Origin of the sequence: Sneathiella sp. HT1-7 (assembly GCF_020731145.1) — a bacterium.
Classification (GTDB): domain Bacteria; phylum Pseudomonadota; class Alphaproteobacteria; order Sneathiellales; family Sneathiellaceae; genus Sneathiella.
This window is the reverse complement of record NZ_JAJFZN010000003.1, coordinates 345,050-575,735: the sequence shown is the minus strand read 5'-3', so window position 1 is coordinate 575,735 and position 230,686 is coordinate 345,050. Positions and strand designations below refer to the sequence as shown.

Below are 230,686 nucleotides of genomic sequence, written 5' to 3'. Positions count from 1 at the left end.
ATATACGGCCAGCTTTCCGGCGCGGGGAGTGGCAGAAACGCGGTCGCGACAAAGGCGACCACCGCGCTTCCCGCCATCATAACCGCCATGAACAGCACTCTGTCGTCATTCATCTTGACGAAAGTATTCCACGCGGCATGTAGCAACGCTGCCATCAGCACGATCAAAAACACAGACAATTCCATCTCACTCGCTCCAGCGCGCACTCTTTCTTATTTATTATCCTGCCTCTACCACAGCAAGGCGATCCAGCGCTATCGCAAAGGCCGCACTATCGGGGAAAACCTGATAGCCGGCGACACTGCCATCCTTGATGGTGAAGATATTGCTGACAACCGCCTCAACCCGGCGGCCCGTTGCTTTCGCCAGCCACTTCCCACGCAGCACGACAACCACCGAGTCATCGGCGATGAGCTTCTCCAACTGCTCGACCTCCTCGATGACGAGATGCTCCGCCACATGGGATAGAAATGTCCTGAATGCGTCGATCCCCTGCCAGCGCCCACCCCAGGGCAGCAGACCCGTCGCATCGTGATACTGCACGAGGATACCCGGCGCGACAATTTCCCTGATCTGGTCCTCCTCGCCAGATTGCAGCGCCTTGTAATAGGCGTCCAGGGTCGCTTCGATAGTGGTTTGCGTCATTTGCTCTTCCCAAAAAGAGAGGCCGAGGAGATTGCTCTCCCGGCCTCTGCAGGTGTAATTTTAAAAGACTTACGTCTGGTCGTCGGTCTTTGCACCATCTGCAGCGCGGCCAACGGCACCGGTTCCGCCCTTTGCTCCGCCTTCGTCGGCATAACCCTGGCTGGAGAGAATGACCTGACCGTTAGAGGCCTTGAGGTTGAAGTACCATTTTCCGTTCTTGCCTTCCTTGAATTCATACCGGCCTTCGTCGCCCGCGTTTTTCATTACGGAAGCAATTCCGTTCTCTGCGCTTGCCTTCGCCTTGTAGCCTTCAGATGTGCCAACGACTTCGCCGTTGCCAGCTTTGAGGCGGAAGCGGAATTCGCCAGCCTTGTCTTTGTAAAGTTCAAATTTGCCAGCCATGGTTCATAACTCCCTGTCATTAGTATCAAGTCTAAGTGCAACTTCTGTATATTGTGCAGAAACAAACTGTATTGCAACTATTAGCAACCCAATTTTATACTTTTGCTTCAAAATGACGCGCGGCTGCGGCCAAACGGGATTTCACGATCAGGATATGAAACGGCTTTATCAGCGCAAGATACAGCCGCCCGATGAGGTTATGCCGGTGAACAAGCGTGGCGAGGGAGACAAGCCCCTCTTCCCCCGGCTCACGCCGGAGAGCCACCCGGAAATCTAGATGGGAATCGTCTTCGCCAAGGATAATCTCGCGGTCGGAAACACTCCACACCTTCATGAAGCTGACATGATCCCCCACGGCAACGGATTGTCGAAAACTGTTGTTCTGGGGAAGCTCCCGCGTTGTCTTGATACCAAAGACACGAACAATTCTGTCACGTATACGGAGCAACATCCGCGCCCACCCCGGCATCGCAATCAGTAGATACTGTACGATTTCTCCAAGCGGACGGTCAGGCGGTGAAATGACTACAGAGTAGCAATCGAGAAAATCGCCCGGCTTGAACATCCCGTGAAGCGCGCTTTCCTCTACGAGTTTGGTTTTTTCTACCATCATGTCCTGCACTTTCGTAGGTCCGGATATCCAGTGCGTCCAGACTAATGCCTAATGCCAGGATAATCTACTATTGCGCACCACCGCGAGATCACTATTCTATAAGATAACAATAAACAACGCCGAAGGCGATCAGGAGGTAAGACCATGGATGCAGCGGTCGAGAGTGCTCAGGAAAATGCGGGCGAAACCCTATATTTTGATGTGCTGATTGTCGGGGCCGGCATTTCCGGGATTGATGCGGCCTATCACCTTCAGAAACTTTGCCCAAATAAAAACTTCACCATTCTGGAGACGCAAGGCACGTTCGGCGGCACTTGGGCAACCCATAAATATCCGGGTATCCGCTCCGATAGCGATCTATTCACCTTCGGCTTTAAATGGAAGCCGTGGAAGGATGACCCCATTGCCAGAGCGGACAAAATTCTCCGTTATCTTGATGAAAGCCTTGATGAGAATGATCTCCGCCGCCATATCCGCTTTTCCCATGAAGTGAAGACGGCCGTCTGGTCGAGCGAGGAAAAGCGCTGGACGCTGGAAGTGCTCGATAAGGAAAGCGGTGATCTCCGGCGCTATGCCTGCAACTTTCTCTGGATGTGCCAAGGGTATTACCGCCATAGCGAAGGTTATACGCCTGACTATCCGGGAATGAAGGACTTCAAGGGCGATATCGTCCACCCGCAGACCTGGCCCGAAGATCTCGATTATAAGGGCAAAAAAGTGATCGTCATCGGCTCTGGTGCGACGGCGGCGACCCTGATCCCCGCCATGGCAGAAGAGGCCGGGCATATTACTATGCTTCAACGCTCCCCCACCTATTTTTCCGCCCGCGCCAATCGCGACGAACTGGCGGAAACCCTGCGCGAGCTTGACGTTCCGGACGAATGGATTCATGAGATTGCGCGGCGCAAGGTCCTCTATGACCAGAAGGAAATCACCCGCCGCTCCTTCGAGGAGCCGGAAGGGTTGCGCGAGGAATTGATCAAGGGCGCGCAGAAGTATCTTGGTGACAGCCTGCCCGTCGATCCGCATTTCACCCCGACCTACCGTCCGTGGCGGCAACGGCTCGCCTTCGTGCCCGACGGGGACCTGTTTCAGGCAATCCGTGATGGCAAAGCTTCCGTCGTTACCGACCAGATCGATCATTTCACGGAAAATGGCATTTTGCTCAAATCCGGGAAAGAACTGGAAGCCGATATTATCGTCTCCGCCACCGGTTTTAATATGAGCGCTCTTGGCGATATCGCCTTCACCATCGACGGGAAGTCACTTAATTTCGGCGACTGCTGGTCACATCGGGCAATCATGTTCTCTGGCATTCCCAATATGGCATGGGTCTTCGGCTACTTGCGGACAAGCTGGACGATGCGCTCCGATATGGTGGCGGAATTTGTCTGCCGCTTACTCAAGCATATGGCGCAGAAAGGTGCGCGGATGGTCGTGCCTGAACTCCGCGAAGAAGACAAGGGCATGCCAGAAAAGCCCTTTGTCGACCCGGATAACTTCAATGCGGGCTACCTCACCCGCGCCCTCAAGATCATGCCCAAGCAGGGCGACAAAGACCCCTGGGTACATACGCAGGACTATTATGTCGATAAGGAAACGCTGGGCGAGGCTGACCTTGATGACGGGACGCTGATCTACAAGTAACCGCAGGCGACGTACTGGCGACAAAATTCTTTTCGGCGCCGACACAATATTGTAACATAAAATGTATATACATGTGATATGCGTTCGATATACTTCTGATTATGCAAGGAGTACGTATCCCGATGGCGGCAGAGAAAAAGCTGAAGAAGAAAGAACGGAAAGACAGCCAGTTGATCATTCGCATCAAGGGTAAGGAGCGGGATCAGTTTGTCGAGTTATGCGACGAACTGGACACCAGCGCCGCCCGCGAGGTCCGGCGATTTATTCGCGACTTTCTGAAGCAGCATGTCCCGTCAGAATAACCGCCCTGCATTCCCAATTAAACCAATAAGGAACCACTTTTATCATGGCTAAAAAAGCAAAGATCAAAAATCTCAAAAAAGAAGTTAAATCCCGCAAAGCGAAAATTGCCAAGCAGGAAAGCAAGCTGAAAAAGGCCAAAAAAGCGCTGAAGAAAGCGGCTTAACGGCGTTTGACACCTCCAAAGGCTGGCCTTCGCGCCAGCCTTTTACCCGCGCGAAAAGGATAACAAATATGCTGACAGTATTTGATGTTAAAGGCGTCGGTCCAACGACAGGCACGAGCCTTACCGAAAATGGAATTACGACCGCCGAACAGCTCGCAAAGGCGGAAGTTGCCCAGCTTCTGTCCGTTCCTGGCATCGGCGAAGCACGCGCGAAAGTACTGATTGCCGCCGCGAAAGCCTCTCTTATACCGGCCGCAAAGCCTGCCGTCGTCGTGACACCGAAACTTTCTGCCCTCGCGAAACCCGCTCCGGCACCGGAGAAACCGGCCGCGCCCGCAAAACCTGCGGCCATGGAAGCCCCCGCGAAAGCCGAAGAAGTGAAAAAGGCCAAGAAGGCTGAGAAGCCAAAGAAGGGCAAGAAGAAAGACACCAAGCCCGTCAAGACGAAAAAGGCTGAAAAGTCCGATAAGGCCGACAAACCGAAGAAGAATAAAAAGAGCAAAAAGTCAAAAAAGCCCGATAAGGCTAAGAAAAAAGACGCCAAGCCGTCCAAAAAAGCCAAGTCAAAGAAGAAGAAATAAGCGGAATACGGGGCGGCACTAGTTCCCCGTGATCCGTGCGGTGAGGATCTTGATCCCGGCAAAGGCGAAGACGATGGCAAATGCGCCCTCGCACCAGCGCCGAAGCCGGGCATATCCCGCCACCATCGGCGCACTGGAGAAGATCAGCGCATATCCATGAAAAACAAGAGCGCTCTGCAGGGCGACAGCGCCAATGATAATCGCCAATGACGAGATCGGTGCATCCTGCGGCACACCAATGGAATAGAGCGAGCCAAAAAACAGGATCGCCTTGGGATTGGTCAGATGCAACGCCAGCCCCTTGCCATAGGCCGCACGATATGATTTAGCGGAAACGCTGGAGCTTACTGTGCCGCCCTTCGTCATCGCGGACCGGCCGGACTTATAGGCAAGATACAGAAGATAGCCCGCACCAAAATACCGCACAACCTCAAACGCCCAGGCATTCGCCAGCATAATCGCGCCCAGCCCGAAGGCCGCCGCAACTGACCAGATCAGCGATCCCGTCGTCACCCCTGCCGCCATTGCAAGGCCATAGCGCCGTCCGGAATTCATCGACAGGCCGGAGATGGCGAGGATCGCCGGACCGGGGCTCGCCGTCGCGACAAACGCCGCCAGCAAGATCAACGGCAAATGCAAATCACTTATCATGGTCGTTTTCTTTCAAGATAGTACGGACAGGAGATGGCATTTCTCTCCGCATCGAGAGTATTTCCTTCATAGCATTTCGGCAATGACGGGCATCACACTTGACAACATTTATCCGGCTGTTTGCTGCCGGAGCCAAATTGCGTGTCATGGTAATGGACCAGAAAATATCGCATGAGCTTGTCCGTCCCAATCACGTCCTGCAAGGGGAAACACCCTGCAGACCTCGCGAGAACATGCTATACTTAACCATATTCCATAACCCATGAGGCGATATCATGACCCTGCCCCGTTCCGGCCTTTGCCTTATTGCCACCGTTCTTCTCACCGCCACTGTCGCGCGGGCAGATGGGGATCATGCCCCGATTGGAGAGGCGATCAAGGATGTGCCGCTCTTTGATGCGCATATCCATTATAAGGAGCCTGCTTGGGGCCCCTACCCTGTCAAAAGCGTGATCGAGTTGATGGATCGGAACGGCGTCGCCATGGGGCTTGTTTCCTCCACCCCCGATGAAGGAACGATCATGCTCTGGGAATATGCGCCGAACCGCATCGTGCCCGAGTTGCGCCCCTATCACGGCAATGCCGGATCCGGCAACTGGACGAAGGCGCCGGGGATGGAGGAGTATCTGGAGGAACGCCTCGCGAAATATCCGCATGAAGGTCTCGGCGAGTTTCATATCCATAATCTCGACCCGACCGACCGGCCCTTGCTGAAAAAGGTGACGGCGATGGCGAAGGCGCGGTCTATCCCGATCCATGTCCATTCCGGGGCCGATCCGGTGCATCTTCTCTATGAGCTGGAGCCCGCCCTCACCATCATCTGGGCCCATGCGGGGATGAGTGAGCCCGCCGATGTGGTCGAGAAAGTGATGGAAACCTATCCGACGCTCTATGCCGATACCTCCTTCCGGGAGAATGACATCCTCAAATCCATGGCCGAGATCGACCCGCACTGGCGCCGCATCCTCACCCGGTTTGCCGACCGGCTGATGGTCGGCACCGATACCTGGATCAACGCACAGTGGGGCAATTATTCCGAACTGATCGCCCTCAACCGGCAATGGCTCAGCCTGCTGCCGCGCGAGACCGCCGAGCAGATCGCCTATAAAACGGCGGAAAAACTCTTCAACCGCAAAGTCTCCATGGACCAGATCGGTACGAAGTAAAGGATCGCCGACCCGTTACCGACCCCGCTAGATGCGCTTTTTCTCACTGGCGAAATGACTAAGGCCGAGCCATGTCTGCATGTTCTTCGCGAGCCCGGGATCGCCCTCAAGGACAAGGCATTCCGTCTTGCGTTCCGTTGCGACGGTCGAGAATCCCATCCAGATGGAGGTCATGGTTCTGAGCGTCGTCCGGACGTAGAGCTCAACCTCGAAGCCCGGGTCGACGGAACAGATATCCACCTCCCCATCCGGCTCGACGATCAGCCACCAGTATTCCTGTGACGAGGGCAAGTCGGTGTAATGGAACTCGACGACATTGCGAACCGACGGCAGCGGCGAGGGTTTGAGGTTGCGCCGCATGTCCCACATCAGCAGGTTCGGATCGAGATTATCGAGCGCCAGGTCGGTCCTGACCCATCTCTGGCCCCAGATGCCGATGCTCTCGATAACCGCCTTCAGATCGCGACCCGCTTCCGTCAGGCGATATTCATGGCTGCTTCGGTCCGCAGCTGCGGCTGTCTTTTCAACAATTCCGGCAATTTCCAGTTCCTTCAGCCGCCGCGAAAGCAGCGCCGGCGACATCCTGGGCAGGCCACGGCGGAGGTCGTTGAACCGGGTAGAGCCCGCCACCAGCTCCCGGATCAGGACGATGGTCCAGCGGGTCCCGAGGATTTCCGCGGCCATAGCAACGGGGCAGAATTGTCGATAGCTTGCCTGCATGACGGTCTCCTTCTCTGTTCGTTGGCGACCGTCATGTCCTGCTTAAGAAATGTATATGGTCCTGAGGCGCGGTACAGTTTCTGAACTGGACGGCATTTGCATCATGCCCTAGCTTTTCCCTTCAGGAAACGGAAAACAGGAATTTGGATCATGGGCGCATCACTTTACGAACGGCTGGGCGGCACTGAGAAAATTGAAAAAATCGTGGACGTGCTGGTCGATAACCATGTCAGCAACCCGGAAATCGCGAAGCGGTTTGCCGAAACCGATGTGGCGAAGGCGAAACGGTCTGCGTCTGATTTCTTTATCATGGGAACAGGCGGACCGAATAATTATACCGGCCCGGACATGGTCTCTGTCCATAAAGCCATGAACATCAGCAATTCCGAATTCATCGCCGTCCTCGACGATGCCATGGACGCGCTCGAAAAAAACAATGTTGGCCAGCGGGAGAAGGAAGAGGTACTCTTTATTCTCTATAGCATGAAGAACGACGTCACCATGCAATAGGCGCCACCATTTGAATGCCCGGCCCTTCAAAAGTGAGAGGCTTCGATTTGACCTATCCCGTCCCGGAAAACGAAGTCGAACGTAACGCGGCCCTACGCTCCTATCGCATCATGGATACGCCCGTGGAGGCAGCGTTCGAGGATATCTGCCAGCTCGCCGCGCAGATTTGCGATTGCCCCGTCGCTTATGTCAGCTTCATCGAGGACGACCGTTTCTGGTTCAAGTCGAAATACGGCCTGCCCGCCGATTTTGAAGGCTGCCCGCGGGAGATTGCCTTCTGTTCGGTAACTGTCTGCGGCTCCGAACTCGTTCTTGTCCCCGATCTTAAGGAAGACGATTATTACAAGGATTTCCCCTTTGTGGTCGGCGATCCCTTCCTCGGCTTTTATTGCGCCATGCCGCTAGTGACGCCGGACGGTTTTGCCATCGGCACCATCTGCGTCATGGACTTCAAGCCGCGCGAATTGGCCTTCGAATGCCAGGAGGCGATCCGCCGCCTCGCCCACCAGACCATGGCCCAGCTGGAATATCGCCGCCGCATCATCGAGCTCGACCAGACCATGCGCGATCTGGACAGCGCCCATGCGGCGCTGGAGAGGGAAAAGGCGCGGGCGGATAACCTGCTCTCGAACATGCTGCCCGAGCCGATCGCCCGGGAGCTTCTCGAAAATGACAAGGTCGCGCCGCGCTTCTTCAACGATGCGACCATTCTCTTCGCCGATGTCGTCGGATTTACGAGCTTCACGGAAAAGGCCGAACCGGCCATGCTCATCGGCATGCTCAATAGCTATTTCGCGGCGTTCGATCGCGTCATGGAGCAATTCGGCCTTGAAAAGATCAAGACCATCGGCGATGCCTATATGGCAGTCGCCGGTGTGCCGAGCGCCGACCGGCTGCATACAGTCAAGGCCTGCCTCGCCGCGCTTGCGATGCAGGCGGCGGCGGAACAGCTCAAGGCGGAGCGGCAAAAGCTGCGGCTACCATTTTTTGAGTTTCGCATCGGTCTGCATGGCGGCCCGGTCATTGCCGGTCTCGTCGGGCGCACGCGCGTCACCTATGATATCTGGGGCGATGCGGTGAATGTGGCGGCACGGCTGGAAGCGCATGGGGAGGCCGGAAAGATCAATGTCTCCGAGCGCGTCTACCGCCAGACCGCCCCCTATTTCGACTTCACCGAGCGCGGCACGATCGAGATCAAGAACAAGGCGCCGATCAAAATGTATTTCCTCGACCGGCTTCAGGAGGTCTATTCGGAGGATGCCGAGGGCCGTGTCGCCAATGCGAAATTCGAGATGATGAGCGATCCCACGAAGCGCCTGTTCGGCAGGTAATTGCGGCAGGCGTCAGGCGGGTGCGGCGCTCAGCGTCGGGCCGGACTTCCGCCGGATCGTGAAATAGAGCGCGCCGACGATGATCAGGTTGATCACCCCGGCCATGGCCGATCCAGGCGAAGACCGTGGTGATGCCGAGGGCCGAGGCGGCGTGCGGCTAGTGCGCTATTGATTTCGAATGTTCGGAAGAACGAAATTGAGAATAACTTTCACCGGAACACGCCAAGCCTCGGGATCGTTATAGCGTCCGGCGAAGACTGCGACGACAAGGTCATTGCGCGCGCCGAACATCAGCCGCTGTCCGCCATTGCCGAAGCCCGCGGCCCAATAGGGCGGTTCCCCCTCGCCCGCCAGCCACCAGAAAAGACCGTAGCGAATACCGGCCTCCGGCGTCGCCTGCGGCGTTGTCGCCTCCACTACCCACTCGGCGGGGACGACCTGCATCCCGTTCCAGTTGCCCTTATCGATCATCATGCGTCCGATTTTTGCCAGATCATGAATGTTCAGCCGCAAGCCGGAGGCCGCGGAGGGGACCCCGTCCGCCCCCCTGGCCCATTCGAAATCTTCAATGCCCAGCGGCTTGAACAGCTTCTCGCGGGCGTAGTCATCGAGCGGCATACCGGTGCCCCGGGCAATTAGATGGCCAATGAGCGCCGTCGCCCCGCCATTATAAGTCCAGCGCGCACCCGGCTCATGTACCATTGGACGGTCGAGGACATAGCGGTAGCGATCCGCCGCCATTTCCATGGCAATTTCGCTGTTTCGCGGATCGGTATAGGGAAGGTTTTCATTCCAGTCCGTTCCCATAGTCATCGCAAGAGTATCGCGGATCGTGATCTTCCGCCGTTCGGGATCGTTCTGAAGATCGGCATATTCGGGAAATTGTGCAATGACGCTTTCATCAAGGCCCGGCACCTTCCCCTCGCCGAGCGCGATGCCATAGAGCAGGCTGACGATGCTTTTTGTCACTGATCGCAGATCATGGAGGCTGTTCTTATCAAGCATACGAACACCAATGGGTCGCCCCCAATTCTCGTCCGGTCCCTCATAATAGCGCTCCGCCAGGATTTCTCCCTTATGAAGGACAAGCACCCCATGCAGCCCCGGTAGGTCCCCGGCGGCAAAGGCCGCATCAATCTGCTTTTCCATCGCCCGATCCTCCGTCCAGGCGGGAGAGGCCGTCAACATGAACATGCCCAAAATGATCAGAACTAGGCTGGTCATCCGACCCATCATATTCTCCTGTCTGCTAACTACAACTCCGCCAGTTTGCCTCTAACGGAGTGTAGAGACTATCACGGATTAATTACAAGCCATACCCATCGCCAGCGAGAAACAATTGATGTGAGAAGGCAATACGGACTTCAATGTCGCGCTAATTTGTCCGCGAACTCTTTTTGGTTGACGCTACAGCAAGCTGGCCCTAGCCTGCTTCATATGGAAGAAAAATCTCAAATCAAGCCACGCGTGTTTGTGGTGACAAGCCTGCGCATGGAACGGTAACGGACACCAGACCGTTTCCCCCTGCGCCTCCAATTTCTCGGGGGCTTTTTTTTGCAGTAAAATAACGAGAATAAGAATGTCACTTGCCGCCACGACACCGCCCCGGATGCTTACGCTGATTATGCTGCCCGCGCTTGCGACACTGTCACTCAACATGTTCCTGCCCTCGCTTGCCAACATGGCCCTGGATTTCGAGGCGGAATATGCCCTTCTGACCCTCGCCATCGCCGGATATCTTGGGATTACGGCGATCCTGACGCTGATCATCGGCCCCTTCTCGGACCGCTATGGGCGGCGGCCGGTCATGCTGGTTGCGCTCACGGTTTTCACCGTCGCTTCCTGCGTTTGTGCGACAACGGAAAATGTCTATGTCTTCCTTGTTTCCCGTGTCTTTCAGGGAGCAATTATCGCGGGTTGGGGCGTCGCCCTCGCCGTGGTGCGCGACACCTCCGAGGCGAAGGAGGCCGCGCGGCGTATAAGCTTCATCACCATGTGCATGTCCCTCGCGCCGATGCTGGGGCCAATGGTCGGCGGGGTGCTGGATGAGCTGTTTGGCTGGCGCTCTAATTTCATTGTCTATGCTCTTTTTGGGGCGGCCACGCTGCTGCTCTGCTGGGTCGATCTTGGTGAAACCAACCAGCACAAAAGTGAGAGTTTCACAAAGCAGTTCAAAAGCTATCCCGATCTGCTGATGACCGGACGCTACTGGGATTACGCCATCTGCATGGCCTTCTCGACCGGCGGGTTCTATATCTTCATCGCCGGCGTGCCGCTGGTTGCCATTACGCTGCTCGGCCTGTCGCCTGCCGTTCTCGGGATCTATATGGGTCTAATTACGGTTGGATTTGCCTTGGGAACCTTTATCTCGGGTCGCCTGACCCAGCACTTTTCACTCACCACCATGATGATCTCGGGGCGTGTTTTTGCGACCGTCGGCATGGTTATCAGCCTCGCTTTCTTCCTCGGCGGTATCATCAATGCCTATACGTTGTTTGGGCCCGTCATGCTCGTCGGTGTCGGCAACGGTCTGACCATGCCAAGCGCCAATGCCGGGGTCCTCTCCATCCGGCCTGATCTTGCAGGATCTGCGGTCGGTCTGGTCAGTGCGCTGTCGGTCGGGATCGGGGCGGCACTGACCAGCATCACCGGCGCTATCACGACAGAGGAAAGCGGCGGCATTCCACTGATAACCCTCATGCTCATCGCCTCGCTGATCTCGCTCGCGGCATCGCTTCATCTCAAATGGCTGGAGCGGAGCTAGCTGTCAGTCGGTGAATCCCGCGCGCCGCATCGCGCCGAGCAGGCGATCAAGATCGTCCGGCCGCCGGAACGGCAGGTTCTTCCGAACGGAGCCGAGGCGCGCGTCCGGAATGATCGCATAGGTCGCGGCGACGGCGGCCTTCGCCTCCTCCTCCCGGCCCAGAAGGGCGAGGCTGGCGGCAAGACACATCGGCGGATGCGGGGAGGCCGGATTGAGATCCGCCGCCCGCCTGATGAAATCCGCCGCTTCCTCATAGCGGCCCGCTACGAAATAGGCCTGGCCGCGATACAGCGGATAATAGAAGGGATAGACGGGATTGAGGCGCGACGCCTTGGCGATCAGGTCATGGACCTTTTCCGGCTCGCCGTTGAACACATGCGCCCCGGCAAGGTTGGCATAGGCCTCGGCGCTGTTCGGTTCCAGCTCGATCCAGCGCAGAAAGGCCGCAATCGCCTCGTCATGGCGGCCGGTGAACAGATAGGCATTGCCGAGCGCCTCATAGACCAGCGGCAGGTCGGGATTGAGGCTCGTCGCCTTCAGCGCGAGCTCGAATGTCGTGTCAATTGCCGCCGCGTCGCCAAGGAACCATTCGTGCAGGCACACCTCCGCAAGGCCGGCATAGGGCGCGGCATAGGCCGGATCAATGGCGGTGGCCCGCTCGTAAAGGGCGCGGGCGTTGGCCAGCGCCTCTTTCGTAAAGAGCCGGTACTGCTCGCGCCCGCGAAGAACGCAGTCATAAGCTTCGGGCGCCGCGGTCTCCGCCCGCTCCGGCAGTTCGTCTGCACCCACAAGGCTGACCTTCAGCGCCTTGACGATCTTCTCCGTCACATCGTCCTGAACCGCGAAGATGTCGGCAAGATCGCGATCATACCGCTCCGCCCAGGCATGGCCGCCGCTCTTGCCGTCGATCAGCTGACCGGTCACGCGTACCCGGTTGCCCGCCTTGCGCACGCTGCCCTCCAGCACGTAATGCACGCCAAGTGTCCGCGCGACATCCTGAATATTGCGGCTTTCCCCTTTGAAGGTGAAGCTGGTGTTGCGGGCGATGACGAACAGGCTCTGGAGGCGGGCCAGCTCGGTGATGATATCCTCGGTGATGCCATCGGCGAAATAGTCCTGCTCCGGATCGCCGGACATATTGGTGAAGGGCAGCACCGCGATGGAGGGTTTCTCGGGCAGCGCGAGAGGTTCCGCAACGCCTGCGGGCGCGACGCCGCCGACCGACCAGCGCCAGACGGAAACCGGCCGCGCGATATTCTTGAGCGATTGCGGCCCGCCGTCCGAAAAGACTGCCGCCGCCTTGCCATCGAGACTGTTCCGCGCGCTGTCGGAAATCAGCAGTCCCCCGGGCTCGGCCAACGCTTCGAGCCGCGCGGCGATATTGACGCCGTCGCCATAGATATCCTCCTCCTCGAAAATCACCTCACCGATATGGATGCCGATCCTGAGGCGCAGGAGATCATGGTCCGCGAGCCCTTCCTGCACCTGCATCGCGCAGTCAACCGCATCGGAGACGCTGGCGAATTCGACCAGCCAGCCATCTCCCATGCGCTTGACGATCTGGCCGCGATGGTTGGCGACGGCGGGTTCGAACAGGTCCCTGCGCATTGCCCGGAGCGCCGCAAGCGTGCCGGTTTGATCCGCGCCCATCAGGCGGGAATAATTCACCACATCGGCGGCGAGAATGGCGCTCAGGCGGCGTTGCACGGCTTTATTCTCCTTTTCACCGCAAGTTTAGCCGAAATAAATGGAAAAGATAGAGCGCCCGCCTATAGTGGAGAAAATGATCAACCGGGAGAAAGATAATGGCATCAGAAAAAGTGGCTCTTATCACGGCAGGCGGCAGCGGTATGGGCGCGGATGCGGCGCGCAAACTCGCGGACGACGGCTTTAAGGTCGCGATCCTCTCCTCCTCCGGTAAGGGCGAAGCGCTCGCTGAGGAACTTGGTGGCGTTGGCGTCACCGGCTCAAATCTGGAAAAGGAAGATCTTCAGAAACTGGTCGATCTGGCGATGAAGACATGGGGCCGCATCGATGTGCTGGTCAATTCCGCCGGGCATGGCCCCAAGGGCGACGTGCTGGAGATCAGCGATGAGGACTGGCACAAGGGGATGGAGGTCTATCTCCTCAACGTCATCCGCCCGGCGCGCATGGTCGCGCCAATCATGGCCAAGCAAGGAGGCGGGACAATTATCAATATCTCCACCTTCGCGGTGTTCGAACCCGACCCCCTCTTCCCGACATCGGGCGTGTTCCGTGCCGGTCTCGCCTCTTTCACCAAGCTGTTCTCGGACAAGTTCGCGGGTGACAATGTGCGCATGAACAGTATCCTCCCTGGCTTTATCGACAGCCTGCCCGAGACCGAGGATCGCCGCGCCCGCATCCCCATGGATCGCTATGGCAAGGCGGAGGAAGTCTCTGGCCTGGTGAGCTATCTGGCCTCAGACGCGGCGGCCTATATTACGGGGCAGAATATCCGCATTGACGGAGGGTTGACCCGCTCCGTCTGACGCGGCGGGCGGCCAAAATAATATTCTGAAATTCGTATCGATCGGTGCGAAAATAACGCTGTATTTTGTAAAAATATGATATAATGTCCGCGTGGAAATGACCCCCGCCCGGGACACCCGGCGAGCGCCCGCACATAGCGGGTTGCGACGTACAGGATCAGGGGACGCGCCGCCATATTCTCACACAAATTTCGCTGTCCCCTTACCGGATTGAGGCGGCGAAATGCCGCCTGGAACGCCCATCAACCGTTCGAACGCGGCGTCATAATATCCGTGTATTTTGCGACCCACTTCTCGTGAAAGGGAAAACAGATGTCCAAAGGCAACAACAAGCGCGGAAACAAGGAAATCAAGAAGCCGAAGCAGGTGAAGGCCCCTGTTCTGGCTACAGCCGGTTCCGCAGCGAACAAAAGCTCGCTGAATATCGGCCGGAAAAGCCCGAAATAAGCACATTGCGGCCTGAGCGATCAGGCCGCTTTTTTCTATCGGGCGATAGCGCCGCTTTTCAGGTGCTTCTCGTCATATTCGAAAATGATGTCCGGATCGGGATGGGCGCGATGCTCATCTTTCTCCGGGCAGTCCACATTTGCCATGATATGACGGATGACATTGATGCGTGCGCGCTTCTTACTGTCGGCGCGGACCACATGCCAGGGCGTCACCGGATTATGGGTGCGCCTCAGCATCTCGTTGCGGGCGGCGCTATACTCATCCCATTTTTCAATCGCGACCGCGTCAATCGGGCTGATCTTCCAGGTTTTGAGCGGGTTCTGCCGTCGATCCTCCAGCCGCTCAATCTGCTCGGGTTTGGAGATATCGAGATAATATTTCAGAAGCTGCACCCCGCTTTTCACCAGCAGATGCTCGAACGGCAGGACGGAGCCCATAAAGGCCTCATATTCCGTATCGGTGCAGAAGCCCATCACCCGCTCCACCCCGGCGCGGTTGTACCAGCTGCGATTAAAGAGGGTCATTTCCTGCTCCGCGGGCAGATGCGCCGTATAACGCTGGAAATACCAGCTCGCCTGCTCCCGGTCGGAGGGCTTGCCGAGCGCCACAACGCGGGTCTCCCGCGGGGAGAGATGCTCGGTAATGCGTTTTATGGTGCCGTCCTTGCCGGCCGCGTCCCGTCCCTCAAAGATGATCAGGATTTTGAGGTCATGGGCAATGATATGCCGCTGCAGCTTCACCAGCTCGACCTGCAACTTATAGAGCTCCTTCTTGTATGCCTTCTTGTCCATCCTGCACCCCGCGCTTTGCTTCCATTACGGCCATCCTAACCGCCCCGCCCGCCGAGCCCAAGGCAAAAGACAGCGGACCTGCGGGAGCGTGGTTTTTTGAGGGGTGTGGTTGAGGGGGATACCCTTAGCCGAAAATATATTTTGGCAGCACACCAAATTCGCGGATATATTAGAAAATATTATTGTCTGTGTGGTTATGGGGAAACCAATTGAGCGACGAAAAACCGACATTACTGGACTGGCTGCATATCAAAGACGGACTTTTCGATAAAAAAGTCAGGTGGTTGGGCACACCAACTCTAATAGCCCTATTTTTTATCGCAGTATTGCTGCTCATAATAGGCGCTTATGCCATTGTATTACTAATTGGCGTCATGTTGAACTTCGATGTAACCGTCGAAAACGCGACGTCTGAAACAATAAGAAACTTTGGACTGGTTGTCGTAGCCTTTGTTGGCACCCCTTTTTTGGTTTGGCGATCCATTGTAGCACAAAAGCAAGTGAATGTTGCCGAACAGGGCCAGATAACTGATCGAATTAATAAAGCCGTCGAAGGGCTTGGCTCTGAAAAAACGATTAAGGAGGTTATAGAAACTCCGCGTTATCAGAAAAATAACGAGAATAAATGGAAATACGATGACGAAGGCAAATTAATTGCAGCAAAAAGGCCGGACGGAACGCCTATAATTGATCGAGAAACCTTTGAGCGCTCCGTCCCTAATCTAGAAGTCCGCATAGGCGCAATCTATGCGTTGGAACGTATCGCAAAAGACAGTCTGCGCGATCATGTACAAATCATGGAAATTCTGTGCGCATATATCAGAGAAAATGCTCCTGAGAAATCTGTCTACGAGGACAAACCTTTGTTAGAAGATGACGCCCCTAGAGCGGATATTAAAGCCGCCATAACCGTAGTTGGCCGACGATCTAAAACGCAAATAGCACTAGAGTGGAAGAAGAAATTCCGGTTAGATCTAAGAAATACGGACTTATCACAAGTCGATTTTTCAAATGGAAATTTTTCAGCGGCAATGTTTGACCAATGCCGACTTACGCATTCAGTTTTTAACAATACAAAATTATTGGGCACTCAATTTTACAGAGCTAATTTAAATTACTCTTCATTTATTGATGCTGAATTACGGGGAACGCGTTTTGAATATGCAACAATTGATGAGCCCAGTATCAAATCAGCAAGATTTAGCGAATCCATCAATAAAGGTAAATTCTATGGAATATCTGTAGCGGGAAGTAATATATTAACCATTCCCAATTTTGGCTCCGCCGAAGAAAGAGCTCTAGTTTTTGGAACAAAAGATACAGAACTAAGCTACAATTTTGCCTTTGAATATGAAGGGGTTAATAACACTTTGCCCGACATAGACGAAGACAATGTATATTTGGTAAAGGCGCAATTAACAGAAGAACAACGAAATGAGTTTGAGCGATTAGAAAAGCATCGAAGAGAATTTAATTTCCCACACTGGCCTAATCAAAGAAGCTTCGATATAGGGACTGATGAATTACATAAAAAATTTCTCGATGATCTTGGGCTAATCGGCTGGCCGTATCAAAATAATTAACCCCCTCAAGCAAACGCGTCTTCCCACGTCCCCTTTGTCGCGGCCTTTGAATATTCCGTCGCACGGTTCTCGAAGAAGTTGGTATGCTCGACAGCGTTGAGGATGGCATCGAGCCAGGGGAGCGGGTTTTTCTCGATATGGTAGATTTCATCGAGGCCGAGTTGATGCAGCCGCCGGTCGGCGATATAGCGGATATAGCCCTTGATCTCCTCCGCCGTCAGCCCCTCAATCTCCCCGGCGCTGAAGGCGAGGTCGATGAAGGCGTCCTCATGGATGACGATCTCGCGGCAGGTCGCATAAAGCTCCTGACAGAACTCCGCCGTCCAGATTTCCGGGTTTTCAGAGACGAACGTCTTGAACAGCTTGATGATGGAGTTGCAATGCAGGCTCTCGTCCCGGACGGACCAGGTGACGATCTGCCCCATGCCCTTCATCTTGCCGGTGCGCGGGAAGTTGAGCAGGATGGCGAAGCTCGCAAAAAGCTGTAGCCCCTCGGTAAAGGCGCCAAACACGGCGAGGGTCTTCGCAATCTCCGACTTATTCTCGACATTGAACTGCTGCATATAGTCGTATTTGTCCTTCATCTCCTTATAGTGGAGGAAGGCGGAATACTCGGTCTCGGGCATGCCGATGGTGTCGAGAAGGTGCGAATAGGCGGCGATATGCACCGTCTCCATATTGGAGAAGGCCGCGAGCATCATCTGCACCTCGGTCGGCTTGAACACGCGGCTGTAATGGCGCATGTAGCAGTTGTTGACCTCGATATCCGACTGGGTGAAGAAGCGGAAAATCTGCGTCAGCAGGTGGCGCTCGGATTCGGACAGGGTGTTGTGCCAATCCTTCACGTCATCGGCGAGCGGCACTTCCTCCGGCAGCCAGTGGATCTGCTGCTGCTTCAGCCAGGCATCATAGCACCAGGGATAGGAAAAGGGCTTGTAGACCGGCTTGGCATCGAGGAGCGACATGGCGTGTTTCTATTCTTCACGTAATCTGTTGAGGGTGCCCCGCCCTACTGGCAGGCGAGGCATTCTTCGTAATCGGTGGTCTCGCCGGCGGCTTCCACGGCCTCGGCAACGGCGGGCGCGAGGCTCGCGGCAAGCTCGCGGAGTTCCTTGGGAAGTTCCTCCTTCGTCGCGACGACTTCCGCCCGCTGCATGGATTTGGAGCGGCAGTAATAGAGGCTCTTGACCCCCTGCTTCCACGCCAGAAAATGAATCTGGTGCAGGTCGCGCTTATGCACGTCGGCGGGCAGGAAGATATTCACCGACTGCGACTGGTCGATCATCGGCGTGCGGTCAGCGGCGAGTTCGATGATCCAGCGCTGATCCAGCTCGAACGCGGTCTTGAACACATCCTTCTCATGATCATCGAGGAAATCAAGATGCTGGACGGAGCCTTCCTTGACGGTGATGGAACTCCAGACATCCTCGTTATCCTGACCCTTCTCCGCGAGCAATGCCTTCAGATGCGGATTGCGCACGTTGAAGCTGCCCGAAAGCGTCTTGTGGGTGTAGCTGTTAGCGGCCGCGGGCTCAATCCCCGGGCTGGCGCCCCCGCAGATGATGGAGATGGAGGCCGTCGGCGCGATCGCCGTCTTGTTGGAAAAGCGTTCCTCAAAGCCGTAATCCGCCGCATCCGGGCAGGCGCCACGCAGTTTGGCGAGCGATTTCGACGCCGCATCGACGCCCTTCTGGATATGGGTGAAGATCTTGTTGTTCCAGACTTTCGCCATGACCGATTCCATCGGCACGCGCTTGGCCTGTAGGAAGGAATGAAAGCCCATCACGCCGAGGCCGACGCTGCGTTCGCGCATCGCGGCGTATTTCGCCCGCGCCATTTCGTGCGGCGCGCGATCGATAAAGTCCTGCAGCACATTGTCGAGGAACAGCATCACGTCCTCAATAAAGCCGTCCTGCCCTTCCCATTCGTCATATTTTTCAAGGTTGAGCGACGAGAGGCAGCACACCGCCGTGCGTTCCTCACCGAGGTGATCCGTCCCCGTCGGCAGCGTAATTTCCGCGCAAAGGTTAGAGGTTTTGACTTCCAGACCGGCAAGCTTGTGATGCTCCGGCATCTGGGCGTTCACCCGGTCATTGAAGATGATATAGGGTTCCCCGGTCTCGACCCGCGCCGTGAGGATGCGAATCCACAGGCTGCGCGCACTCACCGTGCGGACAATGGCGTGGTCATGCGGGCTGGTCAGCGCCCACTCGCCATCCTCCTCCACTGCGCGCATAAAGGCATCGGAAATGAGAATACCATGATGCAAATTCGGCGTCTTGCGGTTGGGATCCCCCCCGGTAGGACGGCGGATCTCGATAAACTCCTCAATCTCCGGATGGGAGATCGGCAGGTAAACCGCCGCCGACCCGCGCCGCAAGGACCCCTGACTGATGGCGAGGGTCAGGCTGTCCATCACGCGGATAAACGGCACCACGCCGGAGGTCTTGCCGACTGCGCCGACCCCTTCGCCGATGGAGCGGAGGTTGCCCCAATAGCTGCCGATGCCGCCGCCTTTCGCGGCAAGCCAGACGTTTTCTGTCCAGAGATCGACAATACCGCGCAGGCTGTCATTCGATTCATTAAGGAAGCAGGAGATGGGCAGACCCCGGGTCGAACCGCCATTGGAGAGAACCGGCGTCGAGGGCATGAACCAGAGCTTGCTGATATATTCATAGATGCGCTGCGCGTGGGAATCGCCTTCACCATAGGCACTTGCCACCCGGCCGAACAGGTCCTGAAAACTCTCGCCGGGCAACAAGTAACGGTCCTTCAAGACGGCCTTGCCGAATTCTGTCAGATATTTGTCGCGGCTATGGTCAATCTGGACCCGCGCGCCATCCTTTACCTGCACAATATCTGTTAACATGTCGACCGTATCCAGCATTCGCCTTACCCCTATAATCTTCGTCTCGTTACGCGGCGATTTTCGCCCAAATTTGTAATAAAATATCGTTCAACGTGCCTTATTTTTGTAACAATTGCCGGATAAGCTGTGCTTCTATTCCGATAATTACAATAATAAGTGGTTTTTGCGGTCGTTCATTGAACTCGATATGCCGCCGATTTCGCGTGCGGCCACTATATATTGTATAAAGCTGCTTATCGCGTCAACAGCTTGTGGAAAACTTTTTGAAAAAATAAAACTTGACGAATCACCAAATGCGTCTTCCGCCTATATTAACCATAAATACCGCCCGCACCAGCCCCCCAATCAAACTATTTTTCCCTCTCATCCACCCGACTGGCCACCCCGGTCCAAGGGGGCCGGATCATCCTGCTCCCCTATCCGGGCCGACGCACAAAAATAAAGCGCCGAAACGAATTTCAGCGCTTCTTACTTGTCAAATAAAGGGGTCAGGAAACGGAGGTAACCTGCTGGTTAATGGGTAACTTTTCCTTCCGCCGAGAGCGTCGATATCCTCTCTTTGATCCTGAGTTTTTCACGCTTGAGTTCACTGATATGCACATGATCTGCGGACGGGCTGGCCAGTTCATTCTCGATTTTCTCTTCGATCTGATGGTGTTTTTCTGTCAGCTGTGCGACATGATCTGCTGTGCTCATAGTGTATCTCCTTTGTTAGAAACGACAGGATGCTGGCAAGCCAGCGCTAGACAACTCTATATTACAGAATTATGAACTGCATGACCAAGAATCAATGCCTCCGGGGAAGAATATTTTGACCGAAAATCGGAACGCGATGGAAAACCACCGACTTGTAATCGGTATAAGCGGGGCGTCGGGCGCAAAACTCGGCATTCGCCTGCTTCAGGCCTGCCAGAAACTCAACGTGGAGACCCATCTGGTTATCTCCAAGGCAGGGGAAATCACCATCACGCAGGAAACGGACATGAATGTTTCCGACGTGAAAGCGCTTGCGTCCCATTTCCATAAATCCGCCGATATTGGCGCCACCATCGCGTCCGGCTCATTTAAGACCATGGGCATGGTGGTTGTGCCTTGCTCCGTCCGCACGATGTCGGAAATCGCGACGGGAGTCACCAGCAGCCTGCTCACCCGCGCCGCAGATGTTTGTTTAAAAGAGCGCCGCAGGCTTATCCTGGCGGTGCGGGAAACACCGTTTCACACGGGGCATCTCCGCACCCTCACCCAACTATCGGAGATGGGTGCAATCATCGCCCCGCCGGTCCCCGCCTTCTACACGAAACCACAGACGATCGATGAGATCATTGATCAGTTCACCGGCCATCTGCTCAACCTGATGGGGCTGGAAAATTCCCTCGCGCGGGAATGGCGGGGGCTGAAGGACGGCGCGTAACCGCCCCCTACTTCCCGAGCTTTTTATAGACGTTGTAATAGGCCGTCTCGCATTGGCCGGCCATCTTCTCCCGCATTTTCTCGGTATAATTTGCGTTATTAATCCGTTTGTCCAGACAGGTTCTCTTGCAGTTCATAATCGCCCGCCGCGTACCGGCGTCGTGACTATAGCTTTCCTTCACCTTGCAATAGGCCCCCTTGTCCTTCATCAGGGCGATGCGCTGCGCCAGAGTCATGCTTGCCTCCGGTTTGGCCTTGGGCGGCGGGTTGGCAGCTACGATCCGCTGGTATTCGGCGTTACATTGCGCGACCAGTTGAGCATTCGCCGGATCTTGCGCCGCGGCATTGCAGGCCTTTGCACAAGGGGCATCTCGGTGACCGGTACAAATCCTGCTTTGCTGCCGCATCTTTTCGAACGTTGGATCCCCTCTCTTGAGTTTCCCGCTCATCGCAGATTTCTTGGAGAGCCAGAAACAATTGCTCGCGAGGGCCTTATCCGCGAGATTTTGGGAAGCCGACTGACAAACAGTGGCGCAATTCTGATCGCCCTTCTGGGCGCAGGCCTGCCCGTTCTTGTTCAGTGCATCGCGCAGGTCGTCTTCCTTGCTCGCCGCACTGACAGAGGTAGTGAGGCTAACAACAACAAGGGCAATCAGAGGGAAAAGGCTAAAATGGAATCGTTTATTCTGTTTCATTACTCTTTTTCTTGTTTGAATTTAGGAACCGAACAAACCCGTCAGACGTGGATCCGCCTCCGGGAAAGCCTGCTGCCAGATTAGCAACAGATCAGATAAATCATCAGTATCGATGATTTCCGTGACATGATTGAGATAGGCGGCGAGGTTATCGGCCGCGGCCTCCCCGCGCTCCTCCGCACCGAAGGAGCCTGTCGCAGGGCGTTTCAGGATTTCATTCAGGAACTGGATTTCCATATGCTCGGCGAAAAGCGCACTGTCCGAAACGCCCCGGCGAAGCTCCGACGCGAGGCGACCGTCAGCAGGAACGACTGACCCTTTCAGATATCGGCGCACATGACGGAGCGGCGCGACCACCTCGGCCTGCCAACGCATCCCTGCCTCGATCCCGGCCTCAAGTTCTTCCGGGCTGAGCCGTCCGCGCCCACTCGCCGCCGTCCAAACACAGAACAGCAGCATGTTCACATCCAGGGCGCGCCGATCCTGCAGGCGCAGGCATGCCGCTGACACCTCGGCATCGTTATAAAGCTTGACCGCATAATCCCAGAGTTGACTGGGCGGAAACACGGCCGAGGAAAAAATCGCCATCCTGAACAGCTCCCCCTTCAAAAAAACATCTGCACTTGAATGCCTGACCCTAGGCTTTGGCGCGGAAAAGTGCTAATATTCGCGTCACGCTACATCGTTACCCGCGTTAGGGTAGCATAGCTGTCGCTTCATTGGAAAATAGTTGTCGGAGTGCCTTTTTATCATGGCGGAAATTGACGAGCAGGAAATGCTGCGCGCGGAGCTGGAACAGTTGAAAACCGAACATGGCGACCTGGATCGGGCAATAGACGCCCTGATCGAAACCGGTAACTACAACTCGCTGCAACTGCAACGGTTGAAAAAGCGCAAGCTGATCCTGAAGGACCAGATCTATGCGACGCAAAATATGATGCTGCCGGATATTATCGCCTGATTGAGCCGCTCGTCCGGCTTACGCGTCGGGGTGGCTGCTTTGCTGCTTTTCCTTATACATTTCGCTATCGGCAGCGCTTAATGTCTGTTCCGGATTCTGGCCGGAATGGATGGAGACAACGCCTGAGGAAAGCGACGTATTCAGCGAGGCCCCTTTCCAGATAATCGGGTTTTCCGCGAACAGTTTCGGCAGCCGGTCAATCAGATTGCGCGCATCCTCTGCCTTCGTGCGCGACAGGATCAGGCCAAACTCATCCCCGCCGAGACGCCCGACAATGTCTGTATCGCGCACGCTTTCTTTCAGCCGGAGTGCGACCTGAGAGAGCACATAATCCCCCGCCTCATGACCGAGGTCGTCATTGATTGACTTAAAGCGGTTGAGATCGAGATAAACGAGGCTCGCTTCGGTCTGGTACCGCTCAACCGAAGCCTGCACGCGGGTCAGTTCGCGCACAAAGGCACGGCGGTTGTATATCGGCAGGAGTGGATCCTGATCGGCAATATGCTCCGCCTCGCTCACGCGCCGCGTCAGTTCCTTGACCTTCTCCCGCAGTCCGTCCACCTCCGCCATCAGCTTGCGGATCGCCACCTGCACACGCGGGGTAAGTTCTGTATCCGGGATACCAAGGACGGAAGCGCTGTCGTCGATCTGTCGGGGTGATGTAAAAAGACCTTTCGTACCGGTTTTTCCGGTTTTTCTGTTCGTGCCACTTGTCACGGGGCGGTTCCCACCGCCTGATCCGATTTTCATGACTTCTCCCTTGCCCTTCATAGGTGATTTATTTAGGCGGAACTGTATAACAATTTAACTGAGAACTCAAAGTGTTCCGCCGCTTTCGCTGCAAATGCACGTCCCGCCTGAAATGACAGCAACCTTCACTTGCGTCTTTGGCCGGCATGCCTATAATCGCCTGCTTCAAACCGTCAAGGTCACAACAGGGAAGTGCAATCTATGACCAACCGGGAAGCAGAAGTCGGGATTATCATGGGCAGCCAGTCTGACTGGGAAACCATGAAGAATGCCGCCGACACGCTGGAAACGCTGGGAATTCCGTTCGAGTCTAAAATCGTCTCGGCACACCGGACGCCGGACCGTCTCTATGAATATGCAACCCATGCCGCGGCGCGCGGCCTGAAAGTGATTATCGCCGGCGCCGGCGGCGCGGCGCATCTTCCGGGCATGGCGGCCTCCATGACGGCGCTTCCCGTTCTTGGTGTCCCAATCGAAAGCAAATCGCTGAAAGGCATGGACAGCCTTCTCTCCATCGTCCAGATGCCCGGCGGCGTGCCCGTCGGCACCCTCGCCATTGGTAAGGCGGGCGCGATCAATGCCGCACTGCTGGCCGGGCAAATCCTCGCCCTTGAAAACGACGCCTATGCGACGGCCGTCAATGACTGGCGCATGCGACAAACCGAAGCCGTGGCCGACGAGCCCAAATAGAGGCATAATAGTAAAAATGACAACAGTTGCACCCGGTGGACATATAGGCATTCTGGGAGACGGACAGCTTGGCCGCATGATGGCCATTGCCGCCGCTGAGATGGGCTATTTCGTTCATGTCTTCGGCCCGGAGGAGGACAGCCCCGCCGCGCAGGTCAGCCATCGCTCTACCGTCGCCAGCTACAGCGATCAGGAGGCCCTCACCGCCTTTGCCAAAAGCGTGGATGTGGTTACGCTGGAGTTTGAGAATATCCCGACCGATACAGTCGAATTCCTGAGCAAGGTCGTGCCGGTCCGCCCGGGCGCAAAAGTGCTGGAAATCACGCAGGACAGATTATTCGAAAAGAGCTTCATCAACAATATCGGCATCGGTACGGCGACCTTCGCGAATGTGGAATCCATGGAGGAACTGATCCAGGCGGTCAAGCAGATCAAGGCCCCGGCGATCCTGAAGACCCGCCGGCTCGGTTATGATGGCAAGGGACAGGTGAAGATCACCGGCGCCAGCGATCTCGATAAGGTCTGGGCCGAGATGAAGGACACCCCCTCCATTCTTGAGGGGCGTGTCAATTTCAAGATGGAAGTCTCCGTTATCGTTGCACGCAACCCGGCGGGGGAAACCGCCGCCTTTTGCCCGGTGGAGAACCGGCACAAGAACCACATTCTCGATGTCACGCTCGCGCCCGCCGATATCCCGGACTGGCTTGCCGAAAAAGCCATCGAGATGGCCGAGAGAATTGCCACGAAAATTGAGCTTATCGGGCTGATGGCGGTGGAAATGTTCGTCACACAGGATAACCAGATCCTCGTCAACGAACTGGCCCCCCGGCCACATAACTCCGGTCATTGGACGATTGAGGGATGCGCCACCAGCCAGTATCGACAGGCCATCCGCGCCGTCTGCGGCCTTCCTCTCGGTGATCCTGCCCGCCATTCAAACGCAGTGATGAAAAACCTTATCGGTGACGAGATCGAGGCTTGGGGCACCCTGTTGGAGGACCCTGAGAACAGCCTGCATCTCTATGGCAAAAAGGAAGCGCGGGAGGGCCGCAAGATGGGCCATGTCACCCGCCTGATGCCCCTCACCCAGAAGCCGAAAGCGTAAAGTTACGCCCAGCCGCCCGCGAAATAGAGCACCTGCCCGGTAATGAAGTTTGATTTGTCGGAAGCGAGAAAGAGAAGGTAGTCGCCCGCCTCTTCCTGCGTGCCGAGACGGCCCAAGGGAATTTGTGAGGTGATCTTCTTGAACGCGGCCTCATTCTCCAGCAGTTCTTTCGGGAAATAATCCGGGCTTTCAACGAAATTAGGTGCCAGCGCGTTCACCTGAATATTATATCGCCCGAGTTCCTTGGCGAGGGTCTGCGCAAGGGCATTTGTCCCGCCCCGCGCCGCCACATACATGGAGTAGTTGGGAATGCCGTTTTTTGGCGCGGCGGATGAAATAAACAGGATTTTCCCCTGCCCCGCCTTCTTCATATGTTTTGAGGCTTCCTTCGCAAAATGAAAGCCGCGCACCATCAGGTTCTCAACCGTCCGGCGGAAGTCCCCGATATCCGCCTCATCAATGGACGCCTTCAGCGCAGGAAACGCGTCGTTATTGATCATCACATCGATCCGCCCCTCGGTGGCGATGATCTTATCGACAATCTCCGTGGGGTCCTGCTCGGCAAGGGCTTTCGTGCCCGGAATGTCCGCTTCGAACTCTGCGCGCGTCGCGGCATCAGTAAAGGCTTCGTCCTGCGCATAAACCGTTGCGCCCTCTGCCGTCATGACACGGCTGCCCGTCTTGCCCAGAAAATGCAGCGCATCAGTGATCAGGATGATTTTATTGTTCAGCATTGTTATGTCCCGATTGTTGAGAGTGAATATCCCCAACAATAGGACCTAACCCGGCAAAGGCAAGATCGATCTGGCGCCTAGTGATTCCCGCCCAATATTCCTGTCTTGACCGAATAGTTGACGGCAACGCCATAATTGGGATCGTCATCGGAATCAACCATCAACTGCCCGGCACGGTTCAGCAAACGGTGACAGTCGCGCGACAGATGGCGAAGCTGGATATGCTTGCCGACCGCGTTGTATTTCGACGCCAACACCTCAATCGCCTGCAAGGCCGACTGATCCACCACCCGGCTGTTCATAAAGTCGACAATGACTAGGTCGGGATCACCCTTGATGTCAAAAATCTCCGCAAAGCCATCGGTGGAACCAAAGAAGAGCGGCCCCTCGATCTTATAGACCTTCGCGCCATCCTCATTAATTTCCGAGATAGCATGAATGCGCCGCGCGTTGTTCCACGCATAGACCAGCGCCGAGACAATAACGCCTACGACAACCGCAACGGCCAGATCGCTTAAAACCGTCACCGCAGTCACAAGAATAATAACCAGCGTATCGGAGAGCGGAATGATCCGCATGATCCGCAAGCTCTGCCACGCAAACGTCCCGATCACCACCATGAACATCACGCCAACAAGCGCGGCAAGCGGAATCTGCTCTATCATTGGGGAGGCGAAAAGGATGAAGGCAAGCAGAAAGAGCGCCGAGGCGATGCCCGAAAGGCGCGTGCGCCCGCCCGATTTCATATTGATCATCGACTGCCCGATCATGGCACAGCCCCCCATTCCGCCGAAAAATCCGGTAATCGTGTTGGAGAGGCCTTGCGCCACACATTCCTGCGACGCGCCGCCGCTCTGTTCGGTAATCTCACCGACGAGGTTGAGGGTCAACAAGCTCTCGATCAGGCCAATCGCCGCAAGGATCAGGGCGAAGGGGAAGATAATTTTCAGGGTTTCCAGATTAATCGGTACCATCGGGATATGAAATTCCGGAAGGCCGCCCTTGATGGAGGCCAGATCGCCGACACGCGGCACATCAATGCCAAAGAAAATCACGATCCCGGCGATGACAGCAATGCCGGCTAGTGGCGCCGGAATGGCTTTTGTTACCTTCGGCATCAACCAGATGATCGTCATGGTCGCGGCCACAAGGCCCAGCATGATGATAAGCGGCAAGCCTGTCATCCAGACAATCTCGCCATAAGTATCGACCGTCTTGAACTGGGTTAGCTGCGCCATGAAAATCACAATGGCAAGACCGTTCACAAAGCCAAGCATCACCGGATGTGGCACCAGCCGGATAAATTTCCCGAGGCGGAACACCCCTGCCAAAATCTGCAATATGCCCATCAGCACGACAGTCGCGAAGAGATACTCCACCCCATGTAATGCGACGAGGGAGACCATGACAACGGCCAGCGCGCCGGTCGCGCCGGAGATCATTCCCGGACGGCCGCCGATCAGCGCCGTCACCAGCCCGACGATAAAGGCCGCATAAAGTCCGACGAGCGGATGCACACCCGCGACAAAGGCGAAGGCCACAGCCTCCGGCACCAGGGCGAGGGCGACAGTCAGACCGGACAGCAGTTCGGTCTTGATCCGGCCCGGCGTAAACCGAATAGGGTCAGCGCTGTTGCGTCCGGCAGAAAACAGGCCGGTAACGGCGGCAAGCGTTGGCTTGATCACGTGATAAATTTCCAGTTTTTGGAGATGTCAATTTGCCGCGGAACATAGTGTATTTACGCCGCCTTGGAAAGAAATATATTGCAGCGCAACAATAAGGAGACCGTCATGTCTCACAAGTTGTCCGTTGGGTCACCCCCTCTGCATCCGGCACCAGAACTGATACATTCCCCGAAAGAGCGTGGGGTTTTCCGCCTCAATCGCCTGCCAGTTGGCGAGAATATGGCCTGACGGGTCATCGGGATAGCGGGCGCGATAAGCGGTCATGACCTTTGGATCGGCAAACTCAAAGCCAAGAAAATCGAGGCCCAAATCGTCAATCGCCTTGGCGATACGCGGAATGTCGAAGCGTTGTTCATGCCGGTGGAAGAGAAAGTCACGGCAGCCACTTAAAGAATAGAAATCAAGCTCTTTGGTTACCGATGCCGCCGGATGATCCTCCGGGAGCGCCATCAATTCCTTACGCAAGCTTCGGATTTCATCGAGGGTGAGCCGATCAATCCGCTTCCCCACCATCTCCCGCACGGCAATCACATCCTGACGAGCCTGTTCGCTGTAGAGTGCAACCTTCATCACGCCATGGGGCGCAAGAAAGGAGAGCAGGCCTTTCCACGCGGCCTCCGGGTCGGCCATATGATGCAGCACGCCGCAGGCCTCGATCAGATCAAACCGTCCGAGATTGTCCGGCAAATCGACAAGATCCGCCTGAGCGAAGGTGACATTCGTAATGCCATGTGCCTCCGCCTGCCTTGCGCCATAGGCCAGAGAACGCCGCGATAGATCAATTGCCGTCACCTCCGACCCGATGACCCGCTTGGCCGTGCGAAGCGCATGCCGTCCGGTGCCGCAACCGGCGATCAATACAGCCGGTTTCTCGGCAGGCAACGGGGGCGTAATAGTCGGGAACAACCGCTTTAGAAGTGCGGGCAATGTTGTCTCCCCTCCACTTCGAAGCTCCCGCCAGCGCGGATAGGGGCTTTCCTCATATTGGGCCTGCACCGCGCCGGACACCGCATCGGCGCTCGCGGAGAGACTTGGCAGAGCGCATGCGATTTCCCGCTCTCGCAAGGTCTGCGGCCCCATCCTAGTGAGCAAAAGCCGGCACCAGGGTCGGGTTGCGAGTTGCGCCTCTTCCTGGATGAGCAATTCGGTGGCCACATCAGGATCCAGTGGGGCATAAAGCGCAGCCCGAAGCGCAGGCTCCAGCGCGTCCGGTTCCGGCGGTGTGCCGGGCGGTGTTTCCAAGGCATATTCTGTGAGCGCGAGCTGCAACGCGAGCAGAGCCATCAACTCCTGCGCCATTTCCCATGTTTCCAGCAATAGCTGCGCCCGCGCCTTCTCGATCAGGGTAGTCAATTCCGGTGAGGGCAGGATCAGCCGGGAAAAGGCCGCCGCGATGACCGGCTCATTCAATGCGCCTTCCAGACCGGCAAGGCCACCCGTCCCGTCCAGCATCTTCACAATGCCTTTCTGGCGCCGAATACGCGCGAGCAGGGCCAGAATAAAGCGATCACTCTCCACCTCGTCGGAATTAAGGCAACGAAGCATTGCCTCATCCCCCGCGGGTCCGAGATCGCCGACGGGTACCAGCTCCAGAAGATCGGCGAGTTCCTGCAAGCTCGCAGGAGAAAAATTATCAAACCCAGCGAGCTTTAATCCGGTGCGAACGGCCTCACGTGGTCTCTCCCTCTCTGCGAGGAAACGTGCGAACCCACGCCAGCCCAGCCGGTAACCCGGATCAGCCGCAATCGCCGCCTTAAAGGATTTCTCCGCTGCCAGCCATTTGCCCTGCTCTTTCAGGATAAGTGCGAGATTATAATGGGCCGGCGCAATTTTACGCTCTTTCTTTAGGATCTGGCGGTAGATTATCGCCGCGGCGTCCTTGTCTCCACGCTGCTGTAACGCCGTTGCTTCGGCCAGCTTGCGCTCGATTTCCCCTTGCACACTTACGCTCCTTTTTCGTTGGTGAGGCCAATCTAGGCGATATCTTTACTAATCGCCAGATGCTTGCTGCCTAAAAATTCACCACAATTTGTGCATTGCAGCAATTTTTGCTGAAAAATTATGCGGCGGCGCAGCATCATTCACACGGTCATCAGACTAAGTATTTGATTTAACACAATTTTAATAATTGGCACGGCGGTTGCAATAAATCTTTCATCAACCAGCGTCTTGTAAGGACTACGTAAATGAAAAAGTTAAATTTCCTGATTATCCCGATGATCTCTCTAGGTGTCGTTTCTATGGCAAATGCTGAGTCTCTGATCGAGGAAAGCGACATTCCCGGTGAATTTTCAGCCAACATTTCCCTAACGTCCGATTACACATTCCGTGGTATCTCCCAAACAGGCAATAATCCCGCTGTCCAAGGTGGTTTCGATTATTCCTATGACTTTGGTCCGGTCGCGGTGAGCGCAGGGATATGGGCGTCGAATGTGAAATTCTCGGACGCCACGATTGAGATTGACTATTATGCCGGTGTGGGCGGCAGCGTTGATATGTTCAGCTGGGATCTCTCGGCGATCTATTACACCTATCCCGGTGCGGACAGCAGCCTGAATTACGATTTCTTCGAGATTGCGCCGTCCATCGGCTATGACTTCGGCTTCATGGCTGTAAATGCCGGTCTCAACTACTCCCCCGAATATTTCGGTGAAAGCGGCGATGCTTATTACACCCATGGCGGCATAGATATTCCGCTTGGCAAATATTTCACTTTAAGCGGCTCCGTCGGCTATCAGGCAATTGACGATAACGCCGCCTGGGGCACCGACGATTATACCGATTACGGCATCAGCATCTCCACTGAGGTTGCCGGTTTCGGCCTCAGTGCAGGCTGGACCGATACAGACCTGCCGAGCAGCCAGTGTGATGACGCTTGCGGCATCTTCGCCGTGGCTTTGTCCCGTTCGTTCTAAGAATTCCCGCGGGTCATGTTGAAGTCTCCCTTCCATGATCCTTACCTTGGCCGTCCGGCGATCTACTCCCGCTGGACGGCCTTTTTTTATTTCTCCGTCCCGCCAGGGCGCTCCCGAAGCAGGAAATGCGCCTTGGTGGTGAAGACCACCTCCACGTTCTGATTGGTGCAGCGGAGGATGGTATCAAGCCAGCCGCGTCCCGGTTTGGAACTAAGCCGGGTGTCCAGCACCTCCATCTCGGAGGTGAGCACATCGCCCGCGAAGACAGGCGCCAGGAAATCAAGCTGCACCCCGAGACCAGACGGCAGGAAATGCCATTGCTGCCAGACATGGGTCGCTGCCTTGGAGGAGAGGGCGAAGGTATAGGCGCCGCAGGCAACCACATCCGGAAACCCCAGCGCCTTTGCCGCGGCGGCATCATAATGCATCGGCTGATCATCGAAGCGCCGCCCGAAATCGAGCATCTCCTCCCGATCCACTGTCACGGTTGCGCCGGCGAATAAATCGCCCGTGTTTATATCCGAGAAATAGAGTTTGCCCACCATCCGCCCTCCTTTTTTGAGAGAGAATAAGCGGATTTACCCATGCCGGGAAAGCGAAATCTATCCCGCGCAAATCGCCACTGGAAACAGGCCTGCCCCGTCCCCCTCACGCGAAATAGAAACCGGGCCGCCCCTTGCCTGCCCTTCCCATGACCTGCTATGAGGTGTCGTCATGGGGCTGCAATTGAACAGAATCTGTCGGATTTAATCGGGTTTATTAGAATTGGCGGAAGTATCTTTTTCGTTCCGATAGTAATTAACCATAATGTGCCAAGATCGGAAAGAGAGGGATAAGATATGAGCGAAGACTTATATGAAACAGATTTTGAGGTGGGGCAGAGTAATCTGCAACGCTGGGGGATGGATGTGCATCACCCGGTGTTCTGGGTCTCCTCCGGCCTGGTCATTTTGTTCGTGGTCGGGGTCCTTTTAGCGCCCGGTGCCGCGAAAGGTGCGCTTGACGGTGCGAAATGGTGGTCCATCGGGGCCTTTGACTGGCTGTTCATGCTGGCAGGCAATATCTTCGTTATCTTCTGCCTCGCGTTGATCGTGCTGCCCGTCGGCAAGATCCGCCTCGGCGGGGAGGACGCGAAGCCCGAGTTCAGCCGCCCGTCCTGGTTCGCGATGCTGTTCGCGGCGGGCATGGGCATCGGCCTGATGTTCTGGTCGGTCGCGGAACCGACCGCTTATTACACCGGCTGGTACGAGACACCGCTCGGCGTGGAGGCGCGCACCCCAGCCGCGGCAGACCTCGCCATGAGTGCGACGATGTTCCATTGGGGACTGCACCCTTGGGCAATTTATGCGGTTGTGGCGCTGTCGCTCGCGTTTTTCTCCTATAACAAGGGCTTGCCGCTGACCATCCGCTCGGCCTTTTATCCGCTGATCGGCGATCATTCATGGGGCTTTTTCGGCCATGTGGTGGACACGGTGGCGGTGCTGGCGACGCTCTTTGGTCTCGCGACATCGCTCGGGTTCGGCGCGCAGCAGGCCTCGGCCGGCATCGCCTATCTCTTCGGGTTCGAGGCCGGGATCAACACCCAGATTGCGGTGATTATCGTGGTCACGGCGCTCGCGCTCTTCTCGGTCATTCGTGGCCTTGACGGCGGGGTGAAGCTGCTCTCGAACATCAATATGGGCATTGCGGCCATTCTGCTATTGTTCGTCTTTATTGTCGGCCCGACGGCGGTGATTATCGCGACCATGGGCGACACGCTGATCGGCTATCTCGGCCAGATCGTCGCCTACAGTAACTTCATCGGCCGCGAGGATGAGGCCTGGATGCAGGGCTGGACAGTGTTCTACTGGGCCTGGTGGATCAGCTGGTCCCCGTTCGTCGGCATGTTTATCGCCCGGGTTTCGAAGGGCCGGACGGTGCGGGAATTCCTGATTGCCGTGCTGATCATCCCGACGATTGTGACCCTGGTGTGGATGAGCGTCTTCGGCGGCTCCGCCCTTGACCAGATCCAGAACGGTGTCGGCTCCCTCGCGGGCGGGCTGGAATCGGTGGAACTTGCCATGTTCCATATGCTGGAGAATTTACCCTTCGCCACCATCACCTCCTCCATCGGGATCGTGCTGGTGCTGGTCTTCTTCATCACCTCATCGGACAGCGGCTCCCTCGTGATCGACGCGATCACGGCGGGCGGCAAGGTCGATGCGCCGGTGGTGCAGCGGATCTTCTGGGTCGTGATCGAGGGGATTGTCGCGGCGGCGCTGCTGTTCGGCGGCGGGGCGGATGCCCTCACCGCGCTGCAGGCGGCGGCAATCACGGTCGGGCTGCCCTTCACGGTCGTCCTCCTCGCCATGTGCGTCTGCCTCTATATGGGGCTGGCCCACGAGAAGAAATATGTGATCGAGGGCGCCAGCAGCTAACACCAGACGCCTAGACAGGCACAAGCAAAAAGGGCCGGTTCTCCGGCCCTTTTTTTATTGTTAAATCAACACTTTAAATAGTTTAATATTTATTATTTACTATAATTGATAGCTTTTTCCGCTTTTTTGCTCTATTTTACATTGATCATATTGACCAATTCTTCAATGCAAAGGAGCACAATGTGAGGGCTTATATTGTTACCTATGATCTACACAAGGCAGGACAAAACTACGAATGCCTTGAAAAAAAACTAAAGGCATATGACGCATACTTTCATATGCAAGGCTCAGTTTGGATTATCGCTACTGACAGTGGCGCAGAGGATATTGTAAATAATCTAAAAGGTTGTCTGGATAGCAACGACAATCTTTTTGTTGGCGCACTAACTGGCGAAGCATGTTGGATAGGCTTCAATCAAAAGGCCACTGATTGGCTAAAAAAGCACCTCTAAACATATCTAACGGGATTCCCAAAAAGCCAAAATGCACTTCGTATATATCGATGACTCAGGAGATAACGACGTTGCTTGTTTTTCAGCATTAATCATACCTGCTGATCAGTGGAGAACGTCTATTCAACATTTACTAGAAGTACGTCGGAGCATGCGGGTATCCGACGGGGTGTATGTAACAAAGGAAATACATTCAACGGACTGGTTGGCAGGCAAAGGCAAGATAGCTCAATTTCCAATTAGTAAAGAAAGACGAGCGCGACTATTTGATTATTATCTTTCCGGCATTGCCCTACTGCCAAGCGCACAACTAATAAATGCTTGTGTGTCTCGAAAAGAAAAAGATAGAGCGTTCGAATATCTGCTCAATCGTTTACAAGTCAATATGAGCAAAGCAGGAAGTAGATGTGTTGTTTTTTGTGACGAAGGAAAAAGCTATGATGCGATTAAAAGGAGAATTGGTATTCATAACTTTATCCAAAGCCAATTTGGAAATTGGGAAGACGGCAATACGGCTATGAACCTACCAACAGACAGGTTGCTAGAGGACATAGTTTATAGGAACTCAAATAAATCGATCTTTGTCCAAGCGGCAGATGCGTGTGCGTATTCGCTATTGCGCCGTGAGCAGCCAATTCCTTCCAAAACCGCCCTCGGCCTCGATAACTCATTCTATATATTAGAGAAAATAATGGTTAAAAATGCTTATGGCCGCGATGAATTCGGAATAATAAGATAGTAAATAGCTGCCACGCCGGTGACCTCATTCGAAGCTCCTAGCGCAGCTCTTGTAGTATACTGAAATAAATAAATCCATCAATCTTCAAATAGCCCCACCCCTCACCGCTCCGTTAAATTCCGCCAAAAGCGCTTCGCGCTCGGCATATGCGAAAAGTCGGGTTTTTGTTTGAGGCGTTCGCGGCATTTGAATTTGGCGGTCTCGATCTGCATGACATTCTCGATGCGGCGGCCCAAGAACTCCCATGTCTTGTGGTGCCCCTCGGACTTGTCGGCGAGCCAGTAGAGCAGCGTCGCACCGTAAACGCCCGCGAGGGTCAGGCGCTTGGTGTACCAGTTATAATCGGCAGAGCTATCCCCCGTCGCCCACCACATGCGGCTCACCGTATTGGCGGTGAGCTTGAGGGCCAGCGCCGCATTCTGCGGCAGGGCGAGGATATTGACGGCGCGGCGCACCGCTTCCTTATGCGGCTCATAAAGCTCCAGCCGGACTTTGATGGCCAGCGTGATACGGTCGCGTATTTTCAGGCTCAGCACATCGCGCTTTTGAAGCTCCGCCTCCATCGCGTCGTCGGCATTCTCGATAAAGAGACGGATCATATCCACCGCGCCGTCCGGGAAGGCGAGATCGAGGGTCGAGACATCTTCCCCCAGGTCCGCGGCGGCGGCCTTCATGGCCTTGCGGCTCCACCCGTCGAACAGGACATGGGGCAGCACCGCGTCCAGCAGGCGCGTCTGCCATTCCTTCTCGGTCTCTGCCTGCTTTTTGCTCATGCCTCCTCCTCCGCCGGTTCGGATTTCTCGCGCAGATCCTCCATAAAGGCCTGCACCTCACTTTCATACATCAGATAGCGCATGTCTGTCATCCGTTCGGGATAGAGAATGCCGAAAAGATGGTCGCATTCATGCTGCACGACGCGGGCGTGAAAGCCGCGCGCCTCGACGCTGATGTCCTTGCCATTGAGGCCGAGGCCGCTATAGCGGATATGGGTGTGACGCGGGACAAGACCGCGCATTCCGGGAACCGAGAGGCAGCCCTCCCATCCGAGTTCCGTCTCGTCCGAAAGAGGCTCGATCTTGGGATTGATCAGTACGGTGGAGGGGACGCTTTCCGCCATGTCCCCCTCCTCCATTTCGACCCGCTCGGCCGGGACCTCGAAGATGACGAGGGATTTCGAGACGCCGATCTGCGGCGCGGCAAGGCCGACCCCGCCGACGGCCTCAAGGCTGTCCCGCATATCCTCGACCAGCTGATATATATCATCGCCGAAGGGCGGCGTGAGCGGCTCCGCCGGCAGCCGCAGGATCGGATTGCCCATTTTCAGAATGTCGCGTATTGCCATAAGCCCTTCCAATTTCGTGTCTTTTATGTTATTTACTCTTTTCTTTAAGGAATTCACCTTAAAAATGCGGTTTCCCCCTTCACAGGGGAATGCAAGCGTGCTAAACCCGCGCCACTCCGTACCGGTTTTAACTTTAGACGATTAGATAGGAGCACGATTAACTGTGCAAGTTTCTGTACGTGACAACAATGTAGACCAGGCGCTCCGTGCGCTGAAAAAGAAAATGCAACGCGAAGGCATCTTCCGTGAGCTGAAGCTCCGGGGCGCCTATGAAAAGCCGTCCGAAAAGCGCGCCCGCCAGAAAGCGGAAGCCATTCGACGCGCCCGCAAGCTCGCCCGCAAGCGGATGCAGCGCGAAGGCTAAGTCGCGCCTCCCGGTTCGCCGGGGTACAGAATTCAAAAAGCCGCACCGGGGCTCCGGTTTGCGGCTTTTGGCGTTTTTAGCGTAATCTCGGGATAACGGCGTTATTTCCCCGCCTCCGCCATGAGCGCGCGGATCAGATTATCCGTCGCCTCATCCGCCGGAAAAAAACTCTCCACCATAATTTCTTCCGCCGTCACATCCTGCGGGGTTCCGAAACTCGCGACTGTCGTGATCCAGGACAGGACATTGCCGCCATACTCAAATTCCAGCGGCAACACGGGCAGCGCATCGGCGGACGGGTTTTCCACGGCGAAACTTTCTGGAATATCCGGATAGCTCAAAACCTCGGCCAGCAACTGGCGGAGCGGGTCATTTTCTTCGGCGCCCTTCAGCTGCCGATGCGCCCGCTCGATCAGATGGCCCGCCGCCCGTTCCCAGTCGCGAATGACCGGGCGCAGGCCATCGGGGTGCAGCATCAACCGGAGCGTATTCGGCGGCCCCTTCCCGTCGCCCGCCGCAAGCCCCAAAAGCGCGAGCATCTTCGCCCCCGCCCCGTTGATCATCAGCACATCGAAATTACGGTTCATGACAATCGCGGGGTATGGCTCCTGCTGCTGGAGCATAAAATCAAGCGCCTCGCGCACCTTGTCGAACCCGGCATCATCGAGCGAGCGCGCATGATAGGCCGCGGTATAGCCCGCCGCATTCAGCAGCCGGTTACGTTCCCGCAAGGGAAGCGCCAACGCCTCCGACAGGCGCAGCACCATCTCCCGGCTCGCGTTTGAGCGGCCGGTCTCAATAAAGCTCAGGTGCCGGGCCGAACTTCCCGCCTCTAGCGCGAGATCGAGCTGGCTCATTCCCTGAACCTGCCGCCAGTGCTTCAAGAGCCGACCGAGCTCGGGCACCGGGGTTTGCAAGGCAGACGCAGTCATCTTCTTTCCTTTCTCGATAATCCGGCATCCAGAATACCCCGAATTAAAGATCAGGAACATTACCATCAAGGTAATTGAGAAGATAACCTCTCCCCGCCATCCTGCTTCCAGTGGCCACCATGGTCGGCCCAACTGAAAGGAGATCAAGATGATGGTTAAGTCAAACCTGCTACGGAACACCCTGCTGATCAATGCCGGGACGTCGCTTCTAACCGGAGGGGTGGCGCTCGCCTTCGCGGACCCGCTCGCGCGCTGGACGGGGATCGCTCCATGGATCCTCTACACGCTTGGGGTGGGCTTAGTGCTCTTCGCCGCCGATGTCGCCTGGACGGTCACGCGGAAAAATATAAATCCGCTGTTTGCCAAGCTCATCATTGCCGCCGACGTTGCCTGGGTGGTCGGGAGTGGACTCGTACTCCTCTTGTTCCAGAGCCATTTGACGGTGGAGGGCAGCTGGGTGGTCGAGATCCTCGCCATAGCCGTTGCTGTCCTCGCAGTCCTTCAAACCGTCGGCCTCAAGCGCCTGGGGGATCACCGTCCCCAAACTGCCTGAGATCCTCCCGCCGACACGGAACCGCGCCGGAGAAATCTTGCGCGGCTTCCGCTCGCCTGATCGCATAAAAGACAAAAGTTTGTCACGATTAGGGAAGGCCTATATACTAGTATAGATTTTGTAAAAAGTCAATATTGACGTACAATAAAGGCAATGAAGGCTGTCAATTAGTCCTTTATCCCTTTAAGGATTTCGCCAATAACTTTGTTCATTTTGGAGCCATTCATGAAATATCCAAGTGCATAATTTCGCGCCGATTTTTTTTGGCTTAACGATCCGACGGCCGCGGCCCAAGAAAGCCAATCTGACTGCCCAGACCTAAGTATTTCTTCTCTTACTTCCACTAATCCAAATTCTTTTTCGGGAATTTCCAGAATTTTCGCACGTGAAATTATGGTAGCGGAAGGATGATTCAGCAGACTTAATAATATTTCGCCATATTTTTCGGTCCCATGAAGGTGATTTTCGGCAATAACGCCTAACCAGAACAACTGAAATTCAGGGATAACATCATTTTTTATCGCATTGGAAACAAGCTCTGAAAGAAAGCCTTTATCTTCTACGTGGTTGCAAAAGTAGTAAAAACTTTTCGATAAGTTGGGGAAATCTTTTAATATATTCTCAAGAAATTCATACACTTCCTCAGTATTATCTCTCATAACTGATAGAGCAAGTTCGGCATCATCCTCTTCTATATGCTCTTCTGACAAAAGTGACTTTAGATAAGCGACATCATCACTATCAATTTGATCTATAACGTCATCATCATCGCTCCATAAATCTTCATCATCAATTCCAGAAACAAAAATTACCCGCCTTCGCCGTCGAAGCAGTTTAATTTTTTTCTCATCAACTTCTTCACTTGGTTTCTCGTCAAAACTTGTCTTCTCAGTGTTGATGGAAAGCCCTTTTAAACCTAACAATTCTTGTATTAATAGAAAATCATGCTTTATTTTTGACTCATCGTCAGAGAATAAATAGATATCATCCATATATCTCAAAATTTGTTCACAATTCGTTTGACCCGAGCTTTCAATGAATTTCAAAAAATCATTGCCAATCATTTTTGCTGGATAAATGCCTTGTGGTAAGAAATCCGTGCTCCTACCAGAATTAATTTCTCTTAAAAACTTCCCAAAAGCCTGAACGTCTTTTTCATCTGCCCCACGCTCATCAAACCACTGTACTAAATCATGATGATACAAATGATTGAAATATGAAGACACGTCAAACGACGCATAGTGCTCATACCACATTTCGTTGATAGAAATGTTGTCCTTAAATTCTTTATATGCCGCAACAGATGACACCGGCGTACTGTTAGAAAAATGATAGCCAAAATTTAGCCGATTTTTTTTCTTTTTCGCCTTGAAGAAATTGCGATTACGATAAATTAAATCATAAAGGAATACTTCAGCAACGGGATCGAGTTTTATAGTTCGCCTTAAATGAAGACCTTTCTTGATACCGTTTACTCTTTTCTGCGGCAAAAAATTTCCGTCCTCCTCTGGATCATAGGCTATTGATTTCCCATAGTTTTTAAGTTTATCAAAGCCAGATTCAACCAAAATTTTAGTTGTTTGCATAGGAAACAATGTCTTCGACAAATCATCCAGTAGGAATTTCTGCGAGGAATAGGCCATTTACCCTCTATTGAATGGAATTCTTGCTTATTTATAATATACAATCAAATGTCATGTTTCTAGTATTATAAATCCCGTTATACTACCCCCCCCATTCCTCTCTATCCATCCGCGTCGCAATAGGATAATCTGCAAGGCAAAACGGGTGTCGCCTAAAAATCGCGAGGGGTGTTTTGGAAAATCTGCTGACCGTGCCGAAAGCAACGCTTTCGGCCATTGCGTTTGTGGCTCGGAATTTCAAGCCATTCCTGTTCCGTTCTTTATCCATAATTTTATTGGCGAGCGTACTTGAAATTCTAATGGGGTTTCTCTCGACCGAGCTAGGCTATGCCATTGCAGCTCTCATGACATTCGTCTACGCGATTTTTATGGTTTCATGGCATCGCTACAGCGTTCTTTCCTCGGAAAATGCGCAGAAAGGTTTTGTTGGCGCTTTCGGACTGCGGGAACTAAAATTCGGGGCGCTCTTTCTGGCGGCAGGTGTCGTCTTTGTGCTGTCTCAGAACGCACTTTCCGAAGCATTTCAGGAAGGGATTGCAACCCTCATATTCTTCGTCATTGTTTTACTTTGCACGAACCTTCTTCTCTTTTTCTATCCAGCCATTGCACTCAATCAGCCGATCAATGCAGGATGGTTCCTATATAATAGCTTGCGCCTGTTCTTCTCCTTTCTCTTCGCTGCTTTGATGGCAGTTGCGCTTTTCTTTGTACCTGCCGCCCTTACAGTTGGATTCGGTTATCTTGTCCTAACATATATTCCCGGCGATCTTAGCCAAGCCGTGCTGATTGTCGTTTTTCAAAAACTTATTACTTTCCTCACCCTCGCCGTTGCTGCGTCCACAGCGTCCTTTCTTTATCGCGACGTAATCGGGTTGCAGGAGGAAGCCGGGGCAACAACACCTCAATAATCCCCCTTCCCTCTATCCATCCGCGTCGCAATACGATAATCTGCAAGGCGAAAGCGTTGCCATACAACAATCGCGAGGGTTATTTTGGAAAATCTGCTGACTGTGCCGAAGGCCGTGATTGCCGCGACAATCTTTGTGATCCAGAATGCGGGGCCCTGCTTTATGCGCGGCCTGCCGATTGTGATTGCGATGGGCGTGGTGACCTTTATCAACTATCTCACCAATGCGTCCTTCGCCATTGCCGGTCAGGTGATCGAGGCCTTTCTCTATGCGATTTTCGCCGTCGCCTGGCACCGTTATTCCCTGCTCCCCGCCGAGCGGGAGAAGCGCGGCTTCGCCCTTTCCTTCGGCCTGCGCGAGATCAAGTTCGGCGCGCTGATCGTGGTGGTGAGCGTTGCCTCCTTCCTGATCGTCTCCATGCTCGTCGAGGTGCTGCCCGATACGGCGGCGATAATCGTGGCGTTCGTCCTCGTCATCCTGGCGAGTGCCATGCTCGCCTTCTTCTATCCGGCCATCGCGCTTGACCAGCCGATTGACGGCGGCCTGTTCGTGCAAGAGGGGCTGACGCTCATATTCTCCTTCATTCTGGGCGCGTTGCTCGCCATGATGATCTTTGTCGTGCCGATGGGCGCGGCTGCCCTGCTCGCGGGGCTGATCGCCGCGGGTTTCGGCTCGACCACCACGATTGTCCTCGCCATCGGGATCGTGAATGTCATTGCCTCGGTCATTATCATCGCGATTACGGTCTCCACCGCGTCCTTCCTCTATCGCGATGTGATCGGGCTGAAAGAAACTCACCCCGCCTGAGTGCCGCTTTTTACGTCGCGGAAACCTTAGGAAACCGTAAAAACTGCCGAAAGTTGTTTAAGGTTTGTTAAGGGCTTATTTACTAGAATGGATCGGATGAAAAGCTTCAAGGATCCGAATAATCTGCGACGAGTTGTTGGCCGTCTGACGCGCTATACAATCGGTGTGCCTATTGCCATTGGTGTGGCCATGATCCTGCTTGTCGTTCTGGCATGGGCCCTCACCCCGACACGGGAGTCACAGGGCCATATCACGGAAGCGCGCGGCGACCTCAGTAATTTCGCAGCGCGGCTGGAGAGCCATATCACGACCCGCCTCGCCATCGGCCAGCAAATCCGCAGCTCCCTCGCCAAGGGGGATATTAACGGCCGCGAGGAATTCCTTACCCAGGCGTCCTACCTGTATGACCTGTTTAAGGATTTTCAGGCAATCAACTGGGTCGACTCCATGGGGGTTATTCGCTGGGTCACGCCGCTGAAAGGCAATGAGGCCGCGGTCAATCTCGATATCCGAAAGCTTGCCACGCCTGCAAAGGCAATCGCGGCGGCGGAGAAAACCGGCCGCCTGCAGATCACCTCGCCGATTGAGCTGGCGCAGGGCGGCATGGGCTTTACCGCCTATATCCCGGTGATCAAACTGGAGCGGCTGGTCGGCTTCGTGAATATTGTTTTCCGCAGCGAACCCCTGATCAAGGGGGCGATGCCGAACAGCCTGCTGAAAAAATATAACGTGATGATCTATGACCGGGACGAGCTTTTATTCGGCACGCTCGACCCGACGACGGAGTGGGACTCCGACACTGTCTTCCATAAATGGATCATCGTCGGGAACCGGGTGTGGGCGATCAGCCTGGTCCCCACCGCAGAGACCCTCGCCGCCCATCAGAGCATGGTGGATGAGATTGTCCTTGTGACGCTGATCCTGCTCTCGATTGCCATCGCCTACCTCATCCATCTCGCCATGGTTCGCCAGATCCATGTCAAGGCGAGCGACAAGCTGTTCCGGACTTTTATCGAAAACTCCCCGTCCGCCATCATCATCAAGGACACGGAAGGGAATTACCTGCATGTCAACTCCCAGTGGCATGAATGGTTTAATCCGGAAGGCCGTGAAATTCGCGGGCATAATACATATGAATTTTTCTCCGAGGACTATGCCCAGAAGGTTCTCGAGCAGGAAAAGGAAATCATCGACAGCAAGAAAATGGTCGAGCGGGAATATGTAAGCCCGACGAATAGCATCGGCGACCGCCCGACCTTCGCGCAAATGTTCCCGATCATGGATGATGAAGGAAATGTCATCGCGGTCGGCGGCTCGATCACGGATATAAGTGCCAACAAGAAGGCCGAGGAAGCGCTGAGAGAGGCGCTTATGAAGGCAGAAGATGCCAACCTCGCCAAATCAAAATTCCTCGCCACCATGAGTCATGAACTCAGGACCCCGCTCAACGCGATTATCGGGTTCAGCGACATTCTGGTCGGACAGTATTTCGGATCGCTTGGCAATGAAAAATACTCGGAGTATGCCAAGGACATCAATCAAAGTGGCCGGCATCTCCTGACGCTCATCAATGAAGTACTCGATATTTCCGCGATTGAACTGGGCAAGCGCGATTTGATTCTGGAGCCGGTTTCGGTCCGGCATCTGCTCGCCGACTGCGTTAAATCCGTGCGCCATCGTGCCGCCACACAAGGAATTATGGTTCAGCTGTTTACGGAAAGCACCCTGCCGGAGATCAGCGCCGATGAAACAGCCATGCGCCAGATATTCCTGAATTTGCTGACCAACGCGATCAAATTCTCCCATGCCGGAGACAAAATCACCGTTTCCGCGTCAGTCACAGAAACCGATGTGATTATCGAGGTTCAGGATACCGGCGACGGGATCAAGCACGACCAGCTGCCAAACATCACGCAACCTTTCGTCAAGGGCCATAGATCCTCCGACATTACCCATGAAGGCGTCGGTCTTGGTCTTTCGATTGTTAAATCCTTTGTTGCCGCACATCACGGGCAGCTTCATATCGAAAGTGAATTCGGTACGGGCACGAAAGTAACCGTGAGCTTTCCCAAGGAAGCCCGGCGTCAGGTTGCCTAAGCACCCACCTCGCAGAAATATCTTGGGAATCGCTGGGCGAAATATATTACCAATTAACTATAAATAAACACTTCATCGCCAGTATTTGAATACTTGGTTTTATTGTCGCACCCGGCAAGCCAGCACTGATTGATAAAATAGTTAAAAATGATACACCTAAATGGAGCCTTGATAATGATCCGCACTCTAATTGCCTCTGTCGCTGTTATCGCATTTTTTGCAGGACTGCCGACACCCTCCCTCGCCCAGGACTACAAAGTCGCTGTCGCCAACCTGATTGATACTGAAATTCGTGGCTGGTCACAGTCCGACGAAGTGGTCAGCGCAGTCAAAGGACAAAACGAAACGTCCATCTCACTTAGCCAGAGTGACATTGATACGCAGGACAAGAAATGGCGCGCAGAAACCAAAGGTGGTGATCAGAAGATGATTAACGCGGTTCTCTCCAACAGCCTGTCGACCTATCTTAAAGGCGTTAAAGAAAAGGCCGAGGGCAAATACACAGAAATTTTTGTCATGGACATGAAGGGCCTCAATGTTGGCCAGAGCGACATCACCTCTGACTATTGGCAGGGCGATGAAGCCAAATGGCAGCAATCATATGGCATCGGACCGGAAGGCGTTCTGATAGACGAAGTTGAGTTTGATGAATCCACCCAGACATACCAGTCACAGGTTAGTATTGCGGTTGTTGATCCAAGCACCGGCAAGGCCATCGGCGCCGTAACGGTTGGTGTCAATGTTGAGATGCTGGAATAGATATCTCCAATAGTCCTCACCAAGAATAAATAAGGATGACGCACAAGATGAGCGTAGAGAGCCCAACGAACGAAACTGACGTGAATAACCTGGCTGCGAAAGACAAAAAATCTTTTGCAGTCAAGATGACCGTCAGTCGCAAAATTCTACTTGTTGTATTTGCGACGACCTTGATGGGTCTCTCGCTCCTTGTCTATCTGGGACTACAAAACCAGCGCCACGCCATGGAAGATTTGGCGATAGATAATAACCTCACTATTTCGCAATTGATGGCCGAGCAGCTTTCAGGTGGTTTGAAATGGAAAAAAACCGACAAGGTTGCTGAAGTGTATCACGAGATGGCGTCGAAAGACGGTTCCGTTCTCGCCGATATTCTTACCTTCGATAGCGAAGGCGCCATAGTTACCGAATATCATTCAGAGACACTCGCCTCCGCGCCTGGTTTGACGGAATTGCTGTCAGAGCATAAAGCCGCGCTTGAAAAAGGCGAAGTATTTTCGGAAAACACGGGATCTCACCAGATCATCTTGACTCCCGTCACTTCCGCAAAAGGAGAACTTGTGGGCTTTGCCGCCTTCGGATGGAGCCTCGATCAACTTAACGAGCAGTTGTCCGCAAACCTGGTACAACAGCTTCTGCTGACCGGGGCCGTCCTTCTTGGTATTATGCTGCTCACCGGATTTTTGCTGGGCCGCTTCATCGGTCGCCCGCTCACCCAACTAACGCAGGCCATGCTCTCCATTGCGGATGGTGCCAGCAACATCACGATCGACGGACTGGAACGCAAAGACGACGTGGGTGATATGTCCCGCGCTGTACAGGTATTCCAGGCGAATGCCGAAAAGGTCAAGGCCCTGGAAGTTCAGCGCGAAAAGGACGCCCAAGAAAAAGCCGCCGCCGAAGAAGAGCGTCGCCGCGAGGAAATGACCCGCGCGGAAGAAGAGAAGCGTCGCGATGAAGAAGCAGCCGCAAAATCCACCGCAGACCGTGTGAGCTTCGCTCAGGCACTCGCCCAGAAACTCGAAAGCACGGTCAACACTGTCGCGCAGCAAATTATGGGCTCCGCCGAGACCATGGAAGAAAAAGCCAAGAGCATGGTGACAAGTGCCGCCGATACGGACCGTCACTCAACCGCAATCGCCTCCGCCGCCGAGCAGGCAGCCGGCAACGTAAGCGGTGTTGCCTCAGCGGCGGAGGAGCTTTCTGCCTCCTTGCAGGAAATCAGCCGTCAGGTGAATGTCTCCGCGACACTCTCCAAGGAGACGATGCAAGTTGCGGAATCAACCGATATCGTTGTCGGCAAGCTTGCGGTTTCCGCCGGTGAAATCGGCAATGTTATCGAGCTGATCAATAATATCGCGTCGCAAACCAATTTACTCGCGCTCAACGCCACGATTGAGGCCGCCCGCGCCGGAGAGGCCGGAAAAGGCTTCGCCGTCGTGGCATCGGAAGTGAAAGGTTTGGCCTCCCAGACCACCAACGCGACCGAGGAAATCACCCGCAAGATCGACGGAATGCAATCCGCCACCACAGAAGCCGTGGAAGCTGTCAAGCGGATCGAGGAAATGATCGTGCAGATTGACGAAACGGTTCAGGTCATGACGGCTGCGGTCGAGGAACAGAACGCAGCCACACTGGAAATTACCCAGAATGTGCAGCAGGCCTCGTCCAGCACCGGCGAAGTATCCCGCTCGGTCCTTGATGTCTCCAATATGGCAACGGTGTCAGGTGAAAGCGCGACGCAACTGCTGAGCTCTGTTGGTGAACTCACCCAATTCTCCTCCAAACTGCGCGAGGAAGTGGAATCAGTCCTCAAAGACATCCGCTCCATGGCCAGCTAAACACGACTGCCATACAGAGAAGAACCCGGTCCGCGTCAGCTGTCCGGGTTTTTTTTGAGAAAATTGAACATCGAATGAATGATCCGGTGGCCGAAAATTTCATGCAGGACCGAAGCGCCAACATGCACAACGAGATAAGCCCACATCGCCGGACCGAGAAGTTCATGCACTTCCTTCACAAGACTGAGCCAACTGCTGAACTGCCAGTTCTCTCCCACATTATAGAAAATCAATGTTCCCGTCCCCGCAAGTCCTGTCGCGATCAGGAGCCCGAGTCCCTGAATAGCTCCGGCAAGCGGACTCGGCTCATTGGCCGGTGGCAAGCGAAAGGTGAAGATTGCCCGCATATATCGCTTGATATCCTGCCAGAGCACAGACCGGTGAGCGCTTGAAAACCACGGGAAAAGCTCTCCCAACGACACAGGGCCACCGCGGACGAACGACCAGAGCCAATGGACCACAAGCACAGCAAAGATTGCAATGCCGACTTTTTCATGAACCTCATACAGGAAGTTACCGGCCTTGTCCGGCCTTGGATGAACCATCCACTCACTGATCAACAGCTGGGCGACAATGCCGAAAGCAAAGAGTAGGTGTAGGAAACGGGTAAAACGATCATAAAACACGGGAACGCTCCTAAATCTTGCGGGATAATCTTTGTACGATAACCCTTTACCAATCCGTCGTAATTGATCAGAATTAAATTATTACAAAAAGCGGGCGATAAAGTCTGAAAAAAGAGAATGCGGGAATTCGGGTTATGACAAAACATAATATCACCACCATCGAGGAATTATACAGCGTCTATAAGCAACCGGCGGAGCGCGCCGTGCAGAAGGAAATTCCGAAACTCGACCAACACTGCCGCAACTTTATCGCGCTGTCCCCTTTCCTCGTGCTGAGTACCGATGGCAGCGACGGGACGGCCGACGCCTCCCCGCGCGGAGATGCGCCGGGTTTTGTCACGGTGCTGGACGATAATACGCTCGCCATTCCCGACCGGCCCGGCAACAACCGCCTCGACAGCCTGCTCAACATCCTTCGCAATCCTGCCGTCGGCATGATCTTCCTGGTGCCGGGAATTAACGAGACCCTGCGCATCAACGGAACGGCAACGATCAGCCTCGACCCTGAGTTGATGGAGGCCCATGCGGTCGATGGCAAGCTGCCCCGCTCTGTGCTGCTGGTGAAAGTCACGTCCGCCTATATGCATTGCGCAAAGGCGCTGATCCGCTCGAAACTCTGGGACCCGGAAACCAAGGTTGAACGATCAGTCTTCCCGACACTTGGCCAGGTACTCGCCGACCAGATCGCCGGCATGGACGCAGAACAATCCGACGCCTATCTGGAAGTCGCCTATAAAGAAAATCTCTATTAAGGCGAAGCCCCAGCGTCCTTACGGATGCTGGTTATTGCCCCAGGTGCAGCACATCAGGTTCGGGTCCTGCTCCGCCGTCGTCGTCTGACAGGCCGCGAGCATTAACAACGCCACGCCGATCAATAAAATGCGCATAATGACTTTTCCTTATTGGCTGCCCCTCTCACTAGGACATGCGCCATTCGCGGAAAAAATCAAGAAAGCGACATAAATATAATTCTCAGCTTCCTTGGCAGGGCGCCCCGCCCATTGGCGGCCGTCCCCCCATCCCCCCCTGAGGCGGGCGCCCACCCGGTTGGTGATTGCCGCCAGCGCCAGGGGGTCGGCCTCCCGGCCCTCCCTTTAAGGCGGCAAAACTTGAATCCGGCGTCCCGCGCCAACAGCGCGGAATAAAGGGATATTCGCCGGAAACCACATAGTAATAGGTGCCGTCCGGATATTCCGGCGTGACACCGACGCGGCCATTGCATTCATCAAGATCGCCCAGTTCCTTATCATAGGTCCAGTCCTGAACGAATACGCCGTCATATGCACCGCCCGGCCCGCTCGGCCGAGTGCCGGATTTAACCCGGTAGCCCGGCTTCAGTTGCGTCATACTGCTCGCCGGATCATCGGCTTTCTTATATCCATAGGGCCCGTAAATAGGGAAACCGTCCGCTGCATACCCAAGCAGCGCCGGGCTGTTGCGATAGGCATATCTATCGAGCAAGCCTGTCGGCAAGCCATGATAATGATAGGCGCCGTTTGGCTGGACATGCGCATTACTGAAATCGAGGCCAAGCTGGCAGGCACCGCCAAGCGCCTCGTAATTCCAACCTGAATTTCGGTCATTACGCCAATACTCCGCTGTGCCCGGATCGAAAAGAACGCCATTGAGTGCAATGCCAAAGGGCGTGCGCACTGTTGCCCGCGGCGCCCCCATAACAGGATTAAGCGGGACGCGCAGTTGGTAATTCTTTTTGCGGATCGCATTCGGGTTGTGGGCGTTTGGGAAATTCCCCGGCGTATAGTCGGGATATCCATTCCCCTGGATCAATCGATAATTCCCATCAACTGTTATGGTCGCCGAGGCTTCAGCATCCGGCATTAATGCGCGCAGCAATTGCTCATAAACCGTGGGAGGTGTAAACGCCTCCTCCCCCGCCAGCGGCGCCGTATTATCATGGGCGAGCGCGACAGCGGGAAGGTGAAAGAGACAGGACAAGAGGAAGGATGAGACTATTCTGCGCATGTTACGATCCGTAAACAACTGAACTCAAAAAAATATTTATGCATGTTTTAATTCATATCATATTCCATTATAGGATATATTTTCATTGAGTGACAAGCCGGTCATCGGTGAAAATACGCATCGCTAAAATCCTTCGTTAATCACGCTCTAGGGAAATGAGCTTTTCGCGGAGAAGGTCAAGCGCGCCGGATCACAAAAGGCGACAGACTCTATTGAAAACCAACAATGAATTTTAGAGCTAATGACACCAGGAACAACACAAACAGCTTGCAATAAAATTTAACCAACGCCCCTTTAACGTCATTCGAGGCTCTCTTGTATTGAAGCAGCCATATCTTAGCAATGGCCAGCTCTTCCCTATCTACTCCTGCCTTTAGTAACTCCCTGACAAGCTGCTGATACCAAATAACGACTATCACAAAGTTCACTGCCATTATGATCAGGGTAAAAGGGAGTTCGTTCACCGGATATAGGCCCCGTTTTCAATCCTCTCCAGCATGCCGTTTGAAAAGCGAAGCTTTCCGCTTCCCGTGCCTTTTTCAAATTTGTTATCGTCCGGCAAGACGGAGAAAACCTTTTGAATGACGCCCAAAGTTTCTTCCAGCTCCTGCCGGTTCCTAAAATAAAAGGACGGAGCAAGAGGGGGGCGCCGACTTCCACGGCTTACATAAACCCCGATATCGGCAATAATTCTGATGTTCGATCCATCTTCCGCCTTTTCCGGAAAATATTTCGTCCCGTCCTGATCCAGGGTGGTCAGACCGATTTTTCTGCCCCGATACCCCAGCACCCAGACAAACCCCTGTTCCGGCCGAAACCCTATAATTTTCAGACTGATCGACGGATCATCAATCAGATAAATCGTATCTTCATCTGGATCGTAAGTGAATTTTTTTTCCTCACTGGATATCAATTTATTTTCCAATCAACTAACCGCCGACGTCTTTGAGTATTGCAATTAACATAATCAAAACTGATGCTAGTATAAGCAACTTACACAACCCTACTGCAATGCCAAAATACTCCGACAAAAGCCTAATAAAGCGAGGAACGTGATGGCGATCTCTCGAAAAATCCCATTTCACTGAGCGATAGTATCCAAGCTCTCTGATAATTTTTACTGCCATAAATGCGATTACTATGATCAGTAGTATGCTGAGCACTATGCTTATATTCATTGTTTCACCAAGTTCAACTCGAAGAAAAAGCCGCGTGTTTCTGCAAGTTTTTTATTTCATACCTTGATCATCAATTTTCGGAATAAACTTGGTAGCTTCGCCTAGATAATTTTCTCTAAAGTAATAATTATCAGGCCCATCACCGCGAAACAAAAGTGCTAATTTCGGGCGCGGCTTATGATATACATAAACATATCCTACCTCTGAACTCTCACGTCCTAAAATCCCGCGCGGCCTAAAACACGTTTGATAACCATAAATAAAGAATTTGTACTTAAACGAGCACACTTTCTTTCCGAAAACCTCGTCATTTATGGGTGTATAGTCCAACTCTACCTTTGAAAATTCTTCTTCGAAGTCAGCGTCATTCGCGAGAATTAACAGATTTGCTAATCCAGCCAGTAAAAAATCGACTAAAAAATTGCGCAAATTACCAAAATAACAATTAAGAACTTTTTTAATCTCACCACCACACCTGATAGAATTTTTAATATTTTATACTATTAATTAAAATACCGAGCAACAAAAAAGCCGCTGGCTCTCACCAGCGGCTTTTGTTTTGGGTGGCGCGGTTTTTATAGCGCCTTGGTGATATCCTCGACCATTTTCTTCGCGTCGGCGAGGAGCATCATGGTGTTGTCCTTGTAGAAAAGATCGTTGTCGATACCGGCGTAACCGGACGACATGGATCGCTTCACGAACAGCACCGTCCGCGCCTTGTCCACATCGAGGATCGGCATGCCGTAGATCGGGCTGGACGGGTCATCGCGCGCGGCCGGGTTGGTCACGTCGTTCGCCCCCACCACCAGCGCCACATCGGCACCGGAGAAGTCGGAGTTGATTTCCTCCAGCTCGAACACCTCGTCATAGGGAACCTGAGCCTCGGCCAGCAGCACATTCATATGGCCGGGCATACGGCCCGCGACCGGATGAATGGCATAGACAACCTCGACCCCTTCCGCTTTCAGGGCATCGACCATCTCGCGCAGGGCATGCTGCGCTTGCGCCACCGCGAGGCCGTAGCCCGGCACGATGATGACCTTGCCGGCATTCTTCATGATGAAGGCCGCATCATCGGCAGAGCCCGCCTTGTACGGACGGTCGCCCTTGTCGGGACCGGCCGCTGCCGTATCGCCGCCGAAGCCGCCGAGGATGACGCTGAAGAAGGAGCGGTTCATCGCCTTACACATGATGTAGGAGAGGATCGCACCCGAGGAGCCGACCAGCGCGCCGACGATGATCAGCGCGGTGTTTTCCAGCGTGAAGCCGATACCCGCCGCCGCCCAGCCGGAATAGCTGTTCAGCATCGAGACCACCACCGGCATATCGGCGCCGCCGATCGGGATGATGATCAGGAAGCCGATGAGGAAGGCCAGGAAGGTCATCGCCCAGAAAATGCGCGGATCAAGATCGACGCAGAACCAGATGATCAGACCGACGATGGCAATACCGATCAACAGGTTGACGAAATGCTGGCCCGGGAAGGTGACCGGATTACCGGAGACGAGCCCCTGCAACTTGGTGAAGGCGATGATGGAGCCGGAGAAGGTGATCGCACCGACCACGATACCAATGGACATCTCGATCCGGGAGAGAACCGTCAGTTCACCCCCTGCCCCGAGAATGCCATAGGCGTCCGGGTTATAGAAGGCGGCCGCGGCAACCAGCACGGCGGCAAGGCCGACGAGACTATGGAACGCCGCGACAAGCTGCGGCATGGCGGTCATGGCGATGCGCTGGGCAATCACCGCACCGATGGCGCCGCCAACGACGATACCACCGATGATCCACTCATAGGAAACAACATCGGGACGCAGGATGGTGACGATAATGGCAATGGCCATACCGGCCATGCCCATGATATTCCCGCGCCGGGAGCTGTCCGGTGAGGACAGACCACGCAGCGCCAGAACGAAAAGAATGGCGGAGATCAGATAGGCAAGCGCCGTAAAGTTAGCTGACACGGATCGTCCCCCTTATTTCTGTTTTTTCTTGTACATGGACAGCATCCGCTGGGTCACGAGGAATCCCCCGAAGATATTGACCGAGGCGAGCACGATGGCGATAAAGCCGAAAATCTTGGCGAGGTTTACCTCTGCCGGGCCCGCTGCAATCAGCGCACCGACGATAATCACCGAGGAGATGGCGTTCGTCACAGCCATCAGCGGCGTATGCAGAGCGGGTGTCACGCTCCAGACCACGTAATAGCCAACAAAAATGGCGAGCACAAAAATCGCCAGCCGGAAAACGGTTGGATCTACCATATCCATAATCAGTTCCCTCCCTCAGTTAGTTGCGGGTGGATAATGTTGCCATCGCGGGTGAGCGCGGTGCCGAGAACAAGCTCGTCCTCCCAGTTCAGGTTCAAATTCCCCGTTTCCTTGTCGATCATGGGGTTCAGGAAATTGAAAAGATTTTTCGCGAACAATGATGACGCGTCGCTGGCAAGTCGGCTCGGCACATTAAGATGGCCGACGATCTTGACGCCATTATCCGTCGTCACAACCTCGCCCGGTTTCGACTGGGTGACATTCCCGCCCGCCTCAACCGCGAGATCAACAATGACCGATCCCGGCTTCATCACGGCGAGCATTTCATCCGTAATCAAAATCGGCGCGGTGCGCCCCGGAATAAGCGCCGTGGTGATCACGATGTCCTGCTTCTTGATATGTTCGAACACAAGCTCCGCCTGGCGTTTCTTGTAGTCGTCGCTCATTTCCTTGGCGTAGCCGCCCTCCGTCTCGCCGGTCTCATCACTTTCGACCATGACAAATTTCGCGCCGAGGCTCTCGACCTGCTCTTTCGTGGCAGCACGCACGTCTGTTGCCGTCACGACGGCACCCAAACGGCGGGCGGTGGCAATCGCCTGAAGTCCGGCAACGCCGACGCCCATGATGAAGCATTTGGCGGGCGCAATAGTCCCGGCCGCTGTCATCATCATCGGCAGCGCCTTGCCATATTCCGCCGTTGCGTCCAGCACGGCCTTATACCCTGCGAGGTTCGACTGGCTGGAAAGAATATCCATGGACTGCGCGCGGCTGATGCGCGGCAGCAGCTCCAGCGAGATCGCGGTGATCCCTGCTTTCGCATAAGCCGCCGCCAAATCCTTATGTTGAAGGGCGGCGAGATGCCCGATCAGGGTCGCGCCCTTCTTCATCAGCGCGATTTCATCCTCACCCTCATCCTTGGTCAGGGGGCGCTGAATTTTCAGGACAATATCGGCGTCTTTCAGCGCAGCGGCCTCATCGGCGGCGATTTTTGCGCCCGCGGCCTCAAAATCCGCATCGGAAAAGGAACTGGCATTGCCTGCGCCTGTCTCGATAATGACCTCTGCGCCGAGACCGACGAATTTTTTCACGGTGTCCGGCGATGCCGCGACGCGCTTTTCATTTTCCCGACGCTCCCGGGGGATGGCGATCTTCATAATCGATCCTCTTGTCTGTTATTTGATGCAGGAATGACAGGCGCCCCGCCGCGCCAGAGAATGATGCGGGCCGCGCACAAGGCAGCCCGCTTATCCACTAGGTCAGGAAAATCGCCATCAGGATCAACAGGATCACCAGAAAAATGGTGCCATATTTGAACAGCTTGATGAAAGCATTGAAGCTTTCCTTCTGGGCTGAAATGTCCATACTTCCGTTTTCATGCATAACAACAAACCCCTCGTCTATTTCGGTACTGTTTTAATTTGACCTGAAATATACCGAAAAATGCCCGTCGGGCAACAGAATGTCGTGTGCGATGCAATAAAAAGCTGAAATACCTGCGCCTAGAGCGCCTCCAATTCATCGATAAAGCCCTCGATCACGCTAAGGCCCTTCGACCAGAATGCGGGATCGGATGCATCAAGATTGAACGGCGCCAGCAATTCCTTATGCCGGAGCGTGCCGCCTGCTTTCAGCATATCGAAATATTTCTCCTGAAAGCCGCTCTCCGCATCCTGATAGATGGCATAGAGCGCATTCACCAGACAATCCCCGAACGCATAAGCGTAAACATAGAAGGGCGAATGGATGAAATGCGGGATATAGCTCCAGAAATACTGATATTCATCATGCAGCCGGATCGCAGGGCCGAGGCTTTCCTTCTGCACCTCCATCCAGATCTTGCCGATCTGGTCGGGGGAGAGTTCCTCTTTCCGCCGCGCATCATGCAGGCGTTTCTCAAATTCATAAAAAGCGATCTGCCGCACCACGGTGTTGAGCATATCCTCTACCTTGCCCGCCAGCATAATCCGCCGTTTATCCGGATCGGCCTCTTTTTCCAGCAACGCCCGGAAAGTAAGTTGCTCTCCAAAAACACTTGCTGTCTCAGCCAGCGTGAGTGGCGTATCGGCCAGCAACCCACCCTGCGGTGCGGCCAGAAGCTGATGCACACCATGGCCGAGTTCATGGGCGAGTGTCATCACATCGCGGATATTGCCTTGATAGTTGAGCAAGAGATATGGATGCACGCTCGGCACTGTGGGATGCGCGAAGGCACCTGGCGACTTTCCGGGGCGCACGGACGCATCAATCCAAGGCTTTTCAAAGAACTCCTTGCCAAGTTCTGATAGTTCCGGCGAAAAACGCCCATAAGCATCCAGAACCGTATCCCGCGCCTCTTTCCATGGGATGATGCGATCATCGGAATCAGGGAGCGGCGCATTGCGGTCCCAATAATCAATTTTGTCCTGCCCCATCCATTTTGCCTTGATCGCATAATAGCGATGCGAGAGCGTCGGATAGGCAGCCTGCACAGCCTCGGATAAAGCGTCAACAACCTCCGCCTCTACTTGATTGGAGAGATGTCGCATAGCGGCCGGCTCCGGGGAGCCGCGCCATTCATCTTCAATCGCCTTATCTTTTGCCAACGTGTTGGTGATCAAGGAAAAGAGCCGGACATTTTCGCCGAAAACCTTGCCGATATTTTTCGCGGCTTTCTTACGGATTTCCGCATTCGGGCTGGACAGAAGGTGCAAGGCCTGCTGAGAGGCCATTTCCTCGCCATCCACCTCGAACTTGAGGCCCGCCACGGTCTCATCGAACAAGCGCACCCAGGCGCTTCGGCCCGAAATGTCTTTCTCATGCAAGAGCTTCTCGATCTCGTCGGAAAGCTGGTAAGGCTTGAGCGCCCGCACATTATTCAGCCAAGGCTCATATTTCTTGAGGCTGCTCCCCTCATACATCGCCTGTAGCGTGTCTTCCTCGATCCGGTTGAGTTCCAGCGTGAAGAATAAAAGATCAGTACCGATGGCGCTGATTTTCTCCTGCATGGTCTGGAAGAACTTGCCGATATCAGGGTCCGACATATCGCCCGCATAGACAAGATAGGCGTAGGACATGATCCGGCCTTCCAGCTCGCCAATTTCTTCATATTTGGCGATGGCGAGGTAAAGCTCCTGCCCATCAAGGGAGGTCAGCTTACCCTTGTACTGCTCGGCGAAGGCCTTTGCATCCCGCGCCGCCGTGTCCAGATCCTCAACAAGTTCCGGCGAGGTACGGGACGGATAAAGATCGCTCAGGTCCCATTCGGGCAAATTGGCAAGGGCAGACTCGGTCATGTATAACTCACTCCAACGAAAAAAGGCACTTCCTGTTCATTTAGGAAGCATTCCCTAACTAACAAGAAAATTGGCATGGGCAGAGGCAATCGGTTTTTTTCGGTCCTGTTGCCAGGCCTCGATGCGCAAATTGGCAACGCGGCGGCCCGGCTTGGTGACAACGGCCTCTGCATAGGTTTCAACAGGCTTGCCGGAGCGCAAATATTCCACCGTGATATTGATGATCTTGGGCAGGCGCGTCACCTCCTGCGTTGCCAGCAGATGGACGAGGGCTGTACTTTCCAGAAACGCCCCAACTACGCCGCCATGCAATGCCGGCAAGGTGGGATTGCCGATGAATTTCTTGTTTTCAGGGAGCACACAGGTCAACCCGCCGCCCCAGGGCGCGAGTTGCAGCCCGAGGAAGCTGTAATAAGGAATGATATCGAAGACCGGCTTCCAGTCCATGGTTTCCTTCGCCGAGTTGATCATCTTGACGAAATCTTCTGGTGTCATCTCACTCATTCTGCCGCTCCCTTCCTCTTCGCCGAATAATTAAGAGGCGGCGTATCAGTGGATCGCAGCATGAAGGTGCCGACGGAATTTGCAATCGGGTCCTCTGGATCGCTGTGATAAGCGATGGCGCGAACAAAGGCGATCTGTTTCGTCACCTTGTAGCAGGTCGCGCGGGTGAAGACATCCTCCCCCGGCGTTGCAGGGTTCAGATAGTCGATGCGCAAATCCAGTGTAGCGAGCGGGATATATTCCTTGATTTTTGCGTAGATGCACATGCCCGCGGCCGAGTCGATCAGAGTAGTAATAATCCCGCCATGCAACACGCCATTAACCGGGTTCCCGGCAAACCGCTCCTGATAAGGCAAGCTGAAAACCACCCCATCTTCGTTCATTTCATGCACTTTTAAGCCAATCTCTGCGGCATGGGGGATGCCATGTTCCAGAATATTCTGAATCTGGCTTATATCGAATTCTATCGACATGTAATTTTAGTCCTTATTACTGTATTCTTGGTACCATTTGACGAATTTTGGGAGACCCTCCTCGAGAGACGTCGTGGGCTCATATCCCACATCCTGACGGATCGGATCAATATCGGCGTAGGTCGCTTTCACGTCGCCCGGCTGCATGGGCAGAAGCTCCCGCATCGCCGTCATCCCGAGAGACTTCTCGATGATCGTTACAAAATCAAGCAGTTGCTCCGCCCGATTATTACCAAGATTATAGACTTTATGAGGCGGCTCTGCATCGGTTTTTTGAGGCGGATGCGCCAGCACAGAAAGAATGCCTGTCACCACATCGTCGACATAAGTGAAGTCGCGCATCATGTCACCCTGATTATAGATTTGAACCGGCTCGCCTTTCAGGATTTTTTCGGTGAACAGCCAATAGGCCATATCCGGTCGGCCCCACGGGCCATAAACCGTAAAGAACCGTAGCCCCGTTGACGGCACGCCATAGAGATGGGCGTAAGTATAAGCCATCAGTTCGTTGGCCTTCTTCGTCGCCGCATAGAGAGAGATCGGCCGATCCGTCGCCTGCCCCACCGAATAGGGCAGCTCGCTATTGGCGCCATAGACGGAACTGGAACTGGCATAAACCAGATGCGGGAGCGTCTCAAGATGGCGGCAATACTCCAGTATAGTAAGGAAGCCGGTGACATTTGCATCCGCATAATCGAACGGATGGGTCAGGCTGCGGCGCACCCCGGCCTGCGCGGCCAGATGGATAACCCCGGTGATGTCATCCTGATCCGCCATCGCCGCCGTGAAGGCGTCCCGATTTGCCAGATCGACCTTGCAAAAAGTGAACCCTTCCCGCTCCTCAAGCTGCGCGAGCCGGTCTTTTTTCAACCCGACATCATAATAGTCGTTGAGGTTGTCAACACCGACAACTCTCTCCCCCGACGCCAGCAGTGCCTCCGACACATGCATGCCGATAAAGCCCGCCGCCCCTGTCACCAGAATGGTCATGATTTGCTTTCGAGAATGAATAAAAACTAAGGGGCCATCCTAATGCTATTTTGCTCCGAAAGAGTTAAAAAAATCGGATGACTCCCTAAATAAAATCTATATAAGTCAGTATTATTGACCTTTTTTGCTTTTCATGATAATCTGCTTATATCAATCAGCAGTAATCGTCTTTTTCTAATGGGAGTAAGGTTAAGATGCAGTTGGCGAATGTTTCACTGGACGACAAATACACGCTTGAAGAAGGCCGTATTTTCCTGACAGGTATTCAGGCGCTTGTTCGCCTGCCGTTAATGCAGAAGGAACGCGATCGTGCGGCGGGCCTCAACACAGCGGGCTTTATTTCAGGCTATCGCGGATCTCCGCTCGCAGGTTATGACCAGTCGCTCTGGAAAGCCTCCAAAATCCTTAAAGAAAATGACATCCAGTTTGAACCGGGCGTCAATGAAGACCTCGCGGCGACCGCCGTCTGGGGCAGCCAGCAACTTAATATGTTCAAGGGCGCGCGCTATGATGGCGTGTTCGGTCTGTGGTACGGCAAGGGACCGGGCGTCGACCGGACCGGCGACGTTTTCCGCCACGCGAACAGCGCCGGCACTTCCAAGTATGGCGGGGTTCTCGCGCTTGCGGGCGATGATCACGGCATTGTCTCCTCCTCCATCGCGCATCAGAGTGAGCATAGCTTCGCCGGCTGGATGATGCCGGTGTTGCACCCGGCCAATGTGCAGGAGATTCTCGACTATGGCCTCCTCGGCATCGAGATGTCCCGCTTCTCCGGCCTCTGGATCGGTTTTAAATGCATATCCGAAACTGTGGAGGGCGGCGCATCCGTCTATGTCTCCCCTACCCGTGGCAATTTTATCCGCCCGAATATCGAGATGCCGGAGGGTGGCCTCAATATCCAGCCCCATGACAACCGCTTTGATCAGGAAATCCGCCTCAACCAGCATAAAATCTATGCCGCCCGCGCCTTTGCCCGCGCCAACCATATCGACCGGGTGACCATGGACAGCCCCAAGCGCCGCTTCGGCATCGTGACAGTGGGCAAGTCCTATTATGACGTGCGTCAGGCACTCCGTGACCTCGGGATCGATGATGACCTTGCCGCTGAAATCGGTCTCACCGTCTACAAGGTCGGCATGCCCTGGCCGCTGGAGCCGGATGGAATCCGCCAGTTCGCCGAAGGGCTGGAAGAAGTGCTGGTGATCGAGGAAAAACGCGCCGTCATCGAGAACCAGATGAAGGAGCAGCTCTATAACTGGGACACCGGTGTGCGCCCGCGTATCCTCGGCAAGTTTGACGAGGACAAGAAGCCGCTGCAACCCTCCACCGGGGAATTGACCCCGGCCATGGTCGCGCGCACCATCGCGGCCCGTATCCGGCGTTTCTACACATCGGACTCGATTGAGAACCGCCTCGCCTTCCTCGACCGCAAGGAAAAGCAACTCGACGCAAAACCGGCGAAGCTGGTGCGGACGCCGTTCTACTGCTCCGGCTGCCCGCATAACACCTCCACCGTCGTGCCGGAGGGGAGCCGCGCCGTTGCCGGGATCGGCTGTCATTTCATGGTCACCTGGATGAACCGCAACACCGACACCTTCACCCAGATGGGCGGCGAAGGCGTGCCGTGGGTCGGGCAACAGCATTTTACCGACGAGCAACATATCTTCGCCAATCTCGGCGATGGCACCTATCATCATTCGGGCATTCTCGCGATCCGTCAGGCGGTCGCGGCGAAGGCCAACATGACCTACAAGATCCTTTATAACGACGCGGTCGCCATGACCGGTGGACAATCGCTCGGCGATAACTTCACGCCCTGGCAGATCGCCCAGCAACTCGAAGGCGAAGGCGTCTCTGTTATCCGCGTGGTGACGGACGAGCCTGAAAAATACCCCGAAGGCACGCCTTGGCCGAAAGGCACGACCATTCATCATCGGGATGACCTGGACAAGATCCAGCGGCATCTGCGGGAGGAAAAGGGCGTCTCCATCCTCATCTATGACCAGACCTGCGCCGCCGAGAAACGTCGCCGTCGCAAACGCGGCACCTTCCCCGATCCTGCCAAGCGCGTGATTATCAATGATCTCGTCTGTGAAGGCTGCGGCGATTGTTCCGTCAAGTCGAACTGCCTCTCGGTTGAACCGATCGAGACAGAATTCGGCCGTAAGCGGACCATCAACCAGTCCACCTGCAACAAGGACTTTTCCTGCGTGAAAGGCTTCTGCCCGAGCTTCGTCACCATCGAGGGTGGCGAACTCAGGAAAGCCGCGCCCCATGCCGCAGAAAACCCGGCGGAAGGCTTGCCCGCCCCGGCTGCGCGGGAATTGAACGGTCCTTATCGCATCCTGATTACCGGGATCGGCGGCACCGGCGTTGTCACCATCGGCGCCATTGTCGGCATGGCCGCGCATCTGGAGGAAAAAGGCATTTCCGTCTTAGATCAGGCAGGCCTCGCCCAAAAGGGCGGCGCGGTGACCAGCCATGTGCATATCGCGCCGAAGCCGGAAGATATTAACGCTGTTCGCATCCCCGCGGGGCGCGCTGACTTGCTCATCGGCTGCGACATGGTGGTGTCTGGCTCCTATGATTCCCTCGCGAAGTTCGACGTCAATGTCGCCCATGCGGTGATCAACGCGCATCCATCGCCAACCATGGATTTCACCCTCGATCCCGACGCGCCCTTCCCGGTGAAGGACACGCTCGATCATATCCGCGAAGCCATCGGCCCGGATCAATGCGATTTGATCGAAGCGAGCGAGATTGCGACAACGCTCCTCGGTGATTCCATCGCGACCAACCTCTTTATGCTCGGCTTCGCCTATCAGAAGGGGCTGATCCCGCTTAGCGAAGAAGCGCTTCTGCGCGCGGTCGAACTCAACGGCGTTGCCGTGCCCTTCAACAAGAAGGCGTTTGGCTGGGGCCGCGTGATGGCGGCGGATCCGGACCGGGTGATGAAGGAAGTTGCGGATCTGAAAGGCCCCGCGCTGCGCATGGAGCCGACGGATGATCTCGATGAAATGATCTCCCGTCGGGTAGAGTTCCTGACCGGCTATCAAAACGCTCGCTACGCCCGCCGCTATGGCGATCTTGTGGCCAGTGTCCGGATGCGCGAAAGCGAGATCATGCCGGGCACGACGTCCCTCTCCGAGGCCGTCGCGCGGAGCTACTTCAAGCTGCTCGCCTATAAGGATGAGTATGAAGTCGCGCGGCTTTATACAGATACAAGCTTCATGAAACGGGTGGAGCGGATGATGGACGGCGATTATTCCCTCAAATTCCATCTTGCTCCGCCGCTCTTCTCGAAACGCGATCCGGATACCGGGGAGCTGAAAAAGAAGGAGTTTGGCGGCTATATGATGAAGGCCTATCGCTTCCTCGCGAAGTTCAAATCCTTGCGCGGCACACCGCTTGATATCTTCGGCTATCAGGAAGAGCGCAAAACCGAGCGCGCGCTGATCAAGGAGTTCGAAAAACTGGTCGCTGAGCTGATGGACGGCCTGACGGCGGAAAACCACGCCATCGCCGTCGAGATTGCCGCTCTGCCCATGCAAATCCGCGGTTATGGCCATGTGAAGGACAAGGCTATAAAAGTCTATCGCGGTGATCTGGAAAATATGCTCACCAGCTTCAAAAACCCCGAGCCGCAGAAACAGGCGGCGGAATAGGACTAATGCCCTGATCTAACAGTCAAACTTAAATATATTCGAGTTCTGCCGCCTTACAGTGATTTACTGTAAGGCGCGTTCCATACCAATTTTTGTTGCTGTCATTCTTTAGATCATTCCGGCATTATCTCACCGCTACCACCAGCTTCTTCAGGCATGTCCTTAAATTTCGGAAGGCCGTCCTTAATCGGTAGAATGGTGTTTTCATAATTAATATGAATTGTCGGGGTAAATGTCAGATCATGCACCAGACCAGCAAAAATGTCGTAAAGGCCAGCCTCAAATAAATCAATACCAACGAGACCATTACAAATACTGCAGGAATAGCGGCCGGCTTGGGCATGACCCGTTTTAGAGTAGTGCCGCAATTTGTCCTCACCCCTAACGATCCGAACTTTGTCCCGCGGCCATAGCACTGGCGCATTGACAGGGCAGCCCGTAAAACTCCGACAGCTATTGCAATGACAATAGCACTGTACAACGGGCTCTCCATCGGCCTCGATTCCTATAGCGCCACAGGAACAGCTTGCGTGATATGTGGTCATTGCTACTTCTTTCGAGTCCAGGAGGCGTAAAATTTCTGGGCATATTGCAGAGGTTTTATTTTTCGGTCAAGTTGACTATGGACTTTCAGTAACGGCGTGAGCTTTTTTGCCTGAATTTCAAGCGAATTGATGTTTCGTCGTCCGCATAGGATCAAAAGCAGACCTTAACCGTATCCAAGGCCGTGTATCTGAGAAATCCGAGGTAAACACATCTCGCTATAAGTGGTTCCCCGGATAGGGCTTTATTGGACCTGTCCGGACGCGCTTTCTCCCGCTATAGAGAGGAAAAGGAGATAGCGATGCTCGAACTTAGACCGAACTGCGAAACATGCGATAAGGACCTGCCGAATGGCGAGGTCGATGCCTTTATCTGCACCTTTGAGTGCACCTTCTGTGCAGATTGCGTGGAGGGAGTGCATAAGGGCGCCTGCCCCAATTGCGGCGGGAATTTCACCCTGCGCCCCGTGCGGCCCGCCGCCGCCCTCGCCCGGTTCCCGCAAAGCACCAAGCGCGTTCACGCCAAGAAATAGTTAGTCCGGGAAGCGCACCCAGTTCGGTCGGCTCCCGGTCTTCGGTTGGGGCGTTTTGGGCGGGGCCGTGTTTCGCGCTTCACGAAAGAGCGGTTCCAGCCCGGAGACAAGCGCGCGGATCAGATGTGCCGCCTCCATATTGAGGGCGATTTTTTCCTCGGTGCCGTCCGCCGCCTCTTCATGCCGCATTGCCGCGGAGATGAGCAGCCGCCGGGCCTCTTCGCCCGTGAACAGGCCGTTCAGCACGCATTGCTGCAACATCAATTCAGAGATGGTGAGGGCCGCGAAGCCCGCCGCATCGGTGGAAAATTTCGTCATCGCTCCAAACCACCTGTGGGTTTATTACAGGTGTGTTCTGCACTTAATTATTGCAGGCGCAGAATACAAGAGGTGCGACCCGATCCTTAAAAGGCGGCGGCTTCCGGCTCATTCTCCGCATCATCCTCAGCGGGATTTTCCTCCGCTGCCATGCCAAGTGCATGTTTATACAGGTCAATCATATATTCCTGCTCCTGCACGTCGGCCTTGTCCATCTTGCGCAGGCGCAGCACGGCGCGCATGGCCTTGACGTCAAATCCGGTACCCTTGGCCTCGGCGAAGATTTCCTTGATATCGTCCGCGATACCCTTTTTCTCTTCTTCCAGACGCTCAATTCTTTCGATATAGGACCGTAAATGATCCGCGGCTACTCCGCCGACATCAGCCATGACTTACCTTCTCCGTGAATATATATGCCCATAAACCGGAATGAAATCCGGACAGGCTTTCTAGCATTTCTCCGCTAGACAAATCTATGCCTTTTCAGCAATATTTTTGCTATCCCGAAATGCTTAGTGATCCTTATGACTTTCCTTGAAGGCAGCTTGCTGCTCCGGCGTGGCCTCTGTCTGGTATTTCGCCTTCCATTCATCGAACGGCATGCCATAAACAATCTCGCGCGCCTGCATCTTGTCCATCTCGATGCCCTTCTCGTTCGCCGCCTCCATATACCAATTAGAGAGGCAGTTACGACAGAAGCCGCCGAGGTTCATCAGGTCGATATTCTGCACATCAGTGCGGGTGCGCAAGTGATCGCGCAGGCGACGAAAGGCAGCTGCTTCAAGTTCAAGTGTCTGCTGGTCCATTTTCTTCTCCCTTTGTCATTGCGCCGTTATTTATGAGTCTATGCCGGAAACAGTTTCATTCAAGACCTGATCGACAACTTTTATCAGCGCTGCCTTTTTGCTGTCCCCCGCCTCAGTCGCCGCGCGGTAACAGGCGATCTGCCGCTCCGCCGACGTGCCACGGCGGATTATCTCGCGCGCATGTTGCACCTCCTTCTCGCATCCTAGCGCCGCTGCATCCTCAGCGGTAAGCTCGATTATCTCCTCGATCAGGTCGGCGAACGGCACCGGCGCCGGAATGCCAAAATCGATCAGCTTGCCTTCAACACCAAAGCGCTGCGCGATCCAGCGGTTTTCCTCCACCAGTGTCTGCGGATAGATCCGCCAGCGCTGGTTATTACGGCGCAGGCGAAAGAGCATGCGAAGAACACAGGAATAAAGCGCGGCAACTGTGAGCGAATCCTCCAACAGCGGGCAGACATCGGCAAGCCGCATCTCCAGGGTCGGGAACTTCGCCGACGGGCGCATATCCCACCAGAGCTTCGTCCCATCCTCAATCGTTCCCGCCTCCACCAACGTATCGACAAGGCGGGAATATTCGCCGTAACTCTCAAACCGATCCGGCAGACCTGTCCGTGGTAGCGCGTCAAACACCGTGACGCGGTAGGATTTAAGGCCACTTTCCTCCCCCCGCCAGAAAGGGGATGAGGTACTCAGTGCCAAGAGATGCGGCAGGAAATAGCTCGCCTGATTCATCAGATCAATGCGCAGTTCCGGATCCTCGATCGCGCAATGCACATGCATCCCGCAGATCATCATCCGCCGCACCGTCGCCTGCAAATCGCGGGCAATCGTATCGTAACGTTCTTTCGGGGTGTGCTTGAGCTGGTGCCAGTCAGCGAACGGATGGATGGAGGCGGCCATCAAGCCGAGGCCGTGTTTCTTCGCCACCTCCGCCGTGGTGCCGCGCAACTCCGTCAGTGCGTCGCGCGCCTCGGAGATATTACTGCAAACACGCGTGCCGACCTCTAACTGGGAGCGCAGAAATTCCGGTGTCACCAGATGGTCGGGCAGCCGCCGCTCGCATTCGGCAAGAATGTCCTCACTCGGCTCAATGGCGAGATCGCGTGTCTCCAGATCGACAAGCAAATACTCTTCCTCAATCCCGATGGTGAATGTCGGTTCTTTAACGCTCATCCCTGCCCTCCGGCTCATACATCGCAAGCGGCCCAAGACGGCTAAGCGCATCCGCCATGATGTTGGCCCATTTCTCCGCCCCTTGATGCGTGTCGATCAGGTCCTGCCTGATTTCAATGGCGACATTGGGAATATTCCGCTTCATGCCATGCTCATTCATGGTGTAACCCATTGGCTCTCGCGCCGAATAGGGTTCGTTATCCCCAACGACGAGGGAACTGTTCTCACGCAAGATTTTCAACAACGGCAAAGCAATGCGCGGGTCCCTGTCCCAGAGAACACCGATATGCCACGGCCGCTCGAAATCATTCATCACTGGCGTAAAACTATGCATTGAGATCAGGAGTGGCACCTCATGCACCGCGCATTTTTTCTCGATCAGGTCGGTAATCGCACCGTGATAGGGCCGGAAATAAGTCTCGACCCGCTCCTCCCGATCCTCCGTGCTTACCGTCCTGTTCGCCGGGATTTCAACGCCATCGCTCATCACGGGTGTGCTGGCCGGATCATCAGGATAACGGTTAGCGTCCAGCAACAGCCGCGAAAAACGCGCATAAATTGCCGTCGCCCCAATCTTGTCGGACAGCCGCCGCGTCACATCCTCGATCCCGATGTCCCACGCGATATGACGCGCCAGCACGGAATGATCGGTCAGGCCCAGATTATTATATTTTTCGGGGATATGCCGGCTTGCGTGATCCACAGTCAACAACAAGGCACTGTCGCTGTCGGGATGTTGAATATCAAATACGGGAGCGGTGCTGTCTGTCATGGGTCTCAATCATAAGGTACGGAACCGGTGGATACTATCCCAATCACGCCGCGTCTTACAATGATCGGAATTTCGAAAGCCAAATTTTGTAACAGCGCGATAATTTAGCTAACTGCGTCAGTCGATAACCCGCTATAAAAGGGTCAATGCTCACCCAAATATAACACCGCAGGATCCCATGCCCGGCAAGCTTGAAACCTATTTGATCGACGCAATCCGCAATAAACCGCTGAAAAAATTCTTCAAGGGGAAACAGGGCCGCAAGGTACTCAGCAAGGCTCTGCCCGATGATGTCATTGCGGTCACGGTGCAGACGGTCGATCACAAAATAATGGTTGATCCGCGCGATCTGGTGGGGCGTTCTGTTCTGTTGCATGGCAATTGGGGACGCGAAGGAACAAGTGGTGTTGTGGAGTATCTGACACGTATCGGCAAGCTGCACGGGCAAGGCGTTGCCCTCAACCTCGGCGCCAATATCGGCTGTCAGGCGCTTTATCTGAAACTCACAGATCAGTTCGACAAGGTAATCGCCGTCGAGGCCGCACCGCAAAATTTCGAATTTCTGCGCACCAACATCCATCTTAATGACTGGGCCAACGAAATCACACCGATCCATGCCGCCGTCTATACAGAGGATGGCACGATAGAGCTGCATTTGAAGGAAGACGACGTAAGCGGTGGCCATTCCCTGCTTAACCTGCCCGGCAACACCCGTTCTGTCACTGTCACAGCGCTGACCGTCGGCAGCATTGTCCAGCGCGAGAAGGTCGCTCCCGATGACGTGAAGTTTGTCTGGATGGATATCGAAGGATTCGATTTCGACATTCTCCAGGACATCAACCAGACCTTCGGTAACCGTCTGCCGGTCTTTTTTGAATTCTCACCGCGTTTTATTGGCGAGGAAAAGGCTCGCGAATTCATCGCCTATTTAAGAGAGAATTACACGAACATCCTTGATTTCAACAATTCTGGCGCCGGTTCAGGCCCGGTTACCGACTTTGACGCGCTTGCCAAAACCCCGCAACAGGATCTACTCGTATTCAGCGATTAAAACACCGCAACTATTCCAATCTATGGAAAAAACGCAGTTTCCCCCTCACATGAGTGTCATAAAAGGGGTAGTATAGATTTGCGAGTATGAAAAACCTACAGTAACGGGTGAGTGAAATGCGACGACTTAGGAAAACAAAGATCATAGCCACTCTCGGCCCGGCGAGTTCCAGTGCGGACAGCATTGAGGCACTGCATCTGGCGGGGGCCGATGTGTTCCGTCTTAACTTCAGTCATGGCGAACATAAAGACCATGAGGAACGGGCCACCGCTATTCGTGCGCTTGAGGAAAAGACAGGACGCCCCATCGGCATTCTCGCCGATCTGCAGGGCCCGAAAATCCGTCTCGGCACCTTTGAAAACAATTCGGTCATCCTGACCAATGGCGCAAAATTCCGCCTCGACCTCGACGAGACACCGGGCAACCAGGACCGGGTCTGCCTTCCCCATCCGGCGGTATTGCAAAGCCTTGAAGAGGGCAGCATCCTGTTACTCGATGATGGGAAGTTGAAACTTACCGTCATCAAGGCGGACAAGGATTTTGTTGACTGCAAGGTCACCGTCGGCGGCAAGATTTCCGACCGCAAGGGAGTTAATATCCCGAACGCACTTGTAAAGATGAGCCCGCTCACTGACAAAGACAGGCGCGATCTAGATTTCGCGCTCAGCCTTGGTGTGGATTGGGTCGCCCTCTCATTTGTGCAGCGGCCGGAAGATATCGCTGAGGTCAAGAAAATCGTCGCCGGTCGTGCCGCCGTTATGGCAAAAATCGAAAAGCCCGCCGCGGTGGAGGCCCTTGGCGGCATCATCGACCTTGCCGATGCCATCATGGTTGCGCGTGGTGATCTTGGGGTGGAAATGCCGATCCAGGAAGTCCCCTCCATTCAGAAAAGAATTATCGCCCGGTCGCGAGAGGCGGGCAAGCCTGTCGTCGTCGCGACGCAGATGCTCGAAAGTATGATCGCTGCGCCGGTGCCAACCCGTGCGGAGGTGACCGACGTTGCCAACGCCATTTATGACGGTACGGACGCGGTCATGCTCTCAGCCGAAAGTGCCGCGGGTGATTTCCCGTTGGAAGCCGTGGCAATGATGAACGATATTGCTGTGGAGACCGAGAAAGATCCGATGTATCGAAGCGTGATCGATGCCACGCATGGACCGCTCGAGGCTACTACCGCTGACGCAATCAGCGCCGCCGCCTCGCAGGTGGCAAGTACCATCGGCGCGGCCGCCATCGTCACCTACACGACTTCCGGCTCCACGGCGTTACGGGCCGCGCGCGAACGCGGGGAAACCTCGCTTCTGGTGCTTACCCCTGCACTCAAAACCGCGCGGATACTTGCCCTCGTCTGGGGTCTGCATTGTGTGCATACGTCGGATGCCAAGAATTTCGGGGAAATGGTAGATAAAGCCTGCAAGATTTCCTTTGCTGAGGGATTCACGCGACCGGGAGATCGGGTCGTGATCATGGCCGGGGTCCCCTTCGGAACACCGGGGTCAACAAATATCCTGAGGATTGCCTGGGTCGGCGGAGAGCATTAGAACGCAGAGAGCTAAATCCGTTTCTTGTCCCGCTCGATAATCAATTGATCGAGCCGGGCCTTCACACTTGGCAAATGCGGATTTATGGCAACAGCCTTTTCATAGGCGGAAAGCGCGCCCTCCTCACTCTTTTTCAGGTCATAAATCTGACCAAGGCCGGATAGCGCGCCGAAATGGCGGGGTTCCAGCTCCAGCGTGCGGCCGATATCCTCGATCGAACTGTCATATTCGCCAATCAGGAACAATACTGTCGCGCGCTTGTTCCAACCTTCGGAGAATTCCGGATCGATCTTGATCACCGTGGAGAAGAGAGTGATGGCCTTGGCAAACTGCCCCTGGCTCATATAGCTGATCCCCTGAAGCATCAGGAAATCGACTGTGTCACTGCCAGAGGTGAGCCAGATTTTCCAGATACTCCCCTCGATCACCTTGGCCTTGTCGATATCCTTCGTCTCGGAAAGTTGCCCAAAGAGATCATCGAGCTTAGGGTCATCCTGACGCGCAAACGCTGGATTTCCCCAGAAAAGGAGCCCTGCGATCAGGAGAAATTTCAAAAACCGTCGTCCCATATGACAAGTATAGCGCAGCTCGATGATTTTGGTAGCGCCGTCGGATAACAAAAATTTGTGAACGCCCGGATCAACCGTCTTTCTGGAGTGCGGCAGGCTTTGGGCCGCCGGTCGCCCAATCAAGCAGTTCCACCGTATGCAGGACCGGCAGGTCCATGCCTGACGCAATCTGCGCGATGCAGCCGATATTCCCCGCCGCGACGAGATCGGGCGTGGTTTTCGCGATATTCGCAACTTTCCGTGCCTTCAGCTTGGCGGAGAGTTCCGGCTGCAACAAATTATAAGTGCCCGCAGACCCGCAGCAGATATGGGATTCCGGGATATCCGCCACCTCAAAGCCCATCTGGCCCAGCAGGTCTTTGGGTTCTTTTCGGATTTGCTGGCCATGCTGGAGCGAACAGGCGGAATGATAGGCAACCTTCAGCCCGGTTGTCACCTTCGGCGGCGTCAGCTCGATGCGGCTCAAAAATTCCGTGATATCGCAGGCAATCGCGGCGACCTTCCCGGCCTGCTGGGCAAGTTTCTTGTCCTTGTGATGGGCAAACAGCTCCCCGTAATCCTTTACTGTGGTCCCACAGCCGGAGGTGTTAATAATGATGGCGTCCAGCCCCTGCCCTTCCATCTCGCTGTTCCAGGCGCGGATATTGGCGCGGGCGAAGCCTTGTGCGTCTTTTTCCTTGCCCATATGCAGCGGCAGCGCGCCGCAGCAGCCTGCCGATTTCGGGATGATCACTTCAACGCCGTGGCGATTGAGCAGGCGGATGGTGGCGTCATTGATCTCCGGCGCGAGTACCTTCTGCGCGCAGCCAGCCATCAGGACAACGCGCATCTTCCGTTTCCCGCCCGCCGGATTAAGGCGACGGCTATCCAGGCGGGAGGTCGGCGGCAGCCTGGTCGGCGCCATTTCCAGCATCGCCTTCAACGGCCCGGAAAAGAGATCTTTTGCCGGACGCGCCAGCTTCGCCCCAAAGAGCGAGAGGCGGAACAGCGTGGGGCGCGGCAGCACGATGCCGAGCACACCCCGGAGCAGCCGGTCAAACAGCGGCCGCTTGTAGGTTTCCTCGATATAGTCGCGGCCATGCTCCACCAGATGCATGTAATCCACACCCGACGGGCAGGTCGTCATGCAGGACAGGCAGGAGAGACAGCGGTCGAGATGCTTTACCGTGGAGGCCGGGGCCGGCTCCCCGCTCTCCAACATCTGCTGCATCAGGTAAATGCGCCCACGCGGGCTGTCTCGCTCATCCCCAAGCTCCAGATAGGTCGGGCAGGTCGCCGTGCAAAAGCCGCAATGGACACAGTTGCGCAGAATATCGTTGGAGCGGGCGAACTTCGGGTCGGCAAGCTGAAGAATGGAGAATTCTGTTTTCATCTCAAACGCTTGCCTTCATTTCTTCACCCGCATACATGCGCCCGGGATTGAGGATGTTCTCGGGGTCGAACCCGTCCTTGATGCGCGCATTGATCTTCTGGATGGCCGTTGGCTGCGGCTGGAACGGCGCGATCTTTCCCCGCAAGGCTTCCGATCCGCGAATGAGGGTCGCATGGCCTGCACCGTCAAGCGCGCCCCGGACAAGGCCTTCACCGCCATCCGCCAGCCCGTCGGGCATCTGCACCCAGACAAGACCGCCGCCCCAGTCGAGGAAATAGTCTGCCTCCACCGCCTTATCGCGAATGGCGGCAATGACCGTTACGGCATTCGCAGGTGGCAGCGAGAGTTTCCAGAGCGGCCGCTCCGATCCCTCAAAGGCGCTCGCATTGCTGACAAAACGCCAGAAGCTTTCCGAATTATGGCCGTGCAATTCCTCCTGCGCGCCCTCGCCCTCGAACATCTCGCGGATGGCGGTGCAGCGGAATTCAGCAGAGGGGCCCGGCCCCTCTATTTTAAGGGCCAGCACCGACTTGCCCGGACCCCGGATATACTCAATGTCGCATGTGGCGGCGATATCGGCGGGCAGCCATGCGGCGGCGGCAATATCATGGACGGAGGACAACCCCCGGTTCATGAGAGGTTGCGCCTTCTCCAGCGGCACGTCATAGAGCAGGACCGTGCGGGTCTTTTCCGGCCGCGGCAACACCTTGAAGGTGAGCGAGGTGGCGATGGCGAGGGTGCCGTAGCTTCCGGCAACCAGCTTGCAGAGGTCATAACCGGTGACATTCTTCATCACCCGGCTGCCGGTCTGGAACGCTTGCGCGCGGCCGGTAAAGCCCTGGACCCCCAGCAGGTGATCGCGGGCGCTGCCCGCCTTGATGCGCGCGGCACCGGAGAGATTGCAGGAGAAGACACCGCCGAGGGTCCCCGCCTCTGCGGCTCCGCCCAGCAATGGCCCGTAATCCGGTGGATCGAAAGCAAGGCGCTGTTCGCTCTGGCGGAGGAGCGACTGGATCTCGGAAACCCTTGTGCCCGCCTTCGCCTTCATTACCAGCTCGGCCGGCTCATACATTTCAACTCCGGTGAGGCCCGAGAGATCAAGCCCCTGCTCCGTCGTGACAGGACGGCCGATCCCGGCCTTGCTGCCCGCGCCCTGGATCGTGAGGCCATGCTTGCCAGCGAGCGCCCAGTCGAGCATATCGGCAATTTGCTGTTCTTCGGTGATTTTACTGATTTGCATATCGGCCTAGAATCTTGGGATGTCGGGGAACGGCAATTCGCCATTATGAACATGCATCTTGCCCAGTTCGGCGCAGCGATGCAGAACAGGGAAGACTTTCCCCGGGTTAAGCCGCCCGTCCGGATCAAACGCGCATTTAAGCCGCTGCTGCTGTTTGAGGTCCTCTTCCGAGAACATTTCCCCCATCAGGTCGCGCTTCTCGATCCCGACGCCATGTTCACCGGTCAGCACGCCGCCCACCTCGACACAGAGTTTCAGGATATCGGCGCCAAAAGCCTCACATTTTTCAAGCTCGCCGGGGTTATTCGCATCGAACAGGATCAGCGGATGCAGGTTACCATCACCGGCGTGAAAGACATTGGCGACGCGCAGGCCATACTGTTTCGACAACTCGTTCATGCGCTTGAGCACCTTCGGGAGCTGGTTGCGCGGGATCGTGCCATCCATGCACATATAATCGGGGGAAATACGCCCGACCGCCGGGAAGGCCGCCTTGCGCCCAGCCCAGAAGGTCATGCGTTCCTCTTCGGTCTCGCTGATCCGGCTGACGGTCGCGCCGCAGTCCTTGGCGATGGCGTCAATCTGGGTCTGGTAATGAGCAATCTCGACTTCCGGCCCATCCAGCTCGATAATCAGCAGCGCCTCCACATCCAGCGGATAGCCCGCGTGGCAGAATTCCTCCGCCGCGTGAATGGCGTAGCGATCCATCATCTCCATCCCCGCCGGAATGATGCCCGCGCCGATGATCTTGCCGACACAATCGCCCGCCTGCTCGCTGGAAGGAAAACCGATCAACTGCGCCGAGATATGTTCCGGACTGCGGAGAATGCGCACAGTTACCTCTGTAATGACTCCCAAAAGCCCCTCAGAGCCGGTCATTACGCCAAGGAGGTCATACCCCTCCGCATCGAGATGCTTGCCGCCAAGGCGGACGATCTCGCCATCCATGGTCACCATCTCGATCCCGAGGAGGTTATGGGTGGTCAGGCCGTATTTCAGGCAATGCACCCCGCCCGAGTTTTCCGCCACATTGCCGCCGATGGAGCAGGCAATCTGGCTGGACGGGTCCGGCGCATAATAAAAACCATCCGCCTTGACCGCATCAGTAATGGCGAGGTTGGTGACGCCGGGCTGCGCGACGATACAACGGTTGTCATAGTCGATTTCAAGGATCTTGTTGAATTTGCCAAGGCCGAGAAGCACCCCGTCGGCAAGCGGTAACGCCCCACCGGAAAGCGAGGTGCCCGCGCCGCGCGGCACCACATTGACCCCTTCGGCCTGGCAATATTTGAGGATGTCGGAAATTTCCCGTACCGTCGAGGGCAGGACGGCAATCATGGGGAGTTGGCGGTAGGCGCTCAGGCCGTCGCATTCGAAGGCACGGAGATCGTCTTTGTCGTCGATCACGCCTTCCGGATCGGAAATGATCCGGCGCAAGCCCTCCACCAGCGCATCGCGCTTTGCCAGTACATCGGCGTTTGGCTTCGGCATTAACATGGCGGCTCCCCCCTTCAGGATTTTCCTGTTCCCCTGACATAGGGCGGAAAGCCGACACTTGGCAAACAAAAAAACCGTCAATGCCGGAGCATTACGGTTTTTTCCACATTACAGAACCAGTAACGTCGACGGCAGATTAGCCCTGACGCGCCTTGAAACGGCGGTTGGTTTTGTTGATAACGTAAACGCGTCCCTTGCGGCGTACCACGCGACAATCGCGATGACGCTTTTTCGCGGACTTGAGCGAGTTCAAGACTTTCATTGTCCAGATCCTAACAACTTAATAAATTTGAAGGCCGGAACATACTGACCCCGGCGCGGCCTGTCAATGAGGAAAAGGTCTGTTTTAGCGAAGAAATTGCCGGTTGCCCGTGTTGGCCGTCAATCAGATGATTTCAACGGGTTTGCGGGCATAAACACGGAAAACCTTGAGGTGCCCGGCCTCTATTTCCTTGATCCGGCGCATCCAGAGTTCACCTTCACTGAGAATCCAGTCATGCAGATGGCCACTTTTCTCGCCATTACTCGTCCGCGCGGCGTAATCCGCAAAAGCACGTAGCACGTTTGCCTTGTATTCGACGGTGATATTCTCGGCGATGCTAACCTCAAACCCGGCCGCGGTCAGCAGCTTGCGCGTTTCCTGGACATCTATGGGGTTCGCGCCAATCGGCTCTGCGTCGCGCCATGCTTTCAATTCCGGCGCATCGGGACTCGTACCTTCCAGCATATAGTCGGACATCATGAACTGGCCTGACGGCTTCAACATCTTGTATACAGCCGCAAAACAACCCGCTTTGTTCGCGACGGGAAACAGCGCCTCGGACGCATAGACAATATCGGCGGATCGCTGTTTGGGGTTGAAATTCTCAAAATCGCAATGGAAGAAGTTCACCTTCCGTGCAAGTCCCGCCATTGTCGTCATCTCATTGGCAGCATCCTGCAAAATCTGGTCTGAGTCGTAGCCAGTGACATAGGCGTCATATTCTTCCGATACCCAGCGGGAAAAGCCGCCGAGACCGCTGCCTAGCTCGGCGACGCTCAACGCTTTATTGATACCGAGTGGTTGCGTCAGCTTTGTTTTTGCATCATCCGGAACGCAACGGGTCATCCCCTCTCCGAAGAGGGTGACCACGGATTGCTGTCGGGCGAGGCTCCACCCCTTGACGGTGGGCGGACCGGCATCGATGACTGCCTCACGCGCCTTATCATCCCTGGATTTTTGGGATTGTTTCCCGCCGTCCAGCTCATAGCCGTCCCACCAGGCCTTCAGGCGGTGTTTGATCGACGGCTTAAGGCCCGTTTCCGGGCTATCCGATTCTGCGCTCATTCAAAAAATCCTGGAATATCTTCCATTACCGGACCAAAAAATTTGACCGTATATTAGAATATCCCAGAAAAGAATTAACCATTCGTAAAACGGTGATTTGCGGTGCCTAGGATACCGGATTTATACCCCGAAATTTCATCGTTGATAGAGCCTATCATTTGGTTTATTCCATAGTGGCAATCGCTATTTTGATTGATTTTGGAATACAGTAAATTAACTATTAGGAGTTCTACGTATGAAAAGATTTACCCTGGTAGCCAGTCTCATGGTGGCGCTATCTGCCTGTGCCGCACCGCCCCCGCCAGGCCCGGGACCAAATGGAATTGTTCGCTATGTTCCGCCCGGACCTGGCGCGGCTCCCGGACCCAGATATGAATGGGTGTATGGTCACGGCCGCGGCTGGGGATGGTGGCATCCGGCCAACGGCTGGTATAGCCGACCTTAACAGTCGGTCTCGGCCTTACGCATTTTCCCAATAGGGCACGCGCAGTTCCCGCTTCATGACCTTGCCGATGGTACTCCGCGGGAGATTGTCACGGAACTCAACCCCGCTGATCCGCTGGGTCTTGCCAAGGCGGTTGTTCACCCAGTCTTTCAGCGTATCCTCGGCCAGGCTTGATCCCGCCTTTGGCACGACAAGCGCGAGCGGGGTTTCGCCCCACTCTTCACTCGGGATACCGATCACGGCGACATCGGCCACATCAGGATGCTGCGCGAGTTCTACCTCGATATCGGCGGCGTAGATATTGAAGCCACCGGAGATAATCATGTCCTTCTTGCGGTCCAGCAAAAAGAGGAAGCCGTCCTCGTCAAACCGGCCCATGTCGCCGCTCTTGAAGAATACCTTTCCATCGGGAGAACGCCAGATCATGTCATTGGTCAGGTCTTCTCGCCCGTGATATCCGGTCATCATGGCGTCCGACCGGCCGACGATCTCACCGATCTCCCCTTGCGCAAGCTGGTCGCCCGCCTCATTGATGATACGGAGTTCAGTCCCCTCGCCCGCCATCCCGACGGAGGCCAGCTTGTCGGGAAATTCCGTGCAGGACAGCGCCGTGCCGATACCGCCTTCGGTAAGCCCGTAAATCTCAATCATCTTGCCGGGCCAGCGGGTGATGATGTCGCGCTTGACCCCTTCCCGCAGCGGCGCGCTGGTGGAGAGTTTCACCTCGAAGCTGCTGAGGTCGTATTTATCGAAATCCGGATGGGCGAGGATGCGCTGATACTGAACCGGCACAAGCATGGCATGGGTGACTTTCTCGGCCGCCGCAATTTCCAGAAACTTCTCGGTGTCGAACTTGGGCATGACAATGATCCGCCCGCCCAGCGCCAGAGTCGGCAGCAGCGCGACCAACGTCGTGTTTGAATACATCGCCGTGGAAACAAGTGTCACCGCCCCTTCGCGAATACCGAGCGCCTCAAAACGGAGGATATGCTGGCTGCGCATTTTCTGGCTCTGCTCGATCCCCTTGGGAACGCCGGTGGTCCCCGACGAATAGATCAGGTTGAACGGGTCCGTTTCCTGCACATCCACATAAAGAGGATCAGTGGAAGCGCCCTTGATCAGATCTTCGTACGCCGTCCAGCCGCCGCCCGCAAAATCGAAGGCGACATATCCATCCGCCGGAACACTGTCGACCTTGCCCCGGAAAGGCTCGATCAAGTCGCGGGTGGATTTGGAGGCAAAAACAAGTTTCGAGCCGCTATCGCGGATCATCACTTCCAACTGCTCGGAGGATGCCATACCCGAAAGCGGCACAATGCAAAGCCCGGCCTGTAGCGCTCCCAGAAACACCTCCAGATACTCGATGCTGCTTTTCGCGAGGACAGCCACCATATCGCCCCGGCCAAGACCACGGCTTGCCAGCATATTGGCGACCATATTGGTGCGCGGCAGGAATTCCGCCCAGGTCCGCGTCTCGCCCTCACATTTAATAACGTCAAGCGACGGGTTCGCCGCGGCGGCGGCGCGAATACGTTCTGCATAATGCACAAAAGGAAAGCTCTCTTCGGCACTATCCGGCGGGGTGGTCTGGCTCATTCTTTCTCCATTCTCATTCGGTCACAGCGGACCGTGTCAATATTTTTATCGCAGATTAACCCCTGCCTCACGCCAAAGCAAAACAAAGAATGGCGTGAAGCCTGCAGTTTTCTGTTTAAGCCGCGCTATTTCGCCGTGATACGTCCGCCGGTGACCTTATTGACGCCCCCCATGCTCCGGATGTAATTCATCACCGTCGTCGCCATCAGGGTTCCGCCCGAGGCGTTGATAAGCTGTTTCTTGCCCTTCAACACCGCATAGCCGTCGCCGCCATCGGCGATATAGTCATTGGTCGCCACGGTATAGGTTTTCTCCATATCCAGCGGCGCCCCGCCGACCATAACCTCGGTCACCCGGGACCCTGAAGGCAGGGTCTTGTCATAGGTGAAGGCAACGCCCGAGACTTGGCCAAAGCGCCCGGCCACATCTTCGACCTTGGAGACGGCTGTCTCCAGCATTTCCTTCACATCCGCACCCTTGAGTTCCACAAGGACGGTGACATTGCCAAAGGGCAACTCAGTCAGGATATCCTTGCGCGTTAATGTGGTGCCCGGATCATAGAGCCGGTCACCTCGAATACCGCCGCCATTGGTAAAGCCGATATCCGCCTTCACTTCCGCGCGCATGGCATCGGCGATCAAGCTACCAAACGCAGCCTCGGTACTGCGAACAGTGGCCCGCGTCGTATCCAGCATTACTGCCGTCTTGCCGATGGCAACGCCAAGTTCCTTGTCTAGCGCGGCCTCATAATCATCGATGATTGCCTTGATTTCCAGGTCCGGAGTAACACCCTTCGTCGCTAACATTTTCCAGCTTGGCAGAACCGAGAGGCGCTTCTTGCCGCGACTTTCAATCCATTCGACATCAAGGTCAAGCACGCCGAGATAAATCCCGTCCGCGCCAGACTGCATGACAGATACACCGTTTTTCACGAAGGTCGCCGCGACATGGTCATGGCCCGCCAACACCGCATGAAGTCCCTCCACCTGTCCGGTCAGGTCCTCATCCTTTGAAAGATCAAGATGTGTGAGCGCGACAATAATCTCCGCTCCCTGCTCCTGCAGCGACTTAACCGCCGCCTTCGATGTTTCGATCACATCAGCGAACTCGATACCCTTGCCCGGCTGGGAGAGATAAACCGTCTCCGGCGTCAGGATACCAAAGAAGCCGACCTTGAACCCGCCCATCTCTATAATCATGGCCGACTGCGCGCCCAGCGCTACCTTGCCCGATGCATCGATGACATTGGTGGCGAGCCAAGGAAAGTTCGATTCGGCAATCCGTTTGGCTGTCACCTCTGGCCCGAAGTCAAATTCATGATTGCCGAGTACCGCAATATCAGTTCCGACCGCATTCATCAGCGCGATCATCTCGGTTCCCTTGCTAAGGCCCGACATGATGGAGGGTGAGATCAAGTCACCGCCGAAGGTAACAATGGCATTAGGGGAACGCTCCTTCTCCGCCTTGATCAGGGTCGACAGCTCGGCAAAGCCACCATTTCCCTTGACCCCGGACAGTTGATAGATGTCATTGAAATGCAGGAAGGTCAGTTTTGTCGGTTCCGCCGACACAGACACGGTGAGCAACAGGAACACCGGTGCCAACAGAATGAGCACGCGGCTAAAAAGCGATTTATGTTTCATGTGATTTCCCTTACCCTGATCGAGTTTTCGGATTTCCCATTATCGCAGGAATTATGACGATGTTCCAGCTTCATTCCCAGCTTGCCAAAGATACCTCTCTCATCATGAATTTACCGCTCTCGCGGGTCCTGCTGATGAATGACGCGCGCTTTCCCTGGATCATCCTGGTGCCGGAGCGAGCAGACCTTGTCGATCTCCATGATTTGACCCATGACGACTACAACGCGCTAACGCGGGAAATACGCGGGGCATCCAAGGCAATGGCAGCGCTCTTCAAGGCGGACAAGATGAATGTTGCAACGCTCGGCAATATGGTACCGCAGCTTCATGTCCATATCATCGTCCGCTATCGCAGTGATGCCGCCTGGCCCGCCCCGGTCTGGGGCAAGGGCACAGCCGAGCTTTATGAGGCAGAAGCAGCAGAGACGCGAATAGAGGACATTCGTAAGGCGCTGGAAAGCCTATAATACCTCATAGCCGAACTGCGCCGCCCGCCGGGTGAGCCAGCGCCAGAGTTCCGCCGCGTGGGAGCGCGGGAGGAGCAGATCATAATGTGCCTTGTCCGGCCGCAGCAGCAGGACATTAATCCCGCCGATATCAGTTGTCATCACCTGCCCGACGGCGAATGCGCTCTCTCGGACGTCTTCGCGGATGCCTCGCCGGAGAAGTGCCGCGACTTGCGGACCACCAAGACGAAGCAAACATTTACTATGGCCGAGCGGGACGACACAACCCTCCTCCGGTGTGATGGCAACCTCCAGTATATCCGCCGGTGCCGCCTCCCCAAGATAGGCAAGCCGGTCCTCGCTAAGATGCAGTAGCCTCCCCTCTTTCAGCCGTTGCGACCCACCTTCTTCTGGTAAATCGCTAATGCTCAGCAGTTCCGCGAGTTTGGAGCGAAGGCTGTCCTGCCTCCAATCCCAGAGGGTAACCTCCAGATAGGAGAAATCCTTTATCTCTAAAAGAGTGACGCCCGGCACCTTATCCAGCTTGCCAAAGCGTCCATGAATACGCTCCCCGCGTAGTGTGGAATTACGGTCAACCATGGCCTATCTCCCGTCGCGGTAGGACACGCGGCGACTGCACCTTGACGTCGATCACTGCTTGCCCGTCTGCCGTGGCGGCGCGGATCAGGGTTCCCTCCCGCGCACGACCGTCACTCAAAAGCGCCAGCGCAATCTCCCGATCATGGCTGGGGCTGTAGCAAGCAGAGGTAATCTCCCCGATGCCCGGACCCATTGCCTCCGTGCCGTCACCCTCATAGAGGTTCATTCTGACGCTGAGTGGCGGAGTCGCCTTCCCCTCCACCTCATAGGAGACAGATTTCAATCCGACAAGCTGCCACCGAGCGCGATGCCGCCCTTCCAGCCGTTCCGGTGGCGCAAGGCCGAGGTCAGCCGCAGTGGCTGTGCCATTCATCTCACGCGGGCCGGGGCGCCCCGCCTCAATCCGCAAAGTCTCCCGCGCTGCCGTGCCGGCAAGGGTTAAACCCTGCGCTTTTCCTTTCTCCAGCAGCAGGTTCCAGAGGATATCCGCATAGCCCGAACGCGTATAAATCTCGAAACCTGAGCCGATGGCGAGATTGATCCGGGCAAGACGGATCGGCAATTCATCCTGCGTAAAATCGCGGAACGCCATCCGTGGTAACGCCTCCCCCATCACCGACATGGGCAGACTATCGGCCAGCAAAGCTTCCGACTTCGGCCCCATCAGGGCGACACCGCCCCATTCATCCGTCACGTCCGTCATCTGCAAGCGCAGTGGCCTTTCCGAAGTGGCCACCAAAGTGTCGAGCCGGTTGCGCACGGTCAGCAATGACCCCGCCGTCGTGGAAAGCATGAAGTGCTGCGGCGCGAGGCACCAACCAAGAACAGAAGCAAGCACAATTCCGTTTTCCTGCGTCAGCAAAGCAGGACGCATCCGCCCCGGCGCAAGTTCCGCCCGTTCCCCGAAAGCGCGGGCGAGCAATCCAGCCGCATCAGGCCCCTGCAGATCGATCTTGCCAAGATGGGAAAGGTCCGCCATGGCAACATCCGTCCACGCGGCCCGTGCCTCCCGATGGCGCGCCGCTTTCAAGGTCTCATCTTTTGCAGGGTACGCAGCAGCGAGTTGCCAGCCTTGCGAAGGACGATGCAAAGCCCCCGCTCGCTTCTGCGCCTCATAAAGCGGGCCGCGCCGAATTTGAGAGAGGGTTTCCGGCCTTGGATTGACCATATCCTCCCCTTCAGCGTTTTCCGGTATGACGCGCGGGAAAACGCCTGCTGACTGGATCAGGCTGTCACACTCAAGATGGATATCGCGGTTAAGTGGATCGGATCCCGCCTTTTGGATCACTATGCCCTGAATATGCCGGAACCCGATGGCGCGAACAACCCGGTGATGCGGATAGAGCGGGATGCCAGCACGGCGCGCGAAATGATGGCAGACGGAGGGGACGTTTTCGCGCGCATCAATAATCGCAGTGGGTTTTATCCCTCGCGCAAGCAGCGACGCCGCGAGCCGATACCCGTCCGTATGCCCGACATAAAGCACCATACAATGCCCCGGTAAAACAGCATAGCGACCGATCAGGGAAAGAGCATATTCTAGATTAAAAATTCCCTGCAATAAATTATTTTGAAAAGAAAAAATCTGATCTTCATATCCAGTTTCGATGATCATTTCCCGCGCCTCAATTTGGCGGAAGCGGCGATCCGGTAAATGCGGATTGCGTGTTGATAAATGCCGTTGCGGACGTTCCTCCGCATGAAGACGTCTTTCCCCTATTCTCTGTAAAGCCGTGGTCCGGGAAAGCATCCGGACATTCGATAGAACTGAGAGGCGCGCGAGCGCCTGCCGCCGCCATTCGCCGGGCGCAAGGCCATCAATCCATTCATCATCATAAAGCAAACTGCCGCCGAAATCGAAATCCCTCTCTACCAAAATTACATCCTGCCCGGCCTCTGCCTTCTCCAGCGCGAGGGTCAACCCGGCCGGACCACTGCCAACAACAAGGCAATCCGTATGGTCATAGACATATTCCGTTTCCAGTTCCGCATCCGTTTCTGCAGAAGGTGCATAGCCCGGCAGAAAACGGCGAAAATGGCCGTTGGTCCGCTGCCGGGCCGCAAGATCGTCATAGAGTTCCTGTGTCACGGGACGGGTGGCGGCAGGTTTTTCTCCGCCGCGGAGGAGAGAGACATTCTCCGGTACGTTAATCCCGTAGGCGAGCAACGCAGAGGCAAGCGTATCCCCCGAAAATCCGCGATAGCCACGCCCGCCAAAGCGAAACGGCACCAGCCGGCTGCGATCTACCGCACCACCGCCGATCCTGTAGACAGGCTGGGCTTGTCCACCCGGAATTCTCAATTTAATTGGCCAGATACGCGCCATCACTACTCATCCTTATTCCGCTTCCTTTCTAACAGGAACGGACAGTTTTACACTACACAGGATTATAGTACATATTGTGGCATTCATTTGGTGTTCTCCAAGGAGATATAAAAGAAAAGAAATGTCAAAAGAATTGAACAAGATACTACGAGTTCTTGAGGAACTACGAAAGATAGATCCGGAGATGCAGCTGCAAATGGCCGCAACGTTAATTCTTGTGGCCAATAAGCAAGGAATAACAATGAAAGAGCTTTCAAAAACACTTGGTATCTCCCAAGCTTCATGCTCAAGAAATGTGGCGGCATTGTCGAAATGGCACCGGCTCAACAAACCGGGACATGACTTAGTTTACGCTTCGGAAGATCCGGGAGAGAGACGTCGCAAGATTGTTTTCCTGACCTCTAAAGGTGAGCAAGTAGCTGAGACCTTATGTTCATTAATAAGTGCCAACGATTATTGACAGATATCCCCACAGGGCCTAGCCTTTTTCGGCGCAGTACCGTCAACATAAGGATAATAATATGACGAAACAATCCTGTCTTGTCGTCGGCGCGGGAGATGCGACCGGCGGTGCCATCGCCAGACGATTTGCCCGCGAAGGGTTTGAAACCTGCATCGTCCGTCGCGCCCGGCATATCGATGACCTGAACAAGCTTGCCGAGGATATTGGCAAGGATGGCGGCAGTGCACATGCCTTCGGTGTCGATGCCCGCGATGAGGACGAAATGATCGATCTGTTCGCGAAGATCGAGAAGGACGTCGCCCCGCTTGGGGCCGTCATCTTCAATATCGGTGGCAATGTCAATTTCCCGATCACCGAAATGACCAGCCGTGTGTATCGCAAGGTTTGGGAGATGAGCAGCTTTGCCGGCTTCCTGACCGGACGGGAGGCGGCGAAAGCCATGCTGCCGCGTGGAAAAGGCACCATCCTCTTTACCGGGGCAACGGCCTCAATCCGTGGTGGGGCGGGATATTCTGCCTTCGCCGGCGCCAAGCATTCGCTCCGCGCCCTCGCCCAGAGTCTTGCACGGGAACTGGGGCCGCAGGGCATTCATGTCGCGCATATCATTATCGACGGGGCCATCGATACACAGTTTGTCGCGGAACGCTTCCCCGAACGCTATGCACTTCGCGAGAAAGATGGCATCTTACAGCCCGAAGATATCGCCGAGAATTACTGGAACCTCCACAGCCAGAACCGTTCCGCATGGACTCATGAGATGGATCTGCGCCCCTGGATGGAGAAAATGGCCTAAGGCACCGTCAGGACAATCTTGCCGACATAGCCCTTCTCGCCAAAGACTGCCTGTGCGCCGCCGATATTGCGCAAGGAGAATGTCTCGGCCACCAGCGGTCGTATCTCCTTGCGTTCTATCCGGCGGACCAGATTGCCGAAGACCTCGGCGTTAAGAACAGTGCAGCCGAAAAAGCTTAAATCCTTGAGATAAAGAGTGCGGATATCCAGCTCGACAATCGGTCCGCCAATGGCAGGGTGGGCCATTTCTCACCCGCAACGAGGTCGACAACCACATCCACGCTGTTTTGGCCAAGTTCGGCAACAAAATCATCGTTCCGACCAAGAATTCTTTCGGCGCCAAGATCAGTAATCGCCTGCGCCTTGGACGGGCTTGTCACTGCGATGACTTTCGCGCCGCGGGCACGGGCGAGCTGCACCGTGGCCGACCCCACACCGCCGGAGGCGCCAGTCACCAGAACCGTCTCCCCCTCCTTGACGCCAGCGCGGGTCAGCATATTTTCGGCGGTGGAATAGGAGCAGGGAAAGGAAGCTAATTCTACATCTGTCAATTCGCTGTCGATTGCATAGGCGTGACGGGCGGCAACTTTTGTATATTGCGCAAACCCGCCGTCACATTCGGAGCCGAAATACCACGGCGGATCCAGCAAGTCGCCGTCGGCTTCTCGGATACAGGGTTCAATCAAAACCCTCTCGCCCACGCGGGCGGAATCGACAGCGTCACCGACAGCAACGATATGCCCGCAGACGTCCGCTCCCTGAATACGCGGAAAAGAAAGCGGTTTTCCCGACCAACTGGCATCTTCGCTATCGGCACTTCCCTTGGAGTACCAGGCAAGCCGCGTATTGATATCCGTATTGTTGACGCCTGCTGCCGACACCCGGATCAGAACATCTTGCGGGCCCGGTTTTGGCATGGGGAGATCCTCCCGCCATTCAAGAACCTCAGGTCCGCCATGTCCTGTGAGGACAACGCCCTGCATCTTGGTGGGTAGGGTCATGGGTTCCTCCGGATGCAATGTCATTTTCATTGCTTTGAGTTGAGAGCTGCTATTCTGTATGTCGATTTTGGCTTGTCCTGCCATGTAGGATCAGGCCATCCATAGTCAATGGCAAAGGCTTACTTCGGCCAGCCCTGCCAATCGATCCAGCGGCCGTGAAAATCGGCACGCCCGACCAGATGCTCCTCTCCTGACGGCCAGAGGATGAGGGTGAGGCCGGTGCCGGGAGACTTTCCGTCAATCTCCATGCGTGCCCAGGCGAGCGGCGCGTCCTTCGTCGCCCGTGCCCCGGCGGCGCGGATGATTTCCTCTCCCCGTGCCCGGGCCTCCTCCGGCAGATACTGCCAGGCAATCGTGCTGTAGATAACATGGGCGACACCTTTCATCGGCTCCGCTGTGCGCGTTTTAAGCCAGTCGAGGGCGTCGGCCTTCTCCACCTTCTCTGGTTGATGCGCGGCAATATCGAAGGCCGCGCGGGTGCGCTGCAAACGGTCCGCCTGATCCGGCCAGATGAAGGACAGCATTCGCTCCCGATCAGCGGCATTACCCGGATCGACGGGAAGTAGATCGCATCCGGCCCGCGTGTGAATATCGAGGGCGACGTCAGGCGCCGCACCGCCCAGCCATTTCGGCGCGATATGAACAGCCGATGCAGGATTACCAAAACTGTCTTCGCCTAGTGTGATATGAAATTCATCGAGGAAAAGGTTAAGTCCCGCGCTCGCCCCGACCTCAGACAGGACAAGCGGCAGGCCGGTCTGGTGCATGACCTCCAGAAACATTGGCAGGGTCGCGCCGACGCGGCGCACCTCATTCGTTTGCGGCGGCCCCTGAAGGCGATGGAGAATAAAGGACTCTTCGTCAACCAGCGCCCCCGCGATAGCAGCCCAAAGATCGTCATCGGAAACGCCGCCATGATGCGGCGGATAGACGGCGGCGAGCGCCTTGCTTTTCCCGGTCAGCACCAGCGCATGCAACGCGCCGCAAAGACGGAGCGGGACTGAATCCCCGAGCGCGGAGGCGTCCCCCTCCCAGCCGAGGATGGTACCGGCAACAGCGCCACCACCGAGCCGGGCGCTCGCGAGGCGGCACACTCTTGCGGTAAAATCAGAACCAAGCTTCTCGCAGGCCTCCCCTTGATCGCTGAAAATTTCCCGTATCGATCTGGCCATTAGCCCTGCCCTCCTGTTGTATGTTTCCCCTGCCGCATCGCAACGACGGACGTGATAAAAATGAGCGCGCAACCCGCGAGAACGCCAAGCGAGACCAGCGGCAGATCATCATATCCCCAGCGCACGGAGACGAAATTCGAAATCCAGGAGCCGACAGAAATACCAAGATAAAGTGCCGCGGCATTGAGCGCGAGCAGCAGGCTACGCCGCTCTGGGTCGATATTGGCGATGCGCTGCTGCTGCGGTGAGTGGAACATCATCCCAAAGGCAGACCAGATCACGATGGCGAAAAAAGCGAGCCACAAGTTCGGGCCAATCGCCCAGATCATCAAAAAACCCGCACCAAGCCCGATAAGGGTGATGAAAATAACCCTGTCCGGTCCGAAGCGGTCACTCAGCCGCCCGGCAAAGACATTGCCCAGCACCCCGTTGATCCCATAAGCCAAGAGTACCAGCGCGATCAGGTCTTCAGCGAGGCCAAATTTATGCGACATAAAAGGCGCGATCAGGGCGTAGGTGCTGAAAATCGCGGTCATCTGCAGAAAGGTGGTGAACACCGCAAAGGAGGAACGAACGCGCGTCAGCGCCTCAACAATATGAGAGAACCGGATCGGCGCGCCGGCCTGCCGGTCCTTCACAAAATAAAGGATAGACGCCATGGAACTCAGCGCCACCAAAGCCAGTAAAAGATGCACCAGACGCCAGCTCATTAAAGTGCCGAGATAAGCGGAAATCGGCGTTCCGAGAACAGAAGCGAAGGTCAGTCCGGCGAAGACGATCCCCATGGCCCTGCCCTGCTGCTCCGGTGGGGCGAGGCCAGCGCCAATGGCGGAGCACATCGGACTGATCGCGGCTGCGCTGAGGCCCATCAGCCCGCGCGAAATAAACAACATCTCGTAACTTGTAGATGCCGCCCCCAATACCAATGCGAGCGCCAGAAGGCCAAGCCCCGTACAAAGTATTTTTATTCGCGCAAACCCGCTGAAAATCACCTGTGTTAGCGGCGCGGCAATGGCAAAGGCGAGCGCAAAGACTGTCACCAGAAAGGCAATATCCGAGGGCGGCACCTGAAGCCCGCCCGATATCTGCCAGGTCAGCGCAATAACCGAAAGACTGGATGTGCCGACCATGAAATAGGCGGAGCTGAGCGACACTAACGCCCAGAGCGGAAAAGGTTTTTTTGTTATTGTTGTCGTTTCCATGCGCGGGAGAATAGCAAATGTCTCACCGCCGACCTAGCGCGAAATACCGCGCACTCCACTCATAATTTCGGTTCCGCATGGAGCTGAACGATATTCTCCGATCCGCCGTCAATGATGGGATACCACGCACGGGTTAAGGGATCATGCCCCGGGATGATATGATTATCGCTATCAGCAAGCGAGCGCAGCGTATCGTAGCCGCGCAATGTCTGTTCCATATCCACAACGATGGGGAACGGCTTTCCGGTGCGGTAATTCTCATAAAAATGGCTGCTGTCGGAAGCCAGCACCACCCAGCCCCGCCGGGTCCGCACGCGCACACATTGCTGCCCACGTGTATGCCCGCCGATCAGATGGACCTCCACCCCCGGCGCGACTTCCCTTGCCCCCTCGCAGAACTCGACATTACCCGCATAAAGAGAGCGAACCATCTCGATCACATGCTCCCCGGTGAAAGGATGGCGCAGCGCGTCATGGCACATGCAGGGGCCGGTGACATATTCAATCTCCGCCGGTTGCACATAGAGTTTGGCGTTGCGAAATTCATAGAGCGATCCGGCATGGTCATAATGCATATGGGTCACAATGACCTTGTCGATACTCGATGGCGGCAGGCCGAAATCGGTCAGCATCTGCGCCGGTGTCTGTATGATCGGTCGGTTGCGGAGCTTCCCCTCCTCCGCATCGAAGCCGGTATCGACAAGAATAGTCTGACCGCCATTCTTCAGAACCCAGACATAGAAATCGATAGGGTGCGGCGCATCGTGATCATCGGCGAACAGAAAAGATTCCCGCCGCGTCCGGTTTTCCTTCGCCGCATAGCGTAGCGCGTATATTTCCCAAGTATCGTTCATAATCCCTCCCTCACCGGCCTTTGCGCCGTTTTTGTTTATTATCATTCGAGAATACGATGTTCGATGCGGGATGCAACAGGCTATATTGTCGTAACTCTCGCTTCGCCTGAGAAAAAGATAAAGAGGATCGGTGAAAACTGATCTTTTTTGAATAACTGCAGGCTATGTAAAACAGGTGAAAATTCATCCATAAATGGATTAGACCTTGCGGACCGCCTCCCGATACTTTATCGAAAAAGTAGAAAAATATATGAATCAACACTCAATTTTTATTGCTCCACAATAATAAATCAGGATCGGGATATGAAATACTTTGCTGTTGTCGCTTTTGCATTGGCTCTCACCGCTTGCGCCGCCGGGACAAATTTTCAGAAATTGGGACCGGATCAACTTGCCTATGGAAAAAGCACCTCTGTTGACGTCGTCCAGAAACAAGGCTCACCAACTAACACGGGAACAACAACAAAAAATGGAACGTCCTTTGACTTTGTTGCCTATGTATTCGCAGATGCTGGTGGCAAACCCGATACAGAGAATGTGACGCCAGCTCGTGGGCAAACTTTCTATTTCAAAGATGATATTTTGGTAGGGAGCGACTTTACGAGTTCCTGGGAAAGCGACTCAACCAATTTTGACGAGAGTAAAATCGACATGATTAAAAAGGGTTCGACAACGGTCGACGAATTGGTCGCGCTTTTCGGACAACCGAACGGTGAGTATATCTATCCCTTTGTCGCCAATGAAGGAGAGCGAGCCAAAGTATACATACATTCACAGACGACCGTAACAGGACTGGAAGTTTCATCAAAAAGAAAAGAACTCATCGTAACCTATAGTCCCGCAACCAATGTTGTTACCGATGTTGAATTTAACAAGGCTGGCATTGAATAATATTATATCATTGGCAAGAAATTTCGCGTGGTAAACCACAATGATCGCTCCCGCCTATGTGTATTGTAAAATCCGGTTTGAGACCATGAAATCTGGCATCTTTGCTGTCTTGTGTCTGGTTCTTCTCAATGCGTGCGCTGCGCCAAAATTAGACCAGAACTTCATCTATTCAGCGGCAAGTCCGAATGCAATGATTGCTGTGCGTGACTATCGAATAAAGAAAGGCGCGACTGTTACCATACGCAAAGTTAATATGGCAACAGGCGAGCTTTTCGGTAGAGCTTTAATTCTAGGTGACAACAAAACCACGAGTACGCCTGCATTTCATATGAAGGAGCTTCCTCCCGGAGTTTATTCGATTGTTGCTATTACAACGACAAGCCAAGTCGGCTTTAGACGTTATGTAAATCACAAATGCTATTCACCTATACTAGAGGTTTTTGAGATTTCCGCTGGCAAGATCAACGCGGTAAAGGTCGGAAAACTCCGGCCAGGAACGTCACTTCCAGAGCCGGAGCTTGATAAAATATTAAGTACCTTTGCGGGAATAACCGCGCCGGTAAGGCAAGCAAAACTGCTCGGGTATCTCGACGTAAAAGGGAGAGAATGCCGAAGCAAAATGCGTGAAGATATTAAAGTAAAAGTACTGAAGATAAGTATGGGCACGGCAGCCTAATTTATAACGGTTCAGCGATACCCAGCACACTCTGATATACGAAGTTCAATCCCCCCGCCCCTGCACTACCGCCATATGGGTATAGGCGATTTTTAGGAGGGGGCAATCGATGTTCTCTGGCGCGCCTTTTTCGATCAGGTCGCCGAGAATATGTTCATGCTCCGTGCGGAGGCCGCCGACAAGATCGCGCATCATTGAGGCGGTAAAGATCGAGCCCTCTTTTGTCAGCATGGCAAGCTGCCCGGCCTGCACTTTCTCAGGGATCGGATGGCTGTTCGCGGCGGCAATGGCGCAGGCCTCGGCATGGGTGCGGCGGGACATCTCCGCGCCGTAGCGGGTCGCGACAATCTCCCCGATGGAGCCAAGGCAAAGCGTTGTCATGGCCGCAAGCGTCGCCAGCATCACCCATTTCTCCCAAAGGGACTGCTCGATATCTTCGCTATAGGTGAAGTTGAAATCTGCCTTCTCGCAAAGCGCGGCAAACTCCCGCGCGGTCGCTTCCTGTGCGGTTGTGCGATGACCAACAATGAGCCCGCCAAGATCGCCCAGACGCTTGACCGCGCCCGTCTCCGTAATCATCGCCGCGATATGGGCAACGCCGCCCATTACCCGATCTTTGCCATATCTGCCATCCAGAAATTCAAGATGGTTGTAGCCATTCAGGAACGGCAGAAACAGCCCCTTCCCGCTCGCCTTTTCAAGAGAGTTCAGCGAGTCCCTCAAGTCATATGATTTCGGCGCGAGCATGATCAGGTCATAATCGGGCGTCAATTGATCGGCGGTCAGTGATTTCGGGTGTATGGTGAAGCTGCCGCCATCATTCTCGATGGTGAGGCCATTTTCAGAGATCAGCTTGTGCCGTTTGTCGCGTAAGAGGAAGGTAATATCCGCCCCCGCCTGCATCAGTTTCGCGCCAAAATATCCGCCCACGCCCCCGGCGCCTACGATCAGTATCTTCATGAATGTTGCCTCAACCATTTTCCCGAGTTTTAAAGTGATCGATCCTCTATGGGACTTTTGCGCTTACTTATCAATCAGCAATGTACCCGACTTGGAATTGTCTCGCGGCTTTTCTGCTTCCGGGTCATTCTGGCTGATGGTCAGCTTTGGCGGCGGCGGGCCTGCGACCACCTCCTCAGTCTCTGGTGGTGTGGTTGTAGCGGCGGTGGGGCTGCCCCCCAGCTTCGGCGTGCCATCGGTACTCTGGTAATAGATCAGCTGTGGATCAGTCGGATCAATGTCATTTGCCTCAAACGCTTCCTTGATGGCGCGGACCACGCGTGAACGGGTCACCACCTCGGCGGAGCGTTCGGAATTAATCCACCAGCGGACCTTCATCGCGAGGGAGGTTGAGCCCAGGTTCCAGCAGAGGATCTGTGGCGGCGGATCGGTCAGGATTTCATCCACCTGCTCTAGCGAATTCTCGATGATAGTGGTCATCTTGCCAATATCATAAATATAACCGACCGTCAGGTCGATCTCGACCCGGCGCTTCTTCTGCGAGGTATGGACAACGACGGTGCCGGTATAGATTGTCGTGTTCGGAACGACAATATCCCGGCCATCATAGGTCCGAATAACTGTCGCCCGCGGTTCAATGCGCAAGACTGTCCCTTCCGCATCACCGACTTTTATCTGATCACCGCGCCGAAACGGCATCCTGAGCAGGATCAGTAATCCCGCCAGCCAGTTCTGCAGAATATCCTTGAAGGCGAAACCGAGTGCGAGTGAGCCGATGCCAAGGCTTGCCAGCATATCTGCAGGCTTGACGGAGGGAAAGACAATGGTCATTGACAAAAGAAGGCCGAAAACAATCACCCCCCAGAAACTGAAACTGGAAAGGATGAGCCCAAGGTCCCGCCGGTCCGTGCGACGGAAATACGCCACCACCAGATGCTTCACCATATATGCCAGAAGGCTGAACAGGATCATCGCAAGCAGGCCGACAATCATATTGGGAACAAGCCCGTAGAATGTGTCCGCCCAGTTCCTGATCGTCTCCTGTGCGAGAGTTACCCCTGTGGCAAGAGGTTCGGTATTATTCATTTCGCGCCCTTCTCTTGCTGCTCCCGAACAGCTTTACGGATGGCGGGCGGCAGCACCTCGACCACACTCTCGATATCTTCGGGCAATTGGTTTGACTTTTCAACTTCTCGTATCAGCAAGAGTGCGTGTTCAGTTAGCAGGTTCTGGACCCCCTTCCCACAGGTCGCGCAGAGCCGCGCATAGGCCCGTGCGATACAGATCGCCATCAGGATATTACCGCCCGAGGCCTGACGCAGCGGATGGAACGCCTGGTTGATCAGGTTGCCGATAGACAGCTGCGGGATCATAAGCCGGATGTTACCCTCCTCATCCTTGTGGATGGAAGCGGTGGCGGCCTCCTGCGTGTCCGCCTGAGACAGGGCGTCCGAAATGCCATCAACCGTGGCAATGGCCGTGTAAGTATCATTGACGCCGGGCGACAGCGCCCTGAGCGCAATTTCCAGCAGCAGATTGACGGAGAACTCAATCGGGCTGTCTTCCGAGCGGGAGGGGCGGATCGAGATCTGCTTCTGGATGGAATCCACGGTATCTTCATCCAGCTCCTTCGTCGCCTTAATCATGACTTCCTCGCCAAGGGTATAAGCGCCGCGCGCTTTCTGGATCTCCAGCGTTACGTCAGCCTTTGTCGCGATTTCCGTCAGTTTGTCTTCATTGAGGGACCCGAGATAACCGGGTTTACCGGCGGTAATGTCGAAAACGAAGTCATCGACCTTTTCCACGGCTTTTTTACGCTCCTTATTCTCTTCTTCTCCCCGGCTCTTGTTCCGGGCATCAAGGGCGGCCTTCAGTTTTTTCGTGATGGCGGCGATTTCATCATCGATGGCAACGCTTTCAGAGACATTTCTGACAAAATAGATAAGCTGCATCACGCAGAGCGTCGCCAGAACCTCAGCCCCGAGGATAGTGAGGTTCGGTACAAAGTCGCTCTTAACGAAGGTCGTGGCCAGCAGGGCATAAATAAAGGTTCCACCGAAGATGCCGGCCGTCACCTGGTTCACGATATCAGAGGTAAATCGTTTCAGCATTCGCGGCGCGAGATTGCCCGCCGCCAGGGCAAACACCACAAGAACGATTGAGTAGGTCAGCGTCAGAGCCGACATCGCCCCACCGGCGATCACCGAGAGGATTGTGCGGGCCGTTTCCGGCGCCAGGTCCTGCAAATACGGATCAAGCGCCCGGAGACTCCAGAAACTCTCTCCATAGCCAATTACTAATGCAAAGGCGCCAATCGACAGGGCAATCCCCGCCGGAATGGTTTGCAGCATCACGAACGGATGGCGCAGGAATGCAAAATTCATTGTATCTTACACATGTTTGAGTACCCTCTTGCTTGTCGCAAGCTAAACACGATGCTCGGGATTTTCATAGTCAAATCAGTATCCGGTATTTCGGTTATTCCATGACTTGAAAGCCCGCCAGCCAGTGGCAGCGTAGACGCCATAGGCATCAGGTTCCACGTCACACCCAAAAATGAGATATATATCACACTCGCGCTTCTTTTTCCCATCAATCCCTTGAACTACCGCGCCAGCAGTGTAGATGGTCCCCTTTAACGCACCTAGTTTCCGTTCGCATATGAAGTTTCGTTGCGAAACGGAGATTTTTAGGTAAGATTATAAAAATCTAAACTACGAAGACTGGCAACCGACGCGATATGAAATCAAAATTCCGGATAATATTGGAAAAATCTTTCGACAACTGCGATCTGCAGGTGCGGGATTATGGTAAAGAGCAGTTAAACCTGATAAAAGCGACAGGCCCGATTGACCGTCGGCAACGTGGGATCGTCTTTCGTGAAATCCTGAAAATTAACGATACAGGCAACTTCTTCTATATCCTGGATAACCGGGGCGGCTTCGAGATCGAACTCTCCCCCGCCGACATGACTTACCTCAATGCGCTGCTCTATGATGGCGGCATTCGCTATGTACGTGGCGGAGTTGTCACTCTGGACGTCGCCTATAGCCTGTTGGTTTCCCTCGCCAAGGCCAAGGCGCGCGCCGAAAATTTCGAGGTTGAACTGGTCTCCACCACAATTTTTGTCGAAGCCGAGGAATTTGTAAAATCAAAATTGATCGAACTGGTGAATGCCAGCAAGGAAAAATCTCTTACCGGCAACCTTTTGAATATCCGAAAATGGTAGGCGCTACAGGGTTCGAACCTGTGACCCGCTGATTAAGAGTCCTCAAAACAGCCCTTTCTCCGATTTTTTATATTCTACTCCACATTACATCAATATACTGTTTTATATAATATTTTTGTATTTTTCTTTACGAAAGCCGCCGAAGAGATTACGCTCCAATTCTCGATAATTTGCTTACCTAATGCTTACCTATATGTTTTCTGACTATAAGATCAGCAAATGAGAGTTGATTTAAAGCGGTTGGTATTAGGCAAGGCATTTGATAGAGCGATATGCCACAAATAATCCTAGGTTTTCTGCCCGGGTAAGCGCGGGTAAGCAGTGCCGGAGATAGACATGCCCAAACTTACGAAACGATTTGTTGATCTTGCAGCCCTCCCCTCGCCCGGCGAAAAAGATATTTTTCATTGGGATAGTGAGTTGAAAGGCTTTGGCCTAAGGATCAAGCATACGGGTATTAAAAGCTATCTCGTACAGTATCGAAAGGACGGGCGGTCCCGTCGGCTCACCTTGGCCAAACATGGAGCCCTTACCGCAGATCAGGCGCGGCAGCGCGCCCGTATCGAGCTTGGTAACGTCGCGAAAGGGGAAGACCCGGCAGAAGATCGGCAACAGCAACGTAAGGCTCCCACTTTCGCGCATCTTGCGGAAGACTATATCAAGCGCCATGCCCTCCCGAACAAACGCCCAAAGTCGGTTAAAGATGACCAGTCCATGCTGGATAATTACCTTCTGCCGAAACTTGGCAATTTGAAGGTACAGAATATCCGCCAACGAGATTTAGAACAGATTATCCTGAAACTGCGGGAGACCCCTTATCGCGCCAACCGTGTCCGCGCACTCGCATCAAAGATGTTTAATCTCGCCGGTCATTGGGGTTGGTCAGACAAGAACCCGGTAACCGGTATTCCTAAATTTCAGGAGCAGAAGCGAGACCGTTGGCTATCAGAGGGTGAACTTCAAAGACTTGCCACTGTTCTCGAAAACCACCCGAACGAACGCGCCGTTACCATCGTAAGAATGTTGATCCTTACAGGCGCAAGGCGGGGTGAATTAATGTCTGCAAAATGGGAGGATTTTAATTTTGAGCGCGCCGTATGGACAAAACCCGCTCATACCACCAAGCAGAAACGAACGGAATATGTCCCCCTATCAGATGACGCGATACGTATCATGACAGACTGGCGAGACGGCCAACCAGAAATTGGGGAATACGCCTTCCCCGGCAAAAGGGCCGGTCAACCGGTGACAGAAATCAAACGCTTCTGGGATGAGGTGCGCGCCGCCGCCAATCTGCCAGACGTGCGGCTCCACGATCTCCGACACACATTTGCCTCGCATCTTGTATCAAGTGGCGTATCGTTACCTATCGTAGGAAAACTCCTAGGCCATACCCAGCCACAAACGACCCAACGTTACGCGCATTTAGCCGATGATCCGTTGCGGGAAGCTGCCAATAAAATGTACGGTAAATTTTAACATGGCCTTATACGATCATTAATTGTACGCTTCAACATAACCTAGGAATTCTGAAATTGGCAGAAAAATGGATGATTTTTGGAATACTGTTTTAATAGCTTTAATTTCATCAGCATCAGTCGGCTTCTTCACTCTCGCGGGCACATATATGTCAACCAGAGCCAGCTTAAGGGCCATTTCCCAACAGTTTGATCTTAAAAGCGAAGCCGAACACCTGAGCTTATTGAGAAGTCGAGGCGAAGAACTATTTGAAACTACGGCTATTTGGGCTAACAATTTGTTTTCCCATAACATTTCGTTAATAAAAGTCATGAATAACGAAATATCGTATAATGACCATCTTGATCTATCCATCAATTCTAGTACCAGCGATAACAGAGGATTGATGCGTATCGAAATGCTGATTGATGTTTATTTTCCAAATATTCGAGAAGAATATGAAGCCATTTTAGACGCTCGTGAACATCTTAACAATATTACGTTTAAGCACAAAGTAGCATACAAAAATGGAGAAGATGGAATTCGCTTTTTAAAGCTATTTCAAGATGCCTTGAAGAATGTCGAGCAAGAAGCAGAAAAATTAAAACTATCTATCTCAAACGAACTCAAAAGCATATGAAATACGTTTCTGGCTTATTGCATAAACCTCAAATGACGTGGCGAATGGTATGAGTCTATTTAAAGATATACCAGTACCCGATGAAATTAACGATGCCGCATTAAGCGGTAGCTTAATTCTTTTTATAGGTGCTGGTGTTTCAAGATTATTAGGATTGCCTTCATGGGATGAGCTAGCTGACTTTGCCCTAAATGACCTCTGCGATAAAAACTTGATTGATTATTCAGAAAAAGATCAATTAAAATTTTTAGATGCTAAAAAAAAGCTTTCAATATCAAAAATAATTGCAAACCAAAAACGTCATGATTTGAATCTCGCCCAATATTTAAAACAAGATAAAAAGAAAGCGCATGGCGTATACGAATTTATCAACAAATTGGGATGTGCCTGCGTAACCACAAATTATGATACTTACTTAGCGCCGCAGTTTATAGAAGAGTCGGATGGTTCCAAAACTGCCGCCGAAATAAGCCGCATCTACGAAAAAAGTAAGATTTTTCCTAACCTCTTGAACAAACCCGGGACTGTTGTTCATCTGCATGGATCAATAGAAGATCAGGATACAATGGTTGTTACGACCAAAGATTATTTAGACCATTATGAAGACGATAATATAAAAGGCTTTCTTAGTGAATTATTTGAGAGAAAAATAGTACTTTTTCTGGGATACGGATTGGAAGAAGCTGAAATATTGGAATACATTTTAAGGAAAGGGCGAGCTAGCAAAACAAGTGATCGACGTTACTTCGCAATTCAAGGATACTTCAAAAGCCAAGAACCTCTCTTCAACAAACTTTCAAACTATTACAAAGAAAGCTTTGGCGTTCATTTGCTTGGGTTTGCTAGAGATTTTGAAGATTACCAAGGTTTAGCAACTAATATTAAATCATGGGTTAGTGAGATAAAAATTAAGGCTCCTCCATTCGTTGATGAGTTAGACTATCTGGATGAGGTTTTAAAAGATGAATAATCTCAATTTTAAAGAAGTAGATTTAATCAAACGAATAGAAGAAAATCAGGAACTGCAAGATGCGTTTTTTTCCAAAATTAGCAATTTAAAATGGTTCATTCCACTCAAGGAAAAGGGGTATTTCGACGCGGATAAAATTCCGGCTCCTATTCCAGCTAATAAGGAAGGTTACGTAACAATACCGAGCTGGAAAGCGATGATTTATCTCGGAAAATTGACCCCTAACATTCCCAAGGAAGAAAAATCAAAATACATTCCCCAAATAATAGAGATAATCCAAAATTCCACAAGATATGCCCAAAAACATGGATTTAGTAACTATCGAGTTTGGTGGCAGTTCAGTGAAATTTTACTCAGTATCCCAACTGAATTTGTTAAACCGGGATTCTTGAAAGCGATACAGTTTTGGCTTTCTGATAGAGCAGAGGCCGGATTGGTCACCAAAACAATTGGTGAGCGTTGGCTATTGCAACTTGTTCAAGAGAAAACTGAAAAGTCGTTAAATCTGGCAACACGATTGTTAGAGATTTTGTTTAATGTCGAATTTACTGAAAAAAAATTTGCTAACGATACAATAAAAGAATCTATTTTTCTCGCTGACGAGCATCGTATGGGAGAAATTCAAAATAAATTATCAGGGCTTGCTGGAAACACTATTGGACTTAAAGCAGTCAAAGTATTTCAATCAAATTTAGAAAAAGCGTTAACTGAACTTGGAAATGACAGATGGTCTTCTATTTGGCATCCAGCAATAGAGGATCACGAGCAAAATAAGTATAAAGATAGCCCCGAAAATATTCTGTTATTTGGACTTCGCGATTGCTTGAAAGGTTATCTTGATCAAAACTCAGACCATTCGAAGAAAATGATAACGAAACTCCTAGATTCTCCATTCGAAACAATTAAAAGAGCTGCCATATATTTTGCTGGAACCTCCCAAAATCTTCAAAAAACACTCTCTGACAGGATAATTGATAGCCAATATTTTAGCAGTAATTATCGCCACGAAATGTGGTGGTTCTTGAAAAATCGCTATCCTGGGCTCGACGATAAGCAGCAAGAGAAAGTCTTAAGAATAATTGACGAAATAGAAATACGGGACGACGGTGTCATACAGGAAGGCGCCACTGCCTATCACAAGGCTATTTGGCTTTCTGCGATTAGAGAGTTTGGTGACAGGGAAGAGTCCATATATCAGCAAGCAATCTCGATTGCAAAAACGGAACCTGACCACCCAGATTTCTCCAGTTACATGACAAGTGGCTGGAGAGTTCACAACTCACCCTTTTCTGTAGAAGAACTCAAATCTCTTGATTTGGATGACTTAGTTCTCAAACTAAATAATTTTAAAGGAACAGAAGAGTGGGAATCTCCCGACGTAGAAGGGTTATCCAAAGCTTTTGAAGAACTGATCAAGACCGAACCCTCAAGATATTATTCACAGCTCCGAGCATTTTATGGTTTGAAGTTGCCTTATGTTTATTCCATCATCAAAGCCTATGATGAACTTTGGGGAGAAAAAGCTAGTCTCCCTTGGGATGAAGTATGGAAGAATTTAGTGAACTTCATCGAAAGTTTAGTGAAGTCAGACGAATTCTGGTCAGGCGAGCATAGTGTTTCAGAGGAAAAATTTGTTGCTAACAAAAACTGGATCGTTAGTGCAATTGGTAGGCTTTTCGAGGCAGGTGCAAAATCTGACGCCCACGCATTTCCAGAATCAATTCATAGTTCAGTTGAAAATATCCTTGCTATTATTTTCGAAAAGCAGGCTGGTGAAAATTTTAAACAAGAAAGCGACGCGGTATCAATTGCCATAAATAGCCCTCTTGGACAATGTGTAGAGGCATTAATAAACCTGTCGCTAAGAAGCTGTAGATTAGAAAATAAACAAAATAATGGCGACCATACCGCCGCTTGGGCACATTTCAGATCATACTATGATAGTGGCTTAAAATCCCGAAACTGTGAATTTGCCACCTTGATTGCAATGTATTATCCAAATTTTCGTTATATGTCTCGAGAATGGTTGATTGAAAACTTAAGCACACTTTTTAATCAGAAAGATGAATTAAAATGGCATTGCGCAATCGATGGTCTTTTTCATTCTAATAGTGTTTATGAAGAAGCCTACAAATATTTGAGAGATACGGGGGTGTTAAAACGTATTATTGAAAATTCAAAATTTAGACATGAATTAAAGAAAACAGCGGTTGAGTATGTTGCGTATGCTTTTATCAATGATTTTGAGAAACTGGAGAGCGACGATAGCTTAATTTCTATTTTAGTAAGTGGGAAATTTTCTCCACTTACTAAGCACTTAATTTGGTTCCTATGGATTTTGCGAAAAGAAGATAGCGCAAAGATACACGAAAAGGTCCATCAATTATGGCCGCTTATCTATGAAAAAATTGACTTTAAAAGCAAAGACGGAAAATCTTTGGCTTCAAGTTTGAGTCAATGGACAGTCTTTATAAAAAACATAGACGACAACTCCTATCGCTTCCTTTTAACGCTCGCTAGATATGCCGAATATGATTTTAATTCGCACGAGTTTTTAAAAAGCTTGTCACGACTAAGTAACGATCAGCCAATCAAGTCAGGAGAAATTTGGCTAGAATTTTCAAGAAACTCTGCTGCGTGCTACCCAATTGAACCTATTGAAGCTTTATTGAAAAACTTGGTCAAAAGTGGGAAGGAAGGAGATCGTATCGCAAGAGACGTTGTAAGTGAATACGCCAAACGAGGAGAAGAACGTCCAAGGCATATCCTCAATAGCTTTGAATAACTTTTTTCAACTACAATATTTCCAAAGAATATCCCCTTCCTCCGAAAATATCGCAAAATTTAATTTATGAATAGGAGCCTTCTCTGAGCTCTAATTACGCTTTCAAAAAATTTCGTATTCGGGGCACCTACCCGGCCAGCTATTATATCAGCCACTTGCGAAGGCAAGATGTTTAGTATCTCCTCCTTTTCAAGACCATCAATCACAGCAATGCCAGCAACCAGACCCATTATTTGAGTTATGTAAATCTCTCGCTGTTCTTCTGCGACAACCATTTTCACTTGATTTGGCAGGAGGCCGGAGCGGTAGTCGGTCAAATTGCGATCAAGAACCTCATGAACGGCATCCCACAAAGGGTGCTGCCGTTGGCGGGTTACATTGGCGTCGGTCTGGATTTCGTCGTGATAGCGAATTTTATTGGCCATTTCGACGAAGACGTCGCCAATGGAATTTTCAAGATCGGCAAAGGTTCGGATGCTCCAACGATCTTTTAACTCCTTTTTTCCAGCGCGCAGCTCGACCCGCCAGACATTCTTTGTTCTATCTTTCGGGTCAATACGCCATAATGTGAACCAGAACAGTTTACCGAGACTAATAGCCGCTCTTCGTTTGTCATAAACGCATACCTGACGTCCCGGCATTTTCCCCACAGTTACGGTCTCTATCCTCCCTCCACTAAACACATAGGTGCCATCACTCTTGCCAGTATCGTAATATTCCTCTTCAAATTTGAGATATGGAGATATTTTCGAGCGGTGGTGCACCACGAATTGCTCAGTAGAGATACTAAATGTATCAGGCATCAGAAAATCCATGGCGAAATCGACGCGCCGAAGGCTTTCCTTGCCATAGGTGCAGCCCATATCTTTTAATCGCTGGTATAACCGCTCCTTTATTTCCCAATAAGAATAGGCTGCAAGCGCCTCAGCATAGACCTTTACTCCTATATTCCATTCACTGGGATTGGCGTTGTCTTTAAAGCTCCATAGCTCGCCTAGCGGCCCGGTGCCGAAGGTGAAGGCATAACCGCCCTTCATTCCACTTTCACCAACATGCCCTTCGATCTCGCCCGGTCCAATCGTGATCAGTTCGTTCTCATGATTTTTAACGGCGATCTTTTTTGCTTCCGCCAGTTCGATCAAAGTTTCCTTGGGGAGTGCTCCCTGAAACGAGACTTCGAGAGTGTCAAACCCCGCATATAAATTCTGTATTTCCATAATTACTCTCCTTTACGCCAGGAAATTCTAGAGGGGGGTGTTACGAGGACCCCCCCTTTACGGATTTGTCCCGCTATATTTCATGGCATTTCTATTTGTTGAATTGGCGCGCTCCGCGCCGGGGAAGTTTTTATGGGTTTTGAGGGAGGGGCGCAGCGCCCGCTACGCGGCGCTAACCCGCGAGATACGGCGAAGGCTGCGAAGTACTCGCAACCGTGCGCTCATCAATCCATGCGTCCAGATCGCGAAGGCGATAGCGAATGGAGCGCGGCGAAATCCGCACAAATTTTGGCCCGCCGCCCCGCACGCGCCAGTTCTGCAAGGCACGCACCGTGTAGCCGAGATACTCGGCAGCCTGCTTTTCATTGATCAGGCCGTCGTTAATATCCGCAGAGTTTTCTTTGATATTGGTTTGAGTCATTTGTGTCCTCCATAAGTTGACATTGTTAATGGAGGCATCATGCCGAAAGGCATTCCCTATTAATAACCCTATAAATAGGGAGGCAATTTATAGTTTATAGGGAGGAACTTTTATAGCGCTTGAACATCGGATTTACGTGCTTTTCCATAGCTTTGACACTTAGCCCGCTATCACTGTTTTCCGGATCAGGGTAATTTTTGAGAACCCACAGACGCACAAGCTCATAACATTCCGATGCTGATCGAGAAAAATCTATCAACCCTTGATCAGCCAGAGTTTCGAATGCCTCGATAATATGCTCTTGCCGGGTTGGCCTGCCTGCAGTTTTAGGAGGAACTGCGTCAGTTCCCCTTAAGCTATTCAAATGTAGCACCCGAATGGATTCCATTTTCAGGCTTTTAGATTTCAATACATTTCCAGACGAATAAGGGTATACATCCCATAAATCGTCGGGAACTGCCTGCGGTGTCTCGTCAGCTCTCCTCGGAACAGAAAATCCATACGCGAACAACAAACCAGCTTTAATATTCTGCAAGAACTCGGTTTTTAATTGCCGATTTAGGTTGTCTGTCTTCTTCCTTCTCTCCGCATCCGGATTGACGACGCCTTTTAAAATATCAAAGCCTTCCAATCCCCTATCAGCATTTGCTTCGATACGAGTTATAACATCCATCATGGTTGTTTGATTTCTGTATCGATTAAAGGCTTCAACCTTCTCTCGATCTCCAAAATGGATATGCGCCTTTTCAAGCGGGATACCCTTCTTCCATACTTCCCAATTATCCATTCTCGCAGACCCTCACTTGATCGAGCGCAATATAGAGAAAACGCACCGTATCGGAAATCAGCGTAAAAATAAACTCATGGCGGGAATAAAAGTAAACAATTTGATAGGGAACGATGTGAAATAATGTCATACAGAGTTAAGAGAATTTTTGATCAACTTCACTCTACGTAACGTAACGTCACGATACGAATGTGAAATTAGGAAGGTTGAAGGTATCGCCTATTACAAGCCCTATCTTTGAGACAGGGAGTTTTGGATAAACCGATGGAAAAGCTTCTCGATATAATAGAAATAAATTTTGATGCCGCCGATGGCTGGTTGCGAATTGTAGACGCTGATTGGTACTCGGACGATCTTCGCATATACTTAGCCATCTCTTTCGATGAAGAATGCTCTCCGCAACTTTGGGAAATTTCTTGCTCTGGCGTTATTGAGGAACAAATCGCTTCCGAATATGCGGAAACAATATCTCTATCATTTGATTCACCGCTATTGATGCCATTCAAAGAGCCTCATGTTGAATTGATGTTTAACGAAAACAATATCCATCCGGCGGAATTGCTAGGGATAGTGCTAAGTTGCTGTGTGGAAAATATTGGATCAAGCCGTTATATTCATAGGTTCATAAATCAAGAACCTACGGTCCATGGAATTGTAAGTTCCAGTTTTGGCCTATTAGGTCGGTTTCCTGAAACCATTGCATCAGCGATTATTAATGCCTTAGAAAAGAAAAGTATTAGACTTAGCCCATTGAACAAAAGCACGCCAAAATTATGGACTGGTTCCGAGTACGTGGACTATCCAAAATTAGAGGTACTCGAGATTGGAAATTCATACATTATAGGTACAGAGTTCAATGCTATTCGCGCTTAATACTCCTACCTACCACAATTTCCGGATTTGATTGCTTACCCAATGCTTACCTGAAAATTATTGGCGATTAATCTAGAAATCAAAAACCCTCGAAAATTATTTATTTTCAAGGGTTTGAATGGTAGGCGCTACAGGGTTCGAACCTGTGACCCGCTGATTAAGAGTCAGCTGCTCTACCAACTGAGCTAAGCGCCCACAATAGGTTCATATATCGCGGTATTCCGGTACGGAGCCTGTCTGGATCCGCGCCGGGAGCGATTGTTTAGCACAGGAAATCCGGCTCGACAAGAGGCGAAGGAGACAGTAATCGCTCGACAAGGAAATTTCTGCACTTTATTGTCGATTCTCCAATTACTTGTGCTTTCTGCCATATGCTTGTCGGAGAAGGACCTTTTTTAATGGCCAAGCAGTCACTATTTGAAAAGTATGGTGGTTTCTCCACCGTCAGTAAAATTGTCCTCGATTTTTACGACGTCCTGCTCGATAGCGACGAAGTTGGCCCCTTTTTCGACGATGTGGAAATGGCTCGGCTAATCGATCACCAGACGAAATTCATAGCCTCGCTTTTGGGAGGCCCTGCCTCCTACACCGATGAACAACTTTACCGGCTGCACGAACGGCTGAAACTTGAAAACCAGCATTTCGACGAGGTTTTGGAGACTCTTAGCAAAACCCTCGCAAGGCATGGCTTCAGCGTCGCAGATATAGCCCAGGTTAACGACGAACTTGAGCAGAGGAGATCTGTAATTGTTAGCCAAAATGTCGATTGAAGCCATTAACGAACAACTACTGCGCGCGATCGGCGTCGGCGTTGCCGTGCTCAATCTGGCGGACCATCATTTCATTTTCCGAAACGAGACCTTCACCGAATGGTTTGAGGGCGACGGGAAACAGGACAAGCTGGAAAACCTGCTGCCGGAACTGGATTTCGCCGGCCTGATGGCGGAGCTGAAAGAAAACGGCCGCTTTACCGCAGAAATAAAAAATAAGAAAAAACGGCGCGAACGCACTTTTGCCATCGATTTTACCCTGACACAGGAGAATGATATCGAGCTTATCATTCTCGTCTGCCAGAATATTTCCCGTATCCGCGAGCTGGAATCGATGATCGACAGCTACTCTCAAATGGTCGAGCGGAACACTCGCGAAATCAAGCGCGAGAAGGAACAGGTGGAAAAGCTCCTGCTCAATATGATGCCCCGCTCGGTCTATGACGAGTTCAAGACGTTCGGCGTGGTCATCCCCAAGCTCTATGATCCTGTCTCGGTGCTGATGCTCGATTTCGTTGGCTTTACCCAAATGGCGGCCTCTGCCGATCCCGCGGTCACCGTGAGCGAGCTCAATGATATCTACAGCGCATTTGACCGCATCGGGGAGCAATATGGATGCGAGCGGATCAAGACCATGGGGGACGCCTATATCACTGTCGCCGGCCTGCCCGACCCAACACCGGATCATGCCCGCGCCGTTGCCAATGCTGCGATCCGCTTTATCCGCTATCTGGAGCGGCGGAACGAAGGGCATCCGAACCAGTGGCGTTGCCGCATTGGAATAACAAGTGGCGCCGTTGTTGGCTCTGTTATTGGTATCCAAAAATATGTCTACGACATCTTCGGGCCCGCTGTGAACCTCGCCTCCCGACTGCAGGATTGTTCCGAGGCGATGGAAATCACAACAAATGCACCGGTCTATGACGTCTTGCGGGAATCTTTCCGCTTTGATTATAAGGGCAAACAGCAGATCCGCGGCTTCGATGAGCAGGATATCTTCCAACTCAAGGACAGCCGCGAACCTATTCGCTAAATCAGATCAGGACATTATCGGAATCGATATCGCGTAGGTGCATATCTTCTAGCGTGAGAATGCCGTCCGCGCCGAAATCGATCACCACGTCCTCGCCCACCTGTTCCGCCGCATCGATCACCTCGTCGAGCGCGGCGAGTTCCAGCAGCGTGAAATCGAGGGTATCCTGACGGTTGTTAAAATCCTTGATCAGGTCTTCGCCGAAGAGATTGTCGAAGACAAACAGATCATCGCCTTCCCCGCCTTCAAGCTGGTCATTTCCCCCGCCACCGATGAGGGTATCATCGCCGTCGAGACCGAGGAGCAGGTCGCTTTCCTCCCCCCCTTCCAGAATATTATCCCCGTCATCGCCGCCAATCCGGTCATAGGCGAGCATCGTGTTATCCTGGATCGCATCGACATCGCTGTTCCGCTCGATGATATCGGCGAGGGTCGTATCCCAAAGCTCATCGATCAGATCCTGCGGCAGATCTGAATTCTCGCTCCAGAAGGGATCGCCGTCGCGGATGCGGATAAACTGGTCGGTGACGATGGTTGCAAAAAGCTCGCCCAGCATCCCGCCGCCGGACGGATCCTCCGACAGGCCACCGATCCAGGCATCGATATCATCAACGCTGTCATAGACGCTGGCCAGCGCCTCGGCGAGGGCGGCATCGGAGGTGATATCGGAGAAATCCTCTGCCCGCTCCAGCCCCACAGCCTCGCGGAGGTCATTGTAACTCGGTAAACCAAGGTCGCGCCCCCGCTGGATATTGAGCGAGCCGAGATCAAGCCCGACATCGCCATCCTGACTAAACAGGAAATTCCGCAGATCATCGACGATCTGCGGATCCAGTTCCTGCGCGACGTCATTGGCAAGCCCCCGGAGCAACGGCTCTACCCCGCCATTCGCGGCAACTGCATCCGGGTTGAAGAAAGCATCACGAAGGGACAGTTCACCGGCCTCGATGGATTGTCCATTTTCCTCCAGCCGCGCCGTCGCCGCCGAGACCAGACTATGGCCAAAGCGATAGGCCGCCGTGGAGAATTCAATGGCAATGCCGGGGTTTACGTCGGAGTCATAGCCATCATAGGCAGGGATAGCATCCTCCCCCAGCAGGACCGGGAGATACTCATTATAGGTAATCGCCTGGATTTCCGCCTCCACCCGGACGCGGGCGGCATCGAACAGCTCATCCGCCGTCCAGTCGGGGTTCTTTTCAGACAACTCATCGACCCAGCGGTTATGCTCCCGCGCGAACAGACTCTGTATCGAATAGAGCCCGGCATTTTCCGCAGCGCGAATATCGCCGGCAAGGACGCCCCCTTCCTCATCGAAGGTGACGAGCCCGCTCTCATTGAGAAGCAGCTTGCCGTCTTCCGTCCGGATCGCGGCGGCGGTCTCCGCATCCGAACCATAAATCATCGAGCCGTCAATAAAGGCGGTGATACTGTTGGCATATTGGGCGGGGCTGTCTTCCCCCGTTCCTTCCACAGGAACGGCGCGGGTGAAGGCCATATCGATATCCGGGTTAAACCATTCATCACCCTCCGGGATGTCAATGGGTGCAGAATCGCCACCGGAGAGGGTCAGGTCGATATCATGATCGATAAACTGGCCCCAAACATAAAAGAGATCGCTGACACCGAAGGAATTGGGTTCATCCTCCGTTTGTGCCGCGATGGCATTGCTGACGTCCCGGGCGCTTGGCAGGTCATCATTCATCTCGGAAATACCGTCGGCATAATTCGCCTCTCCCAGCCGGAGCAAGGTCTGGCCCGCCGCGCCCCAGTCGGGGTTTTCTTCAACCGTGCCTGTGCCATCGACAGGACGCACCGGCGTTTCCAGAAGATCTTCGTCTCGTGGCGGGCGGTCATCGCGATTACGGGAGCCGCGCTGCTCTCTTGGCTCTCGCGGATCATTCTCACGAAGATCATCATCATTGGCCGGATCGCGCTGGCGGTCCTCGTTGCGCGGCGGACGGTCGTCGCGATCACGTGAATTCGGACGAGGATCTAGAAATGGATTGCGTACTCTCATCGTTATCTCCTGTTAATTGCGCTTCCCCGGCGGGCCGGAGAAACTAAATGCTTGTAAGTTTTATGGGATTAGCCTCGACCGACTTTGTGGTCCAAGAAAGGCGCAAATAAGGAAAAAAAGGTGATTTGTTCCACCTTTACGAGTTTATCGAGACCACAAAAAACCCCCGCGCCTGAGACGCGGGGGGGGAATCAATAATCTCCGATGATTAATAGATCAACACGGTTCTCTCTTTTGGATCATCGTTAATCACTCGGGTTTTCAGTTTTTCTTGACCCCAGTTTTGCCAGAAAACTTTATGATTTTCTTTTCTGGCATTATAGGTGCACCCATACATGTGAATGGACGCCAGAACATAGGTGCTGTCCGTGCGAATACGCACATCTTCTGTCTGGTTCTGGTCCGCGCGTGCGCGGTATGCGTAGTTTGTGTACCCTACCTTGGAATCAAGTTTTTTGAGTGACTTCTGTTCCTCCATGATAGTCCAGGTCTTGCCATCAAGACGGTTACCGAACAGGGGAAGCGGGCTCCTCAATTTATTATCTTCATCCCAGGACCCGTAAATATCGAAATTATCAGAATCGTCATTGATCTCTTCGACATCATCGTTACCTACATATCTGTCCCAAGTGAACTGAAGAGCTTTATCATAAACGGTCACTCTGTCAGCATCTGTACTCTCTTCCCTGAGAACGCTAGTATACGCTGTGTTATTTGAAGCAAGCGGCTGAGTTGCTGCAAGTTCGTTCATCTCGTCTTCATTCCGCGAGACAGGCCTAGCTTGAAGACTTTCATCAGCATTCTGCGTTGCTTCATTGCCATAAATTTCATAACCATTTGGTCGTATCGAATTGGATGGAAACGATTTGTGGGAATGGGCGGCGATAAACATCATGTCGAAGATGTCATACTTCTTTAAGAACAGCTTCTTGAAATCTTCAAAATCTGTGGCCTCGGCAATGTCCGTATCCGTTTTGTCCGTTGCCGGGTTATACATACTGTATCCCTCATATGTCAGGGCGGGCTTGTTGCCCCAGTCATTGACTTCATTATCCGGGACATAGTCATATGTCATGGTGTTCTTGTTAGGTATGAAGCAAAATACTTCGCGGCCAAGAACTTCGTAGGACGCATCAACTATACTGACTCTCTTGCGCTCACTATTATTCGAATTGTTTCTACTTTTGACGGATACCCCAATCTCAGCCTTATCCCCTGACGTACACTGGATCCGCTTCAGATCGACAACGATCGGCCATCCCCGTACAAAACAGTACATATAGAGGAGACGTCTGTTCTCGTAATTGTCTATTGCCAGACCTTTGGCTGTATCTGCCCTGTAATAAAACCGGGTCGATTCCAATGTGTCCGTCAGATGATAGGCCATTTCCGGAATTTTATCATCCGTGTGTTCATAACCCGTCATGTCCTCGGCATATTTAGAATAAGCCATATTTCTGAATGAGTTAGTCAGATAGGCAACAGAGTACCACGCCATTTCCGCTTTCAACTCACTCATATCACTGAGATCACAAAACGGTAAATCCAGGCTGGGATCATGGCTGGGAAGACAAAAACGATCCATACAACGGAGCTGGCGAACAGTAAGCGCCTTGCAAAGAGTAAGCGCCCGTAACGCAATTGGTGAACGGATGCTACGCTTTTCGTTCTTGGAGTTTAGATAATGTGCCTGCTCCCCGTTGATTTCATTGAAAGAATCATCAAATGGAACTTGGTGACTGTTTTTAATCTCTAACGAATTACTAAACCCTCGCACATCCACTTCGTTAAGCTTTGAAATATATTCCACGACTTTGTTATAGAGTTTTTTATAATTTGGAATTTTGTCCAAATCTATCGCCTCGAAATATTTGAATCTGCTATAGTCTGGACCCTGCCATTTAATATTAACTTCCAGATTTTTGTTACCGGGCCTGTTATCGGTTTTCTCCTCGTCCTCATTCCAATTGATGTCAAACTCCTTATAAATATTCACGAAAGTCTTTATAGGATCTTCAATATGATTCCGCGCCATATAGCACATGGTGTCCAGGCGGCTATTCGTTGCCAGATATTGATAATATTCGCCGAGTGCCAACATAGTTTCCTTGGCTGCATTATCGCTCATAAATTTTTTTACGAGAGCCTCATGAGAATCTAGAACCATCGGAATGCGGAACTGGCAACCGGCATCGCCGATCGTCGGATCAAGACGGTGCAGACTACCCATAAGCAGATCGTTGATAGCTTCATATTCACATTGCTTGATGAAATTTTCCTTCGGATTAACAAGGCAGATCGCAGTAAATACCTGATCAACTACAGAAATAAGATTATCCGCAAACCGATCATATATTTGTGGATTCCTATTGTTTGTTGTTTTTGGATTTGCAACCTCGTTCAAGTCTAAATTGAAAACATAATTTCTTTCAAAGGTAATTTTCTGAGCTTCGGCAAAGCAATATTGGAATAATGCTTCCAGCGAGTATCTAAGTTGCGGTTCCCGCAATATATCTAGTTCCGGCTTAAAGGCATTTTTTATATCCCGCGCGCGGATATTTGACATCAGTCGCTTTTCTTGCGCCAGACGCGCATTTTTTAGGCTCTTGTATTCCACGAACTTTTCTGTCTCGAATTTCGATTGCCAAATAACCCATTTGAAATCCTCGACAATCTGGAAGGAAAGCCGATCCAGTTTTACCAATTTGGGATTAACTTTCTTGTCTTTTTTTAATTCCACGTCTGGATTAAAAATCGCTTCCGCGCAGGTAACCATCAAGCCCACAAGAATGTCGTTATCATTTGGGTTATTAATTTTTAGATCTTTAATAGTTACATTTTTTTGCTCTGCATATTTCTGAGCAGCATTGTTATAGGCTGGGTTAGCTTTCCCAAATAGCTTATTCTCGTTTGATGGAGGGATCACATTTTTCTTTAATTTTTTGAACAATTTATATGAATTGCAATAATAAGCGTTTGAAGCTTTGTCGCCATCATCCTTCATTAGCTGAATCAGCGCTTGCACTGAACTCGGTACGTTTGGCGCATTTTTAAAATCAACAGCGTTCGTGTTGCTTGACATGATGAATTTTCTTTCCTTATTCATTAAGTAAAACCAAGAAATAAGGAGACGTATTTATTTTAGTCTTGTGAATAAATATTGGTAAATATGCAGATATATCATCCTGACTTAGGATAATTACTTACCCCAACCGAGAGAATTCTCAAAAAAGAGCCAAAAAAAGAAGAAAATGGATTAAGCAGAAAGGCTTAGCGCTTACCGGGGATATCGATATCACGGTGGATATAAACGCTCATGATCAGGCCAAAGCCGATGAGCAGGGTCAGCATCGCCGTGCCGCCGTAGGAGATCAGCGGCAGCGGCACACCGACCACCGGCACCATCCCCATGACCATGGCGATATTGATGAAGATATAGAGGAAGAAAATGCCCGTCATACCGATGGCGAGCAGCTTGCCGAAGTGATTGCGTGATCGGTAAGCGATGGCGTAGCCATAGGCGATCAACAGAATATAGAGCGCAAAAAGCAGCAGCCCGCCAACCATGCCGAATTCTTCCGCCAGCATGCTGAAAATAAAATCTGTCCGCATTTCGGGCAGGTAATTGAGATGGCTCTGCGTGCCCTGCAAAAGCCCCTTGCCAAACACCCCGCCAGAGCCGAGGGCAATTTTCGATTGCAGAATATGATATCCTGCGCCGAGGGGATCACTTTCGGGATTGAGGAAGGTCAGCACGCGCTTTTGCTGATATTCATGCAGAAACTGAAAGGCAAAGAACCCCGCCGGGATCGCCGTCCCGACAACCACAGCAAACTTCCAGAGCCGCACCCCGGCGACAAAGAAAACAATCCCCGCCCCGGCCGCAAGCAGAAGCGCTGTGCCAAGATCAGGCTGACGCAGCACCAGCGCCACCGGCGCGAGCACCAGTAAGATAGGCGGGACCAGCCATCGAATACGCCGCACATCGTCCAGCCCGATATTATGGAAATAGCGGGCGAGCGCCATTATAAGTGCAATTTTCATCACTTCGGACGGTTGGAGCTGAAACGGACCCAAGTCGATCCATCGCCGTGCACCCATACCGATCACCCCCATCACCTCAACCGCGCCAAGCAGTGCGAGCGCGATACCGTACAGGGGATAAGCGAGGTTGAGCCAGATACGGATATCCACAAGGGCTACCACGAACATCAGGACCAGGCCCGCACCGAAGCGCATCATTTGCCGAGAGGCCCAAGGCTCCAGATTGCCGTTGGCCGCCGAATATAGCATCAGGAAACCGATGGAAGCGGTCGCGCAAATCAGCAGGACGAAGCCCCAGTTGATATCCCATAACTTCCGTGAGAAAGAGAGTTGTTCATTCTTCGCGCCAAGCTCCCTAAGCATCCTCGCCCCCTACTGGCTTGCGGATGGCGATATCGTAGCTGGGCTTACGGAGTGGATCCAGACGGAGCGTTTCCTGCAAAAGGTCGCGGGCAATCGGTGCCGCCGCGCCAGACCCGCTGCCGCCATGTTCAATGATCACCGAGACTGCGTAACGCGGATCATCAAAGGGTGCGAAACCGACGAAAAGAGCGTGATCCCGCTCCTCCCACGGTTTCTCATCGGATTTGCGCACCCCTTCGATACGTTCCTTGCGGGAGATACGGCGCACCTGCGCGGTACCGGTTTTGCCGGCCATTTCCCAGCCTTCGATCCGGATTTTTGCGGCGCGAGCCGATCCGCGCGGGCCGTTGACCACTTTATACATGCCATTAAGAACATGCTTTAAGGCCTTTTGGCTGACACCTAAATCGAGATTTTCAAGTTCCGGTTCCGGATGCGGTAGAACCGCGCCTTCGACGGCTTCACCGGTTATCGAGCGCACAAGACGCGGCGATACTTTCTTGCCACCATTGGCAAGCCGTGCCGTCATCACCGCAAGTTGCAACGGGGTCGCCAGTACAAAGCCCTGACCAATACCAGTGTTGTAAGTCTCCCCTAGTTGCCAAGGCACACCCTGCACTGCCAACTTCCAGGCCTTTGTCGGGATCAGGCCATCGCGCTCCCCCAACATATCGATATTGAGTTCCTCGCCAAGGCCAAAGCGATGCGCCATCTCGGCGATCTTATCGACGCCAACTTTCCGGGCAATGTCATAAAAATAGATATCGCAAGACTGGGAAATGGCGTTTTCCAGATTGAGTTTGCCATGACCGCCACGTTTCCAGCAATGGAACCGATGCTTGCCAAGCTGTGTATGTCCCCCGCAGAAAACTTCATGCCCGGCAGTCACCACCCCGGATTCCAGAGCGGCAAGAGCAACAATCATTTTAAAAGTAGAGCCCGGGGGATATTGTCCGCCGATTGCCTTGTTTCCGAGCGGGCGTTTGGGGTCCTCGATCAAAGCCTTCCATTCGGCAGAACTGATGCCCCGTGCGAAGGTATTCGGATCGAAGGATGGCACTGACACCATGGAGAGAATATCGCCCGAGTGAATATCGATCACCACCGCCGCGGCGCTTTCCTCTCCCATGCGACGCACCACGAAATCCTGAAGCTGCTTGTCGATGGTGAGGACCGCGTCATTTCCCGGCACGCCTTCTTGCCGGTTCAGCTCCCGGATGACCCGGCCATAGGCATTGGCCTCCACCCGGCTGAGGCCCGCCTTGCCCCGCAAGGTTTTATCGTAATATTTCTCGATCCCGCTCTTGCCAATGCGGAACTCCGGGAGTTCAAGAAGCGGATCATACTCCTGATTTTGAAGATCTTTTTCCGACACTGCGCCGACATATCCAACAATATGGCCAAACAGTCGGCCATAGGGATAATCCCGGGTCGAGCCGACATCCATCTGGATGCCCGGCAAGTTCGGGCTGTTGACATTGATGCGGGCGAACTGCTCCCAGGTCAGGTTATCGACAACCGGGATGGGCACGAAGCTCCGCTTGCGCTTGGCATCTTTCAGCACGCGTTCCCGGTCGATCATTTCCGGCGGAACAAATTCTTCCAGTGCATCGAGAGTAGCCTCAATACTGTTGGTTTGTTCGGGTATCAACACGACGCGGTAATTATGGCGATTGCTGGCGATCTCTAACCCGAAACGATCAACGACCCGGCCGCGAAGTGGCGGCAGCAGCCGGAGGTTCATCCGGTTTTCATCGGCCATTGTCGAATATTCATCCGAGTGAATGACCTGCAAATAGTAGAGCCGACCGGCCAGCGCCGACATCAGCACCGCCTGCCCGCCTGCCATCAGAAGGGAGCGACGGGTGAATGTCTTGCCTTTTTCCTTATGTTGATCACCTGCCATCAGGTCAGCCTCAGCAGGTTATTTTGAAGCATCCCGAAGCCCCAGGCAAACAGCGGAAAGACCAATAAGGATAGTGCATATTGCACGAGGATCGGCGTGAGCGGCAGGAAGGCCAGCGAATAGAAGCAGGCGATAATCCAGCTCAACATAGCGATGATAAAGGCAATCAGGAAATAGCCAAACCAGGTGAGGACAAATGCCTTGCCGATAAAAATCCGACGCTGCGAAACCGCGATGGCGTGTATCAACAGATAGAGGAAAGATGACAGACCAAGCGGTGCTCCCGTCAGGAAATCCGACAGTAGCCCCAGCACAAAACAGAGCGGCGCACTCATCAGATAGGGCCGGTGAATGCTCCAGTAAAAGACAGAAATAGCAGCGAAAGACGGAGTGACGATAGCATATCCGGAAATTCCAATCGGAACGACACTCATCAACGCCAGCAGCACCGTTATCGCGAACGGCACACTGCCGCGAAGAAACCGGTTAAACTGATAGGCGAGTGTCGGGCTCACTTTGCATCCAATCTGCTTTCACCAAGATCGCCGGGGTTCATTTCCGGGCTGCTCATGCCCGGCAAATCATAGCGTAATACGCTGACATATTCCAGACGTGTCCAGTCGGCATAGGCCTGCACGCGGATACCTCTGTCACTGATCGAGGAGACAAAACCGATAGGCCGCCCCGCTGGCAACATACCGCCATCACCAGACGTAACCACGCGATCGCCCGGCGCAACTTTCGCATTGGTCGGCAGGAAGTCGAGCAGCGGCAAGGAAGAGTTATCGCCAATCAGGATGCCTTTATGGCGTGATTTTTCCATCACCACGGGAATACGGGAGTTAAGATCCGTCAGCAGCAGCACTCGCGCAGAGCGCTCCCCTACTTCAGCGATACGGCCAACCAGACCGAGCGGAGCCACAACGGCCTGCCCGACTCGGATGCCGTCCCGCCGTCCGGCGTTCAATAACAGCGTGCGGACAAAGGGACCGCCGGCATCCCCGACCACACGTGCCGTAATCGGCAGCACCAGCGGATCAGAGAGTGCATTCAGAAGTTGGCGGAAATTCTCATTTTCTTGCTCCAACGTGCGGCCTGCAGACTGCCATTTGAGAAGGCGCGCATTCTCTTCACGCAGTCGCTCATTCTCCTCGATCAGGCTGGTCAGTTTCCGTACGCGCGCAACGCCCTTGTGAAAGGCATCGACGGGTTCGGAGATGGTGGAAAGGATCGGGGCAAGAAAATCGGTGGCCGCGGTGCGCATTTTCTCGACCACGCCGACATTAGCCTTGCCAAGAAAGAGAAGCGCGACGGCGAGGGAAATAAGCGCAAGAAATGCCGAACGCTGAATAATTGTCTTCAGCGGCCATGCCAGCTTAAATACCTTCCCCTGTCGAGGTGCCATCTATCTGCCCTCCGGACCAGAATTCCGTTTGCCCAAGGGTTTAGCTTTCTCCGCTAAGTACGTGACGAAGCGTCTTGATTTCTTCCAGAGCGCGGCCCGTACCGATGGCGACACAGGAGAGCGGCTCTTCGGCAATAGAAACGGGAAGCCCCGTTGCCTGACGCAGGACATGATCAAAATTACCAAGCAATGCACCACCGCCAGTCAGGATAATACCTTTGTCCACGATATCCGCGGCAAGTTCCGGCGCAGTGTGTTCCAAGGCGACTTTTACCGCCTCTATAATGGCGCCCACGGGCTCCGCAAGGCTTTCGGCGATCTGCCGCTGGCTGATGATCAATTCTTTCGGCACACCGTTCATCAGGTCACGGCCGCGAATTTCCATGGTCTCGCCTTCGCCATCTTCCGGCGCGCAGGCTGATCCGATCAGTTTCTTGATCCGCTCGGCGGAGCTTTCACCGACGAGCAGGTTATGATTGCGGCGGATATAGGCGATGATTGCCTCGTCCATCTTGTCGCCGCCAACGCGGACGCTCTTCGAATAGACGATACCACCGAGGGAGAGAACCGCGACTTCTGTCGTCCCACCACCGATATCAACAACCATGGAGCCGGTTGGCTCCGTCACAGGGAGCCCGGCGCCAATTGCGGCGGCCATCGGCTCGTCAATCAGGATCGCCTGACGCGCGCCAGCATTCTCGGCTGCTTCCTTAATCGCCTTCCGCTCAACGGCGGTGGAACCCGACGGAACGCAAATAATGATCAAGGGACGCGCAAAGCTGCGACGATGATGAACTTTCTGGATGAAATGCCGGATCATTTCCTCGGCGATCTCAAAATCGGCGATGACACCGTCACGAAGGGGGCGAATGGCCTCGATGTTGCCCGGTGTCCGACCCAGCATCATCTTCGCTTCGTCGCCAACAGCGAGAACCTGTTTCTTACCCTTATTGTGCAGGATTGCTACAACCGAAGGTTCATTCAGAACAATACCGCGGCCTTTGACATAAACCAGCGTATTCGCGGTTCCAAGGTCGATGGCCATGTCGGCCGACATCCAGCCGAGTAATCCATTTAACATTAAGCTGCCTCACACACTCATTAGAAGAGATCCGGTCCCCGAACCCCGCAATATCAACACAACGCGCACCAACATCATTTATCTGCCACAGACCGGTTAATTACACCTTCCGCCTGAGAGTGCTGACACCCGCGCCCTATGCCACCAGTGACGCCTGTTTCAACAGACATCGGCGACATAAACCAATCATTGCAGAAGATAGTTAATTTTTTCCCACCATACGCAGACTAATACGATTTATTCTCAACTTCGGGCATTTGATTTGTAAAGCAGATAGGACAATTACGCAAATGTCATTAACCATAATTCGCGTAGAATTTCTAAAAAATTTATCCACATACCCTCCTCCCGCATCCCTGAGGCTGGCAAATAAAAAAAGCCGGCGCAACGGCCGGCTTTTCAGTTTGAGACGTTAAGAACGGCTAGTTCTTGGATTTATCGACCAGACGGCCTTCTGCAATCCAAGGCATCATCGCGCGCAGACGTTCGCCGACTTCCTCAATCTCATGGGCGTCGTTACGGGCGCGGATCGCCTTGAAGCTTGTCTGGCGTGCCTTGTTCTCCAGCATCCAGTCGCGGGTGAAGCGGCCCGACTGAATATCATCAAGAACGCGCTTCATTTCCGCCTTGGTTTCCGGCGTCACAATGCGCGGACCAGTGACATACTCTCCATATTCTGCCGTGTTGGAGATGGAGTAATTCATGTTCGCAATGCCGCCTTCATAGATCAGGTCAACAATCAGCTTCACTTCATGCAGACATTCGAAATAGGCCATTTCAGGGGCATAGCCACCTTCTACCAATGTTTCAAAGCCAGCACGGATAAGCTCAACCAAGCCACCACAGAGGACTGCCTGCTCGCCGAAGAGATCGGTTTCGCATTCTTCCTTGAAACTGGTCTCGATGATACCGGCACGGCCGCCACCGATAGCAGAGGCATAAGAAAGCGCAATATCAAGCGCGTTACCAGAGGCGTCCTGATGAACAGCCACGAGGCAAGGCACTCCGCCGCCGCGCTGATATTCAGAGCGAACCGTGTGGCCGGGGCCCTTCGGTGCAATCATGAACACATCCATGTCGGAGCGCGGAACGATCAGGTTGAAATGCACGTTCAGGCCATGGGCGAAGACAAGCGCCGCACCGTCCTTCATGTTTGGCGCGAGTTCTTCTTCATAGATGTCCGCCTGCAGCTCGTCAGGGGTGAGCATCATGATCACGTCGCCCCATTTGGCGGCATCCGCCGGGGTCATGACCTTAAGGCCCGCGCCCTCTGCTTTCACAGCGGAAGAAGATCCTGCCCGAAGCGCAACGGCCACATTCTCAGCACCGGAATCTTTCAGGTTATTGGCGTGGGCGTGGCCCTGGCTGCCATAGCCGACGATGACAACTTTTTTGCCTTTGATCAGATTAACATCGGCATCGCTGTCGTAGTATACGCGCATCGTATCGTTCCTTCTCGATTATAAACTTCTATCTGTATTCAAATTCTGTGGTGAACCGCCCTAAAAGACATCGGTGCCGCGATGGACCGCAACAACCCCTGTCCGGCAAACTTCCGCCTTGCCGAGCGGCTTCATCAGGCCGATAAAGGCCTTGACCTTGTCAGGAACACCCGTGACTTCAAAGACAAAGGAATCCTCTGTTGTATCAACTGCGCGGGCGCGGAAAATATCCGCCATGCGCAATGCCTCAACCCGTTTTTCGCCCTTGCTGACCACCTTCACCAGCGCCATTTCGCGTTCTACGCTTGGGCCGTCGATGGTCAGATCGGCAATTTTGTGCACAGGCACCAACCTACCCAATTGAGCCTTGATTTGTTCAATAACCATAAGCGTTCCCGTAGTGACGATGGTAATCCGAGAAAGATTTTCTTCCTCGTCCACGCGGGCGACGGTCAGGCTTTCAATATTATATCCGCGACCGGAGAAAAGGCCGACCACGCGCGCCAACACACCGAACTCATTATCGACGAGAACGGAGATGGTATGGCGGAATATTTCGGTATCTTCAGTCATTATCCAGACAACCTCTTTGCAAGCGCGGGTCTTTTGTAAACCAGCATTAGCGTTAAATCCATAGCTTTTCGAAGGAAATTTGACCGCCGCTAGACCAGCGACAGCCCATCGGATGTAACCTTCGGCCCCGCGTCGTCCGCCTCGGTGCCGAGCAGCATTTCATTATGCGCCGCGCCAGAGGGAACCATTGGGAAGACATTCTCGGCTTTATCGACAATCATATCGACAACCACCGGTCCCTTGATAGAGATCATTTCCTTGATGCAGTCATCAACTTTATCCGGATCAGAGCAACGCAGGCCCGTGGAGCCGAACGCCTCCGCCAGCTTCACAAAGTCGGGCAGGCTTTCCATGTAGCTTTCCGAATAGCGCCCGCCATGCAGCAGTTCCTGCCACTGACGTACCATGCCCATATATTCATTGTTGAGGATAAAAACCTTCACCGGCAGGCGGTATTGCAGGATGGTCGACAGCTCCTGAATATTCATCATGGTTGAGGCTTCGCCAGCAACATCAACCACCAGCGCATCCGGGTGAGCAATCTGCACGCCCATTGCCGACGGCAGACCATAGCCCATGGTCCCAAGCCCGCCTGAAGTCATCCAGCGGTTCGGCTCGTCAAATTGCAGATACTGCGCCGCCCACATCTGATGCTGCCCCACTTCCGTAGTGAAATAGCGGTCCATATCCTTTGTCAGTTCGTTCAGGCGGGACAGGGCGTATTGCGGCTTGATCGCCTTGCCCTTTTGCTCGAACTTCAGGCAGTCCTTTGCCCGCCATCCCTCAATCTGCGCCCACCATTTTTTAGTCGCCGACGCCTCCGGCTTATGAACTTCCGATTTCCAAACCTTGATCATGTCTTCAAGCACATGGGCAACGTCGCCGACAATCGGGATATCCACCCGTATGTTCTTGTTGATGGAAGACGGGTCGATATCAACATGAATTTTCTTTGAATTCGGCGAGAAGGCATCCAGACGCCCTGTGATCCGGTCATCGAAACGCGCCCCGATACAAACCATGACATCGCAATCATGCATGGCGTGGTTCGCCTCATAAGTGCCGTGCATCCCCAACATCCCGAGGAACTGCTTATCAGACGCCGGATAAGCACCCAGCCCCATCAGGGTATTGGTGATCGGATGACCGGTCAGCCGGACGAGTTGGGTCAACAGCTTCGATGCTTTCGGGCCGGAATTAATAACACCACCGCCCGTATAGAAGATCGGCCGCTTGGCGTTCGCAATCAGCTTGACCGCCGCCTTAATCGCCTTCAGGTCGCCTTTGATCTGCGGTTGATAGCTCTTGTGCTTGACCATCGACGGCGGCACATATTTACCCGGCGCGAGTTGCACATCCTTCGGCAGGTCGATCACGATCGGGCCGGGACGGCCATTTGTCGCGACATAAAAGGCCTCATGCATCACACGGGCGAGATCATTCGCATCCTTCACGAGATAATTATGTTTAGTGACGGGGCGCGTGATACCCACGGTATCGGCCTCCTGAAAGGCGTCATTGCCGATCATATGGGTCGCCACCTGCCCGGTCAGGCAGATAATCGGAATACTGTCCATCAGTGCATCGGCGAGGCCTGTCACCGCATTGGTCGCGCCGGGGCCGGATGTCACCAGAACGACGCCGGGCTTGCCGGTCGAACGGGCATACCCTTCCGCCGCATGAACCGCGCCGCCTTCCTGACGGACAAGGATATGGCGGATGCTGTTCTGCTTGAAGATTTCATCATAAAGCGGAAGCACGGCGCCCCCAGGATACCCGAAAATCACCTCCACGCCCTGATCCTTCAGCGCTTTGATAACAATTCCTGCTCCTGTCAATTCCTCGTTCGCCATCTGCCTGATCCTAATCTTTTGCTTGGCTGTTTTAGCTGCGTATCAATAGAAAAAAAGCGCCCGGCGCATTGCCGGGCGTTACTTTCGGGCCGTAAAGCTTGACACCGATTGGGGAAACTAGACCTTCATTCCCCTGCCGTCAACAAAAATCGACGAATAAATGGAAAGAATTCCTCTTTTAAACTTTCCAAATCTTGCGCAGAAGATCGATTTGCTTCGCACATCTTATTCCGAACCCATGTCATTTGACGTTTCGCATAGCGCCGGGTGAGCGTCTTAATTCGCTCCAACGCCGCATCCCGCTCCAGTGTTCCGTCAAGAACCGCAATTAGTTCCGGGACGCCAAGCGCTTTCATTGCCGGAAGTGCCGGATCGAGCTTGCGTTCCATCAGTGTTTTCACCTCTTCCAGCGCGCCGCCTTCCTCCACCATCCAGGCGAGACGACGATTGCAGCGATCATAAAGCCATTCCCGTTCGGGCGTCAGGGCGAGCCAAGCCCGCGGTCCTTGCAATATATCGCCTGACGGCGCACTCTTCTGCCACTCGCCCAGTGTCACGCCGGTTTCCTCCACCACCTCCAGCGCTCTGAGAATGCGTTGGCTATCTCCTTCATGAAGCCGGGCTGCCATGTCTGGGTCTTTCGCAGCCAGCATTTTATGGATGACGGTATTGCCTTCCCGCTTATGAAGATCACGAAGGCGTTTCCTCACCTCGTCGGAGATAGTCGGCACCTCGGCGATGCCCTTGGTCAGGATATCAAAATAAAGGCCCGTCCCGCCGACGATGACAGGTAGCTTACCCTCGCTTTGCACATCCTCGATCTCTTTGAGTGCCATATCCCGCCAACGCGCCGCGTTGCAATAATCCGCCGGGTCCAGCACCCCATACAGCCGATGAGGGGCACTCGCTTCCTCTTCCACGCTCGGGCGGGCGGTCAGAACGCGCAGGCCACTATAAACCTGCATACTGTCCGCATTGATGATGACACCGTCAAATTCCTCTGCTATGGCAATGGCCAACGCGGATTTGCCGCTGGCGGTGGGCCCGGCCAACAGGACCGTCCCCGTCTGGCGCTGGATCGGCAATGCATTTTTATCCGTCAAGGAATTGTGGCCTCACGTTATGACACAGAAATCGGTTCTCACCCTTGTCGCTGATCATACAGCGCAAAGTTCAATTCGCAATATCGCCGATATAGCCCGGAAAACTCTTATCGACGCCGGGGCCAACTGCGCCGCGACGGACTGGCTGAAAGAGGACCACGCCGTCGATATCGCCTTTGACGAATTGGAGAGAAACGTGGCAGAGGAGAGCCTGAAGAACGCGGGACTCCTCGAAACCGTCGATTTTTGCCTGCAACCCGGGGAGTTCCGGCGCAAAAAGCTTTTCCTTGCCGATATGGACAGCACAATCATCACCGTCGAATGCATCGATGAACTTGCGGATTTCGCAGGCTTTCGGGAGGAAGTCTCAGAGATTACCGAACAGGCGATGAACGGTGAACTGGATTTTAACGAGGCCTTTCGCGCCCGCGTGGCCATGCTGAAGGGTCTCCGCGAAGACATCCTGCAGCAAGTTTTTGACGAACGCGTCACCCTCACTCCCGGCACCCGCACGCTGGTGCAGACCATGCGATCAAATGGCACTTATACTGCGCTCGTCTCCGGCGGCTTTACCTTTTTCACCGGCCGTGTGCGGGACCTTGTTGGTTTCCATATGGATATGAGCAACAAGCTTTTGTTCGAAAATGGCGCGCTGACCGGTGTCGCGGTAGAGCCGATCCTGAATTCAGCCGCCAAGCTCAACACGCTGGAATCCCTGCGCCATGAATATTCTCTTCGCCGAGAAGAAACGGCGGCAATCGGTGACGGCGCGAACGACATCCCCATGATTGAAGCAGCGGGACTTGGCGTTGCCTATCACGCCAAAGCGAAAGCTGCGGCCGCGGCAGATGCGACCATCCGCTTCGGCGACCTAACCACCCTCCTCTACTATCAGGGTTACCGGCAAAGCGAATTCGTCCAGGCATAAAAAATGGCGCCCCCTCGTCCGAGGGGCGCCACCTTTTCAGGATCAGCTATAGGTTAGCTTTCCTTATTCAGCTTCAAGGCGATAAAGCGGGAATTATCGCCACGCTTCAACAGAAGCAGGACAGACTTCTTGTCCGTCGCCTTTATTTCCGCAATCCGCTCCTTCATCTGTTCAGGGTTCGAGACCGGCTCAAGCTGCGCTTCGGCAACCACATCCCCGGCACGAATGCCCTTTTCAGCGGCTTCAGAGTCCGGATCAACATCCGTTACCAAGACGCCGTTTAAATCCGGGCTGATATTGAACTGCTCACGCGCGGCATCATCAATCGCCGCCAACTCCATACCCAACAAGTCAATCTTGTCGCTGCTGCCCTTAGTTGGAGACGCACTCGCCATGGCAGTCTCCGCTTTTTCAAGCTCGCCCAGTGTCACGTCCAATGTCTCGGTCTTGCCACCGCGCCACAGTTCCACGGAGACTTTGGAGCCCACCTTGGATTCCGCCACCAGACGGGACAGTTCACGTGGTTCGCTGACCTCTTCGCCATTGAACTTCAGGATAACATCGCCCGCCTTGACACCGGCCTTGAACGCCGGACCGTCTTCCGGAACGCCCGCAACCAGAACGCCATCCGTATCGGAAAGATCAAGCCCTTCGGCAATTTCCTCTGTCACCGGCTGGATCACAACACCGAGCCAACCGCGACTGGTCTTGCCAAACTCGATCAACTGCTCAACAACCGGTACTGCAAGTTCAGAGGGAACGGCAAAGCCGATTCCAATACTGCCGCCGGACTGAGAGAAAATCGCGGTGTTGATGCCAATGACTTCGCCGTCCATGTTGAACAGGGGACCACCGGAGTTACCCTTGTTGATGGAGGCGTCAGTCTGGATATAGTCATCATAGGGACCAGAGCGGATATCACGGCCGCGCGCCGAGACGATACCGGCGGTCACTGTACCACCAAGACCATAGGGATTGCCGATTGCCAGCACCCAATCGCCAACACGGGACTTATCACTGTCGCCCCAGCCGACATCCACAAGCGGATGATCTTTAGGATCGATTTTCAGAACCGCGATATCGGTTTTCGGATCCGTCCCCACGAGGGTCGCCGACACTTTCTCGCCATCCTGGAAAATAACTTTGATTTCATCCGCGCCGTCAATCACATGATTGTTGGTGATGACATAGCCATCGCCCGCATCAATCACGAAGCCGGAACCGAGAGAGGTGGCTTTGCGTTCACGCTGCTCCCCGTTTTTGTCCTTATTGCCGAATTCCTTGAAGAAATCTTCAAACGGATGGCCGTCGGGTAGTTTCGGGAACCCGCCGCTCGGGCCCTTCACAGTCTGTGTTGTCGAAATATTGACAACTGCTGGCGACAGTTTTTCCACAAGATCCGCAAAGCTGTCCGGGGCACCCCGCGCCTTCGCGCCCACAGCAAACACCATCATCAGGGTGAAAACTGTCAATGTTGAAATGGCGATCGCGCCCATTTTATATGCGTTCGGCGCCGGTTTCGCGACAGGCCGAGCAACAATCTCCGCCGATTTTGGCAGTGCTGAGTATCGGTTATACAAGACTATCTTCCTTCTATAATTCGATTCTCTGCCGGGGTCCAAAGATCGCGAGCAGAGGATCAACTGACAATATATTCCCCTCTTGTTTCATCCACCGGTTTTTATATCTCCGATGCATTGCGCTGTATGTACCTAGAAATCAATTAAGGCAGAAATGTGCAAATGAAACCTGTTTTTGAAATTTTGTTGGTTAAATGCAAAATTCCTTTAAATTTCAAGGTGAAACTTTGCGTTATCCTCGTATAAGCCAGACAAAAATAACACCGAGAATGGCCGCCGCCAGGCCGACAATCCGTAAAACATGACTTGGCATCGTCAGCGCCGACGCCATCATCCGCTTCATGCCGTCGGGAAACAGGGCATAGAGCGCACCTTCAAAAAACAGCACCAACGCCGCCGCCAGCATAATATCCGTTACCACGCGTCCCGCCTCTTGTAAAAAACGGCCCGCAATCTGATACGGGCCGTTTTAAAACTGTTACCTATTTGTCTTCTTCAGAGGTGACACTCTGTCGATCGAAATATTTGAAAAACTGCGATGTCGGCGACAGCACCATGGTTGTGTCCGAGTCCGACATCGACCCGCGATAGGCCTGCATGGAGCGGTAGAAGGCGAAGAAATCCTCGTCCTTACCGAACGCGTCGGCGAAGATACGGTTTTTCTCGCCGTCGCCCTCACCGCGCAGGATTTCTGAATCCTTCCGGGCATTGGCGATCAGGACCGTGCGTTCCTTATCCGCATTGGCCGTGATCCGTTGGGCGATTTCCGCACCCGTTGCCCGGATTTCCTTGGCTTCCTGCTCACGCTGGGACCGCATACGGTCGAAGACCTTCTCACTGTTTTCTTTCGGCAGGTCAGCGCGGACGATACGCACGTCAATCACATCAATGCCGGATGCCTTGGCTTCCTTGTTTACCTGTTCCCGGATCTGGTTCATCAGGTTGGACCGCTCGCCCGAAACAATATTGTTCAGAGACTGGCGACCAAGATTCTGCCGGAGCTGTGAGTTCAGGATGGTTTCCAGTCGCGTATAGGCGATCTGGATATTACCATAGGACTGGTAATACTGCAGCGGGTTAGCGATACGGAATCGGGCAAAACTATCCACCATCAAGCGCTTCTGATCCCGTGTCACAACTTCTTCACGCTGTGTGCTGATGGATAGCACACGCTTATCTACAAAAACCACGTCTTGCACGAAGGGCACCTTGAAGTTCAGGCCGGGTTCCTGAATAACCTTTTGCGGTTTACCGAACTGCATGACGATCGCCTGCTCTGTCTGATAAACTGTGAAAAGTGCACTTGAAGCAACAACACCAATTGCCACCAGCAAAATGGCGATAACTGTCAGGAATGTTTTATTCATTTCTTGGTCGCCCCTTTCTGCAGTTCATTGAGCGGCAGGTAGGGAACAACGCCTTGCGCTCCGTCCTTGCCAATATCAATGATCATTTTCTGCTTACCCGTGAACACTTCCTGCAGCGTCTCAAGATAGATACGCTGGCGCGTCACATAAGGCGCCTTGGCATATTCGTTATAGATGGAGATAAAGCGCGCGGCTTCACCTTCAGCTTCAGCAATCACGCGCTGCTTATAGCCTTCTGCTTCCTGACGGATCATTTCCGCCTGACCACGGGCCCGGGGAATGATGTCGTTGGCATAGGCTAGCGCCTCGTTCTGCGCCCGTTCCTTGTCGGCCTCAGCGGCCTGCACATCGCGGAACGCGGCAATCACCTGGCTCGGCGGTTCCGCATTTTTAAGCTGTACCTGAAGGATCGTGACACCGGCGCCATACTCATCGAGCACTTCCTGAAGCCGTTTCAACACTTCTGTCTCAACCAGTAACCGACCTTCCGTAATGGCCGCCGTCAGTTCTGTTCGGCCAATCACCTCACGCATTGCGCTTTCACCCACCGCTTTGATAGTGAGTTCCGGCTGATCGACGTTAAAGAGAAACTTGCCTGCATCGCTGATCCGCCAAAGCACGGTAAAGCCGACATCGACGATATTCTCATCACCGGTGAGCATCAGGCTTTCCGCCTCAACCGGAGTTGAACCGCCACCGCGTGTCGGACGGAAGCCGATCTCAACACTGTTGACTTTCGTCACTTCAGGCGTCAGCACCGTCTCAATCGGATAAGGCAGATGATAGTTCAGGCCGGGCTGGGTTGTTTCAGACCATTTGCCAAAGCGAAGCACAACGCCCTGCTCCGTGGTCTCAACCTTGTAAAAGCCGCTGATCAGCCATGCACAAAGGATAACCAACAACAAAATGATGATGCCGATCTTGCCGCCACCACCGCCGGGAATGATATCTTTTAGCCGGTCCTGGCCCTTCTTGATAATATCTTCGAGATTAGGGGGTTGTTGACCGCTCGGTCCTGACCCCCAAGGTCCGCGATTGCCACCGCCGCCTTGCCAGCCTCCGTCATTACCACCCTGATTGTTCCAAGGCATATGGTCGCCTCTCCTTCATTTCTGCGCTGATTTTGCGCGTTTGCTAACTTTACGTAGTCGCGTTATATGACACCCTGCAACATTCTGCAACGGAACACGGGTCGAGAACGCTTTATTTCTCTCAATCCGCATTCGTGCAGATTTTTAGTCTATGCCTACCATTTTGTGTCCGAAGCGGAGTTTTCAAGCATGTCAGCAATAAATGAGCAAACCATCCTCAATTGCCTCGATCAGGTTATCGACGAAAAGTCAGGCAAAAGCGTGGTCGCACTTGGCCTGATTGCCGGCCTGGTGATCAAGGAAGGCAATGTCGGTTTCGCGCTTGAAATCAACCCGAAAGACGCGGGTGAGATGGAACTCCTTCGCAAGAAATGTGAAGATGCGGTCTTCAATCTACCCGGTGTCAAATCGGCAAGTGTTGTATTGACGGCGGAACAGGCTGCGCCGGAAGCTGCGCCTTCGGCCCCGCCCCGCCAACCCCAGCAAAAACAGGCGCCGCAACAACCTGCGCAAAAGCCGGAAGTACCGGGCGTTGCCGCCATCGTTGCCGTCGCCTCTGGTAAAGGTGGCGTAGGTAAATCCACCTGCGCCGTTAATCTTGCACTTGGGCTTTCCGCGCTCGGCCTAAAAGTCGGGATGCTCGATGCCGATGTTTACGGCCCTTCCCTCCCGCGGATGCTCGGCCTGAAAGGCAAACCAGACTCAAAAGATGGCAAAAAGCTCATCCCGATGGAAAAATGGGGCCTGAAGGTCATGTCCATGGGCTTCCTTGTAGAGGAGGACACGCCGATGATCTGGCGCGGTCCCATGATCATGAGCGCACTGCAACAGATGGTATTCGATGTGGATTGGGGAGAATTGGACGTGCTTGTCGTCGATATGCCCCCCGGCACCGGCGATGCGCAATTGACGTTGGCCCAGCGCGTACCACTCGCCGGCGCTGTAATCGTCTCGACACCACAAGATATAGCATTAATCGATGCCCGTAAGGGATTGAATATGTTTCGAAAAGTCGACGTGCCTGTGTTCGGCATTATCGAGAATATGAGCTATTTCCTCTGCCCGTCCTGCGGGGAGCGGTCCGACATCTTCGGACATGGCGGTGCTCATGAAACTGCGAACGAACTCGGCGTCGACTTCCTGGGCGAAGTGCCACTGCATATGGATATCCGCAAAACCTCTGATGCGGGCACACCAATCACCGCAACGGAACCGGACAGCCCGCACGCCAAAATCTACCGCGATCTGGCGGCGAAGGTTCAAGGGAAAATCGAGGAAAGCCTCAGTTCTTCATCTGGCCCCAAGATCGTCATCGAATAATAAAAAAGCCCGGAGCAATCCGGGCTTTTCTTTTGATTGAAACTCCAATCCGATCAGGCTTCGGAGACCCGCAGTAATCCCAGCGCAGCCTGAGCCGCCGCAAGGCGTGCGATCGGCACACGGTAAGGAGAGCAGGAGACATAATCGAGGCCAACCCGCTCGCAGAAATCGATACTGGCCGGATCGCCGCCATGTTCACCGCATATGCCGAGTTTGATATCGGCACGCGTCTCGCGGCCACGATCGACAGCAATCTGCACCAGTTCGCCAACGCCTTCCTGATCGAGGGAAACAAAGGGGTCGGTTTCATAGATCCCCTGGTTCACATAATCTTCCAGGAAGGAGCCACTATCGTCCCGGCTGATGCCATAGGTCGTTTGGGTGAGGTCATTCGTCCCAAAGGAGAAGAACTCAGCCTCTTTCGCGATATCCCCCGCCCGGAGTGCGGCGCGTGGCAGCTCGATCATCGTGCCGATGAGATATTCAATCTCCTTGCCGGTCTCGTCATGGATCGCGTCGGCAACAGCCTTAATTTTGTCTTTCAGGATTTCCAACTCACGTTCTGTAGCGACCAGCGGAATCATGATCTCGGGAATCACAGTCGCGCCAAGTTCCTTGCTAACCTCCGCGGCGGCCTCAAGGATCGCGCGGGCCTGCATCTCGTATATTTCCGGAAAAGAAATACCGAGGCGGCAACCACGATGGCCGAGCATCGGGTTAAACTCATGAAGCTGTAACGCCCTGTGACGCAGTTTCGCTGGTTCCGCACCAAGTGCTTTGGCCAGATCGTCGATTTCCTCATCCGTTTTGGGCAGGAATTCATGGAGCGGCGGATCGAGAAGCCGGATGGTCACCGGCAGCCCCGCCATGATGCGGAACAGCTCGATAAAGTCACCGCGCTGATAAGGGAGCAGCTTGGCCAGCGCGTCCCGCCGTTCCTCTATTGTTTCAGACAGGATCATCTGACGAACGGAGACAATCCGCTCCGCATCGAAGAACATATGTTCGGTCCGGCATAGGCCGACACCTTCCGCACCAAATTTCCGCGCGGTTTCCGCATCGAGCGGCGTTTCCGCATTGGCGCGCACTTTCATGCGGCGGATTTCATCGGCCCAGGACATCAACTCACCAAACTCCCCGGACAGTTCCGGCATAATCATATCGACCGAGCCTAGCATCACCTCGCCGCTGCCACCGTCAATGGTGACGATATCGCCCTTTTTATAGGTTTCGCCGAGCACACTCAGTGTCTCGTTCTTGTAATCGATATTGAGCGATCCCGCACCTGAGACGCAGGCCCGGCCCATGCCGCGCGCAACAACCGCCGCATGGCTGGTCATGCCGCCACGGCTTGTGAGAATGCCTTTCGCCGCATGCATGCCGTGAATATCTTCGGGACTTGTTTCAATACGAACCAGAATGACGGATTTTCCTTCGCCCGCGAGGGCTTCCGCTTCATCACTATTAAAGACGATCTGCCCAGAGGCGGCCCCGGGGCTCGCCGGCAAGCCACGTGCAATGACATTGCGTTCCGCAGCCGGGTCGAGCGTCGGATGCAGGAGTTGATCGAGAGAGGCCGGATCAATGCGTTTGATCGCCTCATTCTTGTCGATAAGCCCTTCGTTCACCATGTCGATGGCAATTTTAAGCGCCGCTTTCGCCGTGCGTTTGCCAGACCGGGTTTGCAACATCCAGAGTTTGCCCTGCTGGACGGTAAACTCGATATCCTGCATGTCGTGATAATGCGCTTCGAGCTTTTTATAGACCTCAACAAGCTGGGCAAAAACTTCGGGGAAGACCTCCTCCATAGATGGGGCCTCAGAGCCCGCATCAAGACGCGATTGCTTGGTCAGGTTCTGCGGTGTGCGGATACCCGCAACCACATCCTCGCCCTGCGCATTCACGAGGAATTCACCGTAGAAGATCTTCTGACCCGTAGATGGATCGCGAGTGAAGGCGACGCCGGTCGCACTGTCATCCCCCATATTACCGAAAACCATTGCCTGTACATTGACGGCCGTGCCCCAGCTTGCCGGGATATCATGAAGGCGGCGATAGGTGATCGCACGCTGGTTCGTCCAGGAGCTGAACACGGCGCCAATGGCACCCCAGAGCTGATCCTGTACATCCTGTGGGAATGGTCGGCCGAGTTCTTCTTCAACTTTCTGTTTATATTGCCCGACGAGCTTTTCCCAGTCATCCGCCGCGAGATCGGTATCGAGATGAAAGCCGTTTTCTTCTTTCAAAACTTCGAGAAGTTCTTCAAAATGATAGTGATCCACGCCGAGCACGACATCGGAATACATCTGGATAAAGCGGCGGTAGCTGTCATAGGCAAAGCGCTTGTCGCCACTTTGTGCCTCCAGCCCCTTCACAGTCTCATCATTAAGTCCGAGATTAAGGACCGTATCCATCATACCCGGCATCGACGCCCGCGCACCGGAGCGTACCGACACCAGCAACGGTTTTTCCGCATTACCAAAACCGCCGCCGACGGAATCTTCAATCTCGGCAATCGCCGCATCAACCTGTCCGGCAAGTGTATCGGGATAGATCTCATTATTTTCCAGAAAGGCCGTACAGACTTCCGTCGTGATGGTAAAGCCCGACGGTACCGGAAGGCCAAGATTGCTCATCTCTGCCAGGTTCGCACCCTTACCGCCCAGCAGATTACGCATCTCCGCTGTGCCATCCGCCTTGCCATCGCCAAAAGAATATACCCACTTCGTCATCTCGATATCGCCCTTCTGATGTTAAATTCACTCACTTTTTAGAGTCATACAGATGCTCATACGCGTAAAAAGTAAAAATTAGCCTTCTATTTTCGATAAATCCGCGAGTTGGTCCAAAAGATTGCGGATTGTGGAAAGAAGCCGGAGCCGGTTCGCCCGGAGTGCCGCGTCATCAGCATTCACCGTCACCTTGTCGAAGAAAGCATCGACGGGTTTGCGCAACGCCGCCGCCGCTGTTCCCGCCGCTTCAAACTCATCATGAGAAATCGCTCCCGAAACAAGGTTAGAAACTTCATGCATACGTTCATGCAGGGCCTTCTCCGCCCCGTCTTCCAGCAGGCTTTCATCAACCGGCTGGTCATAGGAGGTTCCGTCCTTCTTCTCCTCAATCCGGAGGATATTGGCCGCACGGCGATAGGCAATCAACAAATTCGCCCCATCATCGGAGCCGAGGAAATTTGAGAGTGCCTCAACCCGCGCCATCAGACGGACGAGATCGTCTTCCCCCCCCTCACCGAAGGCGGCGCTGATATAGTCATGGCGGATATTCTGCTCTTTCAGATGCACCTTCAACCGGTCGGCAAAAAAGGCGAGTAGCTCATCCGCGTTGAGTGTTTCCTGTATTGATTGCAGCGCCCCTGATTTCTCGAAAATCTCCAAGAGTGGCAGGCGCAGGTTGTTTTCCAGCACCAAACGGATCACGCCCAGAGCTGCGCGGCGAAGCGCATATGGGTCTTTAGATCCAGTTGGTTTTTCATCTATAGCGAAGAAGCCGGTAAGGGTATCTATCTTGTCCGCGAGCGCAACGATAACGCTTGTCGGTTCGGACGGGCATGTATCGTTCGGACCGAGCGGGGAGTAATGCTCCTGAATGGCTGTCGCGACGGCCTCATTCTCCCCGTCATGTGCCGCATAATACCGGCCCATCAACCCCTGCAAATCGGCAAACTCACCCACCATTTCGGTGCTGAGATCAGCTTTCGCAAGCAAGGCCGCCCGTGCTGCCATATCGGCATCAGAGTTCGGCACATAGGGCGCAATCTCTGCGGTCAGCTTAATGATCCGTTCAACTTTATCCCGCACCGTGCCGAGCTTCGCATGAAAAATGATCTTGTCGAGATCGGGTACGCGGGCCTCAAGGTTTTTTTCGCGATCCTTGTCCCAAAAGAATTTCGCGTCCGACAGGCGCGCACTCAGGACCCGCTCGTTCCCTGCGGTGATCAGCTTGCCGCCATCTTCCGCACGCAAATTCGCCACCACGATAAAGCGCGGGGCCATTTTGCCATCCGGCCCGGCAAGAGAGAAATACTTCTGATGACTGCGCATAGCAGAAATCAACGCCTCCTGAGGCACTTCAAGGAAGCTGGTATCGATCGAGCCGATCAGGCTTTCCGGCCATTCGACGAGGCCCGCAACTTCCGTGAGCAACGCCGGATCATCAATAAGGGTCAACCCCTCATCCACAGCCAGCCGCGTCGCATCCGCCGCGATAATCTTCGCGCGCTCTGCGGCATCCAGCACAACATAGGCGGTTTTAAGCCGCGCCCGATAATCGGTAAAATCCTTCACAGAAATTGCCGCCGGTGCCATAAAGCGATGACCGAAGGTCTGGTCATTGGCCGTCAGATGCTCCCAGCTCAAAGGGACCGTCTTGCCGTCAAACAGGCAGAGAATATTGTGGAGCGGACGCACCCAGCGGGCGGTGTAGCTGCCCCATTTCATCGGCTTCGGCCAGGGCACGGCGGAGATCGCCGCATTCAGGAGCGCAGGCAGCACCTCAATCGTCGACCGACCTTTACTCTCAATCACAGCATAGTAAAAGCTGCCCTTCTCCGTCTCGCGTTCCTCAAGTTGATCACGGGAGAGCCCGGCGGATTTCAGGAAACCTTCCACTGCCTTGTCCGGGGCGCCGACACGGGGGCCACGCCGTTCCTCTGACGTATCCTGCTGAGCGACCGGCAAGCCATCAATAACAAGCGCAAGGCGCCGCGCCGTCGCAAATCCGCGAGCGCTTTCGAATGCGAGTCCGGCGTCTTTCAGCCCAGCACTCACCAAGCGAACCAGATCGTCCGCCGCCTTGTTCTGCATGCGCGCAGGGATTTCCTCGGAGAAAAGCTCCAGCAACAATTCCGCCATTTATGCCTCCTCCGCCAGATGTCCGCGGCCCTTGAGCCAGGCCGTCGCGCAGCCCTTGGCAAGCGCCCTCACCCGCCCGATATAGGCGGCGCGCTCAGTCACGCTGATGACGCCGCGCGCATCGAGAAGGTTGAAAAGATGGCTCGCCTTCATGCATTGGTCATAGGCCGGCAGCGCAAGCCCCTCGGCCAGAATCTCCTGGCACTGGACTTCCGCATCCTCAAAATGACGAAGCAGGATATCCACATTCGAATGCTCGAAATTATAGGCGGAGAATTCCTTCTCGTTCTGCAGAAAGACATCGCCATAGGTGACGCCTTCGCTGTTCCATTTCAGGTCGAACATGCGATCGACGCCCTGCACATACATGGCAAGACGTTCAAGCCCGTAGGTCAGTTCGCCGGAGACCGGGCTGCATTCATAGCCGCCGACCTGCTGGAAGAAGGTGAACTGGCTCACTTCCATCCCGTCGCACCAGACTTCCCAGCCGAGGCCCCAGGCGCCCAGGGTCGGGCTTTCCCAATCATCTTCGACAAAGCGAATATCATGGTTCTTAGGGTCAATCCCGAGGGCATAGATGCTTTCAAGATAGAGTTCCTGAATGTTATCCGGGGACGGTTTCAGGAGTACCTGGAACTGGTAGTAATGCTGCGTGCGGTTGGGGTTCTCGCCATAGCGGCCGTCGGTCGGGCGGCGCGAGGGCTGCACATAGGCGGCTTTCCACGGCTCCGGGCCGAGTGCGCGCAGGGTCGTCGCCGGATGAAACGTTCCGGCGCCCACTTCCATGTCATAGGGCTGCAAGATAACGCAGCCCTTCGATGACCAGAAATGTTGTAGGGTCAGGATCAGATCCTGAAAGGAATTGGACGGCGCGGAGGCCAGATTACCCGCCATAATTACAGACCACACTGCTAAGAGAGAATTTGCGGTGCAACATAAAGCCCCGCAACGAGCGGGTCAACCGGCCACAGCCCGCTTTGCTCTATTTATCCTTGCAACTGTGATCGCCAAGGTCCGCGACGAAAGCGCCGCAGCGCGGGCATTCCTCCAGATCGAGCATTTTATCGGACGACTGGCCCTTGAATTCCCGGTTCTTCCTTGATTTATCGAGGGTTGGGGCAATCGTACTACGATAAAAGCGATGGGCAAAAAAGACACCGATCAGCACCAAAACGATCAGAATGATTTTAACCGGTGAAAACATCCGTCTGCCCTACTCTTTCCGAGACTTGCGAATCATAAACCGAACCGTCCCCAGAGGGACTGGTTACGAACAGCGGTGATCAGAGCATCGACCGCATCGGCGCCGATAGCCTGCTGCTGCGCGAGGCCAAGTTTCTTGGCAAGGAAGCCCTGTCGTCCCTCAACAAGGTTAAAGCGAACTTTTTCGCCAAACTTTTCGCGGCAGAAGGATCGCAGATCAGCGATGCCATCGACAAGGCCGAGTTCCGCTGCCTTTTCCCCGATCCAGACATCACCGGAGAACAACTCCTTGTCTTTGCGTTTTTTAAGCCGTTCGCCGCGCCGGGTTTTCACCAGCTCCTTGAAATTGTTATGGATATCGCCCTGGATTTTCTTGAGCCAGAGAATATCGTCTTCCTTCTCAGGGCTGAAGGGATCAAGCTTGATCTTGTTCTCCCCCGCCGAATAAAGCCGCCGATCCACGCCGACTTTCTCCAGCAACGCCGGAAAGCCGAAGCCCGCCGAGACCACCCCAATGGAGCCGACCACGGAATTCTTGTTGATATAAATCTCATCTGCACAAAGGCCCAGCCAGTAACCGCCCGATGCCATCACATCTTCGGCGAAAGCATAAACCGGTACGCCCTTCTCGTCCGCCAACTGACGAATTCGGTCAAAAATGAGCGAGGACTGCACCGGCGATCCTCCCGGCGAGTTGATGGCGAGCACTACGGCACTTAACCGCTTGGTGTCGAATGCCGCCTCTATCTGGTCCGCAAGATTGGCTAGATTGAGATGTTCGCCGCGCAGCTTGTTGCCGCCGGGCGCGATCACGCCATAAAGCGGCAAAACAGCCACTTGAGGCGCTTTATCGAAAAACCGCTTGAGCGGTGTTTTTTTGAGAAGATTGACTATATTCATGGCCGTAAAGGTAAGGATTTAACCGCTCTGTACAAGTCTTTTCATGATAACATGGATTTGAGCGCCGCGCCTTCGCGGGCGATGGCGGTGGCGGCTGCTGTCGGTGTTCCGTCCTTTTCATGCAGTACCAGCCCTCGCATCAGTTCCAGCGGGCTCTTGTCCCCCTTGATACCTTGCACGATCACCCGTTTCGCCGATTGTCCCGCCTCCGGCCAGAGAGGCACAACTTTCAGCCGTCCGCATCCTTTCTGAAGAACAGCCAGAATATCGCCGAGCCGATCAGCCCGGTGAATAACCGTTACGGTTCCTTTCGATTTCGCCCGCGCGACACAAAATTGCAGCCACTCAGGGAGGGCCACGCTCCCTTCGATATGCGCAAGAGTTTTATTTTCTGTCTTGGCGCTGCGTGCCCGTCCCTTACCATAGAACGGTGGATTGGTGAGAATATGATCGAACCCTGCCTCCAGAAACGGTTTGCCGCCCGGGCCCGTCACCCCGGCGAAAGAACTCCGGTTGCCGATATCGGCCTCGACAACAGATGTTTTATCCTCGAAGCCGTTCTTTTCTATGTTCAGCCGGGCAAGCGCAGCAAGCTCCGCCTGTAACTCGATCCCCCAAAGGTGACACTCCGGCAGGCGATGAAGTGCGCAGAAGCCCGCCGTGCCAACGCCACAGCCGACATCCAGCAAGCTCTCCCCTGCTTTTGCCTCAACCGCCGCGCCGAGCAGTACCGCATCCGATCCGGCGCGAAATCCTTCCCTCGGCTGTGTGATACTCAACGCGTTACCAAGAAACCGGTCTTCCGTGTATTCGGCCGCCCCCTCAACGGAGATATTTCCGCGCTCCAGTCCCATGTTCAGCTCTTTGCCTCCGCCTCACCGATATCCACGAGAATTTGCTGCGCCGCGGCGTGATCATCCTCCGTCACCATGATCCGCCGCTGGATGGCACCGATACTCCCTTCCAGTATCGATGTGTGTTCATCCAGCACAATCGCCTCAATCTGTTCGTCCTTCAGGACGGCAACAATATAGGAGATCAGTACCGGATCATTACACCTTATAAGTTCTTTCACAAAATTCCCCTAACTCGCGGCCCGGATATGACCGCCATCACTTGACCCGCTGTCATCTTAAGCTATGCTCTGCCGAATAATTTAAACGATCCCGCGACCCTTTGAACGAGGCAGCTTTGGCCATTATCGTAAACTTGGACGACAGAAAAGAACAGCCCGCAAAAGCGACCCTGAAACGCCTGCTCGACATTGTCGAGGCGGATCTGGCCGATACTAACGAGATCATCCTGGAACGGATGCATAGCGAGGTGGAGCTGATCCCGACGCTAGCGAAGCATCTGATCGCGGCGGGCGGCAAGCGATTGCGCCCGGTTCTCACCCTCGGCGCGGCCAAGCTCTGCGGCTACCAGGGCGACCGCGCGAAGAAGCTCGCGGCCTGTGTCGAGTTTATCCATACCGCCACTTTGCTGCATGACGATGTGGTGGACGAAAGTGATTTGAGGCGCGGGAACGAAACCGCCAATGTCCTCTGGGGCAATCAGGCGAGCGTGCTCGTCGGCGATTTCCTGTTCAGCCGCTCCTTCCAGCTGATGGTCGAGGATGGCTCGCTTGAGGTACTCGCGATCCTCTCCAACGCCTCCGCCGTGATCGCGGAGGGCGAAGTGATGCAGCTCATGAATGTCGGCGATACCAACACCACCGAAGACAGTTATCTACAGGTGATTGCCTCCAAAACTGCCGCGCTCTTTGCCGCTGCCTGCGAGGTCGGTGCCGTGGTGGCGGATCGCCCCAAAGCCGAGGCGCAGGCACTTGAAAGCTATGGCCGTAATCTCGGCATTGCCTTCCAGCTTGTTGATGACGCGCTTGATTATTCCGCCGAGCAGCAAGCACTTGGCAAGGCCATTGGTGATGATTTCCGTGAAGGTAAAGTCACCCTGCCCATCCTTCTTTCCTTCCGCCGTGGCAATGCGGAGGAACGGGCTTTCTGGAAACGGGTTGTCGAGGATGGCGATCAGCAGGACGGCGATCTGGCGCAGGCACTCGAAATCATCAAGAAGCATTCCGCGCTTGAGGACACCATCGAGCGCGCGCGCCACTACGGCGCGATGGCGAAAGACGCCCTCGGTATCTTTGAGGAGAGCGAGACCAAGGAAGCCTTGTTGGAGGCCGTTGATTTCTCCATCGAACGGGCGTTCTAGTTTTTAAAAGATTTTGGGCGGCGGTATCATTTCGCCCTTGCAGAACCCGCCCAAACCTGATTATAACGCTTCTGCTCTCGCCGAGCCCATTTTACCACGGGCCGGCACGGTCGGGGTGTGGCGCAGCCTGGTAGCGCACGTCGTTCGGGACGACGGGGTCGGAGGTTCGAATCCTCTCACCCCGACCAAAATTAAAGGGCGGCTTGGATGTGATTTGCCATACATTCTCCAACAGATTTTGATGCGATTCCGGGCCATCTTTTTCATAATCAAAATGTTCCGGAACATATACCGCGAAAAGTACTCGCTTTTAAGCCCTCTATGAACATCTTCGTTGATCATGAGAGTTCGTTATAATGGAAAATGGAACGCAAGAATCAGGCCTTGGCCTTAATACCGGATATCAGCTGTCGATTTCAGCCATCCTCCTCATCCTTGTGGTCATTGTTTTTGACGTCGCTCGGCTTGATTTTCATATTTCAAATCATTTTTTTGACGGCGCTGCTTGGATTATCGATGCAAATCAACCGGTTCCACGGTTTTTCTTTTATAATCTCCCAAGATGGCTATTAATCACCTATGGGGGCGGCCTCTGCATATTGTTCATGCTCTCCTTTGTCCTCAGACCTTTTGCAAGGTTTCGCAAGCGCAAATATCTTTTCATTATCCTGTGCGCCATTCTTGTCCCGCTAACCGTAGGCATCGGGAAAAAGATTACCGACGTATATTGCCCCTATCAGCTAACGGAATATGGTGGAACAAAACCACATCTACAGCCCTTTGAAAGGGGAGATTTGAGCGATAGCGGCAAGTGTTTTCCCGCAGGTCACGCCTCCGCCGGCTTCGCACTTCTCCTTTTCGTACCCTTGGCTCGAACGAGGAAACGGATGATTATGGTCATTGCTGCAGCGATGACTGCCGGATGGGTCATGGGCGGCTATCAGATGCTCAATGGCCGCCATTTTCTTTCTCATACCCTCGTCACAATGCTGCTAAGCTGGATAATTGTCTGTAGTTTGCATTTTCTGGTGTTCAAGAGCCGGCTTTCCAAAGGCAGATGGCTTCAGAATTGATGCGGTGTAATTTCGTGTCATTTTAACATTAGGCGTTGGTGAGCAATCGCGTCAGCAATGTCACAGCGCGTCCGGCAGCGCATGTCGTTCGGGACGACGGGGTCGGAGGTTCAAACCCTCTCACCCCGACCATTTTCTTTTATATACTGATAATATCGTATAATTATAGAACTTAGTCGCATAGGCATTTATACAAAGAAATTGTATCTGACGCTTATGAGCCCACACCTTAAACTAATATATGCTTCACAATCTAGCTTAGGTTTTGGATAAATGATATCATTTGGGCGTTTGAATATTTATTAAGTAAATATTACTAGATTGAAAAACAAACACCAAAATACCAATAATTATAAAAATCCCAGACAATATTATTAGGGACTCTCCTATCAAGCTCATTTTGAAAATCCAAGGCTTTCGGTCTTTGTCAATATTATTGCTACGCTTAAGAACATTTAAGTTTTCTATCAACAGTCGAGTCGCTACATGAGTTATGGAAAGGCCAACAATAATAAGCGAAAAACCAAACGCGAAAACTTTTAATGCATAAAAAATGGCTGGGAAAAATTCATTGTTAATTTTCTGAGAAAATAGAGTGCCAAAAAGAGTAATAAACACAACACCATATCCAAGCAGTACATATTTAATGCTTTGTTGACCTGTTTCCCTCAGAACAACAAGATTGTGAGATAAGCTATTCTCAATATCTTGAAGCCAATTTGATCTATTTTCTCTAGTTTTGAATATTTGCTCGAGATAACCCTTTAATCGAAGTTCCGCATTTATGGCATCTTGGACTATTTCTTCCGAATACTCATTTTCATTGCGGTACATATTACTCAGAGAAATGACACGATTTTGAAACTGATCCAATTCTATTTGATATAAAGCCCCGTTCATTGCGCGCTTAGTTAAATCCTCGGCACGCCGGCTTGCCCAATTACAAAGATTTCCAGGGATTGGTTCAAATTCTTCCATATTTAGAATTATTTATCCAAAAAGCGTATTTAGGCAAGCATACATTCAATCATATGGTATTTTTGTGCTAATCTACATTTGATATAACCACATGAAGGTTATTTTCGGTTACCCTAAATCATGCACTATAAATTTGTTCTACCCTCCTAGCTAATTACCTCCGAGCAGCTTTTCCAGTGACGCGAGCGCTTTTGCGGAACGGCTGTTGCAAAACTCTTTCGTCGGGATTGGCGCGCGGCCGATTACGCGGCGGATTTGCAGGTCGCCAATCAGCAGGTTGAGATATAGCTCCGCCGCCTCCCCCACCGTCTCAAACGCAAGCTGCCCCCGCGCCTTCGCAGCGCCCAACACGTCTGCGATCAGGGGCATCACAGTCTCCCGTCCGGCCTCTGATATCGCCGCGCCAAGCTCCCCGCTGGGGTCCGCCGCCGCCGCGCGGTTGAGCGCCACGGCCCGCGCACCGGTGAGCAGGCTCAGCAGCTTCGGCCCCAGTCGGCCAAGCGTCTCGATCGGATCCTGATCCGAGGCCAGCTCCGCCTCCAGCAAAGATTTCACCTCCTCCGCGTTGCGCACCACAAGCGCCTTGAACAGCCCCTGCTTATCGCCATACCAGTTATAGAGCGTCTCGTTCGAGGCCTTGGCCCGCTTTGCGATGGCAAGCATCGACGCGCCCACGTAGCCCTTCCCTTCCAGTACCTCATAAGCGGCCTGCGCAATCTGCTGTTGCCGGATGAGCTTCGTCTCTTCGCGCATATTTATCTCCTGAATTCGTTGACAACAACCGTAAACTAAATTACGGATAAAGACAACCGTACATATAATTACGCCTAAAGGATTTGACGATGACCGCCATTGAACAGCCGGAGCCCACTCGCAAAAATATCCTCCTCATCCCCCTTGCTTTCCTTTCGCTCTTGCTTAGTGGCGCGATCTTCGGCTTCTTTTACGCCTGGATCTGCTCAACCATGTGGGGGCTGGATGCGGCGGACCCGAAAGTCGCCATCGCCGCGATGCAGGCCATGAATGCCTCGGTCCGGAACGCAGTCTTCGCTCCGGCCTTTTTCGGGACGCCCTTTATCCTTATTGTAACCGCCGCGATCGCCTGGACCAGTAGCCGCAGAAGCGCTCTCCTCTTAGCGCTGGCCGGGGTGATCTATTTCTTTGGCGGCGTGGTCCTGACTTTCACCGTGAATGTCCAGATGAACGAGGCCCTCGCCCTTGTGACCATCCCCGAAAGCATCGAAGAAGCGCGGCAAATCTGGCAGGAATACTCTGAACCTTGGCAGTTCTGGAACATCATGCGGACTATCGCGAGCGGCATAACACTCCTCCTGACCGGATGTGCGTTCCTGACATTGCGAGGGGGTAAGGGTTGATGACAGAAATTCCCCGGCGTAGTATCAGTCCCGAGCACAAGGAGAAAAGCAGATGATTACCCATTTCGACCATGTCACCGTCGCCGTGCGCGACCTTCAGGCGGCGATTGATTTCTTCGAACTTCTCGGCTTTGCGGAGGATAAGAGAGTTGTCATCAAGGATGAGCCATTTGCGGGCTATATGGGCGTTCGGGATATCGAGGCGGATCATGTCACCCTCGCCATTCCGGGTGTTACGCCACGTTTCGAAGTTCAGGTTCTCCATTACCGGACACCAGAGGCCGAGGCGATGGCGAAGAACGACCCACGCCTCGACAAGCTCGGCTTCAATCATATCTGCTTCGCGGTAACGGATGCGGAGGCGATGGTCCGCCATCTCAAGGACCGTGGCGTTGAGGTCAGGAGTGAGCTTAAAAACTTCCACAGCCGCCAGCTGTTCTTCATTACCGGCCCCGAAGGCATCACCGTCGAACTCGCCGAATGGATAAAATAAACAAAGACAATCAACCAAGAACCTGACGGAGCCAGCGAGTTGATAATTTTCGGGTCGCAGCAGTTAAATACACCTATCCGGGGTGAGCAATTGATGAAAATAATTTGCCAGCTAAGATACATTACATCCTTGTAATTTATCGGTAATATCCGGTAATTACCGGAGCTCAGCTCAGGGGCACTATCGTACCTTTCAAAAACCCCGGAAAGCCGCATGCAACCTGGGTTTGAAGATTTCCCTACTGGTTATTTTTAACCAATACTTAACCATTTCAAATTCATAATCATGGGCACGAAATCCTGTTGAGTGGGACTATTGGTCAGGGATTTTTTATGAGCAACCAAGGCAAATGAATGTGCATGATTCAATTTGCAAAGGTTGAGTTCAAGGAGGCGTTATGAAAATTGCCCCGTTGCCAAAAGACGAAGAAGAACGGCTAGAGCGCCTAAGGGAGTATAATATTCTCGATACTGCGCAGGAAGCCAGTTTCGACAGTATCACACGGATTATTTCAAAATCCATCGGTGTGCCTATTTCCCTGGTGAGCCTGGTGGATGAAAAACGTCAATGGTTCAAGTCTCATTTCGGCATTAATGTGCGTGAAACGCCGCGCGATATGGCAATCTGTGCTCATGCAATTCACTCTGAAGATATCATGGTGGTCGAAAATACGCTGGAAGATGAACGCTTTTTCGACAATCCGCTGGTTACCGGGCCTAAGAATATCCGCTTTTATGCTGGCGCACCGTTGATCACGCCGGATGGCTTCAAGATTGGGACGCTCTGCGCCATCGATCGCAAGCCGCATAAGCTAAACGATGACCATAAACTTTTGCTGAGGGATCTTGCCGATATCGTGATTGACGAGATGGAGCTGCGCAAAGCCCGTCAAGATGTTCTTAAAAACAACGAGACCCTTAATAAAAAGATTTCTGAACTCATGGATACGCAGGCGCGGCTTGAAATTCAGGGCAAAGAACTCGTCAAGCTTGCTGAAAAAGAAGCGCAGCTAAAAAGCGCGTTATCCCAGGAAATTGCGATCAAGGATCGCTTCTTTTCTATCATTGCCCATGACTTGAAAAGTCCATTTAATGCGCTTCTCGGGTTTTCCGAATTTCTGGCGAAACGCGCGGACAAACTTACCGCGAAGGATATCATGGAGTATGCCTCGATGATCAATCTCTCCAGTAAGACCCTCTATGAACTACTTGAAAATCTTCTCGAATGGGGCCGTTTTCAGATGGAAAAAGGCGACATGCACTCCGAGCACCTCAATCTGCCGGATATTGTGAAGGAAAGCATGCACGTGTTAAAATCCTTGGCGGCCAACAAGAATGTATCATTATCCAGCCAAGTTCCTGATCTAACGGTTGATGCCGACCGGAATATGATCCTTCTTGTCATTCGAAACCTGATTACGAACGCCATTAAATTCACCCCCGAAGGTGGAGCTATCGAAGTAAAGGCTGAGCGCACTGGAGAAATGGTCGAAATTTCTATCTCTGATACAGGCGTAGGTATTGCGCCGCATATCATGGTGGATTCATTTGCCATCGATAAAAAGACCACAACACTCGGCACGGACGGAGAGATCGGGACAGGACTCGGACTACCGCTTTGCAAAGAAATGATTGAGCTTCACAAAGGTCATATCCGGGTAGAAAGCGAGCAGGAGAAAGGAACAACTTTCCGTTTCACTCTGCCTGAAGCCGCCTGAGATAACGGAAATTCATTCCCAGAAACGCTCTGCCTTCTTGAGCTTTTTCCAGCATTTCCGGGCATCCTTCCAGGATGCGTCCGCCCGGGCGAGATGCCAGTTATAAATGGCCGAGGCTTGCGCAGCGAGATCTCCCCCCTTTTCCTTATTTTGCTCAGCAATGTCGAATAATTGCCGGCTCATCGCGACATCATTGAGATAACCAAACGCATCCTGCAAACGCTGCAGTTTCTTTAGAAACGGCTTCGCCTCCTTCGCGGCATAAAGTGGCATAAAAAATTCCGTCACATAGCGCAGCGACTTCAATTTTTTGCGCATGCTGTGGCGTTCCTCGATGGTGAGGTCGTCAATCCGCTCTCCCCATTTGGCGGCCCTTCGCCACGTTTTCGCCAGCGCTTTATCCGCATGCTTTTGGACCTTGAGATCAACAAAATTTCCATCCGCCCGCGCAAGTGCCCGATCGATTAAAAAGTCGAAAAACAAACAGGATAGTTTCAATTGGGTCCAGTCAGCGCTTAGCAGGCTCTTACGCACGGCCACACGCTGTTTGGCAATATGATCATTGAGAGCCTCCCTCAACGCGCCGCAGTCGGGAATTTCATCAAGGCGGACAGCGGCAGGTTCAAAAATGTCGCTCAGCAAGACATCCGCATCACGGAGCGCACCAACCACGCCCGCCAACTTCTGCGCCAATTCTTCGAGTGCCAAAAACTCCGCCCCCAGCTTCTTCGCATTCAGCATATGAAGCGCCGTCCGCAAGCGCCGTAGGCCGACCCGAAGCTGGTGCGGTCCCTCTGGTGCAGGGTCGGCAATCACAAAATCCCAGTTTTGCAGGATCTGCTCCGCCGCCGAATTCCCGACAGATCGCAACGCCTCTATGCCTGACATATTGCGCGTAATTTCCGTCTTTTCCGAATAGGCGGGTTCAAGTGGACTTTCCGTCTCGCCAAGACCAATCAGCGCAAAACCCCGCCGCGCCTTATGCAGCTTACTCGGTGTCACCGCGACACCCGCGAACAACTTCTCCGCTGCGCTTAACATAGCGAAAGGCGCACCCGATTTAAGCTCCAGTTCCACCTCATCAAGCGGAGCTCGTTTGGCTCCGGCCCGGACGTCCCCAATATCAATAGCGAGTTCGACTGTCCCCTCACCCGCGATATCGATAAGGGCGGCCGTGCGGTTGATATATGTCTCGAAAAGCGGAACGGGTGCCTCCCCCGCCAGGACATTCTCTATTCGGCGTATGACTTCTCTGTCACCTATCAGGCTCAAATCCGGGGCATCGCCCGCGATCTCACTCTCATATTCCAGCGTTTGTGATAGTCCCTTACTCAGCCCGCCATCCAGCTTGGCCGTCTGGACCCGTTTCTCGCCGTTATCGCGGATACGCAAAGACATTCTTTGGCGACCAAGGGCGCCGTCCGGCGTATCAAAATAAACGGATATGAGCAGTCGCGTGGTAGCCTTCCCACCGGTCAGTTCCATAAAAGCAGGGGTACCCGCAAGCGCGCGAATATCCCCCTCTGACAGAGTTAATTTCAGTTCGATTTCTCGCATCGACATAAAGCGTTATCTCATAAACAACTATGTTGCATTATTAGAGCGCCAGCCGATTGAGCCAGGCGTCATGCTTGTTACAGAGCGATACCGCATAAAGAGCACTCCTCATACCGGTGACATCATATGTCGAAATTGGTGCATCGACATCCGGGTCGAATATGGTTTCGGCGACAAAATCAAGATTTTCATCGAGCAGGATATGCTTGACGATATAATGGGTGTAGCCATCCATTTCATGACCGGTGGTGACTTCAATCATATTGCCGCTCCGTTCAATCATCGGGACATGCCCCGCCTCCTTCCCGGTCCAGCGACCCGGCATCTCCATCGTGTAGAACAGAGACCCCGCCAGTTTCGAGTTCATAGGATCGAGCAGGCCACCCGCCATCGCGATTTTCGGCAACGCCATGGAAGACGCAACTCCGATCAACCCTAATCCCTTCAAAAACAGCCGTCTATGCATTTTGATGTCTCTCTATCTGCTAAATCAAGGCGCCTTCAAAGGCTAACGAACCGCGAAGGCCTCGACAACATCAAGCTTTCCTTTTCCCTTAATATCGATGACCCCGAGCGAGCGAGCCTCACATTCATCTTGTATTTCCTGCCAGGCGGCGGCGGTCATGGCAACTGCTCCGGGCGAGCTATGTTCGACGAGTCGCGCCGCGATATTCACGGTGTCCCCCCAGACATCGTACAGGAACTGCTGCTTGCCGACGATACCGGCCACGACGGGCCCAAAATGCAGGCCGATGCGCACTTCCCAGTTCGGCTCCATCTCCCGGGCGGCACGGGACATTTCAAGACCGCAGCGCACCGCCGTCAGAAGCGGCGCCTCCACTGGTCGCAACAGGCCGCTAGTCGCCATGAAGGCATCACCAATGGTCTTGATTTTCTCCATCTGAAAGTCATCGACAATCTGTTCGAACGTCTCGATCAACGCCTGAAGATGAGCAACAACCGTTTCCGGCAAATTACGATCGCAATAGGCTGTAAAGCCGACGATATCGCAAAACAGAATACCGACCGCATCGAAATTGCGCGGACGTACCACTCCGGTCTGCTTGAGTTCCTGCACCGCCATCGCCGGGATGATGGAATGGAGCAATTCATCAGTGCGTTTCTTCTCGGCAACGATTTGGGCGCGATACGCCTGTTCCTGATCCCGCAATGCCTTTTTCTCAAGTGAGGCGGAAACGCGGGCGCGCAACAGGGTTGCATTGAAAGGTTTCGGCAGAAAGTCTTCCGCCCCGAGCTCAATACATTTGACGACACTTTCAAGCTGGTCCGCCGCCGATATCATAATGATCGGGATATGACGAAGCTGCATATCCCGTTTGACGGTTTCCAGCACCTCATAGCCATCCATTTCCGGCATCATGATATCCAGGAGGATCAGATCAAACGGCTGCTCCTGCATCTTCTCCAGCGCGTCGCGTCCATGAACCGCAATTTCCAGATTTCCGTAGCCAAGCTTTTTAAGGCGCCGCTTCAGGGTGAAGCGATTATCTTCATTGTCATCGACGACCAGAATGCGGGCGTCTTTCTGGGTCAAGATGCCCCTCCTATTTCCAGAAAGCCCCCTATCTTACCCATAAGGCGGGCAAATTCGACAGGCTTGGTATCGAAATCATCGCAACCGGCATCCAGTGCCTTCTCCCGCTCCCCTTCCAGCGCATGGGCCGATAAAGCGATAATCGGAATTGCGCGCGTTTCCGCATCCGCTTTGAGTTGTCGCGTCGCCTCCCACCCGTCCAATTTAGGCAAGCTGAGGTCCATCAGGATGAGCGCCGGCTTTTCACGTCGGGCCGCCTCTATTCCGGCGACACCATCCCCCGCAATAACAACCTCAAACCCTTTGCGCTTGAGGCGGCGGGACAACATGTAGATATTGTCCTCATTGTCTTCGACATAGAGGATTTTCATCATTCTGTTTCTCCAGATATTTCGGCATGTACAATCAGGTGCTGTCCCATATAGCGGCGGACTTCATCAAGGAATGCCGGCGCGCCGTCTGCTGATTTCTTGATGATCTGCTCAACACCGCCATTAAGGCGCCTGCGATCTTCGTCGGACAGATCTGCCCCGGTAATGACAACCACCGGTACTCCCTTCGCCTCCGGAACTGTTTTCAGGGAGTCGAGAAATTCAAAGCCATCCATTTCCGGCATGATCAGGTCGAGCAGGATCAAATCGGGAATAGCATCCTTGACGAGCTGCAGACCGGCCCGGCCATTGACGGCTTCGCGCACGCGCCAACCCTCACTTACAAAAATCCGCCGCATCAACTGGCGGGTTGTTCCATCATCCTCAACGATGAGGACATTGCCACCCTTGCCATTAAGCTTGTATCGCTCCAGCAGGGTCAGCAAGCGCTGTCGATCCACAGGCTTGGTCATATAGTCAGCAACACCGAGCGAAAAGCCCTTATGCTTGTCATCGACGATGGATACCATCAACACTGGAATATCCTTAAGCTCCGGATCGTCTTTGAGTTCTTGCAACAACGTCCAGCCATCTTTCCCCGGCATCACCACATCTAGTGTGATAACGGCAGGCCGAAGATCGCGCGCTTTTTGCAATCCTTCTTCCCCGTTGACGGCGATGGCAACATCATAGCCTTCCGCCTTCAGGAAACGGCCCAGGATATCGCGCGCAACCGGATCGTCATCGACGACCAGCACAACATTCCCTCCGGCATTACCCTTTGATGGAGGGCGTGACAGAGCCCCTTCCATCGGACCACTTTCTTCAGCCGACGGGATTTCCCGTGGCAGGCTGACACGAAAAACTGACCCCGCCCCCGGCGTGCTTTCCACCGTCACATCCCCACCCATCATGCGGCAGAATCGCTGGGAAATCGCAAGCCCTAGACCCGTCCCGCCATATTTACGGGTGGTAGAGCTGTCTGCCTGAGAGAAATCGCTGAACAAACGCTCAAGCTGCTCCGGTGACATGCCGATCCCGGTATCGGAAACGTCGATCTTGACAAGATCATCATCGGCTTGCGTGACGGTTATGCCAATTGTGCCATTTTCCGTAAATTTGCAGGCATTGCTGAGAAGGTTGAAGACAACCTGCCGGACCCGCGTCACATCAGAGATCATGGGTGGCAGATCGTCCGGCAGGCTGACATCGATTTTATTGTTGTTGGGTGATGCCAGCGGCCCGGCCATATCAACGCAATCGCGGACAACAGCGGCGAGATCAAAGCTTTCAACATGGAGTTCCATCTTGCCAGCCTCGATCTTGGAGAGATCAAGGATGTCATTGATCAGTTTGAGAAGATGCTTGCCCGCGCGGCTGATCCGCTGCAAAGGCTCGATCATATCCTCATCATCATCCTCAATCGCATCTTCTTCCAGCATCTCGGTAATGCCGATCACCGCATTGAGAGGCGTTCTGAGTTCATGGCTCATATTGGCAAGAAACTGGCTCTTGGTTTGTGTTGCCTTCATTGCCACGTCTCGCGCCTCGGCCAACCGATCCACCATTTCGCCAAGCTCGGTCTCGCGCGCCTTGGCTTCCGTAATATCGGTAAAGACGCCAACGATGCCACCATCGGCGGTCTTCTGCTCGTTAATACGGAGCCATTTTCCATCGGCCCGTAAATGCTCATAGGGTTCCGTCGGATTACGGTGACGGACGATCCGCTCTTTCAGCCATTGCTCCTCATTTTCCTGGGCGGCAACAATCATCTTCTTGTTCACAGCAGCAGAAATAATCGTCTCATAGCTGATGCCCTTTTCGATGGGCAGTCCGAGATATTCATACATTTCGCGGTACTTGCTGTTTGAGATGACCAGCTTGTCGTCAGCATCATAGAGTGCGAAGGCATCGGTGACCGCCTCAATCGCCTCAAGCAGTTTTTCCTGCGCGCTCCGGGCTTCGGCTTGTGCCTTCTCGCGTTCCTCTGCCAACCGGTCTCGCTCAATCAGGCTATCGCGGAACAAGGTCACGGTCTGCGCCATCTCCCCGATTTCATCTTTGCCAGCGGGCGGCACCTGCACGGTCAGGTCCCCCTTGGTGATTGAGCGCATGGCGGTGACGAGCCGTGACAGCGGCGTACGGATCGAGCGAAGCACAAGGAATGTCAACAGCAAGCCGATGACCGCACTGACGATAATGATAATATGAGAGAGATGGACCGCTTGCCGGGCGGACGCGAGACCGGCGCTGCTGCGCACACGCGATTCCTCCTCAAGTTCATCAACAATCCCGGAAAGCTGTTCATCAATATGCTGAATATGCACGCGTGCCTTGGCCATCAGGCTATTACCAATTACGCGGCGCTCATCCGTGTAGGCATCGACGGCGAGAAGAGCCTCATTCATTAACAGGGCAATCTCCTGATCAATCAGAGCCACCCGTTCAGGATCATACTCCTTCAACTTTTCAAGGCTGACTTTCAGGGATTTCAGCGCCGCATCCGCATTGCGCTCTGACAGGGTAAGCAGGCTGACGGCCAGATCGGCCAGCCAGAATTTCAGATCCCCAAAAGACTTACTGGCGGCATTCGCTGTCGTAATTCGACCAACGAGTTGGGCCTCACTCTCAATCGTTTTCGCATTCTGTATCAAGCGATAATCGAGAAACAAGTTTGACCCGATCAGGATCGCCAAAAGCGCCACACTCAAAATCGATAATCGGGTGAGAATGGAAAAATTGCTCATGAAGAATTCAACCTTCCGGGCGACCGAGTCAGTTTCGATACAGCGTTACACTAATCACTCCGCCGAGATCGCCAAGATGACCACCCTCTTTCGGATAGCCGGTCACGTCAAGCTCCCCCTTCGGAGCGCCATGGCAGGAAAGGCAGCCCTGCCCATAATATTCAGGGACGAGAACGCGGAATGCCGGACGACCCCGATTAGCCGCCTCAGCAGAAAAAATGGCGCCCTTCTCCCAGCCCGGTGCGGACAGATCATTGCGAATGGCCTCTACTTCCCAGTCATCGGGGCGAGCTTTGCGGTTACGGATGAGTTCCGGCGGCGCGGTGACCTTCACCTCCGCCTCCTCGCCCATTGTCCGTTTGAATTCTTCATTCACCAGACGGGCGAACACAGCCGGGACGAAGCCCTTGAACGCGATACCCGGCTGATTGATCGTATCCTGATTTTCTGTAACAACCTTGGAAATCGCCTCAATCTGTGCCTTCAGGAGACGACTCCTACGATCATCGCCGGACAAATCCGGTTGGGCGCCACCTTTGGCCGATGTGAATTTTTTCAACGCCCCCTCCCTCACGACTTCCGCCGTGAGGCCCTTGTCGCCGATCGTTGGATCGTTAATAAGATCTTGGTTCTCACCAATAATCGAGCGGGCAGATTGCAACATAGTTGCCAGATCAATTGCAATGTCATATTCGCTGGTGGTATCGGCGGCATGTGTGGCCGCGGGAAGAGTTGCTATTGCGGCCCAAAGCAGCATCGCCAATAGCTTCTGCCGTCCTATCAGAGCCATCTTACTTCCCCAATTCTGATATCAAATTCCATTGCCTGCCCCTGCCGATTGGTTCGCAGACAACGTCTGGTTTTCATTGTCTGAAAGACTATCAACTCCCGGTCAATCCGTAAAGCTCCCCTTTGCGGAGATGCTTGAAACCTCACAAAAATTCTATTAGTGTCCAAAAATATTCATTGTTTTTAAGTATCCCAATATTATTTGTATTTAGAAGAGTTACGTATTGAGAAAGGGTCTTTTATGAAATGGCGTAAAATCGCGTCCGCTTCATTTACAAATATTAAATATGAAACGAAGGAATGTTGTGGTCAGTACCTGCATGTCGTGACACAAAGCGGCTCATTGGACAGGGAAGATCGCGCGCCCGTTTATGAAGAAACACTGGCCCTGACGAAAACGAGCAATTACTTTTGCATACTGGATAACCGTAAAGCCAAGGAAAGCCTCCTTTCCATGGCGGATATGTCCGGGATTGGTGATATGCTCATCTCACGTGGCATCAAGCGCTTTATCTATGCGGTTGTGACAAAGGATCCGGCCTATGATAAAATTATCAGATTGATCAAGGCTATTTCCATGACAAAGAATCTAGAAGTCGAGGCAATTTCGACCGCTGACTTCGCAACAGCAGAAAAATTCATCCTGATGTATATGAATGAATATGCAAAGGCCGAATAATAAAACCGCTTTTCCCAAAACCAATGCTCGACTGATGCTCAAGACTTTGCCGGATCAGGCACGGCAAATCATTTAATTATAAAAACACAATATTAGTTCGAGGCTGTGAGGAAAAGTTCATGAAGTGTTAGGAACTATTTGCGTTAAATCAGGCTACTCCATCTAATGCGGGAAGCCAGATGCAAGAACGTAAAATCTCCTCCGGAACAATTGCCAATATCAGATATGAAACTCTGGAATACGGCGGAGAACATATCAACTTCATGACAGCGTTAGGACCCGTCACCCGCGAGCATCGCGTGCTGGTTTACCGGAAGTTACTCAATACCAATCCCTCCTCTACTTTCTTTGCGATCCTCGATAATCGCGCCGGATATGAAGATAAGATTTCCTACGACGATATGCATTTTCTGGCCGATACTCTCCTGCGCGTAGGCATAAGGCGCATGGTGTGCGTCGCGGTCACCAAAGAACCCGCATATCAAAACATCGTAAACCTTTCCCGCGCGGTCGCCGATATGAAAAATTTTGACATGCAGGCAACCTCAACACAATGCCTGAAGGAAGCAAAAACTTTCGTTTTCTCCAGAATTCAACTCCTTGCCGACCCAGCAGCAGCTCCCCTCAAACTAGCGAAATCTTCCAGCTGCTCATAACGACAGACCCGGATTGCCGCGAAAGTGGCGACGGCGAACAACTATTATTGTCTAAGGTCAAATTAGTCGGCACCTCAAGGTGACCCTACGTCATGCACCTACCAAAGATAGTAAATATTAGGAAGTATTATTTATTTAGATGTATAAAAATAGTTCGGTTATTATAAGTAAAAAATATATATATTGAATGAATATATATATTGAACTCCAAATGCGAATTATTAAAAAATTAATGAAAAATTTTATATTTACATTTATTTGATTTTTATGATATTGACCTCATGTGAATTTTGATGGATAGCATTCACAAAGTATTAGTAACTGTCAGTATTAAATAAATGCTCGAAACTAATACGGGAAAGAACATGCAAGGACGCAAAATCTCCTCAGGCGCATTCGCCAACATCAGCTATGAGACGCTGGAGTGTTATGGCGAACATGTACATTTCATGACAGCAACGGGACCGATCAGCCGCGAACATCGCATCCCGGTCTATCGGAAGACGCTTGGGGATAATCCCTCCTCCAACTATTTTGCGATACTTGATAATCGGCGTGGACATGAGGATGAATTCTCCTACGAAGATATGCATATTTTGGGTGATATTACTCTGGAAGCTGGCATACGACGGATCGTAAGCGTCTCCGTCACCAACGAATCCGCTTATCTCAACATCATCAAGCTTACCCAAGCCGTCGCCCATTTGAAAGATATCGAACTTACCTCAACAACGACACATTGTATGGATGAGGCGAAAAACTTTATTCTCTCCAACATTCACGGCGTTGCAAATAAGCCGTCTCAATCATTTAGACTGATGAATTCCTTAAGTCGGCAGTAAATCCATCTTAATTTGAAAAAAGTTCCTGTTGCCGCTCCCGCTCGATTGGTTACAATCACTAAAAACCGGAAAGCAGGATCATGGCAGTTAAAGTCCCCTTCAAAAGAGAATTCGAGTTTGAATATGGCGTGGCGGAGGAGCTTAGCCCGCTGATCCGCCGGGTGATCGCCCATAATCCGAGCGCTTTCACCTTTCACGGTACCGGCACCTATATTATAGGGCGCGGTGAAGTGGCGGTTGTTGATCCCGGCCCACTCGACGGGGCACATGTCGGCGCGTTAATGGCGGCGCTGAAGGGAGAGATGGTAACCCATATTCTTATCACCCATACCCATCATGATCACTCCCCCGCGGCCGAGCCCTTAAAGCAGCTAACCGGCGCCAAAACCTATGGCTTTGGCCCCCACGGAAGCGGCGTGTCCGAATTCAAAATCGAAGAAGGCGGCGATACAGACTTCATGCCCGATGTGAAGCTGGAAGATGGCGACGTCATTCTCGGCAATGGCTGGACCGTCGATGCCATTCATACGCCGGGACATCTCTCAAATCATGTCTGTTTTGGTTTGCGCGAAGAGAATACTCTCTTTACCGGCGATCATGTGATGGGCTGGTCAACCACGGTCGTCTCTCCGCCTGATGGAAATATGAGCCAATATATGCAAAGTCTCGAGAAATTGCTGGGCTTTGATTATGATACCTACTGGCCAACCCATGGCCCTGCGATCACCGAAACCAAACCCTTTGTTGAGGCCCTGATTGCCCACCGGCACGAACGCATGGACCAGATCCGCAGCTGCTTGAGCAACGGCCCAATGACAATCCCGGATATGGTGAAAAGAATGTATGTGGATGTACCGGTAAACCTGCATCCGGCTGCGGCCCGCTCGGTCTATGCGCATATCCTGCATATGATCGAAACCGGCGACATAGCGACCAAAGAGGGGGCGGCGGAGACAGCATTATATTCACTGGCTTGAAAATAGCTGATCCGGACACCGAGCCCGGATCAACTTGCTTCACCTTAACGCTTTAGTGCAAATTGCGGCGGTGCTTGGAACTTCTTTTCCCCTGCGGCTGAAACCATCATTTCGGGATTACGGTTCACATGCCATCTTTTGAAAGTGGCAAACATCAAGCCACTGATCATCCCGCACGCGACAATCGCAAGATAACCGACCATGATCTGGATATAGGGAAAGATGTCGTTCAACTGTGACACGGCCCCCAGGGTCATTGCTCCTATCCAGCTGAAACTGCTGATCGTCCCGAATAAAATCAAACTGTAGTAAGTAAGCGGCGGCAACTTCACGATGACCAGCCCTTCCTGGAAAACCCTGTTATGAAAGAACATATGAAACAGAAGGCCGTTCAGAGTCACAATCATGACAATCGTCAGCTTCGCCAATATCTTCGGATTTGACAGCTTTTCCGGATTGAACAGCTGATACTCGACAAAAAAGCCGACACCCGAAATCCAGAGTAACATCAACCCTACGAATACAAACTTCTCCAAGTTTTCAAGTAATCTCAGTTCCTGTCGTGTAATGGCTTTGTTCAACAATCCAATAACAAACAGATCGGCAATAATAGCGCCCCCTACACCTAACGTTAGGCTAATGATATGGGTAAATTTAAGAATGGTATGAATTAAATCGATCATGAAAAACGCTCCACCTAAAGAATAATTTTTTATCGAATGGAACTAGCGTTAAAATCAAAATCAGGCACCAATATGATCGCCTGAAAATGGCCTTTATTTGTCACATTGTGCAAATATCAGGTATCTTTATTATAAGAATGCGGGAAATGCTGCCGGAAGGGGATTTTATGATTGGAAAACGATTTATACTTGGTGTTCTGACTGCCTTTAGCGTTATTTTTCTTCTTTCTGCCTGTAGTACGGTCAACTCTCCGCCCGGCACTGAAACGACAGTCATTCTCTTGCGTCATGCAGATCGCGCGCCCTTTGCGACCGACCTCAATGAAAAGGGCATCGCCCGCGCCGAGGCCCTACCCGCTGCCGTTGCCGACTTAGATATCGACGTGATCTACAGCCCTGATAAAAAGCGCAATCTTGATACGGTCAAGCCACTGATCGCGCAGCGCGGGATCAAGCTGCGGGTGATCGAGATCAGTAACGTGGCTGAGCGATTAATCATGGAAAACCCTGGCAAAACGGTGATGTGGGTCGGCAACACTGATAATCTGCAGAGCATCTACGGTCAACTCGGCGGGAAAGATCGCCAACCGGACAAATACGGTGAAATTGCCATCATGCAGATATATGAAGACGGTCCGCCAAAGATAATGAATCGCACCTTTGGCCCTATGCCGTAACGCCTCAGTCGCGGAAATTCACATATTGCAGGGGAAGTTCCTGTTTGAGCCCCTTGCAGAAGGCAATGGTTTCCTGCAGGTCATCACGCTTCTTGCCGGTAACGCGTAGCTCGTCCCCTTGGATTGATACCTGCACCTTGATCTTGGAGCCTTTTATTTCTTTGACCAGCTTTTTCGCGAGATCCTTATCGATACCCTCCCGGACGATCACGACCTGCCGAACGCTTTGACCGGCAGATTTCTCCGGCGTCTGGTAATCAAGAACGCCGGCGTCGACTTTCCGGCGGGTCAAATGCGTTGCCAGCAACTCATGCATCTGTTTCAGCTTAAGATCATCATCTGCATGAATGGTTATGGCCTGCTCGGCGCGATCAATCGTGCAGTTGCTGCCCTTAAAATCATAGCGGGTCTCTATTTCCCGACGAATGTTATTCAGCGCGTTATCAACTTCCGCCATTTCGGTTTTCGAGACAATATCAAATGAGGGCATGGGTTTCTCCTTCGTTTCCGTGTATCAAGCGGATTGCTCTTTAGTCTTCAGGAATTTGATTTTCGGCCAGTCTTTTTCGGCCCGTTCCAGATGCCAGCTATTGCGTGCCAGGAACACCGGTGCGTCGTCATGATCCTCTGCGAGCGAGGCCTGATTTCCATCAAGGAATTTCTTCATCTCCCGCGTATCATCACATTCCACCCACCGAGCGGTGTAAAGTTCGGTCTGTTCAAAATTAACCGGGATATCATATTCCGTGCGGATACGATCCGCCAGCACTTCAAACTGCAACGCGCCAACAACACCGACCACCCAGTCCGACCCCATGCGCGTCTTAAATGTACGGGCAGCCCCCTCCTCCGCGAGTTGGATCAGTGCCCGACCCAGATGCTTTGCGCGCATCGGATCGACGGGGCGCACCTTCTGCAATAGCTCAGGCGCAAAACTCGGGATACCGGTAAAGCGTATTTCTTCCCCCTCCGTCAGGGCGTCGCCGATACGCAGGTTGCCATGGTTGGGAATACCGATGATATCACCGGGCCAGGCTTCCTCCGCCAGTTCCCGATCCTGCGCGAGGAAAAGCACCGGATTATGGATATTCATGATCTTGTCGCTACGGATATGTTTCAGCTTCGCGCCGCGTTTAAAATGTCCGGACACAAGCCGCATAAAGGCAATGCGGTCGCGGTGTTTCGGATCCATATTTGCCTGTATCTTGAAAATAAAGCCGCTGACCTTGTTTTCTAATGGTGAAATGTCACGCCCCGCAGTCGGTGCCGCGCGGGGGCTTGGGGCGGCTTCGGTAAGACCATTCAGCAACGTTTCCACGCCGAAATTATTGATGGCGCTGCCGAAATAGACCGGAGTCATTGTGCCTTCAAGAAAGGCCTGCATATCAAATTCAGGGCACAATCCGCGGACCATTTCTATATCTTCGCGCAGCTTGGCAACCTCAGCGGCGGGAAGCAACTCATCAAGTTTCGGGTCATCAAGTCCATTACAAGTCACCCCTTCATCGAGATGGTTCCCCTTTCCCTTGGAAACCAGCACCAGTCGGTCGTTAAACAGATCATAACAGCCGAGAAAATTCCGGCCCATACCAATCGGCCAACTTGCCGGCACCACGTCGAGCGCCAGCGTTTGTTCAATATCATCCAGCAAATCAAACGGATCCAGCGCTTCTCGGTCAAACTTATTGATAAAGGTTGTAATCGGCATATCACGCAGACGACAAACTTCAAACAGCTTGCGTGTCTGGCTCTCAATACCCTTCGCCCCGTCGAGCACCATCACGGCGCTATCGACCGCTGTTAGCGTGCGGTAGGTATCCTCACTGAAATCCTCATGGCCCGGCGTGTCGAGCAAATTAAACGTCTTCTCGCGGTAGTCGAAAGTCATGACGGAAGAAGCAACAGAAATGCCACGCTCACGCTCCACTTTCATCCAGTCAGAGCGCGCACGTCGCTGTTCCCCGCGCGTTTTCACAGCGCCGGCAAGCTGAATGGCACCGCCGAACAACAGCAGCTTTTCGGTCAATGTCGTCTTGCCCGCATCCGGATGGGCAATGATTGCGAAGGTCCGCCGATTTGCGACCCGTTCTTCCAGCATCGTCATGATATGTCCTGATCCCCGCCCGGGTTCATCCGGCACGGGATTAAAAAGAGCCTGCAGTAGGAAATTTTCCGTCGCAGACCCGCGCTTAAATAAGGCTTATTGGGTTAAAAATCAATCCTTGCCTTCGCTGAGGGGGAGCACCGGCTCCTCGTCCGACTCCGCGATCAGGCCAAGCCAGCCTGCCACCAATGAGAGTGTCCAGCCCTGCAGGAAAAGTGAAGCAACTACCACAACAAAAACCACATCGAAAAAGCCTGAACTGAGCGGCCCCGGACTGATCACCGGAATGATGGCAAGGAAGATCGGCACCGCACCGCGCAAGCCCACCCAGCCGACGAAAGCCTGCTGCCGCCAGCCAATGCGGAACGGCGTCAAGGAGAGCGTTGTCGCCAGCGGCCGGGCGATAAAGATCAACAGAACGGCAACGCCAAGCCCAAGAGGAATGTGATCCAGTACATCGGTCGGTGAGACTAATAACCCCAGCATCAAAAAGAGGACGATTTGGCAAATCCAGGAGAGACCATCATGGAACTGCCGGACCCGTTCTGTCTGGTGTGTCATCCGGTCGCGCAGGACCGCACCGCAGATGAAAACGGCGAGAAAGCCACTGCCGCCACCCAGAGCGGTCATGTTGAAGAGAAGCAAGGCCGACGCCATGGCAAAGGGTGCGAACAAGCTGACCGGCATCTTGACCCGGTTGATCAGAAATGCGGTCACAACACCGCCGACAATGCCCGCAACCAAACCTAAACCTAGCTGCCGCGCAAGCTCCGGCAGGAAACTGATCAGCGTCGGCAGATCGACAGGCAGATCGTTATCAACAATCGCCACCATAGTGATCGTCAGGAAGATGGCCATCGGGTCATTGATCCCCGCCTCCACCATCAGGGTCTCCCCCAAACCGTCTTTCAGCTTGATATTCCTCTGCCGCAGCAAAAGAAACGTCGCCGCCGCATCCGTTGAGCCCACCACCGCGCCCAGCAACAGCGCAATGGCGAGCGGCAAACCAAAGAGGAAATGAATCAGGACACCAACAATGACAGTTGTTGCCACGACACCAAAGGTCGCCAGCGCCATCGCCGGCGCGGCAGCCTTCCTGAAAATCTCCCGGCTGGTATCAAGGCCACCGGAAAAGAGGATCAAGGCCAGCGCGATGGATCCAATGTTATAGGCAAGATTGAAATCATCGAAGCGAACCCGGCCAATTCCGTCCTCGCCCATGAGCATCCCAATACAGAGGAAAAGAAGCAGAAACGGCGCACCTAACCGGTCCGCGATGGGCGTTAGAAGACACCCAATCAAAAAAAGGAAGGATACCAGTATCAGGATTAGCTCGAGTGACTCCATTGACCGTCTTTCACGCTACGCAACGCCTCTATAGAAGCCTACAGAGAAAAGGCGCCGCCGTAAATCGGCGACGCCTCCATCATACCCGAAAAACGCTTATCTGTCAGTCATCTAGAACTTTCAGGACCAGTTTTCCTGTATTCTCACCCTTGAACAGCTTCAGGAGCACAGACGGGAAGTTCTCAATACCCGTCTCTGTTTGCGTGCGGAACTTGAGTTTGCCCTCGCTGTACCATTTCGCTAACTCCTGCACCCCTTCGCCATAGCGCTTGATATAGTCAAACACGACGAAGCCTTCCATGCGCGCGTGATGGACCAGAAGATTGATGTAATTGCGCGGGCCGTACATGGGCGTCGTATTATTATATTGGGAAATCGCGCCACAAATCACGATACGGGCATGACGGTTGATGCGGGCGAGTGCGATATCCAAGATTTCTCCGCCGACGTTATCAAAATAAACATCGACACCGTTTTTGAGCGGTTCTTTCAAATCCTGCATGAAGCTGTCGGATTTGTAATCGAGACAGGCATCAAAGCCGAGTTCATCAACCACATAGGCGCATTTTTCGGCTCCGCCCGCGATACCGACGGCGCGCGCGCCCTTGATCTTGGCGATCTGGCCGACAAGAGAGCCAACAGCCCCGGCCGCGCCCGAGACAAGCACCGTATCGCCCTCCTTCACCGCGCCAACGTCCAAGAGGCCAAAATAGGCGGTCAGACCCGGCATGCCGAGGCCCCCAAGATAGGTTTCAATCGGCGCGAGGTTCGGATCGATTTTAGTGAGGTCCTTCGCCAGCGCCTTGGCATATTGCTGAATACCAAGCATGCCACTCACGAAATCGCCCGCCTTGAAATCTGTACTGTTAGAGGCAATGACCTCGCCCACTGTACCGGCGCGCATTACCTCGCCGATCTTGACCGGTGGAATATAGGAACGACCTTCATTCATCCAACCACGCATGGCGGGGTCGAGAGAGGCATAATGAATTTTCACCAGCACCTCGTCGGCGCCAATTTCCGGCAGCTCTTCCGTTGTAAAATTCCAGTCGCTGTCCTTCGGGACGCCAACGGGCCGTGCGGCGAGACGATATTGTTTATTCATTGTCGACATGTCTTTCCCTGTTTTTCCTGTTATCTGACCTGCGCCCTCCACAGATATGGATACAAACACATTATGCAAGCAACGTCGCCCAGAAAAAAGAAAAGCCGGGGAATTCCCCGGCTTTCTTGTTTGACGACGTCCAGATTGTTAAGCGTCGCCGCTAACTCTTATGGATTGGACAACGCTATCAAAATAAGGGCGCCGTGCTTCATAGTAATGCGTTTCCCGGGCCGCGAAAAAGACCGCCATTAACTTGCCGTTTATTGTCGCGAACAGGAGATTGCCCTTAAAATCCGATCCATCCTTGGAGGACAGATTGAGATCAATCAGATATCCCTGCCTATCGCCGAACGACGCCGGTTGGAGATTGCCAATGAAAGTGGGCGTTGACGGCGTCAGGGAGAAACCGTTCCGAACCAACTCGACAATCTCTTCCGGTGTCATGTCGGAACGGAAGGTTTCCGCGCGCTCCTCATTCCCGCCAAGAAAGACAAATGGCAATTTCTCCCCATCCGATATCGGAGCCCAGAACTCCACTCTTTCCAGGATGGGCCCGTCCTGCGTCCACATGACGGATTTATCGGTCTTCAACTCATTGATATATTCCGATGTCACCACCGAATAGCTGTTCCACATGGAACTCTGACCCGTTTGCTTAAGCTGGAACGTCGGTGCACAGCTGGCTATCGTCAGGGTAAGCAGTAGGATGATAAAATGTCTCATGATTCCCTCAATTGCTTGATGTATGACTCGACCAGGAAGCGATCTGATGCTTCCGGATAGCGAGCGAGGTAAATTTCTAAATACTCGATGGCCTTGCCATCTTCCTTCTGACGCTTGGCGACAAGGCCGAGGTTTTTATATGTTTTGGCGGGCGCTTCCGGGAATTTCGCCGCCATGAGGTAGGCTTCCTTCGCCTTGTCGAGATCGCCCTCATTGCTCCGCCGGCGGTATACATCGCCGCGGTAGAAATCAAGTGCCGCCGGGCTAAACTCCCGCGTTTCCAGATTGTCGATGACAAACAGCGTCTCTTCATATGATCCCGTATCGATCAAGTCCTCAACCCAGCTTTGCCAGCGGGCATCAACAAGTTTGCGAAATTTATCGTCAGCTCTCTGCTGCGCCTGAAGCGGGCGCGCCGGGTAGGCTTCCGCTCTTGACTTCAGGTTCTCTATCCGATCCTCGGCCGGCGGGTGTGACGCAAAGAAAATGGCCGTAGACTCACGATCTCCCGCTTCCGCCTCGCCTTTTATCTTCTCCCAAAGCTGGCCCGCCTCCGCCGGATCGTAACCGGCATCATAAAGGTAATCCTGACCGATTTCATCCGCCTCATTTTCCAGATCCCGCGAATAGGCCTGAATTGATCCGGCGGCGCCAAGACCCGCCGCAAGGCCTACAAAGCCATATCCTATACCGCCCGTGGCGATCGAAAAAAAGGCCAGAAAATCCGTCGTATTCCGCGCGCTGTTCCACATCTTGATGGAATGGCGTTTCTTGTAATGGGCCAACTCATGTGCGAGAACCGTTGCGAGCTGCGCCTCGTTCTCCACCCGCAACAATAATCCCGTCCAGACCTGCATAACACCATTCGGCGCCATGGATGCGTTGAAATAGGGAATTTTAACAATATAGAGACGTATATCCGGGCAAATTTTCTCTGCAAGCCGGCAGACAACCCCGTCGAGATAGTTCTGCAGTTCAGGATCCTTGATAATCAAGGCGCTGGCGGCGAAACTTCGTTCCGCCTCATCCATCTTCATACGCAGACCAGCCTCTACGGTTGTCAGCTCCGGTTCGTCACCCGGTTTCACATCACCGACCTGGCCAGTGCCTGCACATGCCGAAACCAGTAAACTCAACCCAACAGCGGCCTTGCCAAGTCTCATAAAGGAATATCTTCCAATAGATTCTCCGTCGCATCGAAAGCGGGCTCAAAGGTGCGAAGATCGCCGCCGCCCGAGACCAGACGGTTATACCACAGGATATTCCCGGTCTCGAGATCGACCAGCGAGATAAACCCGACCTGTTGACCACCCGGTATTCCAACCCCCAGAATTGCAGCAGCCAAAAACTGAGCGGCAACGCGCGATCCGCTTGAATAGGAATCGCGCATATAAACGAAGACCCCTAGATCTGCCCCATACGCCTTTTTCAGGTCCTGCGCTGTTTTGCCCAGCTTCCAGTTAAAACTACCGTCCTTTTTTGTCGGCAGTTGAAAGAGCGTGTTGTACTGATACAGAAAGATTGATTTTCCAGCATCTTCATGCAGATCAATCAGGTCCTGCGCAATCTCCGTCGAGACAAGCTGCGCGTCGTCGGAGTGGATGGCCACGCCATAGCCCATATCCGTGAAGTACTGCGCCATGAATTCGGTGACGTAACCCTTGGCCGCCGACGTCCAAAGAGCATGCGGCTCTGTCAACCCGCCGGCAGTGAGCAGGCTCAGTTCCACATCAGGCGTCATGATCAGGATCTTTTTCCCGTTCAACCCGCCGTCAATCTTCTTGCCGACAAGTTTCAATGTTTCATCGCTAAGTTCTACGTCTCCGATGATATTGTCCGCTGGTCTGGCACTGGTCCCGGGCTTGCTTTCACCAGATATGTCATTGGCATTCGTCGCGGCATTGACATGAACCGGCGCACAGCCTCCGTCCGCATCACATAACCAGGTCTCTTTGCCAAATCCTGGCAGCATCTTGATACGAATTTCGTTACCGGCTCCTATTTCGCCCTCCGTCACTTCTTTTGCGGGCTGAATTGTCGGCGCGGACCCTTCATTCATATCCCGAATGTCAGAAAGGGACGGCGTTTCTCCATTAGACGCCGCGGTGACCGTACCCGCACTTCCGCCACTCGCGGTCTTGCTTTCGGTAAAGGTAGGCGCGCAGGCGGATACCATGATAGGAAGAGTGAAAACTATAAAAAGAGATAAAACCCGAGAAAGTAACATTGGACGACACCCAAATCTATTTTTTCGAGATATTAAATCGTCTCGCCCAAACAATCAACACATTGAATGTGTGAATTTTCTTGTAACCGTTGAGTAGAAAAGAAAAAGCCGGGCAGGACCCGGCTTTCCTTGCAGTTAATACCCGATCAGGCTGTTGGCAGTTTGTAGTCCTTGAAGTCCTCACGGAGCTTGGTCTTCAAGAGCTTGCCTGTCGCGGTATGTGGGAGTTCGTCAACGAAAACCACATCATCAGGGAGCTGCCATTTTGCAAGGCTGTTCTCCAGATGATGAAGCACATCTTCGCGTGTCACAGCGTGATCCTTCTCCTTCACAGCAATAACCAATGGGCGCTCGTCCCATTTCGGATGCGGAATGGCGATCACGGCGGCCTCAACAATGCCCGGGCAGCCGAGTGCTTCATTCTCCACATCGATGGAGGATATCCACTCCCCGCCCGACTTGATCACATCCTTAGAGCGGTCGGTGATCTGCATATAGCCATCTGGGTCAATGGTGCCAACGTCGCCGGTGGTGAACCAGCCGTCGTCGTCGAGGACTTGGCCTCCCTCCCCCTTGAAATATCCGCTGGTGATCCATGGGCCGCGCACTTTAAGGTCGCCGAAGGCAACGCCATCGCGCGGCAGTTCCTCGCCGTCATCCCCGGTGATCTTAAGTTCAACCCCAAAAACTGTTCGTCCCTGTTTGACACGGATATCAGTTCTTTCCTTCTCAGAGAGATTTTCATGCTTCTTGAGAAGATTGCCGGTCGTGCCGAGCGGGCTTGTTTCCGTCATGCCCCAGGCGTGAATTACCTCGACCCCATGACCGTCAACAAAGGTTTCAATCATCGACCGTGGTGCAGCGGAACCGCCAATCACTGTGCGCTTCATCGTTGAAAATTTGAGGTTATTCTCCTTCACATGACCCAGCAGCATCATCCAGATGGTCGGCACACCGGCCGACAATGTCACGCCTTCCGCCTCCATCAATTCGTAAAGCGAGGGGCCGTCCATTGCCGCGCCCGGCATCACCATTTTCGCCCCGCACATGGCAGCGGCATATGGCAGACCCCAGGCGTTGGCGTGGAACATCGGCACCACCGCCAGAATGCTATCTCGGTTACTTACTCCAAGGCCATCGTTGGCGCAGACGCAGAAGCTATGCAGCACGGTTGACCGGTTGGCGTAGAGAACACCCTTGGGGTTGCCTGTCGTGCCGGACGTATAGCAAAGCGAGCAGGCCGTCATTTCATCGAATTGCGGCCAGGCATAATCGCCATCTTCCGCTTCGACCAGTGTCTCGTAACACAGCAGGTTATCAAGCGCGCTCTCCGGCATATGGGCCTCATCGGTCATCACGATAAAGCCTTTCACGTTTTTGAGGTGATCCTTCAGCGCCTCAATCAGGGGCACGAAGGTCAAATCGACGAAGATATATTTGTCTTCGGCATGATTGACGATATAGGCAATCTGCTCAGGAAAAAGCCGCGGGTTGATCGTATGGCAAACGGCCCCCATGCCGGACACGCCGAAGTAAATCTCCATATGGCGATAACCATTCCAGGCAATCGTCCCAATCCGGTCCCCCAGTTCCACGCCGAGCTTACCCAATGCCTGCGCCAGCTTTTTCGCCCGGAGGTTTACATTGCGGTAATTGGTGCGGTGGATTGGCCCCTCAACCGAGCGCGAAACAATTTCCACGTCGCCATGATTAAGACCCGAATATTCGATTAATGAAGAAATCAGCAGCGGCCGATCCTGAATAAGACCTAGCATTAAGTTTATCCCATGTTTGTTGTTTGTTAGACTATTGCGCGCAGCATAAAACCGCACTCGCTCAAGGTAAAGACCCTTTAAGATTCGCGTCCATTCGCCGCAACTCCATATGATTTACGTAGGGGATCAGTGCACTCAAGCTGATCCAAATGCGTGAATTTTGTCAAAGCTTCATAATTTTTGTATCAATAGCGCAGAAAATAACGAATCAAGGGGCATTCGGGAATGGCCATCGATCCGCTGATACTCTTGCCCGCCGCGGCAGGCGCGGTACTGATCGTGATCCTCGTCATCCGGCTGGTGGCGGGCCGGCGGGATGCGGAACTGACAGAAGAGACTGTAGCGCAATTTCTCAGCCATCAGCAACCAGACGAGATAATCGAATATTCCGTTATCAGTAAAGACGCAAAATTCGCTCTGGTTCGCTGGCGCAACTCTGGGGGCGTGGGCCTCATTCGGGGCTTCGGGAACAAGCTGGTGCTGCAAATACTTGAGTCTGCCGACATCGGCAAAACGAACTGGCGGCAGGAAAACGCGCTTTATATCCCGCGGCAAGGATTTGCGTATCCTCCAGTCATATTCACCACCACCGCGACAGAACGCACGGTCATTGAGGCAATGATTAACGGAGAAAAAGATGCAGCTGCCTGATCCGGTCACATTCGCCATTCCGGCCTTCGTCCTCCTAATCCTGATTGAGGCCGTGATCGGTCGCTATGCACCCAAGAAATCCAACTACGAGGCGCGCGACAGCGCCGCCTCGCTTATGATGGGGCTTGGCAACTTTGCCATCGGGCTGGTGAATTTCGGGATTGTCGGCGCAGTATCGATTTGGGTTTATCAATATCGCCTGTTTGATATCGGCTATCACTGGTGGGCTTTCGTCCTGATCCTGTTCGCGGAGGATTTCGTCTACTACTGGTTCCACCGCCTCAGCCATGAGCATCGCATCTGGTGGGCGGCGCATATCAACCATCATTCCTCGCAATACTACAACCTGACAACCGCTCTGCGACAGACCTGGACGGGCGGTCTCGCCGGCACCTGGATACTCTGGCTAGTCCTCTCTTTCATCGGGTTTCCGCTTGCCCTCATCGTCTTCCAGAAAGGAATAAGCCTCGTCTATCAGTTCTGGATCCATACCGAGGCGATTGACAAGATGTGGAAGCCGTTTGAAGCCGTGATGAACACACCGTCGCATCACCGCGTGCATCACGCCGTTAATCCGCGCTATCTCGATGCCAACTATGCCGGAATATTTATCATCTGGGACAAGTTGTTCGGCAGCTTCGTGCCCGAAGACAAAGCCGAACCTTGTCGCTATGGCATCGTCAAGCAGATCGCCAGCTTTAATCCCCTGATTATTGCCTTTCATGAATGGGCCGGGATTTTTGCTGACCTTATTCATGCAAAAAGTCTCAAGGCTCGATTTATGTATGTCTTCGGTCCGCCCGGCTGGAGCGAGGATGGTTCCCGCCTCACCTCCCGGATGATCAAGGAACGGGAACAGACACGCCTTGCGGGTCAAGCCATAGATGCGGCAGATTGACCCGCTTTACTGGCGCGGATAAATAAGTAGACTGCGCAAAAATCAAGAATATGAATTTCCCGCCGACGCGAAAGGTTTCAAAAAATGTATATAGACGGAAAATGGGTCGCCGCTGACAACGGTAACAGCTTTGACGTTTTCAATCCCGCGACGGGAGATGTGATCAAACAGGTCCCCGATGGCGGCGCGGCGGAGGCCACCCGCGCGATCGAGGCGGCGGATGCTGCCTTCCGCGATTGGTCGAAGACCACCGCTTATCAGCGGAGCGCCTATCTCTATAAGGCCTACCAGATCATGATCGAGCGGAAAGAGGACCTCGCCCGCACGATGACCGAGGAACAGGGCAAGCCGCTGAAAGCAGCCCGCAATGAAGTACAGTATGGCGCAGACTTCCTGCTCTGGTATGCGGAAGAAGCGAAACGCGTGAACGGGGAAATCCTCCCTTCCGCGCGCGGGGATCAGCGCTTCATGGTGCTGCATCAGCCCGTCGGCGTGGTGGCAGCAGTGACCCCCTGGAACTATCCGATCTCGATGATCACGCGGAAAGTAGGCCCGGCGCTCGCGGCAGGTTGCACAGTCGTCCTCAAACCCGCCGAGGCCACACCGCTCTGCGCCATTGCGATGTTCGAGATATTCGAGGCTGCGGGCATCCCGCCGGGGGTGGTCAATATGGTCACGGCGGCGGATCCGAAACCGGTTGGCGAAGTGTTCACCAGCCATCCGTCCGTCCGCAAGCTCACCTTCACCGGTTCCACCAATGTCGGCAAGATGTTGACCGGTCAGGCCAGCGCCAATATGAAACGCGTCTCGGCAGAGCTGGGTGGGCATGCGCCATTTGTCGTGTTCGAGGATGTCGACCCGGCCCATGCGGCGAAAGGCGGATCGCTTGTCAAATTCCTCAACACCGGACAGGCCTGCATCAGCCCAAACCGCTTCTTCGTGCAGAATGGCTCCTACGACCAGTTCGTCGCCACCTTCGAAGAACGGGTCTCCAAAATGAAGGCGGGCAGCGGATTTGAAGACGGTGTCGCCATCGGCCCCCTCGTCAATCAGACGGCCATCGACAAGGTGGAACGGCAGGTCCAAGACGCCATTTCCAAAGGCGCGGAACTTGTGACTGGGGGTGTCCCGATTAAATCCAACGGGCTCGACAAGGGTTATTTCTATGCCCCCACTGTCCTCGCCAATGTCACTGAAGACATGCTGATCTATCGGGAGGAAACCTTCGGTCCCGTCGCCCCGATCATCCGTTTCGAGGGTGAGGCGGAAGTGCTGGAAAAGGCGAACGATACGGAATATGGCCTTGCGGCTTACGTCTATACCCGCGATATCTCCCGCGCCATGCGGATGTTCGAAGGGCTGCGCTTTGGCATCATCGGCATCAATGATATCAACCCGACCAGCGCCGCCGCGCCCTTCGGTGGGATGAAGGACAGCGGACTTGGCCGTGAAGGCGCCAAGGAAGGGATCATGGAGTATCTGGAAACCAAACTCGGCGGCTTTTCAATTTAAGGCTAGCTCAGGATATTAATCCCCGCCTCCCCGATCAGGTCATCAACAACAGATCTGGCCTCCTCGGGGAGCGCTTTGTAGCGCGCTTTCAACTCGCCCAGACATTTGACCTGATATCTAAAGACCCCTTGCGAATAGGACTTGCCATCAAGATCGGCTGTAAATGTCTCCTCGCCCCGTTCAATCGCTGTGGCATTCGCGGCAAGGAAGGGCAAGTAAATTTCGGCGCAATAGGTGATCATTCCCTTCGTCATCGGCGGCAGGTCGCCGACGCCATACCAGTCCCCCTCAATGCCAGAGGCGTCATCAAGTTGCCTGAGCCAGCTTTCCGCCCGTTGCGCTTCCTCCCGCATGATCGACATCGGCGTCGGATCGATAGACAGTGTCCGGAGCTGCCCATAGAGGCCGAGATCTGCGATAGAGGGGCGTGTCCCGAACAGATACTTATACTGACCGACATCCGCATGAAGCAGCGCGAGAATATGATGGAAGCCTGACTCAATAATCGGAGCATTTTCCGCTGTACAGCCGACAAGCGGCATGCGCCCTATCTGCCGCTCGGTGAAAAATTCAGCAAACTTCTCTCGTTCCTCATCCGAGGCGTTGGGGGAGCGGTCATCGGCGATCCAACGCGCGGCATAATGAATATCCGCCTCATAGGCCCAGCGGTAATGAAACATCATCTTGGTAACCCATTCGTCGGCCATATCCTCAACCAGGTGGGCGAGGAACGCATGGGCGGGATTGCCCGGAATGACCGATCGGTCGTCGGAGTGCCGTTCCTCCAGCATATAGATAAGCCTCGTGCTGTCGAGATGCAGGCTGCCATCCTCTGGGAACTTCAGTACCGGCACAAGAACCGGACGCAATCCTTCCAGCAGATGATCATTTTCCTCCGAACGAAGAACCCAGTCATAGGGCAGCCGCCGGTAATGCATATGGGCGCGCATTTTCAGGGAATAAGGGGAGGCGTTGCCGCCGATGAGGGTATAACGATCCTGTGGCTGTCCGCTCATGTTGTTTTTCCTTGTTTATTGAGAGCGGAAAAACCTTATGGCAACAAACTATTGCTGTCCAGCCCGACGCGATGCGAAGAGGTCAGCCGATAACGCTGTTCGCCCAGGCGATGAAGTCCGTTGTCACCTCATCACGGTTGATCTCGTTCAGCATCTCATGACGACCGCCGACATAGAACTTATGGGTAACTCGCGTAAAACCATGTCGGTGATAGGCCGCGAGGAGCCGCTTCACACCCTTCGTATTCTCACCGACAGGGTCCTCGCTCCCGTTAAAGATAAAAATCGGCATTTGTTTGTTCATTTTTTTAAGTGCCGACGCACCGGCAATTTTTGGGAGTGCATCGAGAAGCCCGCGCCAGGTTGCGACCGAGCACTCATACCCGCAGAGCGGATCGGTCACATATTTATCGACCTCTGCCTCGTCCCGCGAGAGCCAGTCAAATTCCGTCCGGTTCGGCGCAAACTGCTTATTAAATGTCTTAAACGTCATTCCCGCTATGATGGGGCTGTGCCCGCGCGCACCGAAGCGCAGCTTTTCAAACCGGATAACAAGTTGGGCTATCCGGCCGATAGCGCCGGGCGGACCGTTGGTCGCGGAGAGCGCAGCCCCGGCAATCGTCTCCCCATGCTGCGCCATATATTGCTGCGTCATGAAAGAACCCATCGAATGACCAAGCATCAGGATCGGCAGGCCCGGATGCTCTAAGGCGACCTCCCGGTTGAGCAGATACATATCCTCAACTGCTTTGTTCCAGCCATCGTCATCCCCCATGTGGCCCGGCACCTCTCCGTCCGCAATCGTCTGACCGTGGCCGCGATGGTCATTCGCATAGACGATATAGCCAAATTCATTGAGTGCGCGGGCAAGCCTTTCATAACGAGCCCCATGTTCCGCCATACCATGCGCGATCTGTACAATCGCTTTTGGTTTTTTCTCACCCATCCACCGGTAAATATGGATTGCCTGCCCTTCCGCACCGGAATAGGTAAAATACTCACTCATACGACCACTTCCCCGATTATTTCGTCTATTAAGCCATGGAGCGGGAAGTCAGGCAAGATAGTTGTAAACGGGCTTTGACAGGGGCTGGATATTCGCTCTACAAATATAGAAACGTTTCAAATTCTTTTTCGAGGATATTGTAATGAGCAGCCCAAGCCTTCTTCAGGGGAATTCCCTTGCCGCACGCGATGCGAAAAGCCTGATCCATTCCTACACCAACCTCTCGACCCATCTGACCGAAGGTCCGCTGATTATTGAAACCGGTAAGGGCGTTCATGTCTTTGATGAAGACGGCAAGGAATATATTGAGGGACTGGCCGGTCTGTGGTGCGCCTCCTTCGGTTTTGGTGAAGAGGAGCTGATCGAGGCCGCCATCGACCAGATGCGCAAGCTGCCCTTCTATCATTCCTTTGCCAGCAAATCGACAGAGCCAGGAATACGCCTAGCGGAGAAACTCCTAGAAATTGCGCCCGCGCCCTTCTCGAAGGTGTTCTTTGCCAACTCTGGATCAGAGGCTAACGATACGGTCATCAAACTTGTCTGGTATTACAATAACAGCCTTGGTCGTCCGAAGAAAAAGAAGATCATTTCCCGCCAGAAGGCCTATCATGGCGTCACGGTCGCAGCCGCGAGCCTGACCGGCCTGCCGCCGCTGCATAACGACTTCGACCTGCCGATCCAGAATATCCTGCATACCTCCTGCCCGCATTACTACCGCTATGGCAAGGATGGCGAGACTGAGGAGGAATTCGCGGCACGCTGCGCCGATGACCTCGAACAGCTGATCCTGAAGGAAGGGCCGGACACGGTCGCCGCCTTTATCGCCGAGCCGATCATGGGCGCCGGTGGCGTAATTATTCCGCCGGCCACCTATTTCGAGAAGATCCAGGCGGTCCTGAAAAAATATGATGTGCTGATGATCGCCGATGAAGTGATCTGTGGTTTCGGACGGACAGGCCAGATGTGGGGCTCGCAGACCTTCGATATCCAGCCGGATATTCTCTCCTGCGCAAAGGCCCTCTCCAGCGCCTATTTGCCGATCTCGGCAGTGATGGTGTCGCAGGATATATTCGACGGGATGGTCAAACAGAGTGAGAAACACGGTGCTTTCGCCCATGGCTTCACCTATTCCGGACATCCGGTGCCAGCCGCCGTGGGTATGCGGACGATGGAACTGATGGAGGAGCGCAATATCCTCGGCCATGTGCGCCATGTCTCAAAACGCTTTAACGAACGGTTCAACGCCCTTACGGATCATCCGCTAGTCGGGGAAGTTCGCTCCATGGGGCTGATCGGCGCGATTGAGCTGGTGGCCGATAAAAAGACCAAGCGTTCCTTTGACCCGAAATTCAAGGCAGGTGCGAAAACGGCGCAGGCCATGCAGGACGCTGGCGTTATCAGCCGGGCGGTTGCAGGCGACAATCTCGCCCTTTGCCCGCCGTTGATCATCACGGAAAGCGAAATCGACGAAATGTTCGACCGCTTTACCAAGGGCCTTGACGACATCGCCGCGATGGCGTTCAGGGAAAACTGGCAGGAAATCTAAACTATTTCCATCCCGCCACCACGAGAGGAGCGTGAAGGTGCACTATCTCGTTTATGTAAGTACAGCCAGCCACCTCATGAATGAGGCGGAGCTAATGGCGATCCTAGAGACGAGCCGCTCCCGCAACACCGCTGACAATATCACCGGCATGCTACTTTATAAGGACGGCAGCTTCATGCAGGTGTTGGAAGGCCGGGCGGAGAACATTAAGAATGCCTATGAGCGGATTGGCAAGGATCACCGCCATGATGGGCTTATCCTGCTGCGCAAGGGCAAAACAGAAAAGCGCAACTTTCCGGGCTGGTCGATGGGGTTTCGCACTGTCAATGCTGAGGACATGGAAAACATTCCGGGATTCCAAAGCATCAAAGACGGCCGTTTTACCGACCCGGCGATTGTCGAAAACCCGCATATCGCCATGACCGCGCTAAAAGCTTTCAACGCTTAGCGGCGAAAGGCGAGCATTGTCCAGTGCACGCCGTTGGCGCGATTTTCAGGCTGGATGGACTCCGTATAGCGCTTTCGCAGAAGGCTCAAGCCTGCCGCTTCAGCAAGATCAATTGTCTCCTCTCCTGTCACCTCAAACATCCGTCGCCCTTCCGGCACCGGCCCATGACGAAGCGACATGATGAGACGCGCGCCCGGCGCCATGAGAGAGGCAAGCACCGGCATCGCGGTCATCCGCTCCGCCTTGTCCAGATGCATCCAGACACCTGTGAGTAGAACAAAATCAAATGCATTGTCTTGCCCCGAAAGTGCCGCAAGGTGCGGCAGACCGTCATCAATCCACTCGATATCATGAGCAGCATGAAGGCGCATCCCTGCAAGGCGAAAGGCATCGGTCGGCTCGGCGGCGGTTACCTGATGGCCTTGCACCGCAAAACAGGCCGCATCCCGCCCCGTGCCTGCCCCGATATCCAGTAACCGGAGCGGCTTTTGCGGCATCAAATCAAGTATGACGGCATGCAGCTCGTCAAATTCCAGCGCCTCATAACGCGGAATCAGTCACTCCGCTGCTTCGACATAGCCTGCAGTTCCGGGGAGGTTCATGGTTATTTCATTCAGGCAAAATTAGAGTTCGCCGATGGGCCAAGCTGGCGCTTTATGGCGTCAATATCCCCCAACACCCAGAGCGCCGTGATCTGCTTCCCATTGCCCTTGAAGAAGGCGCCGCCCGCCCAGATGATTGTCTTGCCCGTTCCTGGAACGCCGTAGAATGACCCCTTATGCGTGCCGGAAAACTTCATCCTTGCGGCAGCGCTGTCGCCCTCATCCACGACATCCTCGATATCGCAGCGAAAGTCAGGAAGGCCGATCCAGAGTTCACGCATATACTGGATAAACCCCTCCGGCCCTACACGGACGGGACCAAGGGACCCCCGAAAATCAAAATCTTTGTGCAGAATCTCACGGGCACAATCCTCGCCCCTTCTGTTCCAGGCATCATGATAAAAGCGTTCAATCAGCCGCGTCAGATATTTATCGGAACCATTCACTTCACGATCCAACTACACATGCTGGCCGCCGTTGATATGGATCTCCGCGCCTGTCACATAGGATGACGGTGCATCGCAGAGGAAATAAATGGTGGAAGCAACTTCCTCCGGTTTTCCTAGGCGGCGAAGCGGAATATCCTGAATCATATCCTCTGTGCCGGGAGAGAGGATCGATGTGTCGATCTCTCCGGGCGCAATGGCGTTGACCCTTACTCCATGAGGTCCGAAATCTGCCGCCATCTCTCGTGTAAGCGCGGAAAGCGCTGCCTTCGATGTTCCATAAGCTGATCCCGCGAAGGGATGCACCCGGCTACCCGCGATCGACGTGACATTAACGATCGTCCCTTTCGCGGCAACCAGTTCGTCAAACAGACCCTGTGCCAACATCAACGGCGCAAAAAGATTGACGTTATAGACATGCAGCCAATCGGCATAAGAGGAATTGAGCGTGCTGAACCGCGCTCCCTCCGGCCCCTTTGGCGACACTCCGGCGTTATTCACCAGCGCATGCAGAGGTGCCCCCTCCAACTTCTCTCGGATATGCTCAATCGCCGTTGGCAAGGCTTCGATATCCGCCAGATCAATCTGCAAATGATCCTTCTCGCCACCCTCCCAGGGGCAATATTCAGAAAATTCCTGTCGCGACACGGTCAGAACCCGCCAGCCTGCGGCACTAAATCGTTTGACCGTGGCATGCCCAATTCCCCGGCTCGCACCGGTCAGCAATAGAAATTTCCCCTTGTCTGACATTTAACCTGTTCCTTGAAAAATAAGGCGCCCAAACATCTAAGCCGCGCCTATCATAGCCGCGCTCGCCCCACGATGGAACAGCGATTACCGTCCGCTGCTAAAAATCAATCCCATCGGTTTCCCGCTTACCCTATTTGTGGATATCCGAATGCGCAGTTTCGAGCTCATTCAGCCGCGCAGCAAGATAACCAGAAGGACGGCTGAAGCGGGCCAACAGGATGTATACCACCGGCACAACGAACAAAGACAGAATGGTCGAGAATATCATACCGCCGATAATGACAATGCCAATTGCTTCCCGGCTTTCAGCGCCAGCACCAGTCGCAATGGCAAGTGGCACCGCCCCAAGGGCCGTTGAAATTGTCGTCATCAGGATCGGGCGCAGACGGATGATCGCCGCCTCCTGTATCGCGGTCAGGATATCCGCGCCTTCATCCCGGAGCTGGTTCGCAAACTCCACAATCAAAATAGCATTCTTCGCCGTCAGTCCGATCAGCATGATCATCCCGATCTGGCTATAGATATTGAGCGTCAGCCCAGCCAGCAGGATAGAGCCCAGCGCGCCGGTAATAGCGAGCGGCACCGTCGTCATGATAATCATAGGGTGGATGAAGCTTTCAAACTGCGCGGCAAGAGCAAGAAACACCACGAGAAGCGCCGTCACAAAGGTGAAGACCAATGCCTGATTGGAATCCTTATATGAGCGACTAAGGCCATCGTAGGAGATTGTCGCTTCTTCTCCGGCTTCTTCGCGGACGATGGTTTCCAGATAATTGAGCGCCTTCTCCAACGTGTAGTCCGGCCCGAGAGAGGCCGATATTTCAATCGTACGAAGTCGGTCGGTACGTTTGAGTTCACCCGGCCCGGCCTCTTCCCTTAGTGTCACAAAACCCGAGAGCGGGATCAGCTGATCTGCAACCTCTGAGCGGACATAGACGTTCGACAGATCATCCCGGCTTCCGCGATCTTCTTTGCGGGCCTGAACAATGACTTCATACTGCTTGCCTCCTTGATCATAGGTCGTGACATTGCGCGCGCCCATCAGTGTTTCAAGGGTTCGGCCAATCGTCTCAATCGTGACCCCAAGGTTAGAGGCTCGCGCCCGATCAATATCCAGATGGATCTGCGGCTGGGTTTCCTCAAAATCCTTGGTGATGTTAAGAAGCTGCGGATTTTCCTGCGCCCGGGCGATAACCCTGTCCACCCATTCATTGATGACGTCATAGGAGGGACCGCCAATAATAATTCGGACCGGAGCGGAAAAACCGCGCTGACCAAGACTGGCGGGGTTGATTGCAAAAACTTTCACACCCGGAATGGCGAGCAGTTTAGGGAACACCTCATTAACGATTTCCTGTTGCGACCGCGACCGCTCTTCCCAAGGGACTAGTCCCACGAGCATGAAGGCCTCATTCACCGGTCCGGGCTGACGGAAGGTGCCAAGAAAAGCAAAAAGGCGCGAAGCCTCACCACTTTCTTCGAGAGGTTTCAATACCTCCTCGATCCTGTCGACATTATTACGCGTATATTCCATGGTGGCCCCTTCAGGGCCTTTCACCGGCATATAAAAGACACCGCGATCCTCCGTCGGGGCAAATTCCTTTGGGATAACGTCATAGAAACTATAGGCCAACGCCGAAAGCCCGATAGCAATTGCCACGACCACCAGTGGTATTTTCAGTGTCCATTTCAACGCATTGCCATAAAGTGTAGCGAGGCCAGTGAATAGACGCTCCGTCGATTTATAGAACCAGCCTTCCTTATTCGTCTCAACGAGTAGCTTTGAGCAAAGCATCGGCGTCAGTGTCAATGCAACGAAGGAGGAAAACATCACGGCGGCGGCAACCGCAACGCCAAATTCCCTGAATAACCGGCCCGTCGTGCCATCGAGGAATGAAATCGGGATAAAGACAGCGATCAAGACGATGGTCGTCGCGACAACGGCAAACCCGACCTGTTTCGCCCCCCGGCTCGCAGCAAGAAGCGGCGGCTCCCCCGCTTCAATCCTGCGGTGGATATTCTCAAGCACGACAATTGCGTCATCGACAACAAGACCGATAGCAAGCACCAGCGCAAGCAGCGTCAGCACATTTACGGAATAATCAAGCGCCCCAAGAATTGTCAGCGTGGCAATGATCGATACCGGGATTGCAACGGCCGGAATAAAGGTGGCCGCGATGGATCTCAGGAAGAAAAAGATAACCAGGATAACAAGGATCATGGCAACGCCGAGGGCGAAGAATACCTCCTTGATAGACTGGCTGATGAAGACCGACTGGTCATATGACACCCGGATATCGAGGCCGGTGGGAAGATTGTTCTTCAGCCGTTCGACAATCTTCTTCACGCCGTTGGCAACCTCCAGCACATTGGCGCCCGATTGGCGAACCACGCCAAGGCCGATGGCTGTTTGCCCGTTAACCCGAAGGTTCGTCCGATCATTTTCCGGCGCAATCTCCACCTCAGCCACATCGCCGAGGCGCACCCGCCCCTCCGCATAATCATAGATGATGATCCGGCGGAATTCCTCCGCAGTCCGGAGGTCAGACTGTGTCTTGATGCTGAACTCCCGCATGTTCGATTCAATTCGACCGGAAGGAATCTGCACATTTTGTTCGCGAATGGCGAATTCAATATCCGCAACCGTTACGCCGCGTGCGGCCATTGCCGGTGTATCAAGCCAGATGCGCATGGCATAGCGACGTGCACCACCGATGCGCACATTTGCTACCCCATCAACGGTTGAGAGGGGATCGACAAGGTTTCGTTCTGCATAATCAGTGAGTTCAAGCTGGTTGAATCTGTCACTGGTCAGAGACAGCCAAAGGATGGGCCGCGCGTCACTCTCGGATTTTGAAATACGCGGCGAGTCGGCCTCTTCGGGAAGTTGGTTGACGATGCGGGAAATACGATCGCGCACATCATTAGTCGCAGATTCAATATCCCGGCTTAGCGAAAATTCCACGCCGACCGTCGAATACTCCTCCCGGCTGGTGGAGGAAATTCGTTCCACACCGCTGATTCCGGCAACCGCATCCTCGATTACCTGGGTTATCTGGCTTTCGATAATTTCTGCCGATGCCCCTCGATAGGAGGTCTGGATCGAGACATTCGGGCTGTCGATATCCGGATATTCCCGAACGCTTAAGGATTGATAGGAAAAAAGCCCGAATAGGACCAGAACGGCCGAAAAAACGATGGCCAGAACCGGGCGCTTGATGGCGAGATCGGGCAACCGCATTACGATGCCTCAGAGGTTGAAACCGCCACGCTCGGTTTGACAGGTGCACCATCCTTGACCTTCTGAAGGCCTTCAGTGATCACCGGATCACCTTCTTGCAATCCCTCAATAATTTCCACGAAACCTCTGATACGGCGCCCAATTTTTACCGGCGTACGCACCGCTTTGTCATTCACTACCGCATAGACGATAGGCCCGGAAATCGTAAGCACAACCGCCTCTTCAGAGACCAGGAGTGCATTCTCATCGACACTGATCTGCAACTCGACAGAGAGGAACATACCCGGTTTCAAAAGCCCATCTCCATTCGGAACCGATCCGCGCACCCGAACCGCACGAGTATATTCATTCACCCGGGTAGAGATGGTATTGACCTGCCCTTCGAATACATGATCGCGATAGGCAGCATTCTTCGCAGAGAATTTCAGACCCGGCCCGACATCAGCGATATAAGTTTCCGGCAGATCAAAATCCACCTTGATCGTATCCGTATCGTCGAGCGTGGTAATGATATCCCCCGGCTGCACGAGCGAGCCAACACTCACCTCCCGGAATCCGAGAACGCCAGAAAAGGGTGCCACGATCCGATAGTCACTAAGTCGTGCTTTTTGCGCTGAAACTGCCGCCTCCGCCGCCTGCAACTCAGCAAGAAGCAAATCAACCTGCGCCTTGGCTACGTTTCGCGTGGCATAAAGCTTCAACGCCCGGTCATAGAGCTTCTGCGCATTGTCGCGTGCCGCCTGCGATTCGGTTAAGTTCGCGCGCAGTTCCGTATCGTCAAGCTGAACCAGCAGCTTGCCGACCTTCACTTTTTGCCCCTCATTGAAATCAAGCTTGCTGGTTTTGCCGGTGACTTTTGTGGTGATCACCACCGATTCATTCGCCCGAGCGGTACCGATAGCCGTGATGGTACGCGGCAAAGCCTTACTCACAACCGCAGAAACAATGACATTCTGCGGTGGTCGCTTGGGACCTTTGGTGGCCTGTGCTTCGCCGTTACCGCCGCCAATGAAGGGAAGCTGGTCCTGATAGTGCCACGCCCCATAGCCCAACGCGGCAATTACCACTATGATGGCCAATTGTGCTGTTTTGTTCATTTGTATTACATTTCACTCTGCACGTATCTTTACAGAATTGAGGCTGAATTGCTTGAAAAGCAACAAAAAAATCTGCACATACATAAAATTGATGATTTTTCGAAACCCTAAACTGGCGACCCATGACAACCTATCTATTTACACATCGCGATTGTCTGTTTCATGACACTGGTACCGGGCATCCGGAACGAGCAGATCGCCTGAGGGCTGTCCTGCATCAACTGGACCTTGAAAATTTCCCAACTCTGGAACGCCGGGATGCCCCCCTCGCCACGCGCGAGCAACTCGCATTGGCCCATACGGAGGCTCATCTTGACCGGCTGGTGGCAAGAGCCCCTGTTGAAGGTATTATCGATCTTGATCCTGACACTAAAATGTCACCCGGTTCGCAATCGGCTGCCTTACGTGCCGCCGGGGCGGTGGTTGCAGCCATTGACGTTGTAATGAAAGAGCCAAAAACCAGCGCCTTTTGTGCCATCCGCCCGCCCGGCCATCATGCTGAAGCGGACTGCGCCATGGGATTTTGCCTGTATAACAATGTCGCCGTCGGTGCGTGTTACGCGCGACAGACATATAAACTGGAACGGATTGCAGTAGTCGATTTCGATGTTCATCACGGGAATGGCACCCAGGCAATATTTGAAAAAGACGCAGGGCTGTTCTATGCCTCCAGTCATCAGGCTCCCTTTTATCCCGGCACAGGTGATGCCAGTGAAACTGGTGTGGGCAATATTGTGAATGTTCCTCTCGCCGCCGGATCAGGCTCCCGCGCCTTCCGGGAGGCCTATGACAACGTCATCCTGCCGGCTCTCGATACCTTTCGACCTGAATTACTGATAATTTCCGCGGGCTTCGATGCCCATGAAAGAGACCCGCTCGCCAATCTCAACCTGACTGGCAAAGACTTTGGCTGGGTGACCCGGAAACTCATGGCGATTGCCGACCGGCACGCGAGCGGACGTGTTGTTTCGGCACTTGAAGGCGGCTACGATCTGGAGGGGCTGGCCGATGGCGTTGACGCCCATGTGAAAGCATTGCTCCGGACTTAAGAGAAGAGTATAAGACGGCAAAGGAGAAATCATGTCTGACCCGAATAGCCAGGAAATCCCCGCTGATATCGCCAAGATGAGCTTTGAAGAGGCTCTGAAAGAACTGGAGCAGATCGTTGAAAAACTCGATTCCGGCCAGGTCGATCTCGACCAGTCGATCGATATCTACACCCGCGGGTCCCTGTTGAAACAGCATTGCGACGCCAAGCTCAGGAACGCACAGGAGCGGGTCGACAAGATCGTCGGCAAGAATGGTAACCTGTCGGTCGAACCGGCGAATGTTGAATAGACATGAGTGCGGTGGATTGAGACATTAATATGGAAGATGATTTCGGCAAGGCCCTCCGTCAGACTGCCGTGTTGATGGATCGGGAGCTTCGCGAGTTTCTGCCAGAAAACAACGGACTGGAAAAGCAGCTTTACGAAGCCATGCGCTATTCAGTTCTATCTGGGGGGAAGCGGCTGCGCGCCTTTCTGGTTATTCAGGCGGCAGATCTTTTTGGCGTACCACGCCTGCATTCAACGCGGGTAGCCTCTGCACTTGAGATTATCCACAGCTATTCCCTTATTCATGACGATCTTCCCTGCATGGACGATGATGATATGCGCCGGGGGAAACCGACGGTGCATAAACAGTTTGACGAAGCAACGGCCGTACTCGCCGGGGATGCGCTACAATCGCTCGCCTTTGAGATTATCGGTAATCCTAAAACCCACTCCTCCGCCGAAGTCCGCATCAAGCTGGTTGCAAAGCTATCTCATGCCATCGGCGTACGCGGCATGGTCGGCGGACAGACGATGGACATCTTTGCCGATGGCGATGATATCGACATTGTCACCATTACCCGACTGCAGCAGCTCAAAACCGGCGCACTAATTACCTTCGCCTGCGAGGCGGGGGCCATTCTTGGGCATGCATCACCGCAACAACTGCAAGCACTCAAGGCCTACGCACATGATTTAGGGCTGGCCTTTCAGATTGCGGATGACATATTGGATACTGAAGGTAGCCCAGAGGAAATGGGCAAGGCAACTGGCAAAGACGAAGCTGCGGGGAAAGCGACTTTCGTATCTCTTATGGGACTGGAAGAAGCAAAGGTTCACGCCGCCATGCTGGTTGATCAGTCGATCGAACATCTAGGACCTTTCGGACCAAAGGCTGATCTGTTAAGACATGCCGCGCGCTTTGCAATAGAACGCCGCAACTGAAGACGGGTGAATATTTTGACAACGAGACCGGCGACCCCATTATTGGACACCATCGATTATCCGCAGGCGATGCGCGATCTGACTCTGCCAGAGCTAGTACAGCTGGCCGACGAGTTGCGGCAGGAAACGATCAGCGCCGTGTCAGTGACCGGCGGGCATCTGGGGGCAGGTCTTGGTGTTGTCGAATTGACTGTCGCGCTTCATCATGTCTTTAACACTCCGGCAGACCGGCTCATCTGGGATGTCGGCCATCAATGCTATCCTCACAAAATCCTGACCGGACGGCGTGATCGCATCCGTACATTGCGACAACCGAATGGTCTATCAGGCTTTACCAAGCGGGCCGAGAGCGAATATGACCCCTTTGGCGCGGCGCATTCCTCAACATCAATTTCCGCCGGGCTCGGCATGGCAGTAGGGCGGGATCTGCAAGGTCGCGACAACAATGTCATCTCCGTAATCGGGGACGGGGCGCTGAGCGCAGGCATGGCCTATGAGGCAATGAACAACGCCGGCGCCATGGATGCACGGCAGATCGTTATCCTCAATGACAACGACATGTCCATTGCGCCGCCTGTCGGTGCCATGAGCGCCTATCTCTCGCGGCTTCTTTCGGGCAAACCTTATCGTAACCTGCGGGAGCTGGCAAAACAGGTTGCCTCTCTCCTACCCGATCCGCTGGAACGGACAGCCCGGCGCGCCGAGGAATTCGCGCGCGGCATGGTCACCGGCGGCACATTGTTCGAGGAACTCGGCTTTTATTATGTCGGGCCGATTGACGGTCACAATCTGGAACATCTTATCCCCGTCCTGAAAAATGCGCGAGAATCAAAATTTGGGCCGATCCTGATCCATTGCGTCACGCAGAAGGGCAAAGGCTACCCGCCCGCCGAGGCCGCTGCTGATAAATATCATGGTGTTTCCAAGTTTGATGTCATTACCGGGGCACAGGCAAAAGCAAAACCGAATGCCCCCTCCTATACCAAGGTCTTTGCGCAGAGCCTTATTGAGGAAGCGCGCCGCGACGATAAAATCGTTGCTGTCACCGCCGCCATGCCGGACGGCACCGGCCTTGATCAGTTCGCGAATGAATTCGCAAGCCGCTGCTTCGATGTAGGTATTGCTGAACAGCATGCGGTGACTTTCGCCGCCGGTATGGCAACGGAGGGGTTAAAGCCGTTCGTAGCCATCTATTCCACTTTCCTTCAGCGCGGCTATGATCAGGTTGTGCATGATGTCTCGATCCAGAACCTGCCGGTACGTTTTGCCATGGACCGGGCCGGCCTTGTTGGGGCAGACGGGGCGACCCATGCCGGTTCCTTCGATATTACATATCTCGCCACGCTACCGAACATGATGGTTATGGCCCCGGCGGATGAGGCCGAGTTGAAACATATGGTCGCAACGGCGGCCGCCTATAATGAAGGGCCTTGCGCTTTTCGCTATCCGCGCGGCGAAGGTATTGGCATCGACTTGCCCGAGACGGGCAACGTGCTGGAAATCGGCAAGGGCCGATTGATAAAGCGGGGCGATAACATCGCTATTCTTTCCTTTGGAACCCGGCTGAAAGAGGCCTTGATTGCGGCAGAAGAATTGGAAGCAAAGGGTATATCAACCTCCGTCGCCGATGCGCGTTTTTGTAAACCACTCGATGAAGAACTTATCCGCGATCTCGCCACCCATCATGACGTTCTGATCACCGTTGAAGAGGGTGCCGTTGGCGGCTTCGGCAGCCATGTGATGCAGTTCCTAGCCATGAACGGTCTTCTGGATGACGGGCTGAAAATCCGGCCACTTTGCATGAAAGATGCCTATATCGATCAACAACAGATCGAGGATATGTATGATGAGGCCGGTGTCAATCACGCGCAGATCGTCGAAGCGGCTCTCTCCGCACTCGGCTCCGGCAAGGCGAAACAGCGGAATATTTCCGCCATCTAGGCATCTCATATGACACGTCCCCCGCAAAGGCTTGATCTCGCGCTCGTCGCCCGTGATCTGGTAAAAAGCCGCGCAAAAGCGCAGAGCCTGATTGCGGACGGGCGTGTCTCCATCGATGGCACGGTTGTCACCAAACCAACCCGGAAAGTAACGGAAGAAATGAGCCTCAGCGTTGCCACCCCGGAAATTGACTGGGTCGGACGCGGTGCGCAGAAACTTCTTGCCGCGCTTGATTATTTCAATGTCGACGCGAAGGGAAAAACAGCGGCAGATATCGGCGCTTCCACCGGTGGATTTTGTCAGGTGCTGTTGGAACGTGGCGCGGCACGGATTTATGCGGTGGATGTGGGGCATGGACAACTCGATCCCTTAATTGCCGAAGACGCGCGGGTTATCAATCTTGAAAAGACCAATGCCCGCGATCTCGATGACGTACTGATTCCTGAACCGCTCGATCTTATCGTGGCAGATGTAAGTTTTATCTCGCTTCAGAAGGCGCTTCCCGCCGCGCTCTCCCTCGCTGCACCCGGCGCGCATCTCCTCGCCCTCGTCAAACCACAGTTTGAGGTAGGCAAGGGCAATGTCGGCAAGGGTGGCATTGTCCGGGATGAAACGCTTGTCGCCGCGGTCCCGACTGAAATGGAAAGCTGGATCAATTCTCTTTCCGGCTGGACGTCCCTCGGGATAACAGACAGCCCGATTTTCGGCAGTGACGGCAATAAAGAATTTCTCCTGGGAGCCCGCCATGATAGTTGACCTTACAATAGATCACGTCGGATCCGCCGGCGATGGCATCGCGGAAAAGGACGGACAAAGCTATTATATTCCTTTGACCGCCCCGGACGACTGGATCCGTGCCTCTATCGTGGAAGAGCGAGGCAACGGAACCCTTGCCGCGATAGAAGAAATTCTTAGTCCCGGCCCTGAGCGTACTGACCCAATTTGTCGCCATTTCGGCACCTGCGGCGGCTGCTCACTACAGCATCTTAATCCGTCCTTTACGGCCCAATGGAAACGCCAGCGCATCGTCGACTGCCTGTCCATGGCCGGTATAGAAGGCGCAGAGATTCTCGAAACCACAACCTGCCCCCTCGCCAGCCGCCGCCGGGTCGAATTTATTGCTGCCAAACGCAAGAAAGGCGTGATGATCGGTTTCCATCTGCGCCGAAGCCACCAGATTTTTGATGTTGGTGATTGCCCAGTGATCGATGCGACACTGCTCGCCCTTGTTAAGCCTCTGCGTGCGCTGCTGCCGCCTCTGCTCCCGCGCAACAGCGAAGCGAAAATCATTGCAACGGTTACAGAGAATGGCCCTGATTTGATGATCACGGCAAAAAAGGAGCTTGATCTGGAAACCCGTGAAGCTCTCGCCGCCTTTACCGCGAAACAAAAAATCGCCCGGATCGCTTGGCGACAAAACACAAAGGAAGTTCCCGAAGTAATCGCCGCTCGTCTGCCCGCCGAAGTTCTACTTAACAACGTCCCCGTGACCCTTCCGCCTGGCGGTTTCCTTCAAGCGAGCAAGGCAGGAGAAACGGCACTTGCCGACTTTGCGCGCAATGCCCTGAGTGACGCACGGAATATCACCGATCTCTTTGCAGGGGTCGGCAGTTTCACCTTCCCGCTTGCGGCCACAGCTCGCGTACACGCGGTAGAGGGGGATGAAGAGCTCACAAACAGCCTGCAGGCCGCGGCGAACCGCGCCATTCTTAACGTCACATCCGAAACGCGGGATCTTTTTCACCGCCCGTTGCTGACGGATGAACTCAACGCTTTTGACGGCCTGATTTTCGATCCGCCGAGGGCCGGCGCGAAAGCGCAGGCAGAGGAAATTGCGAAAAGCAATATTCCATCTGTTGTGGCGATTTCATGCAACCCCGTCACCTTCGCGCGGGACGTCAAGACGCTGATGGATGGTGGGTACAAGTTGGGAGCCGTGCTGCCCGTGGATCAGTTTCTATTCTCACCGCATATTGAGATGGCGGCTGTGCTGAAACGGGACTAACTGCTCATTTTGGCAAGGAAAATGGCTTTGCTGGCACCGTCTGCAACGCACCGAAAATCGGACCACTCACATAATCAACGTCCATCTTGAAGGCAGCGCGAGCCAACGCGTCGTTGTCTACCGACCGCCAAATGCATTTTTTCTTGTTCTGCTTTGCGCGGCGAAATAATCCTTCGATTTCCGATAGCTGCAAACTCTCATGCCCCGCGAGCGTAACGGCGAGAATGGGAAGGTCGCGAATGGCCTCAAATTCGTTCCAGCTTGGTCCAACTTCGAATGTAAACCCCAGCACCAATTGACGGAGCGACGTAAATATCTGGCGATAACGACTGTTCGGCACACCCGCCGCGATGTCCTGCACATTCAGGACCAGGTGCCATTCAGTATAGTCCGGCAAGGACGCGAGAATGCGAGCGTATTTGCTCCGAAAGTAGCTATTCGCCAACGTCTCGAAATGAACGGGGAGGAAAATCACAGGTTTGTTCCCGGCCTCGCCGAGCTTTTTAAAAATTGTTCCCGTCTCTCGCAGGACCACACAATCCATTTCAGCACTCAACCGCGGCGACTCGCTAAACAATAGATCATTCGCCGTCACATTCACCTGCTCATCTTCGACATTCGTCATGTTGACCGCTTCATACATGCCCACAAAACCTTTGCGCCGATTGATCAGTGGCCGGAAACGGACATTGAACTCGGTTTCATGTTCTTGAAAAACACGCGCTTCCCGCTCCTTCGCCGCGACGATGGCAGCACGGAAACATTTAACCAGTCCATCGAGAGATTGGATTTTATCCAGACCCTCAAAATCCTCGATTTTCAGCATCGCCGCCTCGACGGAGATCAATTCCCCGCCCGGCAGTTCACCGAACAATTTGTTGACTAGATCCTGCGCTATGGTTTTGGAGCGTTCCAGCGCCTCTTCGCGCGTGGCATCTGCGAACAAAAGCGCGAAATGTCCATCATCGAGGGGGACAAAGATGTCATGACGATCCAGCTTGCGACTGATAAAGGCGTCCGCAATCTCCATCACATTTTTCTTGATGCTGCCCCATTGCTCGGCATATTGGGCCTTCACCTCATCAAGGCCGATAATCTGGATACTGCCGGTGATAAGATTTTCGAGAGCTTCCTGATAGGTCTTGCCGAATGGCCGCAAAAAACTGGTGGCTTCACCAATTTCATAATGCTTCACCTCTCCGGCGGCGGAACCCGGTTTTTGGTCATCCGTCGTCCTGCCCTGGTTAAAGTAGTCGGGGTTAATACCCGAGCGATGCCCAATCTCGTTTCGCATCTTCACCTTTTCTTTAACAGCACCCAATAGATTCTTGATATCCATAGGGCGAACCCTATCGGTGGATTTTGTCAGAATAGAGTGTAGAAAAAGTTAATTCGATGGCCGAGCATCCCTGATTTGAGCGGTTAAAATCATCTGTTGCGCGCGATGCGCTGGACCGCTATTTTTGCGGCGAATATCAGCGTCCTACACTGCAGAAATGAAAAAAAATGGCAGAAATTCCGCATTTTCTCGATACCACCGGTCTAAACTGCCCGCTGCCTGTCCTGAAAGCAAAAAAGGCGATGAAGGCACTGAAGGAGGGGGAGCGGTTGAAAGTGCATGCGACCGATCCGGCGTCAACCATCGATTTTCGCCATTTTTGCGATGTCAGTGGTTACCTGCTTGAAAATACGAGTGAAACTGACGGTCTGTTCGAATATATCATCGTCAAGTCGGCGAATTCTTAACTAACTCGCGTTCCCGTATCCCGTATCTCCGTTGGTCAGTGCATGCCCGTCCTTATATCCGCTGGGTGGAACAAACGGGTCCGGTTCCGTCGCGCCAATACCGCGATAAACAGACATGGACGGAAAGGCAAATCCAGTGCCCGCCTGCTCGACGATACCTTTGATCGCATAGGCAAAATCCTGCTTGATATCAAGCCATTCGCCCCATTTAGTTGTCTTGGTAAAACAATAGATCATGATATCGATGCTGCTGGCATTGAAGCTGTCCGTCACCACGAACATCAATGCCTCTCCCGGCTGAGCGAAGTCCTTGTTTCCAATGAGGTAGTTCTCGATATTTTCCGTGACCTCCTGAAGCTGCGCCACGGTTGTCGAATATTCCAGACCAATTTTCCAGTAAATACGGCGATGCGTCATTTCCGAGAAGTTAGTGACCGCCTTGTCCGCAAATACCGCATTCGGCACAATGGTGATTGCCTTGTCAAAGCGTCGGATCACCGTAGAGCGAAAGCCAATTTTCTCCACTGTCCCCTCAACAACCCCGTCGACAAGCACCCAGTCGCTCGCTTTGAATCGCTTCTCCGCGAGGATAAGGAATCCGCTGATCAGATTCTTGAACAGATCCTGCGCACCGAGGGCGACGGCGACGCCGACAATGCCGAAACCGGCAATGATCGGGCCAACCTGTATCCCCCAGAGTTGCAACACAGTTGCCGCGCCAAGGCCAAATACCAGCCCCTTCATGATCTTGACGAGAAACTCGACCATCTCCGCCGAGAACAACTCCTCCAACTTACCAAGCAGGAAAGTCAGGGGGCTGATGGCGCAATAGAGTGCCCAAAAGAGATTAAAAACAATGAGAGACCGGACAATTCTTCCGGTCATGGCGGAAAAGTCCGGATCTTCGTCAAAATCGGGAATCTCGAGGGCGAGATACACACCGATCACCACGGGAACAAAGCGAATCGGCCCCTTTAAGGCGGTAATCAGGTGATCATCGATCTTGCTATCGGATTTCTCGGCGAACTTGATCAGACGGTTGACGACGAATTTGGTGAAAATGCCGCGCACCAACAACGCCGACAGTATGATCCCGAGGGCTATAATCAGCGAGCTGAAATCAACGCCCGCGTATCCCTCGTGCCAGACTTCTTTGACGATTTCCCAAAAATCCCAGAAATTCTGCACGTTAAGCCTTTCTCATTCGTCGCTTTAAATTATACTCCGCCTTGAATAACGGGTGAGGTCCCCGAAATCAAACCATGTGGAGAAAAATTCCGCACCCGTCACCTTCAGGCAATTACCTTGAGCAAATGATTGACGTCCTGCTCACTTGTATTCCAGGACGTTACCAGCCGAACTTCACCTGCAGACTCGTCTCCATTTCGGTAGTAGAGAATGTCGGAGACCGCGAGGCATTCAAGAGAAACTTCCGGTAGCCGTGCGAAAATCATGTTGGCTTCCACCGGGTAGAGGATCTCAGCACCGGGAATCGCGGAAATACCCTCAGCGGTGGCGCGCGCCATGCGGTTGGCATGGCCCGCTAGATCAAGCCACAGGTCATCCGTGAGATAGGCATCGAGCTGCGCCGATAGATAGCGCATTTTCGAGAAAAGATGCGCCCCGCGCTTGCGGCGGAACTCAAATTCGCGCGCCTTCTCGAGATTGAAGAAAATCACAGCCTCGGCCCCCATTGCACCGTTTTTTGTCGCCCCGAACGACAGGACATCCACCCCGGCGCGCCAGGTGATATCGGCCGGCGCGCAGCCAAGATGGCAGAGCGCATTGGCGAAGCGCGCACCATCCATATGCAGACCAAGATCATATTTCTTCGCAACCAATCCAATTTCAGCAATTTCCTGCGGCTGGTAGGCAGTGCCGCTTTCAGTTGCCTGAGTAATATCTATGACGGAAGGCTGCACATGATGGACATTGCCGGCACCCGAATTTTTAAGCAAGCCCTCCAACTCCGCCGGCAGCAGTTTTCCGTCCGCCCCGTCAAGCTTAACGAGCTTCGCGCCATGGGTATAAAATTCCGGCGCACCGCATTCATCATGCTCTATATGAGCAAGCTTGTGGCAGTAGATCGCGCCATAGGGCGGTGTCATCACGCTGAGGCCGAGCACATTGGCAGCCGTTCCCGTTGCTACGGGAAACGCCCGGAGATCGCATTCGAAAATTTGTTTAAGCTTTTCTTCAACACCGCGGGTGAGCGGGTCATTGCCGTAACTCGGCATCGGGCCCGCGTTGGCTTTCTGGATCGCTGCAAGTATTGTCGGGGCGACGGGCGCCGAATTATCACTAGCAAAATTAACGAGCGTTCCGTTCTTCACCATCTGCCCCCTGCTCTTTCTTCCGCCCATTTTTGCCGGATGAAATAATCGCTCTCTACTGAATACCATCTCGTTCAAGATTAAAGCTACCAAGAACGCTCCCGTCATCGAGACTGATAACAAGGATCAACCGCGCGGCTCCCTCTGTACCGACGGTGACAAACAGCCGATCGTTAGAGGGAGTCAGGCTAATCAAATCCATGTCATCGGGGATAGGCAGGCGAATATCCCCAAACTCCGCGAGCGGCGATGTTCCGCTGGTCTTGGACAACATCGTATCCGGCATTTCCGGCGCGGGCTTTGTTTCCATTGCCGTCATGCGCTTATATATGGTAACCGCTATCACAGTGGCGAACAGGATGATCAGCACACCGAGGACTCCAACAATCCATTTCAGCAAGGTGAAATTGGGTCCGGAATTTTCGGATGGCTCTTCCGACATATGATCGCCCTCTTTTAACAAACGGTTCTGGTTCATTTGTATGCCATCCAATGAGGGTCCACATCAAGTTGAAGTTTCAAGCGGTGATGACGGCACCCGGCTCGACCGGCTGTTGGCCACAACGCTTGTGGAACTATCTCGCAACCGGATCAAGCCACTGATCAAGGAAGGGTTGGTTCTGCTGAACGGCGCGCCCGTGCTAAATCCATCTCACAAGGCCCGTGCGGGCGATATATACGAAATTACCGTGCCGGAAGCTGTTGAGAGCGAGCCGGAGCCAGAAGACATCCCTCTCGATATTATTTTTGAAGATGAGCATCTGATTGTCATCAACAAGCCCGCAGGCATGGTGGTACATCCGGCGGCGGGGAATTGGTCCGGCACGCTGGTGAACGCGCTTCTCCATCATTGCCGGGATAGCCTTTCCGGGATTGGCGGGGTGAAGCGCCCCGGCATTGTGCACCGGATTGATAAGGATACCAGCGGGCTGATGGTGGTCGCCAAAAGCGACGCCGCGCATCAGGGGCTTGCCACCCTTTTCGCGGCCCATGATATCGAGCGGCGTTACAAAGCCATTGTCTGGGGCCGGGTTTACCCCCCTGCGGGCGAGATTGAAGGGAATATTGGCCGCGATCCACATAACCGCAAGCGCATGGCGATGATAACCAAGGGTGGCAAAAGCGCTCTCACCCGCTATAAACTCGTGGAAAATTTCTCCGATATCGCTGCGCTTGTCTCTTGTGAACTTGAAACGGGGCGCACGCACCAGATCCGGGTGCATATGGGCCATATCGGCCATCCGCTGGTCGGTGATCCGCTCTATACGCGGCCCAGGCGCAGCCGTGTCAGCGCCCTTCCTGAAGACAGGCAAAAAACTATCCTTTCCTTCAATCGTCAGGCACTTCATGCCGAAACCCTCGGTTTTGTGCATCCCGTCACAGACAAACGCTTGAAATTCGAGGTAGATTTCCCATCTGACTTAAGGGAACTGACCAAGGCATTCAGGGGATAAATCCCAAAATCATAGAAATGCCACGGTTCTTGAGTAGACAGGAATGTAATCCGGGCCCGGCTTTTGGGCGTATAATACGACAAAACCCGGGTGCCACGAATAGAGAGGGTCCTGATATGAGCACATCTACTTTACCCGTATTAACGCCGGAAGGCGGTCTATCGCGGTATTTGCAGGAAATCCGCAAATTCCCGATGCTTGAGCCAAGCGAAGAATATATGCTGGCCAAAGCGTGGAAAGACCATGAAGACACCGAAGCCGCCCATAAAATGGTGACGAGCCATCTACGGCTGGTCGCGAAGATCGCTATGGGCTATCGCGGTTATGGCCTGCCGATTGCCGAGCTGATCTCGGAAGGCAATGTCGGAATGATGCAGGCGGTCAAGAGATTCGAACCCGAAAAAGGTTTCCGCCTCTCCACTTATGCCATGTGGTGGATTCGCGCGGCCATTCAGGAATATATCCTGCGGACATGGTCCCTCGTGAAAATGGGAACAACGGCGGCGCAGAAAAAACTGTTCTTCAATCTTCGCAAAATCAAAGGCCAGATTGAGGCCATTGACGAAGGAGACATGACATCGGAGCAGGTAAAAACCATCTCCACGAAGCTGGGTGTCACCGAGGATGAAGTGATCAACATGAACCGCCGCCTGACGGCGCCGGATCATAGCCTCAACGCCCCGATGCGTGCCGAGAGCGAAGGCGAATGGATGGACTGGCTCGAAGATGAGACACCGAACCAGGAAACCGTCTATGCCGAGAGTGAGGAGCTGAAAAGCCGCCGCGCGATGCTCGCAAAGGCGATGGAGGTTCTCAATGAACGGGAACGTCATATTCTGACTGAACGCCGCCTGAGTGAGGAACCGAAAACCTTGGAGGATCTAAGCCAGGAATATAACATCAGCCGCGAACGTGTTCGGCAGATTGAAGTCCGGGCGTTTGAGAAGCTTCAACGGGCTATGAAGTCGAAAGTCATGGAAGAACGGCTGAACTAACTCGCTGTTCACGCGGATAAATATAGGGGTCTGCCCTTACCGGCAGTCCCCTTACTTGAAGATTGAAAATTAGGTGTCTCTGACGTCGGGCCATCTTCAATCCAACGGCAGTTTCAGACTTGGGTCACTATCATAGAATTAGGTGCCTTTCATGAAAGAGTTTGCGTTTGGAATCATTCAAAATACACCGATTTGGGTCTGGCCCCTTTTCTTCTTTCTAGTATTTGTTGGCCTGAAGGCCATGAGAACGCGCAACAGCTCCGTTATCCCTTATTTTTTCTATCCGCTGCTTGGCCTGATCGCAGTAAATGCAAAACTCGGAAATGGTCAGGTTTCGACTGGTTGGCTGGTCTTTGCCTTCAGCTACCTGATCGGTGTCATTGTTGCCTTTCGGTGGCAGGATGGATTGATTCTGGAAAAATCCGGTTGGAACATGACACTTCGTGGAGATCGCATAACAATTGTGATCCTGATGCTGATATTCTTTTCGAACTTTATAAATGGCGTGCTCGGCGCGATCGCACCGCATTTTGTTGAGACAATGGCTTATGCGATTATCTTTGGCGCTGTGGTCGGTGCCTGTTCCGGCAGCTTCACCGGTCGTACACTACGGGTCATAACTCTGGGAGAACGCTCAGCAGCAACAGCTTAGACGCAATTGAGCACCCTTCCAAATACCTCTGGCCTAGCGTGAGAAGCCACCAACCGAATTCATGATGACCGGACCCATTGCGCTGAAAGCCTTCACCACCTCTTCAGACGGATCACCATAAAGCGTTATGGAGTTAGGTTTCAGCACTTCCATAAAGCGACGGCCGAAATTCTTACCGAAATTTCCCATATGAACCATCGTCGCAGCGGAATCCACATAGCGTTCAAGAATATGGCAAGTCTTCTTATCTTCGCTGACCGACCATTCATAGTTGAGGGCACCCGGCTCATTGGCCTCGGTCGCCTCCACCATTTCTTTCATCAACGCTTCAAATTTTTCGTATTCGCCGTCCTTGATCGCGAGATCAAACATCCAGTAGACATGCCCTGTCATTCTTATTCTTCCTTATTTTAATGTTTGTGATGACAGCACTATGCCCAATGCAGGACATCATTTCCAGCCCTTATCCGAAAGAATTGAGGCCGCATACTATCGCTGGCGTTGCGAAATTTCTTTCATATCGGCAACAAATTGTCCGCCCCATTCCTCGATGAGCTTGTTCCGTTGTTTCTGCAGTCGGGCGAGATTGGCGCGCGCTTGCAACTCATAGGTTGAGAAAACGATTACCGGCACAGCCCAGGCCAGGAACACGGCAACACCGGCACCGCCCAGCATGGCAAGCCACATATAAACATCAGAGAGAATTTTAAAAGCCTCATGAAACGTATGGCCCCTCTCCCATAAAATTCCGATCACAGGAATAATTCCGGCGAGATTAAAGGCCAACATCGCCGCAAGACTGCCGGACCTATCTGTATTCAGAAGTAGTGCGACAAAGCTCGGAATCATACCGGCGATCAGAACCAGCATAGTTGGCGGTACAAAAACTATACCAAGACCCGACAAAACCAACACCCAGAAAAGCGCAATATTCTGACCGGTACTGCTTTCGGTTCCATTCGCGGATTTTGCCGCTTTTTCTGCTTTCTTAGCCATTCAGTTATCCCAGAAAATAAAGGGCGGAGATGGTCATGCTGGTCACAAGGGTCGTAATCGCCAGAACCGATGTGATCCATATTCCATAATGTGCGGCATCTTGCCTGCGTTGTTCGCTCGCGCCTTCCAGATAGGCCGCGATCCGCTCTGATTCTGCGGAAGTTGCAAGCGCAATTTCATACTCATGTGTATCCTCAGCCAGTTGCCGCTCGATATCTGTTTCTTTCAGAATAGCTGCCAGATTGCCACTCTTCTTCGCCTCTTGGAATTTTTGGCTGACCACTTCCCGGCGCAAGCGGGAACGGATTTTTGCAAGGACCGGCTTCTGCGTTTCCTCCATCCAGCGGCAAAACCCCGGAAGCGGCCCCGGATGGGCGGCGGCCTGCAACTTGGCAAAGAGTTTAATCTGCGCCAGCGCATTGGCCGACGTACCTGGCGCGCTCGCTGCGAGCATCCGAAGATACTTATCAAGTCCCTTCGCCTTTGAGGTGATAAAAGCAGCAGAGTGCCTGTCAAACGGGTTGCCTTGGCCATTGGATGCGGCCAGCTTTTTCTCTGCAATTTCAATAAATTCAGGCACATTTCTTACATGTGATCCCAGAACAAGCGGACTAAGGCATGGGGTTTTCGGGTTCAGCTCATACAGGCATCGTTCAAGCCCGTAGCCGACATCCCGCTTTCGCCTCATATAGTCATAACACCTTGTCAGGGCGCTCTCGGGCACCCATTCCAACTGCCTCCCCTTGCTGCTGCGCGTTTCCTCCACAGACACTGTTTGCAACAGGGCAGTCTCCAGCAGTTCCATCAGGTCTTTCTTCATCTCGGCGTCATCATTCTGGAACGCCCATAACAAAAGAGGACCGAGGGCCCCTCGGCCAAAAGCTACGTTGCGATACCAGAAGATACCGTCCGGATCCAACAAGCGAACAGCCTGTGCCACGGCGGCGGTATCAAACCGTTTATCGCCGCGTGATGAGTTGGCGGAAGCCTGGATTTGCTCGATCTTGGTCGCAGCATCCTCATCGCGAAGCGCGCTCTTGACCCATTTCGCCAATTTACCATTCTCGATAAGCTCCAGCGCGGCCTTCGATTTTCGCGTCATGGCATGGGCGAGAACTCTCGGGGCGCTGTATTCTTCCGATTGAAACAATATCTTACCAAAAGCATGACGATCACCGCGTCCGCGCCTGGGCGTGTCGCCAATCGCCTCCCGCCAATGGAGCAACGTCTCCGCATCCCAGCGGCGCTTTGGATCATCATGTAAAGTTCCGGCAAGTACATCACTCACCCGCGTTGACAAGCTCATGCCTTCGGTGAGGGCTGCGAAACTACCCAGCTCCAGCTTCTTCGTGTAAATCTCATCCGGGCTCAAATCCGCCGCTGGGAGCTTGCCGCCAACCAAGTGTAAAATCAGGACACCGGTCGCATAAATATCATCCGATGGACTACCGTCACCCCGTCCCATGGGATGCGCCATTACACATTCCAGCGGTTCATAAACGGCTGGTTGGGCCGATCCCGGTGCCATTGTTATCGCCTCCCCCAGCAGAAATTCGCTCTGACTATTGTCAGCGACAAAAAGATTATCTGCGCGAATGCCGCGATGGGTCATGCCGTTTTTTTGCAAATTCAACAGGCAGGTCGCCACGGTCGACACGACCAAGTCCAGCACTAGAATTTCAGGAAGCGGAGCATCCCCTTCACGATACAAGCGTCCCCCCCGCGGCATTTCGAACACGGAAACATAACAGGCTTCTATTTCTGAAAACTGCACCTTTCCATGCGCCATAAGATCGACCATACCGGGGATATGGATCTCGCTCATTATCTGCGCCATAGCCAGACGGAAACTGCTGTAAGGATTTGAAATTACGGCAAAGTACTCTGCAGACGGATTCTGAACATCTGTCGCCTGAACAACCATGTTATCGCCGTTTTCCATATCGACGAGACGCCGGGAAACATCGATCCTGAACCGTCCCCCAAGCAGAGGGCCAGCATCGCCAGTCGGCGACTTCGTCGGCATTTCTATTTTCTCGGCAACAGTCATTTGCGCTCGGCTTCAATCCAGCTATTAGAATATTGTCTCGGATTGTCGCAATTCGGCGTTAAAATGCCGTTAAATTTGTTATTGTCTGGAAGCCGGTTTCGCTGGCTTTCGCCACACGAGAAGGCTGCCGATAACAATCCCGCCTGCGGCGACCAACGACGCGGCAACGAAGTCCCCGAAAATACCATGCAAAAAGCCAGCAAATATTGGCCCGGCAATCTGTCCTATCCCAACAGCAAGCGTCATAACAGCGAGGATCTGGCGTGCGTGATCGGGCACCATATTCCGTGCTTCGACAAGCCCCAGGGCAGTCATCCCCATAAATGTCCCGCCAAGAAGAATAGCGGCCAAGGTGAGTATGACTGGGCCCTCACCTAACACGCTGGCGACAACACCAGCCGCCATTGCGAAACCGGCGAAGGTATAACTCCGCCTGTTGCCGACATAGGCCGCAATCCAGTTCCAGAAGGCAACGGAAGGTATCGCGGAAAGCCCAACAATTAGCCAGATATAGGACTGCATCCACTGCACTTCAGGTATTTGACGGACAAGGGTCGAGAGGAAAGTCGCGGTAATAATATAGCCGAATCCAAGCAGAGAATAAGAGAAAATCAAGGCTTTGAGTGACCGGCTGTAATGAAGGCGTTCCCCCTTCACCGCGACAATAGTTGCGTCGGTCACCGGCGGAACAAGATAAAAAATCAGCGGGACAAGAGCAAAGGAAAGCGCGCCGGAGGCGATCCACATGCTCCGCCAGCCGGCATCCATGACCTCAATTCCGATAACCAATACCGATGACAGTACAATTCCCGTGCCCACCCCCGCGAAATGGAGCGCCGCAAGACCAGATCGCTTACGCGCGGCGAGACGATTGAGAATGAGGGTCGAGCCAAATACCATGGCCAACGCCGACGCCACACCGGCAATCAGGCGAAGGCCGAGGAAAACCTCAAAACTTGTCGTTATGCCCATTGCCAGAGTGGTTATCGTGCAAGTTACCATTGAAGCAAGGAACCAGCGTCGCGGACTACCCGGCAGGTTTTGTCGGCTACCGAACAAGGCGCCCAGTAAATAACCGAGATAATTAGCCGAGGCAATCAGACCTGCGTCCGGCTTGCTGATCCCCAACCCCATCTCCATAAAGGGCAGGATCGGTGTAAATACAAACCGACTGATCCCGATACAGACAGCGAGCGACAGCAGGCCTCCAAAGGCAAGCGACGCCATGCGATCTGACTGCTTGCCCATATGGTCTGCCTGCGCCTAGTCTTCGAACGGATCCCGGACGAGGATGGTGTCTTCGCGTTCCGGGCTTGTGGAAAGGAGCGCGACCGGTGCCTCGATCAGCTCCTCTACATGGCGGATATATTTGACTGCCGCTGCCGGAAGGTCGGCCCAGCTACGCGCGCCATAAGTGCTCTCGCTCCAGCCTTCCATGGTCTCGTAAATGGGTTTTACCGCCGCCTGATCTGCCATGTTGGAGGGGAAATAGTCGATCTGCTTGCCATTTAGTTCATAACCAACGCAAATTTTAAGTTCATCCATGCCATCCAGCACGTCAACCTTGGTCAACGCGATGCCGGTGAGACCACCGGTCTTGACGGCCTGACGCACCATCACTGCGTCGAACCAGCCGCAGCGGCGCTTGCGCCCCGTCACAACACCAAACTCATGCCCGCGTTCGCCAAGTCCCTTGCCGACGTCGTCGAACAGTTCCGTCGGGAACGGCCCTTCGCCAACACGGGTCGTGTAGGCTTTGGTAATGCCGAGAACATAATTGACCGAACTCGGTCCAACACCGCTGCCAACCGCTGCTTGTCCAGCGAGCGTATTGGAGGAGGTTACGAACGGATAGGTTCCATGATCGTTATCCAGCATCGCCCCTTGCGCGCCTTCGAACAGGACCCGCTTGCGGGCCTTTTTCGCCTCGTCCAGGCGGCGCCAGACAATATCCGAAAACTCGAGAACTTTTGGAGCGATTTCAACGAGTTGCGCGAGTAACTTATCCCCATCCACCAATGGCGCGCCCAGTCCTTTCCGAAGCGCGTTGTGATGATCGAGCAAGGTCGCGATTTTCCGCTTCAGAAGGTCCGCATCCGTAAGATCGCACACGCGAATCGCACGGCGGGCTATTTTGTCCTCATAGGCCGGTCCGATGCCGCGCCGTGTTGTGCCGATCTTCACTGCCGACGCCGCATCCTCCCGCAGGGCATCAAGCTCCCCATGAAGCGGTAGGATAAGCGTCGCGTTTTCTGCAATTTTAAGTGTGTTGTGATCGACGGTGACACCTTGCCCCCGCACGGTATCAATCTCTTTCATCAGCGCCCAGGGGTCGACGACAACGCCGTTGCCAATTACCGAAATCTTGCCGCCACGGACAATGCCGGACGGAAGCAGGCTGAGCTTGTAGACCTTGCCATCCACAACGAGCGTATGGCCGGCGTTATGCCCACCCTGAAAGCGCACAACGACATCTGCACGCTCGGACAGCCAGTCAACAATCTTGCCTTTGCCCTCGTCACCCCATTGGGAGCCAACCACCGCTACGTTCGCCATTATCCTCAGTCCTTGAATATAAAATTTTGATCAGGAGAGTTTTGTAATTCCATCCGGCCCGAGAAACTGGCCGCAATTGAGGCGCCGTGCCTCAGCCTCGATATTGTCTTCCGGCGCGAGTCCTGCGACCGTTTTCCAGCCATCCTGACGCAAGGCATACCCTTGATCAAGACCGGTTCCAAAGGGGAGATATAGCCGATCATCCGCGGGCCTTCGAGGGACCGCACGCATCAAACTATCGAGAAAGAGGGTAAAGCCGGACGCCGACTCCCCGTCCATCAGACGGTAACGCCCGCCCCGGCCAAGTTCCCCGCGCACACCGCGACCAAAGACCGTAAAGCTGAGACCGGTTTGATATTCAAACCCGCGGTATTCACCGGGATCAATCGTCAATTTGAGATCCGGTGCGGCCTGCTGAAGCTGAGCGACAACCTTTTTGAGCGCTGCGACTTGTCCTGCCGCCGCTTCGGGAAGGTCAATTTTTTCGAGCGCCTCCAATGCGCTGTTTGCCGGTCCTGCTGCCTTCAAAAGCGCGGTAAGAATTTGGCTCAGCGTCGCGTCATAGTCATCAAGCGCCGCTGCGTCCTTGTGATCGAGAGCTTCACGCGCGGAAGCGGCTGTCTCTTCATCAACGCCCAATTCACCACAAAGCGTTGGCACAAGCGTGGGCAGTGTCAGATCAATTGAGAAATTCTCAACCTCAAGCGCACCAAGAGCCTCCGCCGCGAGCAGAATCAACTCCGCATCGGCAGAAGTTTCTGACGGACCGATCAGCTCCACGCCAGCTTGTGCAAATTGTCGCTCCGGCCGGAGTTGTGAGCCATATACCCGTAAAACCTGCCCCGCATAGGAAAGCCGCAACGGGCGCGGGTCCTGCTTCATGCGGGTGGTTGCCACCCGGGCGATCTGTAGAGTGATATCGGTGCGAATGCCCATCATCCGATGCGACACCGGGTCCATAACACGGAACATTTTGGACGCGAGAGCCGCGCCGGATCCCTCCAGCAGATGTTCCTCAAACTCGATCAGGGGGGGCTTGACTTGCAGGTAGCCGTTCCCTGCGAAAACATCCATCAGGGTACGGTTAATCCGCGCTTCGCGTACGGCGGCGGGCGGGAGCATATCTGCCAAACCGGCGGGCAGCAGGCCTTTTTCAGAATAGTCATTCATTACGTGGGCCTATAAAGCATATTTCCCCGCTGTCGCCAACAGGAACAGCAAAAAAGCGGCAGTTTTTAACCGCCGCTTTTCCGAGAACACCCAAAGGTGCGAAATTTCGTCCAAAATGGCCTAGAAATTAAGCGGCTTGACCTGCTCCACATGAGGCAACTTTCGGACCGTATCTAACGTTTCCTGCGACAATTCCGAATCTATCTCAATCAAGGCGATCGCTTCGCCAGCCGCTTTGTGGCGACCTAGATTGAAAGTTGCGATATTAACACCGGCATCACCGAGAACAGAACCAAGCGCTCCGATAAAGCCGGGTTTGTCCTTGTTGGTGACATAGAGCATGTGGGGGCCGATCTCTGCCTCCATATTAATGCCCTTGATGCTGACCACGCGCGGACGGTCGTCGCCGAACAGGGTGCCTGCGATATCGCGGGTCTGATGCTCGGTCGTAATCGTGAGACGGATCAGAGTCTGGTAGTCTTCTTCCCGATCATTATAGCTTTCGGTCACGTCGATTCCGCGTTCCTTTGCCACCACCGGAGCATTCACCATATTGATGCTGTCCATCAGGGGGCTCAACAGGCTCTGGATGATGATCGAGGTAAGTGGCTTGGTGTTGAGGCCCGCCGCCGCCCCTTCATAGTCGATGCGAACTGACTTGATTCCGCTTTCCGTGACCTGACCGGCAAACCCGCCAAGTTGGGTCGCCAGCTCCATATAGGGTTTCAGTTTCGGGGCTTCCTCCGCCGTGACGGACGGCATGTTGAGGGCGTTGGTCACCGACCCGACCAACAGATAATCGGACATTTGTTCCGCTACCTGAATGGCGACATTGACTTGCGCTTCATCGGTAGAGGCGCCCAAATGCGGCGTTGTCACCACATTATCCATGCCGAATAGGATATTTTCCTTAGCAGGTTCAACGGCGTAAACGTCAAGCGCAGCGCCGGCAACCTGTCCGGATTCGAGTGCTGCTTTCAAGTCTTCCTCGACAACCAAGCCACCACGTGCGCAGTTAATCAGCCGCACGCCAGGCTTCATCTTGGCAATATTCTTGGCATTGATGATATTACGGGTGCTGTCGGTGATCGGCGTGTGAAGCGAGATATAATCGGCGCGGGCGAACAGATCGTCCAATTCCAGCTTCTCAACACCAAGCTCCAATGCCCGTTCCGGAGACAGGAACGGATCATAGGCGACCACCTTCATCTTAAGGCCAACGGCGCGGTCGGCCACGATCGAACCGATATTGCCGCAGCCGATGACGCCCAAGGTCTTGCCATACAGCTCGACACCCATGAATTTCGATTTCTCCCATTTGCCGGCCTGGGTGGAGGCATTCGCCGCGGGGATATGGCGAGAGAGCGAGAACATCATCGCGATGGCGTGCTCGGCGGTGGTGATGGCATTGCCGAAGGGCGTATTCATCACACAGATACCCGCCGCTGTTGCCGCCGGGATATCAACATTGTCCACACCGATACCGGCGCGGCCGATGACTTTCAGGTTACTTGCCGCCGCAATAATCTCGGCGGTTGCCTTGGTAGCGGAGCGGACAGCGAGACCGTCATATTCGCCAATGCAGGCTTTCAGTTCCTCCGGCGTCATGCCGGTTAGTTCGTCTACTTCTACGCCACGCTCCCGAAAAATTTCAGCAGCGCGCGGGCTCATCTTGTCAGAGATAAGGACTTTGACCATTTTTTCGATCCTTCTTAAGGATTATTTCTGGAATGTGTTTTTAAGTGTCGCGTAGCCCCAGTCGAGCCAGGGCATCAGGGCTTCAAGATCGGCCGTTTCCACCGTCGCGCCCGCCCAGATCCGAAGACCCGCCGGTGCGTCACGATAGTGCCCGATATCCAGCGCCGCGCCTTCCGCTGCGAGCAGATTAACGAGTTCCTTCGCCGCCTTTGGTTGATCCTCCTTGGACAAGGACGTGAACCAGTCATCGGTGATCTTGAGACAAACCGAAGTGGTGGAACGAATAGCCGGATCGGCCGCGAGGTAATCGACCCAGTCGGTTTTCGCGACCCAGTCGGATATCACCTTCGCATTGGCATCCGTGCGGGCGATCATGCCCTTGCCGCCGCCAATGCTTTTCGCCCAGTTAAGCGCGTCCAGCGCATCCTCGACTGCCAGCATGGAGGGAGTATTGATCGTTTCCCCCTTAAAGATACCGTCAATGAGCTTGCCGCCCTTGGTCATGCGGAAGACCTTCGGGAGGGGCCATGCGGGGGTGTAGCTTTCCAGCCGCTCAACAGCGCGCGGGCTCAGGACCAGCATGCCATGAGCCGCCTCCCCGCCTAGCACTTTCTGCCAGGACCAGGTGACAACGTCGAGTTTTTCCCATGGCAGTTCCATGGCGAAAACAGCAGAGGTCGCATCGCAAATGGCAAGACCTTCACGGTCGTCCGAGATCCAGTCACCGTTCGGGACACGGACGCCAGAGGTTGTGCCGTTCCAGGTGAAGACCGTGTCGCGGGACCAGTCAGTCGCGGCAAGGTCCGGGATCTCACCATATTCGGCGGTGACAACCTCGGCATTTTCCAGTTTGAGCTGCTTGACCACATCGGTCGCCCAGCCGGAGCCGAAGCTTTCCCACGCCAGCATGGTGACGGGACGTGCGCCCAGCATTGACCAGAGTGCCATCTCAACGGCGCCGGTGTCAGAGCCCGGCACGATACCGACCTTGTAGTCATCAGGAATACCCAGAAGCGCGCGTTGCTGATCGATCACGGCTTTCAGCTTGGCCTTGCCAACGCCGGAGCGGTGGGACCTGCCGAGACACGCATCTTCAAGATTTTGGAGGGACCATCCGGGGCGCTTCGCGCAGGGGCCGGATGAAAACATAGGAGAATTAGGGCGTCTCTCCGGACGCATTTCTACTGTCATAATAAACTAAACCTTCCAGTCTAGAGCATCCCGGTGGGGGGATGTGGCCCGCCGCTCATAGACAAAATTTCGAGAGGGATGTCAACGGGAATTTTTGCACTGCGACAATTTGCCGGATATCTGCGCTGAGAATGTTCGCTATCCGCATAAATATCCCGATAGCGACAGTGATTTCTCTGAGAAAGACAGAGTCGAGACCAAAATTCCATCTCGGCATTCGGATATTTTCCTAGAACGCAAGGCCCTAATGTCACCTCCGAACCGAACAATGGAGATACAGAATTATGACGAAACTTTCCTACATTCCCCTGCCGACGGACGAGGTGCGCGCTCTTCAAAATGGTGGGTTGGACGCCTATGGCCACGCGCCGGAACATCATATATCCGACGGAGACGGCAATCCCTGCCGCCATTGCCTTTCCAATATTGCGGCGGGTGATGAATTCCTAGTGCTGTCCTACCGGCCTTTCGCGTCTGAACAACCCTACGCGGAGCAGGGGCCGATTTTCCTCCATGCGATGGAATGCGAGGCCTATGTCAGACACCATGAGCTTCCCGAAATGATCAAGTCCCGCGCTGGGCTTCTTTTACGCGGTTACGGAGACAATGACCGTATCGTTTACGGCACCGGCCAGTTCGTCGCGCCGGAAGAAATCGAGGCCGCCGCGCGAAACATCCTCGCGACAAAGGGCGTCGCCTATGTCCATGCCCGCTCCGCCACCAATAACTGCTATCAGTTACGTATCGAGTTGATGACGTAAAACTACCCGTCATTAAACCGAACGCCGACTATCTCCAGTCTTTGTATGCGCTAGTCGCCGCTGTACGGACAAAGACGACTTAAAATTCCAGATCACTCCATTTGATCCGCAGTCGTTTCTCATTAGTTTTTGGAAGCAGTTTACGATCAACTAGTCGATGGCAGATTTTAAAATCTTCATTGATATTCACAACTAGCAGCTCGTTGAAGTGCCCCTTCAGATCGACTAGCACTTCGTCACGAGTCTTAAATGGCGAAATTGTTTTCACTTCGATGAAGTCATTCCCCAGTCGTCCATCGGATCCTTGAGCATAATTTTTATGAAGCTTGATACCGTATGTTATTGCACCGTATAATTCACCAATATCCCCGTAGACCTGCAGGTGCAGACCTGTTTCCCGGTAATAATCTTCCGCAGTGGTTAAAAGCTGTTCAAAAATCGGTATTAAGGCGAGATTTGCTTTGGGATACCTCGCCCTCCATTCCTTGTACTGGATTTGCTGGTTTATTTCATCCCAGCTAACCCACTCATCACTATCCCAAAATGCGTTATCGGGGCCGAGCATGATATACCTCCAAAATATTTAAAGCTTCGGGCAATAGAAGCGTTAATAGTGCGACTATGCATCGAAGAATTTAAACGATAGCCGCACTATATTCTTTACCTTCCATACAGACGATTATCCTCAACTAATGATTGTATTTCAATCTAGGATCTTATCATCCATAATAGAACAAACGTCTAAACAATCGCTTAATTGTACCGGTGACAATAAAGGGCTGGCCAAAGGCGTTGGGGATCGAGAGAATACGGGATAATCATACTCTCGAGGTTGTTTTCCATGATCCCCAGCCAACGCCATCTTTTTGATATCCCGGACGATATTGCCTATTTCAACTGTGCCTATATGGGACCGCTCCTGAAAGCCGCGCGGGCGGCTGGTCATACGGGCGTGGACCGCAAATCCCTGCCCTGGACAGTCTCCCCGGTTGACTTCTTTACCGAATCAGAAAAGGCGCGATCATTATTTGCAGAACTGATCGGCGCAACAGCAAATGATGTCGCGATTATTCCGAGTGCGTCTTATGGCCTTGCCGTTGCGGCGCGGAACATCCCGCTTAAAGCCGGTCAGAAAATCCTTCTCCTTGAGGATCAGTTCCCGTCGAATGTTTATTGCTGGCAGCAGCGTGCACACGACAGCGGCGCCGAGATCGTCACTGTGTCGACGCCTGCCGATCATGACTGGACGTCGGCTGTCCTTAACGCGATTGATGAGAATGTCGCCCTCGCGGCCCTGCCCCATAATCACTGGACAGACGGCGCACTCCTCGACCTAGTGGCAATTGGGGAGAAACTCAGGGCGCAAGGCGCAAAGCTGGTTCTTGACGTGACTCAATCGCTCGGCGCGATGCCGCTTGATCTTGCGCGCGTAAAGCCCGATTTCATGATCGCCGCAGTCTATAAATGGCTACTCGGACCCTATAGCCTCGGCTTCATGTATGTCGCGCCGGAGCATCAGAACGGCAACCCGCTGGAATATAACTGGCTCAACCGCAAGGGATCGGAGGATTTCGCCGGGCTGGTTGATTATGTCGATGACTATCAGGACGGCGCGCGACGATTTGATATGGGAGAGCGGGCGAACTTCGCCCTGATGCCTGTTGCCGTTGCCGCGCTTGAGCAAATCCTCGACTGGGGCGTCGCCAACATTCAGGGAACACTAACGCAGAAAACGCGTGATATCGCCGCGCGATGCGAGAGGCTCGGGCTAACCTCCCTCCCCGACGAGCGGCGCGCCGGGCATTTTCTCGGGCTCCGGCAGACGGATGGATTGCCCAAAAACCTCCTTGAAACCCTGCTGAAGGAGAATATCTATCTCTCCGTACGGGGCTCAAGCTTGCGGGTCACCCCTCACCTCTTTAACAACGAGTCAGATAGCGATAGACTGCTCATGGCGCTAGAAAATATCCTCTGACGGAGATAAAAATGAACTTGAAAAGACTGGGAAATACCGGCCTGAAAGTAAGCGATCTTTGCCTCGGCACCATGACCTATGGCGACCCGAGCTGGCGGGACTGGGTCCTGCCAGAAGAGGAAAGCCGCCCCTTTATCAAGCGCGCACTTGAGCTGGGCATCAATTTCTTCGACACTGCCGATATGTATTCATTGGGCGTATCGGAGGAAATTGTCGGACGGGCGCTAAAAGACTACGCCAAGCGCGATGAAGTTGTCATCGCCACAAAAGTCTTCAACCGGATGGGGAAAAGTCCGCTAACCGGTGGCCTCTCGCGCAAGCATATCATGCATTCCATCGATAATTCCTTGCGCCGCCTCGGCACCGACTATGTCGATCTATATCAGATTCACCGCTGGGACTATGACACGCCGATCGAAGAAACGCTGGAAGCGCTAAACGATGTCGTCCGCGCCGGCAAGGTCCGCTATATTGGCGCTTCTTCCATGTTCGCCTGGCAGTTCATGAAAGCGCTTTCCATCTCCGAAAAGAATAGCTGGGCGAAGTTCGTCTCCATGCAGAATGTTTATAACCTTGTTTATCGGGAAGAGGAGCGCGAAATGTTGCCTCTCTGTGAGGATCAGGGTATTGGCGTTATTCCCTGGTCACCGCTCGCGCGCGGGTTCCTCGCCGGGAACAAGAAAAAGGATGCGGATGGAGAGACGACCCGCTCCCGCTCCGATGCTATGATAAAATCCATGCGGATTGGACAGGGCGCCGATTATGACATCCTCGCCGTTGTGCAGGAAATCGCAAAGGAACGTGAGGTCACTCCAGCACAGATTGCCCTCGCCTGGGTCCATCACAGTCCCACTGTCACCGCGCCCATTATCGGGGCGAGCAAGATGTATCAGTTGGAAGAGGCCGTTGCCGCACTTGATATATCGCTGGATATGAACGAACTCGCGCGCCTCAAGGACGCCTATATCCCCCATGCTGTAGCCGGACATCGCTAAACAGGATACCTAATGACACTTGATATTGATAAACTCCGATCGGAGACACCAGGAACAGAAAACCGGATTCATCTCAACAATGCGGGCGCGGCATTAATGCCGCTCCCTGTCTATGAGGCGGTGAAAGATCATCTCAATCTGGAACTGGCCATCGGCGGCTATGAGGCTCAGGCAAGAGCTTTGCCCGCGTTTGAGCGAACCTATGACGCCATCGCCGAATTGATCAACTGTGACCGCAGCGAAATTGCACTTGTCGAGAATGCGACCGTCGGTTGGCAAATGGCCTTCTACGGCCTGAAATTCGCGCCCGGCGACCGCATCCTGACGGCTGAGGCCGAATATGCCACCAATGTCATTGATTATCTGCAAGTTGCAAAACGAACGGGCGTCAAAATCGATTTCGTACCGAGCGATAACCGCGGGCAAATGGATGTTGCCGCTCTGGAAGAGATGATAGACGACAAGGTGAAGCTTATTTCGGTGACCCATGTGCCGACCAACGGCGGCCTTGTCAATCCGGCGGCAGAAATCGGCAAAGTCGCTCGAAAATATGGCATTCCCTATCTTCTGGATGCCTGCCAGTCCGTCGGGCAGCTTCCGGTCGATGTAGAGGAAATCGGCTGCGACATGCTCTCGGTGACGGGACGCAAGTATCTTCGAGGGCCGCGTGGTACTGGCTTTCTCTATGTCCGGAAGAGTATTTTGGACAAGCTGGAACCGCCGTTTCTTGATATGCATAGCGCGGAATGGACGTCCCTCAATGGATATACAATGCGCAAGGATGCCCGCCTGTTCGAGAATTGGGAGTTCAATGTCGCCGCCGTCATCGGACTCGGCGCTGCCGTCGATTATCTTCTCACCCTCGGAATTGAGGAAACCTCGACCCGGCTCTGCGCCCTTGCCGCGACCGCGCGGGAAAAACTCTCAAAAGTACCCGGCGTCACCGTTCAGGATATCGGCGCTCAAAAAGGCGGTATCGTCACCTTCGATCACACAACAAAGAGCCCGGACGAAATTAAGAACTACCTTGTGGAGCGGAGTATTAATGTCTCTATCACCGGTCTCTCCAGCACTCGCTTCGATCTTGAGAAACGGGGTATAGATGCAATGATAAGAGCTTCATTTCATTATTATAACACGGACGATGAAATCGACCGGCTTATTGAGGCTCTTGCGGAAATTTAGTCCTCCAGCTTGACAATCAAATATCGTAACCTTTGCTGGCCAGTTCCTTGCGGATACGCTCCATCGCGATAGCCGCAATCTTCTGGCCCCACTGATTTCCGATCATCATGGATTTTTGCACTATTACCGGAGTTTCACGAACTAACTTCTGGCCGAGCGGGGACTTGTAGAACGTCGTTAGTTCCTGAATTTCTTCAAGCGTAAATGTCTGTTCGTACAACTCGACAATCGGAACGGTTAATCCTGGCAAATTCTCGTTAAAGGTTTCCATTACTATCCCATAGGACTTTTCTTTAACCTCTTCCGGAATATTCGGCTTAGAACTGAAACTCTTATCTAGATAAAATCGAACGCTATCAGACGTGACAGTCTTTAAATTATCAGCCAATCTTGTGACTCTCAGGAGTTCATCGATGGCTTCAATTTTTGCTGTGGACTCCGCTCCATGCACGGCACCAGATCCAACAAAAAATATCAAGCCAACGCCCAATAAAGCGTGTTTAAAATAAGCCATGCCTTATTCCTATCGAATGAGTAATTATTTTACCACATCAATACTATCAAAAGGTGTTTTCAAAGAATAGCTAAAGCTATTCAAACCGCCCCACTGTATGCCCGTGATTGAGCGGTCCGTGACCGGCGCCGATGCCGGGTGCCTCAAAGATCGCGTTTTCCACATAGCGAATGGCACGGGCAACGGCCGCCGGGACCGATAGACCTTGCGCAATGCCTGTTGCAATAGCCGATGACAGTGTGCAGCCCGTGCCATGAGTATGGGGCGTCTCAATCCGTCGATGTGAAAAAGTCTGGACCCCTTCTGGTGAAACAAGAAGATCGACAATTTCAGCCCCTTCGCTATGCCCGCCCTTCATTAATACAGCGACGGGACCCATATCGAGCAGAAGACGGCCCGCCTTTTCCATATCGGTCAGATTGTTGATCTTCATGCCGGTAAGCTGTTCAGCCTCCGGAATATTCGGGGTGAGAACAAGAGTATGCGGCCCGATCAGGCGTTTTTTTATGGCGTCGCTCGCCTCTTCTGCGATCAGACTCGCGCCGCCTTTGGCAATCATTACCGGATCGAGCACGACCGGCGGCAATTTATCGAGATGATCAAACAGACCCGCGACGGCATCCACCACTTCTTTTCGATGGAGCATACCGATTTTGATGGCATCTGCACCAATATCTCTTAAGACAACGTCAATCTGCTGCGCGACGAAGGGAGCAGAAACCGCCTCAATCTCCTCAACACCAAGGGTATTTTGTGCCGTCAGCGCGGTTATCGCCGTCGCCGCATAGCCACCAAGGGCCGTTACCGTCTTAATATCCGCCTGAATACCTGCCCCACCGCCGGAATCCGATCCGGCGATAATCAATACACGCCCCTGCATACTACCCTCTTATGTCTTATTTTTATCAGCCAACTGAGGCAGTAACCTCATTGACTATATTATCGACAATCTCATTAACCAGGCTGTCGTTCGTTCCCTCGCCCATCACGCGGATCAGCGGTTCCGTCCCGGATTTTCGGATTAAGAGCCGTCCTTCATTTCCGAGTCGGATTTCCCCGTCCCGGATTGCCTTCTGCACAGCGTCGCCGGAGAGTGGATCCCCTGTCCCATACCGCACATTCTTGAGAATCTGCGGCCAAGGATCAAAATTATGGCATACCTCGCTGACCGGTCGGCCCTCTTCTACGATCACGGACAGGACTTGAAGCGCGGCAATCAGGCCGTCACCCGTTGTGCTATAATCATTGAGGACAATATGTCCCGACTGCTCTCCGCCGACGTTAAAACCATGCTCACGCATATGTTCAACAACATAACGATCGCCAACATTGGTCCGCGCGAGGATCAGGCCGCGATCCTCCAAGAATTTCTCAAGCCCCATATTGGACATAACCGTTGATACGATACCGCCACCCTGAAGCTTTTCGCGACGTTGCCAGGTTCGGGCGATCAGCGCCATGAGCTGGTCTCCGTCAATCAGTCGCCCCTTCTCATCGCAGATCAACAACCGATCTGCATCCCCATCAAGGGCAATGCCGAGATCGGCCCCTTCTTCAACGACACGGGCGCACATAGCATCCGTCGAGGTTGAACCACAGCCATCATTGATATTAAATCCGTTGGGAGAGACACCCATGGAGATGACATCTGCCTCCAACTCCCAGAGCACTGTCGGCGCCACCTTATAGGCTGCGCCGTTCGCGCAATCGACAACGATTTTAAGCCCCTTCAGGAGTTGGTTTCGGGGGAAACTGCTTTTGGCAAATTCGATATAGCGACCACGCGCGTCATCGAGACGCTGCGCTCTACCTAGCTTCGCCGGATCCGCCAGCACAATATTGCTGTCGTCAATGATGTCGGCTTCTATGCTTTTTTCTACTTCGTCGGATAACTTATAGCCATCGGGGCCGAAAAGCTTGATGCCGTTATCCTCGAATGAGTTATGGGACGCGGAAATCATCACCCCGATATCCGCCCGGAGCGAGCGGGTCAGCATGGCGATCGCTGGCGTGGGGAGCGGTCCGACAAGAATCACATCCATCCCGACCGAGGTAAAGCCGGCGGTCAAAGCAGGCTCCACCATATAGCCCGAGAGACGGGTATCCTTGCCGATCACGACACGATGACGAAAATCGCCACGCCCGGCGAATTTCTTGCCTGCGGATTTACCCACTTTGAGGGCGATCTCTGCGGTCATCGGCTCCTTATTCGCCGTGCCGCGAATGCCGTCAGTTCCAAAATATTTTCGTGTCATGGCTCTGTCTCTAAATAAAATTCGGCAACACCCTAACAGAAAACCCTTAAAACATGTCTAAAAAGAGGCGTTATCAATTGCCCGCCATATTTCAAGAGCCTGGCGGGTTTCCTTAACGTCATGAACCCGCAAAATCCGGGCGCCTGCTTGTGCGCCATGAAGGGCAACAGCGACCGATCCGATGATGCGTTTAGATGCCTCCGGTTCGTGTGTTATACGTCCAATAAAAGATTTTCGTGATGCCCCGAGCAGAATATCACAGCCAAGTGCCTGAAACGCTGACAGCGACTTGATCAGCAGAAGATTATGATCGACCGTTTTGCCAAAGCCGATGCCCGGATCGACAATAATATTACCCCGCGCAATACCCGCCGCTTCGCAAACCTCAACCCGCCCGCGCAAGTAAGCCATGACATCGGCAACCACGTCGTCGTAGCTGGGATTGTCCTGCATGACCTTGGGGTCTGCAAGGCTATGCATCAGGCAAACCGGCAGGCCGCTTTCCGCCACGAAATTGAGACTGCTAGGATCATATTCAAGGGCGCTGACGTCGTTAATTAAAGTGGCGCCCGCCGCGACCGCCGCGGCCATTACATCTGCTTTCCGGCTATCGATGGAGATCGTGACACCAAGATCGCGGCAGCCGTCGATCACCGGCACAACACGCGCACATTCTTCCTGCACACTAATCGCATTGGCGCCGGGTCGGGTGCTCTCCCCCCCGATATCAAGGATATCCGCCCCTTCCGAAACCAACTGGCGGGCATGGGCGATTGCAGCATCAATGCTTGAATGCTGCCCGCCGTCAGAGAAGCTGTCAGGCGTAACGTTCACGATCCCCATGATTAAGGGGCGCGACGCGTCATTGGCTGTCATAGAAGAAAGGCCCCGCGATGAAGCGGAGCCCTTATTCGTCTCACTCATTAAACTGTCCTTATGAGCCAGGTTGCGGTTCCGGTTCCAGACCCGGTCCGCCGGGCTTCTTATGGCCATCGGCTTCGGGTACGGTTGAACTCGGTCCGCTGTCGGCAGGGGTATCAACATCTTCCGGACGGTTGATATCGCCGCCATCCATCAGAATCTTGATTTCATCCCCACTGAGCGTTTCATACTCCAGAAGGCCTTTAGCGATCCGGTGCAGTTGATCCACATGCTCATTCAGGATCTTGCGGGCAGTTGCCTCGCCTTCCTCAACAAAGCGGCGGACTTCCTGATCAATGACATCTGCCGTTGCGTCAGACATATTCTTCTGCTGCGACACCGAATGACCGAGGAAAACCTCTTCCTGATTAGCACCATAGAGAAGTGGGCCAAGCTTGTCGGAAAGACCCCATTCAGTAACCATCCGGCGGGCCATGTCGGTCGCCATCTTGATATCGCCTGAGGCACCGGTTGTAACAGCATCATGACCAAAGATCATTTCCTCAGCCACCCGGCCACCCATGGCAACCGCAAGATGGGCCAGACATTGATCCCGACGTAGCGAGTAACTGTCCTTTTCCGGCAGGCGCATGACCATACCAAGCGCACGACCACGCGGAATGATTGTCGCCTTATGGATCGGGTCAGATGCCTTCATATGCATGCCGACGAGTGCATGGCCGCCTTCATGATAGGCGGTCAGTTTTTTCTCATCTTCGGACATGACCATTGAGCGACGCTCGGTGCCCATCATGACCTTGTCTTTGGCTTCCTCAAACTCCTGCTGTGTCACCAGCCGGCGTGATTTACGCGCCGCAAGAAGCGCCGCCTCATTCACGAGGTTGGCAAGGTCAGCGCCCGAGAAGCCCGGTGTACCGCGCGCGATTGTGCGAGCATTTACATCCTGCGCCAGAGGAACTTTGCGCATATGTACTTTGAGAATTTTCTCACGGCCGATGATATCCGGATTCGGCACCACAACCTGACGGTCAAAACGACCGGGGCGCAACAGTGCCGGATCAAGTACGTCCGGACGGTTGGTCGCGGCCAACAGGATCACACCTTCGTTGGCTTCAAAGCCATCCATCTCCACCAGCATCTGGTTGAGGGTCTGTTCGCGTTCGTCATTCCCGCCGCCAAGACCGGCGCCACGATGACGGCCAACGGCGTCAATTTCGTCAATGAAGATAATGCAGGGGGCGTTTTTCTTGCCCTGTTCGAACATGTCGCGGACACGGCTTGCGCCGACACCAACGAACATTTCGACAAAGTCGGAGCCGGATATCGTGAAGAACGGGACATTCGCCTCACCTGCGACAGAACGAGCCAGCAGCGTCTTACCCGTACCGGGAGGCCCGATCAACAGAACGCCTTTCGGAATCTTGCCGCCAAGGCGCTGATATTTCTGCGGGTTTTTCAGGAAGTCGACTACTTCTTCAAGTTCTTCCTTCGCTTCCTCAATCCCGGCGACATCTTCAAATGTCACACGGCCATGTTTCTCAGTCAGCAGCTTCGCTTTCGACTTGCCAAAGCCCATGGCCTTGCCGCCGCCGCCCTGCATCTGGCGCATAAAGAATATCCACACCCCGATCAGGAGCAGCATCGGGAACCAGGACAGCAACGTCGCCATCAGCACGCTTCCCTCTTCCTTCGGGGCCGCGTTGATGATAACCCCATGCTCGCTTAACTTACTGACAAGCGTGCTGTCTTCAGGTGCGTAGGTTGTGAAGGCGCGGCCATCATCGGTAACGCCCTTGATATTCGGCCCCTGAATGGTGACATTTTTCACCCGGCCGTTTTCAACTTCATCGAGGAACGTCGAATAAGGCATCGATAAACCGGCATTCCTCGGGGAAGGATCATTGAAAATATTGAAAAGCGCCACAACGAGTAATGCGATGATTACCCAGAGCACTATGTTCTTGCCAAAAAGATTCACGAAATTATTTCCTTCCCACTTCGGACTAAGTCCGATCCGTTCGTCGTAATATTCATCCGATAGTATGGATTAGTTCTAGATATAATCTGTTAACGTCAAGTTCCAATAGGGCATTTAGCCAATCGACGATAATTATCACAAATTCGGGTCGGTCATCCAGTAAAATGCCCGAAATTGCATGTTAAACCTCTGATTATGCCCGAATTCCGAGCTTTTCTCCGAAAACAACAGCGGCGCCGCGACAATTTCTCCCTCGGACCAGAGCGCGGGCAGGCTATGGCGGACGCGGGCGGGAATATCCGAGAAAAGCTTGGAATCGGCATCTTCCTGCAATTGCCGCCATCCATCTACCCCCATTGCACGAAGTGACAGCCCGGTCGGCAATGGTGTGCCCGGCGTGGTGTCGCTCACGATAAAGCGGTTATCCCAAAACCATTCCCATTGACCCGTATTAAGGTCAATCACGGGAAGACCTGCACGGCCCGGCTCCCGACAGAACAACCAACCCATCCCGGTTTTATGGATTTGCGCGCCCGATATTGTGCCGCTTTTGTTGGACCGATCTTTAAAAAGCCGCTGATAGAGTTGTTCAAGCGCAGAGAGCTTGATCCGCTGTCCACCCCCGACGCAGCTGAGAGAAGCGGAAAGAATTCGAAGCGCCAGTTCATCCGGGCAGTCATCGAGTGCCATTTCCGGCATCCGGATAAAGCCGAGTGGACTGACCTCACAGTGCGCATCAATCTTTTGTCGGGCCAATATGTCAAGGCTTTCACAGGCACGTTGCAACCGCGCAAGAGAAAGCGCAATTGCTTCGATATTACTCCCTGGGAGTTGCTGCATCTCCGTCAGTACGGCCCCGACTCGGGTCCGGGTGTAGATAGGATTTTCATTGCTGGGATCGTCGATCCAGCCCTGCTTCTCGGCCTGAAGATAGTTGCGCAATATTTCACGGCGCACGGTTAAAAGCGGACGCATTAGACGGAGCCGTCCCCGCTCCCTCACTCTCTGCATGGCGGTAAGCCCCTCCAACCCGCTCCCCTTAGAGAGTCTCATCAACAGGGTTTCAAGCTGATCTTCCAGCTGATGCCCAAGCAACAGCGCGCCGATCCCCGCCAGTAAGCAGGTCTCTTCCATCAATTGATAGCGGGCGTTGCGAGCGGCTTCTTGAACACCGGTTTTGGGATAGGGCCCGGTCCAGTGGAGGATGCGTGTCTCTATTCCTCGCGCCTCAAGCCAGTCTTTGACTTGAATTGCTTCATCCGCAGAACTGGTGCGCAAACCATGATCAACTGTCAAAGCTGTCAGAGAAATTCCGTTTCGATCCGCCCAGTCCTTGGCCAAGAGCACGAGCGCCATACTATCCGAACCACCGGAAACCGCGACCGCCAACCGGTTTGGCGGGCCTTCCGGCAACATACCTTGAAGGGTGTCACTAAAAAATTCAGGAAGTCGGGAAACGCTTAGAAGTTCAGGCACGGCAGTGCCTCATTTGCAGCCGAATTTCTGCTTTTCCCGATCTGCGGTCTGCCGCAATCTGGCGGGCACCTGATTAAACTGCTTATCCATTTGGGCGAAAGTGGCGCAGGCCTCCTCCTTCTGGTCCATCCGTCCAAGAGTCATGGCCAGCTTCAGTAAGTTATCCGCCGCTTTGGTGCTGTCGGGATAGTTCTGGTACCCTTCAAAAAAGGCCGAGGCTGCATTCGGAAAATCGCCGCGTACATAAAAAGTTTCCCCGAGCCAATATTGCGCGTTACCGGCGAGATCGTTGTCTTTATGGAGCTTGAGGAATTCCGTAAAAGCGACTTCCGCATCGTCGTAGCGGTCTTCCCGCACGAGAGAAATGGCGTAGTTATACTGATCGGAGGCTGAACCGGCGGGTAGTCCGCCGCCAGCAGGAGCCGTAGAGGCAACTGCCGATCCGGTTCCCGTAGAGCTCGCCGCCGCGGGCGTGCCGTTGTTATTTGCTGGGAGTGTTCCCAGAACCTTACTACCGGTGGGCAGACTTTCACCCCCTACTACAACAGGGGCTGTCGATGACGTGCTCCCGGTCGTTCCTGAGTTCGTCACCGCCCCGGATGTAAGTGACGTGGGAGATGTGATTGCGCCCGTAGAATTATCGGAAGTTCCAACTGGAGCACCTGACGTGCCAAGACGCCGTTCAATATCGGTCAGCCGAAAATCGACATCTTTTACCAGCTTATCGAGCCGGGTCGACATCTGGGTAATCTTGAAGCGGGCTTCTTCCTGCGCACCCGTCAGGCGGCGCTGCTCATCTTCCAGGGCACTAATACGCTGCAAAAGAAGCGCGAGCCCATCTTGACTGATGGAGCCACCGGATGTTGCGGGTAAGGCAGAGGAACCACTGGGCGCGGCGGGTCGGGGCGCGGGCGCTGCACCGCTATAGACCGTACGCTGCATATCCGTGATATCCTGCTCCAGCCGGTTGATCCGATCGGCCAGTGCCCGAACTTCACTGTTGCTTTGAGCTTGTGCCAGAGTCGGTGCAATAAGAGCCGCCATAGCCAATACCAGACAGGAAATCAGCAATTTCCCATGTCGAGAATGCTCAGACTTTCCAATTCCGGTCTTTGATACATTCCAAATCATCGCGGCGAACCCTTTCCTCGATCCGTGGGGTTTTTCCTCAAAGATATCAAACTTGTTCAGAATATTGGCAATTTTATGGTCAATGCCTGGTCGCTCCGTTTCTGGGCACCTCGATTGACTCAAAAAAAACGCCCGTTCCCGTCACTAAGCATGTTAGTGCGGCAACGGGCGCCTGAATTCTAGCCTCGGGTTAATTTACAACCGAAACCGAACGTCTGTTCTGAGCCCAAGCTGCTTCGTTATGACCGAGAGCAACCGGACGTTCCTTGCCGTAGGAAATCGTGGACAAACGGTTTGCCGAAATACCCAGTGTTACCAAGTAGTTCTTTACCGCTGTTGCCCGACGTTCGCCAAGAGCAAGGTTATATTCGCGCGTACCGCGCTCATCGCAGTTGCCTTCGATTACGAGCGTAACCGTTGGGTTCGCCTTCAACCAAGCGGCCTGCCGCTGCAACGTGCCTTGTGCTTCGTCAGACAGGTCATATTTATCAAATCCGAAGAAGACGCGGTCGCCAACATTCAGAACCAGGTCTTCCTGGCTGCCGGGCTGTACCGTGGTCGTAGTGGTTTCGGTAACAACAGTTGTTGTTGAGCCGGACGTTCCGCTCGTCTGGGTCGTCGCGCCCCCACCTGAGCTGTCACCGGTTTCAGTAGGTGCCGTTTCGCAAGCCGCAACCAGCAGCAACGCTGTGAAAATACTTAAGGTTTTAAGACCTAGATTGAGCCGCATTTACTTAACTCCCATCCTCTGGAAATCTCTGAACTATGGGTATCTCACGTCAAACAAGGATACAGTATGTATCTATGAGAAACTGGTAAAGATGGTCCCCCGAATATTGTAATCTCGCAAACTATAGTGGTTTGATCTCACCTGTTCAAGTTATACGGTGGCGACCAAGCCGGATCTGACCCGTCACCAGGCGTGATAACCTCCCGTTCGTTATATCCTGTTAGGTCAATGGACCACAAGCGAACTTTATCACCCGTGCCATCATTTTTTCCCGGAATCTGGCGGAAAAACATCAAAACACGCCCATTTGGCGCCCAAGTGGGCCCTTCATTATGGAAGCCTTCCGTCAAAATCCGTTCCTGCGAGCCATCAGTGCGCATAACGCCAATGGAAAACTGTCCGCCGGTTAGCTTGGTGAAGGCAATCAAATCACCGCGCGGAGACCAGACTGGTGTGCCATAATTACCACTACCGAAGCTGATCCGGTTCACATTTGAGCCATCTGCATTCATGACATAGATCTGCTGACGTCCGCCCCGGTCCGATTCAAAGGTAATCTGGGTGCCGTCTGGCGAGAAGGACGGCGCCGTATCGATGCCCGGATGATTGGTCAGACGTTTGAGTTCCCGGGTCCGCAGATCCATCAAATATATTTCAGAGTTGCCGTCCTGCGCCATGCTCATCACCACCTGATTTCCCGATGGCGAGAAACGCGGCGCGAAGGTCATGCCAGGAAATTCCCCAAGGATTTCCTGCTGTCCGGTATCAAGGTTATAGAGATATACCCGCGGCTTGTTGTTGAAGTAAGAAAGATATGTCAGCACCTGCTGCGTTGGCGAATAGCGCGGGGTAAGCACTAGTTCATTTCCGCTGGTCAGGAACTGATGATTTTCTCCGTCCTGATCCATGATTGCAAGACGCTTCACCCGCCGATCCGCCGGGCCGCTTTCCGACACATAGACCATACGGGTAGAGAAATAACCATCCTCACCCGTAAGCCGTTTATATATTTCATCGGCGATCAGATGGGCCGTCAGACGCCAGTTCGACGGTGGGGTAGTGTATTGGATGCCGGTCAGATATTGCTCAGCGAAGACGTCCCAGAGGCGGAACTGTACGTTGATCTGTCCATCGCCGAGCGCCTGAACAAGCCCCGTGGAAAGCGCTTGCGCAGCAATTTTGCGCCAGTTAGCGAAGACAGGAACTGCCTGCAGATCTTTTGGCTGCTGCAGATAGGCCCGCTGATCGATCGGTGTAAACAATCCGGAGCGCTCCAGATCGGCGCGGATGACATCGGCCATCTGCTTGCCGATTTTCGCCGTCGCCTCGTTATCCGCATAAAAATCCGTTATCGCGATCGGCATCGGCTCGATATTGCCCTGCGTGATATCGATGACCAACTCCGCCCGGGCTGCACTCATAACCGACAGGGCCACCATCAAGCCTGTCATGAATGCAAAGATTTTCTGTACTCTACCAATCATCATTCTTCCTATCGCCTAGAACATGTCCTTCGGATTGAAGTTCATTGTAACTTCACGCCAACTTTCGTATTTTTCTGCTGGCAGTTTATAGGGCTGACATTGCAAAACTGCTCGCCGCGCACTGTCTGCCGCCGCCAAAACATATGGGTCATCCAGTCCACCACTAACAATTTCTGGAGATCCGTTCAATGAGCCGTCCTGATTCAACCGAATTCGAATTGATACAACCAGTTCTTCCGCATCCACTGCCCCCGTCGGCACATTCCAGCATTTCTGGACCTGTTGCCGCAACGCATCCTCTTCTCCCAATGTCAACGGCAGGGATCTGTCCATCGCCTTGCTTGACGAGTTCGGCACTTTTTCAGCAGAATCGGGCTTTTTTATGTCTGCCGTATCCTGCGATTTCGCCGCCTGCTCCCGCTTCTTCTTATCAAGCAGCGCCTTCATCTGGTTCATATCGAATGCAGGCTTTTTCGGCTCTGGCTTCTTAGGCTCCGGCTTGGGTTCTGGTTTCGGTTTGGGCTTTGGTTTCGGTTTAACCGGCGGCTTGGGGACGGGCTTCGGTTCCGCCTTTGGCGCAGGTTCAGGTTCTGGTTCTGGCTCAGGAGCCGGTTCCGGCTCTGGCGCTGGTTCCGGCTCTGGCGCTGGTTCAGGTTCCGGGGTTGGCTCGGGTTTTGGTTCTGGCTTTGGCTCAGGTTTCGGCGCTGGCTTGGGTTCGGGCTCCGGTTCCGGTTTCTTCTCTTTCTCAGGCTCCGGCGCGGGCTTTGGCAAGTTGGTAATATCCGCCACATCCACAATTTCCACACTGATGACGACCGGCGGCTCATACAGCTTCGGGTCCGTAAACAACGGCAGGCCGGTATACATGATCACAAGGATCAGCATATGCAGAACGGCCGAAGCTAGGGCAGGCACTCTCATCTGTCGGAGGACCCCTTACTCGTTACTGTCTTGTTGCGCGTCGGAAGCCGCCTTGCCGGGACCGGCAGAGACCATCGCGACACGCTTGAAGCCCGCGTTATGAATTTCCCCCATGACTGACAGGACACGGCCATAGGCTACATTGGTGTCCCCGCGCACGAAAATACGCTGGTCTTGTTTCGCTCCAGTTACCGCCAGAAGCTTGGGCACCAAGTTAGCGAGCTCAATCTCAACATCTTCAAGATAGAGCCGCCCTTCCCCATCAACGCTGATGACCAACGGTTCGTCATTTCCCTGTACGGTCGCCGCCTTGCTGCTGGGAAGTTCCAGCGGCACGCCAACGGTCAAGAGCGGCGCGGTCACCATGAAGACAATCAGCAGAACGAGCATGACGTCAACAAAGGGCGTGACGTTGATTTCGGACATCTGCGTATGACGGCGCCGGCGGCCCTTGCCGGTAAATGCCTTATAGTTATTGGCATCCATATCAATCGTCCTGATCGAGCTGGCGAGAGAGAATAGCAGAAAATTCTCCGGCAAAGCCTTCAAGACGCGTAATAATCCGCTGCAGATCATTGGAGAATTTATTATAGGCGACAACCGCCGGGATGGCGGCAACAAGGCCAAGGGCCGTGGCGAACAGCGCCTCCGCAATACCCGGCGCAACAACGGCGAGACTCGTGTCCTTGGTGGCAGCGATCGACTGGAAGCTGTTCATGATACCCCAGACGGTGCCGAACAATCCAAGGAAAGTGGCCGTCGAACCGACAGTTGCGAGAAAGCCCAGATATTTCTCCAGCCGCTCAACCTCGCGGTCGATAGTTACGCGCATCACCTGATGAATACGCGCCTGCAGACCCGTATGCGAATGCTTGCCGAGCCCCTTTTCGGTGGAGCGAGACCATTCCTTCATCGCGGCGGCGAACAGCATGGCGAGCGGGTTATCGGGGCTGGAGCCAACCCGGCGCTGCAAATCCTCCAGATTTCCGCCGGACCAGAATTCATTCTCGAATTCGTCCGCGTCGGCAGTAATCCGGCGATAGCGAATGATTTTATCGACAATAATTGCCCAACTCCAAAAGGAGGCCAGCACCAGAACAATCATGACTATCTGAACAACAATATCCGCCTGAACAAATAGGCCGATCATCGATAAGTCGTGAGCATCGCCGCCCATCTGGGTGACGACAATTGCTTCGTTTTCCATTTACTCTTCCCTGGCTAAAGTCTTCGCATGTAAAGCCGAATCGCCCAAAATCGCATTAAACTTGTCATTTATGGCAGAAGAAAGACGCTGTGGCTTTCCTTCTCTGTCAAGGCAGGCGACACGGACTTTCGTCTCCACGAGGAGGTCCGCATCGCGATAAATATTCTGCGCCATCCGGAGGGATGCCCCGCGCAGATCTGTTACCATGGTTACTATTTCAAGCTCATCTTCCATCTTCGCTGGCTTAAGATATTCGATTTCACAGGCGCGGACGACAAAATTCGCGCCCTCTTCTACCATCATCGCCTGCTGATTAATACCTAGCCCCCGAAGCATGTCAGTTCGGGCCCGTTCCGTGAATTTGAGATAGTTGGCGTAATAAACGATACCGCCCGCATCCGTATCTTCCCAGTAAACAGGGACCGGAAAGATATGTCGCGTTCCGCCCTCGCCCGCCACAAACCGGCCGCGCATTTTGCCCTCACTCATCTCTGTTCTCTTCATCGATCAAGGTCAGCTGCTCGCTCATCACTTTGGGAAACGCCTTCCCCAAATGATCAAATGCCGCACGGGTCAGCATTCGCCCGCGGGGGGTACGTTGCAGAAATCCCTGCTGGATCAGATAAGGTTCGATTATATCCTCAATCGCGTCGCGGGGTTCCGACAACGCCGCCGAAAGCGTCTCGACACCAACCGGGCCGCCGCCAAAATCATCGGCGATGCGCCCCAGATAGCGCCGATCCATGCTATCCAATCCGCGTTTATCCACTTCCAGACGGTTAAGCGCGGCGTCGGCCTTGACCGCATCCACAAGATCAGCTCCGGCAACAGCCGCGAAATCCCGCACCCGGCGCAGAAGCCGGCCCGCTACACGCGGTGTCCCTCGGCTCCGCCGTGCAATCTCTATCGCGCCATCCTCGCTCAAATTCAGGCCCAAAACCCGGGCGCCCCGCGCGACGATAAGTTTAAGCTCATCCGGTTCATAGAAATTCATCCGGAGCGGAATACCGAAACGCTCCCTAAGCGGAGTCGTGATCAGGCCGGAACGGGTCGTTGCGCCCACCAGCGTGAAGGGTGGCAGGTCGATCCGCACAGAGCGCGCCGCCGGCCCCTCTCCGATAATAAGGTCGAGATGGAAATCCTCCATCGCCGGATAAAGAATTTCCTCAACGGCAGGACTCAACCGATGGATTTCATCAATAAAGAGAACGTCATTCTCTTCAAGATTGGTGAGCAACGCCGCCAGATCGCCGGCCTTGGTAATCACCGGGCCCGCTGTTGCGCGAAAATTAACGCCAAGTTCGCGGGCAACGATCTGGGAAAGTGTTGTCTTGCCAAGACCGGGCGGGCCAAAAAACATAACATGATCAAGGGCTTCACCGCGTGATTTCGCCGCCTGGATAAAAACGCTCAAATTCTCCCGTACCTGTTTCTGACCGATAAAATCATCCAGAACCTGCGGGCGAAACTGGGTTTCGATATCGTCCTGATTGCTGGACGCGGCACTGACAAGCCTTTCGTCACTCATGCGGCCAGCTCCTTCAATCCGGCGGTGATCAGAGTCTCAACCGAAGCTTCGGGCCCAAGATTGCGCGAAGCCGCCGCAACCGCGCCAAAGGCCTCCGCACGGCCATAGCCGAGATTGACCAGTGCCGAAACAGCATCTCCGGCGGCGGCTTGTGCCGGCTTCGGTGCCGCTTGGCTTACTTCAGCGTTAAAGGCAACAGGTCCCAAATCCATTTTTGCGACTTTATCTTTGAGTTCCGCCGCGATCCGACCCGCAACTTTCGGGCCGACACCGGAAACGCGAGTGAGTGCCGTCTTGTCCTGCGCCGCGACAATCTGCGTGAGTTCATCCCCGCTATACAGCGAAAGAATGCCCAGCGCGACTTTCGCGCCAACGCCCTGCACTGTCTGTAACAGGGTGAACCAGGCCCGCGCCGCCACACTCTCAAACCCATAAAGATGGATATGATCTTCGCGCACATGGGTTTCGATATAGAGGGAGACGATCCCGCCCGTCTCCGGCAAACTTCGAAGTGCCCGTCCGGAACAGAAAACGAGATAACCGACACCCCCGACATCAATCACAATCCAGTCTTCGCCAACCTCATCAAGTTTTCCGGTTAGTTTTGCGATCATGACGCCCGCCCCGCCATCATAGTGGCTTTCTTAAGGTTACGATTGCTACCCGCGTAATGGGCATGACAGATCGCAACGGCAAGTGCATCGGCGGCGTGTTCATTTGTGATTTTGCAGCCGGGCAACAACATACCGACCATGGCATGAATCTGATCTTTACCTGCATGACCCGCGCCAACGACAGATTTTTTGATTTTATTGGGAGCGTATTCCTCAACCGGAAGGCCATTGAGCGACGGGACCAGCAAGGAAATTCCGCGCGCCTGTCCGAGTTTCAGGGTAGAGACCGGGTTTTTGTTAACGAATGTTTCCTCGACCGCTGCTTCCGCGGGTTGCCAGTCCGCGATAACTTTCGAAATGCCGTCATAAAGCTGCACCAGCCGCTGGGATAAATCCAGTGTGCCATCAGAAGAAATCGCGCCATTGGCCAGATGCCGGAGAGTATTGCCCTCTGCCTCTATGATCCCCCAGCCGGTATGGCGAAGACCCGGATCCAGCCCCAATAAACGCATGATAAGATTACTGTCCTTCTAAAAAGTTAGTCGCCCAATTTCTCCATGATTTCTTCAGGAATATCGAAATTGGCCGATACCTTCTGCACATCGTCGTTATCTTCAAGCACATCCACCAGCTTAAAGAGGGAGTTGGCCAAATCCTCTGTCTCTACCGGAATGGAGTTCTGCGGCTTCCAGACGATGCCCGCTTCCTGCGGGGTGCCAAATTTCTCCTCCAGCGCGTCGCGGACATCATTAAAATCCTCCATCGCGCAGGTGATATCGTGGATCTGCGCATCACTCTCGACATTCTCTGCGCCCGCTTCCAGCGCCGCTTCAAACATGTCATCCGCATCGATTGCGTCCGCCGCATAGATGACCTGCCCGATCCGGTCAAACATGAAGGCAACGGAACCCGTCTCCCCCATTGTTCCCCCTGCCTTGGCAAAGGCCGCGCGCACATCGGCGGCGGTACGATTGCGGTTATCGGTCAAGGTTTCGACAATGATGGCGACGCCGCCGGGGCCATAGCCCTCATAACGCATTTCTTCATAGTTATCCGCACCGGCCTCGCCCGACGCACGCTTGATCGCACGGTCGATATTGTCGTTCGGCATATTGTCGCCACGCGCGGCAGAAATAGCACTTCTGAGGCGCGGGTTCATCGCCGGATCGGGCAAACCGGTTTTCGCCGCCACCGTCAATTCCCTGATATGCTTGGCGAAAATCTTCGCCCGCTTTTTATCCTGCGCGCCCTTGCGGTGCATGATGTTCTTAAATTGTGAATGTCCCGCCATATTCCGTCTCTTGGTCTTGATACTGTTTGGTTACTGTTTTGCCGTTTGTACCCGATCCGCCTTAAAGAGGCACGTCCTTTTTACAACTCTGACAGGCTTCAGGAAAGCTCAGGCCAAATCTCCTGCAGGCGGCCCCCAACCCGGAGCGGGGAAATATAGGTTGCGAGGCCGGTTTTGTCGTCCGTTTGAACAAAAACACCACAGGCTGTTCCCTCGCCCAGCGCCGGAGAAAACCGCCCACCCGGGATTTTCCGGGTAAAACGGCGAAGTGGTTCTTCCTTGTCCATCCCGATCACGGAATTATAATCACCGCACATGCCCGCATCGGTCTGATAGGCTGTGCCGCCCGGGAATATCTGAGCATCCGCCGTCGGCACGTGAGTATGACTACCGACCACCATGGAGGCCCGGCCATCGCAAAAATGCCCCATGGACATTTTCTCGGATGTGATCTCCCCATGAATATCAATGAGAATGGCGTCGTATTTCTTCCCCAGCGGATTTCCGGCAAGCATCTTTTCAACTGCCGCGAATGGATCATCAAGCGGATCCATAAAGAGGCGCGCCATGACCTGCACGACCAGGATCGTTTTCCCGCGTCGTGTCTTGAAGGCACTAAAACCACGCCCAGGCGTATCTTTTGGATAATTTACCGGCCTGAGAATACGAGCATCTTTTTCCAGCACCGGCATGATCTCTTTCTGGTCGAAGCTGTGGTTCCCAAGCACGACACAGTCTGTTCCGGCCCCAAAAAATTCCTCTGCAATTTTTTCGGTTATCCCGAAGCCACCCGCCGCATTCTCACCATTAACGACAACAAAATCCGGTGACAGACGTTCCCGAATTATAGGGAGTTGACCGACCAGAACGTCGCGCCCTGAGCGGCCTACCACGTCTCCGAAATAGAGGATTTTCATTCTATTATCCTAAAATCTTTTTCTGTTAATATGCCGGCAAGCCGCTGGTCAAAACGATCAGTCACGACCCTTTCTACTTCTTGCGCAGCGTAAGCTAAGCCGATCGCACGGCTTCCTGCCTCATTGCGAAGTTTTTCAAGCGTCCGGTCGTAATAACCACCACCATAGCCCAGTCTATTGCCCGCCGCATCAAAGGCAAGCATCGGCGTGATCACAAGGCCGGGAATGACATAGTCGGCAGATTTCGCCGGAACCATCACATTAAAGGCGCCGGGTTCCATCACTGTTTCCGGCGTCCAGCGGCGAAACAACAGCGGATGATCCTTTTTCTCGACCACTGGCAGGGCGCAATCAGCACCCATTTCATGAAGAACCCGCAAGAGCGGCCTTGAATCCAATTCACTCCCAAGGGGCCAGTAAAGGGAAACAGTAAAAGAGTCCAGTGATGGAAAGGCTTTGATGAAGTGGCGTGCGGCCTGCACCCCCGCATTGCCCGCGACAATTGACGCCCGGCGCGCAAAAGCGGTGTCGCGCTGTTGCTGTTTCTGGTCTCTCAGGCTTAGTGTCACAGGCAGCTTTTCGGCAGGGTCCGGAAATAAATAAATGCTGCACCAGCATAGCCGTCGACGCGTGGAAATCGCTGTGGCCTGACAAGTCAGGTGGGCGCCGATATATTAGGACCACGGTCCAGTCAGGGATCAGCTCCCGGGATTTCGTTATTGGCCCCAGGATATCATTCGTCTAACGCACAAGTCAGTGCAACATCGTCCATTTAAGCATTTTCGAGCTTTAGTGCAATAGCCTCAATTTTTTCTGCCCATGTATCCTGCGCAGAAGTGTCCCCGGCTGTTTCAGTACCTTCACGGAGGTTCTCGATGGTTTCATAAGCTTGCGACAGGTCATCGGCGATCAGCAGGCATGCCATCATCAGAAGCTGGCCCTCGCTCGCATTTCCGACCGACCCTGTCAAATCCTGAACCTTTTTATCAACGAACTCGGCCAGATACTCCAGATGAGGTTCCTCACCGTCGCCGCAGACAATCGGATAGGACCGTCCGTTCACATTGACTGTCAGTGATCCCATGCTACTGCTCCAATATCATGCTGAGTTGATCAATCGACTGATCAAGGCGACCGGACACTGCCTGTGTCTTCTTTTTCAACGCTTCATATTTCCCACGCAAAGCTTCAAGCTCGCTTTTCAGTGCCTCATTCTCGGCGGCCAGGTCAGATCCGACGGCATCACCGCCCGAACCAAATTCCCCCTGCTGCTTCTCTTGCGTCAGGGTAGTGGCGGCTTTCTCAAGCCTGGCTAAGGCCGCCTCCATCCTTGATTCGCTATCCTGCTCGTTCCCCATCAGACTATTCCACACTGTTTATGGTCAGTTACCGGAAATCTCTCACCTTTGACAATACGATCATGCTGTAATGCTCGTCAACCTTATTGGTTGAGACGCATTTTGTAGGGATTCGCGCCTTTTCCGTGAACTAAGCGGTTGACGTGCCGGTGTTTGGGCGGCATCTTCGCCCCGATTCCGAAAGGAACCCCTTTTGGCTTTGCATTCCGGACGCCGACTCGTCAATGCGCGAAGTCAGCAGATAAAGCGGAATGATCTGACGAACGGATACATTTTGAAACCACCCCGAAGACGGGCACCAGCAATCCGAAAATGCACCCTGTGCATTTGTCCCTTCAATCGCGTATGGCACGCAAAATTAAGGGTAGTATAAGGAACCGCTGGTGGATGGAGATGAGCCAAGTATGAACAAGATCGGGCTTAAGTCGTCACCGAACTCAAGCAAACATGATAATATGGCAAACGCCATTCGGGCACTGTCCATGGATGCCGTGCAGGCCGCAAATTCCGGGCATCCCGGCATGCCGATGGGGATGGCCGATGTTGCGACCGTCCTGTTTTCCAAATTCCTGAAATTCGACCCGGCAAAACCAAATTGGCCAGACCGCGATCGTTTTGTCCTGTCTGCTGGCCATGGGTCGATGTTGCTTTATTCGGTGCTTCATCTGACCGGATACAAGGATGTGACGCTGGAGGAAATCAAGAATTTCCGCCAGCTCGGCTCCAAAACCGCAGGGCATCCGGAATTCGGTCATGCGGAAGGCGTAGAAACAACAACCGGACCGCTTGGTCAGGGTCTTGCCATGGCTGTCGGCATGGCGCTTGCCGAAAAGATGCAGGCCGCGCGCTATAAAGACATTGTCGATCACCATACATATGTGATTGCCGGCGACGGCTGCCTGATGGAGGGGATCAGCCATGAAGCGATCTCATTTGCCGGTCACCTCAAGCTGAACAAGTTGATCGTGCTGTGGGACGATAACGCCATCAGCATCGACGGTTCCACCGATCTGGCGGTCTCCGATGATCAGGCTAAACGCTTCGAGGCCCATGGATGGGACGTTCAGTCCGTTGACGGCCATGATGCAGCGCAGATTGAAAAAGCCATTGCCGCGGCGAAGGAAACGGACAAACCGTCCATGATTGCCTGCCGTACGACAATTGGTTTCGGGGCTCCCAACAAACAGGGTACTTCCGGTGTTCACGGCGCTCCGCTCGGGGACGAAGAAATCGCGCTTGCAAGAAAGGAATTGAACTGGCCGTACGCTCCGTTTGAAATTCCCAACGACATCCTCGATAAATGGCGTTGTGTCGGCACAATGGGTGCCCGGCACTCCACTGCCTGGGAAGAAAGCCTGAACGCCCTGCCCGCAGAAGTTCGTTCAGAATTCAACAATAGCTTGGTCGGCGATTTGCCATCGGATCTTGATGATGCCATTTTGGAGTATAAGCGGCAGCTAAGTGAAGATGCCCCGGCTTGGGCAACCCGCAAATCAAGTCAGGAAGCACTGAAAGTCATCAACGAAAAGGTTGATATCACTGTTGGTGGCTCTGCCGACCTGACGGGATCGAACCTCACCCTGACACCGCAGTTAAAACCTATATCAGCGGAGGATTTCTCCGGCCGCTATATTTATTATGGTGTCCGCGAGTTTGGCATGTCCGCCATTATGAACGGCATGGCGCTACACAGGGGCTTTATCCCCTATGGCGGTACCTTCATGGTCTTCACCGACTATGCCCGCCCGGCAATCCGCCTCTCCGCGCTGATGGAGCAACGGGTTATCTATGTGATGACCCATGATTCCATCGGACTTGGCGAAGATGGCCCGACGCATCAACCAGTTGAGCATCTGGCCGCCCTCCGGGCGATGCCAAACGTCAATGTGTTCCGTCCTGCAGACGCCATTGAAACGGCAGAATGCTGGCAGCTAGCTCTTCAGTCCAAATCCACGCCATCCATCCTGTCGCTCAGCCGTCAGGGTCTGGAGTTGGTTCGGAAAACCCACACCGCAGAAAATCTCTGCGGCAAGGGTGGATATGAGCTGGCCGCCGCCAATCTGGACGCAAAAGTCACCCTTATTGCAACCGGGTCAGAAATATCCCTCGCCCTGAAAGCACAGAAGATGCTGGAAAGCGAAGGTATCGGCACACGGGTTGTTTCCATGCCATGTTGGGAATTGTTCGAAAAACAGGACGATGCTTACAAAAAAGAAACACTTAATACAGATACTGTAAGAATTGCTGTTGAAGCGGGCTGTTCCATGGGCTGGGAAAGATATACCGGCACGGAAGGCGGTTTTGTTGGCATTGACAGCTTTGGCGCCTCCGCTCCGGCGGGCGAACTATATAAACATTTTGGAATCACCGCCGAGGCAATTGTCGCATCGGCAAAAGACAGGCTTTAACTTAAGAGCAAAGGCCGGCAGAAACTAAGAGACCGGCAATCAGGAGTAGAAGAAAATGACTGTTCGTGTAGCAATTAACGGTTTTGGACGGATTGGACGGAATATCCTTCGGGCAATCTATGAATCTGGCCGGACCGATATTGAAGTTGTCGGAATCAATGATCTGGGTTCGGTTGAAGCCAACGCCCACCTTCTGAAATATGACAGCGTGCATGGCCGCTATCCCGGCACGGTAACGGTTGACGGCGACACCATCGATCTCGGCCGTGGCCCAATCAAGGTCACCGCAGAGCGTAACCCTGCCGATCTGCCTTGGGGCGCCCTCAATGTCGATATCGCCTTTGAATGTACTGGCATCTTTACCAAGCGCGAAGCCGCCGCCAAGCATATCGAAGCAGGTGCGAAGAAAGTCCTTATCTCCGCTCCGGGAACAGATGTTGACCTGACCGTCGTTTACGGCGTCAACCATGACAAGCTGGCGAAAGATCACACGATCGTTTCCAACGCGTCCTGCACCACAAACTGTCTGGCACCGGTTGCGCAAGTATTGAACGACTCTGTTGGTCTGGTTCATGGCTTCATGACGACTATTCATGCCTTTACAGGCGATCAGCCGGTTCTGGATACGCTACATTCCGATCCGCGTCGCGCACGGGCAGCCGGTATGTCAATGATCCCAACCTCGACTGGCGCTGCCAAGGCCGTTGGTCTCGTGCTGCCGGAACTGGTTGGCAAGCTTGATGGAACTTCGGTTCGCGTGCCAACACCGAATGTTTCCATGATTGACCTGACCTTCGTCGCCGGTCGTTCGACCACCAAGGAAGAAGTCAACGATGCCATCTCTGAGGCCGCAAACGGTCGCTTGAAAGGTGTCCTCGACGCGAACAGCGATCCAGTTGTCTCCATCGACTTTAATCATAACCCGGCCTCTTCCACCTTCGATCTGACCCAGACTCAGGTCATCGACGGCACCTTCGTTCGTGTCCTGAGCTGGTACGACAACGAATGGGGCTTCTCCAACCGGATGAGCGATACGGCACTTGCCATGGCAAACGCCAAGTAACGCACAAACTGGGACGGAGTAACAACATGGTTGATTTCAGAACTCTCGATGATCTGGATGCCAGCGGAAAAACGGTTCTGGTCCGTGTCGATCTCAATGTGCCAGTGGAGGAAGGCAAGATTGCCGACTTCACCCGTATTGACCGTATCCTGCCAACTTTGACCGAGCTTGCAGATAAGGGCGCGAAAGTCCTTCTGCTCAGCCATTTCGGGCGCCCCAAAGGCAAGGTCGTCCCGGAAATGTCCCTCCGTCCTATTGCCGACGGGCTGGCCGCTCATATCAAGCGGCCGGTTACCTTTATTGACGATTGCATTGGCACACCGGTTGCGGCGGCTATCGCCTCGGCCAAGGCGGGTGATATCCTGCTTGCCGAGAATGTCCGCTATCACGCGGGTGAAGAAAAGAATGATGCGGATTTTGCAAAAGAACTCGCCGCTGCTGGCGATGTTTACGTGAACGATGCCTTTTCCTGTTCCCACCGTGCCCATGCATCGACCGAGGCCCTCGCCCATCTCTTGCCCGCCTACGCTGGCCGGAATATGGAAGCCGAGCTCACTGCGCTTTCAAAAGCGCTTGAGAAACCTGCTCGCCCGGTTATGGCAGTTGTCGGCGGCGCAAAAATTTCCAGCAAACTTGAACTTCTCTTCAATCTGATCGAGAAGGTGGATGTGCTTGTGATTGGTGGCGGTATGGCCAATACCTTTCTCAATGCAAAGGGCGTGAATGTTGGCGCGTCCCTCTGCGAGCATGATCTTGCCGAGACAGCCTCCGAGATCCTTGCGAAGGCCGAGAAGGTCGGTTGCGATGTAATGCTTCCCTCTCATGTTGTGCTAGCCAAGGAATTCAAGGCCGGGGCCGCCAACCGGACGGCGCATGTCAATGATGTACAGGCGGACGAAATGATTCTCGATATAGCACCTGAATCTGTTACCTTGCTCAAAGAACGTCTTGCGACAGTAAAAACGCTGATCTGGAACGGCCCGTTCGGCGCCTTCGAGATTGATCCTTTCGGTGACGGCACAACCGCTGTCGCCAAGGAAGCTGAAAAACTGACAAAATCTGGCGCACTTATTTCTGTCGCAGGTGGCGGCGATACGGTTTCAGCGCTCGCAAAAGCAGGCGTTACCGAGGGTTTGACCTATATCTCGACAGCAGGCGGCGCCTTCCTCGAATGGATGGAAGGCAAGACGCTTCCTGGGGTTGCCGCGCTTAGCCGCTGACCCGGCAAATAATTTTAAGAGGTGAAGAAAATGGATGACATGGACCTAGAAGATATTGCGAAAGCACTTGTCGCCCCCAGCAAGGGCATTCTTGCCGCGGATGAAAGCACTGGAACCATCAAGAAACGCCTTGATACTATCAACACGCCCAGCACGGAAGATACCCGCCGCGATTACCGCGAGTTGCTGCTCTCCTCAAAGGGGGCCGGCGACTATATCAGTGGTGTGATCCTCTATGATGAAACCCTCCGTCAGCAGTCGAAAAATGGCGGCCCGCTGACCGATCTGATCATGAAGCAGGGCATTATCCCCGGCATCAAGGTCGATACAGGCGCGAAGCCTCTCGCCTTTTCTGAAGGTGAACTCGTAACCGAAGGGCTGGACGGCCTCCGCGACCGGCTCAATGAATATCACAAACTCGGTGCACGTTTCGCCAAATGGCGCGCCGTGATCTCCATCGGAGACAGCGCGCCCAGCCAATATTGTATCGATACTAACGCCCACGCCCTTGCCCGCTATGCGGCGCTTTGTCAGGAAGCGGGTATCGTCCCGATCGTCGAACCGGAAGTGATGATGGATGGCGATCATAATATTGACGAATGCTATGCGGTGACGGAAACGACACTAAAAACCGTTTTTGACGAGCTATACAAACAGCGCGTCGTGCTTGAGCAGATGTTGCTGAAACCGAATATGGTTATTTCCGGCAAAGACTGCCCCGAGCAGGCCAGTGTCGAGGAAGTTGCAACGAAAACCCTCTACTGTTTTGAGCAAACCGTGCCAGCCGCTGTTCCGGGTATTGTCTTCCTCTCCGGCGGACAGAGCGAGCAACAGGCGACTGAGCATCTCAATGCCATGAATAAAATGGGCAAGTTCCCATGGGAAATCAGCTATTCCTTCGGCCGGGCACTTCAGGCTTCCGCCCTTGCCACCTGGCAGGGCAAGGCTGAGAATGTGGAAGCTGCGCAGAACGCCTTCCTGCATCGCGCCAAGCTGACCAGCGCCGCCCGCGACGGCGAATACAGTTCGGATATGGAATAAGGTTTTATGGGGACAACGTCTGAAGAAGGTCGGGAACGTCCCCGCCTCTACCTGATATCACCGCCGGTCATTGATCTCAATGCTTTCGAGATCGCATTCCGTGATGCGCTTAAAGGCGGCGATGTTGGCTGTTTTCAGCTTCGCCTGAAAGATCGTCCCGCCGAAGAAGTTATTGCAGCGACTAAACGTCTTTTTCCTATCGCAGAAGAGGCAGACGTAGCGTTTCTTCTTAATGACGACGTGGACCTCGCAAAAGAGCTTCATGTTGACGGTGTTCATATCGGTCAGGATGATACACCCTATAAACAGGCCCGCGAAATTCTGGGGCCTGATGCAATTATCGGGGTGACCTGCAAAAACTCAAAGCATCTGGCGATGGTTGCCGGCGACGATGGGGCCGATTATGTGGCCTTTGGCGCGTTCTTCCCCTCCTCCACCAAGGCGAACACCGTCAAGGCGGAACCGGAGCTCCTGGCTTGGTGGTCGGAGACAACGTTGATCCCCTCTGTCGCCATTGGTGGAATCACGGTGGAGAATGCGGATATCCTTTTAGAGAGCGGTGCGGATTTTCTGGCTGTCGCTGGTGGTATCTGGGATTACAAGGACGGCCCGAAGGAAGCAGTTACTGCCTTTAATCGGGTGATTGATAAGGTCGTGGCAAACTGGTAGGTTCCGCCCAGAATTTTTTGACGAGAGCAATGAAAAATCATGAAAATTAATGGAAATGCTGTCCGTCCGGGCAATGTGATCGAGCATAAAGGTGGCCTGTGGGTCGCCGTGAAGATTCAACATACGCAACCCGGCAAGGGCGGCGCCTATCTGCAGGTGGAGCTTAAAAACCTCCGCGATGGCACCAAGCTGAATGAGCGCTTCCGCGCCTCTGAATCCGTCGAAAAGGTCCGCCTGGAACAGAAACCGCATCAGTTTTTGTTTGAAGATGGCGAATTGCTGACCTTCATGGATACAAGCAACTATGAACAGGTATCGATTTCAAAAGATATGGTTGGTGAACGTGCTGCCTTCCTGCAGGACGGCATGGATGTCGAGATTGAATTTCATGAGGAAAGTCCGCTGACCGTGATCCTGCCCGAGCAGGTCACGCTTGAAATTACGGAAACCGAGCCCACCGTCAAAGGGCAGACCGCCGCCTCGTCATACAAACCGGCTATACTTGAGAACGGTATTCGGGTGATGGTGCCTCCATTTTGCGGGACGGGCGAGAAAATCATTGTCAACACGGAAACATCCGAGTATCTCAAGCGGGCGGACTAAAGACCGCAGCAATCCCCGCTTCCTGATTAACTGTAAGGCAAAAGCCGATGGCGAGAAAATCCGCAATTATTAACGCAATGGAGCTTTCCGCGCGCAAAGCGGCCCGCAAGCTGCTTCGTGACTTTAACGAGGTTGAGCATTTGCAAGTTTCCCGCAAGGGCCCGGCGGATTTTGTTTCCCAGGCAGACCTGACCTGCGAGGCGACGCTACGTGAGGAACTCGGCCGCCTGCGCCCTGATTTTGGTTTTATCCTGGAAGAAGGTGGCGTTGTCGAGGCAAAAGATGGTACGACTTATTGGGTTGTCGATCCTCTTGATGGCACGACAAACTTCCTGCATGGCCTGCCCCATTTCTCCATTTCCATCGGCGTTAAGTCGGGCAAGGAAATCATTGCCGGTATTATCCTCGACCCAGTGAAGGACGAGCTTTTCTGGGCAGAAAAAGGCGGTGGCGCCTATATGAACGATCGCCGCCTTCGGGTTTCCAGCCGGACAAAGATGACCGATTGCATTCTGGCGACCGGCATCCCCTTTACGGGAAAGACAGATCACGGAAAATTTCTGCAGGAACTTGAGCAGGTCATGTCCGTTTCCGCTGGAGTGCGCCGGTTCGGGTCTGCCGCCCTCGATCTCGCCTATGTTGCTGCTGGCCGGTATGATGGTTTTTGGGAGCGAAATCTCGCTGAATGGGATATTGCCGCTGGCATTATCATCGCGCGCGAGGCTGGCGCTCTTGTCTCACAACTTGATGGCGGCGAGAAGATGCTGGAAAAAGGCGATATCCTCGCCACCAACAGCGGGATCAATAGCCAGATGATGGAAATATTCCGGAAAATCCGCCTCGGGCGATAAAAAACACTCGATCACAGCTTGTTCCAGATGATAGCTCGGCTATAGTAAGGCCCTGTTTTTCAATCAATAATAAGTCAGGATCAACGTGACATGCGCGCTATCGTCATCCATGAATTCGGCAACTATAGAGATGTTGCCAAACTCGAAACCCTCCCCGTTCCAGAGCCCGGCCCTGGCGAAGTTGTTGTCCGCAATAAAGCGGCCGGGGTAAGTTTCGCTGCCTCCCTCAACATTGCAGGAAAGTACCAGCGCAAGGCGCCCCTCCCCTACATTCCCTCGACAGAGGCCGCCGGTATCGTTCACGCCGTGGGAGAGAATGTAAGTCGCGTTGCCGTTGGCGATCATGTCATGTGCAGCGTCGATCACGGTGGTGCAGCCGGTTTCTGTAAAATTGAAGATGTCGCCTGCTTCAAGATACCGAAGGAAATGGACCCCGCCGTTGGCTCCGCGCTGATCACCTCCTACAACACGTCTTACGGGGCGCTCATCCGCCGGGCCAACTTGCAAAGCGGAGAGACATTGCTCGTTCACGGTGCAGCCGGAGCTGTTGGAACGGCAGCTGTCGAGATCGGCAAGGCCCTTGGCGCAACGGTGATTGCTGTCGCCGGCGGAAAAAATCATTGCGAGACAGCCCGCCATCACGGCGCGGACCACGTCATCGATCACCGGGAATCCAATTTTCGCGATGTCGTAATGGACCTAACCAACGGTCGCGGGGTTGATCTTGTCTATGACAGCATCGGTGGCGATGTGACAATCCAGTCCATCCGCTCCCTCGCGTGGGAAGGGCGATTGCTGACCATCGGTTATGCCTGCGGGGAGATTCCCAAAATCGCGGCCAATACACTCTTGCTGAAAAACGCATCAGCTATGGGCTTCAACCTTGGCCATTTCTTCGGCTGGTCGCCCGGCGGTAACCGAAAGCAATATATCGATGCCCTCGACGAAATGGCGGCTGGTGTCCTTGATTTATACTCAAAAGGCCTCATCAAGCCCGAGATCGGCGCCCGTTTTTCTCTTGACCAATTCGTTGATGCACTTGATGCCGTAATTGATCGCAAAGTCGACGGCAAATGCGTTATCGAAATCGGCGAAAAAGACTACTAACCGGTTCTATTCTATGGCAGTCGCGGCTCATGTCTTCGGAACCAGCCGCACTGCTGTGCCATAGGCAAGGATTTCCGCAGAGCCTGCCATCACCATGGAAGTTGTGAAGCGCATCCCGATGACGGCATCCGCTCCTTTCAGCTTGGCTTCGGTGATCATGCGATCTGTCGCCTGCTCGCGGGCCTCTCCCATCAGTTTTGTGTATTCCCGAACTTCGCCGCCAACAAGGTTACGCAGTGCCGCAATAATGTCCGTGCCAATATGCTTAGCGCGAATCACATTCCCCCTAACCAGACCAAGCACTTCGGCAATTTCCTGACCTTCAATTTCTTCTGTGGTCGCTACAATCATCGTTACTCTCACTTACTTATCGATATTTCGTTCATAATAATCATCTTCGTCACTGGCTTTCCGCTGCCACAAGACACGCGCCAGCAAGTAGAAGAAACAGGCCAACACGATGAAGAGGATTGCTCCGAAAGGAAATGAGGCTGTTGCACCGGCAAAAATCAGAAAGAATAGATAAACCGCGCCGGCAAAGACAGCCAGTATCAGCGCTATGGTATCAAGTTTCATTAAATCAGATCCTTCTTTCAGAAAGCTCCATTAAATTGTATCTTTTCGCCATTAAGTAAATCAATAATAGCAAAAAATCCTTTCATAAAGCTAAACACCAGAGAGTTGCCGAAAATTATGTCAACCGGTCGATTTGAATGCAAACTAAGGGATTGTGGGCGCGCGCGCGCTAAGTTATGGTGCAAAGCGGTTCATTCGCCTGTCGTAAAGTTGACAATTTCAATTGGCAGATATGAGCCTCGGACGTAAAGTTCGCGTGAATTTGATGTTAGTTATCGGTTAAAAGGAAAGGAAGGGAGCCAGTGACCAAATTGCCAACGGCAACTTACTCGTTTTCCCTGCTTGCCTCTCTTGCAGTATCCATTCCCCTTATCGGCATCCATACTGCCCCGGCCTACGCGGAAACGAGCAATTCAACGCGACCGGCGGTTGAGGTCAACCTGGATGCACTAAAATATTCAAGTCCGCAACTCAAGCTTCCGACCCGGATTATTGATGGCAATTCAGTGATCGTACTGACCCCGCCGTCCCTCAAGAAAAGCACCTCCTCCGCGCCGTCTCAAAAAATCGTCAAGCCGCTTACCAAGCCGGAACTGACGCTTCCTGAAACGACTGTCGCAGAGGCAAAGCCCATCCCGGTCCCGCGGGTCAATCCGTCTAAACTGCCGGAACCCACGGAAGAAGCGAAGTTTGAGGATGTGGCTATCCCCGTCGTCAAGATGGATACCGCACCGATCCCAACACCTGAAATTGTTGAGGAATCCAAAGCAAAAGTCGCGGACATTGCGGCAGAAAAAATTGTCAAAACGACTGATGTCCCCCTTGCCGAAACTGCTAACGCGAACCCCGCAGAGACTGAGACCACCTCTTCATCAGTTGAAACTGTGGCTGCGACCAGCGTCGATGTGACAGAACCAGAGGCTGCGACTGAGGAAGAAATCAAGCTTGCTGCTATTGCGCCTGATGCAGGAACACCCGCATCGACCACGTCATCTGATATTACTGACAATCTCACGCGCATTCTCTTTACCGAAGGTGCGGTGGATCTGTCGACGGAGGCGCAAACCACCCTGCAAGTCATCGCCGATCAGGTGAAGGACGGCGACCGGCGGAATGTCCAACTCCTTGCCTATGGTAGTGGCAATAGCGTCAGCGCGGCGCGACGTCTCTCACTCGGTCGGGCGCTTGCGGTTCGTTCAAAGCTGATGGAACTGGGTATTGATAACCGACAAATTGAAGTGCGGGCGCTGGGCGAGCCGGAAGGCAACGGGCCATCTGACCGTGTTGATCTCCTCATGATTACAAGGTAGCCATGTCAACTATTCCCAATGTCGAAACCCACAGTCTAGCCGGTACGCCGAATATCAAGAAACCACGGCGCTACCTGATCCGTATGACGATTTTTATCGGCGTTGCCATTGCCATTTCCGCCTTTCTCTATCCACAGCTTCAGATCGCTTTTTTTGCAAATCAGCTGTTAAACGGTCTTATCCTTCTGGTCCTGCTTTTCGGCGTTCTGTTTA

225 protein-coding genes, 2 tRNA genes and 2 pseudogenes (2 of these 229 cut by a window edge) are annotated in these 230,686 nt (G+C 53.6%); 86 read left to right on the top strand and 143 right to left on the bottom strand.

Going from position 1 to position 230,686, the window contains the following annotated elements; all coding sequences use genetic code 11:
- The 4 genes from LKE13_RS12490 to LKE13_RS12475 all read right to left on the bottom strand — a co-directional run.
- Positions 1–185 carry the 5' portion of a DMT family transporter gene (locus LKE13_RS12490; protein ID WP_227951702.1) on the bottom strand. 664 nt of this gene lie to the left of the window's left edge, so 185 of the gene's 849 nt are visible here — the first part of the coding sequence; it begins with the start codon at positions 183–185; its stop codon lies beyond the left edge, outside the window.
- 34 nt (positions 186–219) lie between these two features.
- The gene (locus LKE13_RS12485; RefSeq protein ID WP_227951701.1) at positions 220–645 is read right to left on the bottom strand and encodes a nuclear transport factor 2 family protein; all 426 of its coding nucleotides are present in this window, start codon (positions 643–645) and stop codon (positions 220–222) included.
- 69 nt (positions 646–714) lie between these two features.
- On the bottom strand, positions 715–1,047 hold the full coding sequence (locus LKE13_RS12480; RefSeq protein WP_227951700.1) for a YegP family protein: 333 nt from the start codon (positions 1,045–1,047) through the stop codon (positions 715–717).
- A 94-nt stretch (positions 1,048–1,141) separates the two neighbouring features.
- Positions 1,142–1,660, bottom strand: coding sequence for a DUF2867 domain-containing protein (locus LKE13_RS12475; RefSeq protein WP_227951699.1), 519 nt, complete (start codon positions 1,658–1,660; stop codon positions 1,142–1,144).
- Between the two features lie 144 nt (positions 1,661–1,804).
- On the opposite strand from LKE13_RS12475, the gene LKE13_RS12470 reads away from it, so the two are divergent.
- The 3 genes from LKE13_RS12470 to LKE13_RS12460 all read left to right on the top strand — a co-directional run bounded on the left by LKE13_RS12470 (position 1,805) and on the right by LKE13_RS12460 (position 4,354).
- Complete coding sequence (locus LKE13_RS12470) at positions 1,805–3,307, top strand: flavin-containing monooxygenase (RefSeq protein ID WP_227951698.1); 1,503 nt, start codon at positions 1,805–1,807, stop codon at positions 3,305–3,307.
- 122 nt (positions 3,308–3,429) lie between these two features.
- Complete coding sequence (locus LKE13_RS12465) at positions 3,430–3,609, top strand: hypothetical protein (RefSeq protein ID WP_227951697.1); 180 nt, start codon at positions 3,430–3,432, stop codon at positions 3,607–3,609.
- A 232-nt stretch (positions 3,610–3,841) separates the two neighbouring features.
- Positions 3,842–4,354: a helix-hairpin-helix domain-containing protein gene (locus LKE13_RS12460; protein WP_227951696.1), complete on the top strand. Its 513-nt coding sequence runs from the start codon at positions 3,842–3,844 to the stop codon at positions 4,352–4,354.
- A gap of 18 nt (positions 4,355–4,372) precedes the next feature.
- Here the strand turns inward: LKE13_RS12460 and LKE13_RS12455 are convergent, their stop codons facing one another.
- Positions 4,373–5,005 (bottom strand): LysE family translocator, encoded by a 633-nt coding sequence (locus LKE13_RS12455; RefSeq protein WP_227951695.1) that lies wholly within the window; start codon positions 5,003–5,005, stop codon positions 4,373–4,375.
- A 275-nt stretch (positions 5,006–5,280) separates the two neighbouring features.
- Between LKE13_RS12455 and LKE13_RS12450 the strand changes: the two genes are divergently transcribed.
- Positions 5,281–6,171: an amidohydrolase family protein gene (locus LKE13_RS12450; protein WP_227951694.1), complete on the top strand. Its 891-nt coding sequence runs from the start codon at positions 5,281–5,283 to the stop codon at positions 6,169–6,171.
- A gap of 27 nt (positions 6,172–6,198) precedes the next feature.
- Here LKE13_RS12450 and LKE13_RS12445 read toward each other — a convergent pair whose 3' ends face one another.
- The gene (locus LKE13_RS12445; protein ID WP_227951693.1) at positions 6,199–6,891 is read right to left on the bottom strand and encodes a winged helix-turn-helix transcriptional regulator; all 693 of its coding nucleotides are present in this window, start codon (positions 6,889–6,891) and stop codon (positions 6,199–6,201) included.
- A gap of 150 nt (positions 6,892–7,041) precedes the next feature.
- On the opposite strand from LKE13_RS12445, the gene LKE13_RS12440 reads away from it, so the two are divergent.
- Both LKE13_RS12440 and LKE13_RS12435 read left to right on the top strand, forming a co-directional pair.
- Entirely contained in the window at positions 7,042–7,401 is a 360-nt protein-coding gene (locus LKE13_RS12440; RefSeq protein ID WP_227951692.1) for a group I truncated hemoglobin, read from the top strand.
- A gap of 47 nt (positions 7,402–7,448) precedes the next feature.
- Positions 7,449–8,732 (top strand): adenylate/guanylate cyclase domain-containing protein, encoded by a 1,284-nt coding sequence (locus LKE13_RS12435; protein ID WP_227951691.1) that lies wholly within the window; start codon positions 7,449–7,451, stop codon positions 8,730–8,732.
- A 165-nt stretch (positions 8,733–8,897) separates the two neighbouring features.
- Here LKE13_RS12435 and LKE13_RS12430 read toward each other — a convergent pair whose 3' ends face one another.
- Positions 8,898–9,956, bottom strand: a complete 1,059-nt coding sequence (locus tag LKE13_RS12430) for a serine hydrolase domain-containing protein (protein ID WP_227951690.1) — start codon at positions 9,954–9,956, stop codon at positions 8,898–8,900.
- A 355-nt stretch (positions 9,957–10,311) separates the two neighbouring features.
- On the opposite strand from LKE13_RS12430, the gene LKE13_RS12425 reads away from it, so the two are divergent.
- Positions 10,312–11,496, top strand: coding sequence for a multidrug effflux MFS transporter (locus LKE13_RS12425; protein ID WP_227951689.1), 1,185 nt, complete (start codon positions 10,312–10,314; stop codon positions 11,494–11,496).
- A gap of 3 nt (positions 11,497–11,499) precedes the next feature.
- Here the strand turns inward: LKE13_RS12425 and LKE13_RS12420 are convergent, their stop codons facing one another.
- The gene (locus LKE13_RS12420) at positions 11,500–13,203 is read right to left on the bottom strand and encodes an adenylate/guanylate cyclase domain-containing protein (protein WP_227951688.1); all 1,704 of its coding nucleotides are present in this window, start codon (positions 13,201–13,203) and stop codon (positions 11,500–11,502) included.
- 98 nt (positions 13,204–13,301) lie between these two features.
- Here LKE13_RS12420 and LKE13_RS12415 point away from each other — a divergent pair, with 98 nt between their 5' ends.
- Together LKE13_RS12415 and LKE13_RS18645 are read left to right on the top strand one after the other, a co-directional pair.
- Complete coding sequence (locus LKE13_RS12415) at positions 13,302–14,006, top strand: SDR family oxidoreductase (protein ID WP_227951687.1); 705 nt, start codon at positions 13,302–13,304, stop codon at positions 14,004–14,006.
- Between the two features lie 312 nt (positions 14,007–14,318).
- Complete coding sequence (locus LKE13_RS18645; RefSeq protein WP_265334870.1) at positions 14,319–14,453, top strand: hypothetical protein; 135 nt, start codon at positions 14,319–14,321, stop codon at positions 14,451–14,453.
- Positions 14,454–14,488: 35 nt separating this feature from the next.
- On the opposite strand, the gene ppk2 is transcribed toward LKE13_RS18645, so the two are convergent.
- Positions 14,489–15,247: a polyphosphate kinase 2 gene (ppk2, locus tag LKE13_RS12410; RefSeq protein ID WP_227951686.1), complete on the bottom strand. Its 759-nt coding sequence runs from the start codon at positions 15,245–15,247 to the stop codon at positions 14,489–14,491.
- A 209-nt stretch (positions 15,248–15,456) separates the two neighbouring features.
- Between ppk2 and LKE13_RS12405 the strand changes: the two genes are divergently transcribed.
- Positions 15,457–16,830 carry a pentapeptide repeat-containing protein gene (locus LKE13_RS12405; protein WP_227951685.1) on the top strand — a complete coding sequence of 458 codons (1,374 nt, stop codon included), beginning with the start codon at positions 15,457–15,459 and terminating at the stop codon, positions 16,828–16,830.
- Between the two features lie 5 nt (positions 16,831–16,835).
- Here the strand turns inward: LKE13_RS12405 and LKE13_RS12400 are convergent, their stop codons facing one another.
- The 3 genes from LKE13_RS12400 to LKE13_RS12390 all read right to left on the bottom strand — a co-directional run bounded on the left by LKE13_RS12400 (position 16,836) and on the right by LKE13_RS12390 (position 20,395).
- A complete protein-coding gene (locus tag LKE13_RS12400) occupies positions 16,836–17,795 on the bottom strand; it encodes a ribonucleotide-diphosphate reductase subunit beta (protein WP_227951684.1) in 960 nt (319 codons plus the stop codon).
- Between the two features lie 44 nt (positions 17,796–17,839).
- Entirely contained in the window at positions 17,840–19,699 is a 1,860-nt protein-coding gene (locus LKE13_RS12395) for a ribonucleoside-diphosphate reductase subunit alpha (protein ID WP_415776532.1), read from the bottom strand.
- A gap of 513 nt (positions 19,700–20,212) precedes the next feature.
- Entirely contained in the window at positions 20,213–20,395 is a 183-nt protein-coding gene (locus LKE13_RS12390; protein WP_227951682.1) for a YdcH family protein, read from the bottom strand.
- A gap of 136 nt (positions 20,396–20,531) precedes the next feature.
- Between LKE13_RS12390 and LKE13_RS12385 the strand changes: the two genes are divergently transcribed.
- Positions 20,532–21,110, top strand: a complete 579-nt coding sequence (locus tag LKE13_RS12385; RefSeq protein ID WP_415776531.1) for a UbiX family flavin prenyltransferase — start codon at positions 20,532–20,534, stop codon at positions 21,108–21,110.
- A gap of 7 nt (positions 21,111–21,117) precedes the next feature.
- On the opposite strand, the gene LKE13_RS12380 is transcribed toward LKE13_RS12385, so the two are convergent.
- Positions 21,118–21,804 (bottom strand): hypothetical protein, encoded by a 687-nt coding sequence (locus tag LKE13_RS12380; RefSeq protein WP_227951680.1) that lies wholly within the window; start codon positions 21,802–21,804, stop codon positions 21,118–21,120.
- Positions 21,805–21,825: 21 nt separating this feature from the next.
- Entirely contained in the window at positions 21,826–22,392 is a 567-nt protein-coding gene (locus LKE13_RS12375; protein WP_227951679.1) for a TIGR02444 family protein, read from the bottom strand.
- Positions 22,393–22,555: 163 nt separating this feature from the next.
- Here LKE13_RS12375 and LKE13_RS12370 point away from each other — a divergent pair, with 163 nt between their 5' ends.
- Positions 22,556–22,765: a YdcH family protein gene (locus tag LKE13_RS12370; protein WP_227951678.1), complete on the top strand. Its 210-nt coding sequence runs from the start codon at positions 22,556–22,558 to the stop codon at positions 22,763–22,765.
- 18 nt (positions 22,766–22,783) lie between these two features.
- Here LKE13_RS12370 and LKE13_RS12365 read toward each other — a convergent pair whose 3' ends face one another.
- Positions 22,784–23,515, bottom strand: a complete 732-nt coding sequence (locus LKE13_RS12365; protein ID WP_227951677.1) for a GGDEF domain-containing protein — start codon at positions 23,513–23,515, stop codon at positions 22,784–22,786.
- Between the two features lie 201 nt (positions 23,516–23,716).
- Here LKE13_RS12365 and purE point away from each other — a divergent pair, with 201 nt between their 5' ends.
- Entirely contained in the window at positions 23,717–24,205 is a 489-nt protein-coding gene (purE, locus tag LKE13_RS12360; protein ID WP_227951676.1) for a 5-(carboxyamino)imidazole ribonucleotide mutase, read from the top strand.
- Between the two features lie 16 nt (positions 24,206–24,221).
- On the top strand, positions 24,222–25,310 hold the full coding sequence (locus LKE13_RS12355; RefSeq protein ID WP_227951675.1) for a 5-(carboxyamino)imidazole ribonucleotide synthase: 1,089 nt from the start codon (positions 24,222–24,224) through the stop codon (positions 25,308–25,310).
- 2 nt (positions 25,311–25,312) lie between these two features.
- On the opposite strand, the gene LKE13_RS12350 is transcribed toward LKE13_RS12355, so the two are convergent.
- From LKE13_RS12350 to LKE13_RS18775, 3 genes are all read right to left on the bottom strand, one after another.
- A complete protein-coding gene (locus LKE13_RS12350; protein ID WP_227951674.1) occupies positions 25,313–26,044 on the bottom strand; it encodes an SDR family oxidoreductase in 732 nt (243 codons plus the stop codon).
- A 77-nt stretch (positions 26,045–26,121) separates the two neighbouring features.
- Positions 26,122–27,696, bottom strand: a complete 1,575-nt coding sequence (locus LKE13_RS12345; protein ID WP_265334896.1) for a SulP family inorganic anion transporter — start codon at positions 27,694–27,696, stop codon at positions 26,122–26,124.
- A 162-nt stretch (positions 27,697–27,858) separates the two neighbouring features.
- A complete protein-coding gene (locus tag LKE13_RS18775; RefSeq protein ID WP_227951672.1) occupies positions 27,859–29,670 on the bottom strand; it encodes a class I SAM-dependent methyltransferase in 1,812 nt (603 codons plus the stop codon).
- A gap of 245 nt (positions 29,671–29,915) precedes the next feature.
- Here LKE13_RS18775 and LKE13_RS12335 point away from each other — a divergent pair, with 245 nt between their 5' ends.
- The gene (locus tag LKE13_RS12335) at positions 29,916–30,644 is read left to right on the top strand and encodes a TorF family putative porin (RefSeq protein ID WP_227951671.1); all 729 of its coding nucleotides are present in this window, start codon (positions 29,916–29,918) and stop codon (positions 30,642–30,644) included.
- 86 nt (positions 30,645–30,730) lie between these two features.
- On the opposite strand, the gene LKE13_RS12330 is transcribed toward LKE13_RS12335, so the two are convergent.
- Entirely contained in the window at positions 30,731–31,189 is a 459-nt protein-coding gene (locus tag LKE13_RS12330; RefSeq protein WP_227951670.1) for a MaoC family dehydratase, read from the bottom strand.
- A gap of 294 nt (positions 31,190–31,483) precedes the next feature.
- Between LKE13_RS12330 and LKE13_RS12325 the strand changes: the two genes are divergently transcribed.
- The 3 genes from LKE13_RS12325 (at position 31,484) to LKE13_RS12315 (ending at position 34,252) form a co-directional block, all read left to right on the top strand.
- Positions 31,484–33,061 (top strand): BCCT family transporter, encoded by a 1,578-nt coding sequence (locus tag LKE13_RS12325; RefSeq protein ID WP_227951669.1) that lies wholly within the window; start codon positions 31,484–31,486, stop codon positions 33,059–33,061.
- A 182-nt stretch (positions 33,062–33,243) separates the two neighbouring features.
- A complete protein-coding gene (locus LKE13_RS12320) occupies positions 33,244–33,513 on the top strand; it encodes a hypothetical protein (protein ID WP_227951668.1) in 270 nt (89 codons plus the stop codon).
- A 31-nt stretch (positions 33,514–33,544) separates the two neighbouring features.
- Positions 33,545–34,252 (top strand): DUF3800 domain-containing protein, encoded by a 708-nt coding sequence (locus LKE13_RS12315; protein WP_227951667.1) that lies wholly within the window; start codon positions 33,545–33,547, stop codon positions 34,250–34,252.
- Between the two features lie 101 nt (positions 34,253–34,353).
- Here the strand turns inward: LKE13_RS12315 and LKE13_RS12310 are convergent, their stop codons facing one another.
- Positions 34,354–35,025 (bottom strand): COQ9 family protein, encoded by a 672-nt coding sequence (locus LKE13_RS12310; RefSeq protein WP_227951666.1) that lies wholly within the window; start codon positions 35,023–35,025, stop codon positions 34,354–34,356.
- Positions 35,022–35,594 carry a peptide deformylase gene (gene def, locus LKE13_RS12305; protein ID WP_227951665.1) on the bottom strand — a complete coding sequence of 191 codons (573 nt, stop codon included), beginning with the start codon at positions 35,592–35,594 and terminating at the stop codon, positions 35,022–35,024. The genes LKE13_RS12310 and def overlap by 4 nt, the downstream gene beginning before the upstream one ends.
- 163 nt (positions 35,595–35,757) lie before the next feature.
- On the opposite strand from def, the gene rpsU reads away from it, so the two are divergent.
- Complete coding sequence (gene rpsU, locus LKE13_RS12300; protein WP_161316574.1) at positions 35,758–35,958, top strand: 30S ribosomal protein S21; 201 nt, start codon at positions 35,758–35,760, stop codon at positions 35,956–35,958.
- A gap of 101 nt (positions 35,959–36,059) precedes the next feature.
- Here rpsU and LKE13_RS12295 read toward each other — a convergent pair whose 3' ends face one another.
- Positions 36,060–36,890 (bottom strand): helix-turn-helix domain-containing protein, encoded by an 831-nt coding sequence (locus tag LKE13_RS12295; protein WP_227951664.1) that lies wholly within the window; start codon positions 36,888–36,890, stop codon positions 36,060–36,062.
- A gap of 148 nt (positions 36,891–37,038) precedes the next feature.
- Here LKE13_RS12295 and LKE13_RS12290 point away from each other — a divergent pair, with 148 nt between their 5' ends.
- The gene (locus tag LKE13_RS12290) at positions 37,039–37,443 is read left to right on the top strand and encodes a hypothetical protein (RefSeq protein WP_227951663.1); all 405 of its coding nucleotides are present in this window, start codon (positions 37,039–37,041) and stop codon (positions 37,441–37,443) included.
- 167 nt (positions 37,444–37,610) lie between these two features.
- Here LKE13_RS12290 and drt5 read toward each other — a convergent pair whose 3' ends face one another.
- Positions 37,611–39,086: an antiviral reverse transcriptase Drt5 gene (gene drt5 / locus LKE13_RS12285; RefSeq protein WP_227951662.1), complete on the bottom strand. Its 1,476-nt coding sequence runs from the start codon at positions 39,084–39,086 to the stop codon at positions 37,611–37,613.
- 173 nt (positions 39,087–39,259) lie between these two features.
- On the opposite strand from drt5, the gene LKE13_RS12280 reads away from it, so the two are divergent.
- The 5 genes from LKE13_RS12280 to LKE13_RS12260 all read left to right on the top strand — a co-directional run bounded on the left by LKE13_RS12280 (position 39,260) and on the right by LKE13_RS12260 (position 45,498).
- Entirely contained in the window at positions 39,260–39,994 is a 735-nt protein-coding gene (locus LKE13_RS12280; protein ID WP_227951661.1) for a hypothetical protein, read from the top strand.
- Positions 39,995–40,078: 84 nt separating this feature from the next.
- Positions 40,079–40,801, top strand: a complete 723-nt coding sequence (locus tag LKE13_RS12275) for a hypothetical protein (protein ID WP_227951660.1) — start codon at positions 40,079–40,081, stop codon at positions 40,799–40,801.
- Between the two features lie 87 nt (positions 40,802–40,888).
- On the top strand, positions 40,889–42,898 hold the full coding sequence (locus LKE13_RS12270; protein WP_227951659.1) for an ATP-binding protein: 2,010 nt from the start codon (positions 40,889–40,891) through the stop codon (positions 42,896–42,898).
- A gap of 174 nt (positions 42,899–43,072) precedes the next feature.
- Complete coding sequence (locus LKE13_RS12265) at positions 43,073–43,657, top strand: hypothetical protein (RefSeq protein ID WP_227951658.1); 585 nt, start codon at positions 43,073–43,075, stop codon at positions 43,655–43,657.
- 47 nt (positions 43,658–43,704) lie between these two features.
- Positions 43,705–45,498 carry a methyl-accepting chemotaxis protein gene (locus tag LKE13_RS12260; RefSeq protein WP_227951657.1) on the top strand — a complete coding sequence of 598 codons (1,794 nt, stop codon included), beginning with the start codon at positions 43,705–43,707 and terminating at the stop codon, positions 45,496–45,498.
- A gap of 35 nt (positions 45,499–45,533) precedes the next feature.
- On the opposite strand, the gene LKE13_RS12255 is transcribed toward LKE13_RS12260, so the two are convergent.
- Positions 45,534–46,124, bottom strand: a complete 591-nt coding sequence (locus LKE13_RS12255; protein ID WP_227951656.1) for a cytochrome b/b6 domain-containing protein — start codon at positions 46,122–46,124, stop codon at positions 45,534–45,536.
- 134 nt (positions 46,125–46,258) lie between these two features.
- On the opposite strand from LKE13_RS12255, the gene LKE13_RS12250 reads away from it, so the two are divergent.
- Complete coding sequence (locus LKE13_RS12250) at positions 46,259–46,876, top strand: pyridoxamine 5'-phosphate oxidase family protein (RefSeq protein ID WP_227951655.1); 618 nt, start codon at positions 46,259–46,261, stop codon at positions 46,874–46,876.
- Between the two features lie 220 nt (positions 46,877–47,096).
- Here the strand turns inward: LKE13_RS12250 and LKE13_RS12245 are convergent, their stop codons facing one another.
- The 10 genes and pseudogenes from LKE13_RS12245 to LKE13_RS12200 all read right to left on the bottom strand — a co-directional run bounded on the left by LKE13_RS12245 (position 47,097) and on the right by LKE13_RS12200 (position 56,794).
- Entirely contained in the window at positions 47,097–48,107 is a 1,011-nt protein-coding gene (locus LKE13_RS12245) for a YHYH protein (protein ID WP_227951654.1), read from the bottom strand.
- Positions 48,108–48,567: 460 nt separating this feature from the next.
- Positions 48,568–49,032: a hypothetical protein gene (locus tag LKE13_RS12240; protein WP_227951653.1), complete on the bottom strand. Its 465-nt coding sequence runs from the start codon at positions 49,030–49,032 to the stop codon at positions 48,568–48,570.
- An 828-nt stretch (positions 49,033–49,860) separates the two neighbouring features.
- Positions 49,861–51,249, bottom strand: a complete 1,389-nt coding sequence (locus LKE13_RS12235; RefSeq protein WP_227951652.1) for an NAD(P)(+) transhydrogenase (Re/Si-specific) subunit beta — start codon at positions 51,247–51,249, stop codon at positions 49,861–49,863.
- A gap of 12 nt (positions 51,250–51,261) precedes the next feature.
- Positions 51,262–51,546 (bottom strand): annotated as a pseudogene (locus LKE13_RS12230) (NAD(P) transhydrogenase subunit alpha); the annotation flags it as partial.
- Between the two features lie 11 nt (positions 51,547–51,557).
- Positions 51,558–52,709, bottom strand: coding sequence for a Re/Si-specific NAD(P)(+) transhydrogenase subunit alpha (locus LKE13_RS12225; RefSeq protein ID WP_227951651.1), 1,152 nt, complete (start codon positions 52,707–52,709; stop codon positions 51,558–51,560).
- Between the two features lie 97 nt (positions 52,710–52,806).
- Positions 52,807–52,935, bottom strand: a complete 129-nt coding sequence (locus LKE13_RS12220; protein WP_227951650.1) for an aa3-type cytochrome c oxidase subunit IV — start codon at positions 52,933–52,935, stop codon at positions 52,807–52,809.
- A gap of 119 nt (positions 52,936–53,054) precedes the next feature.
- Positions 53,055–54,827, bottom strand: coding sequence for a M3 family oligoendopeptidase (locus tag LKE13_RS12215; protein ID WP_227951649.1), 1,773 nt, complete (start codon positions 54,825–54,827; stop codon positions 53,055–53,057).
- Between the two features lie 54 nt (positions 54,828–54,881).
- Positions 54,882–55,331: a PaaI family thioesterase gene (locus LKE13_RS12210; RefSeq protein ID WP_227951648.1), complete on the bottom strand. Its 450-nt coding sequence runs from the start codon at positions 55,329–55,331 to the stop codon at positions 54,882–54,884.
- Positions 55,328–55,804 carry a PaaI family thioesterase gene (locus LKE13_RS12205; RefSeq protein WP_227951647.1) on the bottom strand — a complete coding sequence of 159 codons (477 nt, stop codon included), beginning with the start codon at positions 55,802–55,804 and terminating at the stop codon, positions 55,328–55,330. The genes LKE13_RS12210 and LKE13_RS12205 overlap by 4 nt, the downstream gene beginning before the upstream one ends.
- Before the next feature lie 6 nt (positions 55,805–55,810).
- Positions 55,811–56,794, bottom strand: a complete 984-nt coding sequence (locus LKE13_RS12200; protein WP_227951646.1) for an NAD-dependent epimerase/dehydratase family protein — start codon at positions 56,792–56,794, stop codon at positions 55,811–55,813.
- A gap of 194 nt (positions 56,795–56,988) precedes the next feature.
- Here LKE13_RS12200 and LKE13_RS12195 point away from each other — a divergent pair, with 194 nt between their 5' ends.
- Positions 56,989–60,459, top strand: a complete 3,471-nt coding sequence (locus LKE13_RS12195; RefSeq protein WP_227951645.1) for an indolepyruvate ferredoxin oxidoreductase family protein — start codon at positions 56,989–56,991, stop codon at positions 60,457–60,459.
- A 113-nt stretch (positions 60,460–60,572) separates the two neighbouring features.
- On the opposite strand, the gene LKE13_RS12190 is transcribed toward LKE13_RS12195, so the two are convergent.
- Positions 60,573–61,004, bottom strand: a complete 432-nt coding sequence (locus tag LKE13_RS12190; RefSeq protein WP_227951644.1) for a GFA family protein — start codon at positions 61,002–61,004, stop codon at positions 60,573–60,575.
- Between the two features lie 299 nt (positions 61,005–61,303).
- Between LKE13_RS12190 and LKE13_RS12185 the strand changes: the two genes are divergently transcribed.
- The gene (locus LKE13_RS12185) at positions 61,304–61,534 is read left to right on the top strand and encodes a DUF1272 domain-containing protein (RefSeq protein ID WP_227951643.1); all 231 of its coding nucleotides are present in this window, start codon (positions 61,304–61,306) and stop codon (positions 61,532–61,534) included.
- On the opposite strand, the gene LKE13_RS12180 is transcribed toward LKE13_RS12185, so the two are convergent.
- The 5 genes from LKE13_RS12180 to LKE13_RS12160 form a co-directional block, all read right to left on the bottom strand.
- Entirely contained in the window at positions 61,535–61,852 is a 318-nt protein-coding gene (locus tag LKE13_RS12180) for a hypothetical protein (protein ID WP_227951642.1), read from the bottom strand.
- A gap of 86 nt (positions 61,853–61,938) precedes the next feature.
- Positions 61,939–62,241 (bottom strand): DUF2312 domain-containing protein, encoded by a 303-nt coding sequence (locus LKE13_RS12175; RefSeq protein WP_227951641.1) that lies wholly within the window; start codon positions 62,239–62,241, stop codon positions 61,939–61,941.
- Positions 62,242–62,364: 123 nt separating this feature from the next.
- The gene (locus tag LKE13_RS12170; protein ID WP_227951640.1) at positions 62,365–62,658 is read right to left on the bottom strand and encodes a DUF1244 domain-containing protein; all 294 of its coding nucleotides are present in this window, start codon (positions 62,656–62,658) and stop codon (positions 62,365–62,367) included.
- Between the two features lie 30 nt (positions 62,659–62,688).
- The gene (locus LKE13_RS12165; RefSeq protein ID WP_227951639.1) at positions 62,689–63,834 is read right to left on the bottom strand and encodes a carboxylate-amine ligase; all 1,146 of its coding nucleotides are present in this window, start codon (positions 63,832–63,834) and stop codon (positions 62,689–62,691) included.
- On the bottom strand, positions 63,824–64,606 hold the full coding sequence (locus LKE13_RS12160) for an N-formylglutamate amidohydrolase (RefSeq protein ID WP_227951638.1): 783 nt from the start codon (positions 64,604–64,606) through the stop codon (positions 63,824–63,826). The genes LKE13_RS12165 and LKE13_RS12160 overlap by 11 nt, the downstream gene beginning before the upstream one ends.
- Before the next feature lie 178 nt (positions 64,607–64,784).
- On the opposite strand from LKE13_RS12160, the gene LKE13_RS12155 reads away from it, so the two are divergent.
- Both LKE13_RS12155 and pyk read left to right on the top strand, forming a co-directional pair.
- The gene (locus tag LKE13_RS12155) at positions 64,785–65,657 is read left to right on the top strand and encodes an FkbM family methyltransferase (protein ID WP_227951637.1); all 873 of its coding nucleotides are present in this window, start codon (positions 64,785–64,787) and stop codon (positions 65,655–65,657) included.
- Positions 65,658–65,773: 116 nt separating this feature from the next.
- Positions 65,774–67,198, top strand: a complete 1,425-nt coding sequence (pyk, locus tag LKE13_RS12150; RefSeq protein WP_227951636.1) for a pyruvate kinase — start codon at positions 65,774–65,776, stop codon at positions 67,196–67,198.
- An 11-nt stretch (positions 67,199–67,209) separates the two neighbouring features.
- Here pyk and LKE13_RS12145 read toward each other — a convergent pair whose 3' ends face one another.
- From LKE13_RS12145 to LKE13_RS12120, 6 genes are all read right to left on the bottom strand, one after another.
- Positions 67,210–67,818, bottom strand: coding sequence for a tetratricopeptide repeat protein (locus LKE13_RS12145; protein WP_227951635.1), 609 nt, complete (start codon positions 67,816–67,818; stop codon positions 67,210–67,212).
- A 19-nt stretch (positions 67,819–67,837) separates the two neighbouring features.
- A complete protein-coding gene (glcF, locus tag LKE13_RS12140; RefSeq protein WP_227951634.1) occupies positions 67,838–69,139 on the bottom strand; it encodes a glycolate oxidase subunit GlcF in 1,302 nt (433 codons plus the stop codon).
- A 1-nt stretch (position 69,140) separates the two neighbouring features.
- Entirely contained in the window at positions 69,141–70,379 is a 1,239-nt protein-coding gene (locus tag LKE13_RS12135) for an FAD-binding protein (RefSeq protein WP_227951633.1), read from the bottom strand.
- Between the two features lie 6 nt (positions 70,380–70,385).
- Entirely contained in the window at positions 70,386–71,876 is a 1,491-nt protein-coding gene (locus LKE13_RS12130) for an FAD-linked oxidase C-terminal domain-containing protein (protein ID WP_415776525.1), read from the bottom strand.
- Positions 71,877–72,012: 136 nt separating this feature from the next.
- A complete protein-coding gene (ykgO, locus tag LKE13_RS12125) occupies positions 72,013–72,138 on the bottom strand; it encodes a type B 50S ribosomal protein L36 (RefSeq protein ID WP_161316603.1) in 126 nt (41 codons plus the stop codon).
- Between the two features lie 123 nt (positions 72,139–72,261).
- On the bottom strand, positions 72,262–73,203 hold the full coding sequence (locus tag LKE13_RS12120; RefSeq protein ID WP_227951631.1) for a methyltransferase domain-containing protein: 942 nt from the start codon (positions 73,201–73,203) through the stop codon (positions 72,262–72,264).
- A 235-nt stretch (positions 73,204–73,438) separates the two neighbouring features.
- Between LKE13_RS12120 and LKE13_RS12115 the strand changes: the two genes are divergently transcribed.
- Positions 73,439–73,648, top strand: a complete 210-nt coding sequence (locus LKE13_RS12115; protein ID WP_227951630.1) for a membrane lipoprotein lipid attachment site-containing protein — start codon at positions 73,439–73,441, stop codon at positions 73,646–73,648.
- A gap of 15 nt (positions 73,649–73,663) precedes the next feature.
- Here the strand turns inward: LKE13_RS12115 and LKE13_RS12110 are convergent, their stop codons facing one another.
- Together LKE13_RS12110 and LKE13_RS12105 are read right to left on the bottom strand one after the other, a co-directional pair.
- On the bottom strand, positions 73,664–75,244 hold the full coding sequence (locus LKE13_RS12110; RefSeq protein ID WP_227951629.1) for a class I adenylate-forming enzyme family protein: 1,581 nt from the start codon (positions 75,242–75,244) through the stop codon (positions 73,664–73,666).
- A gap of 125 nt (positions 75,245–75,369) precedes the next feature.
- A complete protein-coding gene (locus tag LKE13_RS12105; protein ID WP_227951628.1) occupies positions 75,370–76,887 on the bottom strand; it encodes a bifunctional metallophosphatase/5'-nucleotidase in 1,518 nt (505 codons plus the stop codon).
- Between the two features lie 59 nt (positions 76,888–76,946).
- Between LKE13_RS12105 and LKE13_RS12100 the strand changes: the two genes are divergently transcribed.
- Positions 76,947–77,354, top strand: coding sequence for an HIT domain-containing protein (locus tag LKE13_RS12100; RefSeq protein ID WP_227951627.1), 408 nt, complete (start codon positions 76,947–76,949; stop codon positions 77,352–77,354).
- Here LKE13_RS12100 and LKE13_RS12095 read toward each other — a convergent pair.
- Together LKE13_RS12095 and LKE13_RS12090 are read right to left on the bottom strand one after the other, a co-directional pair.
- The gene (locus LKE13_RS12095) at positions 77,349–77,933 is read right to left on the bottom strand and encodes a sarcosine oxidase subunit gamma family protein (protein WP_227951626.1); all 585 of its coding nucleotides are present in this window, start codon (positions 77,931–77,933) and stop codon (positions 77,349–77,351) included. The two genes, LKE13_RS12100 and LKE13_RS12095, sit on opposite strands and share 6 nt — an antisense overlap.
- Positions 77,926–80,259 carry an FAD-binding protein gene (locus LKE13_RS12090; protein WP_227951625.1) on the bottom strand — a complete coding sequence of 778 codons (2,334 nt, stop codon included), beginning with the start codon at positions 80,257–80,259 and terminating at the stop codon, positions 77,926–77,928. The genes LKE13_RS12095 and LKE13_RS12090 overlap by 8 nt, the downstream gene beginning before the upstream one ends.
- Before the next feature lie 121 nt (positions 80,260–80,380).
- On the opposite strand from LKE13_RS12090, the gene LKE13_RS12085 reads away from it, so the two are divergent.
- Complete coding sequence (locus LKE13_RS12085) at positions 80,381–80,719, top strand: winged helix-turn-helix transcriptional regulator (RefSeq protein ID WP_227951624.1); 339 nt, start codon at positions 80,381–80,383, stop codon at positions 80,717–80,719.
- 61 nt (positions 80,720–80,780) lie between these two features.
- The gene (locus tag LKE13_RS12080; RefSeq protein ID WP_227951623.1) at positions 80,781–81,515 is read left to right on the top strand and encodes an SDR family oxidoreductase; all 735 of its coding nucleotides are present in this window, start codon (positions 80,781–80,783) and stop codon (positions 81,513–81,515) included.
- Here the strand turns inward: LKE13_RS12080 and LKE13_RS12070 are convergent.
- The 4 genes and pseudogenes from LKE13_RS12070 to LKE13_RS12055 form a co-directional block, all read right to left on the bottom strand.
- A pseudogene (locus LKE13_RS12070) lies at positions 81,512–82,515 on the bottom strand (alcohol dehydrogenase family protein). The gene LKE13_RS12080 and the pseudogene LKE13_RS12070 overlap by 4 nt on opposite strands.
- Positions 82,516–82,634: 119 nt before the next feature.
- Positions 82,635–83,687: a DUF2332 domain-containing protein gene (locus LKE13_RS12065; protein WP_227951620.1), complete on the bottom strand. Its 1,053-nt coding sequence runs from the start codon at positions 83,685–83,687 to the stop codon at positions 82,635–82,637.
- Complete coding sequence (locus LKE13_RS12060; protein WP_227951619.1) at positions 83,687–84,841, bottom strand: MFS transporter; 1,155 nt, start codon at positions 84,839–84,841, stop codon at positions 83,687–83,689. Before LKE13_RS12060 ends, LKE13_RS12065 begins: the two co-directional genes overlap by 1 nt.
- A gap of 107 nt (positions 84,842–84,948) precedes the next feature.
- On the bottom strand, positions 84,949–85,743 hold the full coding sequence (locus tag LKE13_RS12055) for an N-acyl homoserine lactonase family protein (protein WP_227951618.1): 795 nt from the start codon (positions 85,741–85,743) through the stop codon (positions 84,949–84,951).
- A 303-nt stretch (positions 85,744–86,046) separates the two neighbouring features.
- Between LKE13_RS12055 and LKE13_RS12050 the strand changes: the two genes are divergently transcribed.
- Positions 86,047–86,634, top strand: a complete 588-nt coding sequence (locus LKE13_RS12050; protein ID WP_227951617.1) for a hypothetical protein — start codon at positions 86,047–86,049, stop codon at positions 86,632–86,634.
- 40 nt (positions 86,635–86,674) lie between these two features.
- Entirely contained in the window at positions 86,675–87,310 is a 636-nt protein-coding gene (locus tag LKE13_RS12045) for a hypothetical protein (RefSeq protein ID WP_227951616.1), read from the top strand.
- 45 nt (positions 87,311–87,355) lie between these two features.
- On the opposite strand, the gene LKE13_RS12040 is transcribed toward LKE13_RS12045, so the two are convergent.
- The 3 genes from LKE13_RS12040 to LKE13_RS12030 all read right to left on the bottom strand — a co-directional run bounded on the left by LKE13_RS12040 (position 87,356) and on the right by LKE13_RS12030 (position 90,654).
- A complete protein-coding gene (locus LKE13_RS12040; RefSeq protein ID WP_227951615.1) occupies positions 87,356–88,270 on the bottom strand; it encodes a ketopantoate reductase family protein in 915 nt (304 codons plus the stop codon).
- 63 nt (positions 88,271–88,333) lie between these two features.
- Positions 88,334–89,356 (bottom strand): mechanosensitive ion channel family protein, encoded by a 1,023-nt coding sequence (locus LKE13_RS12035; RefSeq protein WP_227951614.1) that lies wholly within the window; start codon positions 89,354–89,356, stop codon positions 88,334–88,336.
- Positions 89,353–90,654, bottom strand: coding sequence for a DUF2254 domain-containing protein (locus tag LKE13_RS12030; protein ID WP_227951613.1), 1,302 nt, complete (start codon positions 90,652–90,654; stop codon positions 89,353–89,355). Before LKE13_RS12030 ends, LKE13_RS12035 begins: the two co-directional genes overlap by 4 nt.
- Positions 90,655–91,010: 356 nt before the next feature.
- On the opposite strand from LKE13_RS12030, the gene LKE13_RS12025 reads away from it, so the two are divergent.
- From LKE13_RS12025 to LKE13_RS12005, 5 genes are all read left to right on the top strand, one after another.
- Positions 91,011–91,499, top strand: a complete 489-nt coding sequence (locus LKE13_RS12025; RefSeq protein WP_227951612.1) for a hypothetical protein — start codon at positions 91,011–91,013, stop codon at positions 91,497–91,499.
- A 336-nt stretch (positions 91,500–91,835) separates the two neighbouring features.
- The gene (locus LKE13_RS12020; protein ID WP_227951611.1) at positions 91,836–92,978 is read left to right on the top strand and encodes a tyrosine-type recombinase/integrase; all 1,143 of its coding nucleotides are present in this window, start codon (positions 91,836–91,838) and stop codon (positions 92,976–92,978) included.
- Between the two features lie 67 nt (positions 92,979–93,045).
- The gene (locus LKE13_RS12015) at positions 93,046–93,597 is read left to right on the top strand and encodes a hypothetical protein (RefSeq protein WP_227951610.1); all 552 of its coding nucleotides are present in this window, start codon (positions 93,046–93,048) and stop codon (positions 93,595–93,597) included.
- Positions 93,598–93,646: 49 nt separating this feature from the next.
- Positions 93,647–94,567, top strand: coding sequence for an SIR2 family protein (locus tag LKE13_RS12010; RefSeq protein WP_227951609.1), 921 nt, complete (start codon positions 93,647–93,649; stop codon positions 94,565–94,567).
- Positions 94,560–97,352 (top strand): hypothetical protein, encoded by a 2,793-nt coding sequence (locus tag LKE13_RS12005; protein WP_227951608.1) that lies wholly within the window; start codon positions 94,560–94,562, stop codon positions 97,350–97,352. The genes LKE13_RS12010 and LKE13_RS12005 overlap by 8 nt, the downstream gene beginning before the upstream one ends.
- A 59-nt stretch (positions 97,353–97,411) precedes the next feature.
- Here the strand turns inward: LKE13_RS12005 and LKE13_RS12000 are convergent, their stop codons facing one another.
- From LKE13_RS12000 to LKE13_RS11990, 3 genes are all read right to left on the bottom strand, one after another.
- Complete coding sequence (locus LKE13_RS12000) at positions 97,412–98,569, bottom strand: hypothetical protein (RefSeq protein WP_227951607.1); 1,158 nt, start codon at positions 98,567–98,569, stop codon at positions 97,412–97,414.
- 172 nt (positions 98,570–98,741) lie between these two features.
- Positions 98,742–98,990, bottom strand: a complete 249-nt coding sequence (locus tag LKE13_RS11995) for a helix-turn-helix transcriptional regulator (RefSeq protein ID WP_227951606.1) — start codon at positions 98,988–98,990, stop codon at positions 98,742–98,744.
- A gap of 94 nt (positions 98,991–99,084) precedes the next feature.
- Positions 99,085–99,777, bottom strand: coding sequence for a hypothetical protein (locus LKE13_RS11990; protein ID WP_227951605.1), 693 nt, complete (start codon positions 99,775–99,777; stop codon positions 99,085–99,087).
- A 264-nt stretch (positions 99,778–100,041) separates the two neighbouring features.
- Here LKE13_RS11990 and LKE13_RS11985 point away from each other — a divergent pair, with 264 nt between their 5' ends.
- Complete coding sequence (locus tag LKE13_RS11985) at positions 100,042–100,650, top strand: hypothetical protein (RefSeq protein WP_227951604.1); 609 nt, start codon at positions 100,042–100,044, stop codon at positions 100,648–100,650.
- A 119-nt stretch (positions 100,651–100,769) separates the two neighbouring features.
- Here the strand turns inward: LKE13_RS11985 and LKE13_RS11980 are convergent.
- Positions 100,770–100,845: transfer RNA gene (locus tag LKE13_RS11980), tRNA-Lys, on the bottom strand.
- Between the two features lie 203 nt (positions 100,846–101,048).
- On the opposite strand from LKE13_RS11980, the gene LKE13_RS11975 reads away from it, so the two are divergent.
- Both LKE13_RS11975 and LKE13_RS11970 read left to right on the top strand, forming a co-directional pair.
- Entirely contained in the window at positions 101,049–101,420 is a 372-nt protein-coding gene (locus tag LKE13_RS11975; protein ID WP_227951603.1) for a group I truncated hemoglobin, read from the top strand.
- Positions 101,398–102,453: an adenylate/guanylate cyclase domain-containing protein gene (locus LKE13_RS11970; protein WP_227951602.1), complete on the top strand. Its 1,056-nt coding sequence runs from the start codon at positions 101,398–101,400 to the stop codon at positions 102,451–102,453. The genes LKE13_RS11975 and LKE13_RS11970 overlap by 23 nt, the downstream gene beginning before the upstream one ends.
- A gap of 1 nt (position 102,454) precedes the next feature.
- Here LKE13_RS11970 and LKE13_RS11965 read toward each other — a convergent pair whose 3' ends face one another.
- The 11 genes from LKE13_RS11965 to miaA all read right to left on the bottom strand — a co-directional run bounded on the left by LKE13_RS11965 (position 102,455) and on the right by miaA (position 118,243).
- Complete coding sequence (locus LKE13_RS11965) at positions 102,455–104,473, bottom strand: peroxidase family protein (protein WP_227951601.1); 2,019 nt, start codon at positions 104,471–104,473, stop codon at positions 102,455–102,457.
- 208 nt (positions 104,474–104,681) lie between these two features.
- On the bottom strand, positions 104,682–107,555 hold the full coding sequence (locus LKE13_RS11960; protein WP_227951600.1) for a hypothetical protein: 2,874 nt from the start codon (positions 107,553–107,555) through the stop codon (positions 104,682–104,684).
- A 188-nt stretch (positions 107,556–107,743) separates the two neighbouring features.
- Positions 107,744–108,880 carry a rod shape-determining protein RodA gene (gene rodA, locus LKE13_RS11955; RefSeq protein ID WP_227951599.1) on the bottom strand — a complete coding sequence of 379 codons (1,137 nt, stop codon included), beginning with the start codon at positions 108,878–108,880 and terminating at the stop codon, positions 107,744–107,746.
- Positions 108,873–110,786: a penicillin-binding protein 2 gene (gene mrdA, locus LKE13_RS11950; protein ID WP_227951598.1), complete on the bottom strand. Its 1,914-nt coding sequence runs from the start codon at positions 110,784–110,786 to the stop codon at positions 108,873–108,875. Before mrdA ends, rodA begins: the two co-directional genes overlap by 8 nt.
- Positions 110,786–111,301 carry a rod shape-determining protein MreD gene (gene mreD, locus LKE13_RS11945; protein WP_227951597.1) on the bottom strand — a complete coding sequence of 172 codons (516 nt, stop codon included), beginning with the start codon at positions 111,299–111,301 and terminating at the stop codon, positions 110,786–110,788. Before mreD ends, mrdA begins: the two co-directional genes overlap by 1 nt.
- Entirely contained in the window at positions 111,298–112,191 is an 894-nt protein-coding gene (gene mreC, locus LKE13_RS11940) for a rod shape-determining protein MreC (RefSeq protein ID WP_227951596.1), read from the bottom strand. Before mreC ends, mreD begins: the two co-directional genes overlap by 4 nt.
- A 40-nt stretch (positions 112,192–112,231) precedes the next feature.
- The gene (locus LKE13_RS11935; RefSeq protein ID WP_227951595.1) at positions 112,232–113,272 is read right to left on the bottom strand and encodes a rod shape-determining protein; all 1,041 of its coding nucleotides are present in this window, start codon (positions 113,270–113,272) and stop codon (positions 112,232–112,234) included.
- Between the two features lie 422 nt (positions 113,273–113,694).
- On the bottom strand, positions 113,695–114,714 hold the full coding sequence (gene ilvC, locus LKE13_RS11930; RefSeq protein WP_227951594.1) for a ketol-acid reductoisomerase: 1,020 nt from the start codon (positions 114,712–114,714) through the stop codon (positions 113,695–113,697).
- A 60-nt stretch (positions 114,715–114,774) separates the two neighbouring features.
- Positions 114,775–115,287 (bottom strand): acetolactate synthase small subunit, encoded by a 513-nt coding sequence (ilvN, locus tag LKE13_RS11925; protein ID WP_227951593.1) that lies wholly within the window; start codon positions 115,285–115,287, stop codon positions 114,775–114,777.
- An 89-nt stretch (positions 115,288–115,376) separates the two neighbouring features.
- The gene (locus LKE13_RS11920; protein WP_227951592.1) at positions 115,377–117,140 is read right to left on the bottom strand and encodes an acetolactate synthase 3 large subunit; all 1,764 of its coding nucleotides are present in this window, start codon (positions 117,138–117,140) and stop codon (positions 115,377–115,379) included.
- A 125-nt stretch (positions 117,141–117,265) separates the two neighbouring features.
- Positions 117,266–118,243 (bottom strand): tRNA (adenosine(37)-N6)-dimethylallyltransferase MiaA, encoded by a 978-nt coding sequence (gene miaA / locus LKE13_RS11915; protein WP_227951591.1) that lies wholly within the window; start codon positions 118,241–118,243, stop codon positions 117,266–117,268.
- A 19-nt stretch (positions 118,244–118,262) separates the two neighbouring features.
- Between miaA and serB the strand changes: the two genes are divergently transcribed.
- Positions 118,263–119,171: a phosphoserine phosphatase SerB gene (gene serB, locus LKE13_RS11910; RefSeq protein ID WP_227951590.1), complete on the top strand. Its 909-nt coding sequence runs from the start codon at positions 118,263–118,265 to the stop codon at positions 119,169–119,171.
- 53 nt (positions 119,172–119,224) lie between these two features.
- On the opposite strand, the gene LKE13_RS11905 is transcribed toward serB, so the two are convergent.
- From LKE13_RS11905 to hflK, 4 genes are all read right to left on the bottom strand, one after another.
- The gene (locus tag LKE13_RS11905) at positions 119,225–120,667 is read right to left on the bottom strand and encodes a DegQ family serine endoprotease (protein WP_415776530.1); all 1,443 of its coding nucleotides are present in this window, start codon (positions 120,665–120,667) and stop codon (positions 119,225–119,227) included.
- A gap of 316 nt (positions 120,668–120,983) precedes the next feature.
- Complete coding sequence (locus LKE13_RS11900; RefSeq protein ID WP_227951588.1) at positions 120,984–121,172, bottom strand: DUF2065 domain-containing protein; 189 nt, start codon at positions 121,170–121,172, stop codon at positions 120,984–120,986.
- A gap of 61 nt (positions 121,173–121,233) precedes the next feature.
- Positions 121,234–122,118 (bottom strand): protease modulator HflC, encoded by an 885-nt coding sequence (gene hflC / locus LKE13_RS11895; RefSeq protein ID WP_227951587.1) that lies wholly within the window; start codon positions 122,116–122,118, stop codon positions 121,234–121,236.
- Complete coding sequence (hflK, locus tag LKE13_RS11890; protein WP_227951586.1) at positions 122,115–123,209, bottom strand: FtsH protease activity modulator HflK; 1,095 nt, start codon at positions 123,207–123,209, stop codon at positions 122,115–122,117. Before hflK ends, hflC begins: the two co-directional genes overlap by 4 nt.
- Positions 123,210–123,398: 189 nt before the next feature.
- Between hflK and LKE13_RS11885 the strand changes: the two genes are divergently transcribed.
- Positions 123,399–124,529: an Mrp/NBP35 family ATP-binding protein gene (locus LKE13_RS11885; RefSeq protein WP_227951585.1), complete on the top strand. Its 1,131-nt coding sequence runs from the start codon at positions 123,399–123,401 to the stop codon at positions 124,527–124,529.
- A gap of 53 nt (positions 124,530–124,582) precedes the next feature.
- Here the strand turns inward: LKE13_RS11885 and ppdK are convergent, their stop codons facing one another.
- From ppdK to LKE13_RS11850, 7 genes are all read right to left on the bottom strand, one after another.
- Positions 124,583–127,261 carry a pyruvate, phosphate dikinase gene (gene ppdK / locus LKE13_RS11880; protein ID WP_227951584.1) on the bottom strand — a complete coding sequence of 893 codons (2,679 nt, stop codon included), beginning with the start codon at positions 127,259–127,261 and terminating at the stop codon, positions 124,583–124,585.
- Positions 127,262–127,339: 78 nt separating this feature from the next.
- Positions 127,340–129,397, bottom strand: coding sequence for a glycine--tRNA ligase subunit beta (gene glyS, locus LKE13_RS11875; RefSeq protein WP_227951583.1), 2,058 nt, complete (start codon positions 129,395–129,397; stop codon positions 127,340–127,342).
- A complete protein-coding gene (locus LKE13_RS11870; RefSeq protein ID WP_227951582.1) occupies positions 129,398–130,291 on the bottom strand; it encodes a glycine--tRNA ligase subunit alpha in 894 nt (297 codons plus the stop codon).
- Positions 130,292–130,379: 88 nt separating this feature from the next.
- Positions 130,380–130,601 (bottom strand): hypothetical protein, encoded by a 222-nt coding sequence (locus LKE13_RS11865; RefSeq protein WP_227951581.1) that lies wholly within the window; start codon positions 130,599–130,601, stop codon positions 130,380–130,382.
- 32 nt (positions 130,602–130,633) lie between these two features.
- Positions 130,634–131,437 carry a S49 family peptidase gene (locus LKE13_RS11860; RefSeq protein WP_227951580.1) on the bottom strand — a complete coding sequence of 268 codons (804 nt, stop codon included), beginning with the start codon at positions 131,435–131,437 and terminating at the stop codon, positions 130,634–130,636.
- A 104-nt stretch (positions 131,438–131,541) separates the two neighbouring features.
- The gene (locus LKE13_RS11855) at positions 131,542–132,354 is read right to left on the bottom strand and encodes a tRNA1(Val) (adenine(37)-N6)-methyltransferase (protein WP_227951579.1); all 813 of its coding nucleotides are present in this window, start codon (positions 132,352–132,354) and stop codon (positions 131,542–131,544) included.
- A gap of 2 nt (positions 132,355–132,356) precedes the next feature.
- On the bottom strand, positions 132,357–132,575 hold the full coding sequence (locus tag LKE13_RS11850) for a DUF2007 domain-containing protein (RefSeq protein WP_227951578.1): 219 nt from the start codon (positions 132,573–132,575) through the stop codon (positions 132,357–132,359).
- A 116-nt stretch (positions 132,576–132,691) separates the two neighbouring features.
- Here LKE13_RS11850 and LKE13_RS11845 point away from each other — a divergent pair, with 116 nt between their 5' ends.
- From LKE13_RS11845 to LKE13_RS11835, 3 genes are all read left to right on the top strand, one after another.
- Positions 132,692–133,714 carry a polyprenyl synthetase family protein gene (locus LKE13_RS11845; protein WP_227951577.1) on the top strand — a complete coding sequence of 341 codons (1,023 nt, stop codon included), beginning with the start codon at positions 132,692–132,694 and terminating at the stop codon, positions 133,712–133,714.
- A gap of 111 nt (positions 133,715–133,825) precedes the next feature.
- Positions 133,826–133,902: transfer RNA gene (locus LKE13_RS11840), tRNA-Pro, on the top strand.
- A gap of 168 nt (positions 133,903–134,070) precedes the next feature.
- Positions 134,071–134,787: a phosphatase PAP2 family protein gene (locus LKE13_RS11835; protein ID WP_227951576.1), complete on the top strand. Its 717-nt coding sequence runs from the start codon at positions 134,071–134,073 to the stop codon at positions 134,785–134,787.
- 279 nt (positions 134,788–135,066) lie between these two features.
- Here LKE13_RS11835 and LKE13_RS11830 read toward each other — a convergent pair whose 3' ends face one another.
- Both LKE13_RS11830 and LKE13_RS11825 read right to left on the bottom strand, forming a co-directional pair.
- Positions 135,067–135,765, bottom strand: coding sequence for a hypothetical protein (locus tag LKE13_RS11830; RefSeq protein WP_227951575.1), 699 nt, complete (start codon positions 135,763–135,765; stop codon positions 135,067–135,069).
- Positions 135,766–135,915: 150 nt separating this feature from the next.
- Positions 135,916–136,518, bottom strand: coding sequence for a TetR/AcrR family transcriptional regulator (locus tag LKE13_RS11825; RefSeq protein WP_227951574.1), 603 nt, complete (start codon positions 136,516–136,518; stop codon positions 135,916–135,918).
- Between the two features lie 89 nt (positions 136,519–136,607).
- Between LKE13_RS11825 and LKE13_RS11820 the strand changes: the two genes are divergently transcribed.
- The 3 genes from LKE13_RS11820 to LKE13_RS11810 all read left to right on the top strand — a co-directional run bounded on the left by LKE13_RS11820 (position 136,608) and on the right by LKE13_RS11810 (position 139,351).
- Entirely contained in the window at positions 136,608–137,141 is a 534-nt protein-coding gene (locus tag LKE13_RS11820) for a DUF1772 domain-containing protein (RefSeq protein WP_227951573.1), read from the top strand.
- Between the two features lie 52 nt (positions 137,142–137,193).
- On the top strand, positions 137,194–137,634 hold the full coding sequence (locus LKE13_RS11815; protein WP_227951572.1) for a VOC family protein: 441 nt from the start codon (positions 137,194–137,196) through the stop codon (positions 137,632–137,634).
- 397 nt (positions 137,635–138,031) lie between these two features.
- Positions 138,032–139,351 carry a GAF domain-containing sensor histidine kinase gene (locus LKE13_RS11810; protein ID WP_227951571.1) on the top strand — a complete coding sequence of 440 codons (1,320 nt, stop codon included), beginning with the start codon at positions 138,032–138,034 and terminating at the stop codon, positions 139,349–139,351.
- A gap of 12 nt (positions 139,352–139,363) precedes the next feature.
- Here the strand turns inward: LKE13_RS11810 and LKE13_RS11805 are convergent, their stop codons facing one another.
- From LKE13_RS11805 to LKE13_RS11780, 6 genes are read right to left on the bottom strand one after another with little or no spacing between them, the layout of a single operon-like run.
- Positions 139,364–140,914 (bottom strand): CYTH and CHAD domain-containing protein, encoded by a 1,551-nt coding sequence (locus tag LKE13_RS11805; protein ID WP_227951570.1) that lies wholly within the window; start codon positions 140,912–140,914, stop codon positions 139,364–139,366.
- A 34-nt stretch (positions 140,915–140,948) separates the two neighbouring features.
- On the bottom strand, positions 140,949–141,374 hold the full coding sequence (locus tag LKE13_RS11800) for a hypothetical protein (protein WP_227951569.1): 426 nt from the start codon (positions 141,372–141,374) through the stop codon (positions 140,949–140,951).
- 42 nt (positions 141,375–141,416) lie between these two features.
- Positions 141,417–142,463, bottom strand: a complete 1,047-nt coding sequence (locus tag LKE13_RS11795) for an adenylate/guanylate cyclase domain-containing protein (protein ID WP_227951568.1) — start codon at positions 142,461–142,463, stop codon at positions 141,417–141,419.
- Positions 142,460–142,837 (bottom strand): response regulator, encoded by a 378-nt coding sequence (locus LKE13_RS11790; RefSeq protein WP_227951567.1) that lies wholly within the window; start codon positions 142,835–142,837, stop codon positions 142,460–142,462. The genes LKE13_RS11795 and LKE13_RS11790 overlap by 4 nt, the downstream gene beginning before the upstream one ends.
- Positions 142,834–145,581: a response regulator gene (locus LKE13_RS11785; protein WP_227951566.1), complete on the bottom strand. Its 2,748-nt coding sequence runs from the start codon at positions 145,579–145,581 to the stop codon at positions 142,834–142,836. The genes LKE13_RS11790 and LKE13_RS11785 overlap by 4 nt, the downstream gene beginning before the upstream one ends.
- Before the next feature lie 28 nt (positions 145,582–145,609).
- On the bottom strand, positions 145,610–146,371 hold the full coding sequence (locus LKE13_RS11780; protein WP_227951565.1) for a DUF3365 domain-containing protein: 762 nt from the start codon (positions 146,369–146,371) through the stop codon (positions 145,610–145,612).
- 240 nt (positions 146,372–146,611) lie between these two features.
- Here LKE13_RS11780 and LKE13_RS11775 point away from each other — a divergent pair, with 240 nt between their 5' ends.
- The 4 genes from LKE13_RS11775 to LKE13_RS11760 all read left to right on the top strand — a co-directional run bounded on the left by LKE13_RS11775 (position 146,612) and on the right by LKE13_RS11760 (position 149,524).
- The gene (locus LKE13_RS11775) at positions 146,612–147,049 is read left to right on the top strand and encodes a hypothetical protein (protein ID WP_227951564.1); all 438 of its coding nucleotides are present in this window, start codon (positions 146,612–146,614) and stop codon (positions 147,047–147,049) included.
- 179 nt (positions 147,050–147,228) lie between these two features.
- Entirely contained in the window at positions 147,229–147,705 is a 477-nt protein-coding gene (locus tag LKE13_RS11770; protein WP_227951562.1) for a hypothetical protein, read from the top strand.
- Between the two features lie 365 nt (positions 147,706–148,070).
- A complete protein-coding gene (locus LKE13_RS11765) occupies positions 148,071–148,547 on the top strand; it encodes a hypothetical protein (RefSeq protein WP_227951561.1) in 477 nt (158 codons plus the stop codon).
- An 80-nt stretch (positions 148,548–148,627) separates the two neighbouring features.
- Positions 148,628–149,524: an MBL fold metallo-hydrolase gene (locus LKE13_RS11760; RefSeq protein WP_227951560.1), complete on the top strand. Its 897-nt coding sequence runs from the start codon at positions 148,628–148,630 to the stop codon at positions 149,522–149,524.
- Positions 149,525–149,568: 44 nt separating this feature from the next.
- On the opposite strand, the gene LKE13_RS11755 is transcribed toward LKE13_RS11760, so the two are convergent.
- Entirely contained in the window at positions 149,569–150,207 is a 639-nt protein-coding gene (locus LKE13_RS11755; RefSeq protein ID WP_227951559.1) for a hypothetical protein, read from the bottom strand.
- A 167-nt stretch (positions 150,208–150,374) separates the two neighbouring features.
- On the opposite strand from LKE13_RS11755, the gene LKE13_RS11750 reads away from it, so the two are divergent.
- Entirely contained in the window at positions 150,375–150,884 is a 510-nt protein-coding gene (locus LKE13_RS11750; RefSeq protein ID WP_227951558.1) for a histidine phosphatase family protein, read from the top strand.
- Between the two features lie 4 nt (positions 150,885–150,888).
- Here the strand turns inward: LKE13_RS11750 and LKE13_RS11745 are convergent, their stop codons facing one another.
- The 8 genes from LKE13_RS11745 to LKE13_RS11710 all read right to left on the bottom strand — a co-directional run bounded on the left by LKE13_RS11745 (position 150,889) and on the right by LKE13_RS11710 (position 160,165).
- Positions 150,889–151,374 (bottom strand): YajQ family cyclic di-GMP-binding protein, encoded by a 486-nt coding sequence (locus LKE13_RS11745; protein ID WP_227951557.1) that lies wholly within the window; start codon positions 151,372–151,374, stop codon positions 150,889–150,891.
- Between the two features lie 24 nt (positions 151,375–151,398).
- Complete coding sequence (locus LKE13_RS11740; RefSeq protein ID WP_227951556.1) at positions 151,399–152,988, bottom strand: peptide chain release factor 3; 1,590 nt, start codon at positions 152,986–152,988, stop codon at positions 151,399–151,401.
- Between the two features lie 111 nt (positions 152,989–153,099).
- Complete coding sequence (locus LKE13_RS11735) at positions 153,100–154,335, bottom strand: potassium/proton antiporter (protein ID WP_227951555.1); 1,236 nt, start codon at positions 154,333–154,335, stop codon at positions 153,100–153,102.
- A 103-nt stretch (positions 154,336–154,438) separates the two neighbouring features.
- Positions 154,439–155,449, bottom strand: a complete 1,011-nt coding sequence (locus tag LKE13_RS11730) for an NADP-dependent oxidoreductase (protein WP_227951554.1) — start codon at positions 155,447–155,449, stop codon at positions 154,439–154,441.
- A gap of 138 nt (positions 155,450–155,587) precedes the next feature.
- Positions 155,588–156,163, bottom strand: coding sequence for a hypothetical protein (locus LKE13_RS11725; RefSeq protein WP_227951553.1), 576 nt, complete (start codon positions 156,161–156,163; stop codon positions 155,588–155,590).
- Positions 156,160–157,326: a M48 family metallopeptidase gene (locus LKE13_RS11720; RefSeq protein WP_227951552.1), complete on the bottom strand. Its 1,167-nt coding sequence runs from the start codon at positions 157,324–157,326 to the stop codon at positions 156,160–156,162. The genes LKE13_RS11725 and LKE13_RS11720 overlap by 4 nt, the downstream gene beginning before the upstream one ends.
- Positions 157,323–158,390: a hypothetical protein gene (locus LKE13_RS11715; RefSeq protein ID WP_227951551.1), complete on the bottom strand. Its 1,068-nt coding sequence runs from the start codon at positions 158,388–158,390 to the stop codon at positions 157,323–157,325. The genes LKE13_RS11720 and LKE13_RS11715 overlap by 4 nt, the downstream gene beginning before the upstream one ends.
- 146 nt (positions 158,391–158,536) lie before the next feature.
- Complete coding sequence (locus LKE13_RS11710; RefSeq protein ID WP_227951550.1) at positions 158,537–160,165, bottom strand: 3-(methylthio)propionyl-CoA ligase; 1,629 nt, start codon at positions 160,163–160,165, stop codon at positions 158,537–158,539.
- Between the two features lie 225 nt (positions 160,166–160,390).
- Here LKE13_RS11710 and LKE13_RS11705 point away from each other — a divergent pair, with 225 nt between their 5' ends.
- The 3 genes from LKE13_RS11705 to LKE13_RS11695 all read left to right on the top strand — a co-directional run bounded on the left by LKE13_RS11705 (position 160,391) and on the right by LKE13_RS11695 (position 163,226).
- A complete protein-coding gene (locus LKE13_RS11705) occupies positions 160,391–160,816 on the top strand; it encodes a hypothetical protein (RefSeq protein ID WP_227951549.1) in 426 nt (141 codons plus the stop codon).
- Positions 160,803–161,714, top strand: a complete 912-nt coding sequence (locus tag LKE13_RS11700; protein WP_227951548.1) for a sterol desaturase family protein — start codon at positions 160,803–160,805, stop codon at positions 161,712–161,714. The genes LKE13_RS11705 and LKE13_RS11700 overlap by 14 nt, the downstream gene beginning before the upstream one ends.
- A gap of 84 nt (positions 161,715–161,798) precedes the next feature.
- A complete protein-coding gene (locus tag LKE13_RS11695) occupies positions 161,799–163,226 on the top strand; it encodes an NAD-dependent succinate-semialdehyde dehydrogenase (protein WP_227951546.1) in 1,428 nt (475 codons plus the stop codon).
- 2 nt (positions 163,227–163,228) lie between these two features.
- Here the strand turns inward: LKE13_RS11695 and LKE13_RS11690 are convergent, their stop codons facing one another.
- A complete protein-coding gene (locus LKE13_RS11690) occupies positions 163,229–164,242 on the bottom strand; it encodes a glutathione S-transferase N-terminal domain-containing protein (RefSeq protein WP_227951544.1) in 1,014 nt (337 codons plus the stop codon).
- A gap of 82 nt (positions 164,243–164,324) precedes the next feature.
- On the bottom strand, positions 164,325–165,248 hold the full coding sequence (locus tag LKE13_RS11685) for an alpha/beta hydrolase (RefSeq protein WP_227951542.1): 924 nt from the start codon (positions 165,246–165,248) through the stop codon (positions 164,325–164,327).
- A 142-nt stretch (positions 165,249–165,390) separates the two neighbouring features.
- On the opposite strand from LKE13_RS11685, the gene LKE13_RS11680 reads away from it, so the two are divergent.
- Positions 165,391–166,794, top strand: a complete 1,404-nt coding sequence (locus LKE13_RS11680) for an aspartate aminotransferase family protein (protein WP_227951540.1) — start codon at positions 165,391–165,393, stop codon at positions 166,792–166,794.
- A 37-nt stretch (positions 166,795–166,831) separates the two neighbouring features.
- The gene (locus tag LKE13_RS11675) at positions 166,832–167,242 is read left to right on the top strand and encodes a BLUF domain-containing protein (protein ID WP_227951538.1); all 411 of its coding nucleotides are present in this window, start codon (positions 166,832–166,834) and stop codon (positions 167,240–167,242) included.
- Here the strand turns inward: LKE13_RS11675 and LKE13_RS11670 are convergent.
- The 5 genes from LKE13_RS11670 to LKE13_RS11650 all read right to left on the bottom strand — a co-directional run bounded on the left by LKE13_RS11670 (position 167,239) and on the right by LKE13_RS11650 (position 173,378).
- Positions 167,239–167,763: a class I SAM-dependent methyltransferase gene (locus LKE13_RS11670; protein WP_227951919.1), complete on the bottom strand. Its 525-nt coding sequence runs from the start codon at positions 167,761–167,763 to the stop codon at positions 167,239–167,241. The two genes, LKE13_RS11675 and LKE13_RS11670, sit on opposite strands and share 4 nt — an antisense overlap.
- Positions 167,764–167,855: 92 nt before the next feature.
- Positions 167,856–168,290, bottom strand: a complete 435-nt coding sequence (locus LKE13_RS11665; protein WP_227951536.1) for an ester cyclase — start codon at positions 168,288–168,290, stop codon at positions 167,856–167,858.
- A 12-nt stretch (positions 168,291–168,302) separates the two neighbouring features.
- Entirely contained in the window at positions 168,303–169,040 is a 738-nt protein-coding gene (locus LKE13_RS11660; RefSeq protein ID WP_227951533.1) for an SDR family NAD(P)-dependent oxidoreductase, read from the bottom strand.
- Between the two features lie 130 nt (positions 169,041–169,170).
- Entirely contained in the window at positions 169,171–172,281 is a 3,111-nt protein-coding gene (locus tag LKE13_RS11655; protein ID WP_227951531.1) for an efflux RND transporter permease subunit, read from the bottom strand.
- Complete coding sequence (locus LKE13_RS11650) at positions 172,281–173,378, bottom strand: efflux RND transporter periplasmic adaptor subunit (RefSeq protein WP_227951529.1); 1,098 nt, start codon at positions 173,376–173,378, stop codon at positions 172,281–172,283. The genes LKE13_RS11655 and LKE13_RS11650 overlap by 1 nt, the downstream gene beginning before the upstream one ends.
- A gap of 122 nt (positions 173,379–173,500) precedes the next feature.
- Here LKE13_RS11650 and LKE13_RS11645 point away from each other — a divergent pair, with 122 nt between their 5' ends.
- The 6 genes from LKE13_RS11645 to rlmD are packed head-to-tail and all read left to right on the top strand — an operon-like array spanning position 173,501 to position 179,582.
- A complete protein-coding gene (locus LKE13_RS11645) occupies positions 173,501–174,427 on the top strand; it encodes a histone deacetylase family protein (protein WP_227951526.1) in 927 nt (308 codons plus the stop codon).
- A gap of 31 nt (positions 174,428–174,458) precedes the next feature.
- Positions 174,459–174,716: an exodeoxyribonuclease VII small subunit gene (locus tag LKE13_RS11640; RefSeq protein WP_227951524.1), complete on the top strand. Its 258-nt coding sequence runs from the start codon at positions 174,459–174,461 to the stop codon at positions 174,714–174,716.
- Between the two features lie 29 nt (positions 174,717–174,745).
- The gene (locus LKE13_RS11635; RefSeq protein ID WP_227951522.1) at positions 174,746–175,636 is read left to right on the top strand and encodes a polyprenyl synthetase family protein; all 891 of its coding nucleotides are present in this window, start codon (positions 174,746–174,748) and stop codon (positions 175,634–175,636) included.
- 15 nt (positions 175,637–175,651) lie between these two features.
- The gene (dxs, locus tag LKE13_RS11630; protein WP_265334867.1) at positions 175,652–177,577 is read left to right on the top strand and encodes a 1-deoxy-D-xylulose-5-phosphate synthase; all 1,926 of its coding nucleotides are present in this window, start codon (positions 175,652–175,654) and stop codon (positions 177,575–177,577) included.
- Between the two features lie 9 nt (positions 177,578–177,586).
- Entirely contained in the window at positions 177,587–178,333 is a 747-nt protein-coding gene (locus tag LKE13_RS11625; protein WP_227951520.1) for a TlyA family RNA methyltransferase, read from the top strand.
- Positions 178,323–179,582, top strand: coding sequence for a 23S rRNA (uracil(1939)-C(5))-methyltransferase RlmD (gene rlmD, locus LKE13_RS11620; RefSeq protein WP_227951519.1), 1,260 nt, complete (start codon positions 178,323–178,325; stop codon positions 179,580–179,582). Before LKE13_RS11625 ends, rlmD begins: the two co-directional genes overlap by 11 nt.
- 4 nt (positions 179,583–179,586) lie before the next feature.
- Here rlmD and LKE13_RS11615 read toward each other — a convergent pair whose 3' ends face one another.
- A complete protein-coding gene (locus LKE13_RS11615; protein WP_227951518.1) occupies positions 179,587–180,921 on the bottom strand; it encodes a hypothetical protein in 1,335 nt (444 codons plus the stop codon).
- Positions 180,922–181,088: 167 nt separating this feature from the next.
- On the opposite strand from LKE13_RS11615, the gene LKE13_RS11610 reads away from it, so the two are divergent.
- Positions 181,089–181,328, top strand: coding sequence for a sulfurtransferase TusA family protein (locus tag LKE13_RS11610; protein ID WP_227951517.1), 240 nt, complete (start codon positions 181,089–181,091; stop codon positions 181,326–181,328).
- Here the strand turns inward: LKE13_RS11610 and LKE13_RS18770 are convergent, their stop codons facing one another.
- From LKE13_RS18770 to LKE13_RS11595, 3 genes are all read right to left on the bottom strand, one after another.
- Positions 181,329–182,516 (bottom strand): mechanosensitive ion channel family protein, encoded by a 1,188-nt coding sequence (locus LKE13_RS18770; protein WP_227951516.1) that lies wholly within the window; start codon positions 182,514–182,516, stop codon positions 181,329–181,331.
- Positions 182,517–182,620: 104 nt separating this feature from the next.
- The gene (locus LKE13_RS11600) at positions 182,621–183,664 is read right to left on the bottom strand and encodes a threonine aldolase family protein (protein ID WP_227951514.1); all 1,044 of its coding nucleotides are present in this window, start codon (positions 183,662–183,664) and stop codon (positions 182,621–182,623) included.
- A gap of 52 nt (positions 183,665–183,716) precedes the next feature.
- Positions 183,717–184,139 carry a hypothetical protein gene (locus LKE13_RS11595; RefSeq protein ID WP_227951511.1) on the bottom strand — a complete coding sequence of 141 codons (423 nt, stop codon included), beginning with the start codon at positions 184,137–184,139 and terminating at the stop codon, positions 183,717–183,719.
- A 4-nt stretch (positions 184,140–184,143) separates the two neighbouring features.
- Between LKE13_RS11595 and LKE13_RS11590 the strand changes: the two genes are divergently transcribed.
- From LKE13_RS11590 to LKE13_RS11580, 3 genes are all read left to right on the top strand, one after another.
- Complete coding sequence (locus LKE13_RS11590) at positions 184,144–185,115, top strand: RluA family pseudouridine synthase (protein ID WP_227951509.1); 972 nt, start codon at positions 184,144–184,146, stop codon at positions 185,113–185,115.
- Positions 185,116–185,231: 116 nt separating this feature from the next.
- Positions 185,232–186,110, top strand: coding sequence for an RNA polymerase sigma factor RpoH (rpoH, locus tag LKE13_RS11585; protein WP_227951507.1), 879 nt, complete (start codon positions 185,232–185,234; stop codon positions 186,108–186,110).
- A 151-nt stretch (positions 186,111–186,261) separates the two neighbouring features.
- Positions 186,262–186,762: a DUF6622 family protein gene (locus tag LKE13_RS11580; RefSeq protein ID WP_227951505.1), complete on the top strand. Its 501-nt coding sequence runs from the start codon at positions 186,262–186,264 to the stop codon at positions 186,760–186,762.
- A 33-nt stretch (positions 186,763–186,795) separates the two neighbouring features.
- Here the strand turns inward: LKE13_RS11580 and LKE13_RS11575 are convergent, their stop codons facing one another.
- The 8 genes from LKE13_RS11575 to LKE13_RS11540 all read right to left on the bottom strand — a co-directional run bounded on the left by LKE13_RS11575 (position 186,796) and on the right by LKE13_RS11540 (position 196,423).
- Positions 186,796–187,155, bottom strand: coding sequence for a putative quinol monooxygenase (locus LKE13_RS11575; RefSeq protein ID WP_227951503.1), 360 nt, complete (start codon positions 187,153–187,155; stop codon positions 186,796–186,798).
- A gap of 96 nt (positions 187,156–187,251) precedes the next feature.
- Complete coding sequence (locus tag LKE13_RS11570) at positions 187,252–187,758, bottom strand: hypothetical protein (RefSeq protein WP_227951500.1); 507 nt, start codon at positions 187,756–187,758, stop codon at positions 187,252–187,254.
- 4 nt (positions 187,759–187,762) lie between these two features.
- Positions 187,763–189,808: a hypothetical protein gene (locus LKE13_RS11565; protein ID WP_227951498.1), complete on the bottom strand. Its 2,046-nt coding sequence runs from the start codon at positions 189,806–189,808 to the stop codon at positions 187,763–187,765.
- A gap of 78 nt (positions 189,809–189,886) precedes the next feature.
- Positions 189,887–191,056 (bottom strand): YbfB/YjiJ family MFS transporter, encoded by a 1,170-nt coding sequence (locus tag LKE13_RS11560; protein WP_227951496.1) that lies wholly within the window; start codon positions 191,054–191,056, stop codon positions 189,887–189,889.
- Between the two features lie 15 nt (positions 191,057–191,071).
- Positions 191,072–192,364, bottom strand: a complete 1,293-nt coding sequence (locus LKE13_RS11555) for an adenylosuccinate synthase (RefSeq protein WP_265334866.1) — start codon at positions 192,362–192,364, stop codon at positions 191,072–191,074.
- 30 nt (positions 192,365–192,394) lie between these two features.
- Positions 192,395–193,534, bottom strand: a complete 1,140-nt coding sequence (locus tag LKE13_RS11550; protein WP_227951494.1) for an ATP phosphoribosyltransferase regulatory subunit — start codon at positions 193,532–193,534, stop codon at positions 192,395–192,397.
- A 120-nt stretch (positions 193,535–193,654) separates the two neighbouring features.
- Positions 193,655–195,232, bottom strand: a complete 1,578-nt coding sequence (gene serA, locus LKE13_RS11545) for a phosphoglycerate dehydrogenase (protein WP_227951492.1) — start codon at positions 195,230–195,232, stop codon at positions 193,655–193,657.
- A 21-nt stretch (positions 195,233–195,253) separates the two neighbouring features.
- On the bottom strand, positions 195,254–196,423 hold the full coding sequence (locus tag LKE13_RS11540) for a phosphoserine transaminase (RefSeq protein WP_227951490.1): 1,170 nt from the start codon (positions 196,421–196,423) through the stop codon (positions 195,254–195,256).
- Between the two features lie 284 nt (positions 196,424–196,707).
- Here LKE13_RS11540 and LKE13_RS11535 point away from each other — a divergent pair, with 284 nt between their 5' ends.
- Positions 196,708–197,184, top strand: a complete 477-nt coding sequence (locus LKE13_RS11535) for a DUF1203 domain-containing protein (protein WP_227951481.1) — start codon at positions 196,708–196,710, stop codon at positions 197,182–197,184.
- A 79-nt stretch (positions 197,185–197,263) separates the two neighbouring features.
- Here the strand turns inward: LKE13_RS11535 and LKE13_RS11530 are convergent, their stop codons facing one another.
- The gene (locus LKE13_RS11530; RefSeq protein ID WP_227951479.1) at positions 197,264–197,749 is read right to left on the bottom strand and encodes a hypothetical protein; all 486 of its coding nucleotides are present in this window, start codon (positions 197,747–197,749) and stop codon (positions 197,264–197,266) included.
- Between the two features lie 276 nt (positions 197,750–198,025).
- Between LKE13_RS11530 and LKE13_RS11525 the strand changes: the two genes are divergently transcribed.
- Genes LKE13_RS11525 through LKE13_RS11515 form a run of 3 tightly spaced genes read left to right on the top strand, consistent with a single transcriptional unit; the run spans position 198,026 to position 201,339 of the window.
- Complete coding sequence (locus tag LKE13_RS11525) at positions 198,026–199,159, top strand: aminotransferase class V-fold PLP-dependent enzyme (RefSeq protein WP_227951477.1); 1,134 nt, start codon at positions 198,026–198,028, stop codon at positions 199,157–199,159.
- 11 nt (positions 199,160–199,170) lie between these two features.
- The gene (locus LKE13_RS11520) at positions 199,171–200,154 is read left to right on the top strand and encodes an aldo/keto reductase (RefSeq protein WP_227951475.1); all 984 of its coding nucleotides are present in this window, start codon (positions 199,171–199,173) and stop codon (positions 200,152–200,154) included.
- Between the two features lie 12 nt (positions 200,155–200,166).
- Entirely contained in the window at positions 200,167–201,339 is a 1,173-nt protein-coding gene (locus tag LKE13_RS11515) for an aminotransferase class V-fold PLP-dependent enzyme (RefSeq protein WP_227951473.1), read from the top strand.
- A 16-nt stretch (positions 201,340–201,355) separates the two neighbouring features.
- Here the strand turns inward: LKE13_RS11515 and LKE13_RS11510 are convergent, their stop codons facing one another.
- The 21 genes from LKE13_RS11510 to LKE13_RS11410 form a co-directional block, all read right to left on the bottom strand.
- Positions 201,356–201,853, bottom strand: a complete 498-nt coding sequence (locus LKE13_RS11510) for a DUF2059 domain-containing protein (protein ID WP_227951471.1) — start codon at positions 201,851–201,853, stop codon at positions 201,356–201,358.
- 76 nt (positions 201,854–201,929) lie between these two features.
- Entirely contained in the window at positions 201,930–202,733 is an 804-nt protein-coding gene (gene thiD, locus LKE13_RS11505; protein WP_227951469.1) for a bifunctional hydroxymethylpyrimidine kinase/phosphomethylpyrimidine kinase, read from the bottom strand.
- Positions 202,734–202,758: 25 nt separating this feature from the next.
- Entirely contained in the window at positions 202,759–204,108 is a 1,350-nt protein-coding gene (glmM, locus tag LKE13_RS11500) for a phosphoglucosamine mutase (RefSeq protein WP_227951467.1), read from the bottom strand.
- A 57-nt stretch (positions 204,109–204,165) separates the two neighbouring features.
- Complete coding sequence (gene folP / locus LKE13_RS11495; RefSeq protein WP_227951465.1) at positions 204,166–205,032, bottom strand: dihydropteroate synthase; 867 nt, start codon at positions 205,030–205,032, stop codon at positions 204,166–204,168.
- A 10-nt stretch (positions 205,033–205,042) separates the two neighbouring features.
- Positions 205,043–206,968: an ATP-dependent zinc metalloprotease FtsH gene (gene ftsH / locus LKE13_RS11490; protein WP_227951463.1), complete on the bottom strand. Its 1,926-nt coding sequence runs from the start codon at positions 206,966–206,968 to the stop codon at positions 205,043–205,045.
- A 135-nt stretch (positions 206,969–207,103) separates the two neighbouring features.
- Positions 207,104–208,444, bottom strand: a complete 1,341-nt coding sequence (gene tilS, locus LKE13_RS11485; protein WP_227951461.1) for a tRNA lysidine(34) synthetase TilS — start codon at positions 208,442–208,444, stop codon at positions 207,104–207,106.
- A 9-nt stretch (positions 208,445–208,453) separates the two neighbouring features.
- Positions 208,454–209,488 (bottom strand): tol-pal system protein YbgF, encoded by a 1,035-nt coding sequence (ybgF, locus tag LKE13_RS11480; protein WP_227951458.1) that lies wholly within the window; start codon positions 209,486–209,488, stop codon positions 208,454–208,456.
- Positions 209,489–209,765: 277 nt separating this feature from the next.
- A complete protein-coding gene (gene pal / locus LKE13_RS11475; protein ID WP_227951456.1) occupies positions 209,766–210,305 on the bottom strand; it encodes a peptidoglycan-associated lipoprotein Pal in 540 nt (179 codons plus the stop codon).
- 137 nt (positions 210,306–210,442) lie between these two features.
- A complete protein-coding gene (gene tolB / locus LKE13_RS11470; protein ID WP_227951454.1) occupies positions 210,443–211,792 on the bottom strand; it encodes a Tol-Pal system beta propeller repeat protein TolB in 1,350 nt (449 codons plus the stop codon).
- A 12-nt stretch (positions 211,793–211,804) separates the two neighbouring features.
- Entirely contained in the window at positions 211,805–212,710 is a 906-nt protein-coding gene (locus LKE13_RS11465) for a TonB C-terminal domain-containing protein (protein WP_227951452.1), read from the bottom strand.
- 15 nt (positions 212,711–212,725) lie between these two features.
- A complete protein-coding gene (tolR, locus tag LKE13_RS11460) occupies positions 212,726–213,196 on the bottom strand; it encodes a protein TolR (protein WP_227951450.1) in 471 nt (156 codons plus the stop codon).
- A gap of 1 nt (position 213,197) precedes the next feature.
- Positions 213,198–213,917, bottom strand: coding sequence for a protein TolQ (tolQ, locus tag LKE13_RS11455; protein ID WP_227951448.1), 720 nt, complete (start codon positions 213,915–213,917; stop codon positions 213,198–213,200).
- Positions 213,918–214,406 (bottom strand): tol-pal system-associated acyl-CoA thioesterase, encoded by a 489-nt coding sequence (ybgC, locus tag LKE13_RS11450; protein ID WP_227951445.1) that lies wholly within the window; start codon positions 214,404–214,406, stop codon positions 213,918–213,920.
- Positions 214,399–215,445: a Holliday junction branch migration DNA helicase RuvB gene (gene ruvB, locus LKE13_RS11445; RefSeq protein WP_227951443.1), complete on the bottom strand. Its 1,047-nt coding sequence runs from the start codon at positions 215,443–215,445 to the stop codon at positions 214,399–214,401. The genes ybgC and ruvB overlap by 8 nt, the downstream gene beginning before the upstream one ends.
- A complete protein-coding gene (gene ruvA, locus LKE13_RS11440) occupies positions 215,442–216,059 on the bottom strand; it encodes a Holliday junction branch migration protein RuvA (RefSeq protein WP_227951441.1) in 618 nt (205 codons plus the stop codon). Before ruvA ends, ruvB begins: the two co-directional genes overlap by 4 nt.
- Positions 216,056–216,571, bottom strand: a complete 516-nt coding sequence (ruvC, locus tag LKE13_RS11435) for a crossover junction endodeoxyribonuclease RuvC (RefSeq protein WP_227951439.1) — start codon at positions 216,569–216,571, stop codon at positions 216,056–216,058. The genes ruvA and ruvC overlap by 4 nt, the downstream gene beginning before the upstream one ends.
- Before the next feature lie 26 nt (positions 216,572–216,597).
- Positions 216,598–217,350, bottom strand: a complete 753-nt coding sequence (locus tag LKE13_RS11430) for a YebC/PmpR family DNA-binding transcriptional regulator (RefSeq protein ID WP_227951437.1) — start codon at positions 217,348–217,350, stop codon at positions 216,598–216,600.
- A gap of 98 nt (positions 217,351–217,448) precedes the next feature.
- Complete coding sequence (locus LKE13_RS11425) at positions 217,449–218,267, bottom strand: YmdB family metallophosphoesterase (protein WP_227951435.1); 819 nt, start codon at positions 218,265–218,267, stop codon at positions 217,449–217,451.
- Positions 218,264–218,836 (bottom strand): 5-formyltetrahydrofolate cyclo-ligase, encoded by a 573-nt coding sequence (locus tag LKE13_RS11420; protein ID WP_227951433.1) that lies wholly within the window; start codon positions 218,834–218,836, stop codon positions 218,264–218,266. Before LKE13_RS11420 ends, LKE13_RS11425 begins: the two co-directional genes overlap by 4 nt.
- A gap of 203 nt (positions 218,837–219,039) precedes the next feature.
- A complete protein-coding gene (locus tag LKE13_RS11415; protein WP_227951431.1) occupies positions 219,040–219,351 on the bottom strand; it encodes a cell division protein ZapA in 312 nt (103 codons plus the stop codon).
- Position 219,352: 1 nt separating this feature from the next.
- The gene (locus tag LKE13_RS11410; protein ID WP_227951429.1) at positions 219,353–219,625 is read right to left on the bottom strand and encodes a hypothetical protein; all 273 of its coding nucleotides are present in this window, start codon (positions 219,623–219,625) and stop codon (positions 219,353–219,355) included.
- A 404-nt stretch (positions 219,626–220,029) separates the two neighbouring features.
- On the opposite strand from LKE13_RS11410, the gene tkt reads away from it, so the two are divergent.
- The 8 genes from tkt (at position 220,030) to LKE13_RS11370 (ending at position 228,587) form a co-directional block, all read left to right on the top strand.
- Positions 220,030–222,033: a transketolase gene (tkt, locus tag LKE13_RS11405; protein WP_265334887.1), complete on the top strand. Its 2,004-nt coding sequence runs from the start codon at positions 220,030–220,032 to the stop codon at positions 222,031–222,033.
- A 55-nt stretch (positions 222,034–222,088) separates the two neighbouring features.
- On the top strand, positions 222,089–223,096 hold the full coding sequence (gene gap / locus LKE13_RS11400) for a type I glyceraldehyde-3-phosphate dehydrogenase (protein ID WP_227951427.1): 1,008 nt from the start codon (positions 222,089–222,091) through the stop codon (positions 223,094–223,096).
- Positions 223,097–223,122: 26 nt separating this feature from the next.
- Complete coding sequence (locus LKE13_RS11395; protein WP_227951426.1) at positions 223,123–224,316, top strand: phosphoglycerate kinase; 1,194 nt, start codon at positions 223,123–223,125, stop codon at positions 224,314–224,316.
- A gap of 30 nt (positions 224,317–224,346) precedes the next feature.
- On the top strand, positions 224,347–225,357 hold the full coding sequence (locus tag LKE13_RS11390) for a class I fructose-bisphosphate aldolase (protein ID WP_227951425.1): 1,011 nt from the start codon (positions 224,347–224,349) through the stop codon (positions 225,355–225,357).
- Between the two features lie 6 nt (positions 225,358–225,363).
- Positions 225,364–226,026, top strand: coding sequence for a thiamine phosphate synthase (thiE, locus tag LKE13_RS11385; RefSeq protein WP_227951424.1), 663 nt, complete (start codon positions 225,364–225,366; stop codon positions 226,024–226,026).
- 39 nt (positions 226,027–226,065) lie between these two features.
- The gene (gene efp, locus LKE13_RS11380; protein ID WP_227951423.1) at positions 226,066–226,629 is read left to right on the top strand and encodes an elongation factor P; all 564 of its coding nucleotides are present in this window, start codon (positions 226,066–226,068) and stop codon (positions 226,627–226,629) included.
- Between the two features lie 47 nt (positions 226,630–226,676).
- Complete coding sequence (locus LKE13_RS11375; RefSeq protein ID WP_227951422.1) at positions 226,677–227,480, top strand: inositol monophosphatase family protein; 804 nt, start codon at positions 226,677–226,679, stop codon at positions 227,478–227,480.
- Positions 227,481–227,570: 90 nt separating this feature from the next.
- Entirely contained in the window at positions 227,571–228,587 is a 1,017-nt protein-coding gene (locus tag LKE13_RS11370) for an NADPH:quinone oxidoreductase family protein (RefSeq protein ID WP_227951420.1), read from the top strand.
- Positions 228,588–228,614: 27 nt separating this feature from the next.
- Here LKE13_RS11370 and LKE13_RS11365 read toward each other — a convergent pair whose 3' ends face one another.
- Positions 228,615–228,938: a YbjQ family protein gene (locus LKE13_RS11365; RefSeq protein WP_227951418.1), complete on the bottom strand. Its 324-nt coding sequence runs from the start codon at positions 228,936–228,938 to the stop codon at positions 228,615–228,617.
- Between the two features lie 12 nt (positions 228,939–228,950).
- The gene (locus tag LKE13_RS11360; RefSeq protein WP_227951416.1) at positions 228,951–229,163 is read right to left on the bottom strand and encodes a hypothetical protein; all 213 of its coding nucleotides are present in this window, start codon (positions 229,161–229,163) and stop codon (positions 228,951–228,953) included.
- Positions 229,164–229,465: 302 nt separating this feature from the next.
- Between LKE13_RS11360 and LKE13_RS11355 the strand changes: the two genes are divergently transcribed.
- A complete protein-coding gene (locus LKE13_RS11355) occupies positions 229,466–230,473 on the top strand; it encodes an OmpA family protein (protein ID WP_227951414.1) in 1,008 nt (335 codons plus the stop codon).
- Positions 230,474–230,475: 2 nt separating this feature from the next.
- Positions 230,476–230,686 carry the start of a hypothetical protein gene (locus LKE13_RS11350; protein WP_227951412.1) on the top strand. The gene runs 989 nt beyond the window's last position, so the window shows 211 of its 1,200 coding nt (coding positions 1–211); its start codon is at positions 230,476–230,478; its stop codon lies off the right edge, out of view.

Excerpts from the sequence above, each read along its gene's own strand:
- LKE13_RS11770 (WP_227951562.1), top strand. The coding sequence starts at position 147,229 with ATGCAAGAACGTAAAATCTCCTCCGGAACAATTGCCAATATCAGATAT.
- LKE13_RS12120 (WP_227951631.1), bottom strand. The coding sequence starts at position 73,203 with ATGAGCGCAGAATCGGATAGCCCGGAAACGGGCCTTAAGCCGTCGATC.
- mreC (WP_227951596.1), bottom strand. The coding sequence starts at position 112,191 with ATGGCACCTCGACAGGGGAAGGTATTTAAGCTGGCATGGCCGCTGAAG.
- LKE13_RS11885 (WP_227951585.1), top strand. The coding sequence starts at position 123,399 with ATGTCAGCAATAAATGAGCAAACCATCCTCAATTGCCTCGATCAGGTT.
- LKE13_RS11365 (WP_227951418.1), bottom strand. The coding sequence starts at position 228,938 with ATGATTGTAGCGACCACAGAAGAAATTGAAGGTCAGGAAATTGCCGAA.
- LKE13_RS12170 (WP_227951640.1), bottom strand. The coding sequence starts at position 62,658 with ATGGACCAGCAGACACTTGAACTTGAAGCAGCTGCCTTTCGTCGCCTG.
- LKE13_RS12085 (WP_227951624.1), top strand. The coding sequence starts at position 80,381 with ATGTCAAAAGAATTGAACAAGATACTACGAGTTCTTGAGGAACTACGA.
- ppk2 (WP_227951686.1), bottom strand. The coding sequence starts at position 15,247 with ATGGACAAGAAGGCATACAAGAAGGAGCTCTATAAGTTGCAGGTCGAG.
- LKE13_RS12225 (WP_227951651.1), bottom strand. The coding sequence starts at position 52,709 with ATGAAGATCGCCATCCCCCGGGAGCGTCGGGAAAATGAAAAGCGCGTC.
- LKE13_RS12325 (WP_227951669.1), top strand. The coding sequence starts at position 31,484 with ATGAGCGAAGACTTATATGAAACAGATTTTGAGGTGGGGCAGAGTAAT.
- LKE13_RS12155 (WP_227951637.1), top strand. The coding sequence starts at position 64,785 with ATGCCCGGCAAGCTTGAAACCTATTTGATCGACGCAATCCGCAATAAA.
- LKE13_RS11715 (WP_227951551.1), bottom strand. The coding sequence starts at position 158,390 with ATGTTACTTTCTCGGGTTTTATCTCTTTTTATAGTTTTCACTCTTCCT.
- LKE13_RS12445 (WP_227951693.1), bottom strand. The coding sequence starts at position 6,891 with ATGCAGGCAAGCTATCGACAATTCTGCCCCGTTGCTATGGCCGCGGAA.
- ykgO (WP_161316603.1), bottom strand. The coding sequence starts at position 72,138 with ATGAAAGTCTTGAACTCGCTCAAGTCCGCGAAAAAGCGTCATCGCGAT.
- LKE13_RS11695 (WP_227951546.1), top strand. The coding sequence starts at position 161,799 with ATGTATATAGACGGAAAATGGGTCGCCGCTGACAACGGTAACAGCTTT.
- LKE13_RS11415 (WP_227951431.1), bottom strand. The coding sequence starts at position 219,351 with ATGGGATCACTGACAGTCAATGTGAACGGACGGTCCTATCCGATTGTC.
- LKE13_RS12440 (WP_227951692.1), top strand. The coding sequence starts at position 7,042 with ATGGGCGCATCACTTTACGAACGGCTGGGCGGCACTGAGAAAATTGAA.
- LKE13_RS12095 (WP_227951626.1), bottom strand. The coding sequence starts at position 77,933 with ATGGTTGACCGTAATTCCACACTACGCGGGGAGCGTATTCATGGACGC.
- LKE13_RS11830 (WP_227951575.1), bottom strand. The coding sequence starts at position 135,765 with ATGGAAGAATTTGAACCAATCCCTGGAAATCTTTGTAATTGGGCAAGC.
- LKE13_RS11645 (WP_227951526.1), top strand. The coding sequence starts at position 173,501 with ATGACAACCTATCTATTTACACATCGCGATTGTCTGTTTCATGACACT.
- serB (WP_227951590.1), top strand. The coding sequence starts at position 118,263 with ATGACACAGAAATCGGTTCTCACCCTTGTCGCTGATCATACAGCGCAA.
- LKE13_RS11855 (WP_227951579.1), bottom strand. The coding sequence starts at position 132,354 with ATGGGACTGGAGCGCGGAAATATCTCCGTTGAGGGGGCGGCCGAATAC.
- LKE13_RS11560 (WP_227951496.1), bottom strand. The coding sequence starts at position 191,056 with ATGGGCAAGCAGTCAGATCGCATGGCGTCGCTTGCCTTTGGAGGCCTG.
- LKE13_RS12335 (WP_227951671.1), top strand. The coding sequence starts at position 29,916 with ATGAAAAAGTTAAATTTCCTGATTATCCCGATGATCTCTCTAGGTGTC.
- rpoH (WP_227951507.1), top strand. The coding sequence starts at position 185,232 with ATGAGCACATCTACTTTACCCGTATTAACGCCGGAAGGCGGTCTATCG.
- LKE13_RS12020 (WP_227951611.1), top strand. The coding sequence starts at position 91,836 with ATGCCCAAACTTACGAAACGATTTGTTGATCTTGCAGCCCTCCCCTCG.
- LKE13_RS18645 (WP_265334870.1), top strand. The coding sequence starts at position 14,319 with ATGTCCAAAGGCAACAACAAGCGCGGAAACAAGGAAATCAAGAAGCCG.
- LKE13_RS11870 (WP_227951582.1), bottom strand. The coding sequence starts at position 130,291 with ATGGCGGGTAATCTGGCCTCCGCGCCGTCCAATTCCTTTCAGGATCTG.
- LKE13_RS11705 (WP_227951549.1), top strand. The coding sequence starts at position 160,391 with ATGGCCATCGATCCGCTGATACTCTTGCCCGCCGCGGCAGGCGCGGTA.
- pal (WP_227951456.1), bottom strand. The coding sequence starts at position 210,305 with ATGCGGCTCAATCTAGGTCTTAAAACCTTAAGTATTTTCACAGCGTTG.
- LKE13_RS11520 (WP_227951475.1), top strand. The coding sequence starts at position 199,171 with ATGAACTTGAAAAGACTGGGAAATACCGGCCTGAAAGTAAGCGATCTT.
- LKE13_RS11580 (WP_227951505.1), top strand. The coding sequence starts at position 186,262 with ATGAAAGAGTTTGCGTTTGGAATCATTCAAAATACACCGATTTGGGTC.
- LKE13_RS12080 (WP_227951623.1), top strand. The coding sequence starts at position 80,781 with ATGACGAAACAATCCTGTCTTGTCGTCGGCGCGGGAGATGCGACCGGC.
- LKE13_RS11395 (WP_227951426.1), top strand. The coding sequence starts at position 223,123 with ATGGTTGATTTCAGAACTCTCGATGATCTGGATGCCAGCGGAAAAACG.
- ybgC (WP_227951445.1), bottom strand. The coding sequence starts at position 214,406 with ATGAGTGAGGGCAAAATGCGCGGCCGGTTTGTGGCGGGCGAGGGCGGA.
- LKE13_RS12260 (WP_227951657.1), top strand. The coding sequence starts at position 43,705 with ATGAGCGTAGAGAGCCCAACGAACGAAACTGACGTGAATAACCTGGCT.
- LKE13_RS12270 (WP_227951659.1), top strand. The coding sequence starts at position 40,889 with ATGGATCGGATGAAAAGCTTCAAGGATCCGAATAATCTGCGACGAGTT.
- LKE13_RS12470 (WP_227951698.1), top strand. The coding sequence starts at position 1,805 with ATGGATGCAGCGGTCGAGAGTGCTCAGGAAAATGCGGGCGAAACCCTA.
- LKE13_RS12015 (WP_227951610.1), top strand. The coding sequence starts at position 93,046 with ATGGATGATTTTTGGAATACTGTTTTAATAGCTTTAATTTCATCAGCA.
- tolB (WP_227951454.1), bottom strand. The coding sequence starts at position 211,792 with ATGATGATTGGTAGAGTACAGAAAATCTTTGCATTCATGACAGGCTTG.
- LKE13_RS11765 (WP_227951561.1), top strand. The coding sequence starts at position 148,071 with ATGCAAGGACGCAAAATCTCCTCAGGCGCATTCGCCAACATCAGCTAT.
- rodA (WP_227951599.1), bottom strand. The coding sequence starts at position 108,880 with ATGCTTAGGGAGCTTGGCGCGAAGAATGAACAACTCTCTTTCTCACGG.
- folP (WP_227951465.1), bottom strand. The coding sequence starts at position 205,032 with ATGAGTGAGACGAATAAGGGCTCCGCTTCATCGCGGGGCCTTTCTTCT.
- LKE13_RS12310 (WP_227951666.1), bottom strand. The coding sequence starts at position 35,025 with ATGAGCAAAAAGCAGGCAGAGACCGAGAAGGAATGGCAGACGCGCCTG.
- LKE13_RS11760 (WP_227951560.1), top strand. The coding sequence starts at position 148,628 with ATGGCAGTTAAAGTCCCCTTCAAAAGAGAATTCGAGTTTGAATATGGC.
- LKE13_RS12380 (WP_227951680.1), bottom strand. The coding sequence starts at position 21,804 with ATGAAACAGAATAAACGATTCCATTTTAGCCTTTTCCCTCTGATTGCC.
- LKE13_RS12365 (WP_227951677.1), bottom strand. The coding sequence starts at position 23,515 with ATGAAAATCGGATCAGGCGGTGGGAACCGCCCCGTGACAAGTGGCACG.
- glcF (WP_227951634.1), bottom strand. The coding sequence starts at position 69,139 with ATGAAAACAGAATTCTCCATTCTTCAGCTTGCCGACCCGAAGTTCGCC.
- LKE13_RS11935 (WP_227951595.1), bottom strand. The coding sequence starts at position 113,272 with ATGTTAAATGGATTACTCGGCTGGATGTCGGCCGACATGGCCATCGAC.
- LKE13_RS12485 (WP_227951701.1), bottom strand. The coding sequence starts at position 645 with ATGACGCAAACCACTATCGAAGCGACCCTGGACGCCTATTACAAGGCG.
- ybgF (WP_227951458.1), bottom strand. The coding sequence starts at position 209,488 with ATGGCGGCTCTTATTGCACCGACTCTGGCACAAGCTCAAAGCAACAGT.
- LKE13_RS11905 (WP_415776530.1), bottom strand. The coding sequence starts at position 120,667 with ATGGGCGCGATCGCCATTTCAACATTGACAGTTTTCACCCTGATGATG.
- LKE13_RS12400 (WP_227951684.1), bottom strand. The coding sequence starts at position 17,795 with ATGTCGCTCCTCGATGCCAAGCCGGTCTACAAGCCCTTTTCCTATCCC.
- LKE13_RS11530 (WP_227951479.1), bottom strand. The coding sequence starts at position 197,749 with ATGCTCGGCCCCGATAACGCATTTTGGGATAGTGATGAGTGGGTTAGC.
- LKE13_RS12355 (WP_227951675.1), top strand. The coding sequence starts at position 24,222 with ATGACAACAGTTGCACCCGGTGGACATATAGGCATTCTGGGAGACGGA.
- LKE13_RS12030 (WP_227951613.1), bottom strand. The coding sequence starts at position 90,654 with ATGAATTTTGCATTCCTGCGCCATCCGTTCGTGATGCTGCAAACCATT.
- LKE13_RS12375 (WP_227951679.1), bottom strand. The coding sequence starts at position 22,392 with ATGGCGATTTTTTCCTCGGCCGTGTTTCCGCCCAGTCAACTCTGGGAT.
- LKE13_RS12480 (WP_227951700.1), bottom strand. The coding sequence starts at position 1,047 with ATGGCTGGCAAATTTGAACTTTACAAAGACAAGGCTGGCGAATTCCGC.
- LKE13_RS11590 (WP_227951509.1), top strand. The coding sequence starts at position 184,144 with ATGCCATCCAATGAGGGTCCACATCAAGTTGAAGTTTCAAGCGGTGAT.
- LKE13_RS12185 (WP_227951643.1), top strand. The coding sequence starts at position 61,304 with ATGCTCGAACTTAGACCGAACTGCGAAACATGCGATAAGGACCTGCCG.
- LKE13_RS11610 (WP_227951517.1), top strand. The coding sequence starts at position 181,089 with ATGGCAGAAATTCCGCATTTTCTCGATACCACCGGTCTAAACTGCCCG.
- LKE13_RS11690 (WP_227951544.1), bottom strand. The coding sequence starts at position 164,242 with ATGAGCGGACAGCCACAGGATCGTTATACCCTCATCGGCGGCAACGCC.
- LKE13_RS11825 (WP_227951574.1), bottom strand. The coding sequence starts at position 136,518 with ATGCGCGAAGAGACGAAGCTCATCCGGCAACAGCAGATTGCGCAGGCC.
- def (WP_227951665.1), bottom strand. The coding sequence starts at position 35,594 with ATGGCAATACGCGACATTCTGAAAATGGGCAATCCGATCCTGCGGCTG.
- LKE13_RS11465 (WP_227951452.1), bottom strand. The coding sequence starts at position 212,710 with ATGAGAGTGCCTGCCCTAGCTTCGGCCGTTCTGCATATGCTGATCCTT.
- LKE13_RS12425 (WP_227951689.1), top strand. The coding sequence starts at position 10,312 with ATGTCACTTGCCGCCACGACACCGCCCCGGATGCTTACGCTGATTATG.
- LKE13_RS12350 (WP_227951674.1), bottom strand. The coding sequence starts at position 26,044 with ATGCTGAACAATAAAATCATCCTGATCACTGATGCGCTGCATTTTCTG.
- LKE13_RS12250 (WP_227951655.1), top strand. The coding sequence starts at position 46,259 with ATGACAAAACATAATATCACCACCATCGAGGAATTATACAGCGTCTAT.
- LKE13_RS11640 (WP_227951524.1), top strand. The coding sequence starts at position 174,459 with ATGTCTGACCCGAATAGCCAGGAAATCCCCGCTGATATCGCCAAGATG.
- ruvB (WP_227951443.1), bottom strand. The coding sequence starts at position 215,445 with ATGAGTGACGAAAGGCTTGTCAGTGCCGCGTCCAGCAATCAGGACGAT.
- glmM (WP_227951467.1), bottom strand. The coding sequence starts at position 204,108 with ATGACACGAAAATATTTTGGAACTGACGGCATTCGCGGCACGGCGAAT.
- LKE13_RS11865 (WP_227951581.1), bottom strand. The coding sequence starts at position 130,601 with ATGTTTTCACCGGTTAAAATCATTCTGATCGTTTTGGTGCTGATCGGT.
- LKE13_RS11625 (WP_227951520.1), top strand. The coding sequence starts at position 177,587 with ATGACACGTCCCCCGCAAAGGCTTGATCTCGCGCTCGTCGCCCGTGAT.
- LKE13_RS11390 (WP_227951425.1), top strand. The coding sequence starts at position 224,347 with ATGGATGACATGGACCTAGAAGATATTGCGAAAGCACTTGTCGCCCCC.
- LKE13_RS12005 (WP_227951608.1), top strand. The coding sequence starts at position 94,560 with ATGAATAATCTCAATTTTAAAGAAGTAGATTTAATCAAACGAATAGAA.
- LKE13_RS11790 (WP_227951567.1), bottom strand. The coding sequence starts at position 142,837 with ATGATGAAAATCCTCTATGTCGAAGACAATGAGGACAATATCTACATG.
- LKE13_RS11920 (WP_227951592.1), bottom strand. The coding sequence starts at position 117,140 with ATGGCGAACGAGGAATTGACAGGAGCAGGAATTGTTATCAAAGCGCTG.
- LKE13_RS12390 (WP_227951682.1), bottom strand. The coding sequence starts at position 20,395 with ATGAGCACAGCAGATCATGTCGCACAGCTGACAGAAAAACACCATCAG.
- purE (WP_227951676.1), top strand. The coding sequence starts at position 23,717 with ATGACCAACCGGGAAGCAGAAGTCGGGATTATCATGGGCAGCCAGTCT.
- mrdA (WP_227951598.1), bottom strand. The coding sequence starts at position 110,786 with ATGGCAGGTGATCAACATAAGGAAAAAGGCAAGACATTCACCCGTCGC.
- LKE13_RS12290 (WP_227951663.1), top strand. The coding sequence starts at position 37,039 with ATGATGGTTAAGTCAAACCTGCTACGGAACACCCTGCTGATCAATGCC.
- LKE13_RS11535 (WP_227951481.1), top strand. The coding sequence starts at position 196,708 with ATGACGAAACTTTCCTACATTCCCCTGCCGACGGACGAGGTGCGCGCT.
- LKE13_RS11750 (WP_227951558.1), top strand. The coding sequence starts at position 150,375 with ATGATTGGAAAACGATTTATACTTGGTGTTCTGACTGCCTTTAGCGTT.
- thiE (WP_227951424.1), top strand. The coding sequence starts at position 225,364 with ATGGGGACAACGTCTGAAGAAGGTCGGGAACGTCCCCGCCTCTACCTG.
- LKE13_RS12430 (WP_227951690.1), bottom strand. The coding sequence starts at position 9,956 with ATGACCAGCCTAGTTCTGATCATTTTGGGCATGTTCATGTTGACGGCC.
- LKE13_RS11655 (WP_227951531.1), bottom strand. The coding sequence starts at position 172,281 with ATGCGGTTGCCCGATCTCGCCATCAAGCGCCCGGTTCTGGCCATCGTT.
- ilvN (WP_227951593.1), bottom strand. The coding sequence starts at position 115,287 with ATGACTGAAGATACCGAAATATTCCGCCATACCATCTCCGTTCTCGTC.
- LKE13_RS11540 (WP_227951490.1), bottom strand. The coding sequence starts at position 196,423 with ATGACAGTAGAAATGCGTCCGGAGAGACGCCCTAATTCTCCTATGTTT.
- tkt (WP_265334887.1), top strand. The coding sequence starts at position 220,030 with ATGAACAAGATCGGGCTTAAGTCGTCACCGAACTCAAGCAAACATGAT.
- LKE13_RS11615 (WP_227951518.1), bottom strand. The coding sequence starts at position 180,921 with ATGGATATCAAGAATCTATTGGGTGCTGTTAAAGAAAAGGTGAAGATG.
- LKE13_RS11595 (WP_227951511.1), bottom strand. The coding sequence starts at position 184,139 with ATGAACCAGAACCGTTTGTTAAAAGAGGGCGATCATATGTCGGAAGAG.
- LKE13_RS12415 (WP_227951687.1), top strand. The coding sequence starts at position 13,302 with ATGGCATCAGAAAAAGTGGCTCTTATCACGGCAGGCGGCAGCGGTATG.
- LKE13_RS12265 (WP_227951658.1), top strand. The coding sequence starts at position 43,073 with ATGATCCGCACTCTAATTGCCTCTGTCGCTGTTATCGCATTTTTTGCA.
- LKE13_RS12180 (WP_227951642.1), bottom strand. The coding sequence starts at position 61,852 with ATGACGAAATTTTCCACCGATGCGGCGGGCTTCGCGGCCCTCACCATC.
- hflC (WP_227951587.1), bottom strand. The coding sequence starts at position 122,118 with ATGAATAAAACATTCCTGACAGTTATCGCCATTTTGCTGGTGGCAATT.
- LKE13_RS11960 (WP_227951600.1), bottom strand. The coding sequence starts at position 107,555 with ATGTCAAGCAACACGAACGCTGTTGATTTTAAAAATGCGCCAAACGTA.
- LKE13_RS11555 (WP_265334866.1), bottom strand. The coding sequence starts at position 192,364 with ATGGCGAACGTAGCGGTGGTTGGCTCCCAATGGGGTGACGAGGGCAAA.
- LKE13_RS11430 (WP_227951437.1), bottom strand. The coding sequence starts at position 217,350 with ATGGCGGGACATTCACAATTTAAGAACATCATGCACCGCAAGGGCGCG.
- LKE13_RS12190 (WP_227951644.1), bottom strand. The coding sequence starts at position 61,004 with ATGACCACATATCACGCAAGCTGTTCCTGTGGCGCTATAGGAATCGAG.
- LKE13_RS12055 (WP_227951618.1), bottom strand. The coding sequence starts at position 85,743 with ATGAACGATACTTGGGAAATATACGCGCTACGCTATGCGGCGAAGGAA.
- LKE13_RS12045 (WP_227951616.1), top strand. The coding sequence starts at position 86,675 with ATGATCGCTCCCGCCTATGTGTATTGTAAAATCCGGTTTGAGACCATG.
- LKE13_RS12000 (WP_227951607.1), bottom strand. The coding sequence starts at position 98,569 with ATGGAAATACAGAATTTATATGCGGGGTTTGACACTCTCGAAGTCTCG.
- tolQ (WP_227951448.1), bottom strand. The coding sequence starts at position 213,917 with ATGGAAAACGAAGCAATTGTCGTCACCCAGATGGGCGGCGATGCTCAC.
- glyS (WP_227951583.1), bottom strand. The coding sequence starts at position 129,397 with ATGGCGGAATTGTTGCTGGAGCTTTTCTCCGAGGAAATCCCTGCGCGC.
- LKE13_RS11710 (WP_227951550.1), bottom strand. The coding sequence starts at position 160,165 with ATGCTAGGTCTTATTCAGGATCGGCCGCTGCTGATTTCTTCATTAATC.
- LKE13_RS12210 (WP_227951648.1), bottom strand. The coding sequence starts at position 55,331 with ATGAGTGAGATGACACCAGAAGATTTCGTCAAGATGATCAACTCGGCG.
- LKE13_RS11780 (WP_227951565.1), bottom strand. The coding sequence starts at position 146,371 with ATGGCTCTGATAGGACGGCAGAAGCTATTGGCGATGCTGCTTTGGGCC.
- LKE13_RS12215 (WP_227951649.1), bottom strand. The coding sequence starts at position 54,827 with ATGACCGAGTCTGCCCTTGCCAATTTGCCCGAATGGGACCTGAGCGAT.
- LKE13_RS11570 (WP_227951500.1), bottom strand. The coding sequence starts at position 187,758 with ATGGCTAAGAAAGCAGAAAAAGCGGCAAAATCCGCGAATGGAACCGAA.
- LKE13_RS11680 (WP_227951540.1), top strand. The coding sequence starts at position 165,391 with ATGAGCAGCCCAAGCCTTCTTCAGGGGAATTCCCTTGCCGCACGCGAT.
- LKE13_RS12025 (WP_227951612.1), top strand. The coding sequence starts at position 91,011 with ATGAAATCAAAATTCCGGATAATATTGGAAAAATCTTTCGACAACTGC.
- LKE13_RS11720 (WP_227951552.1), bottom strand. The coding sequence starts at position 157,326 with ATGAGACTTGGCAAGGCCGCTGTTGGGTTGAGTTTACTGGTTTCGGCA.
- LKE13_RS11725 (WP_227951553.1), bottom strand. The coding sequence starts at position 156,163 with ATGAGACATTTTATCATCCTACTGCTTACCCTGACGATAGCCAGCTGT.
- LKE13_RS12160 (WP_227951638.1), bottom strand. The coding sequence starts at position 64,606 with ATGACAGACAGCACCGCTCCCGTATTTGATATTCAACATCCCGACAGC.
- LKE13_RS11995 (WP_227951606.1), bottom strand. The coding sequence starts at position 98,990 with ATGACTCAAACCAATATCAAAGAAAACTCTGCGGATATTAACGACGGC.
- tolR (WP_227951450.1), bottom strand. The coding sequence starts at position 213,196 with ATGGATGCCAATAACTATAAGGCATTTACCGGCAAGGGCCGCCGGCGC.
- LKE13_RS12315 (WP_227951667.1), top strand. The coding sequence starts at position 33,545 with ATGCACTTCGTATATATCGATGACTCAGGAGATAACGACGTTGCTTGT.
- LKE13_RS11985 (WP_227951604.1), top strand. The coding sequence starts at position 100,042 with ATGGAAAAGCTTCTCGATATAATAGAAATAAATTTTGATGCCGCCGAT.
- ilvC (WP_227951594.1), bottom strand. The coding sequence starts at position 114,714 with ATGCGCGTATACTACGACAGCGATGCCGATGTTAATCTGATCAAAGGC.
- LKE13_RS11730 (WP_227951554.1), bottom strand. The coding sequence starts at position 155,449 with ATGTCGACAATGAATAAACAATATCGTCTCGCCGCACGGCCCGTTGGC.
- LKE13_RS11990 (WP_227951605.1), bottom strand. The coding sequence starts at position 99,777 with ATGGATAATTGGGAAGTATGGAAGAAGGGTATCCCGCTTGAAAAGGCG.
- LKE13_RS12450 (WP_227951694.1), top strand. The coding sequence starts at position 5,281 with ATGACCCTGCCCCGTTCCGGCCTTTGCCTTATTGCCACCGTTCTTCTC.
- LKE13_RS11410 (WP_227951429.1), bottom strand. The coding sequence starts at position 219,625 with ATGGGGAACGAGCAGGATAGCGAATCAAGGATGGAGGCGGCCTTAGCC.
- LKE13_RS12090 (WP_227951625.1), bottom strand. The coding sequence starts at position 80,259 with ATGGCGCGTATCTGGCCAATTAAATTGAGAATTCCGGGTGGACAAGCC.
- LKE13_RS11835 (WP_227951576.1), top strand. The coding sequence starts at position 134,071 with ATGGAAAATGGAACGCAAGAATCAGGCCTTGGCCTTAATACCGGATAT.
- thiD (WP_227951469.1), bottom strand. The coding sequence starts at position 202,733 with ATGCAGGGGCGTGTATTGATTATCGCCGGATCGGATTCCGGCGGTGGG.
- hflK (WP_227951586.1), bottom strand. The coding sequence starts at position 123,209 with ATGCCTTGGAACAATCAGGGTGGTAATGACGGAGGCTGGCAAGGCGGC.
- LKE13_RS11775 (WP_227951564.1), top strand. The coding sequence starts at position 146,612 with ATGAAATGGCGTAAAATCGCGTCCGCTTCATTTACAAATATTAAATAT.
- LKE13_RS12475 (WP_227951699.1), bottom strand. The coding sequence starts at position 1,660 with ATGATGGTAGAAAAAACCAAACTCGTAGAGGAAAGCGCGCTTCACGGG.
- LKE13_RS11515 (WP_227951473.1), top strand. The coding sequence starts at position 200,167 with ATGACACTTGATATTGATAAACTCCGATCGGAGACACCAGGAACAGAA.
- LKE13_RS12050 (WP_227951617.1), top strand. The coding sequence starts at position 86,047 with ATGAAATACTTTGCTGTTGTCGCTTTTGCATTGGCTCTCACCGCTTGC.
- LKE13_RS12175 (WP_227951641.1), bottom strand. The coding sequence starts at position 62,241 with ATGGCTGATGTCGGCGGAGTAGCCGCGGATCATTTACGGTCCTATATC.
- LKE13_RS11425 (WP_227951435.1), bottom strand. The coding sequence starts at position 218,267 with ATGAAAATCCTCTATTTCGGAGACGTGGTAGGCCGCTCAGGGCGCGAC.
- LKE13_RS11740 (WP_227951556.1), bottom strand. The coding sequence starts at position 152,988 with ATGACGATGCTGGAAGAACGGGTCGCAAATCGGCGGACCTTCGCAATC.
- pyk (WP_227951636.1), top strand. The coding sequence starts at position 65,774 with ATGCGACGACTTAGGAAAACAAAGATCATAGCCACTCTCGGCCCGGCG.
- LKE13_RS12200 (WP_227951646.1), bottom strand. The coding sequence starts at position 56,794 with ATGACCATTCTGGTGACAGGGGCGGCGGGCTTTATCGGCATGCATGTG.
- LKE13_RS12035 (WP_227951614.1), bottom strand. The coding sequence starts at position 89,356 with ATGAATAATACCGAACCTCTTGCCACAGGGGTAACTCTCGCACAGGAG.
- LKE13_RS11575 (WP_227951503.1), bottom strand. The coding sequence starts at position 187,155 with ATGACAGGGCATGTCTACTGGATGTTTGATCTCGCGATCAAGGACGGC.
- LKE13_RS11745 (WP_227951557.1), bottom strand. The coding sequence starts at position 151,374 with ATGCCCTCATTTGATATTGTCTCGAAAACCGAAATGGCGGAAGTTGAT.
- LKE13_RS12115 (WP_227951630.1), top strand. The coding sequence starts at position 73,439 with ATGAAAAGATTTACCCTGGTAGCCAGTCTCATGGTGGCGCTATCTGCC.
- LKE13_RS12040 (WP_227951615.1), bottom strand. The coding sequence starts at position 88,270 with ATGAAGATACTGATCGTAGGCGCCGGGGGCGTGGGCGGATATTTTGGC.
- LKE13_RS11700 (WP_227951548.1), top strand. The coding sequence starts at position 160,803 with ATGCAGCTGCCTGATCCGGTCACATTCGCCATTCCGGCCTTCGTCCTC.
- LKE13_RS12295 (WP_227951664.1), bottom strand. The coding sequence starts at position 36,890 with ATGACTGCGTCTGCCTTGCAAACCCCGGTGCCCGAGCTCGGTCGGCTC.
- LKE13_RS12130 (WP_415776525.1), bottom strand. The coding sequence starts at position 71,876 with ATGTTAATGCCGAAGCCAAACGCCGATGTACTGGCAAAGCGCGATGCG.
- LKE13_RS11650 (WP_227951529.1), bottom strand. The coding sequence starts at position 173,378 with ATGAACAAAACAGCACAATTGGCCATCATAGTGGTAATTGCCGCGTTG.
- LKE13_RS12100 (WP_227951627.1), top strand. The coding sequence starts at position 76,947 with ATGTTCCAGCTTCATTCCCAGCTTGCCAAAGATACCTCTCTCATCATG.
- LKE13_RS11525 (WP_227951477.1), top strand. The coding sequence starts at position 198,026 with ATGATCCCCAGCCAACGCCATCTTTTTGATATCCCGGACGATATTGCC.
- LKE13_RS11600 (WP_227951514.1), bottom strand. The coding sequence starts at position 183,664 with ATGGTGAAGAACGGAACGCTCGTTAATTTTGCTAGTGATAATTCGGCG.
- LKE13_RS12370 (WP_227951678.1), top strand. The coding sequence starts at position 22,556 with ATGGCGGAAATTGACGAGCAGGAAATGCTGCGCGCGGAGCTGGAACAG.
- LKE13_RS12385 (WP_415776531.1), top strand. The coding sequence starts at position 20,532 with ATGGAAAACCACCGACTTGTAATCGGTATAAGCGGGGCGTCGGGCGCA.
- LKE13_RS11660 (WP_227951533.1), bottom strand. The coding sequence starts at position 169,040 with ATGTCAGACAAGGGGAAATTTCTATTGCTGACCGGTGCGAGCCGGGGA.
- gap (WP_227951427.1), top strand. The coding sequence starts at position 222,089 with ATGACTGTTCGTGTAGCAATTAACGGTTTTGGACGGATTGGACGGAAT.
- LKE13_RS12330 (WP_227951670.1), bottom strand. The coding sequence starts at position 31,189 with ATGGTGGGCAAACTCTATTTCTCGGATATAAACACGGGCGATTTATTC.
- LKE13_RS12105 (WP_227951628.1), bottom strand. The coding sequence starts at position 76,887 with ATGAAACATAAATCGCTTTTTAGCCGCGTGCTCATTCTGTTGGCACCG.
- LKE13_RS11820 (WP_227951573.1), top strand. The coding sequence starts at position 136,608 with ATGACCGCCATTGAACAGCCGGAGCCCACTCGCAAAAATATCCTCCTC.
- LKE13_RS12220 (WP_227951650.1), bottom strand. The coding sequence starts at position 52,935 with ATGCATGAAAACGGAAGTATGGACATTTCAGCCCAGAAGGAAAGCTTC.
- serA (WP_227951492.1), bottom strand. The coding sequence starts at position 195,232 with ATGGTCAAAGTCCTTATCTCTGACAAGATGAGCCCGCGCGCTGCTGAA.
- LKE13_RS12135 (WP_227951633.1), bottom strand. The coding sequence starts at position 70,379 with ATGCAAATCAGTAAAATCACCGAAGAACAGCAAATTGCCGATATGCTC.
- LKE13_RS12165 (WP_227951639.1), bottom strand. The coding sequence starts at position 63,834 with ATGAGCGTTAAAGAACCGACATTCACCATCGGGATTGAGGAAGAGTAT.
- LKE13_RS12455 (WP_227951695.1), bottom strand. The coding sequence starts at position 5,005 with ATGATAAGTGATTTGCATTTGCCGTTGATCTTGCTGGCGGCGTTTGTC.
- rlmD (WP_227951519.1), top strand. The coding sequence starts at position 178,323 with ATGATAGTTGACCTTACAATAGATCACGTCGGATCCGCCGGCGATGGC.
- LKE13_RS11805 (WP_227951570.1), bottom strand. The coding sequence starts at position 140,914 with ATGTCGATGCGAGAAATCGAACTGAAATTAACTCTGTCAGAGGGGGAT.
- LKE13_RS11565 (WP_227951498.1), bottom strand. The coding sequence starts at position 189,808 with ATGACTGTTGCCGAGAAAATAGAAATGCCGACGAAGTCGCCGACTGGC.
- LKE13_RS12110 (WP_227951629.1), bottom strand. The coding sequence starts at position 75,244 with ATGAGCCAGACCACCCCGCCGGATAGTGCCGAAGAGAGCTTTCCTTTT.
- LKE13_RS11550 (WP_227951494.1), bottom strand. The coding sequence starts at position 193,534 with ATGAATGACTATTCTGAAAAAGGCCTGCTGCCCGCCGGTTTGGCAGAT.
- LKE13_RS11635 (WP_227951522.1), top strand. The coding sequence starts at position 174,746 with ATGGAAGATGATTTCGGCAAGGCCCTCCGTCAGACTGCCGTGTTGATG.
- LKE13_RS12195 (WP_227951645.1), top strand. The coding sequence starts at position 56,989 with ATGCAGTTGGCGAATGTTTCACTGGACGACAAATACACGCTTGAAGAA.
- LKE13_RS12460 (WP_227951696.1), top strand. The coding sequence starts at position 3,842 with ATGCTGACAGTATTTGATGTTAAAGGCGTCGGTCCAACGACAGGCACG.
- LKE13_RS11965 (WP_227951601.1), bottom strand. The coding sequence starts at position 104,473 with ATGAGAGTACGCAATCCATTTCTAGATCCTCGTCCGAATTCACGTGAT.
- LKE13_RS11785 (WP_227951566.1), bottom strand. The coding sequence starts at position 145,581 with ATGAGCAATTTTTCCATTCTCACCCGATTATCGATTTTGAGTGTGGCG.
- efp (WP_227951423.1), top strand. The coding sequence starts at position 226,066 with ATGAAAATTAATGGAAATGCTGTCCGTCCGGGCAATGTGATCGAGCAT.
- LKE13_RS11360 (WP_227951416.1), bottom strand. The coding sequence starts at position 229,163 with ATGAAACTTGATACCATAGCGCTGATACTGGCTGTCTTTGCCGGCGCG.
- ruvA (WP_227951441.1), bottom strand. The coding sequence starts at position 216,059 with ATGATCGCAAAACTAACCGGAAAACTTGATGAGGTTGGCGAAGACTGG.
- LKE13_RS11370 (WP_227951420.1), top strand. The coding sequence starts at position 227,571 with ATGCGCGCTATCGTCATCCATGAATTCGGCAACTATAGAGATGTTGCC.
- LKE13_RS11815 (WP_227951572.1), top strand. The coding sequence starts at position 137,194 with ATGATTACCCATTTCGACCATGTCACCGTCGCCGTGCGCGACCTTCAG.
- LKE13_RS12010 (WP_227951609.1), top strand. The coding sequence starts at position 93,647 with ATGAGTCTATTTAAAGATATACCAGTACCCGATGAAATTAACGATGCC.
- LKE13_RS12245 (WP_227951654.1), bottom strand. The coding sequence starts at position 48,107 with ATGCGCAGAATAGTCTCATCCTTCCTCTTGTCCTGTCTCTTTCACCTT.
- ppdK (WP_227951584.1), bottom strand. The coding sequence starts at position 127,261 with ATGACGAAGTGGGTATATTCTTTTGGCGATGGCAAGGCGGATGGCACA.
- LKE13_RS11735 (WP_227951555.1), bottom strand. The coding sequence starts at position 154,335 with ATGGAGTCACTCGAGCTAATCCTGATACTGGTATCCTTCCTTTTTTTG.
- LKE13_RS12205 (WP_227951647.1), bottom strand. The coding sequence starts at position 55,804 with ATGTCGATAGAATTCGATATAAGCCAGATTCAGAATATTCTGGAACAT.
- LKE13_RS12465 (WP_227951697.1), top strand. The coding sequence starts at position 3,430 with ATGGCGGCAGAGAAAAAGCTGAAGAAGAAAGAACGGAAAGACAGCCAG.
- ruvC (WP_227951439.1), bottom strand. The coding sequence starts at position 216,571 with ATGCGTTTATTGGGGCTGGATCCGGGTCTTCGCCATACCGGCTGGGGG.
- drt5 (WP_227951662.1), bottom strand. The coding sequence starts at position 39,086 with ATGGCCTATTCCTCGCAGAAATTCCTACTGGATGATTTGTCGAAGACA.
- LKE13_RS12395 (WP_415776532.1), bottom strand. The coding sequence starts at position 19,699 with ATGTTAACAGATATTGTGCAGGTAAAGGATGGCGCGCGGGTCCAGATT.
- LKE13_RS12065 (WP_227951620.1), bottom strand. The coding sequence starts at position 83,687 with ATGGCCAGATCGATACGGGAAATTTTCAGCGATCAAGGGGAGGCCTGC.
- LKE13_RS11375 (WP_227951422.1), top strand. The coding sequence starts at position 226,677 with ATGGCGAGAAAATCCGCAATTATTAACGCAATGGAGCTTTCCGCGCGC.
- LKE13_RS11810 (WP_227951571.1), top strand. The coding sequence starts at position 138,032 with ATGAAAATTGCCCCGTTGCCAAAAGACGAAGAAGAACGGCTAGAGCGC.
- LKE13_RS11975 (WP_227951603.1), top strand. The coding sequence starts at position 101,049 with ATGGCCAAGCAGTCACTATTTGAAAAGTATGGTGGTTTCTCCACCGTC.
- LKE13_RS11685 (WP_227951542.1), bottom strand. The coding sequence starts at position 165,248 with ATGAGTGAGTATTTTACCTATTCCGGTGCGGAAGGGCAGGCAATCCAT.
- LKE13_RS11755 (WP_227951559.1), bottom strand. The coding sequence starts at position 150,207 with ATGATCGATTTAATTCATACCATTCTTAAATTTACCCATATCATTAGC.
- LKE13_RS11510 (WP_227951471.1), bottom strand. The coding sequence starts at position 201,853 with ATGGCTTATTTTAAACACGCTTTATTGGGCGTTGGCTTGATATTTTTT.
- LKE13_RS11800 (WP_227951569.1), bottom strand. The coding sequence starts at position 141,374 with ATGCATAGACGGCTGTTTTTGAAGGGATTAGGGTTGATCGGAGTTGCG.